The sequence below is a fragment of the Variovorax sp. MPBD4-3 genome (genome assembly GCF_058809745.1).
Map to the genome: position 1 here is coordinate 1 of NZ_JBXASW010000003.1, position 209,816 is coordinate 209,816.

Annotated in this window: 198 protein-coding genes, 4 tRNA genes and 1 pseudogene; 115 read left to right on the top strand and 88 right to left on the bottom strand. The window is 68.0% G+C overall.

Going from position 1 to position 209,816, the window contains the following annotated elements:
• Positions 1–857 (bottom strand): biosynthetic peptidoglycan transglycosylase (locus AC1RVW_RS02070; protein WP_493197735.1); only part of this gene is annotated, 857 nt, incomplete at its 3' end.
• A 185-nt stretch (positions 858–1,042) separates the two neighbouring features.
• On the opposite strand from AC1RVW_RS02070, the gene AC1RVW_RS02075 reads away from it, so the two are divergent.
• Positions 1,043–1,249 (top strand): thrombospondin type 3 repeat-containing protein, encoded by a 207-nt coding sequence (locus tag AC1RVW_RS02075; protein WP_081265816.1) that lies wholly within the window; start codon positions 1,043–1,045, stop codon positions 1,247–1,249.
• A 21-nt stretch (positions 1,250–1,270) separates the two neighbouring features.
• On the opposite strand, the gene AC1RVW_RS02080 is transcribed toward AC1RVW_RS02075, so the two are convergent.
• From AC1RVW_RS02080 to AC1RVW_RS02155, 16 genes are all read right to left on the bottom strand, one after another.
• Positions 1,271–1,897, bottom strand: coding sequence for a LysE family translocator (locus tag AC1RVW_RS02080; RefSeq protein WP_493197737.1), 627 nt, complete (start codon positions 1,895–1,897; stop codon positions 1,271–1,273).
• A 54-nt stretch (positions 1,898–1,951) separates the two neighbouring features.
• On the bottom strand, positions 1,952–2,353 hold the full coding sequence (locus AC1RVW_RS02085; RefSeq protein ID WP_493197739.1) for a GFA family protein: 402 nt from the start codon (positions 2,351–2,353) through the stop codon (positions 1,952–1,954).
• An 83-nt stretch (positions 2,354–2,436) separates the two neighbouring features.
• On the bottom strand, positions 2,437–2,724 hold the full coding sequence (locus AC1RVW_RS02090) for a DUF2277 domain-containing protein (RefSeq protein ID WP_493197741.1): 288 nt from the start codon (positions 2,722–2,724) through the stop codon (positions 2,437–2,439).
• A 35-nt stretch (positions 2,725–2,759) separates the two neighbouring features.
• Positions 2,760–3,254 carry a GNAT family N-acetyltransferase gene (locus tag AC1RVW_RS02095; RefSeq protein WP_493197743.1) on the bottom strand — a complete coding sequence of 165 codons (495 nt, stop codon included), beginning with the start codon at positions 3,252–3,254 and terminating at the stop codon, positions 2,760–2,762.
• Positions 3,255–3,319: 65 nt separating this feature from the next.
• Complete coding sequence (locus tag AC1RVW_RS02100; protein WP_493197745.1) at positions 3,320–4,663, bottom strand: amidase; 1,344 nt, start codon at positions 4,661–4,663, stop codon at positions 3,320–3,322.
• Between the two features lie 2 nt (positions 4,664–4,665).
• Positions 4,666–5,379, bottom strand: a complete 714-nt coding sequence (locus tag AC1RVW_RS02105) for a DUF2848 domain-containing protein (protein ID WP_493197747.1) — start codon at positions 5,377–5,379, stop codon at positions 4,666–4,668.
• A 7-nt stretch (positions 5,380–5,386) separates the two neighbouring features.
• Positions 5,387–6,712: an MFS transporter gene (locus AC1RVW_RS02110; protein WP_081265822.1), complete on the bottom strand. Its 1,326-nt coding sequence runs from the start codon at positions 6,710–6,712 to the stop codon at positions 5,387–5,389.
• Positions 6,713–6,754: 42 nt separating this feature from the next.
• A complete protein-coding gene (locus AC1RVW_RS02115; RefSeq protein ID WP_493197748.1) occupies positions 6,755–7,444 on the bottom strand; it encodes a hypothetical protein in 690 nt (229 codons plus the stop codon).
• A gap of 144 nt (positions 7,445–7,588) precedes the next feature.
• Positions 7,589–8,506: a LysR family transcriptional regulator gene (locus AC1RVW_RS02120; protein WP_285412168.1), complete on the bottom strand. Its 918-nt coding sequence runs from the start codon at positions 8,504–8,506 to the stop codon at positions 7,589–7,591.
• 100 nt (positions 8,507–8,606) lie between these two features.
• The gene (locus AC1RVW_RS02125; protein ID WP_493197750.1) at positions 8,607–9,716 is read right to left on the bottom strand and encodes a serine hydrolase domain-containing protein; all 1,110 of its coding nucleotides are present in this window, start codon (positions 9,714–9,716) and stop codon (positions 8,607–8,609) included.
• An 11-nt stretch (positions 9,717–9,727) separates the two neighbouring features.
• Entirely contained in the window at positions 9,728–10,558 is an 831-nt protein-coding gene (gene blaOXA, locus AC1RVW_RS02130) for a class D beta-lactamase (protein ID WP_493197940.1), read from the bottom strand.
• A gap of 163 nt (positions 10,559–10,721) precedes the next feature.
• On the bottom strand, positions 10,722–11,090 hold the full coding sequence (locus AC1RVW_RS02135) for a nuclear transport factor 2 family protein (RefSeq protein ID WP_081265827.1): 369 nt from the start codon (positions 11,088–11,090) through the stop codon (positions 10,722–10,724).
• A gap of 60 nt (positions 11,091–11,150) precedes the next feature.
• Positions 11,151–11,585, bottom strand: a complete 435-nt coding sequence (locus AC1RVW_RS02140; protein ID WP_493197752.1) for a hypothetical protein — start codon at positions 11,583–11,585, stop codon at positions 11,151–11,153.
• A 7-nt stretch (positions 11,586–11,592) separates the two neighbouring features.
• Positions 11,593–12,267, bottom strand: coding sequence for a VOC family protein (locus AC1RVW_RS02145; protein WP_493197754.1), 675 nt, complete (start codon positions 12,265–12,267; stop codon positions 11,593–11,595).
• Positions 12,268–12,288: 21 nt separating this feature from the next.
• Positions 12,289–12,936: a putative DNA-mimic protein gene (locus AC1RVW_RS02150; RefSeq protein WP_493197756.1), complete on the bottom strand. Its 648-nt coding sequence runs from the start codon at positions 12,934–12,936 to the stop codon at positions 12,289–12,291.
• A gap of 37 nt (positions 12,937–12,973) precedes the next feature.
• Entirely contained in the window at positions 12,974–19,000 is a 6,027-nt protein-coding gene (locus tag AC1RVW_RS02155; protein WP_493197758.1) for an alpha-2-macroglobulin family protein, read from the bottom strand.
• 175 nt (positions 19,001–19,175) lie between these two features.
• Between AC1RVW_RS02155 and opgC the strand changes: the two genes are divergently transcribed.
• On the top strand, positions 19,176–20,318 hold the full coding sequence (opgC, locus tag AC1RVW_RS02160) for an OpgC domain-containing protein (RefSeq protein WP_081265831.1): 1,143 nt from the start codon (positions 19,176–19,178) through the stop codon (positions 20,316–20,318).
• Positions 20,319–20,339: 21 nt separating this feature from the next.
• Here opgC and AC1RVW_RS02165 read toward each other — a convergent pair whose 3' ends face one another.
• The 3 genes from AC1RVW_RS02165 to AC1RVW_RS02175 form a co-directional block, all read right to left on the bottom strand.
• Positions 20,340–21,071, bottom strand: coding sequence for an SGNH/GDSL hydrolase family protein (locus AC1RVW_RS02165; protein WP_081265864.1), 732 nt, complete (start codon positions 21,069–21,071; stop codon positions 20,340–20,342).
• A gap of 99 nt (positions 21,072–21,170) precedes the next feature.
• Complete coding sequence (locus tag AC1RVW_RS02170; RefSeq protein WP_285412160.1) at positions 21,171–21,941, bottom strand: anti-sigma factor; 771 nt, start codon at positions 21,939–21,941, stop codon at positions 21,171–21,173.
• Positions 21,942–21,972: 31 nt separating this feature from the next.
• The gene (locus tag AC1RVW_RS02175) at positions 21,973–22,566 is read right to left on the bottom strand and encodes an RNA polymerase sigma factor (RefSeq protein ID WP_081265833.1); all 594 of its coding nucleotides are present in this window, start codon (positions 22,564–22,566) and stop codon (positions 21,973–21,975) included.
• 163 nt (positions 22,567–22,729) lie between these two features.
• On the opposite strand from AC1RVW_RS02175, the gene AC1RVW_RS02180 reads away from it, so the two are divergent.
• Genes AC1RVW_RS02180 through AC1RVW_RS02190 form a run of 3 tightly spaced genes read left to right on the top strand, consistent with a single transcriptional unit; the run spans position 22,730 to position 25,447 of the window.
• Positions 22,730–23,266: a hypothetical protein gene (locus AC1RVW_RS02180; protein WP_081265834.1), complete on the top strand. Its 537-nt coding sequence runs from the start codon at positions 22,730–22,732 to the stop codon at positions 23,264–23,266.
• Positions 23,267–23,274: 8 nt separating this feature from the next.
• Positions 23,275–24,585: a hypothetical protein gene (locus tag AC1RVW_RS02185; protein ID WP_493197761.1), complete on the top strand. Its 1,311-nt coding sequence runs from the start codon at positions 23,275–23,277 to the stop codon at positions 24,583–24,585.
• Between the two features lie 22 nt (positions 24,586–24,607).
• Positions 24,608–25,447 carry a hypothetical protein gene (locus tag AC1RVW_RS02190; protein ID WP_493197763.1) on the top strand — a complete coding sequence of 280 codons (840 nt, stop codon included), beginning with the start codon at positions 24,608–24,610 and terminating at the stop codon, positions 25,445–25,447.
• A gap of 22 nt (positions 25,448–25,469) precedes the next feature.
• Here the strand turns inward: AC1RVW_RS02190 and AC1RVW_RS02195 are convergent, their stop codons facing one another.
• The 7 genes from AC1RVW_RS02195 to AC1RVW_RS02225 all read right to left on the bottom strand — a co-directional run bounded on the left by AC1RVW_RS02195 (position 25,470) and on the right by AC1RVW_RS02225 (position 35,301).
• Positions 25,470–26,903 (bottom strand): efflux transporter outer membrane subunit, encoded by a 1,434-nt coding sequence (locus tag AC1RVW_RS02195; protein ID WP_493197764.1) that lies wholly within the window; start codon positions 26,901–26,903, stop codon positions 25,470–25,472.
• Complete coding sequence (locus AC1RVW_RS02200) at positions 26,903–30,073, bottom strand: efflux RND transporter permease subunit (protein WP_493197766.1); 3,171 nt, start codon at positions 30,071–30,073, stop codon at positions 26,903–26,905. Before AC1RVW_RS02200 ends, AC1RVW_RS02195 begins: the two co-directional genes overlap by 1 nt.
• Positions 30,074–30,082: 9 nt before the next feature.
• The gene (locus AC1RVW_RS02205; protein ID WP_081265839.1) at positions 30,083–31,333 is read right to left on the bottom strand and encodes an efflux RND transporter periplasmic adaptor subunit; all 1,251 of its coding nucleotides are present in this window, start codon (positions 31,331–31,333) and stop codon (positions 30,083–30,085) included.
• 197 nt (positions 31,334–31,530) lie between these two features.
• Positions 31,531–32,190, bottom strand: coding sequence for a hypothetical protein (locus tag AC1RVW_RS02210; protein ID WP_493197768.1), 660 nt, complete (start codon positions 32,188–32,190; stop codon positions 31,531–31,533).
• 29 nt (positions 32,191–32,219) lie between these two features.
• Positions 32,220–33,689 carry a rhomboid family intramembrane serine protease gene (locus tag AC1RVW_RS02215; protein ID WP_493197770.1) on the bottom strand — a complete coding sequence of 490 codons (1,470 nt, stop codon included), beginning with the start codon at positions 33,687–33,689 and terminating at the stop codon, positions 32,220–32,222.
• A 27-nt stretch (positions 33,690–33,716) separates the two neighbouring features.
• Positions 33,717–35,114, bottom strand: coding sequence for an argininosuccinate lyase (gene argH / locus AC1RVW_RS02220; protein ID WP_081265842.1), 1,398 nt, complete (start codon positions 35,112–35,114; stop codon positions 33,717–33,719).
• A 31-nt stretch (positions 35,115–35,145) separates the two neighbouring features.
• Positions 35,146–35,301: a hypothetical protein gene (locus tag AC1RVW_RS02225; RefSeq protein ID WP_234383002.1), complete on the bottom strand. Its 156-nt coding sequence runs from the start codon at positions 35,299–35,301 to the stop codon at positions 35,146–35,148.
• On the opposite strand from AC1RVW_RS02225, the gene AC1RVW_RS02230 reads away from it, so the two are divergent.
• Genes AC1RVW_RS02230 through AC1RVW_RS02240 form a run of 3 tightly spaced genes read left to right on the top strand, consistent with a single transcriptional unit; the run spans position 35,246 to position 38,267 of the window.
• Entirely contained in the window at positions 35,246–36,253 is a 1,008-nt protein-coding gene (locus AC1RVW_RS02230; protein ID WP_253819708.1) for a sensor histidine kinase, read from the top strand. The two genes, AC1RVW_RS02225 and AC1RVW_RS02230, sit on opposite strands and share 56 nt — an antisense overlap.
• Positions 36,250–37,005 (top strand): LytR/AlgR family response regulator transcription factor, encoded by a 756-nt coding sequence (locus tag AC1RVW_RS02235; protein ID WP_081265843.1) that lies wholly within the window; start codon positions 36,250–36,252, stop codon positions 37,003–37,005. Before AC1RVW_RS02230 ends, AC1RVW_RS02235 begins: the two co-directional genes overlap by 4 nt.
• Complete coding sequence (locus AC1RVW_RS02240) at positions 37,002–38,267, top strand: AI-2E family transporter (RefSeq protein ID WP_493197771.1); 1,266 nt, start codon at positions 37,002–37,004, stop codon at positions 38,265–38,267. The genes AC1RVW_RS02235 and AC1RVW_RS02240 overlap by 4 nt, the downstream gene beginning before the upstream one ends.
• Before the next feature lie 212 nt (positions 38,268–38,479).
• On the opposite strand, the gene AC1RVW_RS02245 is transcribed toward AC1RVW_RS02240, so the two are convergent.
• On the bottom strand, positions 38,480–39,004 hold the full coding sequence (locus AC1RVW_RS02245) for a GNAT family N-acetyltransferase (RefSeq protein WP_493197773.1): 525 nt from the start codon (positions 39,002–39,004) through the stop codon (positions 38,480–38,482).
• 49 nt (positions 39,005–39,053) lie between these two features.
• On the opposite strand from AC1RVW_RS02245, the gene AC1RVW_RS02250 reads away from it, so the two are divergent.
• Positions 39,054–39,977 carry a LysR family transcriptional regulator gene (locus AC1RVW_RS02250; RefSeq protein WP_493197942.1) on the top strand — a complete coding sequence of 308 codons (924 nt, stop codon included), beginning with the start codon at positions 39,054–39,056 and terminating at the stop codon, positions 39,975–39,977.
• 10 nt (positions 39,978–39,987) lie between these two features.
• Here the strand turns inward: AC1RVW_RS02250 and AC1RVW_RS02255 are convergent, their stop codons facing one another.
• The 6 genes from AC1RVW_RS02255 to ppc form a co-directional block, all read right to left on the bottom strand.
• Positions 39,988–41,244, bottom strand: a complete 1,257-nt coding sequence (locus AC1RVW_RS02255) for an MFS transporter (RefSeq protein ID WP_081265847.1) — start codon at positions 41,242–41,244, stop codon at positions 39,988–39,990.
• A 169-nt stretch (positions 41,245–41,413) separates the two neighbouring features.
• Positions 41,414–41,959: a hypothetical protein gene (locus AC1RVW_RS02260; RefSeq protein ID WP_106935318.1), complete on the bottom strand. Its 546-nt coding sequence runs from the start codon at positions 41,957–41,959 to the stop codon at positions 41,414–41,416.
• Positions 41,956–42,357 carry a GFA family protein gene (locus AC1RVW_RS02265; protein ID WP_106935317.1) on the bottom strand — a complete coding sequence of 134 codons (402 nt, stop codon included), beginning with the start codon at positions 42,355–42,357 and terminating at the stop codon, positions 41,956–41,958. Before AC1RVW_RS02265 ends, AC1RVW_RS02260 begins: the two co-directional genes overlap by 4 nt.
• A gap of 63 nt (positions 42,358–42,420) precedes the next feature.
• Positions 42,421–50,613, bottom strand: coding sequence for a glycoside hydrolase family 94 protein (locus AC1RVW_RS02270; RefSeq protein WP_493197776.1), 8,193 nt, complete (start codon positions 50,611–50,613; stop codon positions 42,421–42,423).
• Entirely contained in the window at positions 50,610–50,828 is a 219-nt protein-coding gene (locus AC1RVW_RS02275) for a hypothetical protein (protein WP_081270055.1), read from the bottom strand. The genes AC1RVW_RS02270 and AC1RVW_RS02275 overlap by 4 nt, the downstream gene beginning before the upstream one ends.
• 167 nt (positions 50,829–50,995) lie before the next feature.
• The gene (gene ppc, locus AC1RVW_RS02280) at positions 50,996–53,839 is read right to left on the bottom strand and encodes a phosphoenolpyruvate carboxylase (RefSeq protein ID WP_493197778.1); all 2,844 of its coding nucleotides are present in this window, start codon (positions 53,837–53,839) and stop codon (positions 50,996–50,998) included.
• 101 nt (positions 53,840–53,940) lie between these two features.
• Between ppc and hemC the strand changes: the two genes are divergently transcribed.
• Genes hemC through AC1RVW_RS02300 form a run of 4 tightly spaced genes read left to right on the top strand, consistent with a single transcriptional unit; the run spans position 53,941 to position 58,015 of the window.
• Complete coding sequence (hemC, locus tag AC1RVW_RS02285) at positions 53,941–54,846, top strand: hydroxymethylbilane synthase (RefSeq protein ID WP_234382752.1); 906 nt, start codon at positions 53,941–53,943, stop codon at positions 54,844–54,846.
• A gap of 16 nt (positions 54,847–54,862) precedes the next feature.
• Positions 54,863–55,633 (top strand): uroporphyrinogen-III synthase, encoded by a 771-nt coding sequence (locus AC1RVW_RS02290; RefSeq protein WP_493197780.1) that lies wholly within the window; start codon positions 54,863–54,865, stop codon positions 55,631–55,633.
• Positions 55,630–56,724: a uroporphyrinogen-III C-methyltransferase gene (locus AC1RVW_RS02295; protein WP_081270059.1), complete on the top strand. Its 1,095-nt coding sequence runs from the start codon at positions 55,630–55,632 to the stop codon at positions 56,722–56,724. The genes AC1RVW_RS02290 and AC1RVW_RS02295 overlap by 4 nt, the downstream gene beginning before the upstream one ends.
• Positions 56,725–56,731: 7 nt before the next feature.
• Complete coding sequence (locus AC1RVW_RS02300; RefSeq protein ID WP_081270060.1) at positions 56,732–58,015, top strand: heme biosynthesis protein HemY; 1,284 nt, start codon at positions 56,732–56,734, stop codon at positions 58,013–58,015.
• A gap of 147 nt (positions 58,016–58,162) precedes the next feature.
• Here the strand turns inward: AC1RVW_RS02300 and AC1RVW_RS02305 are convergent, their stop codons facing one another.
• Positions 58,163–61,399 (bottom strand): Rne/Rng family ribonuclease, encoded by a 3,237-nt coding sequence (locus AC1RVW_RS02305; protein ID WP_493197783.1) that lies wholly within the window; start codon positions 61,397–61,399, stop codon positions 58,163–58,165.
• Positions 61,400–61,953: 554 nt separating this feature from the next.
• On the opposite strand from AC1RVW_RS02305, the gene AC1RVW_RS02310 reads away from it, so the two are divergent.
• From AC1RVW_RS02310 to AC1RVW_RS02325, 4 genes are read left to right on the top strand one after another with little or no spacing between them, the layout of a single operon-like run.
• Positions 61,954–63,054, top strand: coding sequence for an RluA family pseudouridine synthase (locus AC1RVW_RS02310; RefSeq protein WP_409195051.1), 1,101 nt, complete (start codon positions 61,954–61,956; stop codon positions 63,052–63,054).
• Positions 63,047–63,718 carry an HAD family hydrolase gene (locus AC1RVW_RS02315; protein WP_081271213.1) on the top strand — a complete coding sequence of 224 codons (672 nt, stop codon included), beginning with the start codon at positions 63,047–63,049 and terminating at the stop codon, positions 63,716–63,718. Before AC1RVW_RS02310 ends, AC1RVW_RS02315 begins: the two co-directional genes overlap by 8 nt.
• Before the next feature lie 21 nt (positions 63,719–63,739).
• Positions 63,740–64,108: a Rieske (2Fe-2S) protein gene (locus AC1RVW_RS02320; protein WP_081271212.1), complete on the top strand. Its 369-nt coding sequence runs from the start codon at positions 63,740–63,742 to the stop codon at positions 64,106–64,108.
• Between the two features lies 1 nt (position 64,109).
• Positions 64,110–65,126: a S49 family peptidase gene (locus tag AC1RVW_RS02325; RefSeq protein ID WP_081271211.1), complete on the top strand. Its 1,017-nt coding sequence runs from the start codon at positions 64,110–64,112 to the stop codon at positions 65,124–65,126.
• A 4-nt stretch (positions 65,127–65,130) separates the two neighbouring features.
• Here the strand turns inward: AC1RVW_RS02325 and AC1RVW_RS02330 are convergent, their stop codons facing one another.
• The 3 genes from AC1RVW_RS02330 to AC1RVW_RS02340 are packed head-to-tail and all read right to left on the bottom strand — an operon-like array spanning position 65,131 to position 67,624.
• Positions 65,131–66,282 carry an MFS transporter gene (locus tag AC1RVW_RS02330; RefSeq protein WP_493197786.1) on the bottom strand — a complete coding sequence of 384 codons (1,152 nt, stop codon included), beginning with the start codon at positions 66,280–66,282 and terminating at the stop codon, positions 65,131–65,133.
• Between the two features lie 2 nt (positions 66,283–66,284).
• Positions 66,285–67,046 (bottom strand): SAM-dependent methyltransferase, encoded by a 762-nt coding sequence (locus AC1RVW_RS02335; RefSeq protein ID WP_493197788.1) that lies wholly within the window; start codon positions 67,044–67,046, stop codon positions 66,285–66,287.
• Positions 67,043–67,624, bottom strand: coding sequence for a Maf family nucleotide pyrophosphatase (locus AC1RVW_RS02340; protein ID WP_106935311.1), 582 nt, complete (start codon positions 67,622–67,624; stop codon positions 67,043–67,045). The genes AC1RVW_RS02335 and AC1RVW_RS02340 overlap by 4 nt, the downstream gene beginning before the upstream one ends.
• 82 nt (positions 67,625–67,706) lie before the next feature.
• Here AC1RVW_RS02340 and AC1RVW_RS02345 point away from each other — a divergent pair, with 82 nt between their 5' ends.
• The 22 genes from AC1RVW_RS02345 (at position 67,707) to nagZ (ending at position 87,207) form a co-directional block, all read left to right on the top strand.
• Positions 67,707–68,276, top strand: coding sequence for a YceD family protein (locus AC1RVW_RS02345; RefSeq protein ID WP_106935310.1), 570 nt, complete (start codon positions 67,707–67,709; stop codon positions 68,274–68,276).
• Between the two features lie 146 nt (positions 68,277–68,422).
• Positions 68,423–68,605, top strand: coding sequence for a 50S ribosomal protein L32 (gene rpmF / locus AC1RVW_RS02350; protein ID WP_007830466.1), 183 nt, complete (start codon positions 68,423–68,425; stop codon positions 68,603–68,605).
• A gap of 61 nt (positions 68,606–68,666) precedes the next feature.
• Positions 68,667–69,764, top strand: coding sequence for a phosphate acyltransferase PlsX (gene plsX, locus AC1RVW_RS02355; RefSeq protein WP_493197791.1), 1,098 nt, complete (start codon positions 68,667–68,669; stop codon positions 69,762–69,764).
• The gene (locus tag AC1RVW_RS02360) at positions 69,764–70,744 is read left to right on the top strand and encodes a beta-ketoacyl-ACP synthase III (protein WP_106935309.1); all 981 of its coding nucleotides are present in this window, start codon (positions 69,764–69,766) and stop codon (positions 70,742–70,744) included. Before plsX ends, AC1RVW_RS02360 begins: the two co-directional genes overlap by 1 nt.
• A gap of 53 nt (positions 70,745–70,797) precedes the next feature.
• The gene (gene fabD, locus AC1RVW_RS02365) at positions 70,798–71,751 is read left to right on the top strand and encodes an ACP S-malonyltransferase (protein WP_106935308.1); all 954 of its coding nucleotides are present in this window, start codon (positions 70,798–70,800) and stop codon (positions 71,749–71,751) included.
• Positions 71,752–71,779: 28 nt separating this feature from the next.
• Positions 71,780–72,523, top strand: a complete 744-nt coding sequence (fabG, locus tag AC1RVW_RS02370) for a 3-oxoacyl-ACP reductase FabG (protein WP_081271203.1) — start codon at positions 71,780–71,782, stop codon at positions 72,521–72,523.
• A 99-nt stretch (positions 72,524–72,622) separates the two neighbouring features.
• The gene (gene acpP / locus AC1RVW_RS02375; protein WP_007830471.1) at positions 72,623–72,862 is read left to right on the top strand and encodes an acyl carrier protein; all 240 of its coding nucleotides are present in this window, start codon (positions 72,623–72,625) and stop codon (positions 72,860–72,862) included.
• A gap of 99 nt (positions 72,863–72,961) precedes the next feature.
• Complete coding sequence (gene fabF, locus AC1RVW_RS02380) at positions 72,962–74,206, top strand: beta-ketoacyl-ACP synthase II (protein WP_081271202.1); 1,245 nt, start codon at positions 72,962–72,964, stop codon at positions 74,204–74,206.
• Between the two features lie 13 nt (positions 74,207–74,219).
• On the top strand, positions 74,220–74,702 hold the full coding sequence (locus AC1RVW_RS02385) for a hypothetical protein (RefSeq protein ID WP_081271201.1): 483 nt from the start codon (positions 74,220–74,222) through the stop codon (positions 74,700–74,702).
• 10 nt (positions 74,703–74,712) lie between these two features.
• A complete protein-coding gene (rpoE, locus tag AC1RVW_RS02390) occupies positions 74,713–75,387 on the top strand; it encodes an RNA polymerase sigma factor RpoE (RefSeq protein WP_081271200.1) in 675 nt (224 codons plus the stop codon).
• A gap of 17 nt (positions 75,388–75,404) precedes the next feature.
• Positions 75,405–76,082, top strand: a complete 678-nt coding sequence (locus AC1RVW_RS02395) for a sigma-E factor negative regulatory protein (RefSeq protein WP_493197795.1) — start codon at positions 75,405–75,407, stop codon at positions 76,080–76,082.
• 27 nt (positions 76,083–76,109) lie between these two features.
• Entirely contained in the window at positions 76,110–77,216 is a 1,107-nt protein-coding gene (locus AC1RVW_RS02400; protein ID WP_493197797.1) for a MucB/RseB C-terminal domain-containing protein, read from the top strand.
• Positions 77,217–77,319: 103 nt separating this feature from the next.
• Positions 77,320–78,801, top strand: a complete 1,482-nt coding sequence (locus AC1RVW_RS02405) for a DegQ family serine endoprotease (protein WP_106935303.1) — start codon at positions 77,320–77,322, stop codon at positions 78,799–78,801.
• Between the two features lie 523 nt (positions 78,802–79,324).
• A complete protein-coding gene (gene lepA / locus AC1RVW_RS02410) occupies positions 79,325–81,136 on the top strand; it encodes a translation elongation factor 4 (RefSeq protein WP_106935302.1) in 1,812 nt (603 codons plus the stop codon).
• A gap of 7 nt (positions 81,137–81,143) precedes the next feature.
• On the top strand, positions 81,144–82,109 hold the full coding sequence (gene lepB, locus AC1RVW_RS02415) for a signal peptidase I (protein ID WP_081271195.1): 966 nt from the start codon (positions 81,144–81,146) through the stop codon (positions 82,107–82,109).
• A gap of 34 nt (positions 82,110–82,143) precedes the next feature.
• Entirely contained in the window at positions 82,144–82,512 is a 369-nt protein-coding gene (locus tag AC1RVW_RS02420) for a DUF4845 domain-containing protein (RefSeq protein ID WP_081271194.1), read from the top strand.
• 17 nt (positions 82,513–82,529) lie between these two features.
• Positions 82,530–83,216 (top strand): ribonuclease III, encoded by a 687-nt coding sequence (gene rnc / locus AC1RVW_RS02425; RefSeq protein WP_081271193.1) that lies wholly within the window; start codon positions 82,530–82,532, stop codon positions 83,214–83,216.
• 7 nt (positions 83,217–83,223) lie between these two features.
• Positions 83,224–84,189 carry a GTPase Era gene (gene era, locus AC1RVW_RS02430; RefSeq protein WP_081271192.1) on the top strand — a complete coding sequence of 322 codons (966 nt, stop codon included), beginning with the start codon at positions 83,224–83,226 and terminating at the stop codon, positions 84,187–84,189.
• Position 84,190: 1 nt separating this feature from the next.
• Positions 84,191–84,964 (top strand): DNA repair protein RecO, encoded by a 774-nt coding sequence (gene recO, locus AC1RVW_RS02435; protein WP_493197801.1) that lies wholly within the window; start codon positions 84,191–84,193, stop codon positions 84,962–84,964.
• Positions 84,961–85,722 (top strand): pyridoxine 5'-phosphate synthase, encoded by a 762-nt coding sequence (locus AC1RVW_RS02440; RefSeq protein ID WP_493197803.1) that lies wholly within the window; start codon positions 84,961–84,963, stop codon positions 85,720–85,722. The genes recO and AC1RVW_RS02440 overlap by 4 nt, the downstream gene beginning before the upstream one ends.
• A 13-nt stretch (positions 85,723–85,735) precedes the next feature.
• Positions 85,736–86,128 carry a holo-ACP synthase gene (gene acpS / locus AC1RVW_RS02445; RefSeq protein WP_081271189.1) on the top strand — a complete coding sequence of 131 codons (393 nt, stop codon included), beginning with the start codon at positions 85,736–85,738 and terminating at the stop codon, positions 86,126–86,128.
• On the top strand, positions 86,125–87,207 hold the full coding sequence (gene nagZ, locus AC1RVW_RS02450; RefSeq protein WP_493197805.1) for a beta-N-acetylhexosaminidase: 1,083 nt from the start codon (positions 86,125–86,127) through the stop codon (positions 87,205–87,207). The genes acpS and nagZ overlap by 4 nt, the downstream gene beginning before the upstream one ends.
• Before the next feature lie 18 nt (positions 87,208–87,225).
• On the opposite strand, the gene AC1RVW_RS02455 is transcribed toward nagZ, so the two are convergent.
• The 4 genes from AC1RVW_RS02455 to AC1RVW_RS02470 all read right to left on the bottom strand — a co-directional run bounded on the left by AC1RVW_RS02455 (position 87,226) and on the right by AC1RVW_RS02470 (position 91,347).
• Entirely contained in the window at positions 87,226–87,741 is a 516-nt protein-coding gene (locus AC1RVW_RS02455; RefSeq protein ID WP_493197807.1) for a M48 metallopeptidase family protein, read from the bottom strand.
• Positions 87,741–89,021 (bottom strand): Hsp70 family protein, encoded by a 1,281-nt coding sequence (locus tag AC1RVW_RS02460; RefSeq protein ID WP_409195055.1) that lies wholly within the window; start codon positions 89,019–89,021, stop codon positions 87,741–87,743. Before AC1RVW_RS02460 ends, AC1RVW_RS02455 begins: the two co-directional genes overlap by 1 nt.
• Positions 89,018–90,565 carry a lysine--tRNA ligase gene (gene lysS / locus AC1RVW_RS02465; protein ID WP_106935296.1) on the bottom strand — a complete coding sequence of 516 codons (1,548 nt, stop codon included), beginning with the start codon at positions 90,563–90,565 and terminating at the stop codon, positions 89,018–89,020. The genes AC1RVW_RS02460 and lysS overlap by 4 nt, the downstream gene beginning before the upstream one ends.
• Positions 90,566–90,702: 137 nt before the next feature.
• Positions 90,703–91,347 carry an LON peptidase substrate-binding domain-containing protein gene (locus tag AC1RVW_RS02470; protein ID WP_234382732.1) on the bottom strand — a complete coding sequence of 215 codons (645 nt, stop codon included), beginning with the start codon at positions 91,345–91,347 and terminating at the stop codon, positions 90,703–90,705.
• 49 nt (positions 91,348–91,396) lie between these two features.
• Here AC1RVW_RS02470 and AC1RVW_RS02475 point away from each other — a divergent pair, with 49 nt between their 5' ends.
• Positions 91,397–91,957 carry a YggT family protein gene (locus AC1RVW_RS02475; protein ID WP_081271184.1) on the top strand — a complete coding sequence of 187 codons (561 nt, stop codon included), beginning with the start codon at positions 91,397–91,399 and terminating at the stop codon, positions 91,955–91,957.
• A gap of 68 nt (positions 91,958–92,025) precedes the next feature.
• Here the strand turns inward: AC1RVW_RS02475 and accD are convergent, their stop codons facing one another.
• The 18 genes from accD to AC1RVW_RS02565 form a co-directional block, all read right to left on the bottom strand.
• Positions 92,026–92,898 (bottom strand): acetyl-CoA carboxylase, carboxyltransferase subunit beta, encoded by an 873-nt coding sequence (gene accD / locus AC1RVW_RS02480; RefSeq protein ID WP_012746558.1) that lies wholly within the window; start codon positions 92,896–92,898, stop codon positions 92,026–92,028.
• Positions 92,899–92,923: 25 nt separating this feature from the next.
• Positions 92,924–93,769 carry a tryptophan synthase subunit alpha gene (gene trpA, locus AC1RVW_RS02485; RefSeq protein WP_493197810.1) on the bottom strand — a complete coding sequence of 282 codons (846 nt, stop codon included), beginning with the start codon at positions 93,767–93,769 and terminating at the stop codon, positions 92,924–92,926.
• On the bottom strand, positions 93,769–95,055 hold the full coding sequence (trpB, locus tag AC1RVW_RS02490; protein ID WP_493197812.1) for a tryptophan synthase subunit beta: 1,287 nt from the start codon (positions 95,053–95,055) through the stop codon (positions 93,769–93,771). Before trpB ends, trpA begins: the two co-directional genes overlap by 1 nt.
• Before the next feature lie 48 nt (positions 95,056–95,103).
• Complete coding sequence (locus AC1RVW_RS02495; RefSeq protein ID WP_106935292.1) at positions 95,104–95,811, bottom strand: phosphoribosylanthranilate isomerase; 708 nt, start codon at positions 95,809–95,811, stop codon at positions 95,104–95,106.
• Positions 95,808–96,620 carry a tRNA pseudouridine(38-40) synthase TruA gene (truA, locus tag AC1RVW_RS02500; RefSeq protein ID WP_106935291.1) on the bottom strand — a complete coding sequence of 271 codons (813 nt, stop codon included), beginning with the start codon at positions 96,618–96,620 and terminating at the stop codon, positions 95,808–95,810. The genes AC1RVW_RS02495 and truA overlap by 4 nt, the downstream gene beginning before the upstream one ends.
• A gap of 30 nt (positions 96,621–96,650) precedes the next feature.
• Positions 96,651–99,365: a FimV/HubP family polar landmark protein gene (locus AC1RVW_RS02505; protein WP_493197815.1), complete on the bottom strand. Its 2,715-nt coding sequence runs from the start codon at positions 99,363–99,365 to the stop codon at positions 96,651–96,653.
• A gap of 268 nt (positions 99,366–99,633) precedes the next feature.
• Positions 99,634–100,803: an aspartate-semialdehyde dehydrogenase gene (gene asd, locus AC1RVW_RS02510; RefSeq protein ID WP_493197817.1), complete on the bottom strand. Its 1,170-nt coding sequence runs from the start codon at positions 100,801–100,803 to the stop codon at positions 99,634–99,636.
• Between the two features lie 90 nt (positions 100,804–100,893).
• Positions 100,894–101,982, bottom strand: a complete 1,089-nt coding sequence (leuB, locus tag AC1RVW_RS02515) for a 3-isopropylmalate dehydrogenase (RefSeq protein WP_106935288.1) — start codon at positions 101,980–101,982, stop codon at positions 100,894–100,896.
• 37 nt (positions 101,983–102,019) lie between these two features.
• Positions 102,020–102,676, bottom strand: a complete 657-nt coding sequence (gene leuD / locus AC1RVW_RS02520; RefSeq protein ID WP_493197820.1) for a 3-isopropylmalate dehydratase small subunit — start codon at positions 102,674–102,676, stop codon at positions 102,020–102,022.
• A 24-nt stretch (positions 102,677–102,700) separates the two neighbouring features.
• Positions 102,701–104,122 carry a 3-isopropylmalate dehydratase large subunit gene (gene leuC / locus AC1RVW_RS02525; RefSeq protein WP_081270666.1) on the bottom strand — a complete coding sequence of 474 codons (1,422 nt, stop codon included), beginning with the start codon at positions 104,120–104,122 and terminating at the stop codon, positions 102,701–102,703.
• 61 nt (positions 104,123–104,183) lie between these two features.
• On the bottom strand, positions 104,184–105,128 hold the full coding sequence (locus tag AC1RVW_RS02530) for a LysR substrate-binding domain-containing protein (protein ID WP_493197823.1): 945 nt from the start codon (positions 105,126–105,128) through the stop codon (positions 104,184–104,186).
• Positions 105,129–105,305: 177 nt separating this feature from the next.
• On the bottom strand, positions 105,306–106,616 hold the full coding sequence (gltA, locus tag AC1RVW_RS02535) for a citrate synthase (protein ID WP_081270664.1): 1,311 nt from the start codon (positions 106,614–106,616) through the stop codon (positions 105,306–105,308).
• Between the two features lie 24 nt (positions 106,617–106,640).
• A complete protein-coding gene (locus AC1RVW_RS02540) occupies positions 106,641–106,955 on the bottom strand; it encodes an FAD assembly factor SdhE (RefSeq protein ID WP_081270663.1) in 315 nt (104 codons plus the stop codon).
• Between the two features lie 31 nt (positions 106,956–106,986).
• Positions 106,987–107,688 (bottom strand): succinate dehydrogenase iron-sulfur subunit, encoded by a 702-nt coding sequence (locus AC1RVW_RS02545; RefSeq protein WP_081270662.1) that lies wholly within the window; start codon positions 107,686–107,688, stop codon positions 106,987–106,989.
• Positions 107,689–107,704: 16 nt separating this feature from the next.
• A complete protein-coding gene (gene sdhA / locus AC1RVW_RS02550; RefSeq protein ID WP_081270661.1) occupies positions 107,705–109,513 on the bottom strand; it encodes a succinate dehydrogenase flavoprotein subunit in 1,809 nt (602 codons plus the stop codon).
• A 7-nt stretch (positions 109,514–109,520) separates the two neighbouring features.
• Positions 109,521–109,886 carry a succinate dehydrogenase, hydrophobic membrane anchor protein gene (gene sdhD / locus AC1RVW_RS02555; RefSeq protein ID WP_081270660.1) on the bottom strand — a complete coding sequence of 122 codons (366 nt, stop codon included), beginning with the start codon at positions 109,884–109,886 and terminating at the stop codon, positions 109,521–109,523.
• A gap of 13 nt (positions 109,887–109,899) precedes the next feature.
• Positions 109,900–110,346 (bottom strand): succinate dehydrogenase, cytochrome b556 subunit, encoded by a 447-nt coding sequence (gene sdhC, locus AC1RVW_RS02560; RefSeq protein WP_493197826.1) that lies wholly within the window; start codon positions 110,344–110,346, stop codon positions 109,900–109,902.
• A gap of 226 nt (positions 110,347–110,572) precedes the next feature.
• Positions 110,573–111,331 (bottom strand): GntR family transcriptional regulator, encoded by a 759-nt coding sequence (locus tag AC1RVW_RS02565; RefSeq protein ID WP_106935286.1) that lies wholly within the window; start codon positions 111,329–111,331, stop codon positions 110,573–110,575.
• Between the two features lie 183 nt (positions 111,332–111,514).
• Here AC1RVW_RS02565 and AC1RVW_RS02570 point away from each other — a divergent pair, with 183 nt between their 5' ends.
• The 6 genes from AC1RVW_RS02570 to AC1RVW_RS02595 all read left to right on the top strand — a co-directional run bounded on the left by AC1RVW_RS02570 (position 111,515) and on the right by AC1RVW_RS02595 (position 120,128).
• Positions 111,515–112,501 (top strand): malate dehydrogenase, encoded by a 987-nt coding sequence (locus AC1RVW_RS02570; RefSeq protein ID WP_081270657.1) that lies wholly within the window; start codon positions 111,515–111,517, stop codon positions 112,499–112,501.
• 12 nt (positions 112,502–112,513) lie between these two features.
• Positions 112,514–113,305 (top strand): trans-aconitate 2-methyltransferase, encoded by a 792-nt coding sequence (tam, locus tag AC1RVW_RS02575; RefSeq protein WP_106935285.1) that lies wholly within the window; start codon positions 112,514–112,516, stop codon positions 113,303–113,305.
• On the top strand, positions 113,302–114,300 hold the full coding sequence (locus AC1RVW_RS02580; protein ID WP_493197829.1) for an HpcH/HpaI aldolase/citrate lyase family protein: 999 nt from the start codon (positions 113,302–113,304) through the stop codon (positions 114,298–114,300). The genes tam and AC1RVW_RS02580 overlap by 4 nt, the downstream gene beginning before the upstream one ends.
• A 34-nt stretch (positions 114,301–114,334) precedes the next feature.
• Entirely contained in the window at positions 114,335–114,907 is a 573-nt protein-coding gene (locus tag AC1RVW_RS02585; RefSeq protein ID WP_106935283.1) for a hypothetical protein, read from the top strand.
• Between the two features lie 80 nt (positions 114,908–114,987).
• The gene (locus AC1RVW_RS02590; protein ID WP_081270653.1) at positions 114,988–117,573 is read left to right on the top strand and encodes a bifunctional aconitate hydratase 2/2-methylisocitrate dehydratase; all 2,586 of its coding nucleotides are present in this window, start codon (positions 114,988–114,990) and stop codon (positions 117,571–117,573) included.
• Between the two features lie 278 nt (positions 117,574–117,851).
• A complete protein-coding gene (locus tag AC1RVW_RS02595) occupies positions 117,852–120,128 on the top strand; it encodes an acyl-CoA dehydrogenase (protein WP_493197832.1) in 2,277 nt (758 codons plus the stop codon).
• Here AC1RVW_RS02595 and AC1RVW_RS02600 read toward each other — a convergent pair.
• Positions 120,016–120,879: a helix-turn-helix domain-containing protein gene (locus AC1RVW_RS02600; protein WP_493197834.1), complete on the bottom strand. Its 864-nt coding sequence runs from the start codon at positions 120,877–120,879 to the stop codon at positions 120,016–120,018. The two genes, AC1RVW_RS02595 and AC1RVW_RS02600, sit on opposite strands and share 113 nt — an antisense overlap.
• Before the next feature lie 120 nt (positions 120,880–120,999).
• On the opposite strand from AC1RVW_RS02600, the gene AC1RVW_RS02605 reads away from it, so the two are divergent.
• The 11 genes from AC1RVW_RS02605 to AC1RVW_RS02655 all read left to right on the top strand — a co-directional run bounded on the left by AC1RVW_RS02605 (position 121,000) and on the right by AC1RVW_RS02655 (position 133,248).
• Positions 121,000–121,413: a hypothetical protein gene (locus AC1RVW_RS02605; RefSeq protein ID WP_493197836.1), complete on the top strand. Its 414-nt coding sequence runs from the start codon at positions 121,000–121,002 to the stop codon at positions 121,411–121,413.
• A 113-nt stretch (positions 121,414–121,526) separates the two neighbouring features.
• Positions 121,527–124,394, top strand: coding sequence for an aconitate hydratase (locus AC1RVW_RS02610; RefSeq protein ID WP_493197838.1), 2,868 nt, complete (start codon positions 121,527–121,529; stop codon positions 124,392–124,394).
• A gap of 4 nt (positions 124,395–124,398) precedes the next feature.
• The gene (locus AC1RVW_RS02615) at positions 124,399–124,863 is read left to right on the top strand and encodes a metallophosphoesterase family protein (RefSeq protein WP_493197840.1); all 465 of its coding nucleotides are present in this window, start codon (positions 124,399–124,401) and stop codon (positions 124,861–124,863) included.
• A 113-nt stretch (positions 124,864–124,976) separates the two neighbouring features.
• Positions 124,977–125,813: an iron uptake transporter permease EfeU gene (gene efeU, locus AC1RVW_RS02620; RefSeq protein ID WP_493197842.1), complete on the top strand. Its 837-nt coding sequence runs from the start codon at positions 124,977–124,979 to the stop codon at positions 125,811–125,813.
• 8 nt (positions 125,814–125,821) lie between these two features.
• A complete protein-coding gene (gene efeO / locus AC1RVW_RS02625) occupies positions 125,822–127,012 on the top strand; it encodes an iron uptake system protein EfeO (RefSeq protein WP_409195063.1) in 1,191 nt (396 codons plus the stop codon).
• Positions 127,013–127,031: 19 nt separating this feature from the next.
• Entirely contained in the window at positions 127,032–128,357 is a 1,326-nt protein-coding gene (gene efeB, locus AC1RVW_RS02630; RefSeq protein WP_493197845.1) for an iron uptake transporter deferrochelatase/peroxidase subunit, read from the top strand.
• Between the two features lie 52 nt (positions 128,358–128,409).
• Complete coding sequence (efeO, locus tag AC1RVW_RS02635) at positions 128,410–129,246, top strand: iron uptake system protein EfeO (protein ID WP_106935274.1); 837 nt, start codon at positions 128,410–128,412, stop codon at positions 129,244–129,246.
• Positions 129,247–129,450: 204 nt separating this feature from the next.
• Positions 129,451–129,750, top strand: coding sequence for a FeoA family protein (locus AC1RVW_RS02640; protein ID WP_081270644.1), 300 nt, complete (start codon positions 129,451–129,453; stop codon positions 129,748–129,750).
• Positions 129,743–131,638: a ferrous iron transporter B gene (feoB, locus tag AC1RVW_RS02645; protein WP_285412087.1), complete on the top strand. Its 1,896-nt coding sequence runs from the start codon at positions 129,743–129,745 to the stop codon at positions 131,636–131,638. The genes AC1RVW_RS02640 and feoB overlap by 8 nt, the downstream gene beginning before the upstream one ends.
• Before the next feature lie 129 nt (positions 131,639–131,767).
• Positions 131,768–132,058 carry a DUF6587 family protein gene (locus tag AC1RVW_RS02650; protein ID WP_493197848.1) on the top strand — a complete coding sequence of 97 codons (291 nt, stop codon included), beginning with the start codon at positions 131,768–131,770 and terminating at the stop codon, positions 132,056–132,058.
• A gap of 5 nt (positions 132,059–132,063) precedes the next feature.
• On the top strand, positions 132,064–133,248 hold the full coding sequence (locus AC1RVW_RS02655; protein WP_493197850.1) for an FAD-dependent monooxygenase: 1,185 nt from the start codon (positions 132,064–132,066) through the stop codon (positions 133,246–133,248).
• 10 nt (positions 133,249–133,258) lie between these two features.
• On the opposite strand, the gene AC1RVW_RS02660 is transcribed toward AC1RVW_RS02655, so the two are convergent.
• The 8 genes from AC1RVW_RS02660 to AC1RVW_RS02695 all read right to left on the bottom strand — a co-directional run bounded on the left by AC1RVW_RS02660 (position 133,259) and on the right by AC1RVW_RS02695 (position 140,512).
• Positions 133,259–134,509: an SMI1/KNR4 family protein gene (locus AC1RVW_RS02660; RefSeq protein WP_493197852.1), complete on the bottom strand. Its 1,251-nt coding sequence runs from the start codon at positions 134,507–134,509 to the stop codon at positions 133,259–133,261.
• Positions 134,510–134,612: 103 nt separating this feature from the next.
• A complete protein-coding gene (kynA, locus tag AC1RVW_RS02665) occupies positions 134,613–135,461 on the bottom strand; it encodes a tryptophan 2,3-dioxygenase (protein WP_106935270.1) in 849 nt (282 codons plus the stop codon).
• Entirely contained in the window at positions 135,458–136,735 is a 1,278-nt protein-coding gene (gene kynU / locus AC1RVW_RS02670; protein WP_493197855.1) for a kynureninase, read from the bottom strand. The genes kynA and kynU overlap by 4 nt, the downstream gene beginning before the upstream one ends.
• A 10-nt stretch (positions 136,736–136,745) precedes the next feature.
• Positions 136,746–137,396, bottom strand: a complete 651-nt coding sequence (gene kynB / locus AC1RVW_RS02675) for an arylformamidase (protein ID WP_081270638.1) — start codon at positions 137,394–137,396, stop codon at positions 136,746–136,748.
• A 78-nt stretch (positions 137,397–137,474) separates the two neighbouring features.
• Complete coding sequence (locus AC1RVW_RS02680; protein ID WP_493197857.1) at positions 137,475–137,789, bottom strand: YkgJ family cysteine cluster protein; 315 nt, start codon at positions 137,787–137,789, stop codon at positions 137,475–137,477.
• Positions 137,786–138,343, bottom strand: coding sequence for a hypothetical protein (locus AC1RVW_RS02685; RefSeq protein ID WP_106935267.1), 558 nt, complete (start codon positions 138,341–138,343; stop codon positions 137,786–137,788). The genes AC1RVW_RS02680 and AC1RVW_RS02685 overlap by 4 nt, the downstream gene beginning before the upstream one ends.
• A gap of 28 nt (positions 138,344–138,371) precedes the next feature.
• The gene (argF, locus tag AC1RVW_RS02690; protein ID WP_081270635.1) at positions 138,372–139,307 is read right to left on the bottom strand and encodes an ornithine carbamoyltransferase; all 936 of its coding nucleotides are present in this window, start codon (positions 139,305–139,307) and stop codon (positions 138,372–138,374) included.
• Entirely contained in the window at positions 139,304–140,512 is a 1,209-nt protein-coding gene (locus AC1RVW_RS02695) for an aspartate aminotransferase family protein (RefSeq protein WP_493197860.1), read from the bottom strand. Before AC1RVW_RS02695 ends, argF begins: the two co-directional genes overlap by 4 nt.
• A 160-nt stretch (positions 140,513–140,672) precedes the next feature.
• Here AC1RVW_RS02695 and AC1RVW_RS02700 point away from each other — a divergent pair, with 160 nt between their 5' ends.
• Entirely contained in the window at positions 140,673–141,002 is a 330-nt protein-coding gene (locus AC1RVW_RS02700; protein ID WP_081270633.1) for a DUF3579 domain-containing protein, read from the top strand.
• Between the two features lie 136 nt (positions 141,003–141,138).
• On the opposite strand, the gene rpsT is transcribed toward AC1RVW_RS02700, so the two are convergent.
• Positions 141,139–141,453, bottom strand: a complete 315-nt coding sequence (gene rpsT, locus AC1RVW_RS02705; protein WP_007831346.1) for a 30S ribosomal protein S20 — start codon at positions 141,451–141,453, stop codon at positions 141,139–141,141.
• Positions 141,454–141,582: 129 nt separating this feature from the next.
• On the opposite strand from rpsT, the gene murJ reads away from it, so the two are divergent.
• From murJ to AC1RVW_RS02730, 5 genes are all read left to right on the top strand, one after another.
• Complete coding sequence (murJ, locus tag AC1RVW_RS02710) at positions 141,583–143,136, top strand: murein biosynthesis integral membrane protein MurJ (RefSeq protein WP_081270632.1); 1,554 nt, start codon at positions 141,583–141,585, stop codon at positions 143,134–143,136.
• Between the two features lie 41 nt (positions 143,137–143,177).
• A complete protein-coding gene (locus tag AC1RVW_RS02715; RefSeq protein ID WP_106935263.1) occupies positions 143,178–144,029 on the top strand; it encodes a SirB1 family protein in 852 nt (283 codons plus the stop codon).
• A 1-nt stretch (position 144,030) separates the two neighbouring features.
• A complete protein-coding gene (locus tag AC1RVW_RS02720) occupies positions 144,031–144,459 on the top strand; it encodes a bleomycin resistance protein (RefSeq protein WP_493197862.1) in 429 nt (142 codons plus the stop codon).
• Positions 144,460–144,599: 140 nt separating this feature from the next.
• Positions 144,600–145,031, top strand: coding sequence for a YciI family protein (locus AC1RVW_RS02725; RefSeq protein ID WP_081270629.1), 432 nt, complete (start codon positions 144,600–144,602; stop codon positions 145,029–145,031).
• A gap of 28 nt (positions 145,032–145,059) precedes the next feature.
• Positions 145,060–146,352, top strand: coding sequence for an RNA polymerase sigma factor (locus tag AC1RVW_RS02730; protein ID WP_081270628.1), 1,293 nt, complete (start codon positions 145,060–145,062; stop codon positions 146,350–146,352).
• Positions 146,353–146,376: 24 nt separating this feature from the next.
• Here AC1RVW_RS02730 and AC1RVW_RS02735 read toward each other — a convergent pair whose 3' ends face one another.
• From AC1RVW_RS02735 to purM, 5 genes are all read right to left on the bottom strand, one after another.
• On the bottom strand, positions 146,377–147,381 hold the full coding sequence (locus tag AC1RVW_RS02735) for a GlxA family transcriptional regulator (RefSeq protein WP_493197864.1): 1,005 nt from the start codon (positions 147,379–147,381) through the stop codon (positions 146,377–146,379).
• Entirely contained in the window at positions 147,342–147,968 is a 627-nt protein-coding gene (locus AC1RVW_RS02740; RefSeq protein WP_493197866.1) for a DJ-1/PfpI family protein, read from the bottom strand. Before AC1RVW_RS02740 ends, AC1RVW_RS02735 begins: the two co-directional genes overlap by 40 nt.
• Positions 147,965–148,525: an isochorismatase family protein gene (locus AC1RVW_RS02745; RefSeq protein WP_285412072.1), complete on the bottom strand. Its 561-nt coding sequence runs from the start codon at positions 148,523–148,525 to the stop codon at positions 147,965–147,967. The genes AC1RVW_RS02740 and AC1RVW_RS02745 overlap by 4 nt, the downstream gene beginning before the upstream one ends.
• A gap of 128 nt (positions 148,526–148,653) precedes the next feature.
• Positions 148,654–149,745, bottom strand: a complete 1,092-nt coding sequence (locus AC1RVW_RS02750; RefSeq protein WP_493197868.1) for an AI-2E family transporter — start codon at positions 149,743–149,745, stop codon at positions 148,654–148,656.
• 51 nt (positions 149,746–149,796) lie between these two features.
• The gene (gene purM, locus AC1RVW_RS02755; RefSeq protein WP_285412071.1) at positions 149,797–150,837 is read right to left on the bottom strand and encodes a phosphoribosylformylglycinamidine cyclo-ligase; all 1,041 of its coding nucleotides are present in this window, start codon (positions 150,835–150,837) and stop codon (positions 149,797–149,799) included.
• A gap of 141 nt (positions 150,838–150,978) precedes the next feature.
• On the opposite strand from purM, the gene hda reads away from it, so the two are divergent.
• The 5 genes from hda to AC1RVW_RS02780 all read left to right on the top strand — a co-directional run bounded on the left by hda (position 150,979) and on the right by AC1RVW_RS02780 (position 155,810).
• The gene (gene hda, locus AC1RVW_RS02760; RefSeq protein WP_285412070.1) at positions 150,979–151,665 is read left to right on the top strand and encodes a DnaA regulatory inactivator Hda; all 687 of its coding nucleotides are present in this window, start codon (positions 150,979–150,981) and stop codon (positions 151,663–151,665) included.
• Positions 151,666–151,693: 28 nt separating this feature from the next.
• A complete protein-coding gene (pcnB, locus tag AC1RVW_RS02765) occupies positions 151,694–153,334 on the top strand; it encodes a polynucleotide adenylyltransferase PcnB (RefSeq protein ID WP_106935255.1) in 1,641 nt (546 codons plus the stop codon).
• Positions 153,331–153,978, top strand: a complete 648-nt coding sequence (gene folK / locus AC1RVW_RS02770; protein WP_493197869.1) for a 2-amino-4-hydroxy-6-hydroxymethyldihydropteridine diphosphokinase — start codon at positions 153,331–153,333, stop codon at positions 153,976–153,978. The genes pcnB and folK overlap by 4 nt, the downstream gene beginning before the upstream one ends.
• Positions 153,979–154,140: 162 nt before the next feature.
• Positions 154,141–154,785: a DUF47 domain-containing protein gene (locus AC1RVW_RS02775; RefSeq protein WP_081266931.1), complete on the top strand. Its 645-nt coding sequence runs from the start codon at positions 154,141–154,143 to the stop codon at positions 154,783–154,785.
• A 14-nt stretch (positions 154,786–154,799) separates the two neighbouring features.
• Positions 154,800–155,810 (top strand): inorganic phosphate transporter, encoded by a 1,011-nt coding sequence (locus tag AC1RVW_RS02780; protein ID WP_081266930.1) that lies wholly within the window; start codon positions 154,800–154,802, stop codon positions 155,808–155,810.
• Between the two features lie 19 nt (positions 155,811–155,829).
• On the opposite strand, the gene AC1RVW_RS02785 is transcribed toward AC1RVW_RS02780, so the two are convergent.
• The gene (locus AC1RVW_RS02785) at positions 155,830–156,276 is read right to left on the bottom strand and encodes a TM2 domain-containing protein (protein WP_081266929.1); all 447 of its coding nucleotides are present in this window, start codon (positions 156,274–156,276) and stop codon (positions 155,830–155,832) included.
• Positions 156,277–156,283: 7 nt separating this feature from the next.
• Positions 156,284–156,808: a GNAT family N-acetyltransferase gene (locus tag AC1RVW_RS02790; RefSeq protein ID WP_493197872.1), complete on the bottom strand. Its 525-nt coding sequence runs from the start codon at positions 156,806–156,808 to the stop codon at positions 156,284–156,286.
• A gap of 179 nt (positions 156,809–156,987) precedes the next feature.
• On the opposite strand from AC1RVW_RS02790, the gene rpsP reads away from it, so the two are divergent.
• The 8 genes from rpsP to AC1RVW_RS02830 all read left to right on the top strand — a co-directional run bounded on the left by rpsP (position 156,988) and on the right by AC1RVW_RS02830 (position 163,147).
• Complete coding sequence (gene rpsP / locus AC1RVW_RS02795) at positions 156,988–157,251, top strand: 30S ribosomal protein S16 (protein ID WP_007831311.1); 264 nt, start codon at positions 156,988–156,990, stop codon at positions 157,249–157,251.
• Between the two features lie 16 nt (positions 157,252–157,267).
• Complete coding sequence (gene rimM, locus AC1RVW_RS02800; RefSeq protein WP_081266927.1) at positions 157,268–157,822, top strand: ribosome maturation factor RimM; 555 nt, start codon at positions 157,268–157,270, stop codon at positions 157,820–157,822.
• Positions 157,823–157,838: 16 nt separating this feature from the next.
• A complete protein-coding gene (gene trmD, locus AC1RVW_RS02805) occupies positions 157,839–158,585 on the top strand; it encodes a tRNA (guanosine(37)-N1)-methyltransferase TrmD (protein WP_081266926.1) in 747 nt (248 codons plus the stop codon).
• 110 nt (positions 158,586–158,695) lie between these two features.
• Positions 158,696–159,076, top strand: a complete 381-nt coding sequence (gene rplS / locus AC1RVW_RS02810; RefSeq protein ID WP_081266925.1) for a 50S ribosomal protein L19 — start codon at positions 158,696–158,698, stop codon at positions 159,074–159,076.
• A gap of 162 nt (positions 159,077–159,238) precedes the next feature.
• On the top strand, positions 159,239–159,958 hold the full coding sequence (locus AC1RVW_RS02815; protein WP_081266946.1) for a CoA pyrophosphatase: 720 nt from the start codon (positions 159,239–159,241) through the stop codon (positions 159,956–159,958).
• A gap of 30 nt (positions 159,959–159,988) precedes the next feature.
• A complete protein-coding gene (locus AC1RVW_RS02820; RefSeq protein WP_081266924.1) occupies positions 159,989–160,990 on the top strand; it encodes a CobD/CbiB family protein in 1,002 nt (333 codons plus the stop codon).
• 22 nt (positions 160,991–161,012) lie between these two features.
• Positions 161,013–162,107, top strand: coding sequence for a histidinol-phosphate transaminase (hisC, locus tag AC1RVW_RS02825; RefSeq protein ID WP_493197875.1), 1,095 nt, complete (start codon positions 161,013–161,015; stop codon positions 162,105–162,107).
• Positions 162,104–163,147 (top strand): hypothetical protein, encoded by a 1,044-nt coding sequence (locus AC1RVW_RS02830; RefSeq protein WP_493197877.1) that lies wholly within the window; start codon positions 162,104–162,106, stop codon positions 163,145–163,147. Before hisC ends, AC1RVW_RS02830 begins: the two co-directional genes overlap by 4 nt.
• Before the next feature lie 9 nt (positions 163,148–163,156).
• Here AC1RVW_RS02830 and rsgA read toward each other — a convergent pair whose 3' ends face one another.
• The 3 genes from rsgA to AC1RVW_RS02845 are packed head-to-tail and all read right to left on the bottom strand — an operon-like array spanning position 163,157 to position 165,782.
• Complete coding sequence (rsgA, locus tag AC1RVW_RS02835; RefSeq protein WP_081266922.1) at positions 163,157–164,116, bottom strand: ribosome small subunit-dependent GTPase A; 960 nt, start codon at positions 164,114–164,116, stop codon at positions 163,157–163,159.
• A gap of 12 nt (positions 164,117–164,128) precedes the next feature.
• Positions 164,129–164,488, bottom strand: a complete 360-nt coding sequence (locus AC1RVW_RS02840) for a 4a-hydroxytetrahydrobiopterin dehydratase (protein ID WP_493197879.1) — start codon at positions 164,486–164,488, stop codon at positions 164,129–164,131.
• A 34-nt stretch (positions 164,489–164,522) separates the two neighbouring features.
• Entirely contained in the window at positions 164,523–165,782 is a 1,260-nt protein-coding gene (locus AC1RVW_RS02845; protein ID WP_493197881.1) for a M48 family metallopeptidase, read from the bottom strand.
• Between the two features lie 60 nt (positions 165,783–165,842).
• Between AC1RVW_RS02845 and orn the strand changes: the two genes are divergently transcribed.
• From orn to AC1RVW_RS02875, 6 genes are all read left to right on the top strand, one after another.
• Positions 165,843–166,439: an oligoribonuclease gene (orn, locus tag AC1RVW_RS02850; protein ID WP_493197883.1), complete on the top strand. Its 597-nt coding sequence runs from the start codon at positions 165,843–165,845 to the stop codon at positions 166,437–166,439.
• 248 nt (positions 166,440–166,687) lie between these two features.
• Positions 166,688–168,586, top strand: coding sequence for a DEAD/DEAH box helicase (locus AC1RVW_RS02855; protein WP_493197885.1), 1,899 nt, complete (start codon positions 166,688–166,690; stop codon positions 168,584–168,586).
• Between the two features lie 211 nt (positions 168,587–168,797).
• On the top strand, positions 168,798–169,871 hold the full coding sequence (locus AC1RVW_RS02860; RefSeq protein WP_493197887.1) for an NAD/NADP octopine/nopaline dehydrogenase family protein: 1,074 nt from the start codon (positions 168,798–168,800) through the stop codon (positions 169,869–169,871).
• On the top strand, positions 169,861–170,865 hold the full coding sequence (locus AC1RVW_RS02865; RefSeq protein WP_081266916.1) for a 3-hydroxybutyryl-CoA dehydrogenase: 1,005 nt from the start codon (positions 169,861–169,863) through the stop codon (positions 170,863–170,865). Before AC1RVW_RS02860 ends, AC1RVW_RS02865 begins: the two co-directional genes overlap by 11 nt.
• Complete coding sequence (locus AC1RVW_RS02870) at positions 170,862–171,665, top strand: alpha/beta fold hydrolase (RefSeq protein ID WP_285412050.1); 804 nt, start codon at positions 170,862–170,864, stop codon at positions 171,663–171,665. Before AC1RVW_RS02865 ends, AC1RVW_RS02870 begins: the two co-directional genes overlap by 4 nt.
• On the top strand, positions 171,662–172,546 hold the full coding sequence (locus tag AC1RVW_RS02875) for a quinone oxidoreductase family protein (protein ID WP_493197889.1): 885 nt from the start codon (positions 171,662–171,664) through the stop codon (positions 172,544–172,546). The genes AC1RVW_RS02870 and AC1RVW_RS02875 overlap by 4 nt, the downstream gene beginning before the upstream one ends.
• Positions 172,547–172,573: 27 nt before the next feature.
• Here AC1RVW_RS02875 and AC1RVW_RS02880 read toward each other — a convergent pair whose 3' ends face one another.
• Positions 172,574–173,053, bottom strand: a complete 480-nt coding sequence (locus tag AC1RVW_RS02880) for a MarR family winged helix-turn-helix transcriptional regulator (RefSeq protein WP_081266913.1) — start codon at positions 173,051–173,053, stop codon at positions 172,574–172,576.
• 144 nt (positions 173,054–173,197) lie between these two features.
• Between AC1RVW_RS02880 and AC1RVW_RS02885 the strand changes: the two genes are divergently transcribed.
• The 23 genes from AC1RVW_RS02885 to AC1RVW_RS02995 are packed head-to-tail and all read left to right on the top strand — an operon-like array spanning position 173,198 to position 198,462.
• Complete coding sequence (locus tag AC1RVW_RS02885) at positions 173,198–175,390, top strand: thiamine pyrophosphate-dependent enzyme (RefSeq protein ID WP_493197892.1); 2,193 nt, start codon at positions 173,198–173,200, stop codon at positions 175,388–175,390.
• A 4-nt stretch (positions 175,391–175,394) separates the two neighbouring features.
• Positions 175,395–176,903 carry an indolepyruvate oxidoreductase subunit beta family protein gene (locus AC1RVW_RS02890; protein ID WP_493197894.1) on the top strand — a complete coding sequence of 503 codons (1,509 nt, stop codon included), beginning with the start codon at positions 175,395–175,397 and terminating at the stop codon, positions 176,901–176,903.
• 13 nt (positions 176,904–176,916) lie between these two features.
• A complete protein-coding gene (locus AC1RVW_RS02895) occupies positions 176,917–177,909 on the top strand; it encodes a PDR/VanB family oxidoreductase (protein ID WP_493197896.1) in 993 nt (330 codons plus the stop codon).
• A 20-nt stretch (positions 177,910–177,929) separates the two neighbouring features.
• On the top strand, positions 177,930–179,243 hold the full coding sequence (locus AC1RVW_RS02900; RefSeq protein WP_081266909.1) for an aromatic ring-hydroxylating dioxygenase subunit alpha: 1,314 nt from the start codon (positions 177,930–177,932) through the stop codon (positions 179,241–179,243).
• The gene (locus AC1RVW_RS02905; RefSeq protein ID WP_493197898.1) at positions 179,243–179,731 is read left to right on the top strand and encodes an aromatic-ring-hydroxylating dioxygenase subunit beta; all 489 of its coding nucleotides are present in this window, start codon (positions 179,243–179,245) and stop codon (positions 179,729–179,731) included. Before AC1RVW_RS02900 ends, AC1RVW_RS02905 begins: the two co-directional genes overlap by 1 nt.
• A gap of 14 nt (positions 179,732–179,745) precedes the next feature.
• Positions 179,746–181,371 (top strand): AMP-binding protein, encoded by a 1,626-nt coding sequence (locus tag AC1RVW_RS02910; RefSeq protein WP_493197900.1) that lies wholly within the window; start codon positions 179,746–179,748, stop codon positions 181,369–181,371.
• Positions 181,368–182,543 (top strand): thiolase family protein, encoded by a 1,176-nt coding sequence (locus AC1RVW_RS02915; RefSeq protein WP_493197902.1) that lies wholly within the window; start codon positions 181,368–181,370, stop codon positions 182,541–182,543. The genes AC1RVW_RS02910 and AC1RVW_RS02915 overlap by 4 nt, the downstream gene beginning before the upstream one ends.
• Positions 182,540–183,793, top strand: coding sequence for an SDR family NAD(P)-dependent oxidoreductase (locus tag AC1RVW_RS02920; protein ID WP_493197904.1), 1,254 nt, complete (start codon positions 182,540–182,542; stop codon positions 183,791–183,793). Before AC1RVW_RS02915 ends, AC1RVW_RS02920 begins: the two co-directional genes overlap by 4 nt.
• Positions 183,794–183,809: 16 nt before the next feature.
• The gene (locus AC1RVW_RS02925; RefSeq protein ID WP_106935234.1) at positions 183,810–184,622 is read left to right on the top strand and encodes a cyclase family protein; all 813 of its coding nucleotides are present in this window, start codon (positions 183,810–183,812) and stop codon (positions 184,620–184,622) included.
• Positions 184,619–185,353: an SDR family NAD(P)-dependent oxidoreductase gene (locus AC1RVW_RS02930; RefSeq protein WP_081266903.1), complete on the top strand. Its 735-nt coding sequence runs from the start codon at positions 184,619–184,621 to the stop codon at positions 185,351–185,353. Before AC1RVW_RS02925 ends, AC1RVW_RS02930 begins: the two co-directional genes overlap by 4 nt.
• 49 nt (positions 185,354–185,402) lie before the next feature.
• Entirely contained in the window at positions 185,403–186,569 is a 1,167-nt protein-coding gene (locus AC1RVW_RS02935) for an ABC transporter substrate-binding protein (protein ID WP_493197907.1), read from the top strand.
• A gap of 1 nt (position 186,570) precedes the next feature.
• A complete protein-coding gene (locus tag AC1RVW_RS02940) occupies positions 186,571–187,716 on the top strand; it encodes an ABC transporter substrate-binding protein (protein ID WP_081266901.1) in 1,146 nt (381 codons plus the stop codon).
• Positions 187,717–187,742: 26 nt separating this feature from the next.
• Positions 187,743–189,068 carry an aromatic ring-hydroxylating dioxygenase subunit alpha gene (locus tag AC1RVW_RS02945; protein WP_493197910.1) on the top strand — a complete coding sequence of 442 codons (1,326 nt, stop codon included), beginning with the start codon at positions 187,743–187,745 and terminating at the stop codon, positions 189,066–189,068.
• Positions 189,065–189,529 (top strand): aromatic-ring-hydroxylating dioxygenase subunit beta, encoded by a 465-nt coding sequence (locus AC1RVW_RS02950; RefSeq protein ID WP_493197912.1) that lies wholly within the window; start codon positions 189,065–189,067, stop codon positions 189,527–189,529. Before AC1RVW_RS02945 ends, AC1RVW_RS02950 begins: the two co-directional genes overlap by 4 nt.
• A gap of 43 nt (positions 189,530–189,572) precedes the next feature.
• Positions 189,573–190,736, top strand: coding sequence for an ABC transporter substrate-binding protein (locus tag AC1RVW_RS02955; RefSeq protein WP_493197914.1), 1,164 nt, complete (start codon positions 189,573–189,575; stop codon positions 190,734–190,736).
• A gap of 34 nt (positions 190,737–190,770) precedes the next feature.
• Complete coding sequence (locus AC1RVW_RS02960; RefSeq protein WP_493197915.1) at positions 190,771–191,826, top strand: branched-chain amino acid ABC transporter permease; 1,056 nt, start codon at positions 190,771–190,773, stop codon at positions 191,824–191,826.
• The gene (locus tag AC1RVW_RS02965; RefSeq protein ID WP_493197917.1) at positions 191,823–193,610 is read left to right on the top strand and encodes a branched-chain amino acid ABC transporter ATP-binding protein/permease; all 1,788 of its coding nucleotides are present in this window, start codon (positions 191,823–191,825) and stop codon (positions 193,608–193,610) included. Before AC1RVW_RS02960 ends, AC1RVW_RS02965 begins: the two co-directional genes overlap by 4 nt.
• On the top strand, positions 193,607–194,338 hold the full coding sequence (locus AC1RVW_RS02970) for an ABC transporter ATP-binding protein (RefSeq protein WP_493197919.1): 732 nt from the start codon (positions 193,607–193,609) through the stop codon (positions 194,336–194,338). The genes AC1RVW_RS02965 and AC1RVW_RS02970 overlap by 4 nt, the downstream gene beginning before the upstream one ends.
• On the top strand, positions 194,328–195,917 hold the full coding sequence (locus tag AC1RVW_RS02975; protein WP_493197921.1) for an ATP-dependent acyl-CoA ligase: 1,590 nt from the start codon (positions 194,328–194,330) through the stop codon (positions 195,915–195,917). Before AC1RVW_RS02970 ends, AC1RVW_RS02975 begins: the two co-directional genes overlap by 11 nt.
• A 4-nt stretch (positions 195,918–195,921) precedes the next feature.
• Complete coding sequence (locus AC1RVW_RS02980) at positions 195,922–196,668, top strand: SDR family NAD(P)-dependent oxidoreductase (protein ID WP_493197923.1); 747 nt, start codon at positions 195,922–195,924, stop codon at positions 196,666–196,668.
• A gap of 53 nt (positions 196,669–196,721) precedes the next feature.
• Positions 196,722–197,498 carry an SDR family NAD(P)-dependent oxidoreductase gene (locus tag AC1RVW_RS02985; RefSeq protein ID WP_081266892.1) on the top strand — a complete coding sequence of 259 codons (777 nt, stop codon included), beginning with the start codon at positions 196,722–196,724 and terminating at the stop codon, positions 197,496–197,498.
• Positions 197,495–198,025, top strand: a complete 531-nt coding sequence (locus AC1RVW_RS02990; RefSeq protein ID WP_081266891.1) for a MarR family winged helix-turn-helix transcriptional regulator — start codon at positions 197,495–197,497, stop codon at positions 198,023–198,025. The genes AC1RVW_RS02985 and AC1RVW_RS02990 overlap by 4 nt, the downstream gene beginning before the upstream one ends.
• A 2-nt stretch (positions 198,026–198,027) precedes the next feature.
• Entirely contained in the window at positions 198,028–198,462 is a 435-nt protein-coding gene (locus AC1RVW_RS02995) for an acyl-CoA thioesterase (RefSeq protein WP_493197925.1), read from the top strand.
• A gap of 11 nt (positions 198,463–198,473) precedes the next feature.
• On the opposite strand, the gene AC1RVW_RS03000 is transcribed toward AC1RVW_RS02995, so the two are convergent.
• Entirely contained in the window at positions 198,474–198,869 is a 396-nt protein-coding gene (locus AC1RVW_RS03000) for a hypothetical protein (RefSeq protein ID WP_493197927.1), read from the bottom strand.
• A gap of 152 nt (positions 198,870–199,021) precedes the next feature.
• On the opposite strand from AC1RVW_RS03000, the gene AC1RVW_RS03005 reads away from it, so the two are divergent.
• The 5 genes from AC1RVW_RS03005 (at position 199,022) to AC1RVW_RS03025 (ending at position 200,552) form a co-directional block, all read left to right on the top strand.
• A complete protein-coding gene (locus AC1RVW_RS03005; protein ID WP_493197929.1) occupies positions 199,022–199,225 on the top strand; it encodes a hypothetical protein in 204 nt (67 codons plus the stop codon).
• 271 nt (positions 199,226–199,496) lie between these two features.
• Positions 199,497–199,573: transfer RNA gene (locus AC1RVW_RS03010), tRNA-Arg, on the top strand.
• A gap of 39 nt (positions 199,574–199,612) precedes the next feature.
• Complete coding sequence (locus tag AC1RVW_RS03015) at positions 199,613–199,819, top strand: short-chain dehydrogenase (protein ID WP_409195070.1); 207 nt, start codon at positions 199,613–199,615, stop codon at positions 199,817–199,819.
• A gap of 34 nt (positions 199,820–199,853) precedes the next feature.
• Positions 199,854–199,927 (top strand) — tRNA-His (locus tag AC1RVW_RS03020).
• A gap of 61 nt (positions 199,928–199,988) precedes the next feature.
• Complete coding sequence (locus AC1RVW_RS03025) at positions 199,989–200,552, top strand: HNH endonuclease (protein WP_081266887.1); 564 nt, start codon at positions 199,989–199,991, stop codon at positions 200,550–200,552.
• A gap of 91 nt (positions 200,553–200,643) precedes the next feature.
• Here the strand turns inward: AC1RVW_RS03025 and AC1RVW_RS03030 are convergent, their stop codons facing one another.
• On the bottom strand, positions 200,644–200,820 hold the full coding sequence (locus AC1RVW_RS03030) for a hypothetical protein (RefSeq protein WP_155742438.1): 177 nt from the start codon (positions 200,818–200,820) through the stop codon (positions 200,644–200,646).
• 272 nt (positions 200,821–201,092) lie between these two features.
• Between AC1RVW_RS03030 and AC1RVW_RS03035 the strand changes: the two genes are divergently transcribed.
• Positions 201,093–201,509, top strand: a complete 417-nt coding sequence (locus AC1RVW_RS03035) for a hypothetical protein (RefSeq protein WP_493197932.1) — start codon at positions 201,093–201,095, stop codon at positions 201,507–201,509.
• A gap of 53 nt (positions 201,510–201,562) precedes the next feature.
• On the opposite strand, the gene AC1RVW_RS03040 is transcribed toward AC1RVW_RS03035, so the two are convergent.
• The 3 genes from AC1RVW_RS03040 to AC1RVW_RS03050 form a co-directional block, all read right to left on the bottom strand.
• On the bottom strand, positions 201,563–202,372 hold the full coding sequence (locus AC1RVW_RS03040; protein WP_493197933.1) for a winged helix-turn-helix domain-containing protein: 810 nt from the start codon (positions 202,370–202,372) through the stop codon (positions 201,563–201,565).
• Positions 202,373–202,687: 315 nt separating this feature from the next.
• Positions 202,688–202,960: a hypothetical protein gene (locus AC1RVW_RS03045; protein ID WP_155742437.1), complete on the bottom strand. Its 273-nt coding sequence runs from the start codon at positions 202,958–202,960 to the stop codon at positions 202,688–202,690.
• A gap of 598 nt (positions 202,961–203,558) precedes the next feature.
• A tRNA-Lys gene (locus tag AC1RVW_RS03050) sits at positions 203,559–203,634 on the bottom strand.
• A 139-nt stretch (positions 203,635–203,773) separates the two neighbouring features.
• Between AC1RVW_RS03050 and AC1RVW_RS03055 the strand changes: the two genes are divergently transcribed.
• The gene (locus tag AC1RVW_RS03055) at positions 203,774–204,481 is read left to right on the top strand and encodes an SDR family NAD(P)-dependent oxidoreductase (protein WP_081266883.1); all 708 of its coding nucleotides are present in this window, start codon (positions 203,774–203,776) and stop codon (positions 204,479–204,481) included.
• A gap of 52 nt (positions 204,482–204,533) precedes the next feature.
• Here AC1RVW_RS03055 and AC1RVW_RS03060 read toward each other — a convergent pair.
• Positions 204,534–204,609: transfer RNA gene (locus AC1RVW_RS03060), tRNA-Ala, on the bottom strand.
• Between the two features lie 91 nt (positions 204,610–204,700).
• On the opposite strand from AC1RVW_RS03060, the gene AC1RVW_RS03065 reads away from it, so the two are divergent.
• Complete coding sequence (locus AC1RVW_RS03065; protein WP_493197936.1) at positions 204,701–205,567, top strand: alpha/beta hydrolase; 867 nt, start codon at positions 204,701–204,703, stop codon at positions 205,565–205,567.
• 30 nt (positions 205,568–205,597) lie between these two features.
• Here the strand turns inward: AC1RVW_RS03065 and AC1RVW_RS03070 are convergent, their stop codons facing one another.
• A complete protein-coding gene (locus tag AC1RVW_RS03070; protein WP_081266881.1) occupies positions 205,598–206,575 on the bottom strand; it encodes a GMP reductase in 978 nt (325 codons plus the stop codon).
• A gap of 206 nt (positions 206,576–206,781) precedes the next feature.
• Between AC1RVW_RS03070 and AC1RVW_RS03075 the strand changes: the two genes are divergently transcribed.
• Entirely contained in the window at positions 206,782–209,220 is a 2,439-nt protein-coding gene (locus tag AC1RVW_RS03075; protein WP_493197938.1) for a UvrD-helicase domain-containing protein, read from the top strand.
• Between the two features lie 107 nt (positions 209,221–209,327).
• A pseudogene (locus AC1RVW_RS03080) lies at positions 209,328–209,816 on the top strand (DUF2339 domain-containing protein); the annotation flags it as partial.

The window sequence follows — 209,816 nt, forward strand, 5'->3', positions numbered from 1 at the left end:
CTCTGGGGGAGGGCCGGGGTGGGGGCTGCCCCCGCATTCGCGTCCCTCAGTTCCCGCAGCACCCGCCGCGCCGCATGCGGCGCGATGCCCTCGTTCGGCTCGAAGGCCCTGCGCTGCACGGCGGCGCTGGTGAACATGTCCAGCGCCTCGCAGTCGACCTTCTGCTGCGGCTCCATGGCGCGCAGCACGTCGCAGGCGCGCTGCGCCACCAGCGCGGGCTTGGCATTGGGGGCTCGCACCAGCGCAGAAGCCACCGCCGCTTCGCGCGCATCGAGCCCGCTCGGCGCCTTGCCGAACAGCGTGCGCGAGAGCGCATCGATGCCCACGATCTCGCCGCGGAACGGCACGGTGTTGAGGTAGGCCTCCAGGATCTGGTCCTTGCGCCAGTTGCGCTCCAGCTGCGCGGCGGCCACGGTCTGGCCGATCTTCTGCGTGAAGCTGCGGCCGCCCGAGGCGCGCCGCAGGTCCTCGTCGAGCAGGCCCGAGAGCTGCATCGTGATGGTCGAGGCGCCGCGCGTGCGCGTGTTCCACAGGTTGCCCCATGCCGCGGCCGACACGGCGCGCCAGTCGATGCCGCTGTGTTCGTAGAAGCGCTTGTCCTCGCTCAGCACCATGGCCGTGCGCAGGGCCGGCGACACGTCGGCCAGCGGCGTCCACTGGCCGCGCCGCACGGTGGGGTCGGTGCGCACGCGCTGCAGCAGCTCGCCGTTGCGGTCGAGCACGGCGGTGTCGGACGAGCGGAAGTCGCGCTTCACTTCCTCGAAGCTCACGAGCGCCAGCGCCGGTTGCGCGCAAACCGCTGCGAGCAGGGCGAAGGCCAGGGCCTTTCGGTCGAAGGAAGAGGGCGCGAACTGCATGAAAGAGGGCGTCGTTTCGGAAAGTATGTGGCGGTGACATTCTCCGCGAACCACATCGGGATGCCGGCCTACCCGGGGACGGGGCGCGGGCCTCATGGCGGCGGCGCGCGCTTCATTCCAGAGTTCGCACACCCCGGCTCGCAGGAGGCGATCGCCGGTTCCACGAACATTACTAGGAGAACTTCATGGCAACGAAAACACTGGCGCTGATCCTGGCCGCCTCGGCCGTCCTGGCCGGCTGCGTGACTCCGGTCTACGACCGCCCGCCGCCGCCGCGCCCGCAGGCCGACCGCGATCGCGACGGCGTGCCCAACCGCTACGACCGCGACAGGGACGGCGACGGCGTGCCCAATCGCTACGACCGCGCGCCGAACAATCCGAACCGCAACTGACGCGACCGGACTCGCGCCGCCTCAACCGGGCCTGCGCGCCATCAGCGCCCACACGCCGGCGGCGCTCAGCAGCGAGCCGCCGGCAAGGTTGAAGCGCCGCTGTGCGCGTGGCGACGACAGCAGCTTGCGCGCCGAGGCGGCGAACACTGCGTAGAGCGTGGCGTTGGTCGTGGCCAGCGCCACGAAGGTCAGCGCCAGCACCCACATCTGGCGCGTCACGTCCACCGACGGGCTGATGAACTGCGGCAGGAAAGCCACGAAGAACACGATGCCCTTGGGGTTGAGCGCCGTCACCAGGTAGGTGTTGGCGAACAGCCGCCAGCGCGACACGGGTGCCGCCGGCCTGGCCACTTCGCTGGGCGAGATGCCGGCGCGCAGCAGCTTGATGCCCAGGTACAGCAGGTAAAGGCCGCCCGCCCACTTCACTGCCGTGAACCAGAAGGCCGAAGCCGAGAGCAGCGCGCCCAGGCCCATCAGCGACACCACAAGCGCCGTGGAATCGCCGAGCGCCACGGCGGCCACCAGCGGCACGTTGGCGCGGCGGCCATGCGACATCGAATAGCTGATGACCGTGAGGATGGTCGGCCCCGGAATGATCAGCAGGACGACGGAGGCCGCGACGAAGGCGAGCCAGAGTTCGATGGGCATGTGCTTCCTGTCTTCTGATGGTTGTGGTGAATGTGTGGGGGGCGCGTTTGCCGCTCAGATGCCGATGGCCGTGCGCGCGACGTGCCAGGTCCCTCGGTGACCGTCCACGTAGCGGATGGGAGAGTTGGCGAGGTCGTCGAGGTCCGCGTCGTCCAGGCAGGTCACGTTCACGCCGTAGGCGGTCGCGCCGGTCTCGGGCGAATGGCCCACGCCGAAGGAGCGCACGCGGCAGTGCCTGCAGACGATGTAGTGGCTGTTGCGGGTGTCGAGCATCTGCTCGCTGAGTTCGGATTCGCCTTCGAGAAGCCGGAAGGCATCGGTCGCGACGATGGCGGGCCAGAAGCGCGTCTGGGTGCAGATGGCGCAATTGCACCGAAGGGTGCCAAGGCTCAGGTCGATGTCGGCTTCGAATCGCACGGCGCCGCAATGACAGCCGCCGGTGTAGGTCTTTTTCATGTGCTTGTGAGCAGCTCCCGGTCGGTTGGAGCGGCCGGCGAACACCTTATCAAATGCAGCGCCGGCGGGCAGCGGCGGGGCTTTTACCGGCCCTGTTCCGGTGCCGCGCCGAACCGGGCGGCCGACCGGGCCCTGGCGCGCTCGGCCTCCACCGCGCGGTCCTTGGGCTCGGCCGTGGTGACCATCGATTCGAGCAGCCGCGCCGCCGTTGCCGCCACTTCGTCAACAGCCCTTTCGAAGGCTTCCTCGTTGGCCTTCGACGGCACGCTGAAGCCGCTGAGCTTGCGCACGAACTGCAGCGCGGCGGCGCGGATTTCCTGCTCGGTGGCAGGAGGCTCGAAGTTGTAGAGGGTCTTGATGCTGCGGCACATGGGCGCTCTCCGTTCGATGACGACCTGGTTCCAGTCTAGCGAAGCAGGGCCATCGCATGGGCGTCGTGGTAGACGCCGTCGATCAGGCTGGCGCGGCGCACGATGCCCTCATGTTCGAAGCCGAGCCGCTCGTACAGCGCCTTGGCGTTCAGGTTGTCGGCGCGCACGTTCAGCGCAATGCGGGTCAGCCCGCGCGCCCAGGACTTGTCGATGGCGGCCTGCAGCAACTTGGCGCCCAGGCCCCGCCCGCGCGCCTCGGGCAATAGCGCGATGCCGAGAACGCCGATGTGCGCGCGCGAATGCCCGAACACCGGCGACACGTCGCACCAGCCGACGACCCTGTCGCCATCGACCGCCACGAAGTGCGGGAAGTCGCTGGCGATCACGTTCCGGTAGAAGGCGATCGATTGCGCCAGCGGCGGCGCCTCGGTCAGCGCAAGGTACTTGTGCTCGCGGGCGACCACATCGAGCGCGCCGTGCAGGCTCTCGAAATGGGATTCGGCCGTGGGGACGACGAGGACATGGTTCATGCGCACGACGATAGCCGAACCGGACACCGCGGCGACAGCGCGGGTGCCCTCGGCTGCCGCCGCGTTCAGCGTGCGTGCAGCGCGGATTCCACGGCCAGCGCCACGGCCGCCAGCCTTGCATCGTCGCCGCGCACCGAGGCCAGCATCAGCCCCACCGGCAGTTCGCCCGGCGCATGGCAGGGCAGGCTGAAGGCGCAGCCGTCCAGCAGGTTGATCGCGAAGGTGTTGCGCAGCAGCAGGCCGTTGGCCTTGAAGAAGGCCGCGTCTTCCGCGAGCGCGGCGATGGGCGGCGCCACGATGGGCACCGTCGGGCACACCAGGGCGTCGAAGCCTTCGATGGCGTGCTCGACGCGGCCGATCCAGTCGCGCCGGCGGTCCTGCATGGCGATGTAGTCGGCGGCGCGCACCTCGGTGCCCAGCGCAATGCGCGCGGCCACGCGGGTGTCGAAGCCGTCGCGCTTCGCGGCGAAGCGCTCGCGGTGCACGGCCGAGGCCTCGACGGGCGAGAAGCCGCCGGGCGCGTTGACGGTCGCGATCTCGGCGAGTTCGGCCAGCGTGATGTCCACCATCTGCGCGCCGGCCTTCGACAGCGTCTGCAAGGCGCGATCGAAGGCCGCGGCCACGGCCGGCTCGATGCCGTCGAACATCAGCGTGCGCGGCACCGCGAGGCGCATGCCCTGCAGCGGGCGGCGGCGCACCGCGAGCGGCGTGTCGGCAATGGCGGCATCCACCGTCAGGCAGTCTTCCACGCTGCGGGCCATGGCGCAGACGGTGTCGAGCGAGCGCGCGAGTTCGAATGCGCCTGTTCGCGGCACGCGCGACTGCGTGCTCTTGAAGCCGACGATTCCGCACAGCGCGGCGGGAATGCGGATGGAGCCGCCCGTGTCCGAGCCCAGCCCGGCCACAGCGAGGCCCAGCGCCACCGACACCGCCGCGCCCGAGGACGAGCCGCCAGGGATGCGCGGCGTCTGCGCGTCGGCCGGGTTGTGCGGCGTGCCGTGGTGCGGGTTGATGCCCACGCCGGAGAACGCGAACTCGGTCATGTTGGTCTTGCCGACGATGGCCGCGCCCTGCGTGCGCAGCCGCGCGACGGCGACCGCGTCGTGCGCGGCCGCGGGCTCGCCCGCGCACACGGCGGAGCCGGCCATGGTGGTCTCGCCCGCGATGTCGTAGAGGTCCTTGACCGACACGGGCAGGCCGGCGAGCGGGCCCAGCGCCACGCCGGCCTTGCGCGCCGCATCGGCATGGCGCGCGGCAGCGAGTGCGCCATCGGCATAGAGCCGCGTGAACACATGCCGCGCGGCGGGCTGCGATGCCGCTTCGAGCACCTGCCCGACCAGCGCTTCATGCGACAGCTCGCCGTTCGCGATGCGTGCGCGCAGGGCGGAAATGGTGAAGTCGTCGTTCATCGTCAGGCCACCACGGGCAGTGCTTCGACCGCATAGCGATGCACGATGCGCCGGCGCAGCAGCGGGTCGTGCAGTTCGATTTCCATCTGCGCTGCGGGGCGGATGCCTTCGCCCTTCGCGTTGGGCAGCGCGCCGAGCGTGCCGCAGGTCATGAACAGGCCTTCGGGCGCGGCGCCGCCATGGGCCATGCCTTCGCGCAGTGCCGCCAGCGGACGGATCGATGCCAGCGTGCCGCGCTGGTAGTCGATCCAGCGGCCGTCCTCGAAGATGCGCGAGCGCAGCTCGAGCGTGTCCTGGTGCGCCTCGATGTCGCGCCAGCGCCAGGCGGTCTCGGCCACCGGCTTGGCGCACATCTGCTTGGACACGGCGACCGAGTAGCTCTCCACATGGCGGTCGGTGTGGTCCGAGGCCACGCTCAGCCACCATTCGCCGTGCGAGAAGAACAGCACCGGCTCGGCCTCGCCCGAGCTCTGGTCGCCCAGCGCCTCGATGGCGGGCGACTGCGTCAGCAGCTGCGCGGCCACGCGGTAGTACAGCGGCACGCTCGACGGGCGCGGCACGCCGAGCGCGGCCAGTTCCTCGATGTGGTGCTCGATGGCCGCGACGTCGCGGCCGGTCCAGCCGGCCACCACCAGCGCGCTGGGCGCGACGGTGTGCAGGGCGGTGGTGCGGGTGCCGTCGGCTTCGACGGCTTCGCAGGCAAAACGCAAGCTCATGCCCACCTCAGCTTTCCAGCGGGCGCTTGGCCGTCTCGCGTGCCACCACCAGGGCGACCAGCGTGACGCCCAGCGCGGCCACCACGTAAAGCGACACGGCCACCGTGCTGCCCCACGACTTGAACAGGCTGGCGATGATCAGCGGCGCGAAGCCGCCGCCCAGGATGCCCGCCAGCGTGTAGGCCAGCGAGGCGCCGGCGTAGCGCACGCGGCCGGGGAACTGCTCGGTCACGAAGGCGGCCTGCGGGCCGTACATCATCGCGTGGATCAGCAGGCCCACCACCACCGCCGCGCAGATGGCGACCGGGTGCGCGCTGTCCATCAGCACGAAGAACACGAAGGCCCACGCCATGCCCAGCAGCGCGCCGGCAATGTAGACCGGGCGGCGGCCGATGCGGTCCGACAGGCTGCCGAACCACGGCACCGCGATCGCGTTGCAGGCCGCGCCGATCATCGTGGCGGTGAGCGCCAGCGGACGCGACAGGTGCAGCACCGTCGTCACGTAGGTCAGGGTGAACACCACCACCAGCGCATACAGCACGTCGGAGCCGATGCGCGAGCCGCCGGCCACCAGCAGGCGGCGCCAGTGCTGCGTGAGCACTTCCTTGATGGGCGTCTTGGCGGTGGCCTTCTTTTCTTCCATCTCGCGGAACACAGGCGTCTCGTCGACCCCGCGGCGCAGCCACAGGCCGAACAGCACCAGCGCGACGCTGGAGATGAACGGAATGCGCCAGCCCCAGCTCTGGAAGTCTTCAGGGCTCAGCCATGCCGACACGATGGCGATGAAGCCGGTGCCGATCAGCGTGCCGCACGACGGGCCGACCTGCGTGAACGAGGCATTGCGGCCGCGCTCGTCGGGCTTGCCGTGTTCCATCGACAGCAGCACCGCGCCGGCCCATTCGCCGCCGAGCGCCACGCCCTGCACGAAGCGCAGCGCGACCAGCGCCACGGGCGCCCAGATGCCCCAGGCCGCGTAGGTGGGCAGCAGGCCCATCAGCCCGGTGGACACGCCCATGATGACCAGCGTGGCCACCAGCACGAAGCGCCGGCCCAGCCGGTCGCCGAGGTGGCCGAACACCACGCCGCCCAGCGGGCGCGAGATGTAGCCGACCGCGTAGGTCGAGAAGGCCAGGATGGTGCCGGTCAGCGGGTCGAACGACGGGAAGAACACCGCGTTGAAGACCAGCGCCGCCATGATGTTGTAGACGGTGAAGTCGTACCACTCCAGCGTGGTGCCGATGGAGCTGGCCATGGCCAGCCGGCCCATCTTGGCGGACGGCGCATCGGGCGCGGTGCCGGAGGCGGCCGGCGTGGGAAGAACATGTTCGGTCATGGAGATACCTTTGTTCGGTGAAGACATGAAAGTCGGATCGGTTCAGCGCAGCTCGGCCGCGCTCAGCTTCCAGCCGAGCGCGAGCAGCCAGCCGGTGGCGGGGTCGGCGTCGAGCGCGGCGGCGGCCGTGGCGCGCGCGGCGCGGGCGGCCTCGGCGCTGCTGGTCTCGATCACCAGCATCGGCTGCAGCACGCGGCCTTCGGTGGCTTCGCGCGGCAGCGGCGTGCTGAGCGCGGCGTCGGGCACGAGCAGGTACGACTGCACGAAGCCTGCCTGCGCTGCCAGCTGGCGGCCGGCGCGTTCCGCCCCGGCCACCCGCGCCTGCGCGTCGGCGGCCGCGGCCAGCGGCAGCACCACGGCATGGCTGCCGCTGCCGAAGCCGGTAACGGCCTGCACGGCGCACACGCGGCGGATCGGCTGGCGCATGCGGTCGAGATTGGCCACCGACCACGGCGTCTGCTTCTCGAACGCGGCGCGGTAGCCGGCGGAGCGGAACACCGCCAGCGATTCGGTGCGGTACAGGCCCAGGTACTTGCGTCCACCCTCGAGCGAGAAGTAGCGCGCGCCCGACAGGAAGCCCGGGACGCGCACGCGCTCTTCCACGTGTTCTCGGTCGTACCAGCGGTTGAAGTCGGCGTCGTCGGCGGGGTCGACGTCGGAGGCGACGAACAACAGGCCGTTGATGTTCGCCGTGGTGTTTTCAGGAGAGAGGAGGGAGTCGGTTGCAGTCATGGCGGCACAGGGGCGGGCGGGCCTTCGAAAAATGAAGGCGCGATCTTCCGCCGCAGTGCCGTGCTGTCACAAACGAGTTTTTCTGGGCGACAGCCACAAGAATTACTGGCCCCCTCATGGGGCACGAATGCGCTGTTTTGAGGGTTAACCCTCTGTCGTTCCGCGCCAGGTTGGTGCGGTGGCGGAAGCCGTGAACTGGTCCGACGCGCGGCAGGCCAGCTCGGCCACCAGGCGGATGGCGTCGGAATCGGCCGCTTCCAGGTGGCTCACCACCAGCCGCTGCGGCGAGATGAGCGCGTCGCACTCGATGATTCGCACGTCGCCGGCGGCCACGTACTCGTACACCGGCGGCAGCGGCACCAGCGCATTGCCGAAGCCCGCCTTCACCAGCCGGGCCAGCGCCGAGATCGAGCTCACGCAGTGCACCTTGCCCAGCGGAATGCCGACGGAGCGGTAGAGGTTTTTCAGCGCCTCGTGCGGCTGCGAGCCGGGGCTCATGGTCAGCACGGGCTGGCGCAGCAGCTGGTCGACGGTCTGCACCGGCTCCGCCGCCGGCGCGCCGACCCAGCCCATCGGCATCGGCAGGCAGGGCGTGCTCACGATGCCCGCGCCGGCGATGTGGTCGGTCTGCAGCGCGATGTCGAGCGCGCCTTCGCGCAGGCCCCGATGCAGCGCCAGCGTGGTCTCGGAGGTCAGCTGCACCTCGATGCCCGGATAGGTGGAGCGCAGGTTGGTCAGAAAACCCAGCAGCCAGGTGTGCACCACTGTTTCGATGGCGCCGATGCGCACGAGGCCGAGGAGGTCTTCGCGCGGGCGGCCGAGTGACACGATCTCGCGGCGCAGCTCGAGCAGCCGTTCGCCGTAGTCCATGAGCCGCACGCCGACCGGGGTGAGCCGCAGCTCGCGCGCATCGCGTTCGAACAGGCGCGCGCCGATGTCTTCTTCGAGGGAGGCGACGCGGTTGGACACGGCCGCCTGCGTGATGTGGAGCCGGTCGCTGGCAGCGCGGAAGCTGCCCAGCCGCGCGGCCCAGAGGAAGGCTTCGACAAATCTTGTGTTCATGAGGGCACCTCGGGGCATTTTGCCGGTATTCGATGCGGCGGTGCGCCCAGGGCCCTCATGGCCGACCCGCAAGCGCCGTGAGGCGGAACGGGCGTTCGGCTCAGCGGGAGGATCGGCGCCTGGCGGGTGCCGGCGGCGGCAGGGTGATGTCGTCCGCCATGCGCGCCGCCCCGGCCGACGCATTGCTGGCCACCATCACCGCGGCCTCCTGCGTGGCCGGCGCGAACACCAGCAGCGCGCGATAGCCGCCGGTCTGGCCCGTATGGAAGTAGAGCCTGCGTCCGGCGTTCTCGCGGATGCGCACGGCGTAGCCCAGCTCGTAGATGTCGCTGTGGCCCAGCGGGGTGAGCGCGCGTTCCGCCGCGGCGCCCAGCGGACCCTTGCGGCCGGCCATGAGCGCACGCGCGAACACCAGCAGGTCGGCGGCCGTGGAGCGCAACGCGCCGGCACCCGCCAGCGCATCGAAGTCCCAAGGCGCGCGTGGTGTCCTGTCCTCGTAGCCGAGCGCCAGGCGGCCGGTCTCGGGGCCGAGGTGCTGCATCGTGTCCTTCATGCCCAGCGGCACGGCGATGTTCTCCTGCACCAGCAGTTCCCAGGGCTTGCCGTAGCGGTCCGCAAGCACCTGCCCGAGCAGGCCGAGGCCCAGGCTGCTGTAGGGGCCGTTGCAGGGTGGCACGCGGTCGAGCCTGAGCGTCGACAGGCCGGCAAGCAAACGCGCGCGATCGGTGTGCGCGAACGGGTTGCCGCCCTCGGCCATCGGGGGAGCCGGCAGCATGCCGGGCAGGCAACCCGTGTGCGTGACCAGTTGGCGAAGCGTGACGCTCGCGGTCTCCCGCGGCAGCGTCACCTGTCCGGCCAGCAGCGTGCCGAGCGTGTCGTCGAGCGACAGGTCGCCGCGCTCGACCGCCTGCGCCAGCAGCACGCCCGTGAAGAGCTTGCTGATCGAGCCGACCTCGAAGATCGGCTGGCCATCGGCGGCGATCTCCCGGACCGGGCCCGCCTGCGCGACGCTGTTGCGCTGCATCGCGAAGCGTGTTTCGCCCTGGCGCAATACGCCGACCACGATGCTGCCGGGCGCGTCGCGCATCACGCGTGCGGCGATCTCGGCCGGCGGCGTGGCGAAGCTCAGCGGCTCTGCCTGCGCACAGGCTGCGGCGAGCAGTGGGGAAAACTGGGCAATGGCCCATGCGATGAGGTGAGTGCGGCGCATGTCGTGCCGCCTCAGCGCGATGCGTCCGGCATCACGCCCAGTTCGGCCAGCAGCGCACGTCCGATCGTGATGCGCTTCGGCGCATCCTCGTCGTGGCGCATGTCCATGTTGAGCGCGAAGCTCTTCACGCCGCCGTCCACGCCCGTCACCCAGCCCACCCACCAGCCGAGGGATTCCGGCGGCTTGTAGTACCAGCCGGTCTTGGCGTGCAGCGCGTGCGTGGGCGTTTTCTCGACGAGGGTGATGTCGTGCACCATGTCCTGCGTGCGCGCCGACAGCGGCAGCTGGCGCAGCCCGAGCCGCGCGAGAAAGCGCGCCTGCTCGATCGCGGAAATCTTCAGCGGACCGTCGAGCCAGAAGCGGTCGACCACGTCGCCCAGCGCCTCGTTGCCGTAGTGCAGGCGCGCGATCCACGCCTTCATGCGCGCCAGCCCGATGCGCCGCGCCACGCCCTGGTAGACCGGCAGGTTCGACACGCGAATCGCGTCGCGCAGGTTCATGTCGTGCGCCCACTCCGCGCGGCGCTGCGGCTTGCCGCCGTAGGGCAGCACTTCGTCGATGTCTTTCACCGCGCCGGTCTCCAGCGCGATCAGGCTGTTTGGAATCTTGTAGGTCGACGCGGGCACGAAGCGCTGGCCCGCGCGCCTGGCATCGACCAGCGTGAGCTTGGCCGTGGCGGCGTCGAACAGCGCGAAGGTGCCGGGCGTGCCTGCGGCGGTGAAGTGGCGGGCGAGGTCCGCACGTTCCTGGGGGGCAGCATCGGGCGCGGTGGCTGCCTGGGCCAGGCCGCCATGCCACGCGGTGGCGAGAGCGGCGACGGTCGCGCTGCCGCGTACCAGCATGGCGCGGCGTTGTTCGTCGGGTGTGGAAGAGGGCATGAAAGCACGAGAGCGGAGTTGTGACGGCGCGAATCATCCAGCCGCCCTCGCGCCCGCACAACGCGGGCGGCAATGCCTGTCGTCACTGCCGTAACCGGCGTAACCGCTGCGCCGGCCGCGGAGGCGGCTAGCCGCCCATCGAGTAGAAGAACTCTTCCCGCACGATCGCGCCGTCGCGCACCGTGTAGAGGCCCGCTTCTTCCATCTTGAAGCGCTGGCCGGTGGCCTTCATGGTCACGTCGAACTCGAAGCCGACGATGAAGCGGTCGTCGTGCGGCCACGGGCCCGTGACCTTGAACGAATGCACCTCGTGGTTGTCGCTCCACCACTTGCCCTTGGCCTCGATGGCCGCAAGGCCCACCGCCTCGCGCTGCTGGCCGGGCGGGGCGCCCGCCTCGACGCTCACGGCGTCATCGGCATAGAGCGATTTCGCGTCTTCGAACTTTCCCTGCCGGCATAGCGCGACGAGCTGGTTCGCGATTTCAAGCGTGGTCATGGCCTGTCTCCTGAGGAAGAGGGGACAGGCAGTTTAGGCCGATGCGGCCGATTCAGGCGCCTACCAGCTGCACTTCCTGCCGTCGTCGGAGCCGAGGTCCTGAGAGAACGAATACTGCTTGCCGCTGCGCAGGTTCTTGTAGTCGAAGCCGTAGACGTTCGCGCCCTGGATCGTCACCACGTACTGGCCGGCGATGCGGCCGTCGACGATCTCTGCCCAGGTGGTGATGTAGTCCCACGGACGCCCTTCCGGCTTGTCGCCGACTTCGCTCTTCACCGGGACGATCGGTATCACCTTCGACGAGCCCTTGTACCTGACGTAGCCGCCGGACCAGTTGCTGTTGGGGTCGGAAAAGATGCGCCATTCCAGGCGAATCGATTGCGCGCTCGACTCCGTCAGGCAGCGGTAGTCGACGGAGACCGGCGCATCGCTCGATGCGGCCAGTGCGGACAACGGCAGCAGAAGTCCGGCGAGCGCGAGGCGGATGTTGTTCATTTCGCCGCTATGCGTTGTCGTTGGGTTGGATCAGGTCCCATTTGTTGCCGCAGAGGTCCTGGAAGACCGCCACGGTGCCGTGCGGCTCGTGGCGCGGCTCCTCGAGGAAGCGGACGCCGTGCGATGTCATGTGGGCGTGGTCGGACGCAAAGTCCGAGGTGTGAAGGAACAGGAAGACGCGGCCGCCGGCCTGCTTGCCGATGCCGGCTTCTTGTTCGTCGGTCACTGCCTTGGCCAGCAGCAGCGCCGCACCCGCATTGCGCGCGGGCGCGACCACCACCCAGCGCTTGCCGGGGCCGCGCGGTGTGTCGTCGAGCAGCTCGAAGCGCAGTGCCTCGGTGAAGAAGCGGATGGCTTCGTCGTAGTCGTGCACGAGCAGGGTGACGGTGGCAAGTTGGCGTGCGGCGGGGTATGGGCTCATGGTGTCATTGCGCTCTTTGAAATGAAGGCTGCCTTGCTCGACAGCGATGCAGAGGTCTTGCGTGGCCGCGGCATGCATTTGCTCCGGCGTGTCCACCCAGGACACGTTCTTCTGGCAATCACCGCAGTATCGAATGCCGGGCGAGGCTGTTTCTTCGAGCGTGTCCCACGGCTTGGTGCACGCCAAGGCCTCGTCTTGCGGCGTCGTCGGCCGGGAAGCCGGATGAAGAGGCGCGCGGCCGATGCGGACGGGCTTCTTCATCTTCATGGCCTTCGGGGTCGCTCAGGTAAAAACAATGGCGGTCTTGTGCGCGATGCTCAGCCGGGCCGATTCGTACAGCCGCAGCCAGGAAACGTACTCCCGATGGAGGCCTTCGTCGGCGTCGATCAGCCGGCCGATTCGCGCCACTTCCTCGTCCGACAGCTCGCCGTCTGTGAGGGTGATGCCGAGCGCGGGGGCCACCAGCACCAGCTCGTCGCGCAGGCGGTAGGAGGAGCCGAGCATGCCGCCGGCCAATTGCTTGTCGTCGTCCGGTTCGGAATACAGCACCTCGTCGAAATCGACCGGCACGTAGAAGCCTTCCGCGTCCGAGTGGCAGACCAGGTGGCTCTCCGAGCTGTAGAGCACGTCTTCCACCACCGGATCTTCCGAGGGGTCGACACCGTCTTCCACCGGCGTTGCCATCCAGCCGGGCGAATTCGCGCGGTGCGCATAGGCCCGGCGCAGGTAGTGGATGAACGAGTACGGGAAGCCGCCGATGGCTGCACGCGAGTGCAGCGGCGGCAGTTCACGCGGCTCGGCGTGCGGCGGAAGGCCCGCCGCCGCCAGCACCTTGTTCACCACCGCCAGTTCCTCCTGCAGCCATCCGGCTCCTTCGGGATCGTGTTCGAGCAGATCGACGAGCACGCCGATGCTGATTGCGAGGCCCACTGTGTTCTCCCTTTCGAATTGGCGGCGGCGAAGCGGCTTACTTCGCCGCCTCCACCTTCACCCGTGCGTTCGGCGTCTCGCCGAACATCTCCGGCGCGTACATGGCTTCGACGCGGCTCGGCGGCAGCGCGAAGTCGCCGACGTTGTTCAGGCGCACGGTGTATTCCATCTTCACCACGCCCTTGGGCAGGTACTCGTAGTAGCTGCGGAATGCCTCGAAGCTGCGCTCCTCGAACGCGGGCCAGCCCGCGCCGCTCTTCTTCTCGCCCTGCGTGGCGATCTGCGAGTCGCGGCCCAGGCCGCTGCCCAGGATGGTGGCGCCGCCCGGAATCGGGTCGCTGATGACGACCCAGGTCATGTCGGCGCTGGCGTTGACTTCGATGCTCACGCGCAGCACGTCGCCCCGCGTGTACTTGCCGGCCACGGCCTGCTCGACCGGGGTGACGGTCTTCTTGATGGCATAGCCGGCCGCGAACGGCGCCTTCAGCTGCACGGCGGCAATCGACTGCAGCGTGAGCCACGGCTTGCCGGTGCCCTGCTGCGTCACCAGCAGCGTGTCGCGCACCGGCGCGCCCGACGGCGATGCCGCCCACGGCAGGAACATCGTGTTGTTCTTCAGGTTGCCCGGCGAGGCGGGAGCGCCGAAGAAGGTGGTCTGGTTGGGCGCGCCGGCCGGGTCGCTGGCCTTCACGCGCTCGACCCTGCTCCAGTCGACCTGCGCCTTCACCGCGCCCAGCGTGGCGGCGGTAACGCCCGACACCGGCGTGCTCTCGAACACCTTGCTGAACTTCTCCAGCGCCAGTCCGCCCCACAGGTTGGCGGTGGTGGTGTGCCACGCGCCGTTCTGCTGGCGGCCGATGAAGCCGTTGGCGAGCTTGCCGATGTCGTCCTTCCAGCTCGGGTCGTCCATCACGCTGAGCAGCAGGCGGGCGGTGTTGACGTCGCCGTTGGTCATCAGCCACCACCAGTAGTCGTCCTGCTCGGTGCTGAAGATCAGCTTGGTGCCTTGATAGGACAGGCGCGCCTTCAGCACGTTGTTGGCTTCTTCCAGGCGCTGCTGGCGCTGCGGCACGTCGTTCACGCGCTTGAGGATGTTGAGCCAGTCGATCACCGCGCTGGTGGGCCACTGGTTCGGCGCGATGGTGATGCTGCCGAGCATGCTTCCCTTGGCCTTGCCGTAGCGCGAGAGCGCTTCGAGCGCGGCGAGCTTGCGCACGTCCAGGTCCTTGCGCGGGCTCCAGAAGTCGCGCGTGATGCGGCCTTCGACGAAGGCGATCAGGCCCGACTCCATCGGCGCGCGCACGTCGTCGGCAAGCGCGAAGGCGGGGTCGAGCGCGGCGGCTTCGTTGGTGGCCGCGAGCAGGTACGACGTGAGGATGTCGCTGCCGCGGTTGGCCTCGCCGTCGCGCGGCGGGAAGTAGCTGGCCAGGCCGTCGCTGTCCAGGTAGGTGGGCAACGTCGCCAGCACGCCCTGCCACATCTTCGCGTCGCGCAGGCCGACCGACTTGCTGGTCTTCTGTTCGAGGCAGATGAACGGGTAGTTGGCAAACCAGTCGCGCACGCCCGGCAGGCCTTCGGCCAGCTTGGGTTGCAGGGCGAGCTTCAGGCCGCCGCGGCCGGGGAGGGCGTCGGCGGGCGGAGCCACGTCGAGCGTGAACGGCCCGTCGAGCTGCACCAGCGTGGCCTGCTGCACCGTGAGCGGCACCGAGGGCACGATGCGCTGGCGCACCTTGAGCGCGTCGCGTGCGCCGCCGATGGTGTCCTTGGCCTCGATTTCCCACAGGATGGCTTCGGCGCGCGTCTGCGCGAGCTGTGCGGGCGCGGTCACGTTCCAGGCGACCTCGCGCGCTTCGCCGGCCGGGATGTCCACGGTCTGCGGCTCCAGCGTGAGCAGGGTGGCGCGCGGCGTGGCCTCGACCTTCATCGGCTTCTGCGTGGTGTTGCGCAGCGTGATCTGCGCGCGGAACTGGTCGTCCTCGCGCACCAGCGGCGGCAGGCCGCTGATGATCTGCAGGTCCTGCGTGGCCTGGATGCTCGCCTGGCCGGTGCCGAACAGGCCCACGCCGGAATCGGCCACGGCCACGATCTTGAAGGTGGTGAGCGCGTCGTTCAGTGGCACCGTCACCACGGCCTGGCCGTTGGCGTCGAGCACCACCTTCGGGTTCCACAGCAGCAGGGTGTCGAGCAGCTCGCGCGTCTGGCCCTTGCCGCCGCCGCCGCCCGCGGGCACGGCCTTGCGGCCGTAGTGGCGCCGGCCGACGATTTCCATCTGCGCCGTGGAGGTGCTCACGCCCCAGCTGCGCCGCTGCAGCATGGCGGTCAGCAGGTTCCAGCTGTCGTTGGGCATCAGCTCCAGCAGGGCCTGGTCGACCGCGGCCAGCGCCACTTCGGCGCCGGCGGCGGGCTTGCCGTCGGGCAGCTTGGCGCTGATGGTCACCTGGGCCTTGCTGCGGATCGGGTAGCTGGGCTTGTCGCTGGTGACGGTCACGTCGATCTGGTGGGCCTGCGTGCCCACGCGGATCTCGGCCATGCCCAGCCGGTAGGCGGGCTTGCTCAGGTCGACCATCGCGGTGGGCGCGACGTATTCCTTGCCCTCGTACCAGAAGGCCGTCCACCACTCGCGCGGCGACTTGAAGCCCCAGGTGAAGAAGCTGTACCACGGCACTTCGCGCAGGCGGCCGCGCAGGGCGAGCACGCTCACGTAGGCGTTGGGGCCCCACTCGGGCTTGACCTGCAGCGTGACGGTCGGGTCCTTGCCGTCGAGCTGCACCACGTGCGTCTCGATGATGCCTTCGCGCTCCACGGCGACCAGCGCGGTCGCGAAACGGAACGGGCTGCGCACCTGGAACTTGGCGACTTCGCCGGGCTGGTAGCTCTTCTTCTCGGGCAGCACGTCGATGCGGTCGTTGTCCTCGCCGCCGAACCACAGCTCGCCCTGCCTGGTCACGTAGACCGAGCTGACGGCCTTGGCGTCGCGGCCTTCGCTGTCGGTGGCGCTGGCGATGAGTTCGACTTCGCCGGCTTCCTTCAGCTCCGACTCGCACAGCAGCAGGCCGCGCGCGTCGCTCTTGCCGCTGCAGACGGTGCCGATGTCCTTGGTCTCGGTCTTGTTGTCGTAGGTGTAGAAGCCGCCCACCATGCGCTTGCGGCTGGTGGTGGTGATGCGCGCCACGGCGCGCACGTTGAGCGTCACGCCGGCCTGCGGCTTGCCCGCGAGGTCGAGCGCGAGCGCCTGGAACTTCAGCTTCTGGGCGGTGGAGACCCAGCCCTCGGTCTTGATGCCCGCGATGACTGAAGCCGGCCACAGCGTCTGCGTGCTGCGGATGGTCTGCACCTCGCCGTTCGGGTCGGCGTAGGTGGCTTCGAGCAGCAGCTCGCGCGCGGCCTTGACCTTCGGCACCTTGTCGATGGTGACCTTGCCGGCGCCGTCCTTGTTGAGGGTGAGCGGCAGCTTGTCGGCGATCACGCGGGTGTCGTTCACGCTGTTGATGTCTTCCTCGCCCGAGCCGGCCTCGGCAGCGGCGGAGACCGCGGCCGCCGGATCGCTGTCGTCGCCCTGGGTGGCGCGCGGCGGGTTGAAGCTGAAGGCGTCGTAGTCGGGGAAGCTCAGGCTCTTGCCGCGCACCATGGCCGACACGCGCACCGGCAGGTTGGCCGCGCCGCCGCCGGCCACGTAGTTGATCTGAACGTCGGTCGGCACGCTGGTGGCGGCCACCAGCGGTTTCTTCTCGGTGGGCGTGATCCGGCCTTCGAGCACGGGCAGGCGGAATTCCTCGACGCGGAACATCCCGGTGCCGAAGCTGCGCCCATAGCCCTCGTCGCCGTCGCCGTCGCCTTCGCTGTCGCCGTCCTTGCCGCCGCCGGTGCGCAGCATCACTTCGTACACGCCGAGCTTGGCGGCGGGCGGAATGGCAAAGCTGTTCTCCGCGCTCAGGCCGCCGGTGGCGGTCTTGCGCCAGTTCAGCGGCTGGGTGAAGCGCTGGCCGCTGCCCACGTGGGTGATGACCAGCGTGTCGGGGCGGTTCTCGGGCAGGCCGAAACCCTTGCTGGTCTGCGTGCGGATCAGGCTCTTCATCGACACCGTCTCGCCGGCGCGCAGCAGCGTGCGGTCGAAGATGGTGTGGGCGATGCGGTCGGGCTCGGCCTGCAGGTTGGTCGGCACGTTGAAGCGCCAGGGCTCGATACCGCGCTGCCAGTCGCTCCAGGTGAAGGCGAGGTCTTCCACGCCCTTGTCGTCCTTGGCGCGGGCGCTGACGAACCAGGCGCCGCTGTCGTATTCGTTAGGGCCGTTGCACGACGGTGCCTGCGGCGAGATGCCGTTGAGCATGACGATGCCGTTGGCGTCGGTGGTGCCGCTGGCCACGGCCTTGCCGTCGCAGCTGGACACGCGCACTTCGGCGCCGGCCACGACCTTGCCCTTGTCGAGCGTGGTCACCCAGGCCATGGAGTTCTCGCGGCCCAGCTTGAAGTGCACGGCCAGGTTGGTGGCCAGCGCGGTGGTGCGCACGTACATCGTGCGCCCGGCGTTGTAGCGCTCGTCGAGCAGCGCCTCGCCCAGCTTCTGCGAGGCGATCTCCAGCACGTGGAAGCCCGGCGTCAGCGGCACGCCGATGACTTCGAAGGGGCGCGGATCGCCGGCATCCGACTTGGGCATGTCCAGCGTCTTCACGCCCGCCTGGCCCGACAGCAGCGACAGCATGCGCGTCTGAAGCGTGGTGCGGTCGTCCTTGTCGATCACGGGGGGCAGCGGGCCCTTGACGTCCTTGCGCGCCTGTTCGCGCGAGATGGTGAAGTTGTCGTAGCGGCGCACCTTGCGGAACCACGCGATGATTTCCGCGTCGGTCTTCGGGTTCATGTCGCTGACCTTGCCGGGCGTGAGCGCCTGCACCATCAGCTGCGGCTCCACGCGGCGCACGGTGACCGGCATCATGGCCGGGGTGTCGGGCTCGGCGAGCCGCTCGACCACGCCGAAGGGCGAGGCGGCGAACTTGGCCAGCGGCGGCATCATGCCGGTGGCCACCTTCATCGGGAAGCTGCCGGGCGAGGCCAGCGGGCGGCCCGAGGCATCCTCGAACCTGGAGGGCAGCTCGATGGTGAACTGGGTGCTCTCGCTCAGCGGGGGCTCGAAGCTCACGCTGTTGACCACGTCGTCGTCGCTCTGCGTGCCGCCGTCGTTGTCGAGCTTGGCCTTGATGGTCTTGTCGCCCTTGAGCTGGATCTGCGAGGCCAGCTTGCGCGTGACCGGCGCATTGAACGTCAGCTGCATCGGGCGCAGCGGCAGGCAGGCGGCCTGCGCGTTCTCGCGTTCGCAGGTGAACGACGCGGCAAAAGGCTCGCGCACCTGGAACTCGAGGCGGCGTTCCACGTTGTTGGGCACGCCGGAGGGCGTGGCGACGCCCTTGCCGTAGACGATCTGCACCTTGGCGCCGGGCGTCAGCGTGCGGTTGCACTGCATGGTGACGAAGCGCAGCGGTTCCTTCTCGGCCGCCTTGTCGCGGCCGAAGGCCTTGAGCAGGCCGGCGCGCTGGTCGCCGTCGAGCAGCTTGACCGGAATGCGCTCGCCCACGCCGTCGGCCGAGCACCAGACGTTCTGGCGCACGCTGTCGAGCGTGGCCGCGCCGTTGAGTTCGAGCACGAACATCTGCTGCTCGTCGATGCGGCTGTAGCTGCCCGGCATGTAGCTGCGCACGAACGGGCCGCCGCTGTTGAACTGGTAGCGCTCCGGGCCGGTCAGCTCGCCGCTGGCGGGCTTGAAAGTGGGAATGCGCGTGACGGTGCAGCGCACGCCTGGGGGCAGGTCGTTCTCGAAGTCGTAGACCCAGGCCTTGGCGTCGGTCCAGCGACCGGTGCCCTTGCCGGCCTGCGCATCGGTGCAGCTCACCGACAACGGCGCGGGGGCCTTGGGGTCGCCGAAGTTGACGGCGGGCTGGTCGAACTTGGCGACGATCTGGCGCACGCGCGCCACTTCGCCCTGGGGCGTGAGGCTGGTGATCTGCAGGGCATGGCCCGGGCCGGACAGGAGCGCGCCGCCGGCCAGGAGCAATGTTGGAAGGAAACGGGTCACTTTTTAGTATCTCCACCTAGAGGCAGCGCGCAGCGTAGCCGATTTGCACGACGATTCGACAGTGCCATGGGTCATATGTCCTTCGTGTCCACGGCGCGGGTACGCCAGTCTTCTTACAATCGAGGCCCTCGTGCGTGTGCCGCGCGGACCGCCACCAAGACCTCGCCGCCGACCGATGAAACGCTACTGGGAAATAGACGCCTTGCGCGGGCTGATGCTCGTGCTGATGACCGTCACCCACCTGCCCACGCGACTGACCGATCCGCTGGGTCAGCCTTTCGGCTTCGTTTCAGCCGCCGAGGGCTTCGTGCTGCTGTCGGCTTTCGTGGCCGGGCTGGTGTACAGCCGCATCGGCTATGCGCGCGGCGTGGACTCGATGCGCCAGGCCTTCTGGCGCCGCGTGCTCAAGGTCTACCTGTGCCAGGCGGCGATCCTGCTGTTCCTGTTCACCGTGATCGCGGCGCTCGGGCTGCACATCGACCAGCCGGCGGTGAAGAACCTGGTGTCCTACTACCTCGCGGAGCCGCGCGAGGGCTTCATCTACGGCCTGCTGCTGATCTACGAGCCGGCGCTGCTCGACATCCTGCCGATGTACATCTTTTTCATGCTCATGAGCCCGTGGGTGCTGGCCTTTGCCATGCGCCACGGCTGGTCGTGGGTGATGGCGGTGAGCGCGACCGTGTGGGCCGCGGCGCAGTTCGGCCTGAGCGAATGGGTGTACGGGCTGGCCGTGCACTACCTCGGCGTGCCGGTGCCGTTCCACGAGATGGGCGCGTTCAACACCTACGCGTGGCAGTTCCTGTGGTTCGCCGGGCTGTGCATCGGCGCCACCCGCAACGGGCCGGGCGCGAAGCCTTTGAACTTTCCGGTGTGGGTGCTGCTGCTGGCGGCCGGCATTGCGCTCTACGGCCTGTACTGGCGCCACCACGGCATCAACGGGCAGGCGCCGTTCGGCGGCGACGTGGAACTGAACCTTCTGTTCGACAAGTGGCAGCTCGGCCCGCTGCGGCTGGTGAACCTGGTGGCGCTGGGCATCCTGGCGGTGCGCTTCGGGCCGTGGCTCATGCGCCGCATCCCGCGGCTGCACTGGCTGGAAGCGATGGGCTCAGCGTCGCTGCCGGTGTTCTGCGCGCACCTCGTGGCGGTGCTGCTGGTGCTGGCCTTCTACGGCGACAGCCAGACCGCGCGGCCCTGGTGGGGCGACGGCCTGCTGCTGCTGGCGGTGTTCTCGGGGATGTACTTCGTGGCGCGCTTCACGCGCGGGGCCGACGTGCCGCCGCCGGCGGACGACGTGCCGACGGAGCCGGCACGGGCCTGAGGCCTCTGACCTGGGGGCGAGTCAAGGATTCGGCAAATGCGGCGCGATCACCGAATGCCATAGCCGGTAGCCCTCGTCCGTCATGTGCAGCTTGTCGCTGCGGAACAGCTCCATGCGCGGGCGGCCGTCGGCGCCGAGCATGGGCGTGTAGATGTCGATGTATTCGCTGTTGGGCAGCAGGTTGAGGTAGGCCGAGATCACGTGATTGGTCTCGCGGATCTGCGGCAGCAGATGTTCGCGCGAGGGGCTGGGCTTGACCGAGACGAAGCTGATGCGCGTGTCGGGCAGTTCGGCGCGCACCGCGTTGGCAAAGCGCGCGAAGCTGTCGAGCACCTGCAGCGGCGTGCGGCCCTCGGCCAGGTCGTTGTCGCCGGCGTAGACCACCACCTGGCGCGGCTTGTAGCGCACCACGAGGTCGCGCGCGAACAGGCTGCAGTCGTTCAGCGTGGAGCCGCCGAAGCCGCGGTTCACGACACCGCCGGGCACGCGGGCGAAATCTTGCGAGAGGCGGGTCCACATGCGCACCGTGGAGCTGCCGACGAACACCACGCCGCCGGGGGCGGGAAAGCGCTCCTGGTCGGCCCGTGCGAATGCCGCGAGCTCGTTGTGCCAGCGCTCCTTGGCGGCAAGGTAGTCGCGCGCGGAGGCGGCCTCGGCCGCGGCCGTCTCGGATTCCTGGGGAAAGAATGCGGGCTGGGCTTGGGCGGCGAGTGCCGCCGTCAGCAGGGCGACCGCGGCGAGCGCGGTTTTCATCGAAGGCATCGGAAGGACGGGAAGAAGTACGAAGGGCGGGCGGGGTTTTCTACCACGACGCCCCAGGGCCCGCGGCCGTTGACAGGCAAGCCGCCCGGCCTAGATGGTTTTCTCGATCAGCGCGCCCTTGAACACGACCGGTCCCTTCGGCCCGCTGCCCGGCGGCACGCCGCCCTTGGCTTCGAGCGTGACGGCCAGCGTGGGCACGGCATGCACGTCGGACTCCGACGCGGCAAGGCGCAGGCCCGGCGCGTTGTCGAGCACGCCCAGCGAGCGCGGCGCGCCGCCAGGCGGCAGGGCCCAGAGCTGCAGCGACTTGTCGTCGCTCTCCTTGAAACCGCCCACGCGCTGCAGTACCAGCTGCTTCTTCTTGGGGTCGAAGGTCACGAGCATCGAGGCCGCGTCCTTGTCGTCGTTCAGCACGGCCACGTACTGCACGGCTGGGGCGTTGTGCAGCTGGTCGCGCAGGTTGAGGCCGACGGTCACGGCCAGCACCGTGGCCAGCGCGCCAGCCGCCGTGGCGCCGCGCCAGAGCGCGAGGCTGCGCAGCCAGCCGCCCTGTCGCGGCTGCCGGGACCTGTCGGCGTCGCGCGCATTGGCGGCGTCGCGCTGGCGTTCGATGGCGATCTTGGCCTGCTCGGCGTCGATCATGTTGCGGATGCGGGTCCACACCGCGGGGTCGGGCACGACGGAGGGCTGCAGCTCGGTCATGCTGGCGAGCCGGCCTTGCCAGACCAGCGCCGCGGCGCGCACCGGCGCCTGCTCGCGGGCCAGGGCCTCGAAGCGGCGGCGGGCGCCTCCGCGCAGGGTGCCGAGGGCATGGCTCGCGGCCAGCAGCTCGAGCAATTCGGGATGTGCGATGAGATTCATGGGAGGACCGCCTTCGTCGTCGTCATCGCGTTCATGCAAAGCGTCCCATGCAGACGCGCAGTTTCTCCAGCCCGCGCCGGATCCATGTCTTGACCGTGCCCAGCGGCAGCTTGAGCTGCTCGGCCAGTTCGCCGTGGCTCATTTCGCGCAGGTAGGCCAGGCTGACCACCTCGCGCTGCCGGCCCTCGAGCTGGCTGAGGCACTGGTGCAGCGCCCAGGCCTGCTCGCTGGCATCGGCGGTATCCGCCGGGTTGGGCGCGTCCGATTCGAGTGTGTCGGCCATCAGCTCGTCGAATTCCTGGGTGAGCTGGGCGCGGTCGGCGGTGCGCCGGCGCAACAGGTCCAGCGCCCGGCTGCGAACGATCAGGCCCAGCCATGCCAGCGGCGGGCTGAGCGAGGAGCGATAGTCGCCCGCGACTCGCCAGACAGTCAGAAAGGCTTCCTGGAGGACGTCCTCGGCCCACTCGCGTTGCCGCACGACGCGCATCGCCAGGCCCATGAGCTTGGGCGAGGTGCGGTCGTAGAGCAGGCGCAGGGCGGCTTCGTCGCGATGGCCGATCCGGTCGATCAGCGCCATCAGTTCGGCGTCGGGGCTGGGTACTGTCATCCAACGATTGTCGGGCATGGGGGCGCATGCCTGATATACGGGCGGTTCCCCGGGTCGGATTCAGACGGAAGGCCGCTGGCCTGTCGGCCGTCTGAACGCAAGCGTTCGAAACTTTTGTGTGCTTGTGTGACCGTATACTGCCCCGAAAAATCGAGGGACCGCATGCGGTCGGGGAAGAGAAATGAAGCAAATCGCGATCGTCGCGGCGCTCTGCGTGGGCGCGTGGTACTTCTTCGTCGGCGGCCGCAAGCTCGACGAGTCGATGGTGCACGACTACTACCGCAAGGAAGCCCATGCCATCTACTCGCGCGACGCAGACCTGCTGTGCAAGCAGCTCAGCCGCAAGGCGCGGATCGAAAGCAGGACGACGGTGATGGGCCACACGGTCGAGCGCTCCCATGACCGCGACGAGGCCTGCAAGGCGACCCGCGAGGCTTTCGAGACCTTCAGGCTGGTCGGCGAAAAGATGGGCGGCATCCTCACCATCGAGTACGACTACGACCTCGGCGACATCCAGGTGGCCTCCGACCGCAGGAGCGCCGTCGTCAAGGGCACCAGCGTGCTGAAGATGGGGGAAACGGTGCTGCAGTACAGGAGCAGCTTCACCCAGCGACTGGAGCGCGAGATGGGCCAGATGCGCCTCGTGCATGCCGAAGAGGCCACCGTGATGCGGATGGGCGGCGCCGGCACCATGACGCAGAGCGACTTCTTCAAATAGGCACAGCCATGATCATCCGAGACGTGTTGCCGCCGCCGCCGCCGTTCTGGCACCGGCTCAACAGCTTCTTCGCCTTTCCGTTCCAGCTGCGGCCGCTGGCCTACGGCCTGCTGCTGTCTTTCTGCAGCCTGCTGTTCGAGGGCGTGTTCTTCCTGCCCGACGCGCTGGCGCTGGTCATCATCGAGATCGGCATCATGCTGGCGGCCAGCCGCTACAGCTTCAAGATCATCGCGCTGGGTGCGCGCGGCATCCGCGATTCGGCCGACTTCGGGCGCGAGTCGAGCGACGAGTGGACCTACCTGCCGTGGAAGCTGTTCGCCATCACGATGGTGCAGGCCTTCCTGATCGGCTGGCTCGGCTGGTACTCGCCCATCCTCGGCACGGTGGGGCTGTTCGTCATGTCCTTCACCTTTCCGGCGGCGGTGATCGTGCTGGTGCAGTCGGGCAGCTTCTTCCAGGCCATGAACCCCGGCCACGTGATGGACACGATGCGCATCATCGGCTGGCCGTATGCGCTGCTGTGCTTCTTCCTGTTCCTGCTGAGTTCGGGTGCGCAGGTGGCGCTGGCGCTGGTGCTGCCGATGTTCGACGGGCGCATCGTGCTGCCGATCGCCAACTTCGCATTCATCTATTTCGGCTGGGTCATGGCGAGCCTGCTGGGCTACGTGATGTTCCAGCACCACGACGCCTTCGGCTTCGATGCCGCGCCGGGCAGCGAGCTGGACGGCGGCGCCCCGGCCGACCGCCGCACGCCGGAGCAGGTCGCCGCGCAGCGCACCGACGCCGAGGTGGCGCAGCTGATCACCGAGGGCGACCTGGCCACCGCGCTGGGCACCGCCTACGAAGCGCAGCGCACGGCGGCGTCGGACGACCTTGCCGCGCAGCGCCGCTACCACCGCGTGCTGGCCATGATGCCGGAGAAGAAGGACACCATGCTCGACCAGGCGCGGCGCTTCATTCCGCTGCTGATGCGTCGCGACATGGCTTCCGAGGCGCTCAAGGTCTTAAAGGTTTGCCGCGAGCGCGAGAAGACCTTTTCGCTCGACGACCCGGCCATGGTGATCGCGATGGCGCGCGCCGAATGGCGCAATGGCGACGCGCACGCCACGCTGGCGCTGCTGTCGGGCTTCGACAAGCGCTTCCGCGGCCACGAGGCGATTCCGCAGGCGTATGAACTGGCGGTCCGCGCGCTGGTGCAGGGGCTGGGCCGCGCCGACATGGCGCAGCCCATCCTCACGACGATGGAGGCGCGCTACCCGAACAGCGAGCAGACGCAGGAAGTGCGCTGGCTGCTGCGGCCCACGCCGGCTGCGCAATAAGAGAGAAAACCAGAGAGGACCAATGAGAAGGAAAGAAGAAAAGACGTCCGCGCACGCCGCGGCGATGCGCCCCGTGGCACTGGGCGCCGCGTTATTGCTCAGCGCCTGCGTGACCACCCAGCCGCCGCTGGCCGCGAAGCTGCCGCAGGAAGCGGCCGTTGCGGCGCCAGCGCTCGGCAGCTATGCGGCAGCCGACGGCTTCGTGCCCGTGGGCAAGACCGAAGTGCGCCTGCGCGGCAAGTCGTACCCCGAGGGCTTCGACCAGCTTCGGGTGGTGCGCCGCGACCACACGGGCGGCGCGGTGGCGGCGCAGGTTGCAATCAGCGTGCTTGCATCGGCCGTGGCAGGAGGCACCGTCGTCGGAGCGCAGGGCTTCTCCAAGGACGACCTGTCGGGCGACCCGGTCACGGAACTGGCGGGGCAGGCATGGGCCGGCAATCCTGGCATGAAGGAGTTGCCGGAAGCGCTCGGCGATATCGCCACCCGTGTCTATGCCGCCCGGGCGTGGAAAGAGCTGCAGCGCGGCCGCAGTGAAACCGGATGGACGCGCGAGGACATGGAGTCCGCGGCCAGGCTGCCGGCCGTGGCCGACGCGCCGGTCAACCCCGGCCCATGGCGCCTGATCTACGAGAACCTGTCGGGTACCGACGAGCTGTACCGCCTGCAATTCCGCGCGGGGCTGGCCCTGGCGAGCCCGCGCTTCGGACTTCCGCCCATGCCGGCCAACTGCTTCTATCAGTCCGAACCGGTGGCCTGGACCGCATGGAAGGCCGACAACTGGCAGCGCCTTCGCGAAGAGCGCGCCAAGGCCGTCGACCAGTGCGTCAGCACGCTCGCGCAGACCCGCGCCGACCTGTGGTGAAGGCGGCCGCCCAGGCCTCCCGTCAACTCTCTTCCCAGCCGCCGCCCAGCGTCTTGTAGATCGTCAGCCGGTTGGTCTGCTCCGTGAGCTGCAGGCCGATCAGCGTCTGCTGCGCGGCGTAGAAGGCACGCTGCGCGTCGAGCACGTCGAGGTAGCTGCTGGCGCCGCTCCTGAACAGCGACTGCGACAGCTCGAAGCTGCGCGAGGTGGCGTCCAGCAGCGAGCGCTGCGCGTCGAGCCGCTCGGCCAGAGTGCGGCGTTCGGCCAATGCGTCGGCCACTTCGCGGAAGGCGGTCTGCACCGTCTTCTCGTAGGTGGCGATCTGGATCTTCTGCTGCGCCTCGGCCACCCGAAGGTTGGCGCGGTTGGCGCCGCCATCGAAGATCGGCACGCTGATCGAGGGCGCGAAGCTCCAGGCCTTGCTGCCGCCCGCGAACAGGCCCGACAGCGTGCTGCTCGCCGTGCCCGCCGACGCGGTGAGCGCGATGCGCGGGAAGAACGCCGCGCGCGCGGCGCCGATGTCGGCATTGCTCGCGCGCAGTGCGTGCTCGGCGGCGCGTACATCCGGGCGCCGTTGCAGCACGCTCGAAGGCAGACCCGGCGGCGGCACCAGCAGCTGCGCGGCGGTGGCCGGTGCCGCGGTGTCCGAAGCGGGCGCCGCGGGCAGCAGGTCGGCCGGCGGCATCGCGCCGACCAGCAGCGCGAGCGCGTTGCGGTCCTGCTCGACCTGGCTGTCGAACGCCGCCGCGTCGGCGCGCGCGGCATCCACCGTGCTGCGCGCCTGCGCCAGCGCCAGGCCCGATTGCGCGCCCAGCCGGTGGCTGCGCTCCACCAGGTCGAAAGACTTGCGCTGGCTCTCCAGCGTGTTGCGCGCGAGCAGCAGGCGCTGCTCGTCGGCCGCCAGTTGCAGCCATGCGGTCGCGACCGACGCGATCAGGCTGATCTGCGTGCTGCGCCGTGTCTCCTCGGTCTGGAAATAGCTCTGCAGCGCCGATTCGCCGAGGTTGCGCACGCGGCCGAACAAATCGATCTCGTAGCTGGTGAGGCCGAGGTCGGCGCTGTACTGCGAGCCGATGCGCGCCTCGCCGCTGGTCGACAGGCTGCCCGGCGTGCGCGAGCGGCTGCCGCTGGCGCCGGCTTCCACGGTGGGGAACAGGCCGGCGCGCGCAATGCCGTACTGCGCCCGCGCGCGCTCGATGTTGAGCGCCGCCACGCGCAGGTCTCGGTTGTTGGCGAGCGCGAGCTCGATGGTGCCGCGCAGCCGGGGCTCGACGAAGAAGCTGCGCCAGCCCACGTCGATCGGCGTCGGCGCCTCGACACCGGAAGAGGGCAGTGCCTGCGGCACCGGCGATGCGGGCGCCGTGTATTCGGGCGCCAGGTTGACGCAGCCCGCGAGCACGGCCGAGGCCATGGCCGACAGGGCCAGCGAGCGCAGGGGGAATGCGCGCTTCGTCATCAGTGGCCTCCCTGTTCAGCCGTGGTGCCGGCAACGGTTTCCTGCGCGGGCCTGGCCTTGCGCCGGCCCTCCAGCCAGCCGCGGATCAGCGCGAAGAACAGCGGCACGAAGAAGATGCCCAGCGCGGTGCCCACCACCATGCCGCCCAGCACCGCGGTGCCGATCGACTGGCGGCCACCCGCGCCCGCGCCGGTGCCGATGGCCAGCGGCAGCACGCCGAAGCCGAAGGCCAGCGAGGTCATGAGGATGGGCCGCAGCCGCAGGCGCACCGCCTGCAGGGTGGCCTCGACCACGCCCTTGCCCTGCTCCTGCAGCTGCTTGGCGAATTCCACGATCAGGATCGCGTTCTTCGACGACAGCCCCACCGTGGTCAGCAGGCCGACCTGGAAGTACACGTCGTTGCTCAGCCCGCGCAGGCTGGTGAACAGCAGCGCCCCCACGATGCCCAGCGGCACCACCAGGATCACCGAGAACGGCACCGACCAGCTTTCGTACAGCGCGGCCAGGCACAGGAACACGAACAGGATCGAGATGGCGTAGAGCAGCGGCGCCTGCGCGCCCGAAAGCCGCTCCTGCAGCGACGCGCCGGTCCACTCGTAGCCGATGCCGGGCGGCATCTGCTTCATCACCGCGTCCACCGCGGCCATGGCGTCGCCCGAGCTCACGCCCGGCGCCGCGTCGCCCACGAACTCGTAGCTCGGGCTGCCGTTGTAGCGCTGCAGCTGCGGCGAGCCGTAGCTCCAGCGCGAGCTGGAGAACGACGGGAACGGCACCATCTGGCCCAGGCTGTTGCGCACGCTCCAGCGGTCGATGTCGGCCGGCAGCATGCGGAAGTCGGTGTCGCCCTGCATGTACACGCGCTTGACGCGGCCCTTGTCGAGGAAGTCGTTGATGTAGGTGCCGCCCATGGCGCTCGACAGCGTGCTGTCGATGTCCGACGTGGCCAGGCTCAGCGCGCCGGCGCGCGCGTCGTCGATGTCCACCGCGAACTCGGGCGTGTCGTCCAGGTTGTTGCTGCGCACGTTGGCGACTTCGGGCCGCTGGCCCAGCAGCTCGATGGCCTGGTCGCGCGCCTTCACCAGCGCCTCGTGGCCCAGGCCGTTGATGTCCTTCAGGTGGAAGTTGAAGCCCGCGTTGGCGCCCAGCCCGCGCACCGCCGGCGGCAGCAGCACGAAGATGCGCGCATCGCGCACCGTCGACAGGTCCTTGTTGGCGCGCCGCGCCAGCTCGGCCGCCGACTGGCCCGCGCCGGTGCGCTCGGACCAGTCCTTGAGCTTGACGAAGGCGCGCGCCGAGCTCTGGTCGCCGTTCTGCCCGGTGATGACGTTCACGCTCAGCACCTCGGCCTGCTTGCCGAAGTACTGCTGCACCTGCTCGACCACCGGCTGCAGCCGCGCATTCGAGGCGCCCGGCGGCAGGGTCACCTGCACCTGCAGGAAGGCCTGGTCTTCGTCGGGCAGGAACGACGTGGGCAGGCGCATGAACAGCAGCGCCATCACGCCCGCGATCAGCAGGTACACCACCAGGCTGCGCTTGCCGCGCCGCACGATGCCGCCGACGATGCCTTCGTAGCGGTCCGCGCTCCTGTCGAAGCCGCGGTTGAAGGCCGCGAAGAAGCGGTCGAGCCGCCCCAGCAGCCCCCGGCGCGGCACCGCATGTTCGCCCTTGTGCACTGGCTTGAGCAGGGTGGCGCACAGCGCCGGCGTGAGCGTGAGCGCCACGAACACCGACAGCGCCATCGCCGAGACGATGGTGATCGAGAACTGCCGGTAGATGACCCCGGTCGAGCCGCCGAAGAAGGCCATCGGAATGAACACCGCCGACAGCACCAGCGCAATGCCCACCAGCGCGGGCGTGATCTCGGCCATCGACTTGCGCGTGGCCTCTTTGGGCGAGAGGCCTTCCTCGTGCATCACGCGCTCGACGTTCTCCACCACCACGATGGCGTCGTCCACCAGCAGGCCGATGGCCAGCACCATGCCGAACATGGTGAGCGTGTTGATCGAATAGCCCGCCAGCGACAGCACGCCGAAGGTGCCCAGCAGCACCACCGGCACCGCGATGGCCGGAATGAGCGTGGCGCGCAGGTTCTGCAGGAACACGTACATCACCAGCACCACCAGCAGCATGGCCTCCAGCAGCGCCTTGACCACCTCGTCGATGGAGGCGCTCACGAAGGGCGTGGTGTCGTAGCTCACGAAGGTCTGCAGCTGGTTGGGGAACAGCGGCTTGAGCTCCTCGATCCTGGCCTTCACCGCCTCGGCCACCTGCACCGCGTTGGCGCCGTCGGCCAGCACCACGCCCAGGCCCGCGCCGGGCCGCCCGCCGAGCTGCGAGCGCACGGTGAGGTTCTCGGCGCCCAGTTCCACGCGCGCCACGTCTTTCAGGCGCACCACGGCGCCGTCGGGCGTGGAGCGCAGCACCACGTTCTCGAACTGCTCGGCGGTCTGCAGCTTGCTGCGCGCGGTGATGGTGGCGTTGAGCTGCTGCCCGGCGGCCGCGGGCAGCGCGCCCAGCTGGCCGGCCGAGACCTGTGCGTTCTGCGCGGTGATGGCCGCGCTCACGTCGGAGGGAATGAGCGCATATTTGCGCAGCTTGTCGGGGTCGAGCCACAGGCGCATGGCGTAGCCGGTGCCCAGCGTCTGCACCTCGCCCACGCCGTCGATGCGGCTGATCACGTCCACCAGGTTGCTGGAGATGTAGTCGCCCACGTCCACCGCCGAGGCGCTGCCGTCGCCGGAGTACATCGACACGATCATCAGGAAGTCGTTGCCGCCCTTGGTGACGGTGACGCCGCGGCTCTGCACCTGCTGCGGCAGGCGCGACATGGCCTGCTGCAGCTTGTTCTGCACCTGCATCTGGGCTACGTCGATGTTGGTGCCGGCGTCGAAGGTGAGCGACAGCCGCGCCACGCCCGACGAGTTGCTGGTCGCCTGCATGTAGAGCAGGTTGTCCAGGCCCTTCATCTGCTGCTCGATGACCTGCGTGACCGAGTCCTCGACCGTCTTGGCCGAGGCGCCGGTGTAGGTGGCGTTGATGGACACGCGCGGCGGCGCGATGTCGGGGTACTGCTCCAGCGGCAGCGTGCGGATGGCCATCAGGCCCGCGAGCATGACGACGATGGAAAGCACCCACGCGAAGATGGGCCGGTCGATGAAAAACTGAGCCATGGCCGGACCTCAGCGCGCCACGGGGTCGGATGCCGCGTCGGCGGCGTCGGCCTGCGCGCTGGCCACGGGGCCGGATGCCGGGCTGGCGGCCTTGGCGCCGAGCTCGACCACCTTCACCTTGTCGCCCACCTTCACCCGCTGCGAGCCCTCGGTCATCACGCGGTCGCCCGCGGCCAGGCCTTCGAGCACCTGCCAGCGCGTGCCGACCGCGCGGCCGACCTGGATGGAGCGTTTGGCGACCTTGTTCTCCGCATCGACCACCAGCGCCGACGCGCTGCCGTCGGGCGCGCGCGTCACCGCCTGCTGGGGCACCAGCAGCGCGGTGGCGTCGGTGCCCTCCTGCAGCACGGCGCGCACGTACATGCCGGGCATCAGCAGCTTGTCGGGGTTGGGCACCACCGCGCGCAGGGTGACGCTGCCGGTGCCGGCATCGACCGTGACGCCGCTGAAGGTGAGGCGGCCGGCATGCGGGTACTTGCTGCCGTCTTCCAGCACCAGCTGGATGCGGGCCTCGGCGTCGCTCGCGCGCTGCAGGCGGCCGCTGGCAAGTTCGCGCTTCAGCCGCAGCAGCTCGCTGCTCGATTGCGTGACGTGCACATGCATCGGGTCGAGCTGCTGCACCGTGGTCAGCACCGCCGTCTGGTTGGCCGTGACCAGCGCGCCGGGCGTGACCGTCGACAGCTCGGCCCAGCCGGTGATCGGCGAGGTGATGCGCGTGTAGCCGAGCTGGATGCGCGCGGTCTGCTCGGCGGCGCGGGCCACGCCGAGGTCGGCCTCGGCCTGCTGCTCGGTGGCCTGGGATTCGTCGAACACCTGGCGGCTGATGGCGTCGATCTTCACCAGCTCGGCATTGCGGCGCGCCACGGTGCGCGCGGTGGCCAGTGCCGACTCGGCCTTGCGCACGCTGGCCTGCGCGCTGGCGTATGCCGCCTGCAGCGGTGCCGGGTCGAGCTGGTAGAGCACCTGGCCGGCCTTGACCTGCGAGCCTTCGGTGAAGAGCCGCTCCTTGAGGATGCCGCCGACCTGCGGCCGGATCTCGGCGATGACCGGCGCGGCGGTGCGGCCGGGCAGCTCGGTGCTCTGCGCCAGCGTCTCGTGCTTCAGGGTGACGGTGCCGACTTCCTTTTCCGGTGCGGCGGCGGCCTTCGCGGTGGCGCTCGCGCCCTTGTCGGTGCGTGAGCAGCCGGCGATCGTTGCGAGCGCGCAGACCGCGGCGATGGTCATGAGCAACGGGAAACGGGAGTTTTTGCAGGCGTGCATGGCGCAGGGGAAGTGACGGAGGTCCCAAATGGAGCGGGCACGCGCTTGCGAGTTCAATGCAACGCGCGGCCGCGAGCGAGCTTTACAGAGCGGCGATGCAAGTGCGGTGCCACCGGCGGGCAGGCGAGGACACACAAGGCCTTTCGGTGCCGAGGGGCTTGTCGCGGCTGTTGCCGATGCGGCGCGCGCCGCCGCTGTCAGGCGAGGCCGAATTCCTTGCGGCGGTCGAACACGAAGACCCGGTCCCGGCCCCAGCCCGCCGACCAGCCGCCGCGCCACAGCCGGTAGTCGGCCTCGGTGGCGTCCGGCGCGCCGGGTGGCGCGCACAGCGGCCAGAGCACCCAGTGCAGGATCGGGTACGAAGTCTCCAGCCGATAGAGCGGCTCGACCAGGAAGTGGTAGGCGTCCTGCCCGGCTTCGCCCGTCTCGCGAAGGGCCATCTCGCCGAGCGCGTCGTGCAGTTCGATGAAGGGGCTGTCGGCCTCCGAGAAGGCCTTGAGCAGCGTCGTCGCGCTGGTGTCGAGCACTTCGATTGGGCCGTCCGCGTCGGGCACATCGAGGCCCATCGGCTCGACCAGCGCCAGGCCGTCGCGCAGCAGTTGCACGGCCTCGTCGGGGCCGATGGCGCGCGCCGGCGTCGACTGGTATTGCTGCAGCCGCGCGAGCATTTCCTCATGGCGCGGAAAGACCGAGAAGGCCCGGCGGCGCGCCTCGGCGTCGAGGCTGGCGAACTCGAATTGCAGCCGGAGATCTTCGTCGACGTTCTCGGGCGGTTCTTTGTCATCGGGGCCCAGTGCGGCGTCGAATACGTCGTGCCAGTGGCGCTGCCAGGCCTTGTGATGGGTCGGTTGGGGCATCGTCGGTTTTCCGTTTTCGTCTGTCGTGTTCAGGCGCGCTGCAGGGCGCGCGTCACCATGTCGTTGGGCGCCAGGCGCAGCAGGTCGGGCAGCAGGCTCACGGCACGGTCGCGTTCGCCCGCGTGCAGCAGGCCGTTGGCGCAGGCCGAGAGCGTGTCGGGCAGCTCGGCGTGGTCGGGCGCCGTCTTCAGCAGGATGCGGCAGAGCTTGTCGGCGTCTCCGAACTCGCGAATGCGCGCGAAGCGGCGCGCGAGCCGCGCCATGTCGTCGGGCTTGAGGCGCGCGCCGGGCCTGGCCTGGTCGAGGTAGGTCTTGTAGCTGGCGTGCTGCAGCGCGAGCGTGGCCGGGTCGGTGGCGGGCAGGCGGAAGATGCGGCGCGCGGCATGGTGGAAGTCGTCGCTCGCGGGCTGCAGCCGCGCCGTGTTGAACCAGGCGCGCAGCGTGCCGGCGTCGCCGGGGCGCAGGGCGGCGGCGGCGCGCCACTCGGCGCAGGCGCGGTCGAACTTCATCGCGGCGCCGTATTTCTGCGCGGCGGCCACGTGTTCGTCGAAGCGGTCGGGCTGGGGGGCGGAGGCCGCTTCGGGGGCCTGCACGCGGCGCATCAGCAGCGCGCCGGCCATCAGCGCGGCGCCTGTCAGCAGGCCGCCCAGGTGGGCCATGTACGCGATGCCCTGGCCGCCCAGCCAGTGCTGCATCAGCTCGTTGGCGATCCATGCCGGCAGCAGCAGCAGGGCCGGTGCGGTGACGTAGTTGAAATAGAAGAACAGCTGGTAGAAGAAGCGGATGCGCCTCAGGCGGTACATCACCGCGTACATGCCCATCAGCGCGGAGATGGCGCCCGAGGCGCCGAGCCCGTAGCCCTCCTTGCCGGCATAGGCCCAGCCGGCCAGCAGCGATGCGCCGACGGCGCCCAGCAGATAGAACGTCAGGTAGGTACCGCGGCCCAGTGCCAGTTCGACCGAGAAGCCGAACAGGAAGAGGAACAGCATGTTGCCCAGCAGGTGGCCGGTGCTGCCGTGGAGGAAGGCGGCGGTGATCCAGGTCCAGGGCTTGAACTCGGCATCCTTGCTGTAGTCCTGCGACCAGCGCGCGGTGAAGGGCGCGGGCAGCATCGCCTCGTACTGCTGGCGGTCGCGCTTCCATTCGTCGTACCGCGGGTTCGCGGGCTTGACGACCTCGTCGGCTCGCAGTTTCGCCAGGAACTTCCTGTCGTTCTGCAGGCCTTCCAGCAGCTGCGCATAGGCCTCTTCATGCGGCAGCATGCGCCGGGCCAGCTTGCCGCGCTTCGGGTCCGTCTTTTCCAGCCATTCGACGAAGGGCGGCAGCTCCAGCGCGGGCAGCACGCTCTTGACGTAGTAGTCGGCGGCGCGCTCCCGCGCGTTCTCCTCGCTGCGCTGCGGCCCCCAGAACACGATCATGTTCAGGAGGATCAGCAGCACCGTCATCCACGGTGGGTTGCGCCAGCTCGGTCTGTTCTCGAGCGGGATGGCGTAGAACACGGCGCCGCTTCGGTCGCGATCAGCAGGTCAACCGAGACGGGCGCGATGGCGGGCGACCTGCGCCTTCACCTGAGCCGGGGCGGTGCCGCCCAGGATGTTGCGCGCGTTCAGCGAGCCGCGCAGGCTCAGCACGTCGTACACGTCCTTCTCGATGCTCGGGTTGAACTGCTGCAGCACGGCCAGCGGCAGTTCGGCCAGGTCGACCTTGTGCGAGGTGGCGGCCTTCACGGCGTGGGCCACGGTCTCGTGCGCGTCGCGGAAGGGCAGGCCCTTCTTCACCAGGTAGTCGGCCAGGTCGGTGGCGGTGGCGTAGCCGCGCAGCGTGGCGGCTTCCATGGCCTCGGGCTTCACGGTGATGCCGCCGATCATCTCGGCAAAGATGCGCAGGGTGTCCTTGAGCGTGTCGACGGTGTCGAACAGCGGCTCCTTGTCTTCCTGGTTGTCCTTGTTGTAGGCCAGCGGCTGGCCCTTCATGAGCGTGATGAGCGCCATCAGGTGGCCGACCACGCGGCCGGTCTTGCCGCGCGCCAGCTCGGGCACGTCGGGGTTCTTCTTCTGCGGCATGATCGACGAGCCCGTGGTGAAGCGGTCGGCGATCTGGATGAAGCCGAAGTTCTGGCTCATCCACAGGATGAGTTCCTCGCTCATGCGGCTCACGTGCACCATGCACAGGCTGGCCGCGGCGGTGAATTCGATGGCGAAGTCGCGGTCGCTCACGGCGTCCAGGCTGTTCTGGCACACGCCGTCCATGCCCAGCGTCCTGGCGACCAGTTCGCGGTCGAGCGGGTAGCTGGTGCCGGCGAGCGCGGCGGCGCCCAGCGGCAGGCGGTTCACGCGCCTGCGCACTTCGCCCATGCGCTCGGCGTCGCGGCTGAACATTTCCACGTAGGCCAGCATGTGGTGGCCGAAGCTCACCGGCTGCGCCACCTGAAGGTGGGTGAAGCCCGGCAGGATCACGTCGACGTTCTTCTCGGCGATGTCCACCAGCGCCTTCTGCAGGTCGACCAGCAGGTCGCCGATGAGGTCGATCTCGCCGCGCAGCCACAGGCGCACGTCGGTGGCGACCTGGTCGTTGCGGCTGCGGCCGGTGTGCAGGCGCTTGCCGGCGTCGCCCACCAGCTGGGTCAGGCGGGCCTCGATGTTCAGGTGCACGTCTTCGAGGTCGAGCTTCCATTCGAAGGCGCCGGATTCGATTTCGGCGCGAATCTGCGCCATCCCGCGTTCGATCGCGGCGTGGTCCTGCACGCCGATGATCCCCTGCGCGGCCAGCATGCCGGCATGGGCCAGGGAGCCCTGGATATCGGCCTGCCACAGGCGCTTGTCGAAGAAGACGCTGGAGGTGTAGCGCTTGACGAGGTCGCTCATCGGTTCTGAGAACAGTGCCGACCAGGCTTCGGATTTCTTGTCGAGTTGGTTTTGGGTCATGGGAGCCGTCCAGGAGGCAATAATGGGTTGGTCACCCGATGTAACTGATGTCCGCGATGCGCAACCCGGCGATTTTATCGGCCAGCTCTTCCACCACGTCCCCGCCATCGCCGGAGAGGGCGCGCAATGCCTTGCGCGGGGTGCCTTCGCTGTTCGACGCCTGCCGCATCGGAGTGGTGCTGCGCACGGTGGTGTTCGTGGAGGCGGTGGTGGCCATCGCCACGCTGTTCGTGGTTTCCTCGCCGGCCGAGTGGCTGGTGCAGGCGGCCACCGTTACCGGGGGCGCCTTGCCTGCGACGCTGCTGTGGCTGGTGGCGGCCTGCGGGCTGAAGAAGCCGCTGCGCCGGCTGCCGCGCCACTGGCAGTACGCGGCGGGCGGGGCGCTCGGTGCCGTCGCGGCGCTCTACGGCTGCGGGCTGCTGCGGCTCACCGGGGTGCTGTCGAACGCGCCCTGGCTGGCCAGCGCGCTCACGGGCGCGCTGTTCGCGGGGCTGGTGATGGCCGCGATGGTGCTGCGCGCGCAGGGGCAGACGCCCGCCGCCACCACGGCCCGGCTCGAGGAGCTGCAGTCGCGCATCCGCCCGCACTTTCTGTTCAACACCCTCAACAGCGCCATCGCGCTGGTGCGCGAGGAGCCTGCCAAGGCCGAGACCATGCTGGAAGACCTGGCCGAGCTGTTCCGCCAGGCGCTGGCCGACCCGCGCGAATCGTGCACGCTGGCCGACGAGATCGCGCTGGCCGAGCGCTACCTGGCCATCGAGCAGGTGCGCTTCGGCGACCGGCTGCGCATCCGCTGGGACCTGGACGCCGCTGCCAGCAAGGCGCGGCTGCCGCCGCTGCTGCTGCAGCCGCTGGTCGAGAACGCCATCAAGCACGGCGTGGAACCCAGCCCCGAGGGCGCCAGGCTGCGCATCCGCACCGAGCGGCGCGGCTCCATGGTGGTGATCGAGGTGGTCAACAGCCTGCCGCCGCTGCGCTGGGCCGACGAGCCGCTGCCGCGCGGTCACGGCATTGCCCTGGCCAATGTGAGAGACCGCCTGCGCCTGCTGCACGACATGCAGATGCAGTTCAGCGCAGGCATGGACCAGAAAAACTACCGGGTGCGCATCGCCATTCCCGCAGAGACTGCTGAATCATGAACACGAGCACACTGAAGACACTCATCGTCGACGACGAAGCCCTGGCCCGTTCGCGCCTGCGCACCTTGCTGCGCGACTGCAGCTCGCCCGGCGCCGAGGTGGTGGCCGAAGCCGCGCAGGGCGCCGAGGCGCAGCAGCAGCTGGCCACGATGGCGCTCGACCTGGTGCTGCTCGACGTGCACATGCCCGGCATCGACGGCATCGAGGTGGCGCGCGCGCTGCGCAGCCGGGCCGACGCGCCGGCGGTGGTTTTCGTGACGGCGCATGCGGCCCACGCGGTGACGGCCTTCGACCTCGACGCGGTCGACTACCTCACCAAGCCCGTGCGCGCCGAGCGCCTGCAGCAGGCGCTGCAGAAGGCCGAGCGCTTCCTGAAGGAGCGCCGCGCGCTGCAGGCCGAAGCCGCGCCGGAAACCGTGCTGATCCAGGACCGGGGCCGCGCCGAGCGCGTGCCGCTGTCCGAAGTGCTCTACCTCAAGTCCGAATACAAGTACCTCACCGTGCGCACCGCCACGCGCAGCCACATCCTGGACGGCTCGCTCAACGAGTTCGAGGAGCGCTATCCGCACCGCTTCCTGCGCGTTCACCGCAATGCGCTGGTGGCGCGCGCGGCCATTCGCGCGCTCGAGAAATACGACGACGGCGAAGACGCCGAGGGCTGGGCGCTGAGGCTCGACGCCGTTCCCGAGCCCGTCGCGGTGTCGCGGCGCCAGCTGGCGGCCGTGCGCGAAGTGATCAAGGAAGCGCGATGACCGGCGAGCGCGACGCATCCGCGGGCGAAACCCCGAGGCCCGCGCCGGAGCCTCCGGCCGCCGAGCCGGCGATGGCCGCGGCTGCGGTGCCCGCGCCGGAAGCCGCGCCGTCCCCCGAAGCGCCGGCCTCCTCGCCCGCGCGCAAGCGAGAGCGCGAGCGCCTGATGCTGCACATGCCCGTCGACGTGCGCAGCGCCTCGCTGGTGGTGCTCGCGGTGCTGGCCAGCGTGTTCGCGCTGCAGTGGGGGCAGGCCGTGTTCATTCCGCTGATGCTGAGCCTGCTGCTGACCTACGCGCTGTCGCCGCTGGTCGACCTGCTGCATCGCTGGAAGCTGCCGCGCTGGGTCGGCGCGGCGCTGATCCTCATGGGCTTGTTCGGCGGGCTCGGCTGGACCGGCTATTCGCTGTCGGGCAGCGCTTCGCAGCTGCTCGATTCGCTGCCGGTCGCCGCGCAGAAGCTGGGCCAGGCCATGCGCCGCGACAAGAACGCCAGCGCCACGCCGCTGGAGAGCGTGCAGGCCGCCGCCGCGCAGCTCGAGAAGGCCGCCGAGGAAAACTCGGCCAAGGTCGCCTCGCGCCGGGGCGTGGCGCGCGTCATCATCGAGCGGCCCGGCTTCAACGTGCGCGACTACCTGCTCAGCGGCACCGTCGGCCTGCTGAGCGCGATGGGGCAGCTCACGCTGGTGGCCTTCCTCACCTACTTCGCGCTGTGTTCAGGCGACACCTTCCGCCGCAAGCTCATCAAGATCACCGGTTCCAGCCTGCAGAAGAAGAAGGTCACCGTCCATGTGCTGGACGACATCACCCGCAACATCGAGCGCTACCTGCTGGTGCAGATCCTGGTGAGCGTGGTGGTGGGCGTGGCCACCGGCCTGGCGTTCTGGGTCATCGGGGTGGAGAACGCGGCCGTCTGGGGAATCATCGCGGGCGTGACCAACCTCATTCCGTACATCGGCTCGGTGATCGTGCTGGTGGCGGCGGGGCTGGTGGCCTTCCTGCAGTTCAACAGCCTGCAGATGGGCATCGTGGTGGCCGGCGTGTCGCTGGGCATCCACACGATCATCGGCAACCTGCTGATGCCCTGGCTCACCAGCCGCACCAGCCGCATGAACCCGGTGGCGGTCTTCGTGGGCGTCATCTTCTGGGGCTGGCTCTGGGGCATCTGGGGCCTGTTGCTGGGCATACCGATCACCATGGTGATCAAGGCGATCTGCGACCGGGTGGAAGATTTGCAGCCGATCGGGGAGCTGCTGGGGGAATAGGCCGGGGCGGCCCTGCGCCCGGCGCACCGTTCCCGCGAGGTGGGCGAGGGCGGCGCGCGACGCCCAGCCGGTGCGGCGCCACCACGTCGGCCAGCGCGGTCGAGTAGACCGACGAATCGGCGATGGCGCAGAGTACATGCAAAGGCTCGCGAGCATCGCGGCCATCATCACCCGCGCGCGGGCGCGGCGGTCTCTTTGGCCATGCGCCAGGCTCAGCTCAGCGCGCGCTGCATCAGCACGGTGTCCACCCACTGGCCGAACTTGAAGCCCACCTCGCGCAGCACACCCACTTGCTCGAAACCCAGGCTGCCGTGCAGCCGCTGCGAGCCCAAGTTGGCGCTGTTGCCCACGCACGCGACCATCTGCGTGAAGCCGCCGGCGGTGCAGCGCTCGATCACGGCGCGCAGCAGGGCGGTGCCGATGCCGTGGCCGTGCATGCCCTGCGCCACGTACACCGAGTCTTCCACCGTGTGCCGGTAGGCCGAGCGCGCGCGGTAGGCGGTGGCGTAGGCGTAGCCGACGACCTCGCCGCCTTTCAGCGCGACGAGGTAGGGCAGGCCGCGCGCGGCCACTTCGGCGCGGCGCGCTTGCATCTGCTCGACGGTGGGCACTTCTTCCTCGAAGGAGCACAGGTCGTGCAGCACGTAGTGGCTGTAGATGGCCTGCACGGCGGCCATGTGATGGGGCTCGGCGTCGATGACCGCGACGGCGGTGGATGCGATGGATGGCGATGACATGGGCTCGATCTTGACGACCGATCATCGATAAGTGAAGCTTGGGTGAGCTATACGGGGCATAGGGAATACTTTGGAAAAGACGCTCAACCTCGACCAGCTCCGCTCCTTCGTGCTGGTCATCGAAACGGGGAGCTTCTCTGCCGCCGCCGACCGGCTCGGCATCTCGCAGCCGGCCGTGAGCCTGCAGGTGCGCCAGCTCGAACGCCGGCTGTCGGTGCGCCTGATCGAGCGCGTCGGCAAGCGCGCCAAGGCCACGCCGGCGGGCATGGAGCTGCTGCGCCACGCGCAGCACATCGGGAGCGCGGTGGAGAACGCGGTCGATGCACTGGCAGACCATGCGAGCGGCGTCACGGGCCGTGTGCGGCTGGGCACGGGCGCGACGGCCTGCCTGCATTTCCTGCCGGCGGTGCTGCGCACGCTGCGCGAGCAGTTCCCGGCGCTCAGCGTGGTGGTGAGCACGGGCAACACCGAAGACCAGGCGCGCAAGGTCGAGGAGAACAGCCTCGACCTCGCGCTGGTCACGCTGCCCGCCGCGGGCCGTGCACTGGCCGCCATGCCGGTGCTGGAGGACGAGTTCGTCGCCATCGGCCGCGCGGATGTCGCGCCGCTGAAGGCGCGCGTGGCGCCGGCCGACCTGGGTGCGTTGCCCCTCGTGCTGTTCGAGCCCGCGGCCAACACGCGCAAGCTGGTCGACCGCTGGTTCGCCGCCGATGGCCTGCAGCCGCAACCCGTGATGGAACTGGGCAGCGTCGAGGCGATGAAGGAAATGGTGGCGGCGGGGCTCGGCTATGCCATCGTGCCGGGCATGTCGATGGCGGGGCGCGGCGCCCATCCCGAGCTGAAGACCAGCCGGCTGAACCCCCGCATGCACCGCACGCTGGCCGTCGTGCTGCGGCGGGACAAGCCCGTGAGCAAGGCCTTGCGCGTGGTGCTCGATGCCATCGTGGCGGGCGGCAAGCCCGGCCGCCGCTAGGCGCAAGAAATTATTCCGGAATCGCGGCCAGCGGCGCACCGCCGCGCGCACGGCCCAGCGTGCCGACGATCAGCGCTGCGACCAGCACCAAGGCGCCGCTGAGCACCATCGCGCTGGAGATGCCGTGGTTGTCGACCGTCACGCCGCCGATCAGCGCGCCGGAGGCGATGGCCACCTGGAAGCCGCTCACCAGCAGCGCCTGGCCGGCTTCGGGCGCGTCGGGCACGGCTTCCATCATCCAGCCGGTGAGCGCCACCGGGATCAGGCCGAAGGCCACGCCCCAGATCACGACCACCACCGCGCCCGGCACGAAGCCGGTGCCGATCACCGTCGACAGCAGCAGCGCCGTCGCGAGCATCAGCGCCGCCAGCAGGGTGGTGGCGCGCACGCTGCGTGCCACCAGGCTGCCGCCCAGGAAGGTGCCGATGAAGCCCACCGCGCCGTAGACCAGCAGCAGCGTCGACACCGAGTTGGGCGCGAGGCCGAACACCTGCTGCAGCAGCGGCTTCAGGTAGGTGTAGGCCGCGAAGTGGCCGGCGATGAAGAACAGCACCGCGAGCAGCCCGACCTGCGCCATGCGGCGCGTGAGCGGCGTGAGCAGGTCGCGTGCGCCGATGGCGCGCACCGGCGGAATCGCGGGCAGCAGCCACAGCTGCACCAGCAGCACCACCGTGGCGAGCGCGCCCGTCACCGCGAAAGAGGCGCGCCAGCCGAACAGCGTGCCGAGGAACGACCCCGCCGGCACGCCGAGCACGGTGGCGGCCGACACGCCGGCCAGCACGTAGGACATGGCCCGGGCCTGCGCAGCATGCGGCACCAGCTGCGTGGCGGCGGCCGGCGCGAAGGTCCAGAAGCCGCCCACGCACAGGCCGAGCAGCAGGCGCGCGACGAGCATGGTGGCGAAGTTGGGCGCGAAAGCGGCCAGCAGGTTCGACGCGATGAGCAGCGTGGTGAGCGCGATCAGCACGGTGCGCCGGTCGAGCTTGCCCGAGGCGACGATCAGCGCCGGCCCGGCGAAGGCGGCCAGCACGCCGGGCATCGTGACCATCAGGCCGGCCGTGCCGTCGGAGACGTTGAGGCCGCGCGCGATGTCGGTCAGAAGGCCGATGGGCATGAACTCCGTCGAGACCATCGCGAAAGTGCCGACCGCGATGGAGCCGACCGCGAGCCATGCGGAGCGGGTGGCCGCCACCGCTGGCGCTGCCGGGGCCGCCGGCACTGCGCAGACGTCGTCGATGCACGGGTTGCTGCTGGGTGAATTCATCATGGAATGCTGTCCTGGAGACGCACCGGCGGCGCACGCGCCAATGCTGGTAAGAGGGCATTGGAGTGTGCGAGGCGTCGCCTTCCCGACAAAGGGGCCGGCCGGCAGTAGTCAGTTTCCCTGCGGCGAACAATCGGGGGTCCTGGTGGCTATCGCCACCCGGTTGCAGGCCTCAGGCCTCTGCGCGCAGCACGCGCCCGTCGGCAATGAACGAATCGCCGATCAGCACGCGGAAGGCCGTGCCCTCGGGAAAGCGCGGCCGTGCCAGGGCCGGGGACAGGAATTCGATGGCCAGCGATGCAGGCAGCCCGCGCTCCAGTGCGTCGCCGGGCGGCACCACCCAGCGTGCCGAGAAGCCTTCCTTGTCGAGCACCAGCGCGCAGCGGTATTCGCCCGGCGCCACCGGCACGTCCTGCGACGGGATGGCCGGCTTGCGGAAGGTGAGCTCGACCAGCGCATGCGGCGTGAAGGTGCCCAGCGTGTCGAAGCTCGGAGGCGCATCGGTCACCGGCCTGGGCGCGCGGCGCGGCCGTTTGCCGATGAGCCACGCTATGACGTTGCCGATGATCGGCACCCACAGCACCATCAGCAGCGTGGCGATGTCGCGCGTGGTGCTGCCGGGCGTTGCGTAGTGCCGCACCACCGCGCCGCCGACGGCCACGCACAGCAGGATGGCGACGATCAGCTTGCGCCGGAACTGGATCCTGGTGGTGCTCATGGCTTGGGCGGCGCCGCTTCCGGGTAGGAGGGAATATCGGTTTCGTGGTCCAGCCATGGTTGCTCGTGCGAGGTCCAGATGTGCATCGACGGCCGCTCGCCCGGGTCTTCGTCGAGCGAGCCCACGCGCAATATCACCTGCGGCTGCGCCACCCATTCGGCGATCAGCTGCGTGCCGCAGCGGGTGCAGAAGTGGCGCAGCTTGCCGGGCGTCGATTCGAAGGAGCCGATCGCTTCTTCGCCCGCGGTCCAGCGGAAGTCGCCGCGGTCGGCGCGCGCGGTGGTGGTGAAGGCCGCGCTGTGCGCCTTGCGGCAGGTCTGGCAATGGCAGTGGACGATGGGGCCGGCGAGGCGCGTGGCCTCGTACCGGACGGTGCCGCAGAGGCAGGAGCCCTTCATGGCTTTTCCTTTATCGGTCGCAGTGTGGGGGTGGGTTGCGAGTCTAGGCCAGCGCGGGCACCGTCAGGCCACGCGCAGCACCGCGCCCGCCGGCAGCGCCTGCCAGTCGATCCATTCGCCGGCCGCCAGGTGCTGCGTCGGCGCTGCGGCGCCCGGCACATCGCCCCATTGCAGCGTGAGCGCGCGCGCGCCCAGCCGCAACGCGATCTCGAAGCCCGGCCAGTGCGCCGGCACGTGCGGTGCCAGCGAAAGCAGCCGGCCCTTCACGCTCAGGCCCAGCAGCGACTCCACCGCCGCGCGGTGCAGCCATGCGGCCGAGCCGGTGTACCAGCTCCAGCCGCCCCGGCCGAGGTAAGGCGCGGAACCGTAGATGTCGCCCGCCATCACGTAGGGCTCCAGTTCGTAGGCCGGCCCGCGCACGGGATGCCGCGCGCGGTGGGCGGGGCTCAGGCCCTCGAAGCTCTGCCATGCCGCCTCGTGGTCGCCCTGGTGGGCCTGCGCCATCAGCGCCCATACCGCGCCGTGCGAATACTGGCCGCCGTTCTCGCGCACGCCCGGCGGGTAGGCCTGGATGTAGCCGGGGTTGTTGGGCGAATTGGCGAAGGGCGGTGTCAGCAGCCGCAGCAGGCCGGCCGGCTCGTCGTGCAGCAGCTTCTTCAACGACGCCATCGCCGGTCCGGTGTGCGCATCGTCCGAAGCACCCGAGAGCACCGACCATGCCTGCGCGATCAGGTCGATGCGGCACTCGTCGTTGGCCGACGAGCCCAGCGGCGCGCCGTTGTCGAAGAAGGCGCGGCGGAACCAGGCGCCGTCCCAGCCGGCGTCGTGCAGCGCGGCGATCCAGCCGCTGCGCGCGGCCGTCCAGCGCGCGGCGCGTTCGTGGTCGCCGCGTGCCTGCGCGAGGGGCGCGAACTGCGCCACCACGCTGCACAGGAACCATGCGAGCCACACCGATTCGCCGCGGCCTTCGTTGCCGACGCGGTTCATGCCGTCGTTCCAGTCGCCGGTGCCCATCAGCGGCAGGCCGTGCACGCCGGTCTTCAGGCTGCGGTCGATGGCGCGCGCGCCGTGCTCGTAGATGCTGGCCGTCTCGCCGCTGCGCTGCGGGGCGTAGTAGGCGTCTTCGGCACCGTCCGGGATGGCGGGGCCTTCGATGAAGCCGGCGGTCTCGTCGAGCAGCGAGGCGTCGCCCGTCACCTCGACGTAGTGCGCCGACGCATAGGGCAGCCACAGCAGGTCGTCGGAGAAATGCGTGCGCACCCCGGCACCGCCGGGCATGTGCCACCAGTGCTGCACGTCGCCTTCGGGAAACTGCCGCGCCGCGTTCAGCAGGATCTGCTCGCGCAGCCGCGACGCATCGGTGAGCGCGAAGGCCATCGCGTCCTGCAGCTGGTCGCGAAAGCCGAAGGCGCCGCCGGCCTGGTAGAAGCCGGCCTTCGACCAGAGCCGGCAGGCCAGCGTCTGGTACACGAGCCAGCGGTTGACGAGCGCGTCGAACAGCGGATCGGGCGTGCGCACCTGCAGCCGGCCGAGCAGTTCGTCCCAGAAGGCGCGCACCTGCGCGAGTGCCTCGGGCACGTCGCGCTGGCGCCAGCGGCGTGCGAGCGCGAGCGCGGCTTCGGCGTTGTCGGCGTGGCCCAGCACGAAGCTGAAGCTCGCCGTCTCCCCCGCCGCCACGACGAATTCGCAGCCGATGGCCGCGCATGCGTCGAGCCCGCTGCCCGCGCGCTGGGCCAGTGCGTCGGGCACTTCGACGATGCCGCGCCCGGCGAAGAACTCGTTGCGGTCGCAAGTCCACTGCGTTGCACCGGGCAGGCCCGCGAGCAGCAGGAAGGCCGCGCTGCCGCCGAAGCCCGCGCTCGACTCGCGCTGTTCGCCGAACACGGCCGGCTGGTCCTCGGGCTTCCAGCAATGCACGGTGCGGCGCTCGCCGCGTGCCGCGCCCATCTGCCACTCGACCATCGAGAGCGCGCGCAGCCTGCGCTGGCCGCCGCCCTCGTTGCGCACGCGCACATGAACGATCTTCACGGCCTCGTCGCGGTCCGCGAAGAAGGTGGTTTCCAGCATGAGCGGACCCTGGCGGCACTCGAACACGGTGTAGCCCTGGCCGTGCCGCACCCGGTGGCGCGACTCGCCGTCGCCGCTGCCTGCGGGCGTGAGTGGCAGCATCTGGCGGGTCGCCACGTCCTGCAGCAGGTAGTGTTCGAAGGCCGGGTCCTGCACCGGGTCGTTCGCCCACGGCGTGACTTGGTGCATGCGGCTGTTGCCGGCCCAGGTGAAGCCCGTGCCCCACTCGGACACCTGGAAGCCGAAGTTCGCGTTGGCGATGACGTTGATCCATGGCCGCGGCGTGCGGCGGTCCGGGCCGACCTCGAAGTGGAACTCGCCCGTGGCGGCGTCGAACTCGCCGGTGGGCGCGCCGGCCGAAGGTACGGCGGCGGTGTGCGACAGCAGCGGCACGCCGCGCGGGGCGGCGGCATCGTCGGCGGCCGGGGACGTGTCGTTGCGGGCCTCATTGCGCGAATCATTGCGGGCCTCGTGCAGCGCCGCCACCTGCATCTCGAGCGAGCGCCCCTCGGCCGTGAACACCACCCGCGCCAGGCTGGAGAGCGCAGCCTTCTCGGAAGGCACCACGTCCTGGTCGCGCAGCAGGTAGAAGCCGGCCGTGTCGTTGCGCGGAAAGCTGTTCTGCGTCTGCTGCGCCACGCGCGAGCGCAGCGTCTCTATCTCGCGCTGCAGCGGCATCAGGTAGGAGTTGGGTTCGCCGTTGAGCACCACCAGGTCGCAGGCCACGCCGCCGAAGCCCCACCACGGCTGCGCGCGCAGCAGCGTGTTGATCAGGCCCATGCCGATCATCGAGTGGATGTGGACCAGCACGATGGGCTTGTCGCCCGAAATGCCGAAGCGCCAGATCTGCCGCAGGTCGATCAGCCCGCGGTCGCTCATGACGCGCGGCGTGGTGTAGGTGAGGATGGTCGTCAGGTCCTGCAGCGCCACGTTCTGCGCGGGCGCGATGCTCAGGTCGCGCAGCCGCACCTGCGCCAGCGTGGCGGCCATGCGGGTGGCGCGCTCCACGTGCATGGGCTGCATGTAGCGGTCGATGCCGGGCATCAGCGCCTCGATGCTCTGCGCGGCGGCGGTGGCGAAGCTCAGGCGCGCGGTGGCGCCCGGCGCGAGCGACAGGCGCACGCGCAGGCAGGCGATGGGGTCCAGGCCGTTCACCGGCCGGCCGTTGTGCGCGAGCGGCTGCGCATCGAGCGCCGGATCGGCCAGCGAGCGGTTGCGCCCGATGAAAGCGCGCCGGTCGGTCATGCAGTCGACGGACAGCACATTGGCGTCCACCGAGGCCAGGAAGTGCGCGGCCGCGGCCACCGCGTCGCCGTGCAGGCGCGGCTTGCGCGACATCAGCAGCGCGCGCCATGCCGGCTCCCAGCGCGACTCGACGAACAGGTTGGCGAACGCCGGATGGGCCTCGTCGGCCTTGGGGTTCGACAGCACGGGCTCGAAGTACGACAGCAGCTCGAGCGTGCGTGTCTCGTCGCCCGCGTTGTGCAGCGTGATGTTGCGCAGCTCGGTGTCGTCTTCCGGGCTGATGAGCACGGTGGTGCGCACCTGCAGGCCCGGGCCGGTGGCGTCGAACTGCACCTGGTCGGCCAGGAAGCGAGTGCGGTAGCGCCAGCCGTCGCCGGGGGCGGGCAGCGCGGTGAGGGAGGTCAGCGTCTGCCGGCCCTCGTCGCGCAGGTAGAAGAAGGTGCCGTAGCTGTCGCGCAGCGGATCGTCGCGCCAGCGCGTGACGTTGAACGCATGCCAGCGGCTCACGCCGGCGCCGTTGGCCCGCAGGGACACGGTGTAGCGGCCGTTCGACAGCAGGTGCGTGGGCTGGAAGCCCGGCGCCATCGGGTCGACCACGCGGGGCTGGAACAGCGGCGCCAGCTCGGCCTGGCCGGGCTCGGGCGGGGTTCGCGGGTCGGCGCTGCCGATGATCTGGCGCGGCGTGCGTTCGTGCAGCAGCGACTCGTGCGCCTGCACCAGCGCGGCGCTGCCGAACCAGCGGCGCGGCGCGTCGGCGCACAGCAGGTTGCACAGCGCCACCAGCGACATGCCCTGGTGGTGCGCCATGAAGTTGCGCACCACGGTGAAGTCCTGGCCTTCGGTCTGGCGCGAGACGGTGAAGTCGACTGCGTCGTGGAAACCGAACTCGCCGCGCGCGCCGAGCGATTCGAGCAGCTCCAGGTTGACCACCGCCGCCTCGGGCGCGAACGGCGCCGCCATCGCGCTGGCATAGGGCGCCACGACACGGTCGGCCGGCGGCGTGCGCCGCAGCGCCAGGCGCGGCACGCCGAAGGGCGAGTACTGGTAGGCCAGCGAATGGTCCTGCCCGAAGTACGCCGACTCCGAGACGCCCCACGGCAGGTTCTGCGCGCGGCCAAAGGCCTGCTGCTCTGCGATGGCGGCGACGTTGGCCACCTGCAGCAGGCCGTCTTCGGGCTCGGTCATCACGAGCGCGGGCATCACGTACTCGAACATCGAGCCCGACCATGATTTGAGGCTGGGCTGGAAGCCCACCAGCAGGAAGGGCCGGCCCAGCGCCATCCAGTGGCGGCGCGGCACGTCGCCCTTGGCGATCGCCAGGAAGCTCAGCAGACGCGATTCCGAGGCCAGCAGGTCGTAGTAGCTGGCGTCGAGCGCGTTCTCTTCCACGCGCAGGCCGATGTGGAACAGGTGGCGCTTGGCGTCGTAGAGGCCGCTGAAGTCCATGCCGTCGTGCAGCAGGTCGCAGCGAAGGGCCAGTTCCTCGAGCGCGGCCGCTTCCTGCGGCTGGCCCCCTTCGGCCGCGAACGCGCGGCAGGCCTGCGCCACCGTGACCAGGTGGCCGGCGAAGTTGCCGCTGTCCACGCTCGACACATACCGGGGCGGCAGGGGCGCGAGCGTCTGCGTGTCGTACCAGTTGAAGAGGTGGCCCTCGTGCTTCTGCAGGCGATCCACGGTGTCCAGCGTGGCCGAGAGGCGCGCCAGCAGCGCGGCGGTGTCGATCCAGCGGAACTCGCGTGCGCAGCAGGCGGCGAGCAGGTACATGCCGATGTTGGTCGGCGATGTGCGGTGCGCGATGGTGGGCTGCGGTTCCAGCTGCAGGTTGTCGGGCGGCAGGTGGTTGTCCTCCGGGCCCACCACGTGCTCGAAGAAGCGCCAGGTGTCGTGCGCGAGCTTGTCGAGGTAGGTGCGCTGCCCGGCGCTGAGCGGGTCGGCCGCCTTCGCTTCGACGCGGCTGCTCCACCAGGCCGCCACGGGCGCAAGCGCCCACAGCAGGAACAGCAGGGGGCCGACCACCGGGTAGGCGCTCCAGTGCGCGGCCACCGCGAGCACGAGGCACAGCACGCTGCTCACGGCCTCCTTGCGCAGGAACGGCGCCAGTTGCTGGCTGGCCTGCGCCTGCGCCTGAGCGGCCGTGGTCCATTCGAGCAGGTGCCGCCGGCTCACGACCAGCCGCCACGTCGCGCGGAACCAGGCGTCGAGCAGCAGCCGCGTCTGCGCACCCAGTTGCACGAACTGCCATGCAGCGCCCGCCATGGAGCGCAGCAGCTCGACCGCGCCCACGTCGAAGAAGTGGCGCAGCTCGATGGCGCGCCGCGTGGGCACCAGCCCGGCCAGCGCGCCGAGCAGCGGGCCGAGCATGAGCGCCGAAGCCACTGCCGCCAGCGCCCAGCCCAGCGGCAAGGCCTGCGTGAAGATCACCAGCGCGAGCAGCGCGAAAGAAGCCGGCACCACCAGCGAGCGGCGCAGGTTGTCGCTCATCTTCCACAGGCCCAGCGCGTCGATGCCGAAGCGGTGGGCGCGCCACATCAGCGGCAGCAGCTGCCAGTCGCCGCGCACCCAGCGGTGAACGCGCGACGCCGCGACGCCGGCATGGTGCGGATGGTCCTCCACGAGAACCACGTCGCTCACCATCGCGCAGCGCGCCACCGTGCCTTCGAGCAGGTCGTGGCTGAGCACCGCGCCGTCGGGCAGGCGATGGTCGAGCGTGGCGTGCAGGGCGCGCACGTTGAGCAGGCCCTTGCCGGTGAAGGAGCCGCTGCCGAACACGTCCTGGTAGATGTCCGACGCGCCGCTGCCGTAGGGGTCGAGGCCGCACTGGCCCGCGAACATCCAGTGGTACGGCGAGCGCTCGTTGCGCATCGGGAACGGCGTGACGATGCGCGGCTGCAGGATGCCGAAGCCCGCGACCACGCGCCGGCTGCTCGCATCGATCTCGGGCGCGTTGAGCGGATGGGCCGCGATCGACACCAGGTCGCGCAACGCGCCGGGCGGCAGGCCGGTGTCGCTGTCGAGCGTGAGCACGTAGGGCGTGCGGCCGGCGGCGAGCTGCTGGCCCGGCGCGAGCGGCAGGAAGCCGCTGGCGTCGCCGGCCGCGAGCAGGCGCACCAGCATTTCGAGCTTGCCGCGCTTGCGCTCCCAGCCCATCCAGCGCTGCTCGGTGTCGCTCCAGGTGCGCGGGCGATGCAGCAGCAGGAAGCGCGGTGCGGCGCCTTCGGCCGGCGGGTACTTGGCGTTGAGCGCGGCGATGCGTTGCAGTGCGTCTTCGAGCAGCGGCGTGTCGGTGGGCAGCAGGGCCTGCGCGGCGTCGGCCCAGTCGGTCAGCAGCGCAAACTGCGCGTGGGCTTCGCGGTTGGAGAGCCAGTGCAGTTCGAGCCGGTGGACCAGCTGCGCGTTGCCGGCGGTCGAGCTCAGCAGCGTGGGAATGACGACGAGGGCGCGGTGCCGCTCGGGAATGCCGGCGGCGAAGTCGAGGCGCGGCAGCGCCTGCACGCGCACCGATTCCGCCATGATGCGCTGGGCCAGCGCGATCAGCGCCTCGGACAGCGGCCAAGCCAGCAGCACCAGCGCCAGGACGGTGGTCCAGTCTTCGCGGTGCGGCAGGCCGTGCACCACCCAGGCCAGCAGCAAGGCGGTGCCGAGGGCCACCGAGCCCACGTAGACGGGCAGGCGCCAGCCGCGGCGGCCCCGCGGCCGGCCCAGTCGCTCCGCGCGCGGCGCGGCGCTGCCAGCCGGGCTGCCTGCCTGCAGCGCGGCGATCAGCGAGGGACGGCCTTGGCCGAAAAGGTAGTAGCCCGCGGTGCCGTCGGCCCGGCCGGTCTCGGCCCCGGCGTCCTCGGCCGGCGCGGCGGCGGCCAGCCGCACCACGGCCTGCGCCACTTCGCGCTCGGGCCGCTGGGTGCCGCGCGCCACCTGCTCCATCGCATGCGTGATCTGCTGGCGCGTGATCTCGCTCTCGTTCGCGAAGCTCGGCAGCTCGCGCAGCACGCGCAGCGAACGGCTCACCGGCTCGATCAGGTCGCTCCACTCGACCTGGCCGATCATGCGCAGCGTGGTGATGATGTTGCCGACCGTCAGGTTGGCGGCCGCCTGCGCGTTCTGCGCCTCGCCGATCAGCGCCGGGCCGTTGGGGCAGTGCTGTTCGGTCCAGCGCACCAGCGCGGGCGTGTCGTCGGTGCGCTCCACCGGCAGGCGCTGCCACAGTTGCGTGAGGTAGTTGTCCTGCAGGCCGTGGCTCTGCAGCGCGCGGTAGAGCACGTCGAGGTCCTGCTCGGAGAGCTTGGCCGCGCCGTCCCAGGCGGCATGCGCGACTTCGCGCGCGACCTTGTTCTCGGCGATGCTCTCGGCCATGCGCCGCAGGTTCTCCAGCAGCACCACGCGCAGGGTGGTGGGCAGCGCCCAGAGCTCGCCGAGCGTCAGTTCGTCGACGTCCTGGTAGGCGTTGAGGAAGGCGGTGAACAGCGTCTTGTTGAGCACGCTGTCGGTGTGGGCCACGTAGGCCCAGGCAATGCCGTATACACGCGGCAGGCCCGCGAGCGGCGGCGTGGCCAGCTTTGGCAGCCGCGCGTAGTAGCTGCGCGGCACGCCGTCATGGATCTGCTGGAGCTGCGCCTCGACCAGGTGGAAGTTGTCGAGCAGCCATTCGGCGGCCGGCGACACGTAGCGTCCGCTGAGCGATGTCAGCGCGATGTAGTCGAAGGCGCTGCGCAGCGACGCGAGGTTCTCGTCCACGCGCGGAAAAAAAGGCGCGGCCTGGTGGGTGCTGCGGTGGTCGTCTTCCACCACCTGGGCACGGGCCAGGCTGTGGCCGTGCTGTTCGAAGCGTTGTGCGCCGAAGAGTTCGGCGCGGATCGGAGGTGCTACCGGGTCGTGCGGGCCCAGCAGGAGGGTACGGGCGTAGTGACTGAGCCCCTCGAGGCGGTCGACAACGGCTGCGGCGCTCAAGTGAGGGAAAGCAGGCCGACGCCCAGGACGACTGCCACGCAGGCCATCGTCACGATCCGGCCGGCAGCCAGCGCGCGCACGCGCTGCATGTGGCTGCGCACCGAGAACCATCGCCCGTGGGCACGCGCGCAGTGGCGCATGTGGGAAGCCAGCGCTTCGAAATCGCTGCCGACGAAATCGATCTGCGAATGGGTAAGGGACTGCGGGACGGGCATGGCAACGGGCTCCTTTTGACGACTTCGAGCTGCCGCGCAATTGCGAGAACTTTGAACGTGCCCGACCGTACGCCTTTAAATGACCTTACGGGTGCCTCATTGCCGCGTGTTCACGTAGGAAGGGGCGCACAAGGCGCCCCTTTCGACAGCGAAGCGCCGCTGCGTTGTCAACCCGTGTTGCGCAGCCCCGCCGCCACCCCGTTGATCGAGATGTGGATGCCGCGCTGCAGCCTCTCGCCGCCGTCGCCCGCGCGGTAGCGGCGCATCAACTCGACCTGCAGGTGGTGCAGCGGGTCGATGTACGGGAAGCGGTGGCGCACCGAGCGCTGCATCTCGGCATTGCCCTCCAGCCTCTGCTTCGCGCCGGTGATGAGCGTGAGCGCGTCCGACGTGCGGTGCCATTCGGCATCGATCATCGAGAACACCTTCTGGCGCAGCTTGCGGTCGGTCACCAGTTCGGCATAGCGCGAGGCCAGCGCGAGGTCGCTCTTGGCCAGCACCATGTCCATGTTCGACAGCAGCGTGCGGAAGAACGGCCACTGCTCGTACATGCGCTGCAGCAGCGCCTGGCGCTCCTTCCTGCCGGCGGCGTTGCCGGCAGCCGCCAGGAACTGCTCGACGCCCGAGCCGAAGCCGAACCAGCCCGGAATGGTGAGGCGGCACTGGCCCCAGCTGAAGCTCCACGGCACCGCGCGCAGGTCGTCGATCTTGTGGCTCGGGTTGCGCGAGGCGGGGCGCGAGCCGATGTTGAGTTCGGCGATTTCGCGGATGGGCGTGGAGCCGAAGAAGTAGTCGCCGAAGCCGGGTGTCTCGTACACCAGCTTGCGGTAGGCGGCCATGCTCGCCGCCGAAAGCTCGCCCGCGGCCGACAGGAAGGCGGCGGGCGCCAGCTTGCCCTGCGGCAGCAGCGTGGCCTCCAGCGTGGCGGCCACCAGCGTCTCGAGGTTGCGCCGGCCGATCTCGCGGTTGGCGTACTTCGAGCCGATGACTTCGCCCTGCTCGGTCAGCCGGATCTGCCCGCGCACCGTACCGGGCGGCTGCGCGAGGATGGCCTGGTAGCTCGGGCCGCCGCCGCGCCCCACCGTGCCGCCACGGCCGTGGAACATGCGCAGGCGGATCGGGTTGGCCTTCTTCTTGTTGAGCTCGTCGAACAGCGCCACCAGCGCGATGCCGGCGCGGTACAGCTCCCAGTTGCTGGTGAAGATGCCGCCGTCCTTGTTGCTGTCGGAGTAGCCGAGCATCACGTCCTGCTCGGCGCCCGAGCGTTCGATCAGCGCCTGGATGTTGGGCAGCGCATAGAAGGCGCGCACGATGGGCGCGGCGTTGCGCAGGTCTTCGATGGTCTCGAACAGCGGCACCACGATCAGGTCGCAGGTCGCGTTGCTGTTCATCGCGCCGCGCAGCAGGCCCGCTTCCTTCTGCAGCAGCAGGGCTTCGAGCAGGTCGCTCACCGTTTCGGTGTGGCTGATGATGTAGTGGCGGATGGCCGCCGCGCCGTAGCGCGCGCGCGCGGCGCGGGCGGCCGCGAAGATGGCCAGTTCGCTCCTGGCGAGCGGCGAGTAGTCGGCGTCGGGCACGCGCAGCGGGCGGGCGTCGTCGAGCAGCTTGAGCAGCAGCGTCTGCTTGGCTTCTTCGGCCAGCGAGGCATACGAGGGCTCGATGCGCGCGGTGGCCAGCAGCTCGGCGATCACGGCTTCGTGCTTGTCCGAACTCTGGCGCAGGTCGACCGTGGCCAGGTGGAAGCCGAACACTTCCACCGCACGGATCAGCGGACGCAGGCGCGGCGCCGCGAGCACGCTGCCGTGCTTCTCGTCGAGCGATTCCTCGACCGTGCGCAGGTCGGCCAGGAATTCTTCGGCGGTGGCGTACGGGTTCTGCGGCGCGACCGCGTGGCGCGCCGCCTCGCCGCCGCTGAGCTCGCGCAGCGTGGCCGCCAGGCGCGCGTAGACGCCGGTGAGGGCGCGGCGATAGGGCTCGTCCTTGCGGTGTTCGCTGGTGTCGGGCGAACGCTCGGCCAGCGCCTGCATCTCGACCGTCACGTCGACCAGCGTGGCCGACAGCGACAGCTCGCCACCCAGGTAGTGCACTTCGGTGAGGTAGTGGCGCAGCGCGAGTTCGCTCTGGCGGCTGAGGGCGTAGTTGAGCGTCTCGGCGGTGACGTTCGGGTTGCCGTCGCGGTCGCCGCCGATCCACTGGCCCATGCGCAGGAAGGGCGCCACCGAAGGCGCGTGGCCGCCCTGGGCCAGCGCCTTCTCCAGGTCGGCGTACACGCGCGGAATCTCGCGCAGGAAGGTGGCTTCGTAGTAGCTCAGCGCGTTCTCGATCTCGTCGGCCACGGTGAGCTTGGAAAAGCGCAGCAGGCGCGTCTGCCAGATCTGCGTGACGCGGATGCGCATCTGCGTTTCGTTCTCCGCGAACTCGATTGGCGAGAGCGCGTCCTTGCCGCCGGCGTAGGCGCTCTGGCGCAGCTTGATTTCATCGCGCACGGTGAGCAGCTGCGCGATGGCGCGCTCGGCGTCCAGGATGCTCTTGCGCTGCACTTCGGTCGGGTGCGCGGTGAGCACCGGCGACACATAGCTGTGAGCCAGCGAGGCCACGATCTCGTCGGGTTTCACGCCGGCCTTGCGGATGCGGGCCAGCGCGGTCTGCAGGTCGCCTTCGGCGGTTTCGCCGGCGCGCTCGGCCTCGGTGCGGCGGCGGATCTGGTGGCGGTCCTCCGCCAGGTTGGCCAGGTGGCTGAAGTAAGTGAAGGCGCGAATGACGCGCACGGTTTCCGCGGCGCTCAGGCCCTTGAGCAGGTTCTTCAGCGCGCGGTCGGCGGCGTGGTCGGCGTCGCGGCGGAATGCCACCGACAGCGTGCGCACCTTCTCGACAAGCGCATAGGTTTCTTCGCCTTCCTGCTCCCGGATCACGTCGCCGAGGATGCGGCCCAACAGTCGGATATCGTCGATCAGCGGCTGGTCTTCGGCCTGACGGCGCTTGGGAGGAGCAGTTGTCTTGCTGGCTTTCATTCGATTTTTTTCCTGGTCTTGAATGGGTGCGCCGCCTGCGTTGTTGCGGCGCAACATGCTAGCATTCCGGCGGTTTGAAACATGTACTTTTGGGAACGGCCTTGAGCAATATCGTGATCGCCACGCGCGAAAGCCGGCTGGCCTTGTGGCAAGCCGAACACGTGCAGGCGCTGCTGCAGGAAAGAGGCCACACGGTCAGCCTGCTGGGCCTCACCACCACCGGCGACCAGATCCTCGACCGCACGCTGAGCAAGGTGGGCGGCAAGGGCCTCTTCGTGAAGGAACTGGAGCTCGCGCTCGAGGAAGGGCGCGCCGACATCGCCGTCCATTCGCTCAAGGACGTGCCGATGGACCTTCCCCAAGGCTTCGTGCTGCCCTGCGTGCTGGAACGCGAAGACCCGCGCGACGCGCTCGTCTCCCCCCGTTTTGCCTCGCTCGACGAACTGCCGCACGGCGCGGTGGTCGGCACTTCCAGCCTGCGCCGCGTCGCGTTGCTGCGCGCGCTGCGGCCCGACCTGCGCATCGAACCGCTGCGCGGCAATCTCGACACCCGCCTGCGCAAGCTCGACGAAGGGCAGTACGACGCGATCGTGCTGGCGGCGGCCGGACTCAAGCGGCTGGGGCTCGAAAGCCGCATCCGCGTGGCCTTCGACCCCGACACCATGCTGCCCGCGGCCGGGCAGGGCGCCCTGGGCATCGAGGTGCGGGCGGATCGCGCCGACCTCATCGAGCTGCTCGCCGCCATCACCCACCGCGGCGACTGGCTCTCCACCGCCGCCGAGCGCGCCGTGAGCCGCGCGATGGGTGGCAGCTGCTCCATGCCGCTCGCGGCCCATGCCCGATGGCAGGCCGACGGTTCGCTGCGCATCGACGCCGCCTGGGGCGACCCCGAAGGCAAGGTGCCGCTGGTGAAAGTGCACGCGCTGGCGCAGGCCGGCGACTTCGCCCAGGCCGATGCGCTCGGCCGGCAAGCAGCTGCCTTGCTGCGCGACGCCGGGGCCCACTGATTCCGGAGGTCATCGCATGACCGCCCGTCCCGTCATCGTCACGCGCCCCGAACGCGAGGCGGCGCAATGGGTCGACGACCTGCGCGCCGCCGGGCTCGACGCGGTGGCATTGCCGCTGATCGTGATCGCGCCCGTGGCCGATGCCGAGCCGCTGCGCGAAGCCTGGCGCCGCCTCGACCGCTATGCGGCGCTGATGTTCGTGAGCGCCACGGCGGTCGAGAATTTCTTCCAGCATGAAACACCGGGCATGACCGCTGGACGCCGCTTCTGGGCCACGGGCCCGGGCACCACGCGCGCCCTGCTGCGTGCGGGCGTGCCGCCGGAACAGATCGATGCACCGCCGCCCGAAGCCACGCGCTTCGATTCCGAGGCGCTGTGGGAGCGCGTGCGCGGCCAGGTGACTGCCGGCGTGCGCGTGCTGATCGTGCGCGGCGGCGACGAGTCCGGGCAGCCCGCCGGGCGCGACTGGCTCGCCAGGGAAATCGACGCCGCGGGCGGCCAGCGCGACACCGTGGTCGCCTACCGGCGCCTGCCGCCGTCGCTGGACGTCGTACAACTGCGCATCGCGACCGACGGCGCGCAGGGCCGCGCGATCTGGCTCTTCAGCAGTTCCGAAGCCATCGGCAATCTGCAACGCGCGATGCCCGGCACCGACTGGCAGGCGGCACGCGCAGTCGCAACGCATGCCCGCATCGGCGAAGCCGCGCGCGCCGCGGGTTTCGGGGCGTTGCGTGTGTGCACACCGTTGCGGGATGCGTTGGTCGCGTCGATAGAATCCCTCGCATGAGCGCCGCGTCCCCGTCCGACGACCTTTCTCCCCCTTCAGCCGCAACGGTGCCCGTGCCTGCCACTGTCGCCCCCCACCAGACCCCTGCCGCCCAGGCTGCGGGCGCGGCGATCCTGTCGCGTCTCGGATTCGGCCTCGTGGCCTTCATCGCGCTGGTGGCGCTGGTCATGGCCGTCGCGCTGTGGCAGAAGGTCAGCGGCATGAAGGAACAGCTGGCGCGCCAGAGTGCCGACGCCCTTTCGCAGTCGATGGAAGCGCGCACGCTGGCACGCCAGGCCAGCGACACCGTGCGCGACGCCTCGGCCCGCGTGGCACTGGTCGAAACGCGCGTTGCCGAAGTCGCGCTGCAGCGTTCGCAGCTCGAAGAACTCATCCAGAGCCTCTCTCGTTCGCGCGACGAGAACCTCGTGATCGACATCGAGTCGGCCGTGCGCCTTGCGCTGCAGCAGGCCCAGGTCACGGGCAGCGTCGAGCCGCTGCTGGCCGCGCTGAAAGCGGGCGACGTGCGCATCTCGCGTGCCGCGCAACCGCGGCTCGCCCCCTTGCAGCGCGCCATGCAGCGCGATGCCGACCGCCTGCGCAGCAGTGCCAGCACCGACAACGCCGAGGCCCTGCAAAGGCTCGACGAACTCATGCGCGGCGTGGACGACCTGCCCACGCTCAACGCGGTGGCCCTGCGCGGCACCGGCGCCAACGCATGGCAGGCCGAGCCGATTCCCGCCGACGCGCCCTGGTGGCAGCGCATGCTGCTGGCCGTTCGCGGCGAGGCCCGCTCGCTGGTGCGCGTGGGCCGCATCCAGAGCCCGGAAGCGGTGCTGCTGGCGCCCGAACAGTCCTACTTCCTGCGCGAGAACCTCAAGCTCAAGCTGCTCAACGCGCGGCTGTCGCTGCTGTCGCGCCAGTTCGACGCCACCCGCACCGAGCTGTCCCAGGTCGCGGCATCGCTCAACCGCTACTTCGACCCCGCATCGCGCCGCACGCAGGCCGCCGCCACCCTGCTGCAGCAACTGCAGCAGCAGGTGAGGACGACCGAGCCGGTCCGCATCGACGACACGCTGGCCGCCCTGGCCACCGCCGCCGCAGGACGTTGACCCGCACATGCGCGCAGCAATCTGGCTCCTTGCACTGTTCGCCGTCGCCGCGGCAGTCGCTCTTTTCGCAGGCAACAACCAGGGCACGATCACCGTGTTCTGGCCGCCGTGGCGTGTCGATCTTTCGCTGAACCTGGTGCTGGTGATCCTGCTGGTGGTGTTCGTGCTGCTGCACGCCGCGCTGCGGGCCCTGGCGGCGCTGTTCTCGCTGCCCAAGCAGGCGCGCCAATGGCGGCTGCAGCAGAAGGAGCGCACGCTGCATGCGGCGCTGCTCGACGCCATGGTGCAGCTGATTTCCGGTCGTTTCTCGCGCGCGCGCAAGGCCGCGCAGGCCGCGCTCACGCAGGAAAAGGCGCTGTCGGCGCTCGGCGCCAGCCTGCCGCAGGCGCCGCAGGTGCGGGTGCTGTCGCACCTGCTCGCGGCCGAGAGCGCGCAGGCGCTGCAGGACAAGCCGGCGCGCGATGCCCATCTGCAGCAGGCACTGAACGAAAGCGCCGACCGCACCGTGCTGGCCAGTCCGGAAACGCGCGAAGGCGTGCAGTTGCGCGCGGCGCGCTGGGCGCTCGAAGACCGCGATGCGGCCGCTGCGCTCGCCCGCCTCGAAGAACTGCCGCAGGGCGCGCAGCGCCGCACGCTTGCGCTGCGGCTGAGGCTCAAGGCGGCCCGGCAGGATCGGCGCACGCTCGAGGCACTCGAAACCGCGCGCCTGCTCGCCAAGCACCGCGCGTTCTCGGAGGCCGCCGCGCAGAGCATCGTGCGCGGCCTTGCGACCGAACTGCTGTCGGGCGCGCACGACCCGGCGCAACTGCAGCGCGCATGGTCCGAGCTCGACACCAACGAACGCCAGATGCCCGAGGTCGCGATCCACGCGGCCCAGCGCATGGTCGCGCTGCGCGGCGACCTGGCGCTCGCGCGCGGCTGGCTGCTGCCGGCCTGGGAGCAGATGGTCGGCAATCCGCGCAGCCTGGGCGATGCGCTGCGCGTCAAGCTGGCACGCGCGCTCGAGGCGGGGCTCGACTCGGTCGATGCGGAATGGCTGGCGCGCATCGAGAGCGCGCAGCGCAACAATCCGCGCGACCCCAATCTGCAGTACCTCGCGGGCATGGCCTGCATGAAGCGCCAGCTGTGGGGCAAGGCCCAGCAGCTGCTCATGCAGGCCGGGCTGGGATTGCAGGACACCGATCTGTATCGCCGAGCCTGGCTGGCGCTGGCCCACCTGGCCGAAGACCGCAACGACACCGCGCAGGCGGCCGAAGCCTGGAAGCGCGCGGCGCAGGTCGAGAGCGCCTGAGCGGCGATTCGAGCGCTGTCACGGCGCCCCGGGAACGGACGGATTGCTTCAGCGCCTGATCTTCTGGATGCCTGACTTGCCAGTGTCCGAAGCGGCATAAAAAAACGGCGCCCGAGGGCGCCGTTTTCATTTCCGGGCGGGTTCCGCTCAGAGGGGGTGTTGCTGCTGCTGTTGCTGCTCGAACGGCAGCGACATCGAACCGAGGTCGCGACGGGTCTCGACCAGCACCAGCGGACCTTCGTCGAGCACCACCACCGGCGGGCGCTCGCGCGGCACGTGCACCGGCTTCGGCTCGGCGGCAATGGCGGCGCGTGCCTGCGCGATGCGCTCGGCGTCGGAGTTGACCCACTGCAGGCCCGAGTTCTGGGCGATCTGCGCGAGTTCGTCCAGCGGCAGCTCGAAGGGCTGGACCTTCGGCAGCGCGCGGCCGTTGGCGACGGGCGCCGGAGCAGCCACGGGCGCGGCAGCGACCGGCGCGGGGCGCTCGGTGCGCACCGGCTGGGGTGCGGGTTCGCGGACTTCCGGTGCAGCGACGGCGGCTTCGGCCACGACGGCCTGTTGTTGCTCCGGCGCGATCGGCAGTTGCTGCTGCGGCTGGCGGCGGGGCGCCGGGGCTTCTTCCTGCACGCCGGTCGTCATCGTCGCGGCTTCCGCCACGGCGACTTCGGCGGCCTGCGCACCGGCTTCGCTGTCGTCGCGCGGACCGCGTTCGCGGCGGTCGCGGCCGTAACGGTCACGCGAACGACCGCGGCGCTCGTCGCCTTCGCGGCGGGGAGCCTGCTCGTTGCCGCCGTCGTTGGACTGCTCGACGTCGGCTGCTGCAGCTTCGGCCCCGCGTGCATCGGCTTCGGCCTGAGGCGCGTCGTTGCGGCGCTCGCGGCGGCCGTCGTTGCGCTCACCACGCTCACCACCACGTTCACCGCGCGGAGCGCGCTGCTCGTCGCGGCCGTTGCGCGGCTGGCGCTCGCCCTGGACGGCTTCTTCGCCGGCAAGGGCGGTTTCGCCGCGGGGCTGCTGGGCGTCGCCGTTGCGTTCGGCGCGGTCGCTGTTGTTGCGCTCGCCGCGTTGTTCGCCACGCTCGTTGCGCTCGCCGCGTTCACGGCGTTCGCCGCGGGCGCGCGGTGCGCGTTCGCCTGCATTGCCTTCTTCGCCCGAGACCAGTTGCTGGGCTTCGAGGTTCAGGTTGCCGTCGAGTGCTTCCGCCGGTGCGTTGCGGCCTTCGCGGCCTTCGCCTTCGCGGCGCTCGCCGCGGCCGTTGCGGCGTTGTTCGCCGTCGCGCGGTGCGCGTGCCTCACGCGGCTCGCGGGGTTCGCGCTGTTCGCGCGGTTGCTGCGGGGCGCCGTCGGCGCGCAGTTCGCTGCTGTTGCGGCCTTCACGGCCTTCGCGTCCTTCACGGCGCTCGCCGCCGCGGCCGCCACGGCGTTCGCCGTCGCGACCACCCGAACGTCCGCCGCCTTCGCCGCGGCCTTCCGCGTTGCGGCCTTCACCGCGGCCTTCGCCGCCACGGCCGCCACGGCGCTGTTCGCCGTCACGCGAACCGCCGCGTGCTTCGCCGTCGCGGCCGGGGCGGCCGTCGCGGCGGGACTTCGGGGCCTCGACCGGAATCGCGGAGGGCGCCGGCGCCGGTGCGGGGGCCGGCGCGCCGCCGAACAGGTTCTTGATCCAGGCGAAGAAGCCGGTCTGTGCCGGAACCGGCGCGGTGACCACGGGCGGTGCGACCGGTGCGGGTGCCGCGACGGGCGCGCGCACGGCTTCGGGCTTGGGCGGCACCACGGGCGCGGGTGCATCGGGCAGCACGCCCTTGATGACCGGCGTCTGCTTGTTGGTGGGCTCTTGCGAACGGCGCGTGACGGAGGTCGGGTCTTCGATCTCGTCGGCCATCTTGTAGCTGGCTTCGATGTGGTCGAGGCGCGGATCGTCGTGCTTCAGGCGCTCGAGCTTGTAGTTCGGCGTTTCGAGCGTCTTGTTGGGCACCATCAGCACGGTGACGCGCTGCTTGAGCTCGATCTTGGCGATTTCGGGGCGCTTTTCATTCAGCAGGAACGATGCGACTTCCACGGGCACCTGCACATGCACGGCGGCCGTGTTGTCCTTCATGGACTCTTCCTGAATGATGCGCAGGATCTGCAGCGCGCTCGATTCGGTGTCGCGGATGTGGCCCGAGCCGCCGCAGCGGGGGCAGGGGATCGACGAGCCTTCCGACAGTGCCGGCTTCAGGCGCTGGCGGCTCATTTCCATCAGGCCGAACTTGCTGATCGAGCCGAACTGCACGCGGGCGCGGTCCTGCCGCAGCGCGTCGCGCAGGCGGCTTTCGACTTCGCGGCGGTTCTTCGACTCGTCCATGTCGATGAAGTCGATGACGATCAGGCCGCCCAGGTCGCGCAGGCGCATCTGGCGGGCCACTTCGTCGGCGGCCTCGAGGTTGGTGCGGGTGGCGGTCTCCTCGATGTCGCCGCCCTTGATGGCGCGGGCCGAGTTCACGTCGACCGAAACCAGTGCTTCGGTGTGGTCGATCACGATGGCGCCGCCCGAGGGCAGCTGCACGGTGCGCGCGTAGGCCGACTCGATCTGGTGCTCGATCTGGAAGCGGCTGAACAGCGCTGCGTCGTCGCGGTAGCGCTTCACGCGGGCGGCATGCTCGGGCATGACGTGCGCCATGAACTGCTGCGCCTGGTCGTAGATGTCGTCGGTGTCGATCAGGATGTCGCCGATGTCGTGATTGAAATAGTCACGGATGGCGCGGATGACGAGCGACGATTCCTGGTAGATCAGGAAAGCGCCCTTGCCGCCCTTGGCCGCGCCGTCGATGGCGCTCCAGAGCTTGAGCAGGTAGTTCAGGTCCCACTGGAGTTCGGGCGCCGAGCGGCCGATGCCGGCGGTGCGCGCGATGATGCTCATGCCCTTCGGGTACTCGAGCTGGTCCATCGCCTCCTTGAGTTCGGCGCGGTCGTCGCCCTCGATGCGGCGCGAAACGCCACCGCCGCGGGGGTTGTTCGGCATCAGCACGACGTAGCGGCCGGCCAGCGAGATGAAGGTGGTGAGGGCGGCGCCCTTGTTGCCGCGCTCTTCCTTTTCGACCTGGACGGTGAGTTCCTGGCCTTCGCGGATCGCGTCCTGGATGCGGGCCTGGCTGGCCGACACGCCTTCGGCGAAATACTGCTTGGAGATTTCCTTGAACGGCAGGAAGCCGTGGCGGTCTTCGCCGTAGTCGACGAAACAGGCTTCGAGCGAGGGCTCGACGCGGGTCACGACCGCCTTGTAGATGTTGCCCTTGCGCTGTTCGCGCCCTTCGATTTCGATTTCGTAGTCGAGCAGTTTCTGCCCGTCGACGATGGCCAGGCGGCGTTCTTCGGCCTGCGTGGCATTGATCAGCATCCGCTTCATGATGCGTTGTCCTTATATGTATCGTTATACCGGCTCTTGACGAGCCAACGATGCACGGACGACGCCCGCGAAACCAGGGAATTGCCGCTTCGGCCCCGAATGCTGTTCACTGCCGCGCCAGGCGCGAGCAGGCCTCTCGAGCGCTAGCTCAAGAAGACAGTCGGGGTGGGGGCGCGTGGATGGGCGCGAGCCAGATTCGGTGTTGAGTGGCTATCTTTTTGATAGCCGGTTGCGCAATGGTGGCGCGCGCTGCGGGCGATCCAATGCCTGAGGCCACTGGCATCAGCCAGTGCAGGCACATTTGAATCAGCAGCATCAACACAACAAGGGACTCGCTTCGATCCGCCGGCAGCTTGGTCAGCTGCAGGCTGGGTATTCCGTATCGGTGTTTCGTGGGTGTCGGCTTGACTCGGGTGCCGGGCTTGCCACTTTGCGCAATTGCGCGGGGTTTGCAGCTCGGCGCCAAAGCGGCATCGACCTCACAGCGCCGCCCTGGGTATTTGATGGCAGTGGACTAAACTTCTGTCTAATCAAGCACTTACATGACCGCGCTGGTGAAAAACATTATAGGTGCGAAGCAGAGCCCCGCGGCTGCTCCAAATCCCGCAGGCCAAAAAGCCTCCGACGAGTCCGCGGCGCCCAATGCCGCCATCAAATTCCTCACGGTCGATGCCGAATCCGCCGGGCAGCGGCTCGACAATTTCCTGTTCCGCCATCTGAAAGGCGTGCCCAAGACGCATGTCTACCGGATCATCCGTTCGGGTGAGGTGCGCATCAACAAGGGCCGTGTGCAGGCCGAGACCCGCATCGAGGCCGGCGACGTGCTGCGGCTGCCGCCGATCCGGATTTCCGCGCGCGCGGAAGAGGGCGCGGCCCCGCCCGCGCCGGCGCGCGAGTTCCCGATGCTGCTGGAAGACGACGCCGTCCTGGCCATCGACAAGCCGGCCGGCGTGGCCGTGCACGGCGGCAGCGGCGTGAGCTTCGGCGTGATCGAGCAACTGCGCACGGCGCGGCCGGGCGCCAAATTCCTGGAATTGGTGCATCGGCTCGACCGCGAGACCTCCGGCATCCTGCTGGTCGCCAAGAAGCGCAGCGCGTTGGTCGCCCTGCAGGACCAGTTCCGCGAGCGCGAGACCGGCAAGACCTACCTGGCGCTGGTCGAGGGCGACTGGCCCGCGAACAGGAAGGTGCTCGACGCGCCGCTTGCCAAATACCTGCTGCCCGACGGTTCAGGCGCCGGTGCCGGCGAGCGCCGGGTGCGCGTGGTCGCCAAGGACCATCCGGACGCGATGCGCGCCGTGACGCTGGTGCGCGTGCTGGCGCGGCTCACGCTGCCGGGCGACGCCGCGCCGGTGTCATTGCTGGCCGTGACCATCAAGACCGGGCGCACCCACCAGATCCGCGTGCACCTCGCGTCGGCGGGCCATCCGATCGCCGGCGACGACAAGTACGGCGAATCCGACCGCCAGCGCGCACTGCAGAAACTCGGCCTCAAGCGCATGTTCCTGCATGCCTGGCGCCTGCAATTCAACCATCCGGCCAGCGGAGAACGCGTGGCGCTGCAGGCCGGCCTGCCGCCCGAGCTCAATATGCTGATGCCGCCCGCCGCCCTTGAGGCGATGGCCCAACACCCCACTCCCACGGCCCATGACTGACGCTTCCCGACCTCCCCGTTTCGACCTGATCGCCTTCGACTGGGACGGCACCCTCTACGACTCCACGCGCCTGATCGTGCGCTGCATCCAGGCGGCGGTGATCGACGTCGGCGGCGCCAAGCCGAGCGAGAACGACGCCGCCTGGGTCATCGGCCTGGGGCTGGCCGAGGCGCTGGCTCGCGCGGCGCCCGACGTGCCGAAGGAAAAATATCCCGAGCTGGGAGCGCGCTACCGCTATCACTACCTGCAGCACCAGGACGACCTGGTGCTGTTCGACGGCGTGCTGCAGATGCTCGATGCATTGCGCGCGCGCGGCCACAAGCTGGCTGTGGCCACCGGCAAGTCGCGCCGCGGCCTGAACGAGGCGCTGAAGTCGGTCGCGCTGCGCGACCGCTTCGAAGCCTCGCGCACCGCCGACGAAACCTTCGGCAAGCCGCATCCGCGCATGCTGCTGGAGCTGATGGAAGAACTCGACGTCACGCCCGAGCGCACCCTGATGATCGGCGACACCACGCACGACCTGCAGCTGGCGCAGAACGCCGGCTGCGCCAGCGTGGGCGTGAGCTACGGCGCCCACGAGCCCGCCAGCTTCGACGAATTCAAGCCGCTGCACGTCGCGCACTCGGTGGCAGACCTCGAAGCGTGGCTCCTGGGCAACGCCTGAACAACAATCTGGAGTGCTTCCATGAGTGAAGAACGCATCCCGCTTTGCAACGCCTCGGACCTGGTCGAGGGCGGCCTCGCGGTGCCTTTCGACGTGGTTCATGGCGGCGAAACCTGCCGGGCCTTCGCGGTGCGTTTCGAGGGGCGGCCGCATGCGTTTCTCAACCGGTGCAGCCACGTGGCGATGGAGATGGACTTTCAGCCCGACCGCTTCTTCGACGACACCGGGCAGTGGCTGCTGTGCGCCACGCATGGCGCCGTCTACCGGCCCGACACCGGCGAATGCGCGGGCGGCCCGTGCCGCGGCGGCCTCGTGAAGATCGCACTCAGCGAGCATGACGGCGTAGTGCACTGGCATACTGACTGGAACCTCCACCCCCTGACTTTCTGACATGACCGACCCGAACCGAACAGAACCCGCAGGGTTCGAGCCATTTGAGCCGGCCACCCCCACCAACATGGCCAAAGATCCCACGCAGCGCCCCGGATGGGAGCGCGCAACGCTCGAAAAACTCGCCTTCGCCTCCCTGAACGAACAGAAGGCCACGCGGCGCTGGAAAACCTTCGTGCGGCTGTCGTGGCTGGCCTTCTTCATCTTCCTGGCCTGGCTGGCGCTGTCGCGCAGCGCGCCCAGCACCGCCAAGACCACGGCCCACACGGCGGTCGTCGAGATCAAGGGCGAGATCGCCAACGGCGGCGACGCCAGCGCCGAGTTCGTGGTCGCCGCCATGAAGACCGCTTTCGAGGACGAGGGCGCCAAGGGCGTGATCCTGCTGATCAACTCGCCCGGCGGCAGCCCGGTGCAGGCCGGCATCATCAACGACGAGATCAAGCGCCTGAAGGCCAAGTACAAGAAGCCGGTCTATGCCGTGGTAGAGGAGACCTGTGCGTCGGCCGCCTACTACATCGCCGCCGCCACCGACAAGATCTACGTCGACAAGGCCAGCATCGTGGGCAGCATCGGCGTGCTGATGGACGGCTTCGGCTTCACGGGCGTGATGGAAAAGGTCGGCGTCGAGCGCCGCCTGCTGACTGCCGGCGAGAACAAGGGCTTCCTCGACCCGTTCAGCCCCATGAGCGACGCGCAGCGCGCCCATGCGCAGACCATGCTGAACCAGATCCACGCGCAGTTCATCAACGTGGTCAAGACCGGCCGCGGCGACCGCCTGAAGCTGGACACCCCGGGCCTGTTCAGCGGCCTGTTCTGGAGCGGCGAGCAGGCCGTCGAATACGGCCTGGCCGACCAGCTGGGCAACGTCGACTACGTGGCGCGCGAAGTCATCAAGGCCGACGAGGTGATCGACTACACCCGGCGCGACAACGTGGCCGAGAAGCTGGCCAAGAAGTTCGGCGCCTCGATGGCCGAAACCACCGTGCGCCTGATGCACACGGCGCCGGCACTGCGCTGAGCTTCTATTTGCTTTCGCCGCTGGCGGTGTAGCGCGCGGACGCTGCCAGCGCCACGGCGAAGGCCACGACCACATAGAGAGCGGCGGTCAGCGAGGTCGCCCGCGCCAGCAGGCCGATCACCGCGGGGCCTGCCATGAACCCCAGATAGGCCACGGCCGAGACCGACGCAATGCCGCGCGCGGGCTCGATGCCCGGCACGTTCGCGGAAGCCGAGAACAGGATCGGCACCACATTCGCGAAGCCGACCCCCACGCCGGCGAAACCCACCAGGGCCAGCCAGGGCATGTCGGTGACGAGCACCAGCGTCATGGCAGCCGCGGCGAGCAGGCCGCTGCCCAGCAGCAGCGTGGCCGGCGCGAAGCGGGCGCGCATCGCGTCCCCGCCGAAGCGCGCTGCCGCCATCGCCGCCGAGAAGCTCGCGTAGGCCAGCGCAGCCTGCTGCTGCGGGCTGCCGATCTCCTGCTGCATATAGAGCACGCTCCAGTCGTAGATGGCGCCTTCGGCGATCAGTCCCAGCGCGGCGAGCACGCCCAGCACCGCCAGCGTGCCGCGTGGCATCAGGAATCCGTGGTCGGCCCCGCTCGCGCCGCTGGTGGCGGGGCGCGGCAGCATGCGCCGCGAGGCCACGGCCACGAGCAGAACCATCGCCGCCGCAACCAGCAGCAGGTGCGCCTGCGCGCCCAGCCCGGCCGCGAGCGCCGCGCTGCCGCTCGCGGCGCCGGCCATGCCGCCCAGGCTGAACATGCCGTGCATGCCGCTCATCAACGGCGTGCCGCCGTGCAGTTCGAGCTGCGCGGCCTCGGTATTGATCGAGACATCGAACACGCTGGTCACGAGGCCGAAGGCCGCCAGCAGGCCCAGCAGCGCCGCATAGCCCGGCATCGCGATCAGCCCGGCCAGCAGCAGCGCATAGATGCAGCCGCAGACGCCGGCCATGCGGCGCGGGCCGTAGCGGCCGATCCAGCGGCCCGCGCTGGTCAGGCCGATCATCGCGCCGGCACCGGCTGCGAGCATGGCGAGGCCGAGTTGCGCTTCGTCGATGCCGTAGTGCGCCTTGACCGTGGGCACGTGCACGCCCCAGGTCGCGAAGATGAATCCGGCTGAAAAGAACTGCGCGCGCGATGCCCAACGCGTGGCGGCGGTGATGGCCACCATGGTCAGCGCCCGATCGCGAACACGGCGGGCAGGCGTTCGTCTGTGGTGGGCTGCGGCTTGGCGCGCCAGGATTTCACTGTTTCGCTGCGCACTTGGGCCGTTGCCAGCGTGAGGCCGCGCGCCACTGCGAGGCGGGTGTTGTGCTGGAGCGTCTGTATCAGTGACTGCAGCAGGGCGGCATTGCGGTAGGGCGTTTCGATGAAGAGCTGCGTCTGGCCCGACTTGAGCGCCAGTGTCTCGAGTTCGCGGATGCGCGTCTGGCGCTCGCCCGCGTCCTGCGGCAGGTAGCCGACGAAGGCGAAGTTCTGGCCATTGAGCCCGCTCGCCGCCAGTGCGAGCAGCAGCGAGACCGGGCCGGTCAGCGGAACGACGCTGAGACCCAGGTCGTGCGCGGCGCGCGCCACCGAGGAACCGGGGTCGGCCACCGCCGGCATGCCGGCTTCGCTGAGCAGGCCGATATCGTGGCCTTCCAGTGCGGCGGCGAGCAGGGGGCGGGCGTCGAACTGCCCGGCGTGGTCGCCCTTCTTGTGCACCTCGCGCGGCAGTTCCTGGATGTTCTGCGCCTGCAGCGGCGCGGCCAGCGGCGTGACCGCGTCGATGCGCTTCAGGTAGGCGCGCGCGGACTTCGCGTTCTCGCAGATCCAGTGGGTGATGCCGGCGGCGGCCTGCAGCGTGCCCAGGGGCAGGGCGTCCTGCAGTGGCGCCTGGGTGTCGCAGCCGAAATCGAGCGGCGCGGGAACGAGGTAGAGCTTGCCGTGCGTCACAGGAGTTCGACCCCCGCGGCGCGCAGCATGCGGCAGGTGCGGATCAGCGGCAGGCCGACCAGCGCGGTCGGGTCGTCGCTGTCTATGGCATCCAGCAGCGCGATGCCCAGGCCTTCGCTCTTGGCGCTGCCGGCGCAGTCGTAGGGTTGTTCGGCCAGCAGGTATTGCTCGATGGCGGCGTCGCTGAGGTCTCGGAACACCACGCGCACGGGGGCGATGTCGCGCTGGACGAAGCCGGTGGCGCGGCACACCACGGCCACCGCGGTCTGGAAGATCAGCGTCTGGCCGCGCATGCGGCGCAGTTGCGCCGTGGCGCGCTGGTGGTCGCCGGGCTTGCCGAGCGCTTCGCCGCCGAGGTCGGCCACCTGGTCGGAGCCGATGACCACGGCTTCGGGAAAGCGGGCAGCGACGGCGTCGGCTTTTTCGAGCGCCAGGCGCATGGCCAGGGCATGCGGCGTTTCGCCGGGCAACGGCGTTTCGTCGACTTCAGGGGACTGCACTTCGAAAGGCAGTCGCAGGCGGGTAAGCAGCTCGCGGCGGTAGCGCGAGGTCGAGGCAAGAATCACAGGGCGTTGCATGGGGACGATTGTGCGTGAGTCGCATGGCATCCCCAGGCATGCACCATGCCGGTGAAACTTCTGGCGCGCTAGACTGGCGAAGATGAAGAGAGAATTTGCCCCCGAACGGCTCAACGTGCCCGCCTTTGCCGCGGCCGCCGCCACCCTGGAAGCCGCCGACCCGGTTCCCAACTACCTGCGCCTGACCGCCGAGCTGGCGGTTCCCGCGCCCGATGCGGTGGTCGATTGGAAAGCCACCGGGGAAGAGCGCCCCGGCGCCGACGGCAAGGCCGTTCCCTGGCTGCACCTGGATGCCGAGGCCACGGTCCCGCTGGTTTGCCAGCGCTGCCTGTCGCCGGTCGAGACGCCATTGACGGTCGATCGCTGGTTCCGTTTCGTGGCCGACGAGGCCACGGCCGAAGCGGAAGACGAGGAATCGGAGGAAGACCTGCTCGTCGTGAGCCGCGATTTCGACCTCCATGCCCTGATCGAAGACGAACTGCTCATGGACATTCCCGTCACGCCCGTGCATGACGTCTGCCCCACGCCCGTCCAGCTTTCATCCAGCGACGACGACTTCAAGGCTGCCGAAGAAGCCAAGCCGAACCCGTTCGCGGTGCTCGGAGCGTTGCGCTCGCGCAAGCCGGAAGACGGGTCGGAAGAGGGCAGGTAGCTCTTTTCCTCAGGCTGGGCTATAATCATGGGCTTCGCGCGCGCCGCCGTGAGCAGCAATGCAGATCCAGGGATGCCAGCCATCCTTTCTCATTGCCACCGCTTGAGCCCGCATCCCATCACTCACCTAACAGTCCAGGAGCCATCATGGCCGTCCAGCAAAACAAGAAGTCGCCTTCCAAGCGCGGCATGCACCGTTCCCACAATGCGCTGGTCGTGCCCGGCATCGCCGTGGAGCCGACCACCGGCGAAACGCACCTGCGCCACCACATCAGCCCCAACGGTTTCTACCGTGGCCGCCAGGTGCTCAAGAACAAGTCCGAAGCCTGATCTCGCATCCCAAGGCCAAGGCCCGAAGCTACTTCTGCCGTAGCGTCGGGCCTTTGTTTTGATGGCTACGCCTTCTTCTCCCGAATTCACTGCTGCGCCCGCCGCAATCACGCTCGCCGTGGATTGCATGGGGGGTGACCATGGGCCGCGTGTCACGCTCGCGGCCTGCCGCGCGTTTCTTGAGCGGCACAGCGAGGCCTCGCTGCTGCTGGTCGGCGCGCCGGCCGCGCTCGCGGGCTTTGCCGCGCATCCGCGTGCCCGCATCGTCGCAGCCAGCGAGGTTGTGGGCATGGACGACCCGATCGAGATTGCCTTGCGCAAGAAGAAAGATTCTTCGATGCGTGTGGCGATCCAGCAGGTCAAGGACGGTGCTGCCCAGGCTGCCGTGTCGGCTGGCAACACCGGTGCATTGATGGCCATTGCGCGCTATCTGCTCAAGACCCTCGATGGCATCGACCGACCGGCGATTGCGCCGCAACTGCCGAACGCCAAGGGCGGCGCAACGACCGTGCTCGACCTCGGTGCGAACGTCGACTGCGACGCCGAGGACCTCCTTCAGTTCGCCGTGCTCGGCTCGGCGCTGGTGTCGGCGCTGACCGGTAACGAGGCGCCTTCGGTCGGCCTGCTCAATATCGGCGAAGAAGCCATCAAGGGCAGCGAAACGATCAAAAAAGCCAGTCAACTGCTGCGTACGGCTGCCAACTCCAAAGATCTCAACTTCTACGGCAACGTGGAAGGCAACGATATTTTCAAGGGCACGACCGACATCGTCGTTTGTGACGGTTTTGTCGGGAATGTGGCGTTGAAGGCCAGCGAAGGCGTGGCGTCGATGATCGGCGAGTTCATTCGCGTGGAGTTCTCGCGGAGCGTCTTCACCAAACTGGCTGCAATTGTTGCTTATCCGGTTCTAAAAGCTTTCAAAAGCCGTCTGGATCATCGGCGCTACAACGGGGCGGCCTTGCTGGGCCTGCGTGGCCTGGTTTTCAAGAGCCATGGCTCGGCTGACGAAGTGGCTTTCGGACATGCGCTCGATCGCGCTTATGATGCCGCTCGCAACAACCTGCTCGATCGCGTGCGGGCCCGCATCGCCCACGCCGCGCCTTTGCTCGCGCGGCATGAACCGGCGGCGCCGGTCGACGCGACGGCCCTTCACGTTTGATGACGACCCCTTACTCGCGCATTACCGGCACCGGCAGCTACCTGCCTCCACGCCGCGTGACCAATGACGATCTCGCCAAGGAATTGGCGACACGCGGCATCGAAACCTCCGATCAGTGGATCGTAGAGCGCACCGGCATCCACGCGCGCCACTTCGCGGCGCCGGAAGTCACGAGCAGCGATCTTGGCTACGAGGCCGCCCGGCACGCTCTCGAAGCTGCCGGACGCAAGGCCAGCGATGTCGACCTGATCATCGTCGCGACCTCGACGCCCGACATGGTGTTTCCTTCGTCGGCCGCCATCCTCCAGCACAAGCTCGGCATTGCCGGCTGCCCGGCGTTCGACGTCCAGGCGGTCTGCAGCGGCTTCGTCTACGCGCTGACCGTCGCCGACGCGATGATCCGCACCGGCACCGCGCGTTGCGCGCTGGTGGTGGGCGCCGAAGTGTTCTCCCGCATCCTCGACTTCAACGATCGCACCACCTGCGTGCTGTTCGGCGACGGCGCGGGCGCGGTGGTGCTCGAGGCGAGCGAGGAGCCGGGCATCCTGGCGAGCGACCTGCACGCGGACGGCAAGCACGTGGGCATCCTTTGCGTGCCCGGGCATGTGTCCGGCGGCAACGTGCTGGGCACGCCCTTGCTGCACATGGACGGCCAGGCCGTCTTCAAGCTCGCGGTTCGCGTGCTTGAAGAGGCGGCGCGCGCCACGCTGGCGAAGGCCGGCAAGACCGACGCCGACATCGACTGGCTGATTCCGCACCAGGCCAACATCCGCATCATGGAAGGCACGGCCAGGAAGCTGAAGCTTCCACGCGAAAAGCTCATCGTCACGGTGAACGAGCACGGCAACACGTCTGCCGCGTCGATCCCGCTGGCTCTCGACGAAGCCGTGCGTTCCGGCAAGGTGAAGAAGGGCGAAACGCTCATGCTGGAAGGCGTGGGCGGCGGCTTCACCTGGGGCGCGGTGCTATTGAACCTGTAGTGTGTTGCGCCGTCCCCAAGAGGGCGGCTGCAATGCGAGACAACGCATAAACAATGAAATCCTTTGCTTTTGTTTTCCCCGGTCAGGGCTCGCAGGCTGTCGGCATGCTCGACGGCTGGGGCGATCATCCGGCCGTGGTCGAAACCCTGCGCGAAGCTTCCGAGGCGCTGGGCGAAGACGTTGGCGCGCTGATCAAGAACGGTCCCAAGGAAGAACTGGCCCTCACGACCAATACCCAGCCCGTGATGCTGGTCGCGGGTGTCGCGGCCTGGCGCGCCTGGCTGGCTGAAGGCGGCGCGACGCCGGCCGTGGTGGCCGGCCATTCGCTCGGCGAATACTCGGCGCTGGTCGCTTCCGGCGTGTTGACGCTGGCGCAAGCCGCGCCGCTGGTGCGCTTCCGCGCGCAAGCGATGCAACAGGCTGTGCCGGTGGGCGTCGGCGCGATGGCTGCTGTTCTGGGCATGGAGTCCGGCAAGGTGGTCGCCGGCTGCGCGGAAGCCACCGCGAGTTTCGGCGCGGGCAGCGCCGAAATCGTCGAGGCGGTGAATTTCAACGACCCCATGCAGACAGTGATCGCCGGCAGCAAGGCTGCCGTCGACAAGGCCTGCGAACTGCTCAAGGCCAACGGCGCCAAGCGTGCATTGCTGTTGCCGGTGTCGGCGCCGTTCCATTCGAGCCTGATGAAGCCTGCCGCCGAGGCGCTGCGCGAGAAACTGGCCTCCGTCACGCTGGCTGCGCCGCAGATCCCGGTGCTGAACAACATCGATGTCGCCGTCGAAACCGATGCCGACCGCATCCGCGACGCCCTGGTGCGCCAGGCCGCCGGTCCGGTTCGCTGGGTAGAGAGCGTGCAGGCCTTGAAACTGCGCGGTGTAGCCGCCATCATCGAGTGCGGTCCCGGCAAGGTGCTGGCCGGCATGGTGAAGCGCATCGCCCCCGATCTGGAAGCCGCGTCGGTGTACGACCCGGCCACGCTCGCGGACACCCGACAATCGCTCGCCGGCTGACCGGCGCAAGGCCCCGATACTTTTTCTTATGAGCATTCCCAAATTCGAAGGGCAAGTCGCCCTGGTCACCGGCGCGACGCGCGGCATCGGCGCAGCCATCGCGCTGGAGCTGGCGCAGCGCGGCCTGAAGGTCGTGGGCACCGGCACCACCGACGAGGGCGCGGCAAAGATCACTTCGGCCCTGAGCGCCTATGACGGCCGCGGCCGTGCGCTCGACGTGAACGACGGCGCGGCGGTCGAGGCCCTGATCGACGAGATCGTCAAGGCCTACGGCGCGATCCACGTGCTGGTCAACAACGCCGGCATCACGCGCGACACGCTCGCCATGCGCATGAAGGACAGCGACTGGGACGCGGTGCTCGACACCAATCTCAAGGCCGTCTTCTCGCTCTCGCGCGCCGTGATCCGCCCGATGATGAAGCAGCGCTACGGCCGCATCATCAGCATCACCAGCGTGGTCGGCGCCTCCGGCAATGCCGGCCAGGCCAACTACGCGGCCGCCAAGGCCGGTGTCGCGGGCATGACCCGCGCGCTGGCCCGCGAGCTCGGCAGCCGCAACATCACCGTCAACTGCGTCGCACCCGGTTTCATCGAAACCGACATGACGGCCAGCCTGCCCGAAGCCCAGCAACAGGCGCTGCTCCAGCAGATCCCGTTGGGCCATCTGGGCAAGCCGGCCGACATCGCGCACGCGGTGGCTTACCTCGCATCGCCCCAGGCGTCCTACGTCACGGGGCAGGAGCTGCACGTCAACGGCGGCATGCACATGTAGCCGCAAGGCGCAACCTTTTCCCGTACCGGGTGCGCGGCAAATGCCACAATGCGCCCGGCTAAAATCCACCGATTACCTACAACCCTCAGAGGGAACCAAATGAGCGATATCGAAGCACGTGTCAAGAAAATCATCGCCGAGCAACTCGGCGTGGAAGAGTCCCAAGTGACGAATGAAAAGGCTTTCGTGGCCGACCTCGGCGCCGACTCTCTCGACACGGTCGAACTCGTGATGGCACTCGAAGACGAATTCGGCATCGAAATTCCCGACGAAGACGCCGAGAAGATCACCACGGTGCAAAACGCCGTCGACTACGCCACCAAGAATCAAAAGGCCTGATCGGCCAGCTGACAAGATTGCAACTGCGGCCGGCGGCTTTTACTTGAACCGCACGCGCCGGCAGGCAACTGTTCAGCGCTTCCAGAAAGGTTTGCCGGCATGACCAAACGCCGCGTCGTCGTGACCGGGCTCGGTTGCATCGCTCCTGTCGGAAACACCGCAACCGAATCCTGGGCCAACCTGTTGGCCGGGAAGTCGGGCATTGCGAACATCACCGCGTTCGATGCAAGCGCCTTCGCTTGCAAGTTCGCCGGTGAAGTCAAGGGTTTCGACATCACCCAATACATCTCGGAGAAGGAAGCGCGTCACATGGACCGCTTCATTCATCTGGGTCTGGCCGCCGCCATCCAGGCGGTGCAGGACAGCGGACTGCCGACCGGCGACGCGCTTTCCTATGAAGAGGCCGTGCGCATCGGCTGCAACATCGGCTCCGGCATCGGCGGCCTGCCGATGATCGAGGAAACGCACGGTGAACTGATGAACCGCGGCCCGCGCCGCGTTTCGCCGTTCTTCGTGCCTGCGTCGATCATCAACATGATCTCCGGCCACGTGTCGATCAAGTACGGCTTCAAGGGCCCGAACATCGCCGTCGTGACCGCCTGCACCACCGGCCTGCACGCCATCGGCACCTCGGCCCGCATGATCGAGTACGGCGATGCCGACGTGATGATCGCCGGCGGCGCCGAGTCGACCATCTCCCCGCTCGGCATCGGCGGATTCACCGCGCCTCGCGCGCTGAGCACCCGCAACGACGATCCCGCCACGGCCTCCCGTCCGTGGGACAAGGACCGCGACGGCTTCGTGCTGGGCGAGGGGGCCGGCGTGCTGGTGCTCGAGGAGTACGAGCACGCCAAGGCGCGCGGCGCCAAGATCTACGCGGAAGTCGCGGGCTTCGGCCTGACCGGCGACGCGTATCACATGACGGCACCCGACGTCGACGGCCCGCGCCGTTCGATGGCCATGGCGCTGTCGAATGCGGGCGTCAACGCCGACCAGGTGCAATACCTCAATGCACACGGCACCTCGACGCAGATCGGCGACGTCAACGAGACCAATGCGGTCAAGCTGGCCTTCGGCGATCACGCGAAGAAGCTCGTCGTCAATTCGACCAAGTCCATGACCGGCCACTTGCTGGGCGGCGCGGGCGGCATCGAATCGGTGTTCACGGTCCTGGCGCTGCACGAGCAGAAGAGCCCGCCGACCATCAACATCTTCAACCAGGATCCGGAGTGCGATCTCGACTACTGCGCCAACGAGGCGCGCGATCTGAAGATCGACGTCGCGGTCAAGAACAACTTCGGCTTCGGGGGCACCAACGGCACGCTGGTGTTCAAGCGCGCTTGAGCATTGCTCGGTCATGCACAGCGCACCGTCGGTGAACTACCCGGTGGGGCGCTCACGCGGCGCAACCCGGATCCTCGTCGTCCTGTGGGCATTGGGTGCCTGCTGCGCGGGCGCGTCCTGCTATCTGTTCGATAGCGCCGGATGGCGCCAGTTGCTGCTGGTGCTCAGTGTCGTGTTTGCGGGCGTCGCGGCGGGTTTCGGCCTGCGGCGCGACGGCGCCGGCGTGCTGCATTTCGATGGCCTTCAGTGGTCCTTGTCGAGTGCCGATGCGGCGCGCGGCGTGCGCAACGCGCGTGTGCTGGCGGCGCTCGATTTCCAGTCGCTGATGCTGCTGCGGCTCACCGAGCCGGGCCGCGCCCGCCACTGGGTCTGGATCGAGCAGCGAGCCATGCCGGAGCGCTGGCGCGACGTACGCCGTGCGGTATATTCGCGCCCCCCATCCGCGGAGCCAGCGGGCGACTCCTGGCGTGCGACGGCTCCTGCCGACGCTCCCTGAACCTTTCTCGATGACCACTTCTCCGCCGCCAGTGCCGCCGGATTCCGGGCTGACCGACGCGCCCGCGGAAGCGCCGCGTCCGGGCGAGGTCGACTTCCAGCTGGTCCAGCGCACGGTCGCGGGCGACCAGAAGGCGTTCGAGCTGCTGGTCATCAAGTACCAGCGCCGCATCGAGCGCCTGATCGGACGCATGGTGCGCGATGTCGACCTGATCGAGGACATCGCGCAGGAAACCTTCATTCGGGCCTACCGCGCGCTGCATCAGTTCCGCGGAGAAGCCCAGTTCTACACCTGGCTCTACCGGATCGCCGTCAACACCGCCAAGAAGGCGCTGGTGGACATGAAGCGCGACCCGACCGTTTCCGAAGCCGCCCTGAGGTCTTCTTCTGAGGACGAAGATGAAACTTACCGTCCCGGAAACGAACCAACCACCGACGAAACCCCCGAATCGGTCCTGGCGGCGAACGAAATCGCCAGTGCCGTCGAAGCTGCCATGGAAGCACTCCCCGCCGAGTTGCGCCAGGCGGTCACGCTGCGCGAAATCGAGGGCATGAGTTACGAAGAGATCGCCGAGGTCATGGATTGCCCTATCGGCACGGTGCGTTCGCGAATTTTCCGGGCGCGCGAGGCCATTTCGGCCAGGGTCAAGCCGCTGCTGGACAACCAGTCCGGCAAACGTTGGTAAGTAAGCAGGTGAATGAAATGAATCAGACGATGACGGTTCGGGAACAGGTGTCCGCACTTGCGGATGGTCATTTGCAGGGCGAGTCGTTCGCGCAGGCGATCGAGGCCATCTGCGCCGACAGCGAATCGCGTGCGACCTGGCAGGCCTACCAAGTGGTGGGCGACGTGCTGCGTTCGGGCTCCCATTCGCCGTGCAGCGACAGCTCGGCCTTCCTGGCGCGCTTCCAGCAACGCCTGGCCGCGGAGCCCGTGGTGCTCGCTCCGGTGGCGGCGCCGGTCGCCGCGCCTGTGGCGCTTCCCCTGCAGCGCAGGGCGGAGGCGGCCAACGAGCCGGTGTTCCGCTGGAAGCTGGTGGCCGGTGCCGCCTCGCTGATGGCGGTGGCCGCCATCGGCTGGACGCTGGTCGGCAACGGCGCTGCCATTCCCCAGCCTGGCGCGCAACTCGCGTCGATCCAGCAGCAACAACAGCCGGCGGTCAATTCGGTGCTGGCCGCAGCGGCACTGAACGGCCCGCAGCAGCCCGCCGGCGGCACGCTGACGCCCACGCGCGTCATCGTCGGCAACGGCGCTCCGCAGGTCATGCTGCGCGATCCGCGGCTCGACCAACTGCTCGAAGCGCACCAGCAGGCCGGCGGCGCTTCGCAAATGCCTTCGGGCTTCCTGCGCAATGCCACTTTCGAGGGACCCACGCGCTGACAGCGCGCCCTTAGCAGCCCGCCCCTAATGACCGTTCAGATGCCGATTTCCGCGCGCGCCTGCGTGCTCGTGTTTGCAGCTTTCTGCCTGGCGCAGGTTTCCATCGCGCAGCCTCGTTCAGGCGCCGCGGTGAATCCCAAGAGCGCGGCCGCGGCGCAGACGGACGAGCCGCCGGCAATGAGCGTCACCGAGTGGCTGCAGCGCATGCACACGGGGGCCCGGCAGCGCAATTACGTGGGCACTTTTGTGGTGTCGGCGCCGGGCGGCGACCTGTCGAGCGCGCGCATCTGGCACGTGCGCGACGGCGAGCACCAGATCGAGCGCATCGAGGCCCTGTCGGGACCGCCGCGTTCGACCTTCCGGCGCAACCGCAACGTCATGACCTTCCTGCCGGAGGCGAAGGTCGTCAAGGTCGAGAAGCGGGAGAACCTCGATCTCTTCCCGAACCTGCCGGACAAGCCAGATTCGTCGATCAGCGATTTCTACGACGTGCGTGCGATCGGCAAGGACCGCGTGGCGGGCTTCGACGCCGACGTGGTGCAGCTGGTGCCGCACGACGCGCTGCGCTTCGGCTACCGCGTCTGGAGCGAGCGCCGATCCGGCCTCGTGGTGAAGCTGCAGACCATCGACAGCGAATCGCGCGTGGTGGAGCAGTCGGCGTTCTCCGAACTGCAGCTCGACGCACCCGTGAAGCCGCAGGCGCTGGCACAGATGATGGCCAACACCTCCGGCTACCGCATCGAGAAGCTCGAGCTCGAGCGCTCCAGCGCACAGGACGAGGGCTGGACCCTCAGCACGCCGGTGGCCGGGTTCAAGCCGCGCAGCTTCTTCCGCCGTCCCCCGAGCGGCGATGGCAGCAGCAGCAACAACAACAACAGCGGCGGCAAGCAGAAACAACAGGACGCGACCACGGTCCAGTGGACTTTCTCCGACGGACTGGCCTCGGTATCGCTCTTCATCGAGCGCTACGATGCCGCGCGTGCGCCGCGCGACGGCGTGCTGACCATCGGCGCCACCAATGCGATCCGCCGGCGCCTGCCGGAACCCGCCAGCGACTGGTGGCTGACCGCGGTCGGCGAAGTGCCGCAGCAGACACTCAACGCGTTCGCCCAGAGCCTCGCGCGCACGCGCTGATTCGACGCATTTGCCGCGCAAGGCCGGTTGCGCTGAACCAAGCCTGTGCCGCAGACTCATAGCACTTGTTTTTTAGCCGCTCTGCTCTTTTGAAAGAAAACCGATGATCTTCAAAGTCGAGGGACACAAGCTTCGTTCCGGTGTTTTGGCTTTCGCGCTTGCGCTCACGGCGGGCGCCAGCTTCCTGCCTGTCGAGCCCGTGCACGCGCAGACGCGCACGCTGCCCGATTTCACCGACCTGGTCGACCAGGTCGGCCCCTCCGTCGTCAACATCCGCACCATCGAGAAGGTGACGCCGCGCGCCGGCAACGGCGAGATGGACGAGGAGATGCAGGAATTCTTCCGCCGCTTCTTCGGCCAGCCGCTGCCGGGCGCGCCCCGTTCGGGCCCGCGCCAGAACCGGCCGCAGCAACCGCAGGAAGAGGAGCGCCCCCGCGGCGTGGGCTCCGGCTTCATCCTGACGGCCGACGGCTACGTGATGACCAATGCGCACGTGGTGGAAGACGCTTCCGAGGTGCTGGTCACGCTGCCCGACAAGCGCGAGTTCAAGGCCAAGATCGTGGGCGCCGACAAGCGCACCGACGTCGCCGTCGTCAAGATCGAGGCCACGGGCCTGCCGGCCGTGAAGGTGGGAGACATCTCCAGGCTGCGCGTCGGCGAATGGGTCATGGCCATAGGCTCGCCGTTCGGCCTCGAGAACACCGTCACCGCCGGCATCGTGAGCGCGAAGCAGCGCGACACCGGCGAATACCTGCCGTTCATCCAGACCGACGTGGCCATCAACCCCGGCAACTCGGGCGGCCCGCTGATCAACATGCGCGGCGAGGTGGTCGGCATCAACAGCCAGATCTATTCGCGCTCGGGCGGCTTCATGGGCATCTCGTTCTCGATCCCGATCGACGAGGCGATCCGCGTGAGCGACCAGCTGCGCACCTCGGGCCGCGTGTCGCGCGGCCGCATCGGCGTGCAGATCGACCAGGTGACGAAGGACGTGGCCGAGGCCATCGGCCTTGGCAAGGCGCAGGGCGCGCTGGTGCGCGGCGTCGAGGCCGGATCGCCGGGCGAGAAGGCCGGCGTGGAGCCGGGCGACGTGATCACCAAGTTCGACGGCAAGGCCATCGAGAAGCCGAGCGACCTGCCGCGCCTGGTGGGCAACACCAAGCCCGGCACGAAGAGCACGCTCACGGTGTTCCGCCGCGGTGCGTCGCGCGACCTCAGCGTGACCATTGCCGAGATCGAACCCGACAAGCCCAGCAAGCGCGCGACCGACCGAGACGAAACGCCGGCCAAGCCACCGGTATCCGCGGCCGCCAAATCGCTCGGCCTTGCGGTGAGCGACCTCACCGACGCGCAGAAGAAAGAGCTCAAGCTGAAGGGCGGCGTGAAGGTCGATGCTGCCAGCGACGCCGCTGCGCGCGCGGGCCTGCGCGAGGGCGACATCATCCTGGCCGTGGGCAATTCGGACATCGCGAACGCGCGTGAATTCGAGTCCGCCATCGGCAAGGCCGACAAGAGCAAGGCGCTCAGCGTGCTGTTCCGCCGCGGTGACTGGGCGCAGTACGCCCTGATCCGCCCCGCACGCTGATCTGACGCTGGCGTCAAGTGGCCCCACCCGGCAGTCGGGTTTGGGGCCGTTTTTTTGAGGTGTTTACGACGTTCTGGCGCCGTGCCCCAAAAAAAATCTGGGAGGCCAAGACCCTCTGATTTTGTTTGTGCCTACTAACTTATAAAAGGCCTAAGGACGAATTTCGGTAGAATAGAGCACCCTCGACGGCCGGCCAGCGCATAAGGAGTGCGCTGGCCTTCACGATGCGAGATGTCAGACAGCAGTCCACCGGTGCTCCACAGATCGCCCACAAGTTGTTCAGTAACTGCTCCCCCGATCCTGTTGATAACCTGTTTATATCTTTGATGTTGTGGACCTGCAACGACCCCTTTGGAGCCTGTTCCCGGATGTACGTGCTTCCCTTTTTGCCTACAATGAAGTTCCAACTACTGCAGTTGCCATTGCTTGTTGGTTCAGGGCGCGTCTCCAGAAGACGCGCCCTTTTTTCTTGCCTGTCGCCCTCTGCGCGCGAGCCAATTCAAGTACTTAAGCGTTCCCGTTGATGAATCACATCAGAAATTTTTCGATCATTGCGCACATCGACCATGGCAAGTCGACGCTCGCAGACCGTTTGATCCAGCGCTGCGGCGGCCTCGCGGAACGCGAGATGGAAGCGCAGGTGCTCGACTCGATGGACATCGAGAAAGAGCGTGGGATAACCATCAAGGCACAGACCGCGGCGCTGCACTACAAGGCACGCGACGGACAGGTCTACAACCTCAATCTGATCGACACGCCGGGCCACGTCGACTTCTCGTATGAAGTGAGTCGCTCGCTGTCTGCATGCGAAGGCGCGCTGCTCGTCGTCGATGCATCGCAAGGTGTCGAAGCGCAGACGGTGGCCAACTGCTACACCGCGCTCGACCTCGGCGTCGAAGTGGTGCCGGTGCTCAACAAGATCGACCTGCCCAACGCGGACCTCGATAACGCGCGCACCGAGATCGAAGACGTGATCGGCATCGACGCGACCGACGCGATTCCTTGTTCCGCCAAGACCGGTGTCGGCATCGACGACATCCTCGAAGCCATCGTCGCACGCATGCCCGCGCCGCGCGGCAACCCCGACGGCCCGCTGCGCGCGATGATCGTCGACAGCTGGTTCGACCCGTACGTCGGCGTCGTCATGCTGGTGCGCGTGGTCGACGGCCGGCTCGTGAAGGGCGAGCGCATCAAGATGATGGCGTCCGGCGCGATGTACAACGCCGACAGCGTGGGCGTGTTCACGCCGGCCAACGAGCCGCGGCCTTCGCTCGAGGCGGGCGAGGTGGGCTACATCATCGCGGGCATCAAGGAACTGCAGGCCGCCAAGGTCGGCGACACGGTCACGCTGATCAGGCCGGGCACCGGCGGTGCGGCGGCCACGGCAACCGAGGCGCTGCCCGGCTTCAAGGAAATCCAGCCGCAGGTGTTCGCGGGCCTGTACCCCACCGAAGCCAGCGAGTACGACTCGCTGCGCGACGCGCTGGAGAAGCTCAAGCTCAACGATTCGTCGCTGCGCTACGAGCCCGAAGTGAGCCAGGCGCTCGGCTTCGGCTTCCGCTGCGGCTTCCTCGGCCTGCTGCACATGGAAATCGTGCAGGAGCGGCTGGAGCGCGAGTTCGACCAGGACCTGATCACGACCGCGCCCAGCGTGGTCTACCAGGTGGTCAAGAACGACGGCGAGGTGATCATGGTCGAGAACCCGTCCAAGATGCCCGACGTCGGCCGCATGGCCGAGATCCGCGAGCCGATCGTCACCGTGCACCTGTACATGCCGCAGGAATACGTCGGCTCCGTCATGACGCTGGCCAACCAGAAGCGCGGCGTGCAGATGAACATGGCCTACCACGGCCGCCAGGTCATGCTGACCTACGAGATGCCGCTCGGCGAGATCGTGCTCGACTTCTTCGACAAGCTGAAATCGGTGAGCCGCGGCTACGCCTCCATGGACTACGAGTTCAAGGAGTACCGCGCGTCCGACGTGGTGAAGGTCGACATCCTGCTGAACGGCGACAAGGTCGACGCGCTGTCGATCATCGTGCACCGCAGCCAGTCGCAGTACCGCGGCCGGGCGGTGGTCTCGAAGATGCGCGAGATCATTTCGCGCCAGATGTACGACGTGGCGATCCAGGCGGCCATCGGTGTCACCATCATTGCGCGTGAGACAATCAAGGCCCTTCGCAAGAACGTGCTGGCCAAGTGCTACGGCGGCGACATCTCCCGCAAGAAGAAGCTGCTCGAGAAGCAGAAGGCCGGCAAGAAAAGAATGAAGCAGATCGGCTCCGTCGAGGTCCCGCAAGAGGCCTTCCTCGCGATTCTGCAAGTCGAAGACTGATCAAAAAATGGCATTCCTCACCTCCCTGGTACTCGCGGTTTTCGCCGGCTATGTCGGTGCCTGGTATTTCGGCGCGATCGAAGGCAACTTCGCACTGCTGCTGTTCCTGGCGACGGTGGTCACCGGCCTCTACTGGCTGGCCGAACGCTTCTATTTCCTGCCGAAGCGCGAGCAGGCCGCCGCCAGGCTCGAAGCCTCGCTGGCCGAGCGCAACGAGCGGCTGGCCGGCCAGGGCATCAAGCAGGTCGACACCGCCGACGCCAAGGCGAGCGAACGCCTGCTGATGCAGCCCTGGTGGCTCGACTGGACCGCCGGGCTCTTCCCGGTGATCCTGGTGGTGTTCCTGCTGCGCTCGTTCCTGTACGAGCCCTTCAAGATTCCTTCGGGCTCGATGATGCCCACGCTGCTGACCGGCGACCTGATCCTGGTCAACAAGTTCACCTACGGCCTGCGCCTGCCGGTGATCAACACCAAGATCACCGACGGCACGCCGCTGGCGCGCGGCGACGTGGTGGTGTTCCGCTACCCGCCCAAGCCCAGCATGGACTACATCAAGCGCGTGGTCGGCATCCCGGGCGACGAGGTGTCCTACCTGAACAAGAAGCTCATGATCAACGGCCAGCCGGTGTCCAAGTCGCCGGACGCCGACTACCTCGACGGCGAATCGATGCGCCTGCTCAAGCAGTTCACCGAGAACCTCGGCGGCAAGCAGCACAAGATCCTCAACGACGACGCGGCACCCAACTTCGTGCCGGGCGCCAGCGACTTCCCGGGCCGCGAAAACTGCCGCTACTCGGTCGAAGGCGTGGTCTGCAAAGTGCCCGCCGGCCAGTATTTCATGATGGGCGACAACCGCGATAATTCGGCGGATTCGCGTTTCTGGGGTTTCGTCCCCGACCAGAACATCGTTGGCCGGGCGTTCTTCGTCTGGATGAATTTCGGCGACCTGGGACGCATCGGTCCGTTTCAATAAGCCGTCATCGGCATCGTTCGAGGGGTAAGAGGGCATGAGAACACATCGGTCTGTCGCCGGCAGGGCGTCGCAACAGCGCGGCATTTCGTTCATCGGGCTGGTGTTCGTCGCGGTCGTGCTCGCGTGCGTGGGCGTGGTCGTCGCGCAGGTCATTCCGACGCTGATCGAGTGGCAGGCGATCGACAAGGCCGCCAACAAGGCCAAGGAAGGCACGACCGTGCCCGAAGTGCGCGCCATCTTCGACCGCGCGCAGGCCATCGACGACTTCAAGTCGGTCAGCGGCAAGGACCTGGACATCAAGAAGGTCGGCGACAAGGTGGTGGTCTCGTATGCCTACGAGCGCGAGATTCCCCTTTTCGGCCCGGCCTACCTGACGCTCAAATACAAGGGCGAGACCCGCTGAACGCGGCGCTTAAAAAGGTGGACGGCAGCCTTGTCGCGCTGCAGGCGCGTCTCCAGCACACCTTCTCCGATCCGCGGCTGCTCCAGCTCGCGCTCACGCACCGCAGTTTCTCGGCCGACCACAACGAGCGCCTGGAGTTTCTCGGCGACTCGGTGCTGAATCTCGCGGTTTCCCACCTGCTCTACATCCGTCTTTCGGCGCTGCCCGAGGGCGACCTTTCGCGCGTGCGCGCCAACCTGGTCAAACAAGATACCTTGCACCGGCTGGCGGTCGGGCTGGCGCTGTCGCCGCTGCTCAAGCTCGGCGAAGGCGAGGCCCGTTCCGGCGGCCCCAACCGCCCGTCGATCCTGGCCGATGCGCTCGAGGCGCTGATCGGCGCGGTCTATCTCGACGCCGGTTTCGCGGCCGCCCAGGCGCTGGTGCACCGGCTGTACGAGGCGGTCGAGATCAATCCGCGCATGGAAGCCGCGGCGAAAGACCCTAAGACCGAATTGCAGGAATGGCTGCAGGGCCACAAAATGAAGCTGCCGGTGTACCGCGTGGCCGCCACACTGGGCGCGGCGCACAAGCAGACTTTCGATGTCGAGTGCGAGGTGCCCGAGTTGGGACTTCGCGAACGCGGCATCGGCGGCTCGCGCCGCGCCGGCGAGCAGGCTGCCGCGGCCGCCATGTTGATCCGGCTCAAGGCACGCGGCGCCGCGTGAAATCAGAATGAACGATGCTATCAATCCCGTAGCGGGACCTGAAGACACCGCAGGCGATGCGCCTGCAACCGGGCCGCAGCACTGCGGCCTCATCGCCATCGTCGGCAAGCCCAACGTGGGCAAGTCGACGCTGCTCAATGCGCTGGTCGGCCAGAAGATCAGCATCACATCGCGCAAGGCGCAGACCACGCGCCACCGCATCACCGGCATGCGCACGCTGGGCGCCACGCAGTTCGTGTTCGTCGACACGCCGGGTTTCCAGACCCTGCATGCCAACGCGCTGAACAAGTCGCTCAACAAGACCGTGCAGGGCGCGGTCGGCGACGTGGACCTGATTCTTTTCGTGGTCGAGGCGGGCAGCTTCACGCCGGCCGACGAGCGCGTGCTCAAGCTGCTCGGCAAGGGCATTCCGACGGTGCTGCTGGCCAACAAGCTCGACAACGTGCACCGCCGCGGCGACATCGCGCCCTGGCTGCAGACCATGCAGGAGAAGCACAGCTTCGCCGAGTTCGTGCCGATGTCGGCCAAGAACGCCAAGGACGTCGAGCGACTGTTCGACATCTGCAAGAAGTACCTGCCGGAGCAGCCCTGGTTCTATGACGAAGACGAGCTCACCGACCGCAGCGAGAAATTCCTCGCGGGCGAACTGGTGCGCGAAAAGCTGTTCCGCCTGACCGGCGACGAGCTGCCCTACACCTCGACCGTCATCATCGACAAGTTCGAGGAAGAGCCGCCCCAGAAGAAGGGCCAGAAGCGCCTGCTGCGCATCGCCGCCACCATCGTGGTCGAGCGCGACGGCCACAAGGCCATGGTGATCGGCGACAAGGGCGAGCGCATCAAGCGCATCGGCATGGAAACCCGCGTGGAGCTGGAGAAGCTGGCCGACGCCAAGGTGTTCCTCGAACTGTGGGTGAAGGTGCGCTCGGGCTGGGCCGACGACGAAGCGCGAGTCCGTTCGTTCGGCTACGAATGAAGTGGCTGCTGCCCACCGCGTTTCGCACGAACCGGCTTATGTGCTACACCGTTACGACTGGAGCGAGTCGAGCCTGATCCTCGAGGTCTTCACCCGGCACCACGGGCGCATCGCGCTGGTGGCCAAGGGGGCGAAGCGGCCGAGTTCCAATTTCCGGCCCGTGCTGCTGCCGCTTCAGCCGCTGCAGCTCAACTACGGCGGCGATGCCGAGATCCGCACGCTCAAGGGCGCCGAGTGGATGGGTGGCCACGTCATGCCGACCGGCGAGGCGTTGCTGTCGGGCTACTACGTCAACGAACTGCTGCTGCGCCTGCTGGCGCGCGACGATGCTCACGAAGCGCTGTTCGACGCCTATGCGGGCGTGGTGCAGGTGCTGGCGGGCGACCACGCCGGCGCCCAGGCGGCCACCCATGCGGCCGCGCTGCGCGCCTTCGAACTGCTGCTGCTGCGCGGGGTCGGGCTGCTGCCGTCGCTCGAGGTCCAGACCCTGACGCTGGAGCCGCTCGTGGCCGACACCCGCTACAGCCTCGTGCCCGAAGCCGGCCTGCGCCAGGCGGACGGCAAGGAGGCCGCGCTTGCCGGCGCCGACTGGCAGGCCTTGCAGTCGGTGCTCGACGACCGCGCCCCGTTCACCGCCACGCTGCGCGAAGTGGCCACCATGAACGCCGGCAGCAACAGCGCCCTGCGGAACCAGCTGCGCGCCTTGCTCAACTACCATTGCGGCGTGTCCACGCTGCGCACGCGGCAAATGATGAGAGATCTGCAAGCACTATGAGCACCTCAGGCAACGTCACCTCGCTGTCCGTCAACCTCAACAAGGTGGCCCTGGTCCGCAACACGCGCCACCTGGGCATCCCGAGCGTGGTCAAGGCCGCGCAGGCCTGCCTGGCCGCCGGCGCGCAGGGCATCACAGTGCACCCCCGCCCCGATGCCCGCCACATCCGCGCGCACGACGTGAGCGACCTGTCGGAGCTGCTCGCCAGGGACTGGCCCGCCATCGAGTTCAACATCGAAGGCAACCCGTTCCAGAACCTGATGGACTTCGTGCGCACGCTGAAGCCGCACCAGGCCACCTTCGTGCCCGACAGCGAAACCCAGTCGACCAGCGACCACGGCTGGACCTTCCCCGACGATGCCGAGCGCCTGCGCCCGCTGATCGCCGAGGCCCGCGCGCTGGGCGTGCGCGTCAGCCTGTTCATGGATCCAATTCCCGAGATGATGGCCGCCGTCAAGGCCGTGGGCGCCGACCGCGTCGAGCTCTACACCGAAGGCTATGCCGCCTCGCGCGGCACGCCCGACGAGCAGGCCGTGCTCCAGCGCTATGCCGACACGGCGCGCGCGGCCCATGCCGCGGGCCTGGGCATCAACGCCGGCCACGACCTGAGCCGCGACAACCTGACTGCATTCCTGCGCGCGGTGCCCGGCGTGCTGGAGGTGTCTATCGGCCATGCCTTCGTCGCCGACGCCCTCGAACTCGGCTATGCCGCCACCACCCGCGACTACCTGCGATGCATCAGCGAGGCGCAGCAATGAGCGCCGGCGCCGAATGATCTACGGCATTGGCACCGACATCTGCGACCTGCGGCGCATCACCGCGACCTTCGAGCGCCAGGGCGAGCGCTTCGCCCGCAAGGTGCTGAGCGACGCCGAGTTCGCGGTCTGGAAGGCCCGCAGCGCGCGCTGGCCCAAGCGCGGCATCAGCTACCTCGCGACCCGTTTTTCCGCCAAGGAGGCTTTCAGCAAGGCGATCGGCATGGGCATGCGCATGCCCATGAGCTGGCGCCTGTGCGAGATCGCAAACCTGCCCAGCGGCAAGCCGGTCATCGTGCTGCACGGCGGCCTGAAGGACTGGTTCGAGGCACAAGGGCTCACGGCCCACGTGACCGTGACCGACGAAAACGAATACGCCGCGAGCTTCGTGGTGGTGGAGAAGGTATGACCCCCGAGCTTGCTGCTCGCCCCCATGCGCCGCTGATCATCGACGTGGCCGCGACCGAACTCGACGCGGCCGACCGCCGGCGCCTTGCCAACCCGCTGGTCGGCGGCGTGATCCATTTCTCCCGCAATTGGCAGGACCGGGCGCAGATGACCGCGCTCAATGCCGAGATCAAGGCGATACGCCCCGACCTGCTGATCTGCGTCGACCACGAAGGCGGCCGCGTGCAGCGCTTTCGCACCGACGGCTTCACGCGACTGCCGTCGATGCGCGCCCTGGGCGAACTGTGGATGCGCGACGCCATGCGCGCCACGCAGGCCGCGACGGCTGCCGGCCAGGTGCTCGCGGCCGAACTGCGCGCCTGCGGCGTCGATTTCAGCTTCGCGCCCGTGCTCGACCTGGACCACGGCGGCAGCGGCGTGATCGGCGACCGCAGTTTCCACCGCGACCCGCGCGTGGTGGCGCTGCTGGCCAAGAGCGTCATGCACGGCATGCTGCAAAAGGGCATGCGCAACTGCGGCAAGCATTTTCCGGGGCACGGTTTCGTCACGGCCGATTCCCACGTCGAGATCCCGGTCGACAAGCGCAGCCTCAAGGACATCCTGAGCGACGACGCCCGGCCTTACGACTGGCTGGCCGGCACGCTCACCGCCGTGATGCCGGCGCACGTGATCTACCCCAAGGTCGACAAGCGGCCGGCGGGGTTTTCGTCGAAGTGGCTCAAGGCGGTGCTGCGCCAGCGCTTCGCCTTCGACGGCGCGGTCTTCAGCGACGACCTGAGCATGGAAGCGGGTCGCTACATCGACGGCGAACTGCTGAGCTACACCGACGCCGCGCTGGCGGCGCTGGCGGCGGGCTGCGACGTGGCACTGCTGTGCAACCAGAGCATCGGCGACGGACGGGTGCTCGACCAATTCCTCGATGGCTTCGAGGCGGCTTCGCGCAACGGGCAATGGCGGCCGGATGCGGCGAGCGAGGCACGCAGGCTCGCGTTGCTGCCGCAAGAGGCCGCGCCCGACTGGGACACGCTTTCCGCGTCGCGCACTCACCGCGATGCGCTGCGCCTGCTGGCGGCCGTCTGAGCCGAGCGCTCTTTTTCTTCAGGCGGCCGTGGGGCGCCAGAGCCGTTCCCCGCCCGTCTCCAGATGGGTCAGGTACAGCCGCAGGTCGAATTCGAGCTGCTGGTACTCCGGCTCCATATGCATGCATAGCGCATAGAAAGCCTTGTCGTGGTCGCGCTCCTTCATGTGGGCGAGTTCGTGCACGACGATCATGCGCAGCCAGGGAAGCGGCACGTCCTTGAACAGGGTGGCCACGCGGATCTCGCGCTTGGCCTTGAGCTTGCCGCCCTGCACGCGGGACACGGTGGTGTGCGTGCCCAGCGCGTTGCGTATCACGTGCAGCTTGCTGTCGAACATCACCTTGGACAGCGGCTCGGCCTTGCGCATGAAGTCGCTCTTGAGCTCGCTCACGTACCCGTACAGCGCGCGGTCGGTCTGGATGTCGTGCGAGCCTTCGGGGTAGCGCTTGAGCAGCAGGCCGGCGAGCCGGTCTTCGGCCATCAGCTGGCGGACCTGGTCCAGTAGGGGTGCCGGATAGCCCGCCAGGTATTTCATCAGCGTGCCGCGCGTCCGGTGCGCGCCACGCAGGCCAGGCCGGTGGCGACACCGCCGAACAGGTCGCCCTCGACCAGGTTCACGCCCGCGAAGCTCTTGCGCAGCGCATGCTGGAACGGTCGCAGGGCGGACGAGCCGCCGGTCAGGTAGATCGCGTCGAGGTCGCCGCTGCGAAGGCCCGCGCGCTTGACGCAGGCGTGGGCGCAGGCGATCACGTTCTCGAGCGGGCCGGCCAGCTGTTGCGCCATGTCGGCGGGAGACAGCGAAGCCACCAGGCCGCGCTCGGCGCAGTCGAGGTCGATGGCGGTTTCCGCATCGGTGACGGAGGCATCGATCTTGGCCGCTTCCACGGCGCTGGCGATGCGGTGGCCGTGCCGTTCTTCCAGCACGTTCATGAGGCGGTCGTGCAGGCGCGTGTCGCTGTAGCTGGTGCGCAGTTCCTTGGCCTGGCGCACCGCCTTGGCGGCGTAGAGCCAGTTGATCAGGTGCCAGGACGACAGCTCGAAGAACACTTTGCTCGGCACCTCGCGCCCCTGCGGGCCGTGGTGGCGAAAGCCGAAATGCGGCATCACGCGCTCGAGGTTCAGGCGCTGGTCGAAGTCGGTGCCGCCGATGTGCACGCCGCTGGTGGCCAGCACGTCGTCGCCGCGGTCCTCGCGCGCCGCGCGGTCGGGGCCCACGCGCACCACGGTGAAGTCTGAGGTGCCGCCGCCGATGTCGACGATGAGCACGATCGATTCCTTGGCGATGCGCTGCTCGTAGTCGAAGGCGGCGGCGATCGGCTCGAGCTGGAAGGCGATTTCGCGGAAGCCCGCCGCACGCGCCGCGACGCGCAGGCTTTCCTCGGCGCGCTCGTCGCGCTTCGGATCGTCGTCCACGAAGTGCACGGGCCGCCCGATCACGACGCGCTCGGGCAACTGGCCCAGCTCGCGGCTGGCACGCACTGCCAGCTCGCGCAGGAAGCGCGCGATGATGTCCTCGAAGCTCAAGAGACCGTCATAGATGGCGGTCTTCTCCTGCATCAGCGCGCTGCCCAGCAGGCTCTTGAGCGAACGCATCAGCCGGCCTTCGGTGCCCGAGAGATATTGCGCGACGGCGTCGCGGCCGAAGTGCGTGGTGCGGTCTTCCGAGTTGAAGAAGATCGCGGTCGGCAGCGTGGTGGCCGCGCCTTCGATGGGCAGCAGGCGGGCGACGCCGTCGACCCGGCAGGCCACGGCGGAGTTGGAGGTGCCGAAGTCGATGCCGATCGTCGGCAGCGACGACGGTGACGGCACGCTCAAGATTCCCTGCGCAGGGCGGGGAACAGGATCACGTCGCGGATGCTCGGCGAATCGGTCAGCAGCATCATCAGCCGGTCGATGCCGATGCCGCAGCCGCCGGTGGGCGGCATGCCGTATTCGAGCGCGCGCACGAAGTCGTGGTCGTAGTACATGGCTTCGTCGTCGCCGCTATCCTTGGCCGCGACCTGCGCGTTGAAGCGCGCGGCCTGGTCCTCGGCGTCGTTCAGCTCGCTGAAGCCGTTGCCGAACTCGCGGCCGGTGATGTAGAGCTCGAAGCGCTCGGTGACCTCGGGGCGCTCGTCGTTGGCGCGCGCCAGCGGCGAGATCTCGGTCGGGTGCTCCATGATGAAGGTCGGCTGCCAGAGCTTCTCTTCGACGGTTTCCTCGAAGTACATCACCTGCAGGCTGGCCAGGCTGCGCTGCGAGAGCTTGTCCTTTTCTTCGCTCAGGCCGATCTTGCGCAGTGCGGCGATGAGCCAGGCGGTGTCGTCCACGCCCTGGGCCACGCCTTCGGCATCGGTGTGCTTCAGGATGGCTTCGCGGATCGTCAGGCGCTCGAAGGGCTGGGTCAGGTCGACCGGCTTGCCCTGGTAGGTGAGCTGCTGTGTGCCCACGGCCTTGTCGGCGATGGTGCGGATCAGCGTCTCGGTGAAGTCCATCAGGTCGCGGTAGTTCCAGTAGGCCGCGTAGAACTCCATCATCGTGAACTCGGGGTTGTGCCGCACCGAGATGCCCTCGTTGCGGTAGCTCCGGTTGATTTCGAACACGCGCTCGAAGCCGCCGACGATCAGGCGCTTGAGGTACAGCTCGGGCGCGATGCGCAGGAACATTTCCTGGTCGAGCGCGTTGTGGTGCGTCTTGAAGGGCTTGGCGTTGGCGCCGCCGGGAATGGGGTGGAGCATGGGCGTCTCGACTTCGAGGAAATCGTTGGCCACCATGAACTCGCGCAGCGCGCTCACGGCCTTGCTGCGCGCGGTGAAGCGCACGCGCGCCGATTCGTCGGTGATCAGGTCGACGTAGCGCTGGCGGTACTTCTGTTCCTGGTCGGCCATGCCGTGGAACTTGTCGGGCAGCGGACGCAGGCTCTTGGTGAGCAGGCGCAGCCGGGTGACCTTGACCGACAGCTCGCCGGTCTTGGTCTTCATCAGCGAGCCTTCGGCGCCGACGATGTCGCCCAGGTCCCAGCGCTTGAATTCGGCATAGGCCTCTTCGCCCACCGCGTCGCGCGTGACGTAGAGCTGGATGCGGCTGGTGGCGTCCTGCAGCGTTGCGAAGCTGGCCTTGCCCATGACGCGCTTGAGCATCATCCGGCCCGCCACGCTCACGGAAACGGCTTGCGCGTCGAGGGCTTCGGCTTCGGTGGCGCCATGTGCCTCGACGAGTGCCGCGGCGCGGTGGCCGGGCTTGAAGTCGTTCGGGAACGCAACGCCTTTGCCCTCGACCTGCGCGGTGCGCAGCAGCTTGAGTTTTTCGCGGCGTTCGGCGATGAGCTGGTTTTCGTCGACGGCGGGCGTGGGAGGCGTAGGGGTCTTTTGATCGGACATGGGAGGCGGGTGGCGCGCAACCGGGAGCGTGCGCGGGGCTGGCATTTTAGCCCATCAGGTTTGAACCGAGACCGCCCCTGAATGCCCGTCAATCCTGCACAAAGCGCTACAAAAAATGTAGCTGCCAAATGTGATGCCTACTCGGTGATGCCCGTGCGCGCCAGCAGATCGCTCACCAGCTCCAGCCGCATCAACGGACTGTCGAGCTCCATCAGCCGCTGGCGCAGCTCCAGCTGCATCGGCACCAGCTCGCACCAGCGGTTGGCTACCCAGCCGCAGTCGTCGAGCCGGTAGGGTGTGCCGATAGGCAGCCGCACCGATTCGCCTTGCGCGCGGCGCCGTTCTTCCAGCGTGTCGAGCAGCCGCTGCAACGCGGTGGCGGTGTGCCTGAGGTCGTCCGGGATCTCCAGCGCGACGTCGTCGTTCACCGCCTCGACCTCGGCCACCCAGAGCCCGTGCTTCTGCAGTTCGGCATGGCGCACGCGGAATCGCTGCGTGCCGATGCATTCGATCTGCAGCAGGCCGCTTTGCGGCGACTCGAACTCGCGGATCATGGCCAGCGTGCCGATGCCGGCAAAGCTCTCGGTGTCGGCGCCGGCCTTGCGCACTTCGCTGCCGCTGGTGAGGCTCACCACGCCGAAGGGCGCATCGGCCTTGCGGCACTTGCCGATCATGTCGAGATAGCGGACCTCGAAGATTCGCAGCGGAAGCAGGCCGCCCGGAAACAGAACCGTGCCGAGCGGGAACAATGGCAGTGAATGCAAAAGGGGTTGTGTCGTCATCGAAGAGCCTTGCGTGGCTATCATCGCATTCCGCTCACGGCTGCGCCTCATGCTCTATCAGATTCCCTCGTTCCTTCTCGACGTGATCGTCGGCCTGCTCGGCGGCGCCTGCCTGCTGCGCCTCTACATGCAGTACCACCGGGTGCCTTTCGGCAATCCGCTCGGGCGCTTCATCTTCGCCATCACCGACTGGATCGTGCTTCCGCTGCGGCGCATCGTGCCGCCGGTGAAGCGCTGGGACCTGGCGAGCCTGATCGCGGCGTGGCTGCTGGTGCTGATGAAGTTCCTGCTGCTCTGGCTGCTGATCGGCAACCTCGGACGGATCGCGACCTTGCCGCTGGTGTCGCTGGTGGGGCTGATGCAGCTGGCGGTCTCGGGGCTGACGGCGCTGCTGGTGGTCTATGCCGTGCTGTCGTGGATTCCGGGCGCTTCCCCGATGCTGCTCGACCTCATCTCCCGCCTGGCCGAGCCGCTGGTGCGGCCGTTCCGGCGCTTCATTCCGCTGATCGGCGGCATCGACCTGTCGCCGCTGGCGGCCATCGTGGTGCTGCAGGTGATTGCCATCGTGCTGAGCAACCTGCTGGTGTTTGCCTATCAACTGACGTTCTGATCGAGCCCAACTGAAAAGGGCCCGGGTGCAATGCACCCGGGCCCTTGTCTTTTGGACGCCTGCCTGTGTCAGCTGACCGCGTCGGCCGGCTGGCGCAGCAGCATCGCCAGCGTGCTGGCAATGGTCTTGCGCAGTTCGCGGCGGTCGCTGATGAAGTCGATCGCGCCCTTGGTCTGCAGGAACTCGGCGCGCTGGAAGCCTTCGGGCAGCGTCACGCGCACGGTCGATTCGATCACGCGCGGGCCTGCAAAGCCGATCAGCGCCTTGGGCTCGGCGATCACCACGTCGCCCACGAAGGCGAAGCCTGCCGACACGCCGCCCATGGTCGGGTCGGTCAGCACGCTGATGTAGGGCAGGCCCTTCTTCGCCAGGCGCGTGAGCGCGGCGTTGGTCTTGGCCATCTGCATCAGCGAGAGCAGGCCTTCCTGCATGCGCGCGCCGCCGGTGGCGGTGAAGCAGATGAAGGGCACCTTCTGCTCGATGGCGGTTTCGACGCCGCGCACGAAGCGCTCGCCGACCACGCTGCCCATGGAGCCGCCCATGAATTCGAATTCGAAGCAGGCCACGACCACGCTGATGCTGTGCACCGAGCCGCCCATGACGACCAGCGCGTCGGTCTCGCCGGTGTTTTCCAGGGCTTCCTTCAGGCGCTCGGGGTACTTGCGGCTGTCCTTGAACTTCAGGGCGTCGACCGGCAGCACTTCCTGGCCGACCTCGTAGCGGCCCTCGGCATCGAGGAACGCGTCCAGGCGCGCGCGGGCGCCGATGCGATGGTGGTGGCTGCAGCTGGGGCAGACGTTCTGGTTGTGCTCGAGGTCGGTCTTGTACAGAACGGTCTCGCAGGCGGGGCATTTGATCCACAGGCCCTCGGGCACCTGGCGGCGCTCGGACGGGTCGGTTTGCGCGATCTTGGCGGGTAGCAGTTTTTCAAGCCAGCTCATCAGGGGCTCCTTGTGTTGGCGGTGATTATCGACCAGCCGCGTTCTTGGCCGTCGCGGCGGGCAGCGCGTCGAGCGCCTCGCGGATGCCCGCGAGGAATTCACGCACGGCCGGCACGACCTTGTCGCGGGGCTGGTCTTCGATGAGTTGAATGATCTTGGTGCCGATGATGACCGCGTCGGCGGCCGATCCGACCGCCTGCGCGGTGCGGGCGTCGCGGATGCCGAAGCCCACGCCGACCGGAATGCCCACGTGCTGGCGGATGCGCGGAATCATCTGGCCGACCGCTTCGGCGTCGAGGTGGCCGGCACCCGTCACGCCCTTGAGCGACACGTAGTAGACGTACCCGCTGGCGATGCGCGCGACCTGGGCCATGCGCTCGTCGGTGCTGGTGGGGGCGAGCAGGAAGATCAGGTCGATGCCTGCGGCCTTGAGGTCGGCGGCAAAGGCTTCGCATTCCTCGGGCGGGTAGTCGACGACCAGCAGGCCGTCCACGCCGGCCACGGCCGCGTCGCGGATGAAGGCCTTCTTGCCGTGCACCAGGTCGTAGCGCTCGACCGGGTTCGCATAGCCCATCAGCACCACGGGCGTGGTCGCGTCCTTCTGGCGGAAGGCGGCCACGATGGCCAGCACCTGCTTCATGCCGACGCCCAGCGCCAGCGCGGCCTCGCCGGCCTTCTGGATCACGGGGCCGTCGGCCATCGGGTCGGAGAAGGGCACGCCGAGTTCGATCACGTCGGCGCCGGCCTCGACCATGCCGTGCATCAGCTCGGGCGTGATGTCGGCAAAGGGAAAGCCCGCCGTGACGTACGGCACGAGGGCGCGGCGGCCGTCTTTTTTCAGCGCTGCGAAGGTTGCTGCAATGCGGCTCATCACTTGCCTCCCTTCACGCTCAGGCCGCGCATCGAGGGGCGGTCGTAGAAGTCGACGCCCGACAGGTCGGCCACCGTGCCGATGTCCTTGTCGCCACGGCCCGAGAGGTTCACCAGGATGGATTGGTCCGGGCGCATGGTCTTGGCGAGCTTCATCGCATGTGCCACGGCGTGGCTGGATTCGAGCGCGGGAATGATGCCTTCCGTGCGGCACAGGTAGTGGAAGGCGTCGAGCGCTTCCTTGTCGGTGACGCCGACGTACTCGGCACGGCCGACGTCCGCCAGGTAGGCGTGCTCGGGTCCCACGCCGGGGTAGTCGAGGCCCGCGCTGATGCTGTGGGTCTCGGTGATCTGGCCGTCTTCGTTCTGCAGCAGGTAGGTGCGGTTGCCGTGCAGCACGCCGGGGCTGCCGCGCAGGATGGAAGCCGAGTGCTTGCCGCTGTCGAGCCCTTCGCCCGCCGCCTCCACGCCGATCAGGCGCGTGCCCGCGAACGGAATGTAGGGGTGGAAGATGCCCATCGCATTGCTGCCGCCGCCCACGCAGGCGACGACCACATCGGGTTGTTTGCCCTCGGCTTCGCCGGTGATGCCGTCGGCGGCCAGCATGGCCGGCATCTGCTCGATGCACTCGGTGCCGATCACGCTCTGGAAGTCGCGCACCATGGTCGGGTAGGGGTGCGGTCCGGCGACGGTGCCGATGATGTAGAAGGTGTTTTCCACATTGGTGACCCAGTCGCGCATGGCCTCGTTGAGCGCGTCCTTCAGGGTCTTGCTGCCGGATTCGACGGGCACCACGGTCGCGCCGAGCAGGTTCATGCGGTAGACGTTCGGGCTCTGGCGCTTCACGTCCTGGCTGCCCATGTAGACCACGCACTCGAGGCCGTAGCGCGCGCAGATGGTGGCGGTGGCCACGCCGTGCTGGCCGGCGCCGGTCTCGGCGATGACGCGGGGCTTGCCCATGCGCCGGGCGAGCATCGCCTGGCCGATCACGTTGTTGATCTTGTGCGCGCCGGTGTGGTTGAGGTCTTCGCGTTTCAGGTAGATCTGCGCACCGCCCATTTCACGGCTGGTGCGCGCCGCGTGGTAGACCGGCGAGGGGCGGCCGACGAAGTGCTTCAGCTCGTAGTGGAATTCGGCCAGGAAGGCCGGGTCGTCCTTGAACTTCGCATACGCGTCGCGCAGTTCGTTGATCGCGTGGGTGAGCGTTTCGCTCGCGAAGGTGCCGCCGTAGTTGCCGAAATGGCCGGTGGCATCGGGTTGCTGGTAATCCTGGAATTGGCTTTGCATGATTCTCGATCGGTGGGCCGCAGCCCGACCAACGATCGGCTGCGGCGGCTAACTTGAGAAGGACGCGTCGGCTGCCCTGACGGCTGCGACGAACTGCCGGATCTTTCCGGCGTCCTTGAGGCCCTTGTTCCCGGGACCGTCGATTTCGACGCCCGAGCTCACATCAACGGACAGCGACTTGCAGCGCGTCCGCAGGATGCGAATGCCATCGCTCACGTTTGCAGGTGTGAGCCCACCACTCAAGACGAGGTGAGCGTCGACGGCGGGTGGAAGAAGTGACCAATCGAATGCCTTGCCGCCACCGCCATAACCTTCGACATGGGCGTCGAGCAGGATGGCCTGGGCGTGGGAGTAATCGGACGCGTATTTTACGAGGTCGAAGGCGGCTCCGGCAGCCCCCAGGGGAATCCGGGCCGCGCGCATGTAACGAAAGCGCTCCGGCCCGGTCGATTCCTCGCACTGATCGGGCGTTTCCTCGCCGTGGAACTGGGCGATGGCGCCCCGCACGCGGGCGAGCGACGCGATAACCGTCGACGGGTCTTCGTTCACGAACAACAGCACCGGCGTGATGAATGGGGGCAGGCGCGAGGCCAGTTCGGCGGCGCGTTCCGGCGTTACCGCGCGGGGGCTCCCGGGGTAGAGCACGAAGCCGATGGCGTCGGCGCCGGCCTCGACCGCCGCGTCCACGTCGGCCTCACGGGTCAGGCCGCAGATCTTGATGCGGGTGCGGGTGGCTGCTGCGCTCGGGGAGGTCATGGCGGGCCATCATACGGAGCCCCGCCGGCCTGCAGCGTGGCCTCGGCCGGCAGCCCCCACTTCGCGTCGTACAACGGACCCAGGAAGTAAAGGCCGTCCGCCGAGAATGTGGGCGCCGCAACCTTGCGGCTGCGCGCCTCCAGCACCTGCGAAATCCATTCGACAGGCTCGTCGCCCCGGCCGATGCGCACGAGGCAGCCCATCAGGTTGCGGATCATGTGGTGCAGGAACGCGTCGGCCTCGAATTCGAAGTGCCAGCGGCAGCGCTCGCCGTCGCCGATGCGGGTGATTTCGATGCGCCGCAGGTCCTTGACCGGCGAGCGGGCCTGGCAGGCCGAGGCGCGGAACGAGCTGAAATCGTGCCGCCCGACCAGCAGCGCCGCCGCGGCGCGCATCGCGTCGCCATCGAGCGCATGCATCGACCAGCCGACCCGGCCCGCATCCAGGCTGGGCCGCACCGGCGACTGCGAGAGCACGTACAGGTAGCGGCGCGCCAGGGCGCTGGCGCGGCAGTGGAACTCATCGGGCACCGGTTGCGCCCATTGCACCGCGATGTCGTCGGGCAGGAAGCGGTTGGGGCCGCGCATCCAGGAGAAGGGTTCGCGCTCGACGGTGGTGTCGAAATGCACCACCTGCATGAGCGCGTGCACGCCGGCGTCGGTGCGGCCCGCGCACAGCGTGCCGATGGGCTGTGCCGCGAACTTCGAGAGCGCCGCCTCGAGCTTGTCCTGCACCGTGCGGCCCGAGCGCTGGCTTTGCCAGCCCTCGTACGCCTGGCCGTTGTAGCGGATGCCGAGCGCCAGCCTCACGAATTCAGGAACAGGAACAACGCCAACCGCTCAGCGCAGTTCCGCGAGCAGCTGACGGGCTTGCGACTTGAGGTCGCCAGCGCTTTCGGCTTCGACTTCCTCCACCAGCGAGCGCGCGCCTTCGACGTCGCCGATGGCCTGCAGTTCGCGTGCGAGGGACAGCTTGACGGCGTGGGGGCTGTCGTCGCCCTCGTCGTCGTGCGTGGAGACCGTGGGGCGTGCCACGGGCGTTTCGGCGCTGCGAGCCGGCAGGCCGGCCAGCGCGCTCATGTCGAACTCGATGAAGCCCGAGTCCGCCGGCAGCGAGTTGCGCAGCATGGCGGGGCGGGTGTTGTGCTCAGCGTCGCTCAGCGAAGAGGGGCGGGTGTCGGGCGTCAGGGCGGTCAGTGCGCCTGGCGCGGTGTCGAAGTCGTTCTCCAGGTCGACGGGCGTCGCAGCGTGGCCGTTCGACAGCGGTGCGGCGGGGCGAGCGGCCGTCGGCGCGGGCGCGTAGGCCGACTTCGGCAGGCTGGCGCCGACCGGGGCATGGTTCGGAGCCGGCGCCGGGGCGGGAGCAGGGGGCGGCGGCGCGGTCAGGTCGAGATCGAAGTCCAGCGGTGCCACCGACGGAACGAAGGCGGGCGGAGCGACAGCCACCGGCGGCGAAGCGGGAGGCGCAGCCACCGGCTTGGCGGCCGCGGCCAGGGCGCCGGCGAAGGCGGCCGTTTCGGCGGCGCTGGCGCCACCGCCGCTGCGGCTGGCGCCGGATTCGTACAGCGGGTTGCCCGGATCGAGGTCCTTGCCCATGTCGACCACGCGCGTCCATTCGGAGCCCAGGCCGCCGGTCAGCTTGTGCACTTCGGTGGCGAGGCTTTCGTAGGCCCGCACGTCGCGCCGCTTGGCATGGATTTCGAGCAGCTTGAGATGGATCGCCGTGCGGTCGGGGTTCAGGCGCAGCGCTTCGCGCAGGATTTCCTCGGCCTGCAGGTCGCGGCCGTAGGCCAGGTAGACGTCGGCTTCGGCCACGGGGTCGACGTCGCCCGCGTCGAGCTGGCTCGGCGAGTACGACAGCGACGACACCGTGGAGTCGCCACGGTTCTTGGTGTCGACCGATTCGCCGCCGCTGGCGCCGAAGAACGAGTCCTTGGGAATGCGGCTCTCGAGGAACACGCTTTCGCTCATTTCCTCGCGGCGGCGGCCCAGCACGCGATAAAGCAGGAAGCCGACCAGCAGCGCGATCAGCGCGGCGCCGGCCAGCATCAGCGGGTTGTCCAGCAGTTCTTCGAAGAAGGTGGGCTCCGGCGGGGGCGGTGGCGGTGCCACAACCTTCTTCGAGGCCGGCTTCGGCGCGGCGGCATCGCCCGTCGGGGCGGCGGCAGGCGTCGTGGCTGCGGCATCGGCCGCGGGCGTTGCCGCGGGCGTGGTTGCTGCCGCGGGCGCGGCGGCGGCAGCGGTCGCTTCAGGCGTGGGGGCGGCGGGGGCTGCCGCAGGTGCAGCGGCTGCAGCGGCAGCAGGGGCTGGCGTCGCGGCGGCCGGGGCCGACGGAGCTGGCGTGGGTGCCGCGGCCGGTGCCGGCGCTGGGCTGGCTGCCGCGGGTGCCGTCGTGGCAGCCGTGGACGGGGCCGGAACAGGAATGCCCGGCGTGCCGGGGGCGGCTGCCGGCGCGGCCGCACCGGTACTGCTCTTGAGCTTGTTCAGCTCCTCGATGTTCTTCGACAGCTCTGCGACGCGGTTGCTCGCGTCCTGCGCCTGGCGGGCCTGCGCGACTTTTTCGTCGGCTGCGCGGGTGGAGGCGCTGCCCTGCGAGATGGTGAGCTTGTCGGGTGCGCTGGCAGCGGCGTTGCGGTCTTCGACGTTGGCCTGCAGCTTGCCCGAGGCATTGCGGCTGGCGGCCGCGACGTTCGAGGTCGGCGCATTCTCGGCCAGGCGCTGGCGGTAGGAGCCGAAGTCGCGGCTCTGCGCCGTGACGGTGCGGCGCGCCTCGGCGGCCGGCGTGGCTGCTGCCTGGGCGGCGGTCGGCAGGTCGAGCACGGCGCCCGCGCGCATGCGGTTGACGTTGCCGCCGATGAAGGCATTGGGGTTGGCGGCCAGCAGGGCCACGAGCATCTGGTCGAGCGACACGTCGGCCGGCTTGTAGGCGCCGGCGATCTTGCTGGCGGTGTCGCCGCGCTGCACCGTGACCTGTTCACCGCCGCCGCCGCCGGTACGGGCGGGGGCGCTGGCAACGGCGGGAGCTGCCGGAGCGGCGGCTACCGGCGCGGGCGCCGCAGCGACGGGAGCCGAAGGCGCGGCGGCCACCGGTGCACGCTCGCGGCGCGCGCGTGCGGCCGGGCGCTCGACGGGCGTCGTGATCTGCGGGGCAATCGGGGCTGCCGGCACGCTCGGTGCTGCCGCCTGCCGCGTGGCCGGCGGATCGAGCAGCACGGTGTAGTCGCGCACGATCCGGCCCGACGAGCCGTTGGCTTCCAGCAGCAGGTCGATGAACGGGTCGTTGAGAGGGCGGTTGCCGCTCAGGCGCACCACGTACTGGCCGCCTGCACGACGTTGCAGGGTCGCCCGCACGTCGCTGAGCGCCGGGTTGTACGGCACGCCGGCGTTCTTGAAGGCTTCGGCCGTGGCGATGTTGATCTTCAGGCCGTCCGCCTCGTTGGCAGCGATCTCGGTCACGTCGATCTCGGCGCGCAACGGTTCGCCGAGCGCCGATTGGACCTTCAGCTGACCCAGCGCGAACGCGCTGGCGTCGCTGCTGGCGAGGCCCAGAGCCACGGCGGCCGCGGCGCCCAGAATGGAAAGGCGCCAACCGTTCGATGGCAGATGCGGGCGAGCGGCCGAAGGGCTGGCCGCAGGCAACAGATGTCTTGTCATGCTGATAGGGGGCGGCTCAGGCCCAGAATTTGTAAGAGGACGTTAGCACCATCACTACGCACTGACAAGGCAATGCGCCATTTCTACCCAGTGCGCGCATACTTACGATCACATCTTATGTTGCCTTTCGGCAACAATTTGTGTTTCAAAAGGCCCTGAGCACCCCGCATCAGGCTTCGAGCAGGATGCGCAGCATGCGGCGCAGCGGTTCCGCAGCGCCCCACAGCAATTGGTCGCCGATGGTGAATGCGCCAACGTATTCCGGGCCCATCGCCAGCTTGCGGATACGGCCGACCGGAATGTTCATGGTGCCCGTCACCGCCACCGGCGTGAGGTCCTTGACCGTTGCTTCCCGCGTGTTCGGCACGACCTTCGCCCACGGGTTGTCGGCGGCGATCATCGCTTCGATGTCGGCCAGCGGAACGTTCTTCTTGAGCTTGAAGGTCAGCGCCTGGCTATGGCAGCGCATGGCGCCGATGCGCACGCAGAAGCCGTCGACCGGCACGGCGGCGGTGCCGAAGCCCGCGCCCTGGCCCAGGATCTTGTTGGTCTCGGCGCCGCCCTTCCATTCTTCCTTGGACAAGCCCCATTCGGCATCGTCCTGGCTCTTGCCCAGGCCCAGGTCCTTGTCGATCCAGGGGATCAGCGAGCCGCCCAGCGGCGCGCCGAAGTTGGCGGTCTCGGCGGCGCTCAGGTTCTGCTGCTTGTGCAGCACCTTGCGGTCGATTTCGAGGATGGCCGACTTCGGGTCGTCCAGCAGCGCGCGCACTTCGGCGTTCAGGGTGCCGAACTGGGTCAGCAGTTCGCGCATGTGCTGCGCGCCGCCGCCAGAGGCTGCCTGGTAGGTCATGCTGGTCATCCATTCGACCAGGCCGGCCTTGTAGAGGGCGCCCACGCCCATGAGCATGCAGCTCACGGTGCAGTTGCCGCCAATCCAGTTCTTGCCGCCCTTGACCAGCGCGTTCTCGATGACCGGCAGGTTCACCGGGTCGAGCACGATGATGGCGTCATCCTTCATGCGCAGGGTGGAGGCGGCATCGATCCAGTGGCCGTTCCAGCCCGCGGCGCGCAGCTTGGGAAACACCTCGCTGGTGTAGTCGCCGCCCTGGCAGGTGATGACGATGTCGCACTTCTTCAGTGCTTCGATGTCGTTCGCATCCTTCAGCGCGGTCTCGTTCTTGGCCATGGCCGGGGCCTTGCCGCCGGCGTTGGAGGTCGAGAAGAAGATCGGCTCGATCAGACCGAAGTCGCCTTCGGCCTGCATGCGGTCCATCAGGACCGAGCCGACCATGCCGCGCCAGCCAACGAGGCCGACCAGAGGTTGAGATGCGTTCGCCATTTCAGTTTGCCCTTATGAAAAAAGAAAAAGTTGTCTTTTTTTGCCCCCGACTCGTCGAGCCGGGGAGGGGCGTGACGAAGCGGGCTGCGGTTAGCCGGTAATCGTCTTTTTGGTGATTGCTGCAACGACCGCGTCGCCCATTTCGCGGGTGCCGACGCGCTTCGTACCTTCAGACCAGATGTCACCCGTGCGCAAGCCGGAGGCCAGCACGACCTTGACCGCCGACTCGATACGGTCGGCAGCCTCGGCTTGGTTGAGTGAGAAGCGGAGCATCATGGCAGCGGACAGTATTGTAGCCAAAGGATTGGCAACCCCCTTGCCTGCAATGTCCGGGGCGCTGCCATGGCTGGGCTCGTACAGGCCCTGGTTGCTCGAATTGAGCGACGCCGAGGGCAGCATGCCGATGGAGCCGGTGAGCATCGCGGCCTCGTCCGAGAGGATGTCGCCGAACATGTTGCCGGTGACCACCACGTCGAACTTCTTGGGCGCCTTCACGAGCTGCATGGCCGCGTTGTCGACCAGCATGTGGTCGAGCTCGACGTCCGGATATTCCTTCGCGACGTCGAGCATCACGTCTTTCCACAGCTGCGAGGTTTCCAGCACGTTGTTCTTGTCCACGCTGGTCACGCGCTTGCTGCGCTTGCGTGCCGCCTCGAAGGCCACGCGCGCGATGCGCTCGATCTCGGGGCGCGAATAGCGCATCGTGTCGAAGGCTTCCTCGGCGCCCGGGAAGTGGCCGTCGACGGCTGTGCGGCGGCCGCGCGGCTGGCCGAAGTAGATGTCGCCGGTGAGCTCCCGGATGATCAGGATGTCCAGGCCGGCGATCAGCTCGGGCTTCAGGCTCGAAGCGTCCACCAGCTCCTCGTAGCAGATGGCCGGGCGGAAGTTGGCGAACAGGCCCAGGTTCTTGCGCAGGCCCAGGATGGCCTGCTCGGGGCGCAGCGGCCGGTCGAGCTTGTCGTATTTCCAGTCGCCGACGGCGCCGAACAGTACCGCGTCGGATTCCTTGGCCAGCTTGAGCGTCGATTCGGGCAGCGGATGGCCGTGCGCCTCGTAGGCGGCACCGCCGACCAGCGCCGATTCCATCTCGAACTTCAGGTCGAGGACGTCGAGCACCTTGACCGCTTCGGCCACGATTTCGGTGCCGATGCCGTCACCCGGGAGAACTGCGATTTTCATTTTTGTCGTATGTGGAAGATGGGAAAACGGAACGCGTTCAGGCGTTGGCCAGCATCGTATGCGCGAGCCAGGGCTTCTGCGCCAGGCGCTCGGCCTCGAAGGCCTTGATCTTGTCCTTGTGGCGCAGCGTGAGGCCGATGTCATCCAGCCCGTTGATCAGGCAGTACTTGCGGAAGGCCTGCACGTCGAACGCGAACTCCTGGCCGTCGGGCTTCACCACCACCTGGCGCTCCAGGTCGATGGTCAGCGTATAGCCGGGGAAGGCGAAGGTCTCGTCGAACAACTGGCCCACCTGTGCTTCGGACAGCACGATCGGCAGCAGGCCGTTCTTGAAGCTGTTGTTGAAGAAGATGTCGGCGTAGCTCGGCGCGATGATCGCGCGAAAGCCGTACTGGTCGAGCGCCCACGGCGCATGTTCGCGCGACGAGCCGCAGCCGAAGTTCTTGCGCGCCAGCAGCACCGAGGCGCCCGTGTAGCGCGGCTGGTTGAGCACGAAGTCGGGGTTCGGCTTGCGGCTGGCCGGATCCTGGCCGGGCAGGCCCGGATCGAGGTAGCGCCATTCGTCGAACAGGTTCACGCCGAAGCCGGTCTTCTTGATCGACTTGAGGAACTGCTTGGGAATGATGGCGTCGGTGTCGACGTTCTCGCGGTCCATCGGCGCCACGAGGCCCTTGTGCACGGTGAATTTCTGCATGTGATGTCTCCAGGTCAGGCCAGATCAGGCAAAAGTGCGCACGTCGACGAAATGGCCGTGCACGGCGGCGGCGGCGGCCATGGCCGGGCTCACGAGGTGGGTACGGCCGCCGGCGCCCTGGCGGCCTTCGAAGTTGCGGTTGCTGGTCGATGCGCAGCGCTCGCCGGGTTCCAGGCGGTCGGCGTTCATGGCCAGGCACATCGAGCAGCCGGGCTCGCGCCATTCGAAGCCCGCGGCCTTGAAGATCACGTCGAGGCCTTCGCGCTCGGCCTGTTCCTTCACCACGCCCGAGCCGGGCACGACCATGGCCAGCTTCACGTTCTTCGCGACCTTCTGGCCCAGCTTCTTGACCACGGCGGCGGCTTCGCGCATGTCTTCGATGCGGCTGTTGGTGCACGAGCCGATGAACACCTTGTCGATGAAGATGTCGTTCATGGCCTTGTTGGGCTCCAGGCCCATGTAGACCAGCGCGCGCTCGATGGCGCCGCGCTTGCTCGCGTCCTTCTCCTTGTCGGGATCGGGCACGCGGCCGTTGATCTCGACCACCATCTCGGGCGAGGTGCCCCAGGTGACCTGCGGCTGGATTTGCGTGGCGTCGAGCTCCACCACCGCATCGAACTTCGCGCCCGGGTCGGACTGCAGTGTGCGCCAGTAGCTCACGGCCTGCTCCCATTCCACGCCGGTGGGCGCGAGCGGGCGGCCCTTGACGTAGCTGATGGTTTTCTCGTCGACCGCCACCAGCCCGGCGCGCGCACCGGCCTCGATGGCCATGTTGCAGACCGTCATGCGGCCTTCCATGCTCAGGTCGCGAATGGCCGAGCCGGCGAACTCGATGGTGTAGCCCGTGCCGCCGGCAGTGCCGATCTTGCCGATGATGGCCAGCACGATGTCCTTGGCCGTGCAGCCCAGCGGCAGCTTGCCCTCGACCTTCACGAGCATGTTCTTCGCCTTCTTGCCCAGCAGCGTCTGCGTGGCCATGACGTGCTCGACCTCGCTGGTGCCGATGCCGTGCGCCAGCGCGCCGAACGCGCCGTGCGTGGAGGTGTGCGAGTCGCCGCAGACGACAGTCATGCCCGGCAGCGTCGCGCCCGATTCGGGGCCGATCACGTGCACGATGCCCTGGCGCTTGCTCAGGAACGGGAAGAACGCGGCGGCGCCGAATTCGGCGATGTTGTGGTCCAGCGTGGTCACCTGTTCCTTGCTGGTCGGGTCGGCAATGCCTTCGTAGCCGCGCTCCCAGCCCGTGGTGGGCGTGTTGTGGTCGGCCGTGGCCACGACCGAGCTGATGCGCCACAGCTTGCGGCCGGCTTCGCGCAGGCCTTCGAAGGCCTGCGGGCTGGTGACTTCATGCACCAGGTGGCGGTCGATGTAGAGGATCGCGGTGCCGTCTTCCTCGGTATGGACGACGTGTTCGTCCCAGATCTTGTCGTAGAGCGTGCGTGCCATGTCGGTCTCTTTGTCTTTCGTGGGGAAATGGATTGTCAGTGTGTGCGGCTGCAATGTGGGTTCAGGCCGCGAGTTGTTCTGCCGCGTCCGCGGCGGCGTGCAGGTGGTTCACCAGCGACCGCGCGGCCACCGGCAGGGTGGAGAAATCGCGCGCCACGAGGCGGATCTCGCGTGCCGCCCACGCGTCGTTCAGGGCGATGCTCGCCAGGCCGCGGCCGATGCCGTTCCGCATCAGCTCGAAGGCGCGCTGCGGCATCACGCCGATGCCCAGGCCGTTCTCGATCATCCGGCACATGGCGTCCAGGCCCGTGACGTGGATGCGCAGCTTGATGCTGCGCCCGGCATTCAATGCCGCCTCGTGCATGGCGACGTAGATCGAGCTGTTGGTGTGCAGGCCGACGTGGTCGAAGTCGAGCGAGTCGATGAAGTCGATGGCGCCTCGTGCGGCCAGCAGGTGGCCGGTGGGCACGATGAGCGCAAGGCGGTCATGCCGGTAGGAAAGGCTCTGCAGCTCGCCCGCGCCGCCGGCCACGTGGCACACGCCGAGGTCGGCCGCGCCTTCCTGCACCGCGCGGATCACCTCGCTGCTCAGGTGCTCCTCGAGGTCGATCTTGATGGCCTCGTGCGCCCGCGTGAAAACGCCCAGGTCTTCAGGCAGGAACTGCACGATGGCCGAAATGTTGGCATGCACCCGAACATGGCCGCGCACGCCGTCGGCGTATTCGCTGAGCTCCCCCTGCATCTTCTCGAGGCTGTAGAGCACCGAGCGCGCATGGTGCAGCAGGCTTTCGCCGGCCGGCGTGAGGTCGACGCCGCGCGCATGGCGGTAGAGCAGGGTGGTGCCCAGCGTGGCTTCGAGGTCGGACAGCCGCTTGCTGATGGCCGACGCCGCGATGAACTCGCGCTCCGACGCGCGGCCGATGCTGCCCAGTTCGCAAACGGCCACGAACAGCTGCAGCGACGTGAGGTCGATGCGGCGGGCGAAGTTGCGTTCTGAGGTGCTCATGGGGCTTGGGCATCGCGGCTGGCGATGAGTTGCCTATTTTCTTCTTGTTTTTCCCTTGAAGCCATCGTGATATGCGATGACCTCAGTGCCCGCTGGCGAAGAGCCTCGGACGGCAGTGGCCTCCAAACGAAAAAAGCTGCCCGGAGGCAGCTTTTTCAAAGGTCGAGCAGCGCTCGATCAGCGAGCCGAGATCGGCTTCACGTCACGCTTCGGCGAGCCTTCGAACAGCTGGCGCGGGCGGCCGATCTTGTACTCGGGGTCGCCGATCATTTCGTTCAGCTGGGCGATCCAGCCGACCGTGCGGGCCAGCGCGAAGATCGCGGTGAACAGCGGCACCGGGATGCCGATGGCGCGCTGCACGATGCCCGAGTAGAAGTCGACGTTCGGGTACAGCTTGCGCGACACGAAGTACTCGTCTTCCAGGGCGATCTTTTCCAGTTCCTTGGCGAGCTTGAACAGCGGGTCTTGCTCCAGGCCCAGCTCGGTCAGCACTTCGTTGCAGGTTTCCTGCATCAGCTTGGCGCGCGGGTCGTAGTTCTTGTACACGCGGTGGCCGAAGCCCATGAGCTTGACGTTCGAGTTCTTGTCCTTGACCTTCTTGATGAACTCGCCGATCTTCTCGACGCCGCCTTCCTTCTGGATGTCGTACAGCATGTTGAGTGCTGCTTCGTTGGCGCCGCCGTGGGCCGGGCCCCAGAGGCAGGCCACGCCGGCCGCGATGGCCGCGAAGGGGTTCGTGCCCGACGAGCCGCACAGGCGCACCGTCGAGGTCGAGGCGTTCTGCTCGTGGTCTGCGTGCAGGATGAAGATGCGGTCGAGCGCGCGCTCGAGCACCGGGTTCACCTTGTACTCCTCGCAGGGCGTGGCAAACATCATGTGCAGGAAGTTGCCAGCGTAGCTCAGGTCGTTCTTCGGGTACATGTACGGCTGGCCGATCGTGTACTTGTACGCCATGGCCACGAGCGTGGGCATCTTCGCGATCAGGCGGATCGCGGCGATCTCGCGGTGCTCGGGATTGTTGATGTCCGTGCTGTCGTGATAGAAGGCCGACAGGGCGCCCACGAGGCCGGTCATGATGGCCATCGGGTGGGCATCACGGCGGAAGCCGCGCAGGAAGAACTGCATCTGCTCGTTCACCATGGTGTGGTTCGTCACGACCTTGGTGAAGTTTTCCTTCTTGGCCTGGTCCGGCAGTTCACCGTACAGCAGCAGGTGGCAGGTCTCGAGGAAGTCGCAGTTGGTGGCCAGCTGCTCGATGGGGTAGCCGCGATACAGCAGTTCGCCCTTGTCGCCGTCGATGTACGTGATGGCCGACTGGCAGGCGGCGGTCGACATGAAGCCCGGGTCGTACGTGAACATGCCGGTCTGTGCGTACAGCTTGCGGATGTCGATCACGTCGGGGCCCACGGTGCCCTTGTAGATCGGCAGATCGACGCTGTCGCCGCCGTTGCTGAACGACAGCGTGGCCTTGGTATCGGATGCTTTCATTTCGGTTTACTTTCAGAGGTGGATTCAGGACGAAGGAGAAATTGCGGGCCGCTGCGCACCGTCGGTGCGCATCAGCTGCAGCAATGCGACCACCTCGGCCCCGGCCCATTCGGGCTCGGGCTCCTTTCTGCACAGAAGGAGGTCGAGGAGATCGTTGTCCGACAGGTCCATCAGTGTCTCCATCGCTCCCGCCTGACCCACGGTCATGCGGGATTCGTGTCGCTCGAAGAAGCGGGCGATGAACAGGTCGTTCTCGAGCAGTCCGCGCCGGCAGCGCCATTTCAGCTTGCTCAGCGCACGTTCGCTGAGCGGCTGGTCGAGGTCGGCGGCGGGTTGCATGGTGGCGTCTCTAGGCAATATGGATCAGGGATCAGATGGCGCGGCGCACCATCAATTCCTTGATCTTGCCGATGGCCTTGGTCGGGTTCAGGCTCTTCGGGCACACGTCCACGCAGTTCATGATCGTGTGGCAGCGGAACAGGCGGTACGGGTCTTCCAGGTTGTCCAGGCGCTCGGCGGTGGCTTCGTCACGGCTGTCGGCGATGAAGCGGTAGGCCTGCAGCAGGCCGGCCGGGCCCACGAACTTGTCGGGGTTCCACCAGAAGCTCGGGCAGCTCGTGGAGCAGCTCGCGCACAGGATGCACTCGTACAGGCCGTTGAGCTCCTCGCGCTCTTCGGGCGACTGCAGGCGCTCCTTCTCTGGCGGCACGCTGTCGTTCTGCAGGTACGGCTTGATCGAGTTGTACTGCTTGAAGAACTGCGTCATGTCCACGATCAGGTCGCGGATGACGGGCAGGCCCGGCAGCGGCTTGAGCACGACGGTGCCCTTGAGCGTGTTCATGTTGGTCAGGCAGGCCAGACCGTTCTTGCCGTTGATGTTCATCGCGTCGGATCCGCAGACGCCTTCGCGGCACGAACGGCGGAACGACAGCGTCGGGTCCTGCGCCTTGAGCTTCATCAGGGCGTCGAGCAGCATGCGCTCATGGCCGTCGAGTTCGATCTCGACGGTCTGCATGTAGGGCTTGGCGTCCTTGTCCGGGTCGTAGCGATAGATCTGGAATGTGCGCTTCATCGTATGTTCCTAATTTTTAGAATGTCCGGACCTTCGGGGGCACCGAGGCGACCGTCAGGGGCTGAAGCTTGACCGGCTTGTACGACAGGCGGTTGTCTTCGCTGTACCAGAGCGTGTGCTTCATCCAGTTGGCGTCGTCGCGGCCGAGCGGCGCGACCGGGTCGTCCGCCGGGCGTTCGTAGTCTTCCACCGTGTGCGCGCCGCGGCATTCCTTGCGGGCTGCTGCGGAAACCATGGTGGCCTGCGCCACTTCGATCAGGTTGTCGACTTCCAGCGCTTCGATGCGGGCGGTGTTGAACACCTTCGACTTGTCCTTCAGGCCGATGGCCTTGACGCGCTCGCGCACGGCGGCGATCTTGACCACGCCTTCGTCCATCGAGGCCTGCTTGCGGAACACGGCGGCATGCTGCTGCATGACGGCGCGGATCTCGCCGGCCACGTCCTGGGCGTATTCGCCGGTGGTGGTCGACTCGAGGCGGTTCAGGCGCTCCAGCGTGCGGTCGGCCGCATCGTTGGGCAGGGGCTTGTGTTCCTTGAGCTTGTCGTTGAACTCGACGATGTGGTTGCCGGCCGCGCGGCCGAACACCAGCAGGTCGAGCAGCGAGTTCGTGCCCAGGCGGTTGGCGCCGTGCACGCTCACGCAGGAGCATTCGCCCACGGCGTAGAGGCCGTTCACCACGGCGCTGTTGTCCTCGCCCTTCTGCACCACGACCTGGCCGTGGATGTTGGTGGGGATGCCGCCCATCTGGTAGTGGATGGTCGGCACGACGGGGATCGGTTCCTTCGTGATGTCGACGTTGGCGAAGTTGACGCCGATTTCGTACACCGACGGCAGGCGCTTGTGGATGGTGTCGGCGCCCAGGTGGTCGAGCTTGAGCAGCACGTAGTCCTTGTTGGGACCGCAGCCTCGGCCTTCCTTGATTTCCTGGTCCATGGAGCGCGAGACGAAGTCGCGCGGCGCCAGGTCCTTCAGCGTGGGCGCATAGCGCTCCATGAAGCGTTCGCCGTTGCTGTTCAGCAGGATCGCGCCTTCGCCGCGGCAGCCTTCGGTCAGCAGCACGCCCGCGCCGGCCACGCCGGTCGGGTGGAACTGCCAGAACTCCATGTCCTGCAGCGGGATACCCGAGCGTGCAGCCATGCCGAGGCCGTCGCCGGTGTTGATGAAGGCGTTGGTCGAGGCCTGGAAGATGCGGCCCGCGCCGCCGGTGGCCAGCAGCACGGTCTTGGCCTGCAGGATGTGCAGGTCGCCGGTTTCCATTTCGAGGGCGGTCACGCCGACCACGTCGCCTTCGTCGTCACGGATGAGGTCGAGCGCCATCCATTCGACGAAGAACTGGGTGCGGGCTTCGACGTTCTTCTGGTAGAGCGTGTGCAGCATCGCGTGGCCGGTGCGGTCGGCCGCGGCGCAGGCGCGTTGAACGGGCTTCTCGCCGTAGTTTGCGGTGTGGCCGCCGAACGGACGCTGGTAGATGGTGCCGTCGGGGTTGCGGTCGAACGGCATGCCGAAGTGTTCGAGCTCGTACACGACCTTCGGTGCTTCGCGGCACATGAACTCGATCGCGTCCTGGTCGCCGAGCCAGTCGGAGCCCTTGATCGTGTCGTAGAAGTGGTAGTGCCAGTTGTCCTCGCTCATGTTGCCGAGCGAGGCGCCCACGCCGCCCTGGGCAGCGACGGTGTGCGAACGGGTCGGGAACACCTTGGAGAGCACGGCCACGTTGAGGCCGGCACGTGCGAGTTGCAGAGAGGCGCGCATGCCGGAGCCGCCGGCACCGACGATCACGACGTCGAACTTGCGCTTGGTGATTTTTTCTTTTGTGTAGGTCATGGTGGGGTCAGATCTTCCAAAGCACTTGAATGGCCCAACCCGCACAACCGACAAGCCAGACGATGGTGAAAATTTGCAGCACGAGACGGATGGCGACGGGCTGGACGTAGTCCATCCACACGTCGCGCATGCCGACCCACACGTGGTAGAGCAGGGCGACGATCACGGAGAACGTCAGCACCTTCATCCACTGCGCCGCGAAGATGCCGGCCCAGAGGTCGTAGCCGATGGGGCCGCGGGTGAAGATCAGCTGTGCGAGCAGCACGATCGTGAAGAGCGCCATCAGGCCGCCCGTGATGCGCTGGCTGAGCCAGTCGCGAAGACCGTAGTGCGCGCCGACGACGATGCGCTTGGAGCCGTAGTTCACAGACATGGTTGGCTCCTTCTCAGTACAGGCCGAACAGCTTGGCGCCCAGCACCAGCGTGAGGATGATGCTCGCGCCCAGCGTGAAGAGGGCGGAGGTGTGGCCGAATTCCTTGGTCACCGCGGAGTGGCTCACGTCCATCCAGAGGTGGCGCAGGCCGGCGATGAAGTGGTGCAGGTAGGCCCAGATGAGCGCGAGCGCGACGAGCTTGAAGAACCAACCCGGGGCGAAGCCGATGCCGACGTTGAAGGCGCCCTTGAATTTCGCGAACGAATAGTCGGACGACAGCGACGTGTCGAACATCCAGATGATGAACGGCAGCAGCAGGAACATGAGCACGCCGCTCACGCGGTGCAGGATCGACACGATGCCTGCCGGCGGAAGCCGGTAGGTCGTCAGATCGGTGAATGCGTTGATGTTCCGGAATTCGCGGCGCGGTGGCCGGGGAGAATTTGCAAGCTCTGTCATGAGGGGAGGGCTTTCGTGGCTTGGATGACTTGTTCTGAGAGCGAACGCTTTTGTTTCTTATGCGGAAGTGCAAACAACACAAAATTCTATTGCAATGCACCATCGGGCAGCGGACGCGCATGAGTCAGCGCACCGTTGCAGTCGGATGCTATTGACTTCGTAGCACGCGGTGCATGTTGCGCGCGCACGCTGGCGCGCCGTGATTCGGCCTTTGTCTGCATCGGGGTCAGCCCAGCTGGTTCCTGTAGTGGTGCGTGTCGGTGCGATAGAGCCCGCGGCGCAATTCCATGGGCATGTCATGGTAGGTGTGCGCCACGCGTTCCACGCTCAGCAGGGGCATCTGCGGCGTGACGTCGAGCAGCGCGGCCTGTTCGGCATCGGGCAGCACGGCGCGGATTTTTTCTTCGGCACGGACCATGCGCACGCCGAACTCGGTTTCGAACAGCGCGTACATCGGCCCCGGCCACGCGCGCAGCCGCTCGGCCGTGAGGCCCTTGAAGGGCGTGCCGGGCAGCCAGAGGTCTTCGAGGATGGTCGGCACGCCGGCGTAGGCCAGCACGCGGCGCACCTGCAGCACGGCGTCTCCGGTGCGCAGGCCGAGGGCGCGGGCCACGTCGGCCGACGCGCGCAGGCGCTTGCAGTCGACGATGGTGCGCACCGCGGGGCCTTCGCTGCTGGGATCGCCGGCATCGGGCACGAGCTTGAGGAAGCGGTACTGCACGTGCTGCTCCGCATGCGTGGCGACGAAGGTGCCCTTGCCCTGGCGGCGCACCACCAGGTTTTCGGCCGAGAGCTCGTCGATGGCCTTGCGCACCGTGCCCTGGCTCACCCGATAGCGCACGGCCAGGTCCATCTCGCTGGGGATGGGCTCACCCGGCTTCCACTCGCCCGCCTGCAGGCTCTGCAGGATCAGGGTCTTGATCTGCTGGTAGAGCGGACTGAAGGACGGCGTCGCGGGCTCGTCGAGTGTTGTGGGCGTGTTCATGGCAGCGGTGGGGTGCGCCGTGGCGGTGCCCCCGAGGATATCTTATATAAGACATAAGACGGGGCTTATTGAATCGGCTTAAAATGCGGCCGGTCTCGCGCTGCGGGAAGGTATTTCACCCCGCAGAACCCTGGCGCCCCACGAGAGCGCCGACACCGTTTCATCACCTTCTGGAGTCTTCCCATGAGCAAAAAACCCGTCCGCGTTGCCGTCACCGGTGCCGCCGGCCAAATCGGTTACGCCCTGTTGTTCCGCATCGCATCCGGCGAAATGCTCGGCAAAGACCAGCCGGTCATTCTGCAACTGCTCGAAATCCCCGACGAGAAGGCCCAGAAGGCGCTCAAGGGCGTGATGATGGAACTCGACGACTGCGCATTCCCGCTGCTGGCCGGCATGGAAGCCCACGGCGACCCGATGACCGCCTTCAAGGACGCCGACTACGCACTGCTGGTCGGCTCGCGTCCCCGCGGCCCCGGCATGGAACGTGCCGAACTGCTGGCCGTCAACGGCGCCATCTTCACGGCGCAAGGCAAGGCCCTCAACGCCGTCGCCAGCCGCAACGTCAAGGTGCTCGTGGTCGGCAACCCGGCCAACACCAACGCCTACATCGCCATGAAGAGCGCACCCGACCTGCCGCGCAAGAACTTCACCGCCATGCTGCGCCTGGACCACAACCGCGCCGCCAGCCAGATCGCCGCCAAGACCGGCAAGCCCGTGGCCGACATCGAAAAGCTCACCGTGTGGGGCAACCACTCGCCCACGATGTACGCCGACTACCGCTTCGCCACCATCAACGGCGAAAGCGTCGCCAAGATGATCAACGACCAGGAATGGAACGCCAACGTGTTCCTGCCGACCGTCGGCAAGCGCGGCGCGGCCATCATCGAAGCCCGCGGCCTGTCGTCGGCTGCCTCGGCTGCCAACGCCGCCATCGACCACATGCGCGACTGGGCCCTGGGCACCAACGGCAAGTGGGTCACCATGGGCATCCCGTCGGACGGCCAGTACGGCATTCCGAAGGACGTGATGTTCGGCTTCCCCGTCACCTGCGAAAACGGCGAATACAAGCTGGTCGAAGGCCTCGAGATCGACGCATTCAGCCAGGAACGCATCAACAAGACGCTGGAAGAGCTCGAAGGCGAACGCGCCGGCGTTGCCCACCTGCTGTAAGCCATCCGCAGCATGCTCGACTGGAACCCCGCGCTCTACCGTCGCTACGAGGACGAGCGCACCCGCCCCGCACAGGAACTCCTGGCGCGGGTGCCGCTGACCGAGGCGGCCCGCGTGGTCGACCTCGGCTGCGGCCCGGGCAATTCCACCGAGCTGCTGGTTCACCGGTTCCCGAAGGCGCAAGTCACCGGGACCGACAACTCCGAAGCCATGCTGGCCAGCGCGCGCGAGCGCCTGCCGCAGGCGCGCTTCGAGTTGAGCGACATCGCGACCTGGGCGCCGCGTTCTCCGGAAGAAGCGCCCGACCTCATCTATGCCAACGCGTCCCTGCAGTGGGTGCCCGATCACGAAAAGCTGATCCCGCGCCTGTTCGACGCGCTGGCCCCGGGCGGCGTGCTCGCCGTCCAGATGCCCGACAACCGCCAGGAGCCCACGCACCGGCTGATGCGCGCCGTGGCCGCCGAAGCGCCGTGGGCCGAGCCCATCGGCGACGCCGACAGGCTGCGCACCCGGCTGCTCGACCTGGCCGGCTACTACGACCTGCTGGCGCCGCGCGCCGCGCACGTCGATGTCTGGCACACCATCTACCAGCACCGCATGGCCGACGCCGCATCCATCGTCGAATGGGTGCGCGGCACGGGGCTGAAGCCTTTCGTCGATCGCCTGGAGCCGGCGCTGCAGGCCAGCTATCTGGCCGAATACGAACGACGCGTGAACGAGGCCTACCCGCCAAGGACCGACGGCAAGCGGCTGCTCGCGTTCCCGCGCATGTTCTTCGTCGCGCAGAAGGGCGGCAACGCATGACCAACGCCGTGCACCCAGCCCAGGTGCTGCTCGGCGCGCAGGCCGGCGCCGTGACGCTGCCCGTGTGCGACCACTACAGCGGCGTCGAAGCGCGCATGAAGAAGAGCCTCGCGCTCCAGGCCGAGATGGCCGAGGAGTTCGGCGCCTGCGTGTTCGACGTCACCCTCGACTGCGAGGACGGCGCCCCCGTGGGTGGCGAGGCCGAGCACGCCGCGCTCGTCACCGAGCTCGCGCTGGCCGCCAGGCCCGGTATGCGTGTGGGTGTGCGCGTGCACCCGGTCGATCATCCGGCGTTTGCCGGCGACGTGGTCACCATCGCCGGGCGCGCCGGGCACCGCCTGAGCCACCTGATGGTGCCCAAGGTCGAGTCGGTGGCCGATGTGTTGCAGGCTGTGTCCGCGCTCGAGGCGGCCGACGCCGGCGCGCTGCCGCTGCATGTGCTGATCGAGTCGCCGCTGGCAGTGCACAACGCCTTCGAGATCGCCGCGCATCCGCGCGTGCAGTCGCTGAGCTTCGGCCTGATGGACTTCGTCTCGGCCCACGCCGGCGCCATTCCCGCCGAGGGCATGGGCGCGGCGGGGCAGTTCAGCCATCCGCTGGTGGTGCGGGCCAAGCTGGCCATCGCTTCGGCCGCGCATGCCTACGGCAAGGTGCCGTCGCACTGCGTGGTCACCGAGTTCAACAACACCGACGCCATGCGCACGGCAGCCCGCAAGGCGGCCACCGAATTCGGCTACACGCGCATGTGGAGCATCCACCCGAATCAGATCCGGCCGATCCTCGAAGCCTTCGCGCCCGACGAGGCGCAGATTCAAATTGCCACAAAAATCCTTGTAAAGGCGGCAGCCGCGGATTGGGCGCCGACACAAATTGATGGCACATTGCACGACCGCGCGAGCTACCGCCATTTCTGGCAGGTTCTGACACGTGCCCACGCAACAGGGCGCGCGTTGCCCCCCGAGGCGAAAGCCTGGTTTGCGCTCGCGGCCTCCTGAAACCACCCGAACCCAGCCTCAAGGAAACCCACACATGAAGAAAATTGCCCTGATTGCAGCTGTCGCACTGGCTCTGCCCCTGGCCGCAATGGCCCAGGACGCTGCCAAGCCGGCTGCAAAGCCCGCCGCCAAGGCAGCTTCCTCCAGCACGGCGAAGGCCCCTGCCAAGAAGCACCAGGTCACGCGCAAGGCCGCCAAGGCCGTCGAGGAAGTCACGCCCATCAACACCGACACCGACGTGACGCTCTCCGAGGCCGACCTGGCCGTGGCGCAGCGCGTGTCCATCGGCAAGGCCCAGTGCGAACTCGGCGCCGACGTGACCGTCACGCCCGACGACAAGAAGCCCGGCTTCTTCACCGTCAGCACCAAGGGCGCGAAGTACCGCATGCACCCGGTCGAAAGCCGTACCGGCGCCATCCGCCTCGAAGACCCGCGTGCCGGCGCCATGTGGCTCCAGCTCGGCAACAAGTCGATGCTGATGAACCAGAAGGCCGGCCTGCGCCTTGCCGACGAATGCCAGACCGAAGCCCAGGTCGCCTTCGCCGCAGAAATGAAGAAGAACCCACCCAAGGCGCTGTTCGACGGCGCCGACGGCGAGAAGAAGTAAGCGTACCGAGCGCGGGGTGCGGTGCGGCTCTTGCTTGACCGCACCGCATTCCCGCAAGACCAGTTTCCGGAGAAAAGAAGATGTTGCAAGCCTACGTTGACCATGTTGCCGAACGCGCCGCGCTCGGTATCCCGCCGCTGCCCCTGAGCGCGAAGCAGACCTCTGAAGCGATCGAGCTCCTCAAGAGCGCGAACGCCAAGGACGGCGCCTTCCTGCTGGACCTGCTCACCTATCGCGTGCCCGCCGGCGTCGACGACGCGGCCAAGGTCAAGGCGAGCTACCTCGCGGCCGTGGCGCACGGCACCGAGAAGAGCGAGTTCATTTCGCGCGCCCGCGCGACCGAACTGCTCGGCACCATGCTCGGCGGCTACAACATCAGCCCCATGATCGACCTGCTCGACGACGCCGAAGTGGGCGCCGTGGCGGCAGAGGGCCTGAAGAAAACCCTGCTGATGTTCGACCAGTTCCACGACGTCAAGGAAAAGGCCGACAAGGGCAACGCCAACGCCAAGGGCGTTCTGCAGAGCTGGGCCGACGCCGAGTGGTTCACCAGCCGCCCCGAAGTGCCCGAGAGCATCACCGTCAGCATCTTCAAGGTGGCTGGCGAAATCAACACCGACGACCTGTCGCCCGCACCCGATGCGACGACCCGTCCCGACATCCCGATGCACGCCCTGGCGATGCACAAGAACGCGCGCCCCGGCATCGTTCCCGAGGAAGACGGCAAGCGCGGCCCGGTGAAGTTCATCGAAGACCTGCGCGCGCGCGGCCACCTCGTGGCCTACGCCGGCGACGTGGTCGGCACGGGTTCGTCGCGCAAGAGCGCCACCAACTCGGTGCTGTGGTTCACCGGCGAAGACATTCCCTACGTGCCCAACAAGCGCTTCGGCGGCGTCTGCCTCGGCGGCAAGATCGCTCCCATCTTCTACAACACGATGGAAGACTCGGGCGCGCTGCCGATCGAACTCGACGTCACGCAGATGAACATGGGCGACGTGGTCGAGCTGCGCCCCTATGAAGGCAAGGCGCTGAAGGACGGCAAGGTCATCGCCGAATTCCAGGTCAAGAGCGACGTGCTGTTCGACGAAGTGCGCGCCGGCGGCCGCATTCCGCTGATCATCGGCCGCGGCCTGACGGCCAAGGCGCGCGAAGCGCTGGGCCTGCCCGTTTCCACGCTGTTCCGCCTGCCGCAAAGCCCTGTGGACACCAAGAAGGGCTTCTCGCTCGCGCAGAAGATGGTCGGCCGCGCCTGCGGCCTGCCCGAAGGCCAGGGCGTTCGCCCGGGCACCTACTGCGAACCCAAGATGACCTCGGTCGGCTCGCAGGACACCACCGGCCCGATGACGCGCGACGAACTGAAGGACCTGGCCTGCCTGGGCTTCTCGGCCGACCTCGTCATGCAGTCGTTCTGCCACACGGCGGCGTACCCCAAGAAGGTCGACGTCAAGATGCACCACGAACTCCCCGAGTTCATGGCCAACCGCGGCGGCGTGTCCCTGCGTCCGGGCGACGGCGTGATCCACAGCTGGCTCAACCGCCTGCTGACGCCCGACACCGTGGGCACCGGCGGCGACAGCCACACCCGCTTCCCCATCGGCATCAGCTTCCCCGCGGGCTCCGGCCTCGTGGCCTTCGCGGCCGCCACCGGCGTGATGCCGCTGGACATGCCCGAATCGGTGCTCGTGCGCTTCAAGGGCAAGATGCAGCCCGGCGTCACGCTGCGCGACCTGGTCAACGCGATTCCGCTGTATGCCATCAAGTCCGGCCTGCTGACGGTCGAGAAGAAGGGCAAGAAGAACATCTTCTCGGGCCGCATCCTCGAAATCGAAGGCCTGCCCGACCTGAAGGTGGAACAGGCATTCGAGCTGAGCGACGCCTCGGCCGAACGCTCGGCCGCCGGCTGCACGGTGCACCTGAACAAGGAACCGATCATCGAGTACATCAACAGCAACATCACGCTGATGAAGTGGATGATTGCCGAAGGCTACGCCGACGCTCGCACGCTGCAGCGCCGCATCGCCGCGCAGGAAGCCTGGCTCGCGAACCCGCAACTGCTCAAGGGCGACGACGACGCCGACTACGCCGCCGTCATCGAGATCGACCTGGCCGAGATCCACGAGCCCATCGTGGCGTGCCCGAACGACCCTGACGACGTGAAGACGCTGAGCGACGTGGCCGGTGCCGCGATCGACGAAGTGTTCATCGGTTCGTGCATGACCAACATCGGCCACTTCCGCGCCGCGTCGAAGCTGCTCGAAGGCAAGCGCGACATCCCGGTCAAGCTGTGGATCGCCCCGCCGACCAAGATGGACGCGCAGCAGCTCACCGAAGAAGGCCACTACGGCGTGTTCGGCAATGCCGGTGCCCGCACCGAAATGCCGGGCTGCTCGCTGTGCATGGGCAACCAGGCACAGGTGCGCGAAGGCGCGACGGTCATGTCGACCAGCACGCGCAACTTCCCGAACCGCCTGGGCAAGAACACCAACGTGTACCTCGGCTCGGCCGAACTGGCCGCCATCTGCTCGCGCCTGGGCCGCATCCCGACGCGCGAGGAATACATGGCTGCTTCGGGCGTGCTCGACGCCTCCAGCGCGCAGATCTACCAGTACCTGAACTTCGACAAGATCGAAGACTACAAGGGCGTGGCGGACTCGGTCACGGCCTGATCTCCGCGGCTCGGCCCGCGCCACTGAAGAAGCCCCGCCAGCCGGGGCTTTTTCTTGCGCGCTCCATTCATGGGCGCATCGGCGGAAAGCGGAAGTAATCGCGGTGCAGGGCAGCCGCGGCCATGACGTGCTGGTCGATGGGACCGATGCTCTTGCTGATCGGCCCAGGCGCGACCGTCTCCGACACACGGCTTCGCACTTGGCCGGCCCGCGCGGCCCGTTACAAGCCTCAAGAATCGTGTCAATCCGCGCGCGTTCGTCGCGGAAGGAGACGCACCATGCCGCTGGCGACACTGATCGGCCGATGGGCCATGAAGCCATTCTCGAAGGCGCTGCCGCCGCTCGGAGACACCGAGCGGGCCGCGCTGGAGGCCGGCACCGTCGGCTTCGAGGGCCAGTTGTTCGCGGGGCGGCCCGATTTCGACGCGCTCTCGGCCATGGGGCCGAACCGGCTCACCGAACGCGAACAGGCCTTTCTGGACAACGAGGTGCGCACGCTGTGCCACATGCTGGACGACCACGCCATCGACCAGGCGCGCGACCTGCCGCCCGAGGTGTGGCGCTTCCTTCGAGAGAAGCGCTTCTTCGGAATGATCATTCCCGAGGAGTTCGGCGGCCTCGGCTTCAGCCACTTCGCGCACGCCACCGTGGTGACGCGCATTGCCACCGTCAACACCGCCACGGCTGTCACGGTCATGGTGCCCAACTCGCTCGGCCCGGCCGAACTGCTGCTGCGCTACGGCACCGATGCGCAGAAGGACCACTACCTGCCGCGCCTCGCGGATGGCCGCGAGCTGCCGTGCTTCGGCCTGACCTCGCCCTACGCGGGGTCTGACGCGGCGTCGATTCCCGATCGTGGCGTGGTGATCGAGCGCGAGTTCGAAGGCCGCATGACGCGCGGCTTCCTGGTCGATTTCGACAAGCGCTACATCACGCTCGCGCCGGTGGCCACCGTGGTCGGGCTGGCTTTTCATGCCGTTGACGAGAGCCGGCCCGAGGGCCAGCGCGAGCTGGGCATCACCTGCGCGCTGATTCCCGTGCCGCACGAGGGCATGGAGATCGGCCGGCGCCACCGGCCGATGGACAGCGCCTTCATGAACGGCCCGATCCACGGCCGGCAGGTGTTCGTGCCGATGGACTGGATCATCGGCGGCGAGAAGCAGGTCGGGCAGGGCTGGCGCATGCTGATGGAGTGCCTGGCCGCGGGCCGCGCCATCTCGCTGCCGGCGCTGGGCTCGGCGATGCAGCAGACCGCGCTCTACGTGAGCAACGGCTACGGCCAGATCCGCGAGCAGTTCGGCATGCCGGTCGGCAAGTTCCATGCGGTGGCGGGGCTGGTGGCGCAGATGTCCGCCGAGCTCTATGCGACCGACGCGGCACGCCGCTACACCGCGGCGGCGCTCGACAAGGGTGAACGGCCCAGCGTGGCCAGCGCCATTCTCAAGGTGCAGCTGACCGAGGCGGGGCGGCGCGCGGTGAACCACGGCATGGACATCCTCGGCGGCAAGGGCATCATCTCGGGCCCTTCGAACCTGCTCGGCGTGGCTTACCGGCAGGCGCCGATCGCGATCACGGTGGAGGGCGCGAACATCCTCACGCGCGCGCTCATCGTGTTCGGGCAGGGCGCGGTGCGCTGCCACCCGCACGTGCTCGACGAAATGGCCGCCGTGCAGGCGGGCGACGAAACCGCGCTGGGCAAGGCGCTGATGGCGCACGGCAGGCACGTGGCCGTCAACCTGTGGCACAGCCTGTTCGGCGCGCCGGTGCTGGGCCAGCCGCCCGAAGACCTGCTGCCGGAGGCACGGCTGGTCGCGCGCATGAGCGCCAAGTACGCGCTCACCGCCGACCTTGCAATGGGCATGCTCGGCGGCAAGCTCAAGCGCATGGAGCTGCTGTCGGCAAGGCTCGGCGACGTGCTCGCGCACCTGTACCTGGCCAGCGCGTGCATCTGGCGCTACCGCGTCGACGGGGCGCCCGAGCTGCTGCCGTTCGCGCAGGCCGCAATCCGGATGCAGCTCGACGAGGCCGGCAAGATATTGCGCGACCTTTACGCCAACCTGCCGACCGCCGGCCGGCGCGTGATCGGCGCGATGGTGCTGCGCCGCACCGCGCACCTGGCGCCGTTGCGCGATGTGCAGCTGATCGCACTGGCCGACCTGCTGCGCAAGAACCCGCGCATCATCGAGCGCCTGGCGCCCGACCTCAGCGAGCCCGCGCCCGGCGGCCTGCGCGACCTGATGCATGCGATGGAGCTTTCGGTGCAGCTCGGCGACACCACCGCCGCGCTCAACAAGGTGCTGCGCCGCACGAATTCGCTGGAAGAGGCGGCCAGTTCGGCGCCGGATCCCGAACTGGCTCTCGCCTACCTGAAGGCCGCCGACAAGGTCATCCAGGTGGACGACTTCGAAGGCCCGCCGCGCGGCGCGGACGGCAGGGCCGATCTCAATCCGCCTGCGGCGTGGACTGCGCCAGCTGCGCCGCCAATGCAACCAGCGCCGCAGCCGTCTGCTCATCGGCCGGAAAGAACGACTCCACCGCGAGTTCCTGCAATGTGACGTCGACCGGCGTGCCGAAGATCGTGATGGTGCTGATGAAGCTCAGCACGCCGCTCGGCATGACGACCTGGAAGGGCACCGCCACCGCCGACAGCGCGGTGTCGAGCGCCGGGGCGTCGTGGCTCACGGCGGGCGGCGGGTAGGCCGCGAGTTCGTCGTGCAGCGACTGCAGCACCGCGTCGCCGGTGGCCGCGATCTGCTGCTGGAGCCGCTCGAGCAAGTGGGTGCGCCACTGCGCGAGGTTGGCGATGCGCGGTGCCACGCCGTCGGGGTGCAGGCTCAGCCGCAGCACGTTGATGGGCCGCTTCAGCAGTTCGGGCGCGGCGCCTTCCATCAGCAGCGGCACCAGCGCGTTGTGCGCGACCAGGTTCCAGTGGCGGTCCACGGCCAGCGCGGGAAAGGGCTCGTGTCCCTTCAGCACCAGGTCGATGGCGCGGCGCGCGGAGGCCATGGCCGGGTCGTCGAGCGAGCGCTGCCGGTACATCGGCGCGAAGCCCGCCGCCACCAGCAGCGCATTGCGCTCGCGCAGCGGCACCTTCAGCCGTTCGGCCAGCCGCAGCACCATTTCTCGGCTGGGGGCGGCGCGGCCGGTTTCCACGTAGCTCAGATGGCGGGTCGAGACTTCGGCTTCCTGGGCCAGGTCGAGCTGGCTCAGGCGGCGGTGGGTGCGCCAGTGCCGCAGATGGACGCCGAACGGGTCGCGCGCGCCGGGGCGGTCGGCCTTGGACGAATGGGAGCGGATGGAGTTCATGGAGCCGCATTCTGGCGCGCTGGTGGCGCGGCGCCATGACCTCGGAGGTCATCGACGCGGTGCGCCGCCGCCGGGATCATTGGCGCCGTACCACCCCGGTACTACACCAAGGAGAACCGCATGTCCGTCTTCGCATCCCCCCGTTTCCTGCCCAACGTGATGTGGGCCGATGCCGCCTCGTGCGCCGCGACCGGCGCGCTGCAGGTGGCCTTCACCGACGCGCTGGCGCGGCTGACCGGCCTGCCGGCGCCGCTGCTCATGGGCACGGGCGTCTTCCTGCTGGCCTATGCGGCAATGGCCGCCTTCATGGCCAGCCGCAGCACGCCGCCGCGCGGGTTGATCGGCCTTGTCGTCGCGGGCAATTTCGGCTGGGCCGCGGCCTGCATCGCACTGCTGGTGAGCGGCGTGTTCGCGGTCAGTGCGCTGGGCATGGCATGGGTGCTGGCCCAGGCGGCCTGCGTGGTCGTGCTGGCCGAACTGCAATGGACCGGCCTGCGCCGCACGCGCAGCGGTGCGCGAATGGCCATGGCCTGAAATGCCGGCTGCCCATTCGGAAAAGCGGGGGCGAGCCGAGTCCCCCGACTACAGCCACTGACATCGATCCCTGCTATCTTTGAGAGGCTTCCACGAACCAACAGGAGTCCTCTATGGCCAAAGCACCGGCGCATGCCTTTGCGTCCACCCTCAAGACCTTCAAGACAGCATCCGGCAAGTCCGGCAAGTACTGGTCCCTGAAGGAGCTGGCCAAGCAATACCCGACCGTCGACCGCCTGCCGGTTTCCATTCGCATCGTGCTCGAATCGGTGCTGCGCAATTGCGACGGACAGAAGGTGTCGGCCAAGCACGTCGAAGAGCTGGCCCACTGGGCGCCCAACGCCGAGCGCACCGACGAAATTCCCTTCGTCGTCACCCGCGTGGTGCTGCAGGACTTCACCGGCGTGCCGCTGCTGGCCGACCTGGCCGCCATGCGCAGCGTGGCCGCCAAGCTGGGCAAGTCGCCCAAGACCATCGAGCCGCTGGTGCCCGTCGACCTGGTGGTCGACCACTCGGTGATGGTCGACTACTACGGCACGCCCAAGGCGCTCGACCTGAACATGAAGCTGGAATTCCAGCGCAACAACGAGCGCTACCAGTTCATGAAGTGGGGCATGCAGGCCTTCGACACCTTCCGCGTGGTGCCGCCGGGCTTCGGCATCGTGCACCAGGTGAACCTGGAGTACTTTGCGCGCGGCGTCTACAAGAGCCCGTACGACGACGGCGACAAGCCCACCTACTACCCCGACTCGCTGGTGGGCACCGACAGCCACACCACCATGATCAACGGCATCGGCGTGGTCGGCTGGGGCGTGGGCGGCATCGAGGCCGAGGCCGCCATGCTGGGCCAGCCGGTCTACATGCTGACGCCCGACGTGGTGGGCTTCGAGCTCACCGGCAAGCTGCGCGAAGGCGTCACCGCCACCGACCTGGTGCTGTACGTCACCGCCATCCTGCGCGCCGAGAAGGTGGTGGGCAAGTTCGTGGAATTCTTCGGTCCCGGCGCCGCATCCATCGCCGTGCCCGACCGCGCGACCATCGGCAACATGGCGCCCGAATACGGCGCGACCATGGGCTTCTTCCCGGTCGACGAAATGACCGTGGCCTACTTCGAAGGCACCGGCCGCACCAAGGAAGAGGTCGAGCGCTTCGAGGCCTACTACAAGGCGCAGGGCCTGTTCGGCATGCCTGCCCCGGGCGACATCGACTACACCAAGGTTGTGCGACTGGACCTCGGCACCGTGTCGCCCAGCCTTGCCGGCCCGAAGCGTCCCCAGGACCGCATCGACCTGGGCCACCTGTCCACCAAGTTCTCGGAGCTTTACAGCAAGCCCAACGACGCCAACGGCTTCAACCAGCCGGCGGACAAGCTCAAGGTGCGCTATCCGCTGGTGGCTGCCGGCAAGGGCAGCGATGACGAGGCGGCGTCGCCGCCCGCGGGCGCGCCGCTCGACGTGGTCGAGATGGTGGCAAACCGCTCCACCAAGGCCGCCGCGCACGTGAGCGCCACCGCCCCTTCGGCGCCCAAGGGCGAAGTGACCATCGGCAACGGCGACGTGCTGATCGCCGCCATCACCTCGTGCACCAACACGTCCAACCCGAGCGTGATGCTGGCCGCCGGCCTGCTGGCCAAGAAGGCGGTGGAAGCCGGCCTAACCGTCAAACCGCACATCAAGACCTCGCTGGCCCCCGGCTCGCGCATCGTGACCGAATACCTCGAGAAGGCCGGCCTGCTGCCGTACCTGGAGAAGCTGGGCTTCTACCTCGCCGGCTACGGCTGCACCACCTGCATCGGCAACGCCGGCGACCTCACGCCCGAGATCAACGAAGCCATCACCAAGAACGACCTGATCGGCGCGGCCGTTCTGTCGGGCAACCGCAATTTCGAGGCGCGCATCCATCCGAACCTGAAGGCCAACTTCCTGGCCTCGCCGCCGCTGGTGGTGGCCTTCGCCATCGCCGGCAACGTCATGACCGACCTGATGACCCAGCCCGTGGGCAAGGGCAAGGGCGGCAAGGACGTCTACCTGGGCGACATCTGGCCCACGCCGAAGGAAATCGACGACAACCTGCGCCATGCCATGAACGCCAAGTCGTTCCGCGCGAACTACGACAAGGTGAAGACCGATCCGGGCAAGTTCTGGACGAGCATCAAGGGCACCAACGGCCAGGTCTACGACTGGCCCAAGTCCACCTACATTGCCGAGCCGCCGTTCTTCGAGGGCTTCAAGATGAAGCCGCACGCGTCGGACGCGGGCTTCAAGGGCGCGCGCATCATGGCGCTGTTCGGCGACTCGATCACCACCGACCACATCTCGCCGGCCGGCTCGATCAAGGAAAGCTCGCCCGCGGGCATCTGGCTGAAGGCAAACGGCGTGGCCAAGGCCGACTTCAACAGCTACGGCTCGCGCCGCGGCAACCATGACGTGATGATGCGCGGCACTTTCGCCAACGTGCGCATCAAGAACCTGATGATTCCGCCGGACGCCAACGGCACGCAGGAAGAGGGCGGCGTCACGCGGTTCCAGCCCGGCAACGAGAAGATGTTCATCTACGACGCCGCCATGAAGTACATGGAGCAGGGCGTGCCCACCGTGGTGTTCGGCGGCGAAGAGTACGGCACCGGCTCGTCGCGCGACTGGGCCGCCAAGGGCACGCAGCTTCTGGGCATCAAGGCCGTGGTGGCGCGCAGCTTCGAGCGCATCCACCGCGCCAACCTGGTCGGCATGGGCGTGCTGCCGCTGCAGTTCCGCGGCGCCGATTCCTGGCAGACGCTGGGCCTCACGGGCGACGAGAAGATCGACGTGGTGATCGGCAGCGAACTCAAGCCGCAGATGGACGTGAAGCTGGTTGTTCACCGCCCCGACGGCACGCACCAGGAGGTGACGGTGCGCCTGCGCATCGACACGCCGATCGAGGTCGACTACTACAAGCACGGCGGCATCCTGCCGTTCGTGCTGCGGCAGCTGCTGTCGGCCTGATGCGGTGGTAACGCGGGTCGGGCTCATCTCCGACACCCATGGCCTGCTGCGTGCGCAGGCCGTCGCGGCCCTCCGGGGCTGCGACTACATCGTGCATGGCGGCGACATCGGCGATCCGGGCATCCTCGATGCGCTGCGCGAACTGGCACCGCTGACGGTGGTACGCGGCAACAACGACCGCGAAGCCTGGGCCGACGGCATCGCGGAAACCGAACTCGTCGAGCTCGGCGGCGTGCAGCTGTATGCGATCCACGATCTGTCGCAGCTCGGCATCGATCCGGCGGCGGCCGGCGTGCGCGTGGTCGTCTCGGGCCATTCGCACAAGCCGAAGATCGAGGAGCGGGGCGGCGTGCTGTACGTCAATCCGGGCAGCGCGGGGCCGCGCCGCTTCAAGCTGCCCATTGCCGTGGCTGAATTGCGGATCGACGGCGGCGCGGTCACCGCTCGCATCCACGAAATCGGCGCCTGACACATCGCTTTCATTACCATTCGGTAATCAAAGCCATCAAATGAGAATGGATCTTATTTGATGCGGTATGCTCGTTGGCTCCTGGGCTCTCCATGCCCTGAATCCAGAAGCCGATGCTCATTCCCTTTCTCATCATGCTGCGCGAAGGCATCGAAGCCGCGCTGATCGTCGGCATCGTTGCCAGCTACCTCAAGCAAAGCGGACGCGGCGCGCTGATGCCCGCGGTGTGGGTCGGCGTGCTGCTGGCCGCCGCGCTCTCGCTGTTCGCGGGCGCGGGCCTGCAATTGCTCGCGGCGGAGTTTCCGCAGAAGCAGCAGGAGCTGTTCGAAGGCGTGGTCGGGCTCATCGCGGTGGTCATGCTGACGTCGATGGTGTTCTGGATGCGCAAGGCGGCGCGCTCGATCAAGGGCGAGCTGCAGGCCTCCATCGACAGCGCGCTCGCCAAGGGTGCCGACGGCCAGGGCTGGGCGCTGATCGGCATGGTGTTTCTCGCGGTGGCGCGGGAAGGGCTGGAGTCGGTGTTCTTCCTGCTGGCAGTGTTCCAGCAGAGCAGCGGCTGGGAAGCGCCCGTGGGCGCGCTGGCCGGCATCGCGGTGTCGGTGGTCGTTGGCTGGGGTCTCTATTCGGGTGGCGTGCGGCTCGACCTGCGCCGCTTCTTCCGCTTCACCGGCCTGTTCATCCTGCTGGTGGCAGCCGGTCTGCTGGCCGGCGTCCTGCGCAAGCTGCATGAAGGCGGCGTGTGGAACCACCTGCAGACGGTGGTGTTCGACATGAGCGACAAGCTGCCGATGGACAGCCCCGTGGGCGCCGTGCTCTCGGGCCTGCTGGGCTACCAGGCCGCCCCCGTGGTGGGCGAGGTCATCGTCTACCTGGCCTTCCTGGCCGTCGCCCTGTTCTTCTTCCTGCGTCCGGCCCCCGCGCCGGCGCCACGCGCGGCCGTCGCCCGCTGAGACCCGCAATGTCTTCTTCTTCCTCCGACAACAAGCCCTCCACCTCGAAACTGATGCGCGCGGCGGTGGCCGGCTCGGCGCTGCTGGTGGTCGCCGGCCTCGCGGCCTTCTGGTATGCCTCGAACGAGGCCCGCAAGGCGCCGCCCAAGGCGGCCGACAACGCCGTCACCGTCACGATCCAGGGCAACGCCTGCGACCCCAACGAGATCACCGTGCCCGCGGGGCGCACCACCTTCACCATCGTCAACAAGTCGAACCGCGCGCTCGAGTGGGAAATTCTCGACGGCGTGATGGTGGTGGAAGAGCGCGAGAACATCGCGCCCGGCTTCTCGCAGACCATGACGGTCAAGCTGCAGCCGGGCGAGTTCGCCATCACCTGCGGCCTGCTCAGCAACCCACGCGGCAAGCTGCGCGTCACGCCTTCGGCCGCATCCGATGCCGAAGCGGCGCGGCCGTCGCTGGTTAACTACGTCGGTGCGCTGGCCGAATACCAGACCTTCCTGCGGCTGGAGGCGGGCTCGCTCGAAGACGCCGTGGGCGCGCTGTCCGACGCGGTCAAGGCCGGCGACCTGCAGCAGGCGAGGGCGCTCTACACGCCGGCGCACCAGGCCTACAAGCGCATCGAGCCGATGGCCGAGCTGTTCGCCGACCTCGACACCCGCATCAACGCACGCGCCGACTACTTCGAGAAGCGCGAGGCCGACCCCGGCTTCACCGGTTTCCATCGCATCGAGTACGCGCTGTACAGCCAGAACGACGTGAAGGGCCTCGCGCCCATGGTCGAGAAGCTCGCGGGCGACATCGGCACCCTCAAGGAGCGCCTGCGCGGCCTCAACATGCCGCCGGAGCGGCTCGCGGGCTCGGCCTCCAAGCTGCTGCGCCGCGTGGCCGACAACCTGCCGGCCGGCGGCGAAGACCACTACGGCCACGCCGAAGCCGCCAACCTGCAAGGCACCTACGAAGGCACGAAGAAGATTGCCGAGCTGCTGCAGCCGCTGCTAGTGAAGGCGGCGCCCGCGCTGCAGAAGAGCGTGGACGAGCGCTTCGCGGCCTTCGACGCCGCGCTGGCCCCGTACCGCGATGGCGAGGGCTTCAAGCCCGCGCCGCTGGACGAGGCGCAAAGAAAGGCACTGGCCGAACCCGTGCGCGCGCTGGCCGAGGAACTCGGCAAGGTCAACGCGGCGCTCGGCCTGGAATGACGTGAGAGCAGGCATCCCCATGGAAAAGTCGAAGATCAACGAAGCCGTCCCGCCCGAGGGACGTCCCGAATCACCGCACCGCCGCCGCATGCTCGGCGCCGCCGGCGTCGCCTTCGCGGGCTTGGCCGCCTCGGCCCGTGCCGGCGCGGCGCCTTCGGGCCCGCCCAATTCGCCGGACAGCGGCGCGCAAGTGACCGACGCGCCGCAGAGCACCCACACGCAAGACCGCGTGCCCTTCCGCGGCAGGCATCAGGCGGGCATCGTCACGCCGCGCCCTACGGCCGGCATGATCGCTTCGTTCTACGTGCTGGCCGAGAACCGCGCCGACCTGGAGCGGCTGTTCCGCACGCTCACCGAGCGCATCGCCTTCCTCACGCAGGGCGGCCCGCAGACCGACCCCGACCCCAAGCTGCCGCCCGCGGGCTCCGGCATCCTCGGGCCGGTGGTGCAGCCCGACGGGCTGACGGTGACGGTGTCGGTCGGCACTTCGCTGTTCGACGAGCGCTTCGGCCTCGAGAAGAAAAAGCCCCTGCGGCTGAACCAGATGCAGCGCCACCCGAACGACGCGCTCGACGCCGCGCTGTGCCACGGCGACCTGTCGATCCAGTTCTGCGCCAACACGCCCGACACCAACATCCACGCGCTGCGCGACATCATCAAGAACACGCCCGACCTGCTGGTGCTGCACTGGAAGCAGGAAGGCACCGTGCCGCCCATTCCGGCGGTGCCCGGCAAGCCGGCCGAGAGCGCGCGCAATTTCCTCGGCTTTAGGGACGGCTCGGCCAACCCCGACTCGGCCGACGACAAGCTCATGGACCGCATCGTGTGGGTGCAGCCCGGCGGCGACGAGCCCGCCTGGGCCGTGGGCGGAAGCTACCAGGCGGTGCGCATCATCCGCAACTTCGTGGAGCGCTGGGACCGCACGCCGCTGCAGGAGCAAGAGGCCATCATGGGCCGCCTGAAGCCCACCGGCGCGCCGATGGACGGCGGCAAGACCGAGCACGACGTGCCCGACTACACCAAGGACCCCGAAGGCAAGGCCACGCCGATGGACGCGCACATCCGGCTGGCGAACCCGCGCACCAAGGCCTCGGACAAGAACCTGATGCTGCGCCGGCCCTTCAATTATTCGAACGGCGTGACCAAGTCGGGCCAGCTCGAGATGGGGCTGCTGTTCATCTGCTATCAGGCCAACCTGGAGAACGGCTTCATCGCGGTGCAGAAGCGCCTGGACGGCGAGCCGCTCGAGGAATACATCAAGCCCATCGGCGGCGGCTTCTTCTTCACGCTGCCGGGCGTGCGGGACGAGCACGACTGGCTGGGGCGCAGCCTGATGGCCGCCTGAGGCGGCATCGGTGCCGCAAGTTTTTTCACCACTGCCCAGAACAAGGAGATCCATGACCGTGCAGTTCCGCCGCCACTTCCTCGCCACTTTCGTCGCAGGCTTCGCCGGGCTCTGTGCCCTTGGCGCACAGGCCGCCGTGTCGCCGCTCGAGCTGGTCGGACCGATCTCCGACTACAAGATCTACGTCGCCGAGAACGTGCGCAAGCTGGCCGCGGACACGCGCGCCTTCACCGCCGCGGTGAAGGCCGGCGACATCGAGAAGGCGAAGAAGCTGTATGCGCCCACGCGCACCAGCTACGAGCGCATCGAGCCGGTGGCCGAGCTTTTCAACGACCTCGACAAGGCGATCGACTCGCGCGCCGACGACCACGAAAAGGCCGAGAAAGACCCGGCCTTCGGCGGCTTCCACCGCATCGAATACGGCCTGTGGGTGCAGAAGAACACCAAGGAGCTCAACCCGGTGGCCGACAAGCTGCTGGCCGACGTGCTCGAGCTGCAGAAGCGCCTGGGTGCGCTGACTTTCCCGCCCGAGAAGGTGGTGGGCGGCGCCGCGGTGCTGATGGAAGAAGTGGCCGCGACCAAGATCTCCGGCGAGGAAAACCGCTACAGCCACACCGACCTGTGGGACTTCCAGTCGAATTTCGAGGGCGCTTTCAAGATCGTCGAACTGCTGCGCCCGCTGGTCGTGAAGGAAAACAAGGCCTTCTCGGACAAGACCGACGCCAATTTCAAGGTGGTGTTCGACACGCTGGCCAAGTACAGGACGGCCGACGGCGGCTTCGAAACCTATTCGAAGCTCACCGAGCGTGACCGCAAGCTGCTGGCGGGCCGCGTCAATACGCTGGCCGAAGACCTGTCCAAGCTGCGCGGCATGCTCGGGCTGAACTAGGCTCGCCCCCAGGCTGCGCGCACTTCGTGTCGCTTCGCCTTCCCCCTACCGGGGGCAACACCTGCGGCCTGGCATAGCCAGTTCCGCGGTGTTTCTGGGCTGCACCCCGCCTTTTTGAAGGGTGGTCAGGTTTGCGCGAGTGAGAATTGATAGCATTCGGGTATTGCTTACTTGGCGCGCCGATATTCAGGGCGCCCTCTCACCGTGCACACCAAAGACAACGGCGCAGCGCCGGCATCCGCCGTCCTGCACCTCGACCAGCTTCCCGACAACCAGTGGGCCACCGTGATCGACGTGGCGCGCCCCGAGAGCGCGGATGACCGCGAACTCGTGTTGCGCCTGACCGAAATCGGCTTCGTGCCGGGCGAAGCGGTGCGCATCGTGGCCAGCGGCATTCCCGGGCGCGAGCCGCTGGCCGTACGGCTGGGGCACACCACCTTCGCGCTGCGCCGCCACGAAGCCGCGCTCATCCACGTGACGCCGGGAGCTGCCAACCATGGTTGAGGCCGTCATCCAGGGCCCCGGCGGCTTTGCGCCCACCGCGCAGCCGGGCCGCATCGCCTTGCTGGGCAATCCCAACTGCGGCAAGACCGCGCTGTTCAACCTGCTCACCGGCAGCCGCCAGAAGGTGGCCAACTACGCCGGCGTGACCGTCGAGCGCAAGGAAGGCACGCTGCGCACGCCCTCGGGCAGGCGCGTGTTCGTGCTCGACCTGCCGGGCGCCTACAGCCTGAATGCGCTGAGCGCCGACGAGGCCGTGACCCGAGACATCGTCACCGGCCAGAGCAAGGAAGCCCTGCCCGACCTGCTGGTGTGCGTTACCGACGCCACCAACCTGCGGCTGAACCTGCGCCTGGTGCTCGAAGCCAGGAGGCTCGGCCTGCCGATGGTGGTGGCGCTCAACATGACCGACATGGCCCGCAAGCAGGGCATCGTGGTCGACAAGGCCGCGCTCTCGCGCGAGCTGGGTGTGCCGGTCATCGAGACTGTCGGCGTGCACACCGGCGGCGCGCAGGGCCTGCTCGAGGCGCTCGACGCGCCCGTGGCCGCCGCCGCGCCGCAGCCCTGGCAGGCGCCTGGCCTGGACGACGTGCTGGCCACGCAGCGCGAGGTGCGCCGCATCCTCGGCCTCACGGTGAAAGAGCCGGTCGGCAGCCTCGCCACCAGCGACCGCATCGACCGCCTGGTGCTGCACCCCGTGTGGGGCATGCTGGTGCTGGCCGTCACCATGTTCCTGATGTTCCAGGCGGTGTTCAGCTGGGCCAACGTGCCGATGGACGCCATCAAGGCCGGCACCGAGGCGCTCGGCGGCCTCATCAAGGCGCACATGGGCGAGGGCATGCTGCAGAGCCTGCTGGTCGACGGCGTGATCGCGGGCGTGGGCGGCGTCATCGTCTTCCTGCCGCAGATCCTGATTCTTTTCCTGTTCATCCTCGCGCTCGAAGACTCCGGCTACCTGCCGCGCGCGGCCTTCCTGCTCGACCGCGTGATGGGCACCGTGGGCCTGTCGGGCCGCTCGTTCATTCCGCTGCTGTCGAGCTTCGCCTGCGCCATTCCGGGCGTGATGGCCACGCGCACCATCAGCAACTGGCGCGACCGCATCACCACCATCATGATCGCGCCGCTCATGACCTGTTCGGCGCGGCTGCCGGTGTATGCGCTGCTCATCGCGGCCTTCATTCCGGCGCGCACCGTGGGCGGGGTGTTCAACCTGCAGGGCGTGGTGCTGTTCGCGCTGTATGTGTTCGGCATCGTCTCGGCCATGGCCGTGGCGTGGGTGATGAAGCGCTTCCGCGACAACACCGCGCATTCGCCGCTGATGATGGAGCTGCCCGCCTACCGCTGGCCCAACCCGCGCAACCTGGCGCTGGGCCTGTACGAGCGCGCATGGATCTTCCTGCAGCGCGTGGGCACGATCATCCTCACGCTGACCATCCTGCTGTGGTTTCTCTCGACCTTCCCGTCGCCGCCAGAAGGCGCGACCGGACCGGCCATCCAGTACAGCCTGGCCGGCATGATCGGCCGCGGGCTGGAGCACATCTTCGCGCCCATCGGCTTCAACTGGCAGATCTCGATCGCGCTGGTGCCGGGCATGGCCGCGCGCGAAGTCGCCGTGGGCGCGCTGGGCACGGTGTACGCGCTGTCGGCCACGGGCGACGACGTGGCGGGCCAGCTGGAACCGCTGATCGCGGGCAGCTGGTCGCTGGCGACCGCGCTGTCGCTGCTGGTCTGGTACGTGTTCGCGCCGCAGTGCATTTCGACGCTCGCCGCGGTGAAGCGCGAGACCGGCTCGTGGAAGTACGTGTGGATCATGGCCGGGTACCTTTTCGCGCTTGCCTATATGGCCTGTTTCATCACCTACCGCGTTGCGGTGGCACTCGGAGCAGGGTAAAAAAGCAAACCCCCAGGCTTGCCCACTTCGTGTGGCCGCCAACCCCCTTGCAGGGGCAATACCTGCGGCCCGGCAAAGCCGGTTCCGCGGTATTCCTGGAGTAGGCTTGGGGACTGGAGTATTCGAGATATGACGCAACAACTGATCGTCGGATTCATCGTCGCAGCCGCCGCGTTCTACGCGGTCTGGCGCTGGATGCCCGCAGGCTGGCGGCGCGGTGCCGCGCAGAAGCTCGCGGCCGGCACGCATCGCGCGGGCTGGGTCGACGAAGAGCGCGCCAGGGAACTGGCCGCATCGCTCGCCAGGACATCGGGCTGCGGCTCGTGCGACAGCTGCGGAAGCTGCGCTCCCAAGACTCCCCTCAAACCCACGGAAGCCGACCAGGCCACCACCACCCGCCCGTCCACGCGAAGCCGCTGAGACCGATGCCCGCGCACATCCTCGTCGCCGGGGGCGGCATCGGGGGGCTGGCTACCGCGCTGGCGCTTTCCCGGCATCGGCACCGGGCCGACGTTTTCGAGCAGGCCGCCGTCTTCGGCGAAATCGGCGCCGGCGTGCAGCTCGGCCCCAACGCCACGCGGCGCCTCCAGCAGCTGGACCTGGGGCCGGGGCTCGCGGCCATCGCGGCGCGGCCCGATGCGCTCGTGGTCCACAGCGCCGACAGCGGCTCCGACCTGGCCCGCATGCCGCTCGGCGACGCCATGCAGCAGCGCTACGGCGCCCCTTACTTCTGCGTGCACCGTGCCGACCTTCACGGCCTGCTGCTCGACGCCGTGCGTGCGCGCGGCACCGGCACGCTCGTCACCGCCGCGCGCATCACGCAGGTCGAGACCAGCGACGACCTGGTCTGCGTGTCGAGCACCGACGCGCGCGCCTGGGAAGGCGAGGCGATCGTCGGCGCCGACGGCCTCTGGAGCCTGGTGCGGCGCCAGCTCGACACCCCGTCGGCCGCGGAGCCGCCCCGCGTCACCGGCCACACGGCATGGCGCTCGATGATCGAGCAGGCGAAGCTTCCCGCTGCGCTGCGCCGCAGGCAGGTCGACGTGTGGCTGGGGCCGCGCCTGCATGCGGTGGCGTATCCGGTGCGCGGCGGCGACTGGCTCAACGTGGTCGTGATCGCCGAATCGGCGCCCGCGGGCGACGCTCGCGACTGGGACCAGGCCAGCAGCATCGCCGCGCTCAGGCAGGCCATGGGCCGCAGCTGCGGCGCCCTGCAGTCGCTGCTCGACGCCATGCCAGCCTGGCGCGCATGGTCGCTCGGCGACCGGGCGCCCATGACCTGCGCAGCCGACATGGCGCACGAACGCGTCGCGCTGGTGGGCGACGCCGCGCATCCGATGGTTCCCTACCTCGCGCAGGGCGCGGGCATGGCCATCGAAGATGCGCTGGCGCTGGCCGATGCGCTGGGCGAGGGCAACGCGGAGGAGGTGCCGGCGGCCTTCGCGCGCTATGCCGAGGCGCGCTGGGCGCGCAATGCGCAGGTGCAGGCCAGGGCGCGCCGCAACGGCGAAATCTTCCACGCGACCGGCGCGGTGCGGCTGGGCCGCGACATGGCAATGCGCCTGCTGGGCGCGAAGCTGCTCGACCAGCCCTGGCTCTACGGCGGGTAGCCCTGGAGCCCTAGAGCCGGAACGCCTGCAGGTGCTCGATGCGCTCGGCGATTCCTTCCTGCCCCAGGTAGTGGCCGAGCTTGCCGACCTGCATCTGCGCCAGCGTGGTCTCCAGTTCCAGCAGCATCGCATCGCGGTCCGCGACGAAGGCCGGTGCCACGTCGATGCCTGCCCGCTCGCAGGCTTCGGCGATCAGGTGCGCGCTCGCGGGCGCACCGCAGGCCGCGCACTTCACGATGGCCGCCACGTCGGGCTCCGCACCGTTGGCCAGCAGCGCGGCCGTGAGTTCGGGCGAGATCTGCCCGTCGATGCTGCCCAGCGCGTCCGCAGGCACCGGCGCACCGGCACGCACCAGCGCCGCCGCAGCGGCGAAGGCGCCATTCCCGACCGCGACATCGACCGCAAGCGCACTGCCTTGCAGCGGCCCGTCGAAGCCCACGCCCGCAGCGGCGAGCTGGGCGACCATGTCGGCGTCGTCCGTCGCGATGGCGTGGCGCAGCGCCACGCGTGCGAGCGATGGCTTGTGGCGCAGCGTGCCTTCGGCCAGCGGCGTGCGCCAGTCGACCACGGCGCGCGAATAGAAGGCGACCAGCTTGTCCATCAGGTCGAGGTCGAGCCCGTGTTCCTCGTGCCGGTCGTCCAGGTACTCGAGCAGCGTCTGCCCCGCGAAATAGTCGCTCGTGGGGGCCAGCGGGTCTTCGTCCAGGTGCAGCGCAGCGAAGGCGCCCATCAGGTCGGAGGCGACGGTGTTCACGCTGTCTTCATGCAGCGCATGCGTCCAGGCCGGCGGCAGGCCCTTCTTCCAGGCGACGATCTGGCCGTGCTCGGCGCCGGGCTCGACCACCGCGTAGATGCGGTCGGTGTATTCGAAGCCGCCGAAGGGCAGGTGCGTGAGCTTGCCGCTCCATGGTTCGCCGCTTTCTTCGGCGGCTTCCTGCGCCAGTTCCAGTTCGTGGTTGATCCAGCCCTGCAGGTCGTGATAGCCGTCGCTGCCGTTCCAGAACAGCTCGGTCCAGCTGATGCCTTCGAGGTTGCCGTTCATCTCGAGCGACAGGTCGTAGTCGAGCCGCCCGCCCGCGGTGACTTCCCACAGCGCGAGCAGTCCGCCGGGGATCGGCCCCGCGCACAGCGACTGCACGGCGGCAATCCGTGCCTGGGGCATCGGCGGCTGCGCGTCGAAGATCACGCGGTTGGCGAACAGCACGACGCCGTGTTCGCGCAGGGTGGAAAGCTCTTCGGGTGTGAACCGGATGTCGTGCATGGCGGTGGCCTCCGTTGTTTCCAAAACTGTAGCGTGTTGCGCCGAAGGAACAATCCGGACCACCCCAGCCTCGTGAGGGCGTTTGCACGGCGAGGCTGCAGATCTAGAGGTCCGTGCGCAGCTTCCAGATCTCCGGGAACAGCACCACGTCGAGCATCTTGCGAAGGTAGCTCACGCCGCCGGTGCCACCGGTGCCGCGCTTGAAACCGATCACGCGCTCGACCGTCGTCACATGGCGGAAGCGCCAGAGGCGGAAGGCGTCTTCGAGGTCGGTGAGCTTCTCGCCGAGCTGGTACAGGTCCCAGTGGTCGTGCGGATTGCGGTAGACGGTGAGCCATGCCGCCTCCACGCCGTCGCTCATTTCGTAGGGCTGCGTCCAGTCGCGCTCCAGCCGGTCGGCGGGCACGGGCAGGCCGTGGCGCGCGAGCAGGCGCAGCGACTCGTCGTACAGGGAAGGCGCGCGGTAGGCCGCGTCCACCTGCGCGAGCAGGTCGGCGCGGTGCGCGTGCGGCTTGAGCATGGCGGCGTTCTTGTTGCCGAGCGCGAACTCGATGCAGCGGTACTGTGCGCTCTGGAAGCCGCTGGAGTTGGCGAGGTAGGGGCGCATCGCCGTGTATTCGGGCGGCGTCATGGTCGAGAGCACGGTCCACGCGCTCACCAGCTGTTCCATGATGCGGCTCACGCGGGCCAGCATCTTGAAGGCGTCGGCCAGCTTTTCTTCGGCGATGCAGGCGGTGGCGGCGCGCAGCTCGTGCAGCATGAGCTTCATCCAGAGCTCGCTGGTCTGGTGCTGCACGATGAACAGCATCTCGTCGTGCGCGGGCGAGAGCGGATGCTGCGCGTTGAGGATCTCGTCGAGGTGCAGGTAGTCGCCGTAGCTCATGGACTTGCTGAAGTCCAGCTGCGCCTTTTCTTCGTGGACGATGCGCTCGGGGCTGTGTTCGGTGCTCATGTCACTGCGCTCTTGCGGTTGAATTCAGGGCGTCGCCACTCGCCGGTCTCGAGCACCTGCACCAGATGCTCGACCGAGTTCCACACGTCCTCGAAGCCGATGTACAGCGGCGTGAAGCCGAAGCGCAGGATGTCGGGCATCTGCGAGTCGCCGGCGCGGTAGTCGCCGATGACGCCGCGCGCGATCAGCGCCTGCACGATGGCGTAGGCGCCTTCCTCGCGACTGAGGCAGACCTGCGAGCCGCGCTGGGCATGGTCGCGCGGCGTGACCAGCGAGAGGCCGTGGCCGGCGCAGCGTTCCTCGACCAGCCTGATGAACATGTCGGTCAGCGCGAGCGACTTGGTGCGCAGCGCGGCCATCGCGCCGTGGTCGCCGTTGAACGACTCGGCCGCGAGCACGGTGTCGAGCCCGCATTCGAGCCCGGCCAGCGCGATGATCGGCTGCGTGCCGCACAGGTAGCGGCCCACGCCCGGGGCAGGGCGGTATTGGGGCGTGAACTCGAAGGGCGCCGCGTGGCCCCACCAGCCGGACAGCGGCTGCTCGAATGCGCCCGCGTGCTTCGTGTGCACCCAGGCGAAGGCCGGCGCGCCGGGGCCGCCGTTGAGGTACTTGTAGCCGCAGCCGATGGCGTAGTCGGCGTTGCTGTCGTTCAGCGCAACCGGCACGGCGCCCGCGCTGTGCGCGAGGTCCCACACCGTGAGCGCGCCCACGGCATGCGCGGCGGCGGTGACGGCCTTCATGTCGTGCATGGCACCGGTGCGGTAGTTGACGTGCGTGAGCATCAGCACGGCCACTTCGTCGGTCAGCACGCCGGGCAATTCGCTTGCGTCGATCAGCTTGAGCGTGAAGCCGCGCTCACGGCACAGCGACTCGGCGATGTAGAGGTCGGTCGGGAAGTTGCTGCGCTCGCTCACCACCAGCTTGCGGCCGCTGTCCTTCTGCTGTGAAAGGGCAGCGAACAGCACCTTGTAGAGGTTGACCGAGGTGCTGTCGGTGCACACCACTTCGCCGGGCGCGGCGCCGATCAGGCGGGCCACCTTGTCGCCCAGGCGCTGCGGCAGGTCGAACCAGCTCGCGGTGTTCCAGGAGCGGATGAGGCCTTCGCCCCATTCCTTGGTCACCACTTCGGCGATGCGCGCGGGCGCGGCCTTGGGCATCACGCCGAGCGAGTTGCCGTCGAGGTAGAGCACGCCCTCGGGCACGATGAATTGGTCGCGCAGGGCGCGCAGCGGGTCTTGCGCGTCGAGCGCGCGGCAGTCTGCAAGTGTCGTCATGGTGGAGGTTTCAGCGGGGAAGTTCGCGCAGCACGGCGCGAACGGGGGAGGCATCGGCGCTGACCAGCTTCAGCGGCAGCGCGATGAGTTCGTAGTCGCCTTCGGGCACGTCGTCGAGCACGAGGTTCTCGAGCACGCGCAGGTCGAGGCGGCGGATGCGTTGGTGGCTCTCCAGCGTCTTGCTGTCGGCCGGGTCGATGCTGGCGGTGTCGATGCCGATGAGCTTCACGCCCATGGCCGCGAGGCGCTCGACGGTGGCGGGCGCATAGGCCGCGAGCTGCGGGTCCCAGTGGCCGACCGGCATGCTGTCGTAGGTGCGCACCAGCACGCGCTGGGGCAGGTGGCTGTCGATGGCGTGTGCGATGTGCTCCCACTCGATCAGAGGGCCCTTGTCGATCGCATGGATCACGCGGCAGGGGCCGAGGAAGGGCGTGAGGTCGACGTTGCCGATGGCCTGGCCCTCGGGGTCGTAGTGCAGCGGGGCGTCGGCGTGCGCGCCGACGTGGGGCGAGAGCTTGATCTCGCTGACGTTCACCGGGCAGCCAGGCGAGATGGTCGCGGCCCAGCGCTGCTGGTAGGGCGTGTCGCCGGGAAAGACCGGCGCGCCTTCATGCACGGGCGGCGAAATGTCCCAGATGCGGTGCTGATGTGATGGAGCCATGGCGCGAAGTTAGCGCCGGGCGAGGGGTCGTGGTGTCGGTTATTTCCAACACCCTGCGTGACGAGTTGAAGCGCAGGCTCAGTGCGGCGACGGCAGCGTCGGCAGCCCGTGGCGGGCCCGCGCGCGCTCGCAGGCGTCGCTGCCCGATTGCAGCTCGTGGCACGGATTGGGCCGCCATTCGTAGATGCCGCAGCTCACCGATTCGCCGATCTTGCCGGTGAGGGCGGCGCAGCGCATCGGCGTGTGATCGGTGCCGCGCATGCGGCAGAGGCTGTCGTTCACCTCGACGGCAAGGCCGGACGGCACCCTGCCGCCGTTGTCGTCGAGTTCGTGCACGCTGAAGTCGACGCGGTAGCTGGCGCAGCAGGCGCCGCATTGCTGGCAGGGGTTCATGGGGCAAGAAGGGCGGCGTCGTGCACGCGCCTCAGCAGGCGGCGACGGATCAGCCCGCTCGCGGGCCGGATCAGCAGCCAGTAGGGGGTGAAGCGGCGGCGTGCCGCATCGTCGCCGCACCAGACGCGGGTGCGGGTCGTCAGGCGCGTGCCCTGGCCCTCGGGCTGGGCGGTGAAATTGAGCACCAGCTTGGCAATGCCCGTGGCATCGAGCGCGGCGAAGGCGCGGGCATCGGCGAGCGGGACCAGTCCGTAGTCCGACCGCCAGAAGCGGCCCGCGAGGCCGAAAGCGAGTTCGCGTTCGCCGTCTCGGCCGAGCTGGGTGAATTCGCCGAGGCTGAATGCCGGCCGGTTCTGCAGCGCCGACGCGAAGCCCAGGCGCCCGGCCAGCCGGTTCGGCAACTCGCGCAGCGAGATCAGGCGGCGGGCGACCGGGTCGTCGACCACATCGGGCCGGGCCGCCATGTCGAGCACGCGAGCAGGCGAGGCCGGCACGTGGAGGCTGTGTTCTTCCGCGAACTGGTAGCGCGGAAGGTAGCGGGTCATCAGCTCCATGCGCGGGCCCTGGCGGATCGAAAGCTTCTCAGAGCCTGCCGAGCAGCAGGAACTCCATCAGCGCCTTCTGGGCGTGAAGGCGGTTCTCCGCCTCGTCCCACACCACCGACTGCGGTCCGTCGATGACTTCGGCCTGCACTTCCTCGCCGCGGTGGGCGGGCAGGCAGTGCATGAAGAGCGCGTCGGGCTGGGCGGCGCGCATCATGTCCTCGTCGACGCACCAGTCGGCGAAGGCCTTGCGGCGGGCTTCGTTCTCGGCTTCGTAGCCCATGCTGGTCCAGACGTCGGTGGTGACGAGGTCGGCGCCGCGGCAGGCTTCCATCGGGTCCTTGAAGACCTTGTAGCTGTCGCCCGAGCGGATGCCGGCGATCGACTGGTCGACCTCGTAGCCGCTGGGCGTGCTCACGTGCACCGTGAAGCCCAGGATCTCGGCCGCCTGCAGCCAGGTGTTGGCCATGTTGTTGCCGTCGCCGACCCACGCCACGGTCTTGCCCTGGATGGAACCGCGGTGCTCGATGTACGTGAAGATGTCCGCCAGGATCTGGCAGGGATGGAACTCGTTGGTCAGGCCGTTGATGACCGGCACGCGCGAGTGCGCCGCGAAGGCGTCGATCTTGGTCTGCTCGTAGGTGCGGATCATGACGATGTCGACCATGCGGCTGATGACCTTGGCGCTGTCCTCGATGGGCTCGGCACGGCCCAGCTGGCTGTCGCCGGTGGTCAGGTGGACCACGCTGCCGCCGAGCTGGTACATGCCGGCCTCGAAGCTCACGCGGGTGCGCGTGCTGGCCTTCTCGAAGATCATGGCCAGCGTGCGGTCGACCAGCGGCTGGTGCTTCTCGTAGGTCTTGAACTTCTTCTTGATGACCGCCATGCGGTCGAAGAGGTAGGCGTATTCGTCGGCCGTGAAGTCGGCGAACTGCAGGTAGTGCCGGATGTTCGTGTTCGCGGTGGCGGTCGTCATTGGGGTGCGGGCTCCGACAGGAAGGCTTTGACGATGGGCGCGAGGATGGCGACGATCTCGTCGGCCTCGGCGATGGTCAGGATGAGCGGCGGCACGAGGCGGATCACCTTGTCGGCCGTCACGCTCAGCAGCAGGCCGGCGTCGCAGGCGCGGTTCAGGATCACGCCGCAGGGGCGGTCGAGCTCGATGCCCAGCATCAGGCCCTGGCCGCGCACTTCTTTCACGCCGCTCAGGCCGCCGATTTCGCGCTCCAGCGCGGCCTTCAGGTGGGCGCCCACGGTGGCGGCGTTCTCGAGCAGCTTGTGCTCTTCCATGATGCGGATGGTCTCGACGCCGGCGCGCATGGCCAGCGGGTTGCCGCCGAAGGTGGTGCCGTGGTTGCCGGGGGCAAAGATGCCGGCGGCCTTGGGGCCGGCCACCACGGCGCCGATCGGCACGCCCGAACCCAGGCCCTTGGCCAGCGGCATCACGTCGGGCTTGATGCCCGCCCACTGGTGGGCGAACCACTTGCCGGTGCGGCCCATGCCGCACTGCACTTCGTCGATCATCATGAGCCAGTCGCGCTCGTCGCACAGCGCGCGCACCTGCTTGAGGTATTCCCAGCGCATCGGGTGGATGCCGCCTTCGCCCTGGATGGTCTCGAAGAACACGGCGACCACGTTCGGGTTGCCCTCGGTGGCCTTCTTCAGCGCTTCGATGTCGTTCAGCGGCACGCGGATGAAGCCCTCGACCAGCGGGCCGAAGCCGGCCTGCACCTTGGGGTTGCCGGTGGCCGACAGCGTGGCGATGCTGCGGCCGTGGAAGGCGGCTTCGTAGACGACGATTTCGGGGCGCTCGATGCCCTTGTCGTGGCCGTACTTGCGGGCCAGCTTCAGGGCGGCTTCGTTGGCTTCGAGGCCGGTGGAGCAGAAGAAGACGTTGGTGAGGCCCGACAGTTCGGTCAGCTTGGCGGCCAGCTGCTCCTGGCCGGGAACGTGGTAGTAGTTGGAGCTGTGGATCAGCTTGGTCAGCTGGTCCTGCAGGGCGGGCACCAGCTCGGGGTGGTTGTGGCCCAGGGTGTTGACGGCAATGCCGCCGAGGCCGTCGATGTAGGCCTTGCCCGCGGTGTCCCAGACTCGGCAGCCCTGGCCGTGCGACAGTGCGATCGGCAGGCGACCGTAGGTGTTCATGACGTGGGGCGAGGTGGGCTGGGCGGTAGCGCTCATTCGGGTTCTCCAGATAGGGAACGCGGATTCTAGGCGTGCGGTTTGACGGCTTCGTTGAGGATTCCGCATTACAGCAATGCCCCATGTTCAGGATGCAAAAAGTGGCGAAGATAGAATCGCGTGTTGCACCGCAGCACCTGCTCGGGCGCCTCATTCAACGATGATTTCCCCCACAGCCAAAGAAATCTTCATCCAGGGCATCACCAAGGATGGACGGACCTTTCGCCCGAGCGATTGGGCCGAGCGCCTTGCCGGCGTGATGAGCTCCTTCCGCCCCGGCGGCGCCTTTCCCGGCAGCTACCTGAGCTACTCCCCCTGGTGCGTGCCGACGACCATCAACGGCGTGAAGTGCGTGGTCGTGAACCGCGCGCTGCGCGATGCCGAGCCCATGGCCTGGGACTTCTGCGTGAACTTCGCGAAAGACAACGACCTGCAGGTCGCCGAGGCCTGCCTGGTGCCCGACACGCCCATCCCCCCCAAGAAGGCCTGACAGACAGGCCTTTTTCTTTTTGCGAGCCGATCAGGCATGAAAAAACCGCCCGAAGGCGGTTTTTTACACTTTGCTGCAGCGCACCCCGATCAAACGGCGGACCGAAGAATTCCGGTCCGGGCTTGCCTGACAGGTGTCAGGCGGCGGCCTTTTCAGGCGCCAGGGCGAGGGCCTTGACCTTGGCCGACAGGCGGCTCTTGTCGCGGGCGGCCTTGTTCTTGTGGAAGATGCCCTTGTCGGCGACGGTGTCGACGATGCTCTGGGCCTTCGCGAACAGTTCGCTTGCCTTGGTCTTGTCGCCAGCCAGAACAGCCTTTTCGACGTTCTTGACAGCGGTACGGTATTTGGAGCGCAGCGAGGTGTTCGCAGCGTTGAGCTTGGTGTCCTGGCGGACGCGCTTACGGCCGGAGGCGAGGCGCGGGTTCTTTTTCTTGGGCTTGGCGGATGCCATGATTTAGTTCCTTAGGTGTCTGAGGATGATGCAGCAAAGCCCTCCATTATAGGCCGGGTTGGCCCTTTCTCCCAATTCGCGCCCGAATCGGCCCGTTCCCGCGGCCGGCGGGGCCTAAACTCGGCCCCCGTGTCCCTGCTCAAATCCGCCTCCACCGTCTCCCTGCTGACTCTCGCTTCGCGGATCACGGGCCTTGTGCGCGACGTGCTTTTCGCCTCGGTTTTCGGCGTCAGCGCGCTGACCGACGCGTTCAACGTCGCCTTCCGCATTCCCAACCTGTTTCGCCGCGTCTTCGGCGAAGGCGCCTTCAGCCAGGCTTTCGTGCCGGTGCTGGCCGCGCGCAAGACCGAAGACGGCCAGGAAGGCGCGCGGCAGCTGATCGACCATGTCGCCACCCTGCTGACCTGGACGCTGCTGATCGTCTGCGTGGCCGGCGTGGTCGGTGCGCCCCTGATGGTGTGGGCGATGGCAAGCGGGTTGCCGGGCTTCGACTCGGCCGTGGTCATGACGCGCTGGATGTTCCCGTACATCGGCTTCATGTCGCTGGTGGCGCTGGCCGGGGGCATTCTCAATACCTGGCGCAAGTTCGCGGTGCCGGCGGCTTCGCCGGTGCTGCTGAACATCGCGCTGATCCTGTCGATCGTGATCGGCGCGCCGCTTTTCCGGCGCTGGGGCGTGGAGCCGATCTACGCGCAGTGCGTGGGCGTGCTGGTGGGGGGCATGCTGCAACTGGCCCTGCAGATTCCGGCGCTGCGCAGGCTCGGGTTGCTGCCGCGCATCGGCGTGAGCCTGCGGGCGCTGCGCACCGCGTGGACCGACCCGAACACGCGCAAGGTGCTCAGGCTGATGCTGCCCGCGCTGCTGGGCGTCAGCGTGGCGCAGATCTCGCTGCTCATCAATACGCAGATCGCCTCGCACCTCGCGGTGGGCAGCGTGACCTGGATCACCAATGCCGACCGGCTGATGGAATTTCCCACCGCCATGCTCGGCGTTGCGCTCGGCGTGGTGCTGATGCCGCAGCTCTCCAGCGCCCGTGCCGCCAAGGACGATGCGCGCTATTCGTCGCTGCTCGACTGGGGCCTGCGCCTCGTGGTCATGCTTTCGGCGCCCTGCGCCATCGCGTTGCTGCTTTTTGCCAGGCCCCTGGTGGCGGTGCTTTTCCACAATGGCGCCTACACCGGCGAGGACGTGGGCCGCACGACCCTGGCGCTGATGGGCTACGGCGTCGGCCTCGTGGGCATCGTGGCCGTGAAGGTGCTCGCGCCCGGCTACTACGCCAAGCACGACACGCGCACGCCGATGCTCATCGCCGTGGGCGTGCTGGTGCTGACGCAGGTGCTCAACGTCTTCCTGGTGCCGGTGCTGCAGCACGCGGCGCTCACGCTGACCATCGCCATCGGGGCGCTGGTCAATTCGGCCTGGCTGCTGGCCGGCCTGATCCGCCGCGGCAGCTACAAGCCCGAACCCGGCTGGGGCAAGTTCGCGCTGCAGGTGCTGGCGGGCACGCTGGTGCTGGCGGCGCTGCTGGCGTGGGGCTCGGCGCATTTCGACTGGGTCGGCCTGCGCGCGCAGCGCCTGCTGCGCATCGGCCTGCTGGCCGCGCTGATCGCCGCTTCCGTGGTGGTGTACTTCGGCGTGCTGGCGGCGGCGGGCGTTCGCTTGCGCAGTTTTCTGCGCCGCTGAACACGCCTTGACGCCCCCGGCGGGCTCCTCTACAAAGACACATGACGTTCAGCTTTCAGGTTCCCTCCGCGCTGGAGTATTTCGAATCGCTGGTCCGCAGCGACGATCACTTTCCGCTGCTCGAAGCCGCCGCCAGCCTGGCGCAGGACGAGTACCCCGACCTCGACGTGCAGCAGGTGCTGGGCGACGTCGACCAGCTCCTGGCCCGCCTGAAGCGCCGCCTGCCCGCCGACGCGGCCCCGCTGGCGCGGTTGCGCGCGCTGAACCAGTTCTTCTTCAACGACCTGAACTTCGGCGGCAATCTCAACGACTACTACGATCCCGACAACAGCTACCTGAACGCCGTGCTGCGCACCCGCCGCGGCATTCCGATTTCGCTGGCGGTGCTGTGGATGGAACTGGCGCAGGGCCTGGACCTGCAGGCGCGGGGCATCGGCTTTCCGGGCCACTTCATGCTCAAGGTGACGCTGCCCAAGGGGCAGGTGGTGATCGATCCGTTCACCGGCAAGTCGCTGTCGCGCGAAGAGCTCGGGGAGCGGCTCGAACCCTACAAGCGCAGCAACGGCCTGGTGGGCGACTTCGACGTGCCGCTGGGCCTGTACCTGCAGCCGGCCAGCTCGCGCGAGATCATCGCGCGCATGCTGCGCAACCTGAAGGAAGTGCACCACGCGCAGGAAGACTGGCTGCGCGTCATTGCCGTGCAGGACCGGTTGATTGCGTTGCTGCCCGGCGCCTGGGGCGAATACCGCGACCGCGGCATCGCGCACGCCGAGCAGGGCAACACCACGCAGGCCGTGCGCGACCTCGAAACCTACCTTTCGAAGGCCGAAGACGCCCTGGACATCGACGCGATCGCCGAGCGCGTCGCCGCCCTGCGCCGCATGGCCAATTGAGATGGGCACCAAGGCCGGTGTGAGCCCGGCGCCCGACCTGGGCACCCTGCATGAGTTCCACGGCGTGCAGCCGGTGCTGCCGGTGTCGGACGTGTCGCGCGCCGCGCGCTGGTTTCGCGACGTGCTGGGCTTCGAGCTCGACTTCATCGCCGGCGAACCGCCCAGCTATGCCCGCGTGAAGAAGGGCGACCGCAGCTACGGCGACCCGGTCTACCTGCGGCTGTGGCAGTGCAACACCCGCGGGGCCGTGCCCTGGCGCGGCGAAATCGTGATCCACGTGGGCAAGGACATCGACGGCCTGCATGCGGCTTACCTGAAACGCGGCGTGACGGTCGTCGAACCGCCGGTGTCCCAGCCCTGGGGCCTGCGCGAATTCGCGATCCGCGAACCCGACGGTCATGTGCTGCGCTTCTGCAGCTCCTTGCCCTGACGCCACCGCCTGAAGCCGGAAACACAAAATTACAGATAGATCGATGCCGCCGTGTCGATCCGACTTCCGCTCGTCCGACGTGTGAACAGGAGCAGCAGTTTCCAGCGGCTCCCAGCCTCATCAACTTCAGGAGAAAAGACATGCGATTCATGATTCTGGTCAAGGCCAACGCCGATTCCGAAGCCGGCGTGATGCCCAGCACCGAAATCCTCACCGCCATGGGCAAGTTCAACGAAGAACTGGTCAAGGCCGGCGTGCTGCTGGCCGGCGAGGGCCTGCACCCCAGTTCCAAGGGCGCGCGCGTGCGCTGCGAGGGCCCGACCAAGCGCACCGTCATCGACGGCCCCTTCGCCGAGACCAAGGAGCTGCTGGCCGGCTTCTGGCTGTTCCAGGTCAAGTCGAAGGAAGAAGCCATCGAGTGGATCAAGCGCAGCCCCTTCCAGGAGGGCGAGATCGAGATCCGCCAGGTGTTCGAGGCCGCCGACTTCGGCGACGCCATGACGCCTGAGCTTCTTGCCCAGGAAGACCGCCTGCGCGCCGAGACCGAGGCCCGCGGCAAGACCGGCGGCTGACAGCTCCCGGCGCATCGCGGGAGCCGCCGTGACCGCAGAAGAGGGCCGCGAGGGCGCCATCCGCCGCACCGTCGAGGCGGTGTGGCGCATGGAGTCCGCGAAGATCATCGCCACCGTCGCGCGCATGGTGCGCGACGTGGGCCTGGCCGAAGAACTGGCGCAGGACGCGCTTGTCTCTGCCCTCGAGCAGTGGCCCGGCGAAGGCGTGCCCGACAACCCCGCCGCCTGGCTCACCGCCGTGGCCAAGCGCCGCGCGCTCGACCGCCTGCGCCACCGGCAACTGGCCGAGCACAAGGCCGGCGAGATCGGCCGCGAGCTCGATGCCCAGCACGAAATGGCGCAGGCCGACTTCGCCGACGCGGTCGATGCGGCGCTTGACGACGACATCGGCGACGACCTGCTGCGGCTGGTGTTCACCGCCTGCCATCCGGTGCTGTCGACCGAGGCGCGGGTGGCGCTCACGCTGCGTTTGATGGGCGGCCTCGCGACCGACGAGATCGCACGCGCGTTCCTCGTGCCCGAGGCCACCGTGGCGCAGCGCATCGTGCGCGCCAAGCGCACGCTGGCCGAGGCGCGCGTGCCCTTCGAGGTGCCGCGCCGCCGCGAGCTGGAAGGCCGGCTCGCTTCGGTGCTCGAGGTGATCTACCTGATCTTCAACGAAGGCTATTCGGCCACCGCCGGCGACGACTGGATGCGCCCCGCGCTGTGCGACGAGGCCCTGCGCCTCGGCCGCATCCTGGCCGAGCTGGTGCCCAAGGAGGCGGAAGTGCACGGCCTCGTCGCGCTGATGGAAATCCAGGCCTCGCGCACCGCAGCGCGCGTCGGCGCCTCGGGCGAGCCGGTGTTGCTGCTCGAGCAGAACCGTGCGCGCTGGGACCACATGCTGATCCGACGAGGCCTGGCCGCGCTTGCGCGGGCCGAATCGCTCGGCGGCGCGCTCGGCCCCTACGCGCTGCAGGCCGCCATTGCCGCCTGCCATGGCCGTGCGCGCACGGCCGACGAAACCGACTGGGCACGCATCGCCGCGCTCTACGACGCGCTGGCCGAGCTCGCGCCGTCGCCCATCGTCGAGCTCAACCGCGCGGTCGCGCTGTCGATGGCATTCGGACCGGCGGCGGGGCTGGAGGTGGTCGACGCGCTCATGGACGAGCCCGCGCTCAAGGGCTACCACCTGCTGCCGACGGTGCGCGGCGACCTGCTGTTCAAACTCGGGCGCCACGACGAGGCGCGCAGGGAGTTCGACCGCGCCGCCGCGCTCACGCGCAACACGCGCGAGCGTGCGTTGCTGCTCGCGCGTGCGCGGGCCTGCATGGCCGGGTGAACGCTTGGCGCCGGGTGCCGCAGCTCAGGCCTTGAAAGCCTGGCCGGCCTCCGAGGGCGAGCCCGGCAAGCCGAACTGGTGCCACGCGCGGCGCAATTGCGTGTCGGAGCCGAAGCCCGACTGCTCCGCCGCCCGCGTGACGCTGGCGCCCGAGGCCAGCGCGAGCTGCGCCACCGCCAGCCGCAGCCTGCGCAGGTAGGCCAGCGGCGCGACGCCCGCATGCTCCATGAACAGCCGCGTGAGATGCCGTACCGACGTATGCGCCACCTCGGCCATGCGCGGCACGCTCCAGTCGGCCTGCGGCTGCTCGCTGACCGCGTCCTGCACGCGGTGCAGCGCGGCATGCAGGTGGTTGCGGTAGGCCAGGAAGGGCGACAGCTCCGGGTCTTGCGGGCCGCGCCGCAGCGCCACCACCATGGTCTGCGCGACCTGCGCCGCCAGCGCCTCGCCGCAGAGTTCTGCGATGCGGTGCAGCACGAGGTCGATGCCGGTCGTCACGCCCGCGCTGCTGTAGACCGGCGGGTCGATCACGAACACCCGGTTGGCCACCACGTCGCAGCGCGGCTCCGCCGTGCGCAGTTCGCCCAGGTGATGATGGTGCGTGGTCGCGCGACGGCCCGCGAGCGCGCCGGCATGCGCCGCCAGCACGGCGCCGGCGCAGATCGTCACCAGTTCCAGGCCGCCGCGCTCGAAGCGCTGGCCGCGCAGCCAGTGCAACAGGTCTTGCGCCTCCGGGGTGTCGACGGCGATGGTGTCGCCGGGCAGTCCGACCAGCACGACCCAGCCGGGGCCGTCCCACCGCACCGGCAGCGGCGCGAGTCCGGAAAGCGCGACGCCGACCGAACCCATCGCGGTCGGCCGGGGGCTTGTGAACTCGATCGCGAAGCGCTCGGGCTGGCCCATGGCCCGCAGCCGCTGGTTGGCGATGCGCAGTGCCTCGGCCGGGCCGGCCCAGTCGAGCACCAGGCTGCCGGGCAGGAGGACGAAGACTACGCGGATGGGCTGGTGCCGGCGGGGTTGCGGGTCCATGCGTAGTCCATCTGGCGCGCGGTGCGCTCGGCCAGTTCGCGGCCGGCCAGGCGCTCCACGAGGTGCAGGCTCATGTCGATGCCGGCGCTGATGCCGGCCGAGCTGACGATGCGCCCGGTATCGACCCAGCGCACGTCTTCGCGCACGTTCAGCGCGGGGAACTGCGCGCGCAGGTCGGCGATGTCTTCCCAGTGCGTGGTGACGGCGTCGCTGGTGACCACGCCGCTGGCCGCCAGCAGGAAGGCGCCGGAGCAGACCGAGGCGACCACCTGCGCGCCGGCCGCGTTGCGGGCGATCCAGCGCAGGGTGTCGGGGCTCGCCAGCGGCGCGTCGACCACGCCGCCGGGAACGACCAGCACGTCGGCTTGCGGGCTGTCTGCCAGCGTGTGATTGGCCAGCAGTTGCAGGCCGGCGCGCGCCTGCACCGGCTGGCCCAGGGCGGCCGAGACCACCTCGAAGGGCGCGGCAGTGCCCGGTCGCATCCGCTGGCTGACGCGGCTCGCGGTGGTGAAAACCTCGAAAGGGCCGGCGAAATCGAGCGCTTCCACGCCGTCGAACGCCAGGATCACTACGCGCAGGGTGCTCATGCCACGGCCCGTTCCAGCGCCTGCGCCACGGTACAGACGGTGGCGAAGCGGCCATGCAGCACGGTCGCGGTGCGGGCCTTGATGTCGGCGGCCGACAGCGGCCTGCCGTCAGGCTGCACCATGTCGAAGGTCAGGGTGGCGTCGGTCACATAGTCGACCTGCCAGCCCAGGTCGGACGCGTGGCGGGTGGTGGTTTCGCAGCACTGCTCGGTGCGGATGCCGCTCACGATCAGCCGGCCGATGCCGTTCTGCGTGAGCCACACGTCGAGCCCGCTGTTGACCAGCGCGCTGTGGCGGTGCTTGGTGAAGGTGGCGGCGGCCTCGAAATGCGCCAGCCCGGCGATGGGACGCACATGGCCGGATTCGACCGCGAAGGGGTTGCTCGCGTCCGAGGGCCCGTCGGTGTGGAAGACCCGCACGACCGGCAGGCCGGCGGCGGTACAGCCTTCGATCAGGGCGTTCTGGGCGCCCAGGTAGGCGGCGGCCAGGCTTTCGTTCCAGTAGGGGCGATGGCGGAACGACTCCTGTGCGTCGATCACAATCAGACAGGTTTTCATGGCGGCGGCTCGCAAGGGTGCGGAGTGGATGATGCCCCCGATTCTTTCGCGCGGCCAGCCGGCGAGCCGCTCGGTGCCGGACCAGAATCGATCAGATCCGGACATCGCTGACCGCGCGCGCGGTCAGGTCAGACCAGCGCAGCCGCCTGCAGCTCTTTCTTCAGGTACGCGTAGTACAGCGGCGCCGCCACCAGCCCGGCCGGGCCGAACACGGCCTCTGCCACGAACATCACGGCCAGCAGTTCCCACACGCTCATCTGCGTGCGGGCGCCGACCACCTTGGCGTTGATGACGTATTCGGCCTTGTGGATCACGATCAGGAAGATCAGGCAGGCCGCCGCCGTGACCGGCGACACCGACAGCCCCACCAGCGTGATCACCGAGTTGCACACCAGGTTGCCCACGATCGGCACCAGGCCCGCGAGGAAGGTGAGGGTGATGAGCGCCGGCGTGTACGGCAGGTGCGCGCCCCACATCGGCATGACGAACAGCAGGAAGATGGCCGTGAGCAGCGTGTTGAAGGCGGCGATCCAGAACTGGGCCGCGACGATCTGCCCGAAGGCCTCGCCGAAGGTCTGTACGCGCTGGTGCAACTGGTCGGCCAGCGGCATGCGGCGCGGCGCGGCATGCGCCACGGCCGCCAGCGCACCGACGATCAGCCCCACGTAGGAAAAGAGCAGCCCGTGCAGCCAGGCGCGACCGGCCATGGCCAGCGAGCCGGCCTGCGCGCGCAGGTAGTTGGCGATCACGCGCTGGATCTCGGCCGCGCCCTCGGGCAGGTAGGCCGCGATCTCGCCGGGCAGCTTGGAGCGCAGTTCGAGCACCGTGCGCGCCGTGTAGTCGAGCAGCTCGCGGTACTGGTCGGGCGCGTCGACGATGTATTCGCGGGCCTGCGACAACAGCAGCGTGAGCAGCGCGATCGGCCCCACCAGCACCAGGATCACGGCCAGCACGTTGGCCCAGCCGCCGGCGCGTTCAGGGCGCCTGCCGAGCGGCGGAATGCGCTGCAGGCCGCCCGTGAGCACGCGCGCGAACCAGTGCGTGGCCAAGAAGCCGATGCACACGCACAGCAATCCGGGCAGCAGGTGCTCCCACATCACCAGCAGGAGCGCGCCCAGCATCAGCAGGTAGCTCGCGATGATCACCCCGCGCGAGGCCGGGGGGTGTTGGATGGGGGCCGTCGCAACGGCGGGGGTGATGGGTTGCGGCTTGTTGGCCATCCGGTGGGTGTCGCGTGCTCTGTTCAGGGAATCGGACGGAGCAGCCGGCGGTCAGCCGACGACCACCGGGGCGCCTTCGCCGCGCGGGGCGATCACGCCGATCTCATGCACCGTCTCGCCGGCGGCGCGCAGGGTGGCGGCACAGGCGGCGGCTTCGGCCGCGTCGATGACCACGACCATGCCGATGCCGTTGTTGAAGGTGCGGTTCATCTCGATGTCGTCGATGCCGGCCACCTTCTGCAGCCAGGCGAACAGCTCGGTCTGCGGCCAGCTGCCCTTCTTGAGGTGGGCGGCGGTGCCTTCGGGCAGCACGCGCGGGATGTTTTCCAGCAGGCCGCCGCCGGTGATGTGGGCCAGCGCCTTGATCGGGTGCTTGCCCAGCGCTTCGAGCACCGGCTTCACGTAGAGGTGGGTGGGTTCCATCACGGCTTCGCGGAAGGGCTTGCCGTCCAGCGTGGCGGGAAGGTCGGCGCCGGCGCGCTCGATCACCTTGCGCACCAGGCTGAAACCGTTGGAGTGCACGCCCGCCGAGGCCAGGCCCAGCACCACGTCGCCGGGCTTGACGTTCTGGCCCGTGAGAATCTTCGATTTTTCGACCGCGCCGACCGCGAAGCCCGCCAGGTCGTATTCGCCGGCCGGGTACATGCCGGGCATTTCGGCGGTTTCGCCGCCGATCAGTGCGCAACCCGAGAGTTCGCAGCCGCGGGCGATGCCGCCGACCACGGCAGCGGCCGTGTCCACGTCGAGCTTGCCGCAGGCGAAGTAGTCGAGGAAGAAGAGCGGCTCGGCGCCCTGCACCAGCACGTCGTTGACGCTCATGGCCACCAGGTCGATGCCGACGGTGTCGTGCATGTTCCATTCGAAGGCCAGCTTGAGCTTGGTGCCCACGCCGTCGGTGCCGCTGACCAGCACCGGTTCCTTGTAGCGCTTGGGCACCTCGAACAGGGCGCCGAAGCCGCCGATGCCGGCCAGCACGCCTTCGCGCATGGTCTTCTTGGCCAGGGGCTTGATGCGGTCGACCAGTGCGTCGCCGGCATCGATGTCGACACCTGCGTCCTTGTAGCTGAGCGGGGTGGGCGTGGAGGAGGTCATGGTTGGTCGAGGTCGGGAAGGACGCGAAAGGATGCGAGGACTAGGGAGCGGAAGGCGGCCCCGGTAACCATGTTGGCCGGGCCGATAGAATTCCTCACGATTTTAAGGGCCCTCGCGGCCCCCTCCATGAACCTTCCCGGGATGAAACAGCTCGCGCTCGATATCGGCATTGCGACGGGCCCCAGCTTCGACGCCTTTTTTGCCGGCCCCAACGAGGCGGCGCTGCGGCACCTGCAAGTGTGGGTGGGCGGCGCCGGCGGCCCCGCGCTGCACTCGCCGGTGCCGACCTATCTGTGGGGCGACGGCGGCAGCGGCAAGACCCACCTGCTCGAATCGGTGCGTGTCGCACTGCGCGAGCAGGGCGCCAGCGTGGGCTGGCTGCACGCCGGCCTGCTGGAGCCGCCCGAGTTCGACGAGCGCTGGGGCGCCGTCCTGCTCGACGACGTCCACCTCTACACCGCAGTGCAGCAGCACGCGGCCTTCAACTGGTTCGTGAACGCCCAGACCCTGCAGCGCGGCGTGGTCGCCGCCGGCGCATTGCCGCCGGCCGACCTGCCGCTGCGCGAAGACCTGCGCACCCGCCTCGGCTGGGGCCATGTGTTCCACCTGCAGGTGCTGAGCGAAAGCGAACGCCGCGCGGTGCTGCGCCAGGCGGCCGACGCGCGCGGCGTGATGCTGTCCGACGACGTGCTCGACTACATGCTGCACCGCTTCAGCCGCGACCTCGGCAGCCTGATGGAGCTGCTCTCGCAGCTCGACGGCTATGCCCTGCAGACGCAACGCGCGATCACCATTCCGCTGATCCGCTCCATGCTCGAGAACGAATAAAAGAGCGAACTAGGCTTTCAACCAACAAATGATCAAGAAATTCATCGACAAGCTGCTCGGCAAGACCGCCGGCGGCGCACAGGGCAAGAGCCGCTTCGGCAAGCGCCAGGAGGTGCCGGCAGAGGTTCACAAGATCGATCCGGCCCTGGTCGACGAACGCGCGAAGAACGTGGTCACCACGCTGCAGCAGGCCGGCTTCGAGGCCTACGTGGTGGGCGGCGCGGTGCGCGACCTGCTGCTGGGGCTGCGTCCCAAGGACTTCGACGTTGCCACCAACGCCACGCCGGAGCAGGTCAAGTCGCTGTTTCGCCGTGCGTTCATCATCGGGCGGCGCTTTCGCATCGTGCACGTGGTGTACGGCCGGGGCCGCGAGCACGAGGTGATCGAAGTCTCGACCTTCCGCGCCTACATGGACAACGCCGCCGCCGAGCAGGTGGCGGGCAACGAGCGCACCAGCAAGGGCGAGCTCGCCAGCATGAAGCATGCGGTGGACGCCAGCGGCCGGGTGCTGCGCGACAACGTCTGGGGCCCGCAGGAAGAAGACGCGGCGCGCCGCGACTTCACCGTCAACGCCATGTACTACGACCCGGCCAACCAGGTCGTGGTCGACTATCACAACGGCATCAAGGACGCCCAGAAGCTCACGCTGCGCATGATCGGCGACCCGGCCACGCGCTACCGCGAAGACCCGGTGCGCATCATTCGCGCCATCCGCTTCTCGGCCAAGCTCGCGGCCCTAGGCTTCAAGATGGAAGCCAAGACGGCCGCCCCGCTGGTCGAGTCGAGCAGGCTGCTGGCCGACGTGCCGCAGAGTCGCCTGTTCGACGAAATGCTCAAGTTGTTGCAGACCGGCCATGCGATTGCCACGGTCGAGCAATTGAACAAGCTGGGGCTGGCCAAGGGCATCTACCCGCTGCTCGACGTGGTGGTCGAGCGTGCCGACCAGCCCTTCGTCAAGGCCGCCCTGCAGGACACCGATCGCCGCGTGGGCGAAGGCAAGCCCGTGGCGCCCAGCTTCCTGCTGGCCTGCGTGCTGTGGGCCGACGTGCGCGACGGCTGGGCCCAGCGCCAGGAAGGCCAGCGCGGCCAGCGCCCGCAGGCGCCGTTCCCGGCGCTGCAGGACGCCATCGACGACGTGTTCAATGCCCGCATCGGCGACGTGTCCGGCCGCGGCAAGCTGGCCGCCGACATGCGCGAGATCTGGATGATGCAGCCGCGCTTCGACAAGCGCACCGGCTCCACGCCCTACAGCCTGGTCGAGCAGGCGCGTTTTCGCGCCGCCTTCGATTTCATGCGCCTGCGCGCCGACGTGGGCGAGGTCAGCGAGGCGATTGCCGAGTGGTGGCAGGAATTCAGCATTGCCGACGACGTGCGCCGGCAAGACCTGCTGGAGCAGGTGCGCGAAGAACAGAAGGTTCGCCAGCGCGTGCGGGTGCGCGACACCGCCGCGCCGGCCAAGCTGCGCAACGAGCCCGCGCCTCGCCAGAACCCGCCCCAGAACCAGGGCCGCGGCCAGGATGCGGAGCCGGACGACGAGGTCGAAGTCGAGGCCGGTGCCGTTCCGCCCGACGGCGAAGCCGCGGCGCCGCGCAAGCGCCGGCGCCGCCGCAAGCCGCGCCCCGCGGGTGGTGGCGGCGGTGAGGGCGGCGGCAGCGCCGCAGGCGAATGAGCGCGTCCGACCAGCCGAAGGACGGCAGGAAAAAGCCGGCGGCGAAGGCCGGCAAGCCGAAGACCGTGCCGCCGCGCGCCGCGGGCAAGCCGCCGGCAGCCGGCGCCAGGAGCGGGCCGCCCGCTCGCCGCGCGCCCGGCCGTGCCCCCACGCGCAGCGCCCGCGGCCCGCGCGAGGACTACCCGACCGTACAGGCCTTCGTCGCCATCGGCGCGAACCTGGGCGATGCCGAGGCGTCCGTGAAGGCGGCCATGGCCGCGATCGGCGCGCTGCAGCGAACCCAGGTGACGGCCCGTTCGTCGCTCTATCGCAGCGAGCCGGTGGACGCCGAAGGCCCTGATTTCATCAATGCCGTGGTGGCCGTGCGCACCGGCCTGGATGCCGAGCAGTTCCTGGTGGCATTGCAGCGCCTGGAGACGCAGGCCGGCCGCGAGCGGCCTTTTCCCAATGCGCCGCGCACGCTCGATCTCGACTTGCTGATGCACGGCAATTCGGTGATCGACACGCCGAACCTGACACTGCCGCATCCCCGCATGCGGGAGCGCGCCTTCGTGCTGAAGCCGCTTGCCGAAATCGCGCCCGACAAGGTGCCGCGCGCGGCGCTCGCACGCGTCACGGGCCAGGTGGTCAAGCGCATCGTCTAGACGGCCGTGCTGCCGGTGCTGCGCCTGCCGGGCTGAATTTCTGGCGTTCCATCGGCCTTGAAAAGCCGGTCGGACCGGATTGGACGCTCGCGCCCGTTAAACTTCGCCGGTTTTTTCATGAAGGCGTCATGAAATTGTGATTGGCGCACCCCAGGAGTTTCCATGTTCGGCAAGCTGCTGCCCCGCGAGGGCAATTTCTTCGAGATGTTCAACCAGCACGCCGAGCGCATCGTGGAGGCGGCCAGGGCGTTCGAGCAACTGGTCGCCAACTACAGCGACGTGCACCTGCGCGAGCAGTACAACCGCGACGTCGACAACGCCGAGCGCGCCGCCGACCGCGTGACGCACGACGTCAACCGGCTGATCCACAAGACATTCATCACGCCCATCGACCGCGAGCAGATCCACAAGCTCATCAACACGATGGACGACGTGGCCGACCTGATCCAGGACTCGGCCGAGACCATGGCGCTGTACGACGTGCGCCACATGACCGACGAGATCGTGCGCCTCACGGCACTGAGCGTGAAGTGCTGCGACCGCCTGAAGGACGCCGTCAAGTACCTCGGCAAGATCGCCGACCCGGCCGTGGCCGAGGCCACGCTCAAGACCTGCGAGGAAATCGACCGCCTCGAATCGGACGCCGACCGCGTCATGCGCAGCGCCATGAGCAAGCTGTTCCGCGAGGAGCCGGACGTGCGCGAGGTCATCAAGCTCAAGGCGATCTACGAGCTGCTGGAGACGATCACCGACAAGTGCGAGGACGTGGCCAACGTGATCGAGGGCATCGTCCTCGAGAATTCCTGAGCGGGTAGCGACCGATGGCAACGGTTCAGGTCGCCCTCTGGGTGGTGATAGTGCTGGTCGCGCTTGCGATCCTGTTCGACTTCATGAACGGGTTCCACGACGCCGCCAATTCGATTGCGACGGTGGTCTCCACCGGGGTGCTCAAGCCGGGGCAGGCCGTGGTGTTCGCGGCCTTCTTCAACCTGATCGCGATCTTCGTCTTCCACCTGAGCGTGGCGGCCACCGTGGGCAAGGGCATTGCCCAGCCGGGCGTGGTCGACGTGCACGTGGTGTTCGGCGCGCTCGTGGGTGCCATCAGCTGGAACCTGGTGACCTGGTACTACGGCATTCCGAGCAGCTCGTCGCACGCGCTGATCGGCGGCATCGTGGGCGCCGTGATTGCCAAGACGGGCACCAGCGGCCTGGTGGCCTCCGGCATCTGGAAGACGGTGGCCTTCATCTTCGTGTCGCCGCTGCTGGGCTTCCTGCTGGGTTCGATGATGATGGTCGTGGTGGCCTGGGGCTTCCGCCGCGCCACGCCGTCGCGCGTGGACCGCTGGTTCCGCCGGCTGCAGCTCGTGTCCGCCGGTGCCTACAGCCTAGGCCACGGCGGCAACGACGCACAGAAGACCATCGGCATCATCTGGATGCTGCTGATCGCCACCGGCTACGCCAACGCCGGCGACGCGAACCCGCCGACCTGGACCATCGTGAGCTGCTACGCCGCCATCGCGCTGGGCACCATGTTCGGCGGCTGGCGCATCGTGAAGACGATGGGCCAGAAGATCACCAAGCTGAAGCCCGTGGGCGGCTTCTGCGCCGAGACGGGCGGCGCGCTGACGCTGTTCCTGGCCACCGCGCTGGGCATTCCGGTCTCGACCACGCACACCATCACCGGCGCCATCGTCGGCGTGGGCTCCACGCAGCGCGCGAGCGCGGTGCGCTGGGGCGTGGCGGGGAACATCGTGTGGGCGTGGATCTTCACGATCCCGGCGTCGGCCTTCGTGGCGGCGATTGCCTACTGGATCAGCATGCAGCTGTTCTGAGCGGCTGCCGGTACCGCAGTCACTGCGAGATCTTTCGCCCCTCTTCGACCTGGTGCTCGAAGTAGCGCTGGAAGCTGAACACGATGCTGGCCATCAGGATCGTGCTGCCGAAGAAGAGCGACAGCACCACCGCGCCGATGGTGAACCAGTTCGTGCGGCCGGGGGCCGCGTCCGCCGCGGCGCTCGCGTTGAAGCGGGCGTTCCACTTCTCCGGCGTCATGAGGCCGTAGACGATGGCTGTCAGCGCGCAGCCGGCGATGGTGAAGCCCAGCAGCGGAATCAGCGCCCAGCTGATGCCATCGTCCACGCCGTACATCCGCACGCGCTCGATGCCGTACACGCCTAAAGCCGTGGGAATGGGCAGCAGCCAGCCAAGCCAGTCGCCCATGCCGCGCAGGTAGAAGCGGTGCAGCCCCAGCGGGCCGCCGAGGAAGGTGAGCCAGGCGGCGGTGGTCTTGTTTTTCATGCGGGTTTCACTCGGGTCGGGTGGTGCTGCCTTCGCCGAGCACTTTTTCCATCAGTACGACATCGCGCCATTCGCCGAACTTCCAGCCGCAGTCCTTCAGCACGCCCACGTGCGTGAAGCCCTGGCCGCGATGCACGCCGATGGAGCCCGCGTTGGCCGAGTCGCCGATCACCGCGATCAGCTTGCGCACGCCGGCCGCCTCGGCAGCCTGCGACAGCGCGGCGAGCAGCTTGGCGCCCAGACCCTTGCCGCGTGCTGACTCGCACATGTAGATCGAGTCTTCGGCCGAAAAACGGTAGGCCGGGCGCGGCTTGAACCAGTTGCAGTAGGCAAAACCCAACACTTCGCCATCTTCTTCCGCGACCAGATACGGCAATTTCTTGCCCAGCACGTCGGCGCGGCGCGAAGCCATGTCGGCCGGGGAGGGCGGTTCCGTCTCGAAGGTGCCGGTGCCGTGCAGCACGTGGTGGGCGTAGATGGCCGTGATGGCTGCGACGTCTTCGTCGCGGCTGGGGCGGATGGTCAGGGGCATGGGCGAAAAACGGATGGCGCGAGGCCGGAATTCGGAGAAAACGCGTGTCGGGCTATAATCGCGGGCTTTTCAGCGTGTCGCTGGCCGGGTGGCCATGTCGCGTGTCTCGACGCTGGAAGAACATTGTGAGCAGGCCTTTTCTCAATCCACAAGGCTTGCTGACCACCCAAGGATAAATCATGGTCGTCATTCGACTCTCCCGCGGCGGCTCCAAAGGCCGTCCGTTCTTCAACATCGTCGTGTCGGACAAGCGCGTTCGCCGCGATGGCCGTTTCATCGAACGCCTGGGTTTCTACAACCCGACCGCCAAGGAAAACGAAGAAAGCATCCGTATCGCCCAGGACCGCCTGGCGTACTGGAAGAGCGTCGGCGCACAAGCTTCGCCCACCGTTCTGCGCCTGATCAAGCAAGCTGCCGCGGCAGCTCCCAAGGCGGCGGCCTAAGCCGCCCCGCACGGCGATGCTGCCCACACTCGAAACCGCCGAATTGCCGGCGGATGCGATCGAAGTAGGGCGCATCGCCGATGCATGGGGAATCAAGGGCTGGTTCAAGGTCCTTCCCCATAGCGCCCAGCCCGAGGCGCTTTTTTCTTCCAAGCGCTGGTTCCTGCAGGCTCCCGGAGCCGCTGCGAGCACCGCTTTCCGGCTTGCGATCCGCGAAGCCAAAGAACATTCCGACTGCATCGTCGCCACGTCCGAGGACGTGCCCGACCGCAATGCAGCCGAAGCCCTGCGAGGCGCACGAGTTTTCGTGCCGCGCTCCAGCTTTCCCACCGCCGGCGACGACGAGTACTACTGGGTCGACCTGATCGGCCTGTCGGTGGTCAACCGCGAAGGCGTGGTGCTCGGCACCGTGCGCGAACTGCTCGCCACCGGCCCGCAGACCACGCTGGTGCTTGCCGCCGAAGAAGACGGCAAGGCCGTCGAGCGCATGGTGCCCTTCGTCTCGGTCTTCGTCGACAAGGTCGACTTGCCCGGCCGGCTCATCACGGTCGACTGGCAGCCCGATTTCTGACGGGCGCTCGCGCGGCATGCGCTTCGACGTCATCACCCTGTTTCCCGAGCTGTTCGCGCCTTTCCTGGCCAGCGGCGTGACGCGCCGCGCCTACGAATCGAAGCAGGTGGAGGTGGTGCTCTGGAATCCGCGCGACTATGCGCTGGGCAACTACAAGCGCGTGGACGACCGTCCGTTCGGCGGCGGGCCCGGCATGGTCATGATGGCCGAGCCGCTGGCCGCCTGCCTCGACGCGGCCCTGGCCGCGCGCGGGGCGCAGGCGCCCGTGGTGCTGTTCTCGCCCATCGGCGAGGCCTTGCGGCACGAATCCGTCGAGCGCTGGTCCGCCAGCGAAGGCGCGGTGCTGGTCTGCGGCCGCTACGAGGGCATCGACCAGCGATTCATCGACGCGCGCATCACGCATCAGGTCAGCCTGGGCGATTTCGTGCTCTCCGGCGGCGAGATCGCGGCGATGGCGTTGCTCGACGCCGTGGCCCGCCTGCAGCCGGGCGTGCTGGGCGACGAAGCGAGCCATGTGCAGGACAGCTTCAACCCCGCGCTCGACGGCCTGCTCGACTGCCCCCACTACACCCGTCCCGAGCAATGGAACGGGCAGGGCGTGCCGGCACCGTTGCTTTCAGGCCACCATGCGCAGATCGAGCGCTGGCGCCGCGACCAGCGCCTCGCCATCACGGCCGAGCGCCGCCCGGAGCTGATCGAGGCCGCCCGCGCCGCCGGTCGGCTGGGCAAGGCCGATGAGGCCGCGCTGAAAAAAAAGCTATAATCGCCGGCTCCCCGATCCTCTGCCCGGCCGCGCCCGGTCTTCTTGCGGTTCTTCCGTGAAAGCCAAAAGCGCCTTTTGTGTAGCCCGACACGATCGAACATCAGGAAATCATGAACCTCATCCAGACCCTCGAGCAGGAAGAAATCGCCCGCCTCGGCAAGACCATCCCCGATTTCATGCCCGGTGACACGGTCATCGTCAGCGTGAACGTCGTCGAAGGCACCCGCAAGCGCGTGCAGGCTTACGAAGGCGTCGTGATCGCCAAGCGCAACCGTGGCCTCAACAGCGGCTTCACCGTGCGCAAGATCTCCAGCGGCGAAGGCGTGGAACGTACGTTCCAGACCTACAGCCCGCTGATCGCCGGCATCGAAGTCAAGCGCCGTGGCGATGTGCGCCGCGCCAAGCTGTACTACCTGCGCGACCGCAGCGGCCGTTCGGCACGTATCAAGGAAAAGCTGCCGAGCAAGTCGACGGCTGCGTCGGCTTCCTAATAAGCCGCCTTCCTGTCGTGCAAGAAAAGCCGCCGTTCTGGCGGCTTTTTGCGTTGGTGCTCCGCACGGGACACAGCCCGAAAGACAGCGCCGCCTTTTTACGCTCTACTCCCTCCAGCCGGTCCTCCGTCACTTCATCTCTTGACCAACATCGCCGTCCCCATGCAATCCGCGCCCCTCGAACCCGTCAATGCCGTGGTGCCGCCCACGCTGCTGCAGTTCGACCCGCGCGAGACGCCTTTCGTGGACGGTAGTGATGGCTTGCCCGCGGTGTCGGCGGGGCAACTGACGGCGCAGGCCCTGCGCGCGCGTTTCGCCAACCCGCCGGCATGGACGCCCGAACTGCGCCGCGAGCCGCGAATGATCGACCGCGCACCCGCACAGGCCGCCGTGCTGGTGCCGATCGTGCAGCGCCCCGAAGGCGCGACCGTGCTGCTCACCGAGCGCACCACGCACCTGTCGAACCATTCGGGCCAAGTCGCGTTTCCTGGCGGCCGCGTCGATCCGGAAGACGCCAACATCTCCGCCGCCGCGTTGCGCGAGGCGTGGGAGGAGGTCGGTCTCTCCGCGCAGTTCATCGAAGTGCTCGGCAGCCTGCCCACCTACACGACCGTGACCTCGTTCATCGTCACGCCCGTGGTCGCGCTGGTGCAGCCCGACTTCGAACTCACCATCAACCCCTACGAGGTAGCGCAGGCCTTCGAAGTGCCGCTTGCGTGGCTCATGGACCCCGCCAACCACCGCCGCCACGCCGTGAGCGCAACCGACGGCCGCAAGCGCGAGTGGTATTCGATGCCCTACCAGGACGGGCCCGACGAGCGTTTCGTCTGGGGCGCGACGGCCGGCATGCTGCGCAATCTCTATCGCTTTCTCGCCGCCTGAACCTTCAGGCTGGATCGCTATCATCGAAGGATGAGCTTCTTTGCCATCCTGTGCGCGCTGCTGATCGAGCAGGTGCGGCCGCTGGGCCCGCACAACCCCGTGTACGGCAGCGTCCTGGCGTGGACCCGCTGGACCAGCCGCAACTTCGACGCGGGCAAGCCCCATCACGGATGGATCGCATGGGGGCTCGCGGTGTTCGTGCCGACGCTGCTGGCGCTGGGCGTGCACTGGCTGCTGGTGCTCACGCTGGGCCTGCCGTTCGCGGTGCTGTGGAGCATTGCGGTGCTCTACGTCACGCTGGGCTTCCGTCAGTTCAGCCACCATTTCACCGACATCCGCGACGCGCTCGACGAGGGCGACGAGCCGCTCGCGCGCTCGCTGCTCGCGCACTGGCAGGGTGTCGACGCGGCGGACCTGCCGCGCAGCGAAATCGTGCGCCACGTCATCGAGCATTCGGTGATCGCCGCGCACCGCCACGTGTTCGGCGTGCTGGCGTGGTTTTCGATCATCGCGGCCATCGGCCTCGGGCCGGCCGGCGCGGTGTTCTATCGCATGAGCGAGTTCGTGTCGCGCTACTGGGCGCACAAGAACGGCGCCGCCGTGCAGCCCTCGAGCGTCGCGGTGCAGGAGGCCGCCGAGCGCGCCTGGCATGCCGTCGACTGGCTGCCCGCGCGCATCACCGCGCTCGGCTTCGCGGTGGTCGGCAGCTTCGAGGAAGCCATCGATTGCTGGCGCAACGATGCACAGCGCTTTCCGAACGAAAACGACGGCGTGATCCTGGCCGCCACCTCCGGCGCGGTCAACGTGCGGCTCGGCGGCGGCTCGCTGCGCCCCATTCCAACGCTCGACCCGCTGTCGCGCGCCCAGGCCGGCGACACCATCGCCGACGGCCGCGCGCCGGACAGCGGCAGCACGCCCGGGCGCGAGCCCGAGCCCGGCCACCTGCGCAGCGTCGTCGGGCTGGTCTGGCGTTCTGTCGTGATGTGGATGGTGCTGCTGGCACTGCTCACCCTCGCGCGCCTGCTCGGCTGAGCCAGCAGGCAAGGACCCCTTCATGACCACCCAAGTCCCGGCTTTCTGGAGCCCGCGCATCGGCGCGCTCGAACCCTACGTGCCCGGCGAGCAGCCGCGCATCGCGAACCTCGTCAAGCTCAACACCAACGAGAACCCGTATCCGCCTTCGCCGGATGTCGTCGAGGCCATCCAGCGTGCCGCGGCGAACGGCCTGGAGCTCTACCCCGACCCGACCTCGCTCGCGCTGCGCGAGGCCGTGGCCCGGCGCCACGGCCTGCGCGCCGACCAGGTGTTCGCGGGCAATGGCTCCGACGAGGTGCTGGCTCATGCGTTCTTCGCGTTCTTCCAGCAAGCCGAACCATTGCTGATGCCCGACGTGAGCTACAGCTTCTACAAGGTCTACGCGCAGATCTACGGCATTGCCTGCGAGCTGCAGCCGGTCGACGAGGACTTGCGCATCGACATCGACTCGCTTGCCGCGCGGGCGCGAGAAGGCTGCGGTGGCATCGTCATCGCCAATCCGAACGCGCCCACCGGCATCGGCCTGCCGCTCTCGCGCATCGAGCAGCTGCTGCAGGCGTGCCCCGACCGCGTGGTGCTTGTCGACGAGGCCTATGTCGATTTCGGCGGCGAGAGCGCGCTGTCGCTGGTGGGCAAGTACCCGAACCTGCTGGTGGTGCAGACGCTTTCCAAGTCGCGTTCGCTGGCCGGACTGCGCGTCGGCTTCGCGTGCGGCCAGTCGCACCTGATCGACGGGCTGGTGCGCGTCAAGGACAGCTTCAATTCGTACCCGATCGACCGGCTCGCGTTGGCCGGCGCGGTGGCATCGCTCGAGGACGAAGCCGCGTTTCGCACCGCCTGCGACAAGGTCATCGACACCCGCGAAGGCCTCACGCTGCAGCTCGAGGACCTGGGCTTCGAGGTGCTGCCTTCGCAGGCCAATTTCGTCTTCGCGCGCCATCCGCAGCGCAATGCGGCCGAGTTGGCCGCGCTGCTGCGCGAACGCGCGGTGCTGGTGCGGCATTTCAGGCAGCAGCGCGTAGCGCAATACCTGCGCATCAGCATCGGCACGCGCGAGCAGTGCAGTCTGCTGGTCCAGCATCTGCAAGACATCCTCCAGAGCCCCGCCGCATGAAGGAAGCCCTGCCGATGCCGACCCTCGACACCGACCCGCGTTCAGCCGCCTGCGCCAGCTTCTGGCAAGCTGTGAGCGGCCAGCTCGACAGCCTGCGCGCATTGCCCGGCCAAGAGCTGATGGAGGCCTTGAACGGGCTGCTGGAGCCCTCCTTTCCGAAGCTCGCGGTGGAGGTTGCGGGCGATTCGCCCGCATTCACGCTCGTGGTCACGGCGCATGGATCGGTCGAAGACTTCGACGACGTGATGATGCTGGTCCAGAGCGCGCCGGCGCTGCCCCAGGTGGAGGTCGAGGCCTTCCGGCAGCGAATGGGCAAGGGATTCAGCATCCGCATGGACGACTTCGAGCTCTCTAGCGCGGACGTGCTGGTCAAGCACGAGCGATACAAGGGCCTCGTGGCGCTGGAGATCGGCTTTGCCAAGCCCATCCCCATGGACATGCAGGACCAAGCCCGCCACATGAGCCTGATCATGCTCGACCACATCCTGGGCGAGTACGACACGGCCATCAAGGTGGGTCCGGTCGACTATGTCGACGCTGGCGAGCAGGCTGCTTTCGACGGAGTGCCGCTCGATGATTTCGTGCCGATTTTCGATGCCTGCTGGCGCGAGGAGCTCGGCCACACCGGATTGTTTCCGGTGGGCGAGCATGCATGGTCCGCGCTGAGCGCCACGCGCGACACGGAGGACGGCGGCGAGGTAGAGCTGATCGTCATGCGCAACGACTCCGCCGCCGCGCTGGTGGGGCGCGCCGACCTGTGCCACCGGCTCTCGGCCGCGGTGCCGGTCGAATCGGGCGAGGAGCTGGAAGAAGCGCGCCTCTTCGGCGACCAGCTGACGGCACTGTTGCAGACGCACGAGGACGGCTGCTGCACGCACGTCGTGCTGGAAGAGGGCGTGCGCACCATCAACTTCCATGTGGCGCAGCCCGAAGCGGCGATTGCGCATGCGCAATCCATCCAGGAGAACTCGGAACTGCCGGTAAGGCTCGACCTGGCCTTCGACCCGACCTGGAACTCGTACCGGACCTGGGTCGGCTGAGGCGCTGCCTCAGTACCGCTTCTGGCTCAGTTCGGCGAACAGTTCGCCGTAGATCTTGTAGCGGCTCGCGCTGATGGCCCCTTGCCCATCGGCCGATGCCACATTCGCGATCACGCCGCAGCCCGGCTCGTGCAGATGGGTGCAGTTGTAGAACTTGCAGTCGTTCGCGTGCTCGGCAATGTCGGGCATGAGCCCCGCGAGCTGCATCGGCGCGATGTGGTTCAGGCCGAATTCCTGGAAGCCCGGCGAGTCGATCAGGCCGGTGGTGCGCGCTTCGTCGATCCAGTACCAGGTGGTGCTGGTGGTCGTGTGCTTGCCTGAATTCAGCGCCTGCGAAATCTCCTGGGTGAGCACGCTCGCGCCCGGCACCAGCAGGTTGGTCAGCGTGCTCTTGCCCGAGCCCGACGGACCGAGCACCAGCGTCGACTTGCCCGCCAACAGCTTCATCAGCGAGGCGTAGTCTGCCTCGCCCGAGGCCTTCAGCGACAGCGGCAGCACGCCGTGGTGCATGCGCCGGTAGGGTGCCAGCTTGGTCCAGGCGCGCTCGAAGGGCTCTGCCAGGTCGCTCTTGTTCAGGGCAATGATCGGCTTGATGCGTTCGGCCTCCGCCGCGATCAGCGCGCGTGCCAGCTGGTGCTCCGAGAATTCCGGTTCGGCCGCGATCAGGATCAGCACCTGGTCGAGATTGGCCGCGAAAGACTTGGTGCGGATTTCGTCCTGCCGGTAGAACAGGTTGCGGCGCGGCAGCACCTGCTCGATGGTGCCTTCGTCTTCGCTGGCCTGCCAGTGCACCCGGTCGCCGACCACGGCCTGGCTCTTCTTGCCGCGCGGATGGCAGATCAGCCGCTCGCCCGTGGGCGTCTCGACCAGGCAGTGACGCCCGTGGCTGGCGACGACGAGGCCGTCCTGGAGGGCCTTCGCAGCTGTTGCGGCTGCTGCTGGCGCGGCGCGGCGGCCCGGCTTAGCCAAGGGCGGGTACCGTCATGCGGCAGCGGCTGCCGGAGCGGCCACCAGCGCGTCGGCCTGGCGCGCGCAGTCGAAATCCGTGGCGGACAGGCCCCTCACGTCGTGCGTGTTGAAGCGCACCACGCAGCGGTTGTAGTGCACCGACAGGTCGGGGTGGTGGTCCTGCGTATGAGCCACCATGGCCAGCGCGTTCACGAAGGCGATGGTCTCGAAGTAATTGGCGAAGGTGAAGGTCTTTTCGATGGCGACATCGGCGCCGTCGCCGGTGAGCTTCCAGCCGTCCAGGCGCGCGAGGCCGGCGACGATCTCGGTGGCGCTCAGCGCCTTGCGGGGAGGGAGGTTCTTCCAGTCTTTGGGCTTGAACATGCTGCTCATGGGAGGCTTCTTCTGAATGATGTGATGGGGGCGGTCAGGCGGCCGTCATGCGCGCAAGGCGCTCCGAGGCCGGCGGGTGCGAGTAGTAGAAGCTAACGAACACCGGGTCGGGCGTGAGCGTCGATGCGTTGTCCTGGTAGAGCTTGAGCAGCGCGGCCGACAGGTGGGCGCCGCTGGTCTGCGCCACCGCGTAGGCGTCAGCCTCGAACTCGTGCTTGCGTGACAGGCGCGCTGGCAGCGGCGCCACGAAGAAGCCGAACACCGGCACCGCAAGCATGAAGAGCAGCAGCGCGAGTGCGCTGTTCGGCGCGGCCATGTTGGGCTGCACGCCCAGGCCGGTGTAGAACCAGACCTGCGTCGACACCCAGCCCAGCAGCGCGAAGCCGGCCAGGCTCAGCGCGAACATGGCGATCAGGCGCTTCACGATATGGCGATGCTTGAAGTGGCCGAGCTCGTGCGCGAGCACGGCTTCGACCTCGCTCGCGTTGAGCTGGCGCAGCAGCGTGTCGTAGAACACCACGCGCTTGCTGGCGCCGAAGCCTGTGAAGTAGGCGTTGGCATGCGCGCTGCGCGTGCTGCCGTCCATCACGAACAGGCCCTTGGCGGCAAAGCCGCAGCGCTTCATGAGGGCGGTGACGCGTGCTTTCAGCGTGGGGTCGTCGAGCGGCTTGAACTTGTTGAACAGCGGTGCGATGAAGGTCGGATAGATCAGCATCAGCAGCAGGTTGAAGCCCATCCAGGCACCCCAGGCCCAGAGCCACCACAACTGGCCCGCGGCACCCATGAGCCACAGAATGAGCGCCGCAATGGGCAGCCCGATCACCGCGCCCAGCAGCGTCGACTTGACCGTGTCGGCCAGCCAGAGCTTCCAGGTCATCTTGTTGAAGCCGAAGCGCTCTTCGAGCCGGAAGGTCTGCCAGAGCGTGAAAGGCAGTTCCAGCAGCCCGCCGATGGCCGCGAATGCCGCCAGCAGCGCGAGCTGCTGCACCATGCCGCCGCCGATCCATGCCAGCAGCAGCTTGTTGAGCACGTCGAGCCCGCCGAGCAGCGTCCAGCCGAGCAGCAGCGCGGTGCCCCAGGCCATTTCGATCAAGCCGAAGCGCGCCTTGGCGATGGTGTAGTCGGCCGCCTTCTGGTGGGCGGCGAGGGTGATGGTTTGCGCGAAAGCGGCCGGCACGGTGCCGCGATGCTGCGCCACATGGCGCACCTGTCGGGAGGCGAGCCAGAACTTCACGAGCAGCCCCGCAACCAGCGCGACCGCGAAAGCAATGGTGAAGATGAGCGAATAGGACATAGGAGCGGCGAGTTTAGCCCTCGCTATCTTGGGGCGCAGACCTTCGACGACAATCCTGCGATGCCCGAATCCCTTGACCCGACGCCCCAGGCCGCAGTGCCCACCCTCAAGAAAAGCGACCAGAACCTGGTCTGGCTCGACTGTGAAATGAGCGGCCTCGACCCCGAGAAAGAGCGCCTGCTCGAAATCGCGGTGGTCGTTACCGGCCCCGACCTCACGCCCCGCATCGACGGCCCCGTGCTCGTCATCCACCAGAGCGACGCCGTGCTCGACGGCATGGATGCCTGGAACAAGGGCACCCATGGCCGCAGCGGCCTGATCGACAAGGTCAAGGCCTCGACGCTCGACGAAGCCGCCGCCGAGCAGCAGTTGCTGGAATTCATCGCCAGGTACATCCCGCGCAGCGGCTCGCCCATGTGCGGCAACACCATCGGCCAGGACCGGCGCTTCCTGGTCAAGTACATGCCCAAGCTCGAGGCGTATTTCCACTACCGCAACCTCGACGTCAGCACGCTGAAGGAGTTGGCCAAGCGCTGGAAGCCCACGGCCTACAGCAGCTTCAAGAAGCAGCAGGCGCACACCGCCCTGGCCGACGTGCACGAGTCCATCGAGGAACTCGCGCACTACCGCGAAACCTTCCTTCGTCTTGCGGATTGATCCTGATTAGGTAAAAACCCGGATTCGTGCCATAATTGCGGGCTTCGCTGATCAGGCCATGTGTTCCAGGCCCGGCCAGCGTCTCTTGCATCTCCCTATCTTGCACACCGCGCCCGATCGCATCCGCTGATCAAAAAGGGCCGCAGCCCCAGGCGAAAGCCTGAAGCTGAATGTCGTTGGATGGTTGATGTTTTTAACCACCAACGGGGCGCCGCCTACGGCAGCGCTCGCGTTTGAGATTGACATACATGACCGACGCTTTTGAAGCGCAGGGCGAATTCGCGCCTGTGCAATCCGCTACCCACAACGAGTTCACCGCTGCCGTGGACACTGTTTCCGAGGCTCCCATCCTCGAGGCGCTCGACGCCGCCGCCCCCGAAGCGGCCGTGGCCGAAGAGCCCGCCAAGCCCAACGGCTTCATCAAGCTGGGCCTCGCGCCCGAGCTGATCGCCGCCGTGGCCGACATGGGCTTCACCCAGCCCACCACCGTCCAGGAAAAGGTCATTCCGATCGCCATGGGCGAGCAGGCAGGCACCGCCCAATCGGCACGCTTCGTCGACCTGATGGTGTCCAGCCAGACCGGCTCGGGCAAGACCGCCGCCTTCCTGCTGCCCGTGCTGCACACGCTGATCAAGCGCCAGGCCGAAGCCGAAGCCGAAGCCAAGGCCGAATTCCAGCGCCTGGCCGCCGAAGCCGTCGCCCGCGGCGAAACCGTGCCGAAGAAGCCGAAGCGCAAGGACCCGACCAACGCCCGTCATTTCAAGGCCGCCACCCCCGGCGCCCTCATCCTGTGCCCGACGCGCGAACTCGCGCAGCAGGTCGCGCATGACGCCATCGAACTGGTTCGCCACTGCCGCGGCCTGCGCATCGCCAACGTGGTGGGTGGCATGCCCTACCAGCTCCAGATCGCCCGCCTGCAGAACGCCGACCTCGTCGTCGCCACGCCGGGCCGCCTGCTCGACCTGCAGCGCTCGATGCAGATCAAGCTCGACCAGGTCAAGTTCCTGGTGGTCGACGAAGCCGACCGCATGCTCGACCTCGGCTTCGCCGACGACCTGGCGGAAGTCAACCAGCTCACCATCGAGCGCCAGCAGACCATGATGTTCAGCGCCACCTTCGCGCCGCGCATCCAGCAGCTGGCCACCCGCGTGATGCGCGAGCCGCAGCGCGTGACCATCGACAGCCCGCAGGAAAAGCACGCCAACATCAAGCAGGTGCTGTTCTGGGCCGACAACGCCCAGCACAAGCGCAAGCTGCTCGACCACTGGCTGCGTGACACCAGCATCAACCAGGCCATCGTGTTCGCGAGCACGCAGGTCGAATGCGACGGCCTCGCCAACGACCTACAGCAAGAAGGCTTCAGCGCCGTGGCGCTGCACGGTGCCCTGAGCCAGGGTCTGCGCAACCGCCGCCTGATGGCGCTGCGCCAGGGCCAGGTCCAGATCCTGGTGGCGACCGACGTCGCCGCCCGCGGCATCGACGTGCCGACCATCACCCACGTCTTCAACTTCGGCCTGCCGATGAAGGCCGAGGACTACACCCACCGTATCGGCCGTACCGGCCGTGCCGGCCGCGATGGCCTGGCCATCACGTTTGCCGAGTTCCGCGATCGCCGCAAGATCATGGACATCGAGCAATACAGCCGCCAGCAGTTCAAGGCGGAAGTGGTGCCGGGCATGGAGCCGCAACAGCGCATGCCGCAATCCCGCCCGCAAGGCGACTTCGGCGGCCGCGGCCGTGACAACCATTCGCGCGACCGCAAGTTCGGTGGCGGCGGTGGCGGCCATCGCGGTGGCAATGCCGGCGGCTTCGGCGGCGGCAACAGCAACTACGCCGGCGCCAGCGGCTTCAACGACCGCGGTTCGCGCGCTCCGGGCCCGCGTACTGGCGGCTTCGGCGGTCAGAATGCCGGTTTCGGCGGCGGCCGTGACGAAGGCAACGGCGGCGGCTATGGCCGCAAGCCGGGCTGGGGCGACAGCACTCCGCGCGGCGGCAACGGCGGTGGCCGTGGCGACTTCGCTCCCCGCGAAGGTTTCGCGCCTCGCGAGGGCTTTGCGCCCCGCGGCAACGGCGCCGGCCACGGCGGCCCGGGCAAGGTGTTCGTGCCCCGCGACGCGCAAAAGCGTGCGTTCAAGCCCACCCGCTGATCCCGCTTGCCGAGCGGCCTGACGGCTGTTTCGCCCCAAAAGCCCGCGCTTCTCACGAACGCGGGCTTTTTCATTTCGGGTTTCCGAGCAGCCCGGTGTCGTCGAATTTGATTGACACCTGAATCGATGAAAAGTAATGTAATAGCGCATTGCTTCCCCGGGTCCGTCCTGCGGCCGCCGGTTCATCGACACCTGCTTTTCGACTTTCGACATGAAAATTGCGATTCTTGGGGGTGGTCACGGTGCCTATGCGGCCGCCGCCGACCTGTCTGAAACAGGCCACGAGGTGCGCCTGTGGCGCCGCGATGCCGCGGCGCTGGAACCCGTGTTGCGCGCCGGAGCGATCACGCTGAAAGATGCCGAAGGCGCACGCGAAGTACCGGTCGCGCTCGCCACGGCCGACATCGGCGCGGCGCTGAAGGACGCCGAGCTCATCGTCATCCCCACGCCCGCCATCGCCCAGCACGACATCGCGCTCGCGATGGCCCCGCACCTGGTCAACGGGCAGGTGGTGTTCCTGCCGCCGGGCACCTTCGGCAGCTACGTGATGGCCAGGACGGTGAAGGAAGCCGGCAGCCGTGCCGACGTCGCTTGGGCCGAGACCGGCACCTTGCCGTACCTCGCGCGCAAGCATGGCGAGCGCGAGGTCAACGTCACCATCCGCGCGATCCGCCTGCCCACGGGCGTTTATCCGGCCCGCAAGGAGGCGCAGGCCATCGAGGTGATCCGCCGCGCCTACCCGTCGGTGCACGGCTGCGGCGACGCGCTCTCGGGCGCGCTCATGAACGCCGGCCCCGTCATCCATCCCCCGCTGATGGTGATGAACGCCGCGCCGCTGCAGCACTTCGAGCGCTGGGACATCCACAACGAAGGCACGCAGCGCGCGGTGCGCGACGTGACCGACCGGCTCGACCAGGAGCGCATCGCCGTGCGCGAAGCCTTCGGGCAGGGCGCGCCGCACTATCCGCTGGCCGACCACTACGACAACGACCGCTGGATGTACGGCGATGCGCACAAGCAACTGGTCAAATCGGGCGACTGGCGCGAGAACATCGACCTGCACACGCACCGCTACATCACGGAAGACACCGAACTCGGCCTGGCCTTCCTGGCGTCGGCAGCGCGGCACGCGGGTGTCGATGCGCCGATTGCGCACGGGCTGCTGGCCATCGTCGGCGGCTTCCTGGGCCGCGACCTGCGACAAGGCCCGCGCACCTTCGAGAGCCTGGGCCTTGCCGGCCTGAGCGCGACGCAGCTCAGGCAGAGGCTGCACGATGGCGAATGACGCCTCGCCGCCCCGGTTCGCCGCCGTCGGCGCCGGCCGCATGGGGCGCGGCATCGCGATCGCGTTCGCCTATGCCGGCCACCGCATCTCGCTGATCGACCTGCGCCAGCGCAGCGACGAGGCCTGGCAGCGCCTGCGCGACGAAGCCAAGGCCGAGATCGAGGCCAGCCTCTCGGGCCTGGCGCAGCTCGGTGTGATCGACGCTTCGCAGATCGAGCGCATTGCCGCCCGCGTGGATTTCGTCGACGCCGCGTCGGCCCCGCGCGCGCTTGCCGCTGCCGAACTCGTGTTCGAGGGCGTGCCCGAGACCATGCAGGCCAAGCGCGAGGCCTTCGAGCACATCAACCGGCATTGCCGCGACGATGCCATCCTCACCTCGACCACCAGCAGCATCCTCGTGACGCAGCTGGCCGCGTTCGTGCGGCTGCCAGAGCGCTTCCTCAACATGCACTGGCTGAATCCGGCCTATGTCATCCCGGTGGTGGAGCTGAGTTGCCACCCCGGCACCGATGCGGGCGTGCTCGCGCGCACCAAGGCGCTGATGGAGCAGATCGGCAAGCTGCCCGTGGTCTGCGGTGCGTCGCCGGGCTACATCGTGCCGCGCCTGCAGGCCCTGGTGATGAACGAGGCCGCACGCATGATCGAAGAGGGCGCTGCCACGGCCGAAGAGATCGACAAGGCCACGCGCTACGGCCTGGGGCTGCGCTTCGCCGCGCTTGGCGTGGTCGAGTTCATCGACTTCGGTGGCTGCGACATCCTGCACCACGCGAGCCGCGAGATGTCGGCCTCGCTCGACAAGGGCCGCTACACCGCACCGGCCATCGTCGGCCGCATGGTCGAAGAGGGGCGGCTGGGGCTGAAGAGCGGCAGCGGCTTCTACGACTACGAAGGCCGCGACATCGGCGCCTACCGTCGCGACGTGCTGTCGCGCACGCTGGGCGAACTGCGGCATGCGGGCCTGTGGCGCGCACCTGCCGACGAGACGCTGTCATGACCGCCATCCGCCGCGCCTTCGTCGACCTGTCGGTGGGGCAGGTGCACTATGCGGCATGCGGAGAACGCGATGCGCGCGCGGTGCTGTTGCTGCACCAGTCGCCACGCAGCTGGGCCGAGTACCGCGCGGTGCTGCCGCTGGTGGGCGCGCATCGGCTCGCCATTGCGATGGACACGGCAGGCTTCGGCGATTCCTCCGATGGCGGCGTGCCCGCGAGCATCGAGCAATGGGCGCGCGTCGCCTGCGAATTGCTCGATGAACTGGGCATCGCGCAGGCCGACGTGGTCGGCCATCACACGGGCGGGGTCGTGGCTGTGGAGCTTGCCGCGGCGTTCCCCGACCGGGTTCGCAGCCTCGTGTTGTCTTCGACGCCCTATACCGACGAGCCGTTCCGGCGTGCGCGCGCACAACGCCCGCCCATCGACGAAGTCGCTCCCAGCGAGGACGGCACCCATCTCGCTGCGCTGTGGCAGAAGCGCCAGGGTTTCTATCCGGCAGGTCGGCCCGATCTGCTCGAGGCCTTCGTGCTCGATGCATTGAAGGTCGGCCATCGTGTCGAAGAGGGCCACCGTGCCGTGGCTTCTTACCGCATGGAAGACCGCATCGGCCGCATCGCGCAGCCCACGCTGATCGTGCGCGCCACCCACGATCCCTTTGCCGCGCCGCATGCGGCTGAACTGCAGCACCATCTGCCGCAGGCCCGCATCGTCGATATCGAAGGCGGCATGGTGCCGCTGCCCGACCAGATGCCCGAGGCCTTCGCGCGCACGGTGCTCGAATTTCTTTCTACCCTGCCATGAAGGCTGTTCGCATCCACGGTTTCGACGCAGCACCGGTGCTGGAAGAAGTGGCCGACCCTGTCGCGAGGCCCGGTCGCACCCTCGTGCAGATGGAGGCCGCCACGGTCGGCCACATCGACCGGACCGTATGGCGTGGCAGCTTCCTGCGGCATCCGCCCTTGCCGTACACGCCCGGTGTGGAGGCGGCGGGCATCGTCGTCGCGAGCGGGTGCTACCAGGTCGGCCAGCGCGTATGGCTGCGCGGCAGCGGCCTGGGCACGCTCTTCGACGGCACCTGGTGCGAATGCATCGACGCGCCCGACGAAGCGCTCGGGCCGTTGCCGGACGAAGTGCCGATGACGCTGGGCGCGGCGTTCTTCTCGCCGACGACTTCGGCCTGGGTGGCATTGAATGACGTCGCCAGGCTGCAAACCGGAGAGCAGGTGCTGGTGACAGGCGCAAGCGGCGCCGTGGGGTCGCTCGTGGTGCAGCTTGCGCGCGAGGCAGGCTGCACGGTCACCGCCGTGATGCCGGGTGCCGAGCCGCCCCCTGTAGCCAGCGCTGATCTGCTGGTCGACACCGTCGGCGGCGATGTCCTCGCCCAAGTCCTGCCGTGCGTGCGGCCGGGCGGGCGCGCCGTGCTGGTCGGCTACACCGCCGGCCCGACGCTGCAACTGGATATCGCTCACTTCCTGCAGCGCGATGTTGCGTTGTTGCCCCTGAACATGTTCCGGCGTGAAGCAGCGGGCCGCGCCGCCGCGCCCGAACTGTTGGCAAGGCTTGCCGATGGCCGCCTGCGTCTCGACGTGCAGCCGTTCGTGCTGGCGGACGCGGCCCTCGCGCTCGACTGGATCGTGCAGCGAGGCCACCGCGGGCGGGCTGTTCTCGTGCCTTGCCTCTGAGCCGCTGAAAACGCGCGCCTCGATCCTTCAGTCTTCCTCTGGCCCTTCGACCGGCACGTGCACGTGCAGCTCGATCATCTGCCGCAGCGTCTGCTTGAGTTCCTCGGCACGGCGCAGGCCGAAGGGCTCCAGCACGCGCCGCTCGTGCTCGCGCGCCAGTTCCATCAGGTGCTCGACCGCCTTCAGCCCCTTGCGCGTGATGCGCACCAGCGTGATGCGGCGATCACTTTCATGGGGCAGGCGCTCGACCTGTCCGCGCGATTCCATGCGGTCCAGCAGCCGCGTCACCGTGGGCTGCTTGGTGACGGTCACCTGTGCGAGCTGGCCGATGCTGACCGGCTCGCTGCCTGCAAGAGACGCCATCACGCGCCACTCGGACACGGAGAAGCCCTGCTGCCGCGCCACCTCGTGGAACTCCGACGAAATCAGCTGGCTGGCCTGCGCCAGCAGCGCGGGCAGGTAGTCGTCGACGAAGCGGTGGGACTCGATGGGTTGTTCTTCAGCCATGAAGGCACCTCACGGTCGCCGCGGGCACGCGGCTTGCATGTCTAGGGTAATTCATGATTGTGGATACATTCATTTGTCAACATTATAGAAAGCGTGATGTGGCAACTGATGCCCATCCTCCCACGATAGAGAACAAGGACCCACATGGCTGAGCGTTCGTTCGTCGAAGAAGTCAAGAAGCTGCGGCTTTCTGGCGGAGAGGTGTTCCGTGGAGAGGGCATTCTGGCCGTCACCAAGGCCCTGCTCGAATCCGGGGTTTCCTATGTGGCGGGCTACCAGGGCGCGCCGATCTCTCATCTCATGGACGTGCTGGCCGACGCGCAGGACATCCTGGCCGACCACGGCATCCGCTTCGAGAACAGCGCGAGCGAAGCCACTGCCGCCGCCACGCTGGCCGCCTCCGTCAACTACCCGCTGCGCGGCGCCGTCACCTTCAAGGCGACCGTCGGCACCAACGTCGCCTCCGATGCGCTGGCCAACCTCGCCTCGGGCGGCGTGACCGGCGGCGCGCTCATCATCGTGGGCGAGGACTACGGCGAAGGCTCGTCGATCATGCAGGAGCGCAGCCATGCCTTCGCGATGAAGTCGCAGATCTGGCTGCTCGATCCGCGCCCCAACCTGCCGAGCATCGTCGATGCGGTGAAGCAGGGCTTCGATCTCTCGGAGGCCAGCAACACGCCCGTGATGCTCCAGCTGCGCATCCGTGCCTGCCATGTGCACGGGCACTTCGTGGCTGGCGACAACAAGCGCGCGAAGTTCACGCTGAAAGACGCGCTCGAGAATCCGCAGCGCGACGTCGGCCGCATCGTGCTGCCGCCTGCGAGCTTCGTGCACGAGCAGGAGAAGGTGAAGGACCGCTGGCCCGCCGCCGTGCGTTTCATCGAGGAGCGAAAGCTCAACGAGTTCTTCTCGGAAGACGCCGACGACATCGGCATCATCGTGCAGGGCGGCAGCTACAACACGCTGCTGCGCGCGCTGGAGCGGCTGGGCCTGGCCGATGTCTACGGCAACACGCAGGTGCCGCTCTACGTGATGAACGTGGCCTACCCCGTCATCGAGAGCGAGGTGATCCGCTTCTGCAAGGGCAAGCGCGCGGTGATGATCGTGGAAGAGGGGCAGCCCAACTTCGTCGAGCAGAACCTCGCGACCATCCTGCGCCAGGCCGGTTCTCACACCACGCTGCACGGCAAGGACATGCTGCCGGTGGCTGGCGAATACACCGCCGCCGAATTGCTCAAGGGCGCGCGCAGCTTCTGCGAACGCTACGGCCGCCTGGCGCCGCTGCCGGTGCCCGCACCGGTGCGCAAGGTGATTCCGCTGAAAGAAGTGGCCGCGGTCGGTGTCGATGCCGCGCCCGAGCCCGTGCAGCCATCGACCGCGCTCGGCGAGGTGGTGCATGCCCGCCCCCCGGGCTTCTGCACCGGCTGCCCTGAACGTCCGATCTTCAGCGCGATGAAGCTGGTGGAGCGCGAACTCGGCGCGCACCACGTGAGCGCCGACATCGGCTGCCACCTGTTCTCCATCCTGCCGCCCTTCAACATCGGCAACACCACCATGGGCTACGGCCTGGGTGGCGCGGGTGCGGCGGCGCTCAATGCGCCGGCCGGCAAGCGCGCGATCTCGATGATGGGCGACGGCGGCTTCTGGCACAACGGCCTCACCAGCGGCGTGGCCAACGCGGTCTTCAACAAGAGCGACAACCTCACCATCGTCGTCGACAACAACTACACCTCGGCCACGGGCGGGCAGGACATCCTGTCGTCGCACGCCGTCAACAAGACGCGCAGCACCGGCCACGAGATCGAGCGTGCCGTGCGCGGCGTGGGCGTCGAATGGGTCAGGACGCTGCGCCGCACCTACGACGTGGCGGGCATGCGCGATGCGCTGAAAGAAGCGCTCACCACGACGAAGAAGGGCCCCAAGGTCCTGATCGCCCAGTCGGAATGCATGCTGAACAAGCAGCGCCGCGAGAAGCCGCTGGTGCGCAAGGCCATCGCCGACGGCAAGCGCATGGTGCGCGAGAAGTTCGGCGTCGACTCCGACACCTGCACCGGCGACCACTCGTGCATCCGCCTGTCGGGCTGCCCGTCGCTGTCGATCAAGCCCAACCCCGATCCCCTGCGCACCGACCCGGTCGCGACCGTGCTCGACAGCTGCGTGGGCTGCGGCGTGTGCGGCGAGGTCTCGCATGCGGCGGTGCTGTGCCCGTCGTTCTACAAGGCGCAGATCGTGAGCAACCCCAGCCGCTGGGACATGCTGCGCGAGCGCGTGCGTGCCGCCGTCATCGGCTGGCTGCAGCGCGGCGAAGCGCGTCGCCGTGAAGCCTATGCCTTCTGACGCGATGATGAGCACTGTACAACCTATCAAAATTGCGATCCTCGCCATGGGCGGTGAGGGCGGCGGCGTGCTGGCCGACTGGATCGTCGACATGGGCGAGGCCAACGGCTACGTCGCCCAGACCACATCGGTGCCGGGCGTGGCCCAGCGCACCGGCGCGACCATCTACTACGTGGAGCTGTACCCGACGGCGCAGGCCGAGGCCGATGGTGGCTTGCCGATTCTGGCGCTGATGCCGCTGCCCGGCGACGTCGACGTGGTGCTGGCGTCCGAACTTATGGAAGCCGGGCGCGCCGTGCAGCGCGGCCTGGTCACGCGCGACCGCACCACGTTGATCGCTTCGACGCACCGCGTGTTCTCCATCGCCGAGAAGAGCGCACTTGGCGATGGCCGCGTCGACAGCGACCAGCTTCTCGCGCACACCGCCAAGGCCGCCAAGCGCTTCATCCGCTTCGACATGGCGCAGGCGGCCGAGGCTTCGGGCAGCGTGATCAGCGCGGTGCTGTTCGGCGCGCTTGCGGGTTCGGGCGTGCTGCCGTTCAGCCGCGCGCAGTTCGAGGCGACCATCGAACGTGGCGGCGTGGGTGTGAAGCCCAGCCTCAAGGCCTTTGGCGCAGCGTTCGCTCGCGCACAGGGCGGTGACGACGGCGAGCCTGCGAAGGAAGCGCCGGTCACCGCACCGGCGCCGCAGCCGCGCCACCCGGCCGTTCGGGCATTGGTCGAGCGAGTGCAACGCGACTTTCCGGTGCAGGCGCAAGACTTCCTGCTCGAAGGCGTGCGCCGCCTCATCGATTACCAGGACCCCGCCTACGCCGGCCTGTACCTGGACCGCATGGCAGCCGTTGCCGCGCTGCCAAGCAACGATGAGCATCGCCTGCTGCGCGAAACCGCGCGCCACCTCGCGCTCTGGATGTCCTACGAAGACACCGCCCGCGTCGCAGCGCTGAAGACCCGTGCCACCCGCTTCGAGCGCGTGCGCGGCGAGGCCCGCGTCCAGCCCGGCCAGGTGCTCGCCATCAACGAATACATGCACCCGCGCCTGCAGGAGATCTGCGAGACGCTGCCCGGTGGCATCGGCCGCTGGCTCATGAATTCGACCACGCCGAAGAAGCTGGTGGAGCGCTTCACGCAGCATGGCCGCGTGATCCAGACCAGCTCGCTGCGCGGCTATCTCATGTTGCGCATGGTGGCGGCGTGCAAGCACTGGCGCCTCTCGACCATGCGCTATGCCGAGGAAAACCGCCGCATCGAGGAATGGCTGCAGCGCATCGCCGCGACCGCGCAGCGCAACCCCGAACTGGCCGTGGAGCTGGCCCAGTGCCAGCGCCTGGTCAAGGGCTACAGCGACACGCACGAACGCGGCATCCGCAACTACGACACCGTGATGCGCGCCGTGGAGCGCGCCGGCACCGCGCTGGCGCCGGCCACGCTGCGCGAACTGCGCGACGCGGCGCTGGCCGACGAACACGGCCACAAGCTGCAGGCCGCGCTGGCGCAGCACGCGCTGGCCTGAAGAGACAACGAAGATGACCGCACCCTCAGCCACCCTTTCACTGCGCGTCGTCGAGGCGCGGGCGTTGAATCCGCTGATCCGCATGCTGCGCCTGCGCGCCGAAGACGGCCGCGCGCTGCCCGGCTTCTCGGCCGGTGCCCACATCCGCGTGCAGGTGTCGCTGCCCGACGGCAAGGCCGACTGGCGTCACTACTCGCTCATCAACTTCGATACGGCGCGCAACGCCACCAATGCCCCGGCGGAGTACGTGATCGCCGTGCGCAAGGAAGCCGAAGGCCGGGGCGGCTCGCGCTTCATGCACGAGCAGCTGAAAGAGGGCGACACACTCGCCATCGAGGCGCCCAAGAACGACTTCCCGCTGCACACCGGCCCCGGTGGCACCGTGCTGGTAGCCGGGGGCATCGGCGTGACGCCGCTCGCCACCATGGCCGCCCGCCGCCGTGCGGAAGGTGCGGCCGTGCGCATGCACTACGCCGGCCGCAGCCGCGACCTGATGGCCTTCCTGCCTGAACTCCAGGCGCTGCTGGGCGACGATCTGCACGTGCACGCCGATGCAGAGGCCGGCGCGCCGCTCGGCATCGATGCAATGCTCGACGGCGTTCCCGCCGGCGACCGCCTCTACGTCTGCGGCCCCAAGGTCATGCTCGACGCGGTGCTCGAGCGCACCCAGGCGCGCGGCTGGGAACACGACCGCGTGCATTTCGAGCTGTTCACCGAGCCGGTCGCGGAAGAAGGCGACCAGCCCTTCGAGGTGGAGCTCGCCCAGTCGGGCCAGCGTTTCACCGTGCCGGCCGACCAGAGCATCCTCGACTGCCTGATCGAGCACGGCTGCGACCCGATGTTCGACTGCAAGCGCGGCGAATGCGGCGTATGCGCCGTGCCCGTGCTCGAAGGCGAGATCGAACACCGCGACTACGTGCTCACTGCCCGCGAGAAGGCGGAAGGCAACGTCATGCAGATCTGCATCTCGCGCGCCAAGGGTGCGCGGCTGGTGCTGGACATCTGAAGCCAGGAGCCTGAAGAACCATGACCTCGTACCGAGACAACCCCGATGCCGTTCGCGCGCTGGTGCAGCACGACCGGGTGCACCGCGACCTGTACACCAGCCAGGAGCTGTTCGAGCTGGAGCAGGAACACTTCTTCGCCAACACCTGGAACTACGTCGGCCATGAAAGCCAGCTGCCCAAGCCCGGCGACTGGATCAGCAACGAGATCGCTGGGCGCCCGCTGATCGTGGTGCGGCACTCCGACGGCAGCGTGCGCGTGATGATGAACCGCTGCGCCCACAAGGGTTCGCGGCTCGTGAACGGCGCGTGCGGCAACACCGGCAAGTTCTTCCGCTGCCCTTACCACGCCTGGACCTTCAAGACGGACGGCGCGCCGCTGGCGATTCCGCTGAAGACCGGCTACGAGAACACCCAGCTGCACGAATGCGAATCGGGCAAGGGCCTCACCACGGTGAAGCATGTGCGCAGCCACCGCGGCTTCATCTTCGTGAAGATCAACGACGCCGGCCCCGGCTTCGACGAATACTTCGGCGACTCGCTGAGCTCCATCGACAACATGGCCGACCGCTCGCCCGAAGGCGAGCTCGAGATCGCGGGCGGTTGCCTGCGCTTCATGCACCAGTGCAACTGGAAGATGTTCGTCGAGAACCTCAACGACACCATGCACCCCATGGTGGCGCACGAGTCTTCGGCCGGCACCGCCAAGCGCATGTGGGCCGACAAGCCGGAAGACGAGCCCAAGCCCATGGCGGTGGAGCAGTTCGCGCCTTTCATGTCCGACTACAAGTTCTTCGAGGACATGGGCATCCGCACCTACGACAACGGCCACAGCTTCACGGGTGTGCACTTCAGCATCCACAGCAAGTACAAGGCGATCCCCGCGTACGACGACGCCATGAAGGCCCGCTACGGCGAGGAGAAGACGGCGCAGATCCTGGGCATGGCGCGGCACAACACGGTGTACTACCCGAACCTGACGATCAAGGGCGCGATCCAGGCGATCCGCGTGGTGAAGCCGATCTCCGCCGACAAGACGCTGATCGAGAGCTGGACCTTCCGCCTCAAGGGCGCGCCGCCCGAACTGCTGCAGCGCACCACCATGTACAACCGGCTCATCAACTCGCCGTTCTCGGTTGTGGGCCATGACGACCTGCAGGCCTACCGCGGCATGCAGGCGGGGCTGCATGCGAGCGGCAACGAGTGGGTGAGCCTGCACCGCGACTACGACCCCTCGGAGCTGAAGGGCGGCGAGATCACCACGGGCGGCACCAACGAGCTGCCGATGCGCAACCAGTACCGAAGCTGGGTCCAGCGCATGACGGAGACCATGTGATGGCCGGCATCGAAGTCACCCGCCAGGACCTGATCGACTTCGTCGTGAACGAAGCGCACCTGCTCGACACGCGCCGCTACGAAACATGGAATGCGCTCTTCACCGATGACGCCTTCTACTGGGTGCCGCTCGTGCCAGACCAGGAAGACGGGCTCAACCACACATCGCATCTCTACGAAGACAAGCTGCTTCGCGACCTGCGCATCGAGCGCCTGAAGAGCCCGCGTGCTTTCTCGCAGCAGCCGCCGAGCCGCTGCCACCACTTGCTGCAGGTGCCGGTGGTCGAGCAGTTCGATGCTGAAGCCAATCGCTACGTGGTGCGTACCGGATTCCACTACACCGAATCGCAGGGCGACGAGCTGCAGTTCTACGTCGGCACCTTTTTCCATCACCTCACGGTGCAGGACGGGGCATTGCGCATGACGCTCAAGCGCGTGAACCTGCTCAACTGCGACGCGGCGCTGCCGGCCGTGCAGCTCTTCATCTGACAGGGACGAAAGCGATGCCACACGCCACCGTCCATCAAGTCTTCGCGGCTACCGCGGCGCGCACGCCGCAGGCCGAGTTCCTGTTCACCGAATCGGTGACTGCCGCCGCCTACGGCATCGACGCGGGCGCCATCCGCTGGGGTGAGGCTGCCACGCAGATCGAGCGCCTGCGCGCGGCCTATGCGCAAGCCGGCTATGGACACGGCCACCGCGTCGGCCTGCTGCTGGAAAACCGGCCGGCCTTCATCTTCCACTGGCTCGCGCTGAACGCACTGGGCGCGAGCGTGGTGCCCATCAACGCCGAGATGCGCTCGGCCGAGCTGGTCTACCTGATCGGCCACAGCGAGATCGGCCTGGCCGTGACGCTGCCGGGCCGGGCCGCCGACCTGCGTGCAGCGGCGGCGCAGGCGGGTGTCGAATTCGAGACGATGGGCCCCGAAGACGCGGTGCCGCCGGCGAAGACCGCCGCACCGCGCGCCCATGAGCCCATCGGCACAGACACCGAATGCGGCCTGCTCTACACATCAGGCACCACGGGCCGCCCCAAGGGCTGCATCCTGAGCAACGCCTACTTCCTGCGCGCTGGCGAGTGGTACGCGGCGCTCGACGGCGTGTGCAGCATCCGGCCCGACGCGGAGCGCGTCATCACGCCGCTGCCGCTGAACCACATGAACGCGATGGCCTTCTCCACCATGGTGGTGCTGGTCGCCGGCGGTTGCCTGGTGCAGCTCGACCGCTTCCACCCGAAGACCTGGCTGGCCAGCGCGAAGGAAAGCGGCGCGACCATCGTGCATTACCTGGGCGTGATGCCGGCCATGCTGCTCTCGGCGCCGCAGTCGCCTGCCGACCGCGACCATGCGATCCGCTGGGGCTTCGGCGCCGGCGTGGACCGCAAGAACCACGCGCTTTTCGAGGAGCGCTTCGGCTTCCCGCTGGTCGAGGCCTGGGCAATGACCGAGACCGGCGCGGCCGCCTGCATCATGGCCAACCGGGAGCCGCGCCTCGTGGGCACGAGCTGCTTCGGGCGGCAGGAAGACTTCGTCGAAATTCGCCTCGTGGGCGAGGATGGCAACGAAGCCGGCGTCGATGCACCGGGCGAACTGCTGGTGCGTTCGGCCGGCACCGACCCGAAGCGGTATTTCTTCTCCGGCTACCTGAAGGACGAGGAGGCCACGCGCGAAGCCTGGGCCGACGGCTGGTTCCACACCGGCGACCTGGTGCGCCGCGACGCCGAAGGCAACTTCTTCTTCGTCGACCGCAAGAAGAACGTGATCCGCCGCAGCGGCGAGAACATCTCCGCCGTCGAGGTCGAGAGCGTGCTCAACCAGCACCCGGCGGTGAAGGCATCGGCCGTGGCCGCCACGCCCGACGCGGTGCGCGGCGACGAAGTGCTGGCCTGCATCGTGGTGCGAGAAGACCTGGATGCCTCGCAGCGCGCGCAGATCGCGGCGAGCATCGTCGAGCATGCGCTGGCGCAGCTCGCCTACTACAAGGCACCCGGCTACGTCGCCTTCGTCGACGCGTTGCCGCTCACGCCGTCGCAGAAGATCCAGCGCGGCCAGCTGCGCGAGATGGCGCATTCTTTGCCGGGCCAGGGCCATTGCATCGACACGCGTGCGATGAAGAAGAGGCAGCCATGACCACGAAACGACGGCTCTCCTACGAAGGCGTCGCGGTCGCGGTGCCCATCACCGTGCCCTACGTGCGCTATTCCACGCGCACAGCGCACTGGTTCATCGGGCAGGCTATCGAGGCGCTGGTAAAGGCCAGCGGCGTGCCAAAGGAGCAGATCGACGGCCTGTGCCTCAGCAGCTTCTCGCTCGCGCCCGATACGGCCGTGGGCGTCACGCAGCACCTGGGCATGTCGCCGCGCTGGCTCGACCATGTGCCCACGGGTGGTGCCTCGGGCGTGATGTGCCTGCGCCGCGCCGCGCGGGCGGTTCAGGCAGGCGATGCCGACATCGTGGCCTGCGTGGGCGCCGACACCAACCATGTCGACTCCTTCCGCCAGACGCTCGGCAGCTTCAGCAACTTCGCGCGCGACGCGAGCTACCCGTATGGCTCGGGCGGCCCGAACTCGATCTTCGCGTTCATCACGGCCAACTACATGCGCACCTACGGCGCGAAGCGTGAAGACTTCGGCCGCATCTGCGTCGACCAGCGAACCAACGCGCTGGGCAACCCGAACGCCATGTTCAAGAAGGGCCTGACGCTCGACGAGTACATGGCGGCCCGGCCCATCTCCGACCCGATCCACCTGTTCGACTGCGTGATGCCCTGCGCGGGCGCCGACGCCTTCCTCGTGATGAGCGAGGAGCGCGCACGCGACCTGGGCCTGGCGCACGTGCTGATCCGCGGTGCCATCGAACGCCACAACGCCTATGCCGAAGACCCGGTGATGGTGCAGGGCGGCTGGCGCAAGGACCGCGACGACCTGTACGCGCAGGCCGGCATCCAGCCCGCCGAGCTCGACTTCGTGCAGACCTACGACGACTACCCCGTCATCGTGATGATGCAGTTCGAAGACCTGGGTTTTTGCGAGAAGGGCGAGGGCCCGGCGTTCGTGCAGGCCAACACCATGACCTTCGACGGCAGCTTTCCGAACAACACCAGCGGCGGGCAGCTGTCGGCAGGTCAGGCAGGCGCTGCGGGCGGCTTCCTCGGCATGGTCGAGGCGATTCGGCAACTGACCGATCAAGCCGGGCAACGCGCCGTGCCCGATGCACAACTGGGCCTCGTCGCCGGTTTCGGCATGGTGACCTACGACCGCTGCCTGTGCACAGGCGCGGTGATCCTGGGGAGACCCGCATGACCATGCCCCTGATGCGCCCTCCGCGCAAGAACCCGGTTCTGCGCACCCGGCAGATGAACCTGCCGCCCGGCGCGCGCGGCCGCGTGGCGCTGGGCCTGACGGCCGCCGCCGCCGAGGGCCGCTTCGAACTGCAGACCTGCGATGACTGCGGCACGGTGCAGTACCCGCCGCGCGAGGTCTGCCACAAGTGCCTCTCGGCCGCGCTGCGCTGGCGCGCGCAGAGCGGCGAGGGCGAGCTGCTCGGCAGCACCACGCTGCATCACAGCAACGACCTGTTCTTTCGCGAGCGGCTGCCCTGGCGGCTGGGCCTGGTGCACCTGGATGCCGGCCCCACGCTCATGGTCCATCTGCATGGCGAGGTCGGCGACGCGCCGCAAAGGGTGCGCGTAGGCGCCCGGCTCGACCGCGCGGGCCAGGCCGTTCTCATTGGTTTTCCGAATGAAGGGAGTCCCCACATGGCCGACGACAAGATGCTGCGCGAAATGACCAGCGACCCCAAGTTCCGCAAGGTGCTGGTGACCGACGGCAAGACCGAGACCGGCCAGGCGCTAGTGCGCGCGCTGGTGAAGGCCGGCGCAGACATCGTCTGGGTCGGCCATGCCGAGCCCTGGAAGAAGATGGGCGAGGGGCTGGACGATATCTCAACGCTGCCGCAGGTCACGCTGGTGCCGCTCGATCTGACCAACGGCCGCCAGGTGACCGAGCTTGCGGGCTCCATCGGCGGCAAGGTCGACATCGTCATCAACAACGCCGAGGTGCACCGCACCTTCGGCATCGGCGCACGGCGCGGCACAGACGTGGCCAGGGCCGAGATGGACATCAACTACTTCGGCCTGCTGCGGCTGGCTCAGGAGTTCGGGCCGGCGCTGAAGGGCCGCTCGGCCGATGGCGTGACCGGCGCTACGGCATGGGTCAACCTGCTGTCGATCTACGCACTGAGCAACTTCCCGCCGCACGGCACCTTCAGCGCCTCGAAGGCGGCGGCGCATTCGCTGGCGCAGTGCCTGCGCGCGGAGATGCGACCGGCCGGCATCCGCGTGATCAACGTGTTCCCCGGCCCCATCGACGACGAATGGAACCAGCACACGCCGCCGCCCAAGCTCGCACCCACCGCGCTGGCCAACGCCATCGTGAAGGCGTTGCGCGACGGCGTGGAAGACGTCTACCCCGGCGACGTGGCGCAGGAGTGGCTGGAGCGCTGGCGCGACAACCCCAAGGTGCTCGAGCGCGAGCTGGCCGCAGGCGGCTGAGACAGGAGCCACACGAATGACCACGACAACCGAACTGATGTCCACCGCCGAGATCCTCGGCGGCCTGGTGACTGCCATGGCCAGCGGCCGCATCCGCGTGATCGACCTCACGCAGACGCTGACGCCCGAGTTTCCGCAGATCGCGCTGCCGCCCGAGATGGGCCAGTGCTGGCCCTTCCGTATCGAGGAAGTTTCGAAGTACGACGAGCGCGGCCCGGGCTGGTACTGGAACAACTTTTCCTGCGGCGAGCACACGGGCACCCACTTCGACGCACCGATCCACTGGATCTCCGGGCGCGACCTGCCGAACAACTCGGTCGACACCATTCCGGTGCAGCACTTCGTGGCGCCGGCCTGCGTGATCGATTGTTCGCCGCAGGTGAAGGACGACCCCGACTACCTGCTGACGCTGGAAGACATCGAAGCCTACGAGGCGGCGCATGGCCGCATCCCCAAGGGCGCGTGGGTGCTGATGCGCACCGACTGGTCCAAGCGCACCGACCCCGAGGCGTATCAGAACTTCGACGAGACGGGCCAGCACACACCGGGCCCGAGCACCGCCGCCGTGCGCTTCCTGGTCGAGCAGCGCGACGTGCTGGGCTTCGGCTCGGAGGCCATCGGCACCGACGCGGGGCAGGGCTACCACCTTCGCCCGCCCTATCCGTGCCACTACTACATGCACGGCGCGGGCCGCTACGGCCTGCAGTGCCTGAGCAACCTCGACCTGCTGCCGCCGGCCGGCGCGGTGCTGATCTGCCCGCCGCTGAAGATCGAGAAGGGCAGCGGCAGCCCGCTGCGTGTGCTGGCGTTGGTGGGAGCTTCGGCATGACCAACGTCGCACCCAAGGTCGCGGCCGTCACCGGCGGCAGCGCCGGCATCGGCAAGGCGATCTGCGAAGACCTGCTCGCGCAGGGCTACGAGGTGGTGTCGCTCGCACGCCGCAAGGCCGAGATCGACCACCCGAAGCTGCACAGCATCGAGGTCGACCTGAGCGACCGCGCCGCCACGGGCGAGGCTGTGCGCGAACTGGTGGGGCGCTTCGCACCGACCACCATCGTGCACAACGCGGGCGTCATCCGCGCCGCGCTGCTGCCCGACGTCAAGCTCGATGACCTCGATGCGCTGGTCGACCTGCACCTGGGCTGTGCGATACAGCTCGTGCAAGGTGCGCTGCCCGCGATGCGCGCGCAACGCTTCGGCCGTGTCGTGCTGCTGTCGTCGCGCGCCGCGCTGGGCCTTGCCACGCGCACCAGCTATTCAGCCACCAAGGCCGGCATGCTGGGCATGGCGCGCACATGGGCGCTCGAGCTGGCCGCTGACGGCATCACGGTGAACGTGGTGGCCCCGGGCCCCATCCGCACCGACATGTTCTACGACGTGGTCGAGGCCGGCAGCGAGAAGGAACGCGCGCTCGCCGCCTCGGTGCCCGTCAAGCGCCTGGGCGAGTCGGCCGACGTGGCACGCGCCGTGCGTTTCTTTGCGGATGCCGACAACAGCTTCGTCACCGGGCAGGTGCTGTACGTGTGCGGCGGCACCAGCGTCGGAAGCCTCGCCCTCTGAGTTTCCAGTTTTCCTCACGTCCAACCAAAACCACCTCTGGAGCATCGCCATGAAAGTCATGAACCGAATTCGCACACTCGCGGCCGTGGCCGTGGGCATCGGCGCGCTGGGCGCCGCGAGCGCCTGGGCCTCCGATCTCAAGGTCGGTTTCATCACTTCGCTGTCGGGGCCGGTGTCGTCGCTGGGCATTCCGTACGACAAGGGCATGAAGGCCGCAGTCGCCTACAAGTCGGAAGTGGGCGGCCGCAAGGTGCAGGTGATCCAGCTCGACGACGCGTCCGACCCGTCCACCGCCGCGCGCAATGCACGCAAGCTGATCGAGGAAGACAAGGTCGACGTCATCATCGGCACGGCCGGTGCGCCAGGCTCTCTGGCCATCGCCGGCGTGGCGCGCGAGACCAAGACGCCGCTCATCTCCATCGCCAATGCCGACCTGGCCGGCGAGGAGGGCGCATGGATGGTGACGCTGCCGCAGCCCGCGCCGCTGATGATGGGCGCGATGGTCGAGAAGATGAAGCAGGCCGGCGTGAAGACGGTGGCCTACATCGGCTACTCCGACGCCTGGGGCGACCTGGTGTACGACGCGCTCATGAAGTCGGCGCCTGCCGCCGGCATCAAGGTGGTGAGCAACGAACGCTATGCGCGCAGCGATTCGTCGGTGGCCGGGCAGGTGCTGAAGATCGTGGCGCTGCGGCCCGACGCGGTGATCACCGGCGCATCGGGCACGCCCGGCGCGCTGCCCTACCTGGCGCTGGCAGAGCGCGGCTACAAGGGAAAGATCTACGGCATGCACTCGCTGATCAACCCCGACTTCATCCGCGTCGGCGGCCCGTCGGTCGAAGGCCTGCTGGCGCCCACGGGCCCGGTGGTGGTGGCCGAGCAGTTGCCCGACGCCAACCCGATGAAGAAGATCGCGATGGACTTCCGCACCGCCTACCAGAAGGCCAACGGCGCGCCGCCCACCGACACCTTCTCGGCCTACAGCTTCGATGCATGGCTGATCTACCTCGATGCCGCGCAGCGTGCGCTGGCCAGCAAGGCCGAGCCCGGCACGCCGCAGTTCCGCCTTGCATTGCGTGACGCCATCGTCAGCACCAAGGAGCTGGTGGGCACGCACTCGGTCTACAACTTCAAGCCCACCGATCGCTACGGCTCTGACGACCGCTCGCGCGTCGTCGTGAAGCTCGAAAAAGGCCAATGGAAGCTGGTGCCCTGACATGAAACTGAAGCTCACACACATCCTCGGCGCCACGGCGCTCGCGCTGGCCGCCGCGCAAACCATGGCGGCGGACCTGAAGATCGGCTTCATCAGCTCGCTTTCCGGGCCTGTCGCGGCGCTCGGCATTCCGTACGAGAAGGGCATTCGCGCAGCGATTGCCGAGCACCCCGAGATCGCAGGGCGCAAGGTGCAGCTGATCGTGCTCGACGACGCCTCCGACCCCACCACCGCCGGGCGCAATGCGCGCAAGCTGGTGACGGAGGACAAGGTCGACGTGCTCATCGGCACATCCGGCGTGCCCGGCGCCATGGCCATCGCCGCGGTGGCCAGAGAACTGAACACGCCGCTGATCTCGCCCACGCCTGTCACCATCGCCGGCCCCGAGGGCGCGTGGACCGTGACGGTGTCGCAGCCTTTTCCGCTCATGGTCGCGGGCGTGGTCGACCGCATGAAGAAGTCGGGCGTGAAGACGGTGGCCTTCATCGGCTTCTCGGACGCGCTGGGTGACCTGGCCTACGACTCGCTGGTGAAGAGCGCGGACGCGGCCGGCATCAAGGTGGTGGCCAACGAGCGCTATGCGCGCAGCGATTCGTCGGTGGCCGGGCAGGTGCTGAAGATCGTCGCGGCGCGGCCTGATGCGGTGTTCGCGGGCAACTCCGGCACGCCCGGCGCGCTGCCGTACATCGCGCTGGCCGATCGCGGCTACAAGGGCAAGATCTACGGCACGCACGGCCTCATCAACGCGGACTTCGTGCGCGTGGGCGGCGCTTCCATCGAGGGGCTGCAGGTGCCCAGCGGCCCGGTGCTGGTGGCCGACCAGCTGCCCGACAGCAACCCGATCAAGAAGGTGTCGATGGCCTTTCGCAGCGCTTACCAGAAGGTCAATGGCGCGGTGCCGACGGATGCGTTCTCGTCGTACACCTACGACGCTTACCTGCTGCTGGCCGACGCCGCCTCGCGCACCAAGGGCGAACCGGGCACGCCGGCCTACCGCACGGCGCTGCGCGATGCCATCGTGAGCACCAAAGAGCTGGTGGGCACGCACGGCGTCTATACCTTCAAGCCCGACGACCGCTATGGCTCCGACCAGCGCGGCGTGGTCATCGTGCAGATGACCAAAGGGCAGTGGAAGCTGGTTCCGTAGCCCCCCACGCCACCGAGCACATCGCCATGACCACCTACCGCAACCGCCCCGATCTTGTCGCGGCGCTGGTCCGGGACGACCGGGTGCACCGCGACCTGTACCTCAGCGAGGAGCTTTTCGCGCTGGAACAGGAGCACCTGTTCGCCAACACCTGGGTCTTTCTCGGCCATGCGAGCCAGGTGCCGGAGTCCGGCGACTTCGTGTCGCAGGACATCGCGGGCCGGCCGCTGCTCATGGTGCGGCAGCCCGATGGCGGCGTGCACGTGCTCTACAACCGCTGCGCCCACAAGGGCACGCAGCTGGTGACGGACGAGTGCGGCAACACCGGCCGTTTCTTTCGCTGCCCCTACCACGCGTGGACCTACAAGCTCGACGGCGCGCCGCTCGGGCTGCCGCTGAAGAACGGCTACGAGGGCACGCAGCTCAAGGCCTGCGAGTCGGGGCAGGGGTTGTCGGTGGTGAAGAACGTGAAGGTGTACCGCGAATTCGTGTTCGTGCGCTTGTCCGAAACCGGGCCTTCGTTCGAGGACTATTTCGGCGAGGTGCTGGGCGCCATCGACAACATGGTGGACCGCTCGCCCGAAGGCAAGCTGACGGTGGGCGGCGGCGTGCTGCGCAACATCGTCCACTGCAACTGGAAGATGTACCTGGAGAACATCAACGACACGGTGCACCCGATGTCGACGCACGAGTCGGCCACCAAGGCGGCCGAGGCGCTGTGGGAAGGCCATGCGCCCACCGACCCCAAGCCGATGGCGATGGAACAGATACTGCCCTTCGGCTCGGGCTACGAGTTCTTCGACAAGATGGGCGGACGCGTGTTCGCCAACGGCCACAGCGTGCTGGGGGTGAACTTCAGCATCCACTCCAACTATGCGCAGCTGCCCGAATACGAAGCCGCGATGCGCGCCGCGCACGGCGAGGAGCGTGCCGCAGAGATACTGCAGCGCTCGCCGCAGAACTCGGTCTTCTATCCGAGCCTGTCGGTCAAGGGCTCGCCGCAGGCCATTCGCGTGATTCGCCCGCTGGCCGCCAACCGCACGCTGATAGAGGCCTGGAGCTTCCGCGCTGCGGGTGCGCCGGCACTGCTGTTCGAGCGCGCCATGAGCTACAACCGGCTCGTGTTCTCGCCGATGTCGGTGGTCGCGCATGACGACGTGCATCTGTTCGAGAGCATCCAGCAAGGCCTGCGCGCCGGCGGCAACGAATGGGTGAGCCTGCATCGCAACCACGATCCGGCCGAGACGCAGCAGGCCACGGTCACCACCAACGGCACGAACGAACTGCTGATGCGCAACCAGTTCCGGGCATGGGCGAAGTCCATGGCGGCGGGCATGGAGGCCGTGCAATGACGGACCCGCGCGATTTCGTCGCCCATGAAGCGGCCCTGCTCGACGAGCGCCGGCTCGACGAGTGGCTGGCCCTTTTCGCGGAAGACGGCCACTACTGGGTGCCGCTGCTGGGCGCGGCGCAGGCCGACCCGTTCTCGCACAACTCGCTGGCCTACGAAGACCGGCTGCTGCTGCAGCTGCGCGTGGACCGCCTGAAGAACCCGCGCGCCCATTCGCAGCACCCGGCCAGCCACAGCCAGCATGTGCTGCAGCCCTCGCGCATCGAGCGCGAGGAGGGCGGCCAGGCATGGCTGCGCACGCCGTTCCTCTACGTCGAGGCGCGCGGCGAAGACCAGATCCTGTTGAGCGGCACCGCCCGCCATCACCTGGTTCGCACACCCCCCGGCTGGTCGATCCGCCAGAAGCGCATCGACCTGCTCAACGCGGCACGCGCGCTGCCGGCCATCCAGTTGTTCATCTGAGTTACCTGTTCCCTCTAACAACCATCCTCACCGGAGCTACGACATGAAGAGCCTGATGCAGACCTTGACGCGCGGCACACTCGCCGCGGTGCTGACCGCCTGTGGCGTTGCGAGCGCGCTGGCGGCCGACCTCAAGGTCGGCCTGAGCGTGTCGCTGTCGGGGCCGAACTCCTCGCTGGGCGTGCCCTATGCCAAGGGCATGCAGGCCGCGCTGGCCTACAAGGGCGAGGTGAACGGCCGCAAGGTGCAGCTCATCGTGCTCGACGACGGCTCCGACCCCACCACCGCCGGGCGCAATGCGCGCAAGCTGATCGAGGACGAGAAGGTCGACGTGCTCATGGGCACATCGGGCGTGCCCGCGGCAATAGCGATGGCGCAGGTGGGCAAGGAAGCGAAGACGCCGATGATCGGCCTCACGCCGATCCTGCTCGACCCCAACGAGAACCCCTGGGTCATGACCGTGGCGCAGCCCACGCAGCTGATGATCGACGCGGTGGTCGAGCGCATGAAGCGCAACAACGTGAAGACCGTGGGCTACATCGGCTTCTCCGACGCCTGGGGCGACCTGGTCTACGACGCGCTCATGAAGGCCGCGCCCGGCGCAGGCATCAAGGTGGTCAGCAACGAGCGTTATGCGCGCGGCGACGCATCGGTGACCGGCCAGGTGCTGAAGATCGTGGCGCTGCGGCCCGACGCGGTGATGACCGGCGGTGCCGGCACGCCCGGCGCGCTGCCGTTCCTGGCCCTGCAGGAGCGCGGCTTCAAGGGCGGCGTGTACGGCCAGCACGGGCTGATCAACTCCGACTTCGTGCGCGTGGTCGGCGCGGCCGGCCAGAACGCGCTGATGCCCACCGGCCCGGTGATCGTGGCCGAGCAACTGCCCGACAGCTATCCGACCAAGAAGATCGCGACCGATTTCCGCGCCGTCTTCCAGAAGGTCAACAACGCGCCGACCAGCGATGCCTTCTCGGCCTATTCGTTCGACGGCTGGCTGGTGTTCGCCGACGCGGCCTCGCGCGCCATGAAGAAGGCCGAACCGGGCACGCCCGAGTTCCGCGTGGCGCTGCGCGATGCCATCTTCAGCACGAAGGAAGTGGTGGGCACGCACGGCGTGTACACCTTCAAGCCCGGCAGTCTCTACGGCGTGGACGAACGCGCCCGCGTGATCGTCAAGCTCGACAACGGCCAATGGAAGCTCGCACCTTGAACCTCATGCATTCGACTTTCCGGAGGGCTGCGCGATGACGTGGGACGTGGCGCTCATCCTTCTCACCGACGGCCTGGCCAACGGCGCCGTCTACCTGCTGGCCGGGCTCGGGCTGGTGCTGATCTTCTCGGTCACGCGGGTGGTGTTCGTGCCGTTCGGCGACATCGCGGCCTTTGCGGCGCTGTCGCTCGCGGCCTTCGAGACCGACCGCGTGCCGCCGACCATCGGCATGGTCGCGGTGCTGGCCGCGCTGGCGCTGGCCACCGAGATCGGCAGCCTGCTGCGGCGCGGCGAGGCCGCGCGCATTCCCAAGGCGGTGCTGATGTGGGGCGTGCTGCCGGCCATTCCGTGCGTGCTCGCATGGCTGGCAGCGCGGCCCGGCGTGCCGGTGGCGGTGCACATCGCGGTCGCCGTGCTGCTGGTGGTGCCCATTGCGCCGCTGCTCGCGCGGGTGGTGTTCCAGCCGATCGCGGATGCATCGGTGCTGGTTTTGCTGATCGTCTCGCTGGCGCTGCACTTCCTGCTGTCGGGCCTGGGCCTGCTGTTCTTCGGACCCGAAGGCTCGCGCACCACGCCGCTGACCAGCGCCGTGTTCACGCTGGGCGACGGCTTCGCCGTCAGCGGGCAGGTGGTGCTGATGGTGGGGGCGGCCATCGTGCTGAGCGGGCTGTTCTTCCTGGTGTTCGAGCGCACGGTGGCCGGCAAGGCGCTGCGCGCCACGGCCGTGAACCGGGTGGGTGCCCGGCTGGTCGGCATACGGCCGGTGCGCACGGCGCTGCTGGCGTATGGCTGCGCTTCGCTGCTGGCGGGGCTGATCGGCGTGCTCATCGCGCCGGTGACGACGATGTATTACGACTCGGGTTTCATCATCGGCCTGAAGGCCTTCGTGGCCGCGATCATCGGCGGGCTCGTGAGCTACCCGATGACGGCCGTGGGGGCGCTCGCGGTCGGCGTGGTGGAGAGCTTTGCCTCGTTCTGGAGCGGTGCGCTGAAAGACGTGATCGTGTTCAGCCTGCTGATTCCCGTGCTCATGCTGCGCTCCTTCATGGCGGCGCACGCCGAAGAGGAAGAAGACGAGGTGGACCAATGAACGGCAATCGCAAACGCATGGCGTGGATCGCCGGGCTGGTCGTGGTGCTGGCGCTGGTGCCGGCCGTGGCGGGCAGCTTCACCGTCTCGCTGCTGAACGACATCGGCATCGGCGCGCTGGTGGCGCTGGGTCTGGTGCTGCTGACCGGCGTGGGCGGCGCGACCTCTTTCGGGCAGGCGGCCTTCGTGGGCATCGCGGCGTACGCGACCGCGTGGCTCACGACGACGCAGGGCATGTCGCCCTGGATCGGGCTGCTGTTCGCATTGCTGCTCACGGGGCTGTCGGCGCTGGCCATCGGCATGCTGACGCTGCGCCTGGGCGGGCACTTCCTGCCGCTGAGCACCATCGCCTGGGGGCTGTCGATCGCGATGCTGTTCGGCAATGTCGACGCGCTCGGGCGGCACACGGGGCTGTCGAACATTCCGGCGCTGCAGATCGCGGGCTGGTCGCTCGCCGATCCGCGCGCCATGTACTACCTGATCTGGGTGGTAGTGGGGCTGGGCTGCCTGTTCAGCTACAACCTGCTGCAGTCGCGGCCGGGCCGGGCGATTCGCGGGCTGCGCGGCGGCGCGACGCTGCTGGCGAGCGTGGGTGCGGACGCGTACCGCGTGCGGCTCTCGCTGTTCGTGACGGCCGCGCTGTTCGCGGGGCTGGCGGGCTGGCTCTATGCCCACATGAACCGCTTCGTGAGCCCGTCGCCCTTCGACGTGCGCGCAAGCATCGAGTACCTGCTGATGGCGGTGGCAGGCGGCCTGGGCCAGCTTGCCGGCGCGCTGGTGGGCGCCGCGCTGGTGCTGGTGCTGAAGAACGGCCTGCAGGACGTGCTGCCCATGCTCACGCAGCGTGCAGGGCAGCTGGAGGCGGTGGCCTTCGCGGCGCTGTTCATCCTGCTGCTGCACTTTGCGCGCGGCGGCGTGATGGGGCTGCTGCGCCGCTGGACGCGGCGTCGCGGCGGCGCCCAGGGGCCTTCGCGCCACGATGCGCCGCCCGTGGAGCCGTTGCCGCACCGCACGCTGCCAGAGCGCGGCTCGCAGGTGCTGTCGGTGAACGGCGCGGTCAAGCGCTTCGGCGGGCTGGTGGCGGTGAACGACGTGAGCTTCGATGTGAAGGCCGGCGAGATCGTCGGGCTCATCGGGCCCAACGGCGCGGGCAAGTCGACCATGTTCAACCTGCTGACCTGCACGCTGCCGATGAGTTCGGGCCAGGTGCGCTTCCTGGCCCACGACATCGCTGGCATGCCGCAGCGCGAGGTGGCGCGGCTGGGCCTGGCGCGCACCTTCCAGCATGTGAAGCTGCGGCCGCACATGAGCCTGCTGGACAACGTGGCGCTGGGCGCGCACTCGCGCACACGCTCGGGCATCCTGAAGGCCGGGTTGCGGCTGGATCGCACGGAAGAGCGGCAGATCCTGCAGGAGGCGCAACGCCAGCTCGACCGCATCGGACTGGGCGACCGCGCGCACGAACTCGCAGGCAGCCTGCCGCTGGGCACGCAGCGCATCCTGGAAATCGCGCGCGCGCTGGCCGCCGACCCGGTGCTGCTGGTGCTCGACGAGCCCGCAGCGGGCCTCCGCCGCAAGGAAAAGATGGCACTCGGCGATCTGCTGCGCAAGCTGCGCGAGGAGGGCGTGACCATCCTCATCGTCGAACACGACATGGACTTCGTGATGAAACTGGTGGACCGGCTGGTGGTGATGAACTTCGGCTCCAAGCTCGTGGAGGGCGTGCCGTCGGCGGTGCGCGCCGACGAGCGCGTGCAGGCGGCTTACCTGGGGAGCGTCGTATGACCGCGATGCTGGAGATTAGCGACCTGCACGTGTCGTACGGGCAGGTCGAGGCGGTGCGCGGTGTTTCGCTCGACCTGCAGCCGGGGCAGATCATTTCGGTGATCGGGCCGAACGGCGCTGGCAAGACGACATTGCTGGCGGCGGCGATGGGCCTTCTGCCCTGCAAGGGCACGCTGCGCTTCGAAGGCGAGGACCTGCAGGGGCTGGACGTGGAGGCGCGCGTGGAGCGCGGCCTGTGCCTCGTGCCCGAGAAGCGCGAGCTGTTCGGCGAGCTCACCGTGCTCGACAACCTGCAGCTCGGCGCCTACGCCAAGCGGCTGCGCGGCGATGCCATGAAGAAGCGGCTGCAGTCGGTGTACGACCGCTTCCCCCGCCTGGCCGAGCGCAGGTCGCAGCGCGCGGACACCCTGTCGGGCGGCGAGCGGCAGATGCTGGCGGTGGGGCGCGCGCTGATGTCGGCGCCCCGGCTGCTGATGCTCGACGAACCCAGCCTCGGCCTCGCGCCGCTGATCGTGCGCGACATCCTGACCATCGTGCGCAAGCTGCGGGAAGACGGCGTGTCGATCCTGCTGGTGGAGCAGAACGCACGCGCGGCGCTGGAAAGCTCGGACCAGGGCTACGTGCTCGAGACCGGCGAGATCGCGCTGTCGGGTGCCTCGGCCGAACTGGCCAGCGACCCGCGCGTGCAGGCGACCTATCTCGGCGGAGGCACGCACGATGACGACTGACGCCCGCGCCGTGCCGCCTGCCCGGCGCACGCTGCCCGCGATGCTGCTGAGGCAAGCCGAGGTGTTCGGCGCGCGCGCGCTGCTGCGCATCGGCGCGCATGCCTGGACCCACCGCGATGCGGCGGCGGCTGCCGCCGTCCGCGCCGGTGCGCTGGCGGCCGCAGGCGTGGTGCGCGGCGACCGCGTCGCGGTGATGTGCGGCAACCGCGTCGAGTTCCTGGAGAGCTTTCTCGGCGCGGGATGGCTGGGCGCAGCGACGGTGCCGGTCAACACGGCATCGATGGGGCCGCAGATCGAATACTTCCTGGCGAACAGCGAGGCGAAGCTGCTGGTCATCGAGGCCGCATTCGTCGAGCGGCTTGCAAAGGCGGACCTGGGGCGCACGGCGCTGCGCGAGATCTGGGTGGTCGGGGACGCGGAAGCTGTCGAGTGGTCGGCGCCCGCCGGCGTGCGCCTGGTGCCGTATCCCGAGGCAGGAGACGCGCTGGAGGCCGCACCGGTGCAGCCGGGCGATCCGCTCGCCATCCTGTACACCTCCGGCACCACCGGACCTGCCAAGGGCGTGATCTGTCCGCATGCGCAGTATTTCTGGTGGGGCGTGAACAGCGCGGAAGTGCTCGGCGTGGGAGCCGATGACGTGCTGTGCTCCACGCTGCCGCTGTTCCACATCAACGCACTCAACACCTTCGCGCAGGCCGCCCTGACCGGTGCCGAGGTGGTGTTCGAACAGCGCTTCTCGGCGTCGGGCTTCTGGTCGGCGATGGGCGCGACTCGCGCGACGGTGGTCTACCTGCTGGGCGCGATGGTGCCGATCCTGCTCGCGCAACCGGAAGGGGCGGGGGAGAGGGATCATCGCGTGCGCATCGGGCTCGGGCCGGGCGTGCCTTCCGCGGCGGGGGCGGCGTTCAGGGCGCGCACGGGTGTGTCGCTGCTGGAGGGCTACGGCTCGACCGAGACCAACTTCGCCATTGCCACGGCGCCCGATTCGCCGCGCGGCGGCGTCATGGGCTGGCTGCGGCCGGGTTTCCAGGCACGCGTGGCCGATGAAGACGACGTGGCCCTGCCGCCTGGCGAAGCGGGCGAACTGCTGCTGCGCGCGGACGAGCCCTACGCCTTTGCGAGCGGGTACTTCAACATGCCGGAGAAGACGGTCGAGGCGTGGCGCAATCTCTGGTTCCATACGGGTGACCGCGTGGTGTGCGATGCCGATGGAGCCTTTCGCTTCGTCGATCGCATCAAGGACGCGATCCGCCGGCGGGGCGAGAACATCTCCTCATTCGAGGTCGAGCAGGTGCTGCTGAGCCATCCGGGGGTGGCCGCGTGCGCGGTGTATCCGGTGCGCTCCGAGCTGGCTGAAGACGAAGTGATGGCCGCGCTGGTAGCGCGCGAAGGCGTGCCGGTCGACCCTGCCGAGCTTGCGCGTTTCTGCGAGGGGCGCCTGCCTTACTTCGCGGTGCCGCGCTACATCGACGTGCTGGCCGACCTGCCGCGCACCGAGAACGGAAAGGTGCAGAAGTTCAAGCTGCGCGAGCGCGGCGTGGGCCCGCTGACCTGGGACGGCCGCCCCGCGAGGAGCTAGGCGCATGACGAACGCAGCGCTCCCCCTTGCCGGCCGCGTGGCGTTCGTGACCGGTGCGGGGCGTGGGCTGGGCATGGCGATTGCGCGCGGACTCCATGAGGCGGGCGCGCGCGTGGCGTTCGCCGACATCGACCTTGCAGGCGTGGATTCGGCGGCGAAAGAGACCGGCGGGCTCGCGATGGAACTCGACGTGCGCGACGAGGGCGCTTTCTCTGCCTGCTTCGACAAGGCCGTGGCCCGCTTCGGCGCCGTCGACATCATGGTCAACAACGCGGCCCGAACGCCCACGACCTCGCTTTGGGACATCACGCCCGAGGAATGGGACGACGTGCTCGCCATCAACCTGCGCGGCAGCTTCTTCGGCTGCCGCATCGCCGGGCGGCACATGCGTGAACGCGGCGCGGGCCGCATCGTCAACCTTGCTTCGATGGCGGGGCAGCAGGCCAGCGCGGCGACCGGCCCGCACTATGCGGCCAGCAAGGCCGCGTTGCTGGCGCTGACGCGCTCCTTCGCGCAGGAACTGGCGCCGCATGGCGTGACCGTGAATGCGCTGGCCCCCGCGGCCATCCAGAGCCCGTTGCTCGAGGCGCTGGACCCGGCGCGACGGCAGGCGCTGCAGGCAGGCATTCCAATGGGGCGTTTCGGCTTGCCGGAGGAAGTAGCGGCTGCCGTGGTCTATCTCGCGTCTCCGGCGGCAGCCTTCATGACCGGCGCGACCCTGGACCTGAACGGCGGCCGTTTCATGCGGTGACACCCCGCGTCCGCCTGCTCCGCTAAAATGATTCAGAACTAAAATATTCAGGTATGCACTCAAATTCACTGACTGGCCGCCATGCACTCGTGACGGGTGCCGCACGCGGCATTGGCGCCGAGATCGCCCGCACCCTGGCCGCGGAGGGCGCCGTCCTGACCCTGCTGGGGCGCGACCGCGAGGCACTGCAGCGAGTGGCAGATTCGCTGGAAGGCGCCGGGCACGGCGTGGCTGCTGCCGATGTGGCGAACCCGGAGGCGGTGCAGGCCGCTTTCGCCGAAGCGCGGGCCGCGCGCGGGCCGGTCGCCATCCTCGTCAACAACGCGGGCGCGGCAGAGAGTGCGCCGTTCCTCAAGACCTCGTTCGATCTCTGGCAGCGGATGCTGTCGGTCAATCTCACGGGCAGCTTTCTTTGCGCGCAGGCCGCATTGCCGGACATGCTCGATGCCGGCTGGGGCCGCATCGTCAACATCGCGAGCACGGCAGGGCAGAAGGGCTACGCGTACGTGGCGGCCTATACCGCGGCCAAGCATGGCGTGGTCGGGCTCACGCGCTCGCTGGCGCTGGAGGTGGCGCGCAAGGGCATCACGGTGAACGCGGTGTGTCCGGGCTATACCGACACCGACATCCTGCGCAACAGCGTGGCCAACGTGGTCGGCAAGACGGGGCGCAGCGAGGCCGATGCGCTGGCGGAGTTCTCGAGCGTCAACCCGCAGCGCCGCATCGTGCAGCCGGCCGAGGTGGCCGATGCGGTGCGCTGGCTGTGCGGTGCGGGCGCGGCGTCGGTCACGGGGCAGTCGATCTCGGTTTCCGGAGGAGAGGTGACATGACACGCAACGACGCTTCCCACGCCGCGCTGAGCGATGCCGAAGAACTGGGGCACGAGGCGCGCGCGGGCCACGAGGACCACGCGATGCTCAAGCTGTGGCTGCGCATGCTGGCCAGCACCACGCAGATCGAAGCCGAGATCCGGCGCCGGCTGCGCGAGCGCTTCGGCATTTCGCTGGCACGCTTCGACTACATGGCGCAGCTCTATCGCTACAAGGACGGCCTGAAGATGCGCGTGCTGTCGCGCTACCTGATGGTGACGGGCGGCAACGTCACCGGTCTTACCGACGAGCTCGAGCGCGAAGGCATGGTGGCGCGCGCTCCCAGTCCCGACGATCGTCGCGCATGGATCGTGAGCCTCACGCCCACGGGCCGCCGCACCTTCGAGACGATGGCGAGCGAACACGAGCAGTGGATCCTCGAGATGTTCTCGGGGCTCGACATGAAGACGGTCAAGCAGCTGCACACGCAGCTCGGCCTGCTGCGGGTGCATGTGATGCGCGGCGAGCCTGCGGGTGAGGAGGGCTGAGCATGGGCAACGGCAACGAGTTCTGCCGGCCGCGGCTGATCCGCTTCTCGGATTGCGATCCAGCGGGCATCGTCTTCTATCCGCAGTACTTCGTGATGCTCAACGGCCTCGTCGAAGACTGGGTGAACGAAGGCCTCGGCCTCAGCTATCACGGGCTGGTGGCGCAGCGGCGAATCGGCCTGCCCACCGTGAAGCTCGAAGTCGACTTCCGCGCCGTGAGCCGCATGGGCGACCAGGTGATGCTCGGGCTGGCCGTGGAGCGGCTCGGTTCGCGTTCGATGACTTTGCGCGTGCGCTGCTTCGATCCGGTCGACGGTGAAGTGCGCATGCAGATGCAGCAGGTATTGGTGACCACGTCGCTGGAAACCCATCGCGCGGTTGCCATACCGGACGACATGCGCGCGGCCATCGTGCGCAACGCGCCCGAATTGGGCTGAGCACTCGCTGCTTAGTGCGCGGAGTCGCTGCCAGGCACTGCGTCCTGCGCGCGCTTCTTCAGCCAGCCGGTGAGTTCCTTCTTGCCCTTGGCATTGGCGCTGCGCCATGCCTCGCGTGCCGCCGCGATGAAGCGCTCTTCCGCTGCATCGGGCACTTCGCTGGGACGGTCTTCCTTGTCGAGCCAGCCGGCTTCCACGTTGCAATGCCGCTCGATCTGCCGCGCCAGGTTGTCGCCGATGGGCCGAGAGCTCTTGATCTGGCTCCACATGCTGGGAGAGATTTCGATCTTCTTGGCGAACGCCTGGTCCAGCCCCTTGGCGGGCAGGCCGGCTGCAACGGCCTCTTCGAGAAAACGGCGATGAAGCGCGAGGGCATTGCGGCGACGCGCGACGGTGGTATTGGGCACTGTTCAAAAACAACAACGAGAAAAAAAGATTGTCCCGGTTGTTGACGGTGCCGTAAACACTATTTACAGTCGGCTTCATTCGCGGCCCAAACCGCACCTTTTCCCCCAACCCCTGACGGCCGGCAGCGGCAATCTTTGACCCAGGAACCATCGTGAACATCGCATTGACCTTCACCAGCAATCGACCCGCCTCGGGCCGATCGCTCGTGCGCGTCGGGGCGTGCGGTGTTTTCGGCGGCATGCCGTCGATCCGACTGAATCAGCACCAGAGCCACGCGTATTCCACAAAAGCCGCAGGCAGCCTGCGCGTTGGAAAAGTCGAGGATCAGGTGCTACCGGGTGGAGGTTGCGCATAGGCGTATACCCTCCAAGCTCTCTCAGCAGAGGCCCGGACACCGAAAGGTTCCGGGCCTTTTTGTTTTGTTTGTTGTTGGCCGTGCCTGGCCATTCCGGGTGTGCCTTCACCACACCGCCAGAGCCCACCGCGTAGACGGTGTGGCGGGATGTGCAGGAATCGATCACTCCTGTGCAGCGACGTCGTACGGGGCAGCGCCCAGCGCTGTCCGTCGCGTGAGGACACAACCGGAATGGAAAGCAGGCGGGCAAGTTTCGATTCCCGTTTTTCGACCCGCGTTAGCTCAATGGATCAGAGCACTTGCTTACGAAGCAAGGGGTTGCACGTTCGAGTCGTGCACGTGGGGCCAGTTTTTTCTGTTTGCTGTCACATCAACCAAGGAGCCGTCATGCGCAAGCGCAACACCCCGATCCGGATGATCACCGTGCGTCCCGCACAGCCGCGCAAGCGCATGGTGCTGGCCCTGGCCCGCAGATTCGGCATCGTGACCGATGCTCGGCGTGCTTTGGAAGGTGCTGATGCATTGCCTGGTCGCGAGCCTCAGCTCGAGGGCCTCGATCTCGATCAGCGCGTGCGCGCAGTCGGCGAGTGGTAGCGGCTGCCTTACAGCAGGCAGCTCATGTTTCGTGGTGCACGTAGCTCAATGGCAGAGCCGCGGGTTGTGGTCCCGCTGACGACGGTTCGATTCCGTTCGTGCACCCCATCGGTATCTGGATTTCATCCAACGTCGCCAAGACGACCGTCGCCGCGAAAGGAGGCGATATATGCATCCTCACGTCCTGCAACTCGACATTCAGGGCACGCCGCAAGCCTGGATCTCGCTGGAGCAGGCGGTGTTGCACTACGCCACCGGCTCCGTGGCCTGGGAAGACGGTGACCTGCCGCTTGCCACCCTGCGCGGTGGCTTCAACGTGGCGCGCGGCATGCAGTCTCGCGTCGAGGTGGCACCGATCATCGCGCTGCGCGGGGCCTCGAAGATCAACCTCTTCGACGTGGTGCCGAGCGTTACCAAGAGAAAGCTCTTTCGCCGCGACCGCCACACCTGCGCTTACTGCGCGGGCGTGTTCCAGGAACGCGACCTGCAATGCGAGCATGTAATGCCCGAATCACGCGGCGGCCCTTGGACATGGACCAACCTCGTGAGTGCGTGCGCCGTCTGCAACAACCGCAAGGCCGCGCGCACACCGGAAGAAGCCGGCATGCCGCTGGTGTACCTGCCCTACGTGCCGAGCCGCTTCGAGAACTTTCTGCTCGAAGGCCGCAGCATTCGTGCGGATGTGCACGAGTGGCTGGCGAAGCGGTTGCCCAAGGGTTCGCGGCTGCATTAGGGGCTCGACCGTGATGTCTGTTCCTGTCCGCGCCCATGAAAAAAGCCCGCTGTCTTCGGGGCAGCGGGCTTTGGATCATTCAGTGGCCGGGTCAGCGCCCGACACCGAAGAAGCGGTAGGCGACCAGTCCTGCAGCCGCGATTCCCCCCACGATGACAGCAATCACCTTGGCGGTGCGGCCGTTGCCGCGCCTCGAACGAGGCCAGTGGTCCGGCCCGATCAAGTCGATGGGTACCGTGGGTTTGCCTATGTCGGAAGCCTTTTCCATGGCAAGAAATATAGCCGACGCCCGAAGCCGCACGCCGTTGCCGGTTCATTCTGTGGTTCCCTGGCGTCGCTGTCGATTCAGGCTGCGAGCAGACAAAAAAATACCCGCATGAGCGGGTCTGAACGAGCTTTTGAGCTTCGAGTTTGTTTCCCTGTCTTGATGTTCTTGTGATGCGTGACAGCCACTGCAAGATGCCATGTCGCACAGGGAGCTTTTGCAGGTTGTGCTCCTGTGGGGCGTAATAAGTCGACAAATGTGTGGAATATTTCCTCATGAACAAGAAAATCGTTCTCGAAAGTTTGGCCAAGGCACTCGATAGCTGGGTTCGCAACGCTTCGGCGGCGCAGCTCTGGCAGGTGCATCAATCCGGTGGTTTGGGTGCGTCCATCGACGTGGACGAAGACATCCTCCGGGTTCGCGTCACGCTGGGCGGCCCGCGCAATGCGCTGTCGGATCTCGGCAAGACCGACGGGCGCTTGCCGGTGACAGAGGCCTTTCTTGGCAGCAGCAACGCGGCTTGGGGCACGCCGCCGCTGCAGGGCAGTCTTGCGCGTGAGCAGTGGTTCCTGTCGAGCGGGCTCGCCCAAGAGCACGCGCGCCAGTACCTCGCCGCTGAGATCAGTGAGCACCAGGAGGCGCTCATGCGCTTTGTCGATGACTGGGCTGCCGGTCGAGGCGCCGCGCCCTGAGCTTGCCGCTGCGCGGTGTCACTGCCCCTTCACTGCCCCTTCTCTGGCGCGAATCACATCGCCGGGATGTGAGCTTCCTCGACGCGCAGGCTCGTGAAGGGCCCTGTTCTTTGCGGCTGATGCGTCGGCTGCAGAACTCGTCCCAGTTCATAGCCGCGTCCGTAGACCGTGTGCAGGATGAAGCCGTTCTCCCTCGAGAGGGCAAGTTTGCGGCGGATGCCCGACATGCAGACATCAAGCACGCGGCTGTCCTTGCGCGTCACGCCGGTACCCCAGAGCAACGAAAGAATCCAGTCCCGCTCCAGCAACTGGCCGCTGTTGCGGAAGAGCAATAGCGCGAGTTCGAACTCGCGGGGCTTCAGTCGCACCTCCTGATCGTCATTCATGACCACGCGGTTGGGTCCGAGAAAACGATAGCGGTCGAACGCGAGATCGATGTTGCGCACAGGCGGAGCGGGCGACACCTCCATGCGGCGGACGAGGGTGCGTATGCGCCAGTCCAGATCGAGATCGCTGATTGGCCAGACGATGAAGTCGATGGCGTGATCCTTCGAAGCTTCTTCTCGTACCGCGACCAGTTCGTCGACCGGCATATGGCGCTGTGCTTCGTCGACGACCAGGAGTACGGGCACATGAAGCACCTTGCACATGGCAACGATTCCGGTCCATCCGCCCTCGTCCTGCAGCGTCAACAGGAGCAGGCTGAACTTCCTGCCGCTTCCCAGCGCCACCAGGAAGTCGGCACCGCGGTCGAATGTTGCGGATACATGTCCCATGGACCGGAGCTTTTCGCTCAGCATTACCGCCCGTACCTTGTCGCAGCCCACGAGTGCGATGGGCTTCATTTCCGTCAACTGGTTCATTGCCAGTTCCCCCTGTCAATAGTTTTCGATCGAGCCATGCCGGCGCGCTGTTCGCAGCGCTGGGTTTGTATCGACCGCTCCAGAAGAGCGGTCGACGGCTTGAATCTCCACTTTTCAGGGCGTTCGGAAAAGGTTGGGGCGAGACAGGAATGGGTTCGGTTCGGCCAAACGCACAGACTTGTTCAGCAAGGTCTGTGCGTTTGTGAAGAAAGTCCTGCTTGGTGGCAGCAGGTGCGCATGCGGCGAGGCACTCAAGAACACACCTGGCGCACCCGCGTCGACGCAGTGAGCCAAGATGGCCGACGGGCGTTGCCGCTAGGACGCGGGCACGAGTTGCACGTCTTGCGCGGGATCCTGATGAAGGATCATTGCCCAGGTCAATTCGAAGCCCATCAATGCCTTGTCCGATACGGGACTTGCTTCAAGATGAGCCTGAGAAAACTGCCGTTGTTGCACAAGTTCTTGTGCGAGCAGGCTGGGCTGGGGGTGCGTCTTGATGAGCGCTCTGAGAGCTGCCGTCAGCGCCATCTCTGTTCCGAGAAGGTTCGCAGCTGAAGCGGTGGTCGTTGCCTCTTCCGGTGTGGCCATTTTGTCCTGCCCTTGCGGGCTCCGTGTTGAGGACTTATGACTGTACTCCAAGAGCACGCCCAAGTAGTGCAACCGCTTCGCGACTGCTATGCGGTGCTGGCTGGCAGCGCATGCGCGCCAACGAAAAAGCCCGCACAAGGCGGGCTTTGGGAATGTGGTCGTGAACTCTTACGCGGTCCACGCTACGGCAAATTCTTTTGCATGAAGTCATTTTTGTTTTCTTCGTCGTAGTGACTTCGACGCGCTGGTATGGGGTTCAGCTTGCCCCGGAGGACAGCGCTCAGAACCATTGAGCGTTGCGGGATTGTACTCGACTCCCAGCCTTTGATCAGGGTGGCCGGTACTTGGGCCATGGCGCTGAATCTTGCAGCAATCATCGCGTCATCCGAGCAAGGGGTAGTGCTGCCTTGGCTGATTGCGCGATCTCGATTTGAGGCCGCTGCTGTGTTGTGGTGCGCGGGTTTTTCAGACAAGCCGGAAAAGAAAAAACCTCCCAGTCTTTCGACGGGAGGTTTCTCTGTTTGCGGAGCACGTTTCGCAATTGCAAAACAGTGCTTCTTAAGAAATAGCGCGAGAACCGCGCAGTTCCTAGTGTTGGTGGTGGGCCCTGAGTGACTCGAACACTCGACCTACGGATTAAGAGTCCGCTGCTCTACCAACTGAGCTAAGAGCCCTTGCTTTGAAAACGTTTAGTGTTTTCTGGCAAGACCACGAGTATATCCCAGATTTTGATCTTGTCCAAAAAATTTGTGAGTTGCAGCGTTAGGATGCGCCACATCCGACGGACCACGTCCCTCAACCAGGAGAATTTCGATGACCGATGCGAGCACCACGTCCCATGTCTTGATCACCGGCGCGGCTGGCGCACTGGGCCGCGCAGTGGCCCAGCATTTCCTTGACCAAGGCGCGCGCCTTGCGTTGGTCGACCATCACGCAGACCGGCTCGCCGAAGTCTTTCCGGGCCTCGACAACTCGCGGCACCTGCTGCTCGCGGGCGACGTGACCTCGGCATCCGGCATGGCCGGCCTTGCCGCGCAGGCGCTCAAGTCTTTCGGGCAGATCGATGCGCTTGTGCACATCGCGGGTGGTTTCGAGATGGGTGAGGCCACGCATGCGCTCTCGCGCGAGAGCTGGGACCGGATGATGAATCTCAACGCATGGTCGTTCGTCGCGGTGACTCAGGCTGTGCTGCCTTCGATGATCGAGCGCCGCGCAGGCAGCGTCGTGGCCGTGACGGCGAAGGTCGCCGCACGCGGACTGCCGGCAATGGCCGCGTACATCGCTTCGAAGAGCGCGCTGCAGCGTCTGGTGGAAGCCATGGCGGCGGAAGCGGCACCGCACGGCGTGAGCGTGAACAGTGTGGCGCCGAGCGTGCTCGACACGCCCGCGAACCGCCAGGCGATGCCCGACGCCAATCCGGCCGAGTGGGTGTCGACCTCGGTCGCCGCGCAGACCATCGGCTTTCTCGCTTCGCCGGCGGCCGCCGCGCTGCACGGCCAGCACCTGACGCTCGACACCTGAGCCGCAAAAGTAAAAGGCCCTGGCGGATGCCAAGGCCTTTTTCGGTGTCGGTTGGTGGAGAGGAGGAGGATCGAACTCCCGACCTCCGCATTGCGAACGCGGCGCTCTCCCAGCTGAGCTACCCCCCCAACGCAGGGCAAATTTTAACCAGAACCGCGGTTTTGGACCATTGCGCCGTGCCAAGATTCGCGCCTTTCGAAGCACTGAGAAAAGAACCGCATGGCCTCGTACGAACCCGCCTGGCTGGAAGGCATGTACAACAATCTTGCGCGGGTGAAAGACCACCCCGCGTACTTCCAGCGCTGGGCCCGCGACTCCGCTGCCGCGCGCGACAACTTGCCCGCCCGAATCGACATTCCCTACGGCAGCGGCACGAACGAAACGCTCGACGTCTTCCCGGCACCCGTGCCCGACGCGCCCGTGCTGGTCTTCATCCACGGTGGCTACTGGCGCGCCATGGACAAGAAGGACCACTCTTTCATCGCCCCGGCGTTCAACGACCGCGGCGTATGCGTGGTCCAGCCCAACTACGCGCTGTGCCCCGGCACGCCCGAGCAGCCGGTGACCGTGCCCGGCATCCTGATGCAGATGGTGCGCGCGCTCGAATGGACGTGGCGCCATGTCGCGGCCCATGGCGGCGACCCCTCGCGCATAACCGTTGCGGGCCATTCGGCCGGCGGCCACATGGCGGCGGCTTTGCTGTCATGCGACTGGAAAGCGGTCGCGCCCGATCTGCCCGCCCAACTGGTGCGCAACGCGCTGTCGATTTCCGGCCTCTACGACCTGCGTCCGCTGCAGCACACGCCTTTCCTGATGAACACGCTGAAGCTGACCGATGCCGACGCCCTGCGCGCCAGCCCGGCGCTCTGGCCCGCGCCGAAGCGCGGCCAGCTCTACGCAGTGGCCGGCGGCGATGAGAGCGAGGAGTTCATCCGCCACAACGCGATGATCCGCGAGGCGTGGGGCCGCAACACCGTGCCGGTGTGCGAGGTGCTGCCGGGTCTCAACCACTTCGGCGTGGTCGATGCGCTCGCCGACCCGGCCCACGCATTGCACCGACACGCGGTGCACTTGCTCGAAGCCTGACCGGCGCAGCGGCAGCGCAGGGCGGGGCGCTTACATCAGCAGGTGTTCGCCCGCGTTGTCGCCGCCCAGCGTGACGTAGTTGACCTTGCGGATGTCCATCAGCGTGCGGCCGCCCGCGTAGCTGATCGAGCTCTGCACGTCCTGCTCCATCTCGACCAGCGTGTCGGCCAGCTTGCCCTTGATCGGCTCGAGGATGCGCTTGCCTTCCACGTGCTTGTACTCGCCCTTGTTGAAGTCGCTGGCGGAGCCGTAGTACTCCTTGAACAGCGCGCCGTCGACCTCGACCGTCTTGCCCGGCGATTCTTCGTGGCCCGCGAACAGCGAGCCGATCATCACCATCGAGGCGCCGAAGCGCACGCTCTTGGCAATGTCTCCGTGGTCGCGGATGCCGCCGTCGGCAATGATCGGCTTGGTCGCCACGCGCGCGCACCACTTGAGCGCCGACAGCTGCCAGCCGCCGGTGCCGAAGCCGGTCTTGAGCTTGGTGATGCAGACCTTGCCCGGGCCGATGCCGACCTTGGTTGCGTCCGCGCCCCAGTTCTCGAGGTCGATCACCGCTTCGGGTGTGCCGACGTTGCCGGCAATCACGAAGGCCTTCGGCAGCTTCTGCTTCAGGTAGCCGATCATGTTCTTCACGCTGTCGGCGTGGCCGTGCGCGATGTCGATGGTGATGTATTCGGGCGTCAGGCCCTCGGCCACGAGCTGGTCGACGGTGTCGTAGTCGGGCTTCTTCACGCCGAGCGAGATCGAGGCGAACACGCCCTTGCCCTGCATGTCCTTGACGAACTTGAGGTTGTCGAGGTCGAAGCGGTGCATCACGTAGAAGTAGCCGTTCTGCGCCAGCCACAGGCAGATCGACTCGTCGACCACCGTCTTCATGTTGGCGGGCACCACCGGCAGGCGGAAGCTGCGCTCGCCCAGCTTCACGCTGGCGTCGCACTCGGAGCGGCTCTCCACGCGGCACTTGCGCGGAAGCAGGAGAATGTTGTCGTAGTCGAAGATTTGCATGGCCAGGCTCCAGAAAGGAATCGTTGAAGGGAACGAAAGAGCGCTTGGTCCGGCCGGTTTTCGCGGTGCGTTCAGCAAAGAAAACGCCCACAAAAAACCGGGCGCAAGAAACTTGGGCCCGGTGATTGATTTTACGCGGTCTTGCGAAGCCGGGTCTTCCGCTTCTTCGTATAACCGGCATACGCAGTGGTTTCTACAATCGGAGGATGTTGTTTAACGATCCTGCGGCTGACGCCCACTCCCCGAATCCTTCGGACCTGCCGCTGCTCAAGAACCTGAACGCGGAGCAACTGGCCGCGGTCACGTTGCCCGCAGGCAACGCGCTGATCCTCGCGGGCGCCGGTTCCGGCAAGACCCGCGTGCTGACCACCCGCATCGCATGGCTGCTCCAGACCGGGCAGGTGTCGGCCGGCGGCATCCTCGCCGTGACCTTCACCAACAAGGCCGCCAAGGAAATGATGACGCGGCTGACGGCCATCCTGCCCGTCAACGTGCGCGGCATGTGGATCGGCACCTTCCACGGCCTGTGCAACCGCCTGCTGCGCGCGCACTGGAAGCTGGCCAATCTGCCGTCCACCTTCCAGATCCTCGACACGCAAGACCAGCTTTCGGCCATCAAGCGGCTGATGAAGCAGTTCAACGTCGACGACGAGCGCTTCCCCGCCAAGCAGACCCAGTGGTTCATTGCCGGCGCCAAGGAAGACGGCCTGCGCCCCGGCGACGTCGAGGTGCGCAGCGACGACGACCGCAAGAAGGTCGAGCTCTACCAGCTGTATGAAGAGCAGTGCCAGCGCGAAGGCGTGGTCGACTTCGGCGAGCTCATGCTGCGCAGCTACGAACTGCTGCGCGACAACGACCCGGTGCGGGAGCACTACCAGCGGCGCTTCCGCCACATCCTGATCGACGAGTTCCAGGACACCAACCGCCTGCAGTACGCGTGGATCAAGATGCTCTCCGGCAACACCGTCGGCGGCCAGTTCGAGCCCGGGCGCGACAACAGCGTGATTGCCGTGGGCGACGACGACCAGAGCATCTATGCGTTCCGCGGCGCGCGCGTGGGCAACATGACCGACTTCGTGCGCGAGTTCGACGTGCGCCACCAGATCAAGCTGGAGCAGAACTACCGCAGCTACAGCAACATCCTGGATTCGGCCAACGAGCTCATCAGCCATAACAAGAAGCGCCTGGGCAAGAACTTGCGCACCGACCAGGGCCCCGGCGAACCGGTGCGCGTGTACGAGTCGACCACCGACCTGGCCGAAGCGCAGTGGATGGTGGAAGAAATGCGCCAGCTCGCGCGCGACGGCTTCGATCGCAAGGAGATGGCCGTGCTCTACCGCAGCAATGCGCAGAGCCGGGTGATCGAAACCGCGCTCTTCAACGCCTCCGTGCCCTACCGCGTGTACGGCGGCCTGCGATTCTTCGAGCGCGCGGAAATCAAGCATGCCCTGGCCTACCTGCGGCTGCTCGAGAACAAGGACGACGACACCAGCTTCCTGCGCGTCGTGAACTTCCCGCCGCGCGGCATCGGTGCGCGCACGCTCGAAACCCTGCAGGACGCGGCCCGCGCGGCCGGCCGTTCGCTGCACGACGCGGTGAGCGTGGTCGGCGGCAAGGCGGGGGCCAACCTCACCGGCTTCGTCGCCAAGATCGACGTGCTGCGCGAGCAGACGCAGGGCGTGAGCCTGCGCGAGATCATCGAGCTGGTGCTCGACCACAGCGGCCTCGTCGAGCACTACAAGGCCGACCGCGAAGGCGCCGACCGCATCGAGAACCTGGAGGAACTGGTGAACGCGGCCGAGAGCTTCGTCACGCAGGAAGGCTTCGGCCGCGATGCGGTGGCGCTGCCGGTCGACGAACTGCGCCAGTCGCCCGCGAGCCAGGGCATCGACCTGACGCGCCCGGTGATCGACGAGCCGCTCGCGCCCGACGCCGAGACCGGCGAAACGCTGAGCCCGCTGGCCGCGTTCCTCACGCATGCGGCGCTGGAGTCGGGCGACAACCAGGCGCAGGCCGGGCAGGACGCGGTGCAGCTGATGACCGTGCACGCCGCCAAGGGCCTGGAGTTCGACTGCGTGTTCATCACCGGCATGGAAGAGGGCCTGTTCCCGCACGAGAACTCGATGAGCGACTTCGAGAGCCTCGAGGAAGAGCGCCGCCTGATGTACGTGGCGATCACCCGCGCCCGCAAGCGCCTGTACCTGAGCCATTCGCAGACCCGCATGCTGCACGGCCAGACACGCTACAACGTCAAGAGCCGGTTCTTCGAGGAGCTGCCCGAGGGCGCGCTCAAGTGGCTCACGCCCAAGAACCAGGGTTTCGGCGGCGGCACTTCGGCCTTCGGCTATGGCGGCGGCTACGGCAGCACGCGTGGCGGGGGAGGCGGCGGTGGCGGCTACGGCGCCAACAGCTACGGCGGCGGCAGCCGCGACAAGGACACCTTCGCCAGCCCGCCGGTGCCGCCGCAGAAGACGGCGCCTTCGCACGGACTGCGCTCGGGCATGCAGGTGTTCCACAACAAGTTCGGCGAAGGCACGGTGACGGCCCTCGAAGGCACCGGCGACGACGCGCGGGCGCAGGTCAAGTTCGCGCGGCACGGCGTCAAATGGCTGGCCCTGTCGGTGGCCAAGCTCACGCCAATCTGAGCTTGCTACTAAAGCTATAGCTAGCAACCCAGGCTGCTAGCGGCGCCGTGCGGCCCCGCCTGCTGAACCGCCGTAAACTCCGCACTCGCCAAACAAGGGGAGTCAGGATGTGGTTCATAGGCATCATTGCCGGCCTGTTCATAGGGGCGCTGTTCGAATCGGTGCCCGTGGCGTTGGTGCTCGCGGTGGCTGGTGCGTTCCTGTTGCCGCGGTTGCTCGGCAAGAAGAAGGCACCGCCGCATCGCACCGAAGCTGAACGCATCCCGGGCCAGGCTCCCGCGGACCCTGTGGCCGCCGACGGCGGCATGGTGAAGCTGCAGCGGCGCGTGATGGAACTCGAACAGCGGGTCGCCACGCTCGAGCGGCGGCTGGCGCAGGGCGCGGGCGATATTGCGGTGCAAGCCTCCGAGCTGCCTGCGGTGCCCGAAGTCGCGCTGGCCGAAGTGCCGTTGCCGCCCGCCCAGCCGCTGGAGGTGCAACGGCCGCAAGTCGCCGTCGTGCAGGCGCCGGGGCCGGAGGCCGCAACCGCGCCGGCCGCTCCTGAAGCTCCGATTTCCAAACCGCCGGTGCCCGCGCCCGCACCCGTGCGCCGGCCG

Coding starts and splice junctions, on each gene's coding strand:
- AC1RVW_RS02075 (WP_081265816.1), top strand. CDS start 1,043: ATGGCAACGAAAACACTGGCGCTGATCCTGGCCGCCTCGGCCGTCCTG.
- AC1RVW_RS02080 (WP_493197737.1), bottom strand. CDS start 1,897: ATGCCCATCGAACTCTGGCTCGCCTTCGTCGCGGCCTCCGTCGTCCTG.
- AC1RVW_RS02085 (WP_493197739.1), bottom strand. CDS start 2,353: ATGAAAAAGACCTACACCGGCGGCTGTCATTGCGGCGCCGTGCGATTC.
- AC1RVW_RS02090 (WP_493197741.1), bottom strand. CDS start 2,724: ATGTGCCGCAGCATCAAGACCCTCTACAACTTCGAGCCTCCTGCCACC.
- AC1RVW_RS02095 (WP_493197743.1), bottom strand. CDS start 3,254: ATGAACCATGTCCTCGTCGTCCCCACGGCCGAATCCCATTTCGAGAGC.
- AC1RVW_RS02100 (WP_493197745.1), bottom strand. CDS start 4,663: ATGAACGACGACTTCACCATTTCCGCCCTGCGCGCACGCATCGCGAAC.
- AC1RVW_RS02105 (WP_493197747.1), bottom strand. CDS start 5,379: ATGAGCTTGCGTTTTGCCTGCGAAGCCGTCGAAGCCGACGGCACCCGC.
- AC1RVW_RS02110 (WP_081265822.1), bottom strand. CDS start 6,712: ATGACCGAACATGTTCTTCCCACGCCGGCCGCCTCCGGCACCGCGCCC.
- AC1RVW_RS02115 (WP_493197748.1), bottom strand. CDS start 7,444: ATGACTGCAACCGACTCCCTCCTCTCTCCTGAAAACACCACGGCGAAC.
- AC1RVW_RS02120 (WP_285412168.1), bottom strand. CDS start 8,506: ATGAACACAAGATTTGTCGAAGCCTTCCTCTGGGCCGCGCGGCTGGGC.
- AC1RVW_RS02125 (WP_493197750.1), bottom strand. CDS start 9,716: ATGCGCCGCACTCACCTCATCGCATGGGCCATTGCCCAGTTTTCCCCA.
- blaOXA (WP_493197940.1), bottom strand. CDS start 10,558: ATGCTGGTACGCGGCAGCGCGACCGTCGCCGCTCTCGCCACCGCGTGG.
- AC1RVW_RS02135 (WP_081265827.1), bottom strand. CDS start 11,090: ATGACCACGCTTGAAATCGCGAACCAGCTCGTCGCGCTATGCCGGCAG.
- AC1RVW_RS02140 (WP_493197752.1), bottom strand. CDS start 11,585: ATGAACAACATCCGCCTCGCGCTCGCCGGACTTCTGCTGCCGTTGTCC.
- AC1RVW_RS02145 (WP_493197754.1), bottom strand. CDS start 12,267: ATGAAGAAGCCCGTCCGCATCGGCCGCGCGCCTCTTCATCCGGCTTCC.
- opgC (WP_081265831.1), top strand. CDS start 19,176: ATGAAACGCTACTGGGAAATAGACGCCTTGCGCGGGCTGATGCTCGTG.
- AC1RVW_RS02165 (WP_081265864.1), bottom strand. CDS start 21,071: ATGAAAACCGCGCTCGCCGCGGTCGCCCTGCTGACGGCGGCACTCGCC.
- AC1RVW_RS02170 (WP_285412160.1), bottom strand. CDS start 21,941: ATGAATCTCATCGCACATCCCGAATTGCTCGAGCTGCTGGCCGCGAGC.
- AC1RVW_RS02175 (WP_081265833.1), bottom strand. CDS start 22,566: ATGCCCGACAATCGTTGGATGACAGTACCCAGCCCCGACGCCGAACTG.
- AC1RVW_RS02180 (WP_081265834.1), top strand. CDS start 22,730: ATGAAGCAAATCGCGATCGTCGCGGCGCTCTGCGTGGGCGCGTGGTAC.
- AC1RVW_RS02185 (WP_493197761.1), top strand. CDS start 23,275: ATGATCATCCGAGACGTGTTGCCGCCGCCGCCGCCGTTCTGGCACCGG.
- AC1RVW_RS02190 (WP_493197763.1), top strand. CDS start 24,608: ATGAGAAGGAAAGAAGAAAAGACGTCCGCGCACGCCGCGGCGATGCGC.
- AC1RVW_RS02195 (WP_493197764.1), bottom strand. CDS start 26,903: ATGACGAAGCGCGCATTCCCCCTGCGCTCGCTGGCCCTGTCGGCCATG.
- AC1RVW_RS02200 (WP_493197766.1), bottom strand. CDS start 30,073: ATGGCTCAGTTTTTCATCGACCGGCCCATCTTCGCGTGGGTGCTTTCC.
- AC1RVW_RS02205 (WP_081265839.1), bottom strand. CDS start 31,333: ATGCACGCCTGCAAAAACTCCCGTTTCCCGTTGCTCATGACCATCGCC.
- AC1RVW_RS02210 (WP_493197768.1), bottom strand. CDS start 32,190: ATGCCCCAACCGACCCATCACAAGGCCTGGCAGCGCCACTGGCACGAC.
- argH (WP_081265842.1), bottom strand. CDS start 35,114: ATGACCCAAAACCAACTCGACAAGAAATCCGAAGCCTGGTCGGCACTG.
- AC1RVW_RS02235 (WP_081265843.1), top strand. CDS start 36,250: ATGAACACGAGCACACTGAAGACACTCATCGTCGACGACGAAGCCCTG.
- AC1RVW_RS02240 (WP_493197771.1), top strand. CDS start 37,002: ATGACCGGCGAGCGCGACGCATCCGCGGGCGAAACCCCGAGGCCCGCG.
- AC1RVW_RS02245 (WP_493197773.1), bottom strand. CDS start 39,004: ATGTCATCGCCATCCATCGCATCCACCGCCGTCGCGGTCATCGACGCC.
- AC1RVW_RS02255 (WP_081265847.1), bottom strand. CDS start 41,244: ATGATGAATTCACCCAGCAGCAACCCGTGCATCGACGACGTCTGCGCA.
- AC1RVW_RS02260 (WP_106935318.1), bottom strand. CDS start 41,959: ATGAGCACCACCAGGATCCAGTTCCGGCGCAAGCTGATCGTCGCCATC.
- AC1RVW_RS02265 (WP_106935317.1), bottom strand. CDS start 42,357: ATGAAGGGCTCCTGCCTCTGCGGCACCGTCCGGTACGAGGCCACGCGC.
- AC1RVW_RS02275 (WP_081270055.1), bottom strand. CDS start 50,828: ATGCCCGTCCCGCAGTCCCTTACCCATTCGCAGATCGATTTCGTCGGC.
- ppc (WP_493197778.1), bottom strand. CDS start 53,839: ATGAAAGCCAGCAAGACAACTGCTCCTCCCAAGCGCCGTCAGGCCGAA.
- AC1RVW_RS02290 (WP_493197780.1), top strand. CDS start 54,863: ATGACCGCCCGTCCCGTCATCGTCACGCGCCCCGAACGCGAGGCGGCG.
- AC1RVW_RS02295 (WP_081270059.1), top strand. CDS start 55,630: ATGAGCGCCGCGTCCCCGTCCGACGACCTTTCTCCCCCTTCAGCCGCA.
- AC1RVW_RS02300 (WP_081270060.1), top strand. CDS start 56,732: ATGCGCGCAGCAATCTGGCTCCTTGCACTGTTCGCCGTCGCCGCGGCA.
- AC1RVW_RS02305 (WP_493197783.1), bottom strand. CDS start 61,399: ATGAAGCGGATGCTGATCAATGCCACGCAGGCCGAAGAACGCCGCCTG.
- AC1RVW_RS02315 (WP_081271213.1), top strand. CDS start 63,047: ATGACTGACGCTTCCCGACCTCCCCGTTTCGACCTGATCGCCTTCGAC.
- AC1RVW_RS02320 (WP_081271212.1), top strand. CDS start 63,740: ATGAGTGAAGAACGCATCCCGCTTTGCAACGCCTCGGACCTGGTCGAG.
- AC1RVW_RS02325 (WP_081271211.1), top strand. CDS start 64,110: ATGACCGACCCGAACCGAACAGAACCCGCAGGGTTCGAGCCATTTGAG.
- AC1RVW_RS02330 (WP_493197786.1), bottom strand. CDS start 66,282: ATGGTGGCCATCACCGCCGCCACGCGTTGGGCATCGCGCGCGCAGTTC.
- AC1RVW_RS02340 (WP_106935311.1), bottom strand. CDS start 67,624: ATGCAACGCCCTGTGATTCTTGCCTCGACCTCGCGCTACCGCCGCGAG.
- AC1RVW_RS02345 (WP_106935310.1), top strand. CDS start 67,707: ATGAAGAGAGAATTTGCCCCCGAACGGCTCAACGTGCCCGCCTTTGCC.
- rpmF (WP_007830466.1), top strand. CDS start 68,423: ATGGCCGTCCAGCAAAACAAGAAGTCGCCTTCCAAGCGCGGCATGCAC.
- plsX (WP_493197791.1), top strand. CDS start 68,667: ATGGCTACGCCTTCTTCTCCCGAATTCACTGCTGCGCCCGCCGCAATC.
- AC1RVW_RS02360 (WP_106935309.1), top strand. CDS start 69,764: ATGACGACCCCTTACTCGCGCATTACCGGCACCGGCAGCTACCTGCCT.
- fabD (WP_106935308.1), top strand. CDS start 70,798: ATGAAATCCTTTGCTTTTGTTTTCCCCGGTCAGGGCTCGCAGGCTGTC.
- fabG (WP_081271203.1), top strand. CDS start 71,780: ATGAGCATTCCCAAATTCGAAGGGCAAGTCGCCCTGGTCACCGGCGCG.
- acpP (WP_007830471.1), top strand. CDS start 72,623: ATGAGCGATATCGAAGCACGTGTCAAGAAAATCATCGCCGAGCAACTC.
- fabF (WP_081271202.1), top strand. CDS start 72,962: ATGACCAAACGCCGCGTCGTCGTGACCGGGCTCGGTTGCATCGCTCCT.
- AC1RVW_RS02385 (WP_081271201.1), top strand. CDS start 74,220: ATGCACAGCGCACCGTCGGTGAACTACCCGGTGGGGCGCTCACGCGGC.
- rpoE (WP_081271200.1), top strand. CDS start 74,713: ATGACCACTTCTCCGCCGCCAGTGCCGCCGGATTCCGGGCTGACCGAC.
- AC1RVW_RS02395 (WP_493197795.1), top strand. CDS start 75,405: ATGAATCAGACGATGACGGTTCGGGAACAGGTGTCCGCACTTGCGGAT.
- AC1RVW_RS02400 (WP_493197797.1), top strand. CDS start 76,110: ATGACCGTTCAGATGCCGATTTCCGCGCGCGCCTGCGTGCTCGTGTTT.
- AC1RVW_RS02405 (WP_106935303.1), top strand. CDS start 77,320: ATGATCTTCAAAGTCGAGGGACACAAGCTTCGTTCCGGTGTTTTGGCT.
- lepA (WP_106935302.1), top strand. CDS start 79,325: ATGAATCACATCAGAAATTTTTCGATCATTGCGCACATCGACCATGGC.
- lepB (WP_081271195.1), top strand. CDS start 81,144: ATGGCATTCCTCACCTCCCTGGTACTCGCGGTTTTCGCCGGCTATGTC.
- AC1RVW_RS02420 (WP_081271194.1), top strand. CDS start 82,144: ATGAGAACACATCGGTCTGTCGCCGGCAGGGCGTCGCAACAGCGCGGC.
- era (WP_081271192.1), top strand. CDS start 83,224: ATGAACGATGCTATCAATCCCGTAGCGGGACCTGAAGACACCGCAGGC.
- AC1RVW_RS02440 (WP_493197803.1), top strand. CDS start 84,961: ATGAGCACCTCAGGCAACGTCACCTCGCTGTCCGTCAACCTCAACAAG.
- acpS (WP_081271189.1), top strand. CDS start 85,736: ATGATCTACGGCATTGGCACCGACATCTGCGACCTGCGGCGCATCACC.
- nagZ (WP_493197805.1), top strand. CDS start 86,125: ATGACCCCCGAGCTTGCTGCTCGCCCCCATGCGCCGCTGATCATCGAC.
- AC1RVW_RS02455 (WP_493197807.1), bottom strand. CDS start 87,741: ATGAAATACCTGGCGGGCTATCCGGCACCCCTACTGGACCAGGTCCGC.
- lysS (WP_106935296.1), bottom strand. CDS start 90,565: ATGTCCGATCAAAAGACCCCTACGCCTCCCACGCCCGCCGTCGACGAA.
- AC1RVW_RS02470 (WP_234382732.1), bottom strand. CDS start 91,347: ATGACGACACAACCCCTTTTGCATTCACTGCCATTGTTCCCGCTCGGC.
- AC1RVW_RS02475 (WP_081271184.1), top strand. CDS start 91,397: ATGCTCTATCAGATTCCCTCGTTCCTTCTCGACGTGATCGTCGGCCTG.
- accD (WP_012746558.1), bottom strand. CDS start 92,898: ATGAGCTGGCTTGAAAAACTGCTACCCGCCAAGATCGCGCAAACCGAC.
- trpA (WP_493197810.1), bottom strand. CDS start 93,769: ATGAGCCGCATTGCAGCAACCTTCGCAGCGCTGAAAAAAGACGGCCGC.
- trpB (WP_493197812.1), bottom strand. CDS start 95,055: ATGCAAAGCCAATTCCAGGATTACCAGCAACCCGATGCCACCGGCCAT.
- AC1RVW_RS02495 (WP_106935292.1), bottom strand. CDS start 95,811: ATGACCTCCCCGAGCGCAGCAGCCACCCGCACCCGCATCAAGATCTGC.
- asd (WP_493197817.1), bottom strand. CDS start 100,803: ATGGCGAACGCATCTCAACCTCTGGTCGGCCTCGTTGGCTGGCGCGGC.
- leuB (WP_106935288.1), bottom strand. CDS start 101,982: ATGAAAATCGCAGTTCTCCCGGGTGACGGCATCGGCACCGAAATCGTG.
- leuD (WP_493197820.1), bottom strand. CDS start 102,676: ATGCAGAAATTCACCGTGCACAAGGGCCTCGTGGCGCCGATGGACCGC.
- leuC (WP_081270666.1), bottom strand. CDS start 104,122: ATGGCACGCACGCTCTACGACAAGATCTGGGACGAACACGTCGTCCAT.
- AC1RVW_RS02530 (WP_493197823.1), bottom strand. CDS start 105,128: ATGAGCACCTCAGAACGCAACTTCGCCCGCCGCATCGACCTCACGTCG.
- gltA (WP_081270664.1), bottom strand. CDS start 106,616: ATGAAAGCATCCGATACCAAGGCCACGCTGTCGTTCAGCAACGGCGGC.
- AC1RVW_RS02540 (WP_081270663.1), bottom strand. CDS start 106,955: ATGCAACCCGCCGCCGACCTCGACCAGCCGCTCAGCGAACGTGCGCTG.
- AC1RVW_RS02545 (WP_081270662.1), bottom strand. CDS start 107,688: ATGAAGCGCACATTCCAGATCTATCGCTACGACCCGGACAAGGACGCC.
- sdhA (WP_081270661.1), bottom strand. CDS start 109,513: ATGACCTACACAAAAGAAAAAATCACCAAGCGCAAGTTCGACGTCGTG.
- sdhD (WP_081270660.1), bottom strand. CDS start 109,886: ATGTCTGTGAACTACGGCTCCAAGCGCATCGTCGTCGGCGCGCACTAC.
- sdhC (WP_493197826.1), bottom strand. CDS start 110,346: ATGACAGAGCTTGCAAATTCTCCCCGGCCACCGCGCCGCGAATTCCGG.
- AC1RVW_RS02565 (WP_106935286.1), bottom strand. CDS start 111,331: ATGAACACGCCCACAACACTCGACGAGCCCGCGACGCCGTCCTTCAGT.
- AC1RVW_RS02570 (WP_081270657.1), top strand. CDS start 111,515: ATGAGCAAAAAACCCGTCCGCGTTGCCGTCACCGGTGCCGCCGGCCAA.
- tam (WP_106935285.1), top strand. CDS start 112,514: ATGCTCGACTGGAACCCCGCGCTCTACCGTCGCTACGAGGACGAGCGC.
- AC1RVW_RS02580 (WP_493197829.1), top strand. CDS start 113,302: ATGACCAACGCCGTGCACCCAGCCCAGGTGCTGCTCGGCGCGCAGGCC.
- AC1RVW_RS02585 (WP_106935283.1), top strand. CDS start 114,335: ATGAAGAAAATTGCCCTGATTGCAGCTGTCGCACTGGCTCTGCCCCTG.
- AC1RVW_RS02590 (WP_081270653.1), top strand. CDS start 114,988: ATGTTGCAAGCCTACGTTGACCATGTTGCCGAACGCGCCGCGCTCGGT.
- AC1RVW_RS02595 (WP_493197832.1), top strand. CDS start 117,852: ATGCCGCTGGCGACACTGATCGGCCGATGGGCCATGAAGCCATTCTCG.
- AC1RVW_RS02600 (WP_493197834.1), bottom strand. CDS start 120,879: ATGAACTCCATCCGCTCCCATTCGTCCAAGGCCGACCGCCCCGGCGCG.
- AC1RVW_RS02605 (WP_493197836.1), top strand. CDS start 121,000: ATGTCCGTCTTCGCATCCCCCCGTTTCCTGCCCAACGTGATGTGGGCC.
- AC1RVW_RS02610 (WP_493197838.1), top strand. CDS start 121,527: ATGGCCAAAGCACCGGCGCATGCCTTTGCGTCCACCCTCAAGACCTTC.
- efeU (WP_493197842.1), top strand. CDS start 124,977: ATGCTCATTCCCTTTCTCATCATGCTGCGCGAAGGCATCGAAGCCGCG.
- efeO (WP_409195063.1), top strand. CDS start 125,822: ATGTCTTCTTCTTCCTCCGACAACAAGCCCTCCACCTCGAAACTGATG.
- efeB (WP_493197845.1), top strand. CDS start 127,032: ATGGAAAAGTCGAAGATCAACGAAGCCGTCCCGCCCGAGGGACGTCCC.
- efeO (WP_106935274.1), top strand. CDS start 128,410: ATGACCGTGCAGTTCCGCCGCCACTTCCTCGCCACTTTCGTCGCAGGC.
- feoB (WP_285412087.1), top strand. CDS start 129,743: ATGGTTGAGGCCGTCATCCAGGGCCCCGGCGGCTTTGCGCCCACCGCG.
- AC1RVW_RS02650 (WP_493197848.1), top strand. CDS start 131,768: ATGACGCAACAACTGATCGTCGGATTCATCGTCGCAGCCGCCGCGTTC.
- AC1RVW_RS02655 (WP_493197850.1), top strand. CDS start 132,064: ATGCCCGCGCACATCCTCGTCGCCGGGGGCGGCATCGGGGGGCTGGCT.
- AC1RVW_RS02660 (WP_493197852.1), bottom strand. CDS start 134,509: ATGCACGACATCCGGTTCACACCCGAAGAGCTTTCCACCCTGCGCGAA.
- kynA (WP_106935270.1), bottom strand. CDS start 135,461: ATGAGCACCGAACACAGCCCCGAGCGCATCGTCCACGAAGAAAAGGCG.
- kynU (WP_493197855.1), bottom strand. CDS start 136,735: ATGACGACACTTGCAGACTGCCGCGCGCTCGACGCGCAAGACCCGCTG.
- kynB (WP_081270638.1), bottom strand. CDS start 137,396: ATGGCTCCATCACATCAGCACCGCATCTGGGACATTTCGCCGCCCGTG.
- AC1RVW_RS02680 (WP_493197857.1), bottom strand. CDS start 137,789: ATGAACCCCTGCCAGCAATGCGGCGCCTGCTGCGCCAGCTACCGCGTC.
- AC1RVW_RS02685 (WP_106935267.1), bottom strand. CDS start 138,343: ATGGAGCTGATGACCCGCTACCTTCCGCGCTACCAGTTCGCGGAAGAA.
- argF (WP_081270635.1), bottom strand. CDS start 139,307: ATGACGACCGCCACCGCGAACACGAACATCCGGCACTACCTGCAGTTC.
- AC1RVW_RS02695 (WP_493197860.1), bottom strand. CDS start 140,512: ATGAGCGCTACCGCCCAGCCCACCTCGCCCCACGTCATGAACACCTAC.
- AC1RVW_RS02700 (WP_081270633.1), top strand. CDS start 140,673: ATGATTTCCCCCACAGCCAAAGAAATCTTCATCCAGGGCATCACCAAG.
- rpsT (WP_007831346.1), bottom strand. CDS start 141,453: ATGGCATCCGCCAAGCCCAAGAAAAAGAACCCGCGCCTCGCCTCCGGC.
- AC1RVW_RS02715 (WP_106935263.1), top strand. CDS start 143,178: ATGACGTTCAGCTTTCAGGTTCCCTCCGCGCTGGAGTATTTCGAATCG.
- AC1RVW_RS02720 (WP_493197862.1), top strand. CDS start 144,031: ATGGGCACCAAGGCCGGTGTGAGCCCGGCGCCCGACCTGGGCACCCTG.
- AC1RVW_RS02725 (WP_081270629.1), top strand. CDS start 144,600: ATGCGATTCATGATTCTGGTCAAGGCCAACGCCGATTCCGAAGCCGGC.
- AC1RVW_RS02735 (WP_493197864.1), bottom strand. CDS start 147,381: ATGGACCCGCAACCCCGCCGGCACCAGCCCATCCGCGTAGTCTTCGTC.
- AC1RVW_RS02740 (WP_493197866.1), bottom strand. CDS start 147,968: ATGAGCACCCTGCGCGTAGTGATCCTGGCGTTCGACGGCGTGGAAGCG.
- AC1RVW_RS02745 (WP_285412072.1), bottom strand. CDS start 148,525: ATGAAAACCTGTCTGATTGTGATCGACGCACAGGAGTCGTTCCGCCAT.
- AC1RVW_RS02750 (WP_493197868.1), bottom strand. CDS start 149,745: ATGGCCAACAAGCCGCAACCCATCACCCCCGCCGTTGCGACGGCCCCC.
- purM (WP_285412071.1), bottom strand. CDS start 150,837: ATGACCTCCTCCACGCCCACCCCGCTCAGCTACAAGGACGCAGGTGTC.
- hda (WP_285412070.1), top strand. CDS start 150,979: ATGAAACAGCTCGCGCTCGATATCGGCATTGCGACGGGCCCCAGCTTC.
- pcnB (WP_106935255.1), top strand. CDS start 151,694: ATGATCAAGAAATTCATCGACAAGCTGCTCGGCAAGACCGCCGGCGGC.
- folK (WP_493197869.1), top strand. CDS start 153,331: ATGAGCGCGTCCGACCAGCCGAAGGACGGCAGGAAAAAGCCGGCGGCG.
- AC1RVW_RS02775 (WP_081266931.1), top strand. CDS start 154,141: ATGTTCGGCAAGCTGCTGCCCCGCGAGGGCAATTTCTTCGAGATGTTC.
- AC1RVW_RS02780 (WP_081266930.1), top strand. CDS start 154,800: ATGGCAACGGTTCAGGTCGCCCTCTGGGTGGTGATAGTGCTGGTCGCG.
- AC1RVW_RS02785 (WP_081266929.1), bottom strand. CDS start 156,276: ATGAAAAACAAGACCACCGCCGCCTGGCTCACCTTCCTCGGCGGCCCG.
- AC1RVW_RS02790 (WP_493197872.1), bottom strand. CDS start 156,808: ATGCCCCTGACCATCCGCCCCAGCCGCGACGAAGACGTCGCAGCCATC.
- rpsP (WP_007831311.1), top strand. CDS start 156,988: ATGGTCGTCATTCGACTCTCCCGCGGCGGCTCCAAAGGCCGTCCGTTC.
- rimM (WP_081266927.1), top strand. CDS start 157,268: ATGCTGCCCACACTCGAAACCGCCGAATTGCCGGCGGATGCGATCGAA.
- trmD (WP_081266926.1), top strand. CDS start 157,839: ATGCGCTTCGACGTCATCACCCTGTTTCCCGAGCTGTTCGCGCCTTTC.
- rplS (WP_081266925.1), top strand. CDS start 158,696: ATGAACCTCATCCAGACCCTCGAGCAGGAAGAAATCGCCCGCCTCGGC.
- AC1RVW_RS02815 (WP_081266946.1), top strand. CDS start 159,239: ATGCAATCCGCGCCCCTCGAACCCGTCAATGCCGTGGTGCCGCCCACG.
- AC1RVW_RS02820 (WP_081266924.1), top strand. CDS start 159,989: ATGAGCTTCTTTGCCATCCTGTGCGCGCTGCTGATCGAGCAGGTGCGG.
- hisC (WP_493197875.1), top strand. CDS start 161,013: ATGACCACCCAAGTCCCGGCTTTCTGGAGCCCGCGCATCGGCGCGCTC.
- AC1RVW_RS02830 (WP_493197877.1), top strand. CDS start 162,104: ATGAAGGAAGCCCTGCCGATGCCGACCCTCGACACCGACCCGCGTTCA.
- AC1RVW_RS02840 (WP_493197879.1), bottom strand. CDS start 164,488: ATGAGCAGCATGTTCAAGCCCAAAGACTGGAAGAACCTCCCTCCCCGC.
- AC1RVW_RS02845 (WP_493197881.1), bottom strand. CDS start 165,782: ATGTCCTATTCGCTCATCTTCACCATTGCTTTCGCGGTCGCGCTGGTT.
- orn (WP_493197883.1), top strand. CDS start 165,843: ATGCCCGAATCCCTTGACCCGACGCCCCAGGCCGCAGTGCCCACCCTC.
- AC1RVW_RS02855 (WP_493197885.1), top strand. CDS start 166,688: ATGACCGACGCTTTTGAAGCGCAGGGCGAATTCGCGCCTGTGCAATCC.
- AC1RVW_RS02860 (WP_493197887.1), top strand. CDS start 168,798: ATGAAAATTGCGATTCTTGGGGGTGGTCACGGTGCCTATGCGGCCGCC.
- AC1RVW_RS02865 (WP_081266916.1), top strand. CDS start 169,861: ATGGCGAATGACGCCTCGCCGCCCCGGTTCGCCGCCGTCGGCGCCGGC.
- AC1RVW_RS02870 (WP_285412050.1), top strand. CDS start 170,862: ATGACCGCCATCCGCCGCGCCTTCGTCGACCTGTCGGTGGGGCAGGTG.
- AC1RVW_RS02875 (WP_493197889.1), top strand. CDS start 171,662: ATGAAGGCTGTTCGCATCCACGGTTTCGACGCAGCACCGGTGCTGGAA.
- AC1RVW_RS02880 (WP_081266913.1), bottom strand. CDS start 173,053: ATGGCTGAAGAACAACCCATCGAGTCCCACCGCTTCGTCGACGACTAC.
- AC1RVW_RS02885 (WP_493197892.1), top strand. CDS start 173,198: ATGGCTGAGCGTTCGTTCGTCGAAGAAGTCAAGAAGCTGCGGCTTTCT.
- AC1RVW_RS02890 (WP_493197894.1), top strand. CDS start 175,395: ATGATGAGCACTGTACAACCTATCAAAATTGCGATCCTCGCCATGGGC.
- AC1RVW_RS02895 (WP_493197896.1), top strand. CDS start 176,917: ATGACCGCACCCTCAGCCACCCTTTCACTGCGCGTCGTCGAGGCGCGG.
- AC1RVW_RS02900 (WP_081266909.1), top strand. CDS start 177,930: ATGACCTCGTACCGAGACAACCCCGATGCCGTTCGCGCGCTGGTGCAG.
- AC1RVW_RS02905 (WP_493197898.1), top strand. CDS start 179,243: ATGGCCGGCATCGAAGTCACCCGCCAGGACCTGATCGACTTCGTCGTG.
- AC1RVW_RS02910 (WP_493197900.1), top strand. CDS start 179,746: ATGCCACACGCCACCGTCCATCAAGTCTTCGCGGCTACCGCGGCGCGC.
- AC1RVW_RS02915 (WP_493197902.1), top strand. CDS start 181,368: ATGACCACGAAACGACGGCTCTCCTACGAAGGCGTCGCGGTCGCGGTG.
- AC1RVW_RS02920 (WP_493197904.1), top strand. CDS start 182,540: ATGACCATGCCCCTGATGCGCCCTCCGCGCAAGAACCCGGTTCTGCGC.
- AC1RVW_RS02925 (WP_106935234.1), top strand. CDS start 183,810: ATGACCACGACAACCGAACTGATGTCCACCGCCGAGATCCTCGGCGGC.
- AC1RVW_RS02930 (WP_081266903.1), top strand. CDS start 184,619: ATGACCAACGTCGCACCCAAGGTCGCGGCCGTCACCGGCGGCAGCGCC.
- AC1RVW_RS02935 (WP_493197907.1), top strand. CDS start 185,403: ATGAAAGTCATGAACCGAATTCGCACACTCGCGGCCGTGGCCGTGGGC.
- AC1RVW_RS02940 (WP_081266901.1), top strand. CDS start 186,571: ATGAAACTGAAGCTCACACACATCCTCGGCGCCACGGCGCTCGCGCTG.
- AC1RVW_RS02945 (WP_493197910.1), top strand. CDS start 187,743: ATGACCACCTACCGCAACCGCCCCGATCTTGTCGCGGCGCTGGTCCGG.
- AC1RVW_RS02950 (WP_493197912.1), top strand. CDS start 189,065: ATGACGGACCCGCGCGATTTCGTCGCCCATGAAGCGGCCCTGCTCGAC.
- AC1RVW_RS02955 (WP_493197914.1), top strand. CDS start 189,573: ATGAAGAGCCTGATGCAGACCTTGACGCGCGGCACACTCGCCGCGGTG.
- AC1RVW_RS02960 (WP_493197915.1), top strand. CDS start 190,771: ATGACGTGGGACGTGGCGCTCATCCTTCTCACCGACGGCCTGGCCAAC.
- AC1RVW_RS02965 (WP_493197917.1), top strand. CDS start 191,823: ATGAACGGCAATCGCAAACGCATGGCGTGGATCGCCGGGCTGGTCGTG.
- AC1RVW_RS02970 (WP_493197919.1), top strand. CDS start 193,607: ATGACCGCGATGCTGGAGATTAGCGACCTGCACGTGTCGTACGGGCAG.
- AC1RVW_RS02975 (WP_493197921.1), top strand. CDS start 194,328: ATGACGACTGACGCCCGCGCCGTGCCGCCTGCCCGGCGCACGCTGCCC.
- AC1RVW_RS02980 (WP_493197923.1), top strand. CDS start 195,922: ATGACGAACGCAGCGCTCCCCCTTGCCGGCCGCGTGGCGTTCGTGACC.
- AC1RVW_RS02985 (WP_081266892.1), top strand. CDS start 196,722: ATGCACTCAAATTCACTGACTGGCCGCCATGCACTCGTGACGGGTGCC.
- AC1RVW_RS02990 (WP_081266891.1), top strand. CDS start 197,495: ATGACACGCAACGACGCTTCCCACGCCGCGCTGAGCGATGCCGAAGAA.
- AC1RVW_RS02995 (WP_493197925.1), top strand. CDS start 198,028: ATGGGCAACGGCAACGAGTTCTGCCGGCCGCGGCTGATCCGCTTCTCG.
- AC1RVW_RS03015 (WP_409195070.1), top strand. CDS start 199,613: ATGCGCAAGCGCAACACCCCGATCCGGATGATCACCGTGCGTCCCGCA.
- AC1RVW_RS03025 (WP_081266887.1), top strand. CDS start 199,989: ATGCATCCTCACGTCCTGCAACTCGACATTCAGGGCACGCCGCAAGCC.
- AC1RVW_RS03030 (WP_155742438.1), bottom strand. CDS start 200,820: ATGGAAAAGGCTTCCGACATAGGCAAACCCACGGTACCCATCGACTTG.
- AC1RVW_RS03035 (WP_493197932.1), top strand. CDS start 201,093: ATGAACAAGAAAATCGTTCTCGAAAGTTTGGCCAAGGCACTCGATAGC.
- AC1RVW_RS03040 (WP_493197933.1), bottom strand. CDS start 202,372: ATGAACCAGTTGACGGAAATGAAGCCCATCGCACTCGTGGGCTGCGAC.
- AC1RVW_RS03045 (WP_155742437.1), bottom strand. CDS start 202,960: ATGGCCACACCGGAAGAGGCAACGACCACCGCTTCAGCTGCGAACCTT.
- AC1RVW_RS03055 (WP_081266883.1), top strand. CDS start 203,774: ATGACCGATGCGAGCACCACGTCCCATGTCTTGATCACCGGCGCGGCT.
- AC1RVW_RS03065 (WP_493197936.1), top strand. CDS start 204,701: ATGGCCTCGTACGAACCCGCCTGGCTGGAAGGCATGTACAACAATCTT.
- AC1RVW_RS03070 (WP_081266881.1), bottom strand. CDS start 206,575: ATGCAAATCTTCGACTACGACAACATTCTCCTGCTTCCGCGCAAGTGC.
- AC1RVW_RS03075 (WP_493197938.1), top strand. CDS start 206,782: ATGTTGTTTAACGATCCTGCGGCTGACGCCCACTCCCCGAATCCTTCG.